The sequence below is a fragment of the Chryseobacterium sp. PCH239 genome, assembly GCF_018924625.1.
GTDB classification, from domain to species: domain Bacteria; phylum Bacteroidota; class Bacteroidia; order Flavobacteriales; family Weeksellaceae; genus Chryseobacterium; species Chryseobacterium cucumeris.
Map to the genome: position 1 here is coordinate 3,923,187 of NZ_CP073027.1, position 230,686 is coordinate 4,153,872.

At 35.7% G+C, this 230,686-nt stretch carries 198 protein-coding genes, 2 tRNA genes, 8 pseudogenes and 1 riboswitch (2 of these 209 only partly in view); of the genes and pseudogenes, 79 read left to right on the plus strand and 129 right to left on the minus strand.

The window, feature by feature from the left end; all coding sequences use genetic code 11:
* Nucleotides 1-346 carry the 3' end of a GNAT family N-acetyltransferase gene (locus KBP46_RS18115; RefSeq protein ID WP_216443830.1) on the plus strand. The gene continues 500 nt to the left of window position 1, outside the view, so only the last 346 of its 846 coding nucleotides appear in the window; its start codon lies off the left edge, out of view; it ends in the stop codon at nt 344-346.
* 110 nt (nt 347-456) lie between these two features.
* Nucleotides 457-1,740, plus strand: a complete 1,284-nt coding sequence (locus KBP46_RS18120; protein WP_216443831.1) for an ectonucleotide pyrophosphatase/phosphodiesterase — start codon at nt 457-459, stop codon at nt 1,738-1,740.
* Nucleotides 1,741-1,984: 244 nt separating this feature from the next.
* Here KBP46_RS18120 and KBP46_RS18125 read toward each other — a convergent pair whose 3' ends face one another.
* Nucleotides 1,985-2,863 carry an NAD(P)H-binding protein gene (locus KBP46_RS18125; protein ID WP_062675837.1) on the minus strand — a complete coding sequence of 293 codons (879 nt, stop codon included), beginning with the start codon at nt 2,861-2,863 and terminating at the stop codon, nt 1,985-1,987.
* Nucleotides 2,864-2,944: 81 nt separating this feature from the next.
* Between KBP46_RS18125 and KBP46_RS18130 the strand changes: the two genes are divergently transcribed.
* Entirely contained in the window at nt 2,945-3,373 is a 429-nt protein-coding gene (locus KBP46_RS18130; protein ID WP_082798840.1) for a helix-turn-helix domain-containing protein, read from the plus strand.
* Between the two features lie 52 nt (nt 3,374-3,425).
* Here KBP46_RS18130 and KBP46_RS18135 read toward each other — a convergent pair whose 3' ends face one another.
* The gene (locus KBP46_RS18135; RefSeq protein ID WP_082798841.1) at nt 3,426-4,481 is read right to left on the minus strand and encodes an NAD(P)-dependent alcohol dehydrogenase; all 1,056 of its coding nucleotides are present in this window, start codon (nt 4,479-4,481) and stop codon (nt 3,426-3,428) included.
* Nucleotides 4,482-4,735: 254 nt separating this feature from the next.
* On the opposite strand from KBP46_RS18135, the gene KBP46_RS18140 reads away from it, so the two are divergent.
* The 4 genes and pseudogenes from KBP46_RS18140 (at nt 4,736) to KBP46_RS18150 (ending at nt 7,609) form a co-directional block, all read left to right on the plus strand.
* Nucleotides 4,736-5,638: an AraC family transcriptional regulator gene (locus KBP46_RS18140; RefSeq protein WP_216443832.1), complete on the plus strand. Its 903-nt coding sequence runs from the start codon at nt 4,736-4,738 to the stop codon at nt 5,636-5,638.
* 223 nt (nt 5,639-5,861) lie between these two features.
* Nucleotides 5,862-6,754 (plus strand): annotated as a pseudogene (locus KBP46_RS23860) (carboxylesterase family protein); the annotation flags it as partial.
* A gap of 108 nt (nt 6,755-6,862) precedes the next feature.
* The gene (locus tag KBP46_RS24050; RefSeq protein WP_301285858.1) at nt 6,863-7,201 is read left to right on the plus strand and encodes a carboxylesterase family protein; all 339 of its coding nucleotides are present in this window, start codon (nt 6,863-6,865) and stop codon (nt 7,199-7,201) included.
* Between the two features lie 240 nt (nt 7,202-7,441).
* Nucleotides 7,442-7,609, plus strand: coding sequence for a hypothetical protein (locus KBP46_RS18150; protein WP_157885789.1), 168 nt, complete (start codon nt 7,442-7,444; stop codon nt 7,607-7,609).
* A gap of 58 nt (nt 7,610-7,667) precedes the next feature.
* Here KBP46_RS18150 and amyA read toward each other — a convergent pair whose 3' ends face one another.
* The 7 genes and pseudogenes from amyA to lpxK form a co-directional block, all read right to left on the minus strand.
* Nucleotides 7,668-8,735 (minus strand): alpha-amylase, encoded by a 1,068-nt coding sequence (gene amyA / locus KBP46_RS18155; protein ID WP_367397901.1) that lies wholly within the window; start codon nt 8,733-8,735, stop codon nt 7,668-7,670.
* Nucleotides 8,654-9,139, minus strand: coding sequence for an alpha-amylase family glycosyl hydrolase (locus KBP46_RS23870; protein WP_253297079.1), 486 nt, complete (start codon nt 9,137-9,139; stop codon nt 8,654-8,656). Before KBP46_RS23870 ends, amyA begins: the two co-directional genes overlap by 82 nt.
* A 44-nt stretch (nt 9,140-9,183) precedes the next feature.
* A complete protein-coding gene (dinB, locus tag KBP46_RS18160; protein WP_062675841.1) occupies nt 9,184-10,281 on the minus strand; it encodes a DNA polymerase IV in 1,098 nt (365 codons plus the stop codon).
* Between the two features lie 202 nt (nt 10,282-10,483).
* Nucleotides 10,484-10,939 carry a GNAT family N-acetyltransferase gene (locus KBP46_RS18165; protein WP_062675842.1) on the minus strand — a complete coding sequence of 152 codons (456 nt, stop codon included), beginning with the start codon at nt 10,937-10,939 and terminating at the stop codon, nt 10,484-10,486.
* An 88-nt stretch (nt 10,940-11,027) separates the two neighbouring features.
* Nucleotides 11,028-11,543, minus strand: coding sequence for a thioredoxin family protein (locus KBP46_RS18170; RefSeq protein WP_062675843.1), 516 nt, complete (start codon nt 11,541-11,543; stop codon nt 11,028-11,030).
* 216 nt (nt 11,544-11,759) lie between these two features.
* Nucleotides 11,760-12,574 (minus strand): annotated as a pseudogene (locus tag KBP46_RS18175) (purine-nucleoside phosphorylase).
* The gene (gene lpxK / locus KBP46_RS18180) at nt 12,558-13,583 is read right to left on the minus strand and encodes a tetraacyldisaccharide 4'-kinase (RefSeq protein ID WP_062675845.1); all 1,026 of its coding nucleotides are present in this window, start codon (nt 13,581-13,583) and stop codon (nt 12,558-12,560) included. The pseudogene KBP46_RS18175 and the gene lpxK overlap by 17 nt, the downstream one beginning before the upstream one ends.
* An 87-nt stretch (nt 13,584-13,670) precedes the next feature.
* Here lpxK and truA point away from each other — a divergent pair, with 87 nt between their 5' ends.
* The 5 genes from truA (at nt 13,671) to KBP46_RS18205 (ending at nt 18,197) form a co-directional block, all read left to right on the plus strand.
* A complete protein-coding gene (gene truA, locus KBP46_RS18185; RefSeq protein ID WP_253297080.1) occupies nt 13,671-14,423 on the plus strand; it encodes a tRNA pseudouridine(38-40) synthase TruA in 753 nt (250 codons plus the stop codon).
* Between the two features lie 29 nt (nt 14,424-14,452).
* A complete protein-coding gene (locus KBP46_RS18190; RefSeq protein ID WP_216443833.1) occupies nt 14,453-14,794 on the plus strand; it encodes a hypothetical protein in 342 nt (113 codons plus the stop codon).
* Between the two features lie 69 nt (nt 14,795-14,863).
* Complete coding sequence (locus KBP46_RS18195; protein WP_110008193.1) at nt 14,864-15,451, plus strand: Crp/Fnr family transcriptional regulator; 588 nt, start codon at nt 14,864-14,866, stop codon at nt 15,449-15,451.
* Nucleotides 15,452-15,537: 86 nt separating this feature from the next.
* On the plus strand, nt 15,538-16,308 hold the full coding sequence (locus tag KBP46_RS18200) for a carboxylesterase (RefSeq protein ID WP_202841419.1): 771 nt from the start codon (nt 15,538-15,540) through the stop codon (nt 16,306-16,308).
* A 131-nt stretch (nt 16,309-16,439) separates the two neighbouring features.
* Nucleotides 16,440-18,197 carry an ABC transporter ATP-binding protein gene (locus tag KBP46_RS18205; RefSeq protein ID WP_062675848.1) on the plus strand — a complete coding sequence of 586 codons (1,758 nt, stop codon included), beginning with the start codon at nt 16,440-16,442 and terminating at the stop codon, nt 18,195-18,197.
* Between the two features lie 93 nt (nt 18,198-18,290).
* On the opposite strand, the gene KBP46_RS18210 is transcribed toward KBP46_RS18205, so the two are convergent.
* From KBP46_RS18210 to KBP46_RS18230, 5 genes are all read right to left on the minus strand, one after another.
* Nucleotides 18,291-18,905, minus strand: coding sequence for a class I SAM-dependent methyltransferase (locus KBP46_RS18210; RefSeq protein ID WP_062675849.1), 615 nt, complete (start codon nt 18,903-18,905; stop codon nt 18,291-18,293).
* Entirely contained in the window at nt 18,902-19,495 is a 594-nt protein-coding gene (locus KBP46_RS18215) for a hypothetical protein (protein ID WP_062675850.1), read from the minus strand. The genes KBP46_RS18210 and KBP46_RS18215 overlap by 4 nt, the downstream gene beginning before the upstream one ends.
* A complete protein-coding gene (locus KBP46_RS18220) occupies nt 19,485-19,955 on the minus strand; it encodes an RNA polymerase sigma factor (protein ID WP_123279098.1) in 471 nt (156 codons plus the stop codon). Before KBP46_RS18220 ends, KBP46_RS18215 begins: the two co-directional genes overlap by 11 nt.
* Nucleotides 19,955-20,797, minus strand: a complete 843-nt coding sequence (locus KBP46_RS18225; RefSeq protein WP_367397902.1) for an alpha/beta fold hydrolase — start codon at nt 20,795-20,797, stop codon at nt 19,955-19,957. The genes KBP46_RS18220 and KBP46_RS18225 overlap by 1 nt, the downstream gene beginning before the upstream one ends.
* Nucleotides 20,798-21,021: 224 nt before the next feature.
* Nucleotides 21,022-21,696 carry a DUF4919 domain-containing protein gene (locus KBP46_RS18230; protein ID WP_216443834.1) on the minus strand — a complete coding sequence of 225 codons (675 nt, stop codon included), beginning with the start codon at nt 21,694-21,696 and terminating at the stop codon, nt 21,022-21,024.
* Between the two features lie 218 nt (nt 21,697-21,914).
* On the opposite strand from KBP46_RS18230, the gene KBP46_RS18235 reads away from it, so the two are divergent.
* On the plus strand, nt 21,915-22,130 hold the full coding sequence (locus KBP46_RS18235) for a hypothetical protein (RefSeq protein ID WP_034696179.1): 216 nt from the start codon (nt 21,915-21,917) through the stop codon (nt 22,128-22,130).
* Between the two features lie 59 nt (nt 22,131-22,189).
* On the opposite strand, the gene KBP46_RS18240 is transcribed toward KBP46_RS18235, so the two are convergent.
* Together KBP46_RS18240 and KBP46_RS18245 are read right to left on the minus strand one after the other, a co-directional pair.
* On the minus strand, nt 22,190-23,482 hold the full coding sequence (locus tag KBP46_RS18240) for an MFS transporter (protein WP_216443835.1): 1,293 nt from the start codon (nt 23,480-23,482) through the stop codon (nt 22,190-22,192).
* Nucleotides 23,483-23,594: 112 nt separating this feature from the next.
* Nucleotides 23,595-24,347, minus strand: coding sequence for a DUF3575 domain-containing protein (locus KBP46_RS18245; protein WP_216443836.1), 753 nt, complete (start codon nt 24,345-24,347; stop codon nt 23,595-23,597).
* A gap of 170 nt (nt 24,348-24,517) precedes the next feature.
* Here KBP46_RS18245 and KBP46_RS18250 point away from each other — a divergent pair, with 170 nt between their 5' ends.
* On the plus strand, nt 24,518-26,602 hold the full coding sequence (locus tag KBP46_RS18250; RefSeq protein ID WP_216443837.1) for a TonB-dependent receptor: 2,085 nt from the start codon (nt 24,518-24,520) through the stop codon (nt 26,600-26,602).
* Nucleotides 26,603-26,718: 116 nt separating this feature from the next.
* Here KBP46_RS18250 and KBP46_RS18255 read toward each other — a convergent pair whose 3' ends face one another.
* The 25 genes and pseudogenes from KBP46_RS18255 to KBP46_RS18375 form a co-directional block, all read right to left on the minus strand.
* Nucleotides 26,719-27,717 carry a T9SS type A sorting domain-containing protein gene (locus tag KBP46_RS18255; protein ID WP_062675855.1) on the minus strand — a complete coding sequence of 333 codons (999 nt, stop codon included), beginning with the start codon at nt 27,715-27,717 and terminating at the stop codon, nt 26,719-26,721.
* Nucleotides 27,718-27,851: 134 nt separating this feature from the next.
* The gene (gene ribB / locus KBP46_RS18260; RefSeq protein WP_216443838.1) at nt 27,852-28,499 is read right to left on the minus strand and encodes a 3,4-dihydroxy-2-butanone-4-phosphate synthase; all 648 of its coding nucleotides are present in this window, start codon (nt 28,497-28,499) and stop codon (nt 27,852-27,854) included.
* A 92-nt stretch (nt 28,500-28,591) separates the two neighbouring features.
* Nucleotides 28,592-28,717, minus strand: a riboswitch (FMN riboswitch).
* Between the two features lie 147 nt (nt 28,718-28,864).
* Nucleotides 28,865-29,217 (minus strand): annotated as a pseudogene (locus KBP46_RS18265) (DUF2200 domain-containing protein).
* Nucleotides 29,218-29,226: 9 nt separating this feature from the next.
* On the minus strand, nt 29,227-30,003 hold the full coding sequence (locus tag KBP46_RS18270) for an alpha/beta fold hydrolase (RefSeq protein WP_216443839.1): 777 nt from the start codon (nt 30,001-30,003) through the stop codon (nt 29,227-29,229).
* A gap of 130 nt (nt 30,004-30,133) precedes the next feature.
* The gene (locus KBP46_RS18275; protein WP_148045386.1) at nt 30,134-30,964 is read right to left on the minus strand and encodes a hypothetical protein; all 831 of its coding nucleotides are present in this window, start codon (nt 30,962-30,964) and stop codon (nt 30,134-30,136) included.
* Nucleotides 30,965-31,587: 623 nt separating this feature from the next.
* Nucleotides 31,588-32,361, minus strand: a complete 774-nt coding sequence (locus tag KBP46_RS18280) for a hypothetical protein (RefSeq protein ID WP_123279106.1) — start codon at nt 32,359-32,361, stop codon at nt 31,588-31,590.
* 57 nt (nt 32,362-32,418) lie between these two features.
* On the minus strand, nt 32,419-32,922 hold the full coding sequence (locus tag KBP46_RS18285; RefSeq protein WP_062675861.1) for a DinB family protein: 504 nt from the start codon (nt 32,920-32,922) through the stop codon (nt 32,419-32,421).
* 36 nt (nt 32,923-32,958) lie between these two features.
* Nucleotides 32,959-33,342 (minus strand): 5-carboxymethyl-2-hydroxymuconate Delta-isomerase, encoded by a 384-nt coding sequence (locus KBP46_RS18290; RefSeq protein ID WP_216443840.1) that lies wholly within the window; start codon nt 33,340-33,342, stop codon nt 32,959-32,961.
* 130 nt (nt 33,343-33,472) lie between these two features.
* A complete protein-coding gene (locus KBP46_RS18295; protein WP_216443841.1) occupies nt 33,473-35,083 on the minus strand; it encodes a serine hydrolase in 1,611 nt (536 codons plus the stop codon).
* A gap of 124 nt (nt 35,084-35,207) precedes the next feature.
* A complete protein-coding gene (locus tag KBP46_RS18300) occupies nt 35,208-35,999 on the minus strand; it encodes a hypothetical protein (RefSeq protein WP_216443842.1) in 792 nt (263 codons plus the stop codon).
* A gap of 21 nt (nt 36,000-36,020) precedes the next feature.
* Nucleotides 36,021-36,560: a dihydrofolate reductase family protein gene (locus KBP46_RS18305; RefSeq protein WP_062675865.1), complete on the minus strand. Its 540-nt coding sequence runs from the start codon at nt 36,558-36,560 to the stop codon at nt 36,021-36,023.
* A 91-nt stretch (nt 36,561-36,651) separates the two neighbouring features.
* On the minus strand, nt 36,652-37,275 hold the full coding sequence (locus tag KBP46_RS18310) for a phosphodiester glycosidase family protein (RefSeq protein WP_253297081.1): 624 nt from the start codon (nt 37,273-37,275) through the stop codon (nt 36,652-36,654).
* A gap of 188 nt (nt 37,276-37,463) precedes the next feature.
* Entirely contained in the window at nt 37,464-38,180 is a 717-nt protein-coding gene (locus KBP46_RS18315; RefSeq protein ID WP_216443844.1) for a hypothetical protein, read from the minus strand.
* Entirely contained in the window at nt 38,152-38,793 is a 642-nt protein-coding gene (locus KBP46_RS18320; RefSeq protein WP_123279112.1) for a hypothetical protein, read from the minus strand. Before KBP46_RS18320 ends, KBP46_RS18315 begins: the two co-directional genes overlap by 29 nt.
* 104 nt (nt 38,794-38,897) lie before the next feature.
* The gene (locus tag KBP46_RS18325) at nt 38,898-39,446 is read right to left on the minus strand and encodes a hypothetical protein (protein ID WP_216443845.1); all 549 of its coding nucleotides are present in this window, start codon (nt 39,444-39,446) and stop codon (nt 38,898-38,900) included.
* Nucleotides 39,447-39,478: 32 nt separating this feature from the next.
* Entirely contained in the window at nt 39,479-39,991 is a 513-nt protein-coding gene (locus KBP46_RS18330; protein ID WP_216443846.1) for a hypothetical protein, read from the minus strand.
* Between the two features lie 97 nt (nt 39,992-40,088).
* Nucleotides 40,089-40,748 carry a DUF2461 domain-containing protein gene (locus KBP46_RS18335; RefSeq protein WP_123279114.1) on the minus strand — a complete coding sequence of 220 codons (660 nt, stop codon included), beginning with the start codon at nt 40,746-40,748 and terminating at the stop codon, nt 40,089-40,091.
* A 97-nt stretch (nt 40,749-40,845) separates the two neighbouring features.
* Nucleotides 40,846-41,442 carry an SMI1/KNR4 family protein gene (locus KBP46_RS18340; RefSeq protein WP_216443847.1) on the minus strand — a complete coding sequence of 199 codons (597 nt, stop codon included), beginning with the start codon at nt 41,440-41,442 and terminating at the stop codon, nt 40,846-40,848.
* A 35-nt stretch (nt 41,443-41,477) separates the two neighbouring features.
* Nucleotides 41,478-42,173, minus strand: coding sequence for a hypothetical protein (locus KBP46_RS18345; RefSeq protein ID WP_216443848.1), 696 nt, complete (start codon nt 42,171-42,173; stop codon nt 41,478-41,480).
* 135 nt (nt 42,174-42,308) lie between these two features.
* Nucleotides 42,309-42,959 (minus strand): DUF4919 domain-containing protein, encoded by a 651-nt coding sequence (locus KBP46_RS18350; protein ID WP_216443849.1) that lies wholly within the window; start codon nt 42,957-42,959, stop codon nt 42,309-42,311.
* Nucleotides 42,960-43,048: 89 nt separating this feature from the next.
* The gene (locus KBP46_RS18355) at nt 43,049-43,360 is read right to left on the minus strand and encodes a hypothetical protein (RefSeq protein ID WP_216443850.1); all 312 of its coding nucleotides are present in this window, start codon (nt 43,358-43,360) and stop codon (nt 43,049-43,051) included.
* 89 nt (nt 43,361-43,449) lie between these two features.
* The gene (locus KBP46_RS18360; RefSeq protein WP_216443851.1) at nt 43,450-43,596 is read right to left on the minus strand and encodes a hypothetical protein; all 147 of its coding nucleotides are present in this window, start codon (nt 43,594-43,596) and stop codon (nt 43,450-43,452) included.
* Between the two features lie 31 nt (nt 43,597-43,627).
* On the minus strand, nt 43,628-44,560 hold the full coding sequence (locus KBP46_RS18365; RefSeq protein ID WP_216443852.1) for a kelch repeat-containing protein: 933 nt from the start codon (nt 44,558-44,560) through the stop codon (nt 43,628-43,630).
* A 149-nt stretch (nt 44,561-44,709) separates the two neighbouring features.
* Entirely contained in the window at nt 44,710-45,642 is a 933-nt protein-coding gene (locus tag KBP46_RS18370; protein ID WP_131797555.1) for a kelch repeat-containing protein, read from the minus strand.
* Nucleotides 45,643-45,712: 70 nt separating this feature from the next.
* A complete protein-coding gene (locus tag KBP46_RS18375; protein ID WP_216443853.1) occupies nt 45,713-46,258 on the minus strand; it encodes a hypothetical protein in 546 nt (181 codons plus the stop codon).
* Between the two features lie 453 nt (nt 46,259-46,711).
* On the opposite strand from KBP46_RS18375, the gene KBP46_RS18380 reads away from it, so the two are divergent.
* Nucleotides 46,712-47,140 (plus strand): CBS domain-containing protein, encoded by a 429-nt coding sequence (locus KBP46_RS18380; RefSeq protein ID WP_216443854.1) that lies wholly within the window; start codon nt 46,712-46,714, stop codon nt 47,138-47,140.
* 192 nt (nt 47,141-47,332) lie between these two features.
* Here the strand turns inward: KBP46_RS18380 and KBP46_RS18385 are convergent, their stop codons facing one another.
* The 11 genes and pseudogenes from KBP46_RS18385 to KBP46_RS18435 all read right to left on the minus strand — a co-directional run bounded on the left by KBP46_RS18385 (nt 47,333) and on the right by KBP46_RS18435 (nt 57,535).
* Complete coding sequence (locus KBP46_RS18385; RefSeq protein ID WP_216443855.1) at nt 47,333-47,740, minus strand: helix-turn-helix transcriptional regulator; 408 nt, start codon at nt 47,738-47,740, stop codon at nt 47,333-47,335.
* Between the two features lie 156 nt (nt 47,741-47,896).
* Nucleotides 47,897-49,159, minus strand: coding sequence for a PIN-like domain-containing protein (locus tag KBP46_RS18390; protein ID WP_216443856.1), 1,263 nt, complete (start codon nt 49,157-49,159; stop codon nt 47,897-47,899).
* Between the two features lie 68 nt (nt 49,160-49,227).
* Nucleotides 49,228-49,704, minus strand: coding sequence for an S-4TM family putative pore-forming effector (locus KBP46_RS18395; RefSeq protein WP_216445502.1), 477 nt, complete (start codon nt 49,702-49,704; stop codon nt 49,228-49,230).
* A gap of 20 nt (nt 49,705-49,724) precedes the next feature.
* The gene (locus KBP46_RS18400) at nt 49,725-50,138 is read right to left on the minus strand and encodes an S-4TM family putative pore-forming effector (RefSeq protein ID WP_216443857.1); all 414 of its coding nucleotides are present in this window, start codon (nt 50,136-50,138) and stop codon (nt 49,725-49,727) included.
* Nucleotides 50,131-51,114 carry a hypothetical protein gene (locus KBP46_RS18405; protein ID WP_216443858.1) on the minus strand — a complete coding sequence of 328 codons (984 nt, stop codon included), beginning with the start codon at nt 51,112-51,114 and terminating at the stop codon, nt 50,131-50,133. The genes KBP46_RS18400 and KBP46_RS18405 overlap by 8 nt, the downstream gene beginning before the upstream one ends.
* Before the next feature lie 258 nt (nt 51,115-51,372).
* The gene (gene groL, locus KBP46_RS18410) at nt 51,373-52,998 is read right to left on the minus strand and encodes a chaperonin GroEL (protein ID WP_065399281.1); all 1,626 of its coding nucleotides are present in this window, start codon (nt 52,996-52,998) and stop codon (nt 51,373-51,375) included.
* A gap of 103 nt (nt 52,999-53,101) precedes the next feature.
* The gene (gene groES / locus KBP46_RS18415; RefSeq protein WP_002976538.1) at nt 53,102-53,380 is read right to left on the minus strand and encodes a co-chaperone GroES; all 279 of its coding nucleotides are present in this window, start codon (nt 53,378-53,380) and stop codon (nt 53,102-53,104) included.
* Nucleotides 53,381-53,496: 116 nt separating this feature from the next.
* A complete protein-coding gene (locus KBP46_RS18420) occupies nt 53,497-54,288 on the minus strand; it encodes a TerC family protein (RefSeq protein ID WP_216443859.1) in 792 nt (263 codons plus the stop codon).
* Nucleotides 54,275-55,485, minus strand: a pseudogene (locus KBP46_RS18425) (cation:dicarboxylase symporter family transporter). The gene KBP46_RS18420 and the pseudogene KBP46_RS18425 overlap by 14 nt, the downstream one beginning before the upstream one ends.
* Before the next feature lie 46 nt (nt 55,486-55,531).
* Nucleotides 55,532-56,818 carry a CitMHS family transporter gene (locus KBP46_RS18430; RefSeq protein WP_216443860.1) on the minus strand — a complete coding sequence of 429 codons (1,287 nt, stop codon included), beginning with the start codon at nt 56,816-56,818 and terminating at the stop codon, nt 55,532-55,534.
* Nucleotides 56,819-56,842: 24 nt separating this feature from the next.
* Nucleotides 56,843-57,535, minus strand: coding sequence for a DUF2490 domain-containing protein (locus KBP46_RS18435; protein ID WP_062675893.1), 693 nt, complete (start codon nt 57,533-57,535; stop codon nt 56,843-56,845).
* Between the two features lie 296 nt (nt 57,536-57,831).
* On the opposite strand from KBP46_RS18435, the gene KBP46_RS18440 reads away from it, so the two are divergent.
* Nucleotides 57,832-58,800: a sensor histidine kinase gene (locus tag KBP46_RS18440; RefSeq protein WP_228432421.1), complete on the plus strand. Its 969-nt coding sequence runs from the start codon at nt 57,832-57,834 to the stop codon at nt 58,798-58,800.
* Complete coding sequence (locus KBP46_RS18445; RefSeq protein WP_216443861.1) at nt 58,793-59,491, plus strand: LytTR family DNA-binding domain-containing protein; 699 nt, start codon at nt 58,793-58,795, stop codon at nt 59,489-59,491. The genes KBP46_RS18440 and KBP46_RS18445 overlap by 8 nt, the downstream gene beginning before the upstream one ends.
* A gap of 56 nt (nt 59,492-59,547) precedes the next feature.
* Here the strand turns inward: KBP46_RS18445 and KBP46_RS24055 are convergent, their stop codons facing one another.
* The 4 genes from KBP46_RS24055 to KBP46_RS18460 form a co-directional block, all read right to left on the minus strand.
* Nucleotides 59,548-59,682 carry a hypothetical protein gene (locus tag KBP46_RS24055; RefSeq protein WP_262486832.1) on the minus strand — a complete coding sequence of 45 codons (135 nt, stop codon included), beginning with the start codon at nt 59,680-59,682 and terminating at the stop codon, nt 59,548-59,550.
* A 234-nt stretch (nt 59,683-59,916) separates the two neighbouring features.
* On the minus strand, nt 59,917-60,054 hold the full coding sequence (locus KBP46_RS18450) for a hypothetical protein (protein WP_167348788.1): 138 nt from the start codon (nt 60,052-60,054) through the stop codon (nt 59,917-59,919).
* A 284-nt stretch (nt 60,055-60,338) separates the two neighbouring features.
* Complete coding sequence (locus KBP46_RS18455) at nt 60,339-62,726, minus strand: M1 family metallopeptidase (RefSeq protein WP_216443862.1); 2,388 nt, start codon at nt 62,724-62,726, stop codon at nt 60,339-60,341.
* A 67-nt stretch (nt 62,727-62,793) separates the two neighbouring features.
* On the minus strand, nt 62,794-63,372 hold the full coding sequence (locus KBP46_RS18460; protein WP_120232843.1) for a HupE/UreJ family protein: 579 nt from the start codon (nt 63,370-63,372) through the stop codon (nt 62,794-62,796).
* Nucleotides 63,373-63,523: 151 nt separating this feature from the next.
* On the opposite strand from KBP46_RS18460, the gene KBP46_RS18465 reads away from it, so the two are divergent.
* Together KBP46_RS18465 and KBP46_RS18470 are read left to right on the plus strand one after the other, a co-directional pair.
* Nucleotides 63,524-66,739: a S8 family serine peptidase gene (locus tag KBP46_RS18465; RefSeq protein ID WP_216443863.1), complete on the plus strand. Its 3,216-nt coding sequence runs from the start codon at nt 63,524-63,526 to the stop codon at nt 66,737-66,739.
* Between the two features lie 122 nt (nt 66,740-66,861).
* Nucleotides 66,862-67,335 (plus strand): DUF6702 family protein, encoded by a 474-nt coding sequence (locus KBP46_RS18470; RefSeq protein WP_228436832.1) that lies wholly within the window; start codon nt 66,862-66,864, stop codon nt 67,333-67,335.
* 5 nt (nt 67,336-67,340) lie between these two features.
* On the opposite strand, the gene KBP46_RS18475 is transcribed toward KBP46_RS18470, so the two are convergent.
* Both KBP46_RS18475 and radA read right to left on the minus strand, forming a co-directional pair.
* Nucleotides 67,341-67,934, minus strand: coding sequence for an ACP phosphodiesterase (locus KBP46_RS18475; protein WP_062675899.1), 594 nt, complete (start codon nt 67,932-67,934; stop codon nt 67,341-67,343).
* 121 nt (nt 67,935-68,055) lie between these two features.
* The gene (radA, locus tag KBP46_RS18480; protein WP_062675900.1) at nt 68,056-69,405 is read right to left on the minus strand and encodes a DNA repair protein RadA; all 1,350 of its coding nucleotides are present in this window, start codon (nt 69,403-69,405) and stop codon (nt 68,056-68,058) included.
* Between the two features lie 138 nt (nt 69,406-69,543).
* Between radA and KBP46_RS18485 the strand changes: the two genes are divergently transcribed.
* From KBP46_RS18485 to yidC, 3 genes are all read left to right on the plus strand, one after another.
* Nucleotides 69,544-70,113 (plus strand): YceI family protein, encoded by a 570-nt coding sequence (locus KBP46_RS18485; RefSeq protein WP_123279136.1) that lies wholly within the window; start codon nt 69,544-69,546, stop codon nt 70,111-70,113.
* Between the two features lie 225 nt (nt 70,114-70,338).
* The gene (locus tag KBP46_RS18490) at nt 70,339-71,946 is read left to right on the plus strand and encodes a CTP synthase (RefSeq protein ID WP_110008139.1); all 1,608 of its coding nucleotides are present in this window, start codon (nt 70,339-70,341) and stop codon (nt 71,944-71,946) included.
* A gap of 178 nt (nt 71,947-72,124) precedes the next feature.
* On the plus strand, nt 72,125-73,924 hold the full coding sequence (gene yidC / locus KBP46_RS18495; protein ID WP_062675903.1) for a membrane protein insertase YidC: 1,800 nt from the start codon (nt 72,125-72,127) through the stop codon (nt 73,922-73,924).
* A gap of 134 nt (nt 73,925-74,058) precedes the next feature.
* Here yidC and KBP46_RS18500 read toward each other — a convergent pair whose 3' ends face one another.
* Nucleotides 74,059-74,643 (minus strand): ribonuclease HII, encoded by a 585-nt coding sequence (locus KBP46_RS18500; protein ID WP_062675904.1) that lies wholly within the window; start codon nt 74,641-74,643, stop codon nt 74,059-74,061.
* Nucleotides 74,644-75,341: 698 nt separating this feature from the next.
* Here KBP46_RS18500 and KBP46_RS18505 point away from each other — a divergent pair.
* From KBP46_RS18505 to argS, 6 genes and pseudogenes are all read left to right on the plus strand, one after another.
* Nucleotides 75,342-78,298, plus strand: a pseudogene (locus KBP46_RS18505) (SusC/RagA family TonB-linked outer membrane protein).
* A 3-nt stretch (nt 78,299-78,301) separates the two neighbouring features.
* Nucleotides 78,302-79,630: a SusD/RagB family nutrient-binding outer membrane lipoprotein gene (locus tag KBP46_RS18510; RefSeq protein WP_253297086.1), complete on the plus strand. Its 1,329-nt coding sequence runs from the start codon at nt 78,302-78,304 to the stop codon at nt 79,628-79,630.
* 188 nt (nt 79,631-79,818) lie between these two features.
* On the plus strand, nt 79,819-80,268 hold the full coding sequence (locus tag KBP46_RS18515) for a lipocalin family protein (RefSeq protein WP_216443864.1): 450 nt from the start codon (nt 79,819-79,821) through the stop codon (nt 80,266-80,268).
* 332 nt (nt 80,269-80,600) lie between these two features.
* Nucleotides 80,601-83,519 (plus strand): SusC/RagA family TonB-linked outer membrane protein, encoded by a 2,919-nt coding sequence (locus tag KBP46_RS18520; protein ID WP_082798743.1) that lies wholly within the window; start codon nt 80,601-80,603, stop codon nt 83,517-83,519.
* Nucleotides 83,520-83,521: 2 nt separating this feature from the next.
* On the plus strand, nt 83,522-84,886 hold the full coding sequence (locus tag KBP46_RS18525) for a SusD/RagB family nutrient-binding outer membrane lipoprotein (RefSeq protein ID WP_216443865.1): 1,365 nt from the start codon (nt 83,522-83,524) through the stop codon (nt 84,884-84,886).
* A gap of 128 nt (nt 84,887-85,014) precedes the next feature.
* Complete coding sequence (argS, locus tag KBP46_RS18530) at nt 85,015-86,772, plus strand: arginine--tRNA ligase (protein ID WP_216443866.1); 1,758 nt, start codon at nt 85,015-85,017, stop codon at nt 86,770-86,772.
* 115 nt (nt 86,773-86,887) lie between these two features.
* Here the strand turns inward: argS and KBP46_RS18535 are convergent, their stop codons facing one another.
* The 5 genes from KBP46_RS18535 to ccoN form a co-directional block, all read right to left on the minus strand.
* A complete protein-coding gene (locus tag KBP46_RS18535) occupies nt 86,888-87,829 on the minus strand; it encodes a YihY/virulence factor BrkB family protein (RefSeq protein ID WP_216443867.1) in 942 nt (313 codons plus the stop codon).
* 1 nt (nt 87,830) lies between these two features.
* Nucleotides 87,831-90,158 carry a BamA/TamA family outer membrane protein gene (locus tag KBP46_RS18540; RefSeq protein WP_123279141.1) on the minus strand — a complete coding sequence of 776 codons (2,328 nt, stop codon included), beginning with the start codon at nt 90,156-90,158 and terminating at the stop codon, nt 87,831-87,833.
* Nucleotides 90,158-95,191: a translocation/assembly module TamB gene (locus KBP46_RS18545; protein WP_216443868.1), complete on the minus strand. Its 5,034-nt coding sequence runs from the start codon at nt 95,189-95,191 to the stop codon at nt 90,158-90,160. Before KBP46_RS18545 ends, KBP46_RS18540 begins: the two co-directional genes overlap by 1 nt.
* Before the next feature lie 291 nt (nt 95,192-95,482).
* The gene (locus KBP46_RS18550; protein ID WP_062672552.1) at nt 95,483-96,370 is read right to left on the minus strand and encodes a cbb3-type cytochrome c oxidase N-terminal domain-containing protein; all 888 of its coding nucleotides are present in this window, start codon (nt 96,368-96,370) and stop codon (nt 95,483-95,485) included.
* 19 nt (nt 96,371-96,389) lie between these two features.
* Complete coding sequence (gene ccoN, locus KBP46_RS18555) at nt 96,390-98,669, minus strand: cytochrome-c oxidase, cbb3-type subunit I (RefSeq protein ID WP_216443869.1); 2,280 nt, start codon at nt 98,667-98,669, stop codon at nt 96,390-96,392.
* A 184-nt stretch (nt 98,670-98,853) separates the two neighbouring features.
* Here ccoN and KBP46_RS18560 point away from each other — a divergent pair, with 184 nt between their 5' ends.
* The 7 genes from KBP46_RS18560 to KBP46_RS18590 all read left to right on the plus strand — a co-directional run bounded on the left by KBP46_RS18560 (nt 98,854) and on the right by KBP46_RS18590 (nt 107,381).
* Nucleotides 98,854-99,147, plus strand: coding sequence for a helix-turn-helix domain-containing protein (locus KBP46_RS18560; RefSeq protein ID WP_123279143.1), 294 nt, complete (start codon nt 98,854-98,856; stop codon nt 99,145-99,147).
* Between the two features lie 287 nt (nt 99,148-99,434).
* Nucleotides 99,435-102,401: a HAMP domain-containing sensor histidine kinase gene (locus KBP46_RS18565; protein WP_216443870.1), complete on the plus strand. Its 2,967-nt coding sequence runs from the start codon at nt 99,435-99,437 to the stop codon at nt 102,399-102,401.
* Nucleotides 102,398-103,012 carry a response regulator transcription factor gene (locus KBP46_RS18570; RefSeq protein WP_120232855.1) on the plus strand — a complete coding sequence of 205 codons (615 nt, stop codon included), beginning with the start codon at nt 102,398-102,400 and terminating at the stop codon, nt 103,010-103,012. Before KBP46_RS18565 ends, KBP46_RS18570 begins: the two co-directional genes overlap by 4 nt.
* 385 nt (nt 103,013-103,397) lie before the next feature.
* Complete coding sequence (locus KBP46_RS18575) at nt 103,398-104,816, plus strand: amino acid permease (protein ID WP_034696101.1); 1,419 nt, start codon at nt 103,398-103,400, stop codon at nt 104,814-104,816.
* A gap of 224 nt (nt 104,817-105,040) precedes the next feature.
* The gene (locus KBP46_RS18580) at nt 105,041-105,673 is read left to right on the plus strand and encodes an HdeD family acid-resistance protein (RefSeq protein ID WP_062672539.1); all 633 of its coding nucleotides are present in this window, start codon (nt 105,041-105,043) and stop codon (nt 105,671-105,673) included.
* Between the two features lie 160 nt (nt 105,674-105,833).
* Entirely contained in the window at nt 105,834-107,042 is a 1,209-nt protein-coding gene (locus KBP46_RS18585; RefSeq protein ID WP_216443871.1) for an RHS repeat-associated core domain-containing protein, read from the plus strand.
* 3 nt (nt 107,043-107,045) lie between these two features.
* On the plus strand, nt 107,046-107,381 hold the full coding sequence (locus KBP46_RS18590; RefSeq protein WP_216443872.1) for a hypothetical protein: 336 nt from the start codon (nt 107,046-107,048) through the stop codon (nt 107,379-107,381).
* Between the two features lie 293 nt (nt 107,382-107,674).
* Here the strand turns inward: KBP46_RS18590 and KBP46_RS18595 are convergent.
* A tRNA-Gln gene (locus KBP46_RS18595) sits at nt 107,675-107,745 on the minus strand.
* 100 nt (nt 107,746-107,845) lie between these two features.
* Here KBP46_RS18595 and KBP46_RS18600 point away from each other — a divergent pair.
* The 5 genes from KBP46_RS18600 to KBP46_RS18620 all read left to right on the plus strand — a co-directional run bounded on the left by KBP46_RS18600 (nt 107,846) and on the right by KBP46_RS18620 (nt 111,946).
* Nucleotides 107,846-108,874 (plus strand): AMP-binding protein, encoded by a 1,029-nt coding sequence (locus KBP46_RS18600; RefSeq protein ID WP_216443873.1) that lies wholly within the window; start codon nt 107,846-107,848, stop codon nt 108,872-108,874.
* 30 nt (nt 108,875-108,904) lie between these two features.
* Complete coding sequence (arfB, locus tag KBP46_RS18605) at nt 108,905-109,297, plus strand: alternative ribosome rescue aminoacyl-tRNA hydrolase ArfB (protein ID WP_120232933.1); 393 nt, start codon at nt 108,905-108,907, stop codon at nt 109,295-109,297.
* A 48-nt stretch (nt 109,298-109,345) separates the two neighbouring features.
* A complete protein-coding gene (locus KBP46_RS18610; RefSeq protein WP_216443874.1) occupies nt 109,346-109,987 on the plus strand; it encodes an outer membrane beta-barrel protein in 642 nt (213 codons plus the stop codon).
* Between the two features lie 296 nt (nt 109,988-110,283).
* Nucleotides 110,284-110,664, plus strand: a complete 381-nt coding sequence (locus KBP46_RS18615) for a GreA/GreB family elongation factor (protein WP_123279149.1) — start codon at nt 110,284-110,286, stop codon at nt 110,662-110,664.
* 307 nt (nt 110,665-110,971) lie between these two features.
* Entirely contained in the window at nt 110,972-111,946 is a 975-nt protein-coding gene (locus KBP46_RS18620; RefSeq protein WP_216443875.1) for a deoxyhypusine synthase family protein, read from the plus strand.
* Between the two features lie 148 nt (nt 111,947-112,094).
* On the opposite strand, the gene KBP46_RS18625 is transcribed toward KBP46_RS18620, so the two are convergent.
* Nucleotides 112,095-112,241 carry a hypothetical protein gene (locus KBP46_RS18625; RefSeq protein ID WP_183037440.1) on the minus strand — a complete coding sequence of 49 codons (147 nt, stop codon included), beginning with the start codon at nt 112,239-112,241 and terminating at the stop codon, nt 112,095-112,097.
* A gap of 73 nt (nt 112,242-112,314) precedes the next feature.
* On the opposite strand from KBP46_RS18625, the gene KBP46_RS18630 reads away from it, so the two are divergent.
* On the plus strand, nt 112,315-112,611 hold the full coding sequence (locus KBP46_RS18630; protein ID WP_062676292.1) for an MGMT family protein: 297 nt from the start codon (nt 112,315-112,317) through the stop codon (nt 112,609-112,611).
* Between the two features lie 89 nt (nt 112,612-112,700).
* Here the strand turns inward: KBP46_RS18630 and KBP46_RS18635 are convergent, their stop codons facing one another.
* Nucleotides 112,701-113,093 (minus strand): helix-turn-helix transcriptional regulator, encoded by a 393-nt coding sequence (locus KBP46_RS18635; RefSeq protein WP_216443876.1) that lies wholly within the window; start codon nt 113,091-113,093, stop codon nt 112,701-112,703.
* 390 nt (nt 113,094-113,483) lie between these two features.
* Nucleotides 113,484-115,376: a molecular chaperone HtpG gene (gene htpG / locus KBP46_RS18640; RefSeq protein WP_216445503.1), complete on the minus strand. Its 1,893-nt coding sequence runs from the start codon at nt 115,374-115,376 to the stop codon at nt 113,484-113,486.
* Nucleotides 115,377-115,534: 158 nt separating this feature from the next.
* Here htpG and KBP46_RS18645 point away from each other — a divergent pair, with 158 nt between their 5' ends.
* Nucleotides 115,535-118,429: a prolyl oligopeptidase family serine peptidase gene (locus KBP46_RS18645; RefSeq protein WP_216443877.1), complete on the plus strand. Its 2,895-nt coding sequence runs from the start codon at nt 115,535-115,537 to the stop codon at nt 118,427-118,429.
* Nucleotides 118,430-118,570: 141 nt separating this feature from the next.
* Nucleotides 118,571-120,004: a hypothetical protein gene (locus KBP46_RS18650; protein WP_216443878.1), complete on the plus strand. Its 1,434-nt coding sequence runs from the start codon at nt 118,571-118,573 to the stop codon at nt 120,002-120,004.
* A gap of 308 nt (nt 120,005-120,312) precedes the next feature.
* Here KBP46_RS18650 and recA read toward each other — a convergent pair whose 3' ends face one another.
* The 4 genes from recA to KBP46_RS23900 form a co-directional block, all read right to left on the minus strand.
* Nucleotides 120,313-121,314, minus strand: a complete 1,002-nt coding sequence (gene recA, locus KBP46_RS18655; protein WP_062676286.1) for a recombinase RecA — start codon at nt 121,312-121,314, stop codon at nt 120,313-120,315.
* Nucleotides 121,315-121,808: 494 nt separating this feature from the next.
* Complete coding sequence (locus KBP46_RS23890; protein WP_253297309.1) at nt 121,809-122,153, minus strand: hypothetical protein; 345 nt, start codon at nt 122,151-122,153, stop codon at nt 121,809-121,811.
* The gene (locus tag KBP46_RS23895; protein WP_253297088.1) at nt 122,066-122,647 is read right to left on the minus strand and encodes an oxygenase MpaB family protein; all 582 of its coding nucleotides are present in this window, start codon (nt 122,645-122,647) and stop codon (nt 122,066-122,068) included. The genes KBP46_RS23890 and KBP46_RS23895 overlap by 88 nt, the downstream gene beginning before the upstream one ends.
* The gene (locus tag KBP46_RS23900; protein WP_253297089.1) at nt 122,644-122,991 is read right to left on the minus strand and encodes a hypothetical protein; all 348 of its coding nucleotides are present in this window, start codon (nt 122,989-122,991) and stop codon (nt 122,644-122,646) included. The genes KBP46_RS23895 and KBP46_RS23900 overlap by 4 nt, the downstream gene beginning before the upstream one ends.
* A 248-nt stretch (nt 122,992-123,239) precedes the next feature.
* On the opposite strand from KBP46_RS23900, the gene KBP46_RS18665 reads away from it, so the two are divergent.
* Both KBP46_RS18665 and KBP46_RS18670 read left to right on the plus strand, forming a co-directional pair.
* Complete coding sequence (locus KBP46_RS18665) at nt 123,240-124,013, plus strand: hypothetical protein (protein ID WP_216443879.1); 774 nt, start codon at nt 123,240-123,242, stop codon at nt 124,011-124,013.
* A gap of 14 nt (nt 124,014-124,027) precedes the next feature.
* Nucleotides 124,028-124,648, plus strand: a complete 621-nt coding sequence (locus KBP46_RS18670) for a hypothetical protein (protein ID WP_216443880.1) — start codon at nt 124,028-124,030, stop codon at nt 124,646-124,648.
* A gap of 119 nt (nt 124,649-124,767) precedes the next feature.
* Here the strand turns inward: KBP46_RS18670 and gap are convergent, their stop codons facing one another.
* From gap to KBP46_RS18690, 4 genes are all read right to left on the minus strand, one after another.
* Nucleotides 124,768-125,772 carry a type I glyceraldehyde-3-phosphate dehydrogenase gene (gap, locus tag KBP46_RS18675; RefSeq protein ID WP_047096698.1) on the minus strand — a complete coding sequence of 335 codons (1,005 nt, stop codon included), beginning with the start codon at nt 125,770-125,772 and terminating at the stop codon, nt 124,768-124,770.
* A 32-nt stretch (nt 125,773-125,804) separates the two neighbouring features.
* Entirely contained in the window at nt 125,805-126,791 is a 987-nt protein-coding gene (gene pfkA, locus KBP46_RS18680) for a 6-phosphofructokinase (RefSeq protein WP_062676282.1), read from the minus strand.
* Between the two features lie 83 nt (nt 126,792-126,874).
* Nucleotides 126,875-127,753 (minus strand): DUF4846 domain-containing protein, encoded by an 879-nt coding sequence (locus KBP46_RS18685; RefSeq protein ID WP_216443881.1) that lies wholly within the window; start codon nt 127,751-127,753, stop codon nt 126,875-126,877.
* A gap of 62 nt (nt 127,754-127,815) precedes the next feature.
* Complete coding sequence (locus KBP46_RS18690) at nt 127,816-128,166, minus strand: helix-turn-helix domain-containing protein (protein ID WP_216443882.1); 351 nt, start codon at nt 128,164-128,166, stop codon at nt 127,816-127,818.
* Nucleotides 128,167-128,260: 94 nt separating this feature from the next.
* On the opposite strand from KBP46_RS18690, the gene KBP46_RS18695 reads away from it, so the two are divergent.
* Entirely contained in the window at nt 128,261-129,061 is an 801-nt protein-coding gene (locus KBP46_RS18695; RefSeq protein ID WP_216443883.1) for a DNA alkylation repair protein, read from the plus strand.
* 323 nt (nt 129,062-129,384) lie between these two features.
* Here KBP46_RS18695 and KBP46_RS18700 read toward each other — a convergent pair whose 3' ends face one another.
* A complete protein-coding gene (locus tag KBP46_RS18700; RefSeq protein WP_216443884.1) occupies nt 129,385-130,143 on the minus strand; it encodes a TIGR03915 family putative DNA repair protein in 759 nt (252 codons plus the stop codon).
* A 168-nt stretch (nt 130,144-130,311) separates the two neighbouring features.
* Nucleotides 130,312-131,571: a putative DNA modification/repair radical SAM protein gene (locus KBP46_RS18705; RefSeq protein WP_216443885.1), complete on the minus strand. Its 1,260-nt coding sequence runs from the start codon at nt 131,569-131,571 to the stop codon at nt 130,312-130,314.
* Between the two features lie 156 nt (nt 131,572-131,727).
* Between KBP46_RS18705 and KBP46_RS18710 the strand changes: the two genes are divergently transcribed.
* From KBP46_RS18710 to KBP46_RS18720, 3 genes are all read left to right on the plus strand, one after another.
* Complete coding sequence (locus tag KBP46_RS18710) at nt 131,728-133,056, plus strand: hydroxymethylglutaryl-CoA reductase, degradative (RefSeq protein WP_062676276.1); 1,329 nt, start codon at nt 131,728-131,730, stop codon at nt 133,054-133,056.
* 176 nt (nt 133,057-133,232) lie between these two features.
* Nucleotides 133,233-134,297 carry a hypothetical protein gene (locus KBP46_RS18715; RefSeq protein WP_216443886.1) on the plus strand — a complete coding sequence of 355 codons (1,065 nt, stop codon included), beginning with the start codon at nt 133,233-133,235 and terminating at the stop codon, nt 134,295-134,297.
* Between the two features lies 1 nt (nt 134,298).
* Nucleotides 134,299-134,685 (plus strand): DUF423 domain-containing protein, encoded by a 387-nt coding sequence (locus tag KBP46_RS18720; protein WP_216443887.1) that lies wholly within the window; start codon nt 134,299-134,301, stop codon nt 134,683-134,685.
* 221 nt (nt 134,686-134,906) lie between these two features.
* Here the strand turns inward: KBP46_RS18720 and KBP46_RS18725 are convergent, their stop codons facing one another.
* The 3 genes from KBP46_RS18725 to KBP46_RS18735 are packed head-to-tail and all read right to left on the minus strand — an operon-like array spanning nt 134,907 to nt 139,282.
* Nucleotides 134,907-136,310: a TolC family protein gene (locus KBP46_RS18725; protein ID WP_216443888.1), complete on the minus strand. Its 1,404-nt coding sequence runs from the start codon at nt 136,308-136,310 to the stop codon at nt 134,907-134,909.
* The gene (locus KBP46_RS18730) at nt 136,294-137,607 is read right to left on the minus strand and encodes an HlyD family secretion protein (RefSeq protein WP_216443889.1); all 1,314 of its coding nucleotides are present in this window, start codon (nt 137,605-137,607) and stop codon (nt 136,294-136,296) included. Before KBP46_RS18730 ends, KBP46_RS18725 begins: the two co-directional genes overlap by 17 nt.
* Before the next feature lie 4 nt (nt 137,608-137,611).
* On the minus strand, nt 137,612-139,282 hold the full coding sequence (locus KBP46_RS18735) for a peptidase domain-containing ABC transporter (protein WP_216443890.1): 1,671 nt from the start codon (nt 139,280-139,282) through the stop codon (nt 137,612-137,614).
* Nucleotides 139,283-139,738: 456 nt separating this feature from the next.
* On the opposite strand from KBP46_RS18735, the gene sucC reads away from it, so the two are divergent.
* On the plus strand, nt 139,739-140,929 hold the full coding sequence (sucC, locus tag KBP46_RS18740) for an ADP-forming succinate--CoA ligase subunit beta (protein WP_062676270.1): 1,191 nt from the start codon (nt 139,739-139,741) through the stop codon (nt 140,927-140,929).
* A gap of 382 nt (nt 140,930-141,311) precedes the next feature.
* Complete coding sequence (locus KBP46_RS18745) at nt 141,312-143,513, plus strand: reprolysin-like metallopeptidase (protein WP_216443891.1); 2,202 nt, start codon at nt 141,312-141,314, stop codon at nt 143,511-143,513.
* Between the two features lie 55 nt (nt 143,514-143,568).
* Here KBP46_RS18745 and KBP46_RS18750 read toward each other — a convergent pair whose 3' ends face one another.
* Entirely contained in the window at nt 143,569-144,453 is an 885-nt protein-coding gene (locus KBP46_RS18750; protein WP_062676268.1) for a mechanosensitive ion channel family protein, read from the minus strand.
* 94 nt (nt 144,454-144,547) lie between these two features.
* On the opposite strand from KBP46_RS18750, the gene KBP46_RS18755 reads away from it, so the two are divergent.
* Entirely contained in the window at nt 144,548-145,183 is a 636-nt protein-coding gene (locus KBP46_RS18755; RefSeq protein ID WP_123279164.1) for a peroxiredoxin, read from the plus strand.
* Between the two features lie 99 nt (nt 145,184-145,282).
* On the opposite strand, the gene KBP46_RS18760 is transcribed toward KBP46_RS18755, so the two are convergent.
* From KBP46_RS18760 to KBP46_RS18770, 3 genes are all read right to left on the minus strand, one after another.
* Nucleotides 145,283-145,873, minus strand: a complete 591-nt coding sequence (locus KBP46_RS18760) for an outer membrane beta-barrel protein (protein ID WP_047435061.1) — start codon at nt 145,871-145,873, stop codon at nt 145,283-145,285.
* Nucleotides 145,874-146,142: 269 nt separating this feature from the next.
* Nucleotides 146,143-146,658, minus strand: coding sequence for a hypothetical protein (locus KBP46_RS18765; protein ID WP_062676266.1), 516 nt, complete (start codon nt 146,656-146,658; stop codon nt 146,143-146,145).
* 102 nt (nt 146,659-146,760) lie between these two features.
* Nucleotides 146,761-148,953 (minus strand): TonB-dependent siderophore receptor, encoded by a 2,193-nt coding sequence (locus tag KBP46_RS18770; RefSeq protein ID WP_216443892.1) that lies wholly within the window; start codon nt 148,951-148,953, stop codon nt 146,761-146,763.
* Nucleotides 148,954-149,133: 180 nt separating this feature from the next.
* On the opposite strand from KBP46_RS18770, the gene KBP46_RS18775 reads away from it, so the two are divergent.
* Complete coding sequence (locus tag KBP46_RS18775; RefSeq protein WP_216445504.1) at nt 149,134-150,189, plus strand: Gfo/Idh/MocA family oxidoreductase; 1,056 nt, start codon at nt 149,134-149,136, stop codon at nt 150,187-150,189.
* A 124-nt stretch (nt 150,190-150,313) separates the two neighbouring features.
* Here the strand turns inward: KBP46_RS18775 and KBP46_RS18780 are convergent, their stop codons facing one another.
* A complete protein-coding gene (locus tag KBP46_RS18780; protein WP_216443893.1) occupies nt 150,314-152,206 on the minus strand; it encodes an ABC-F family ATP-binding cassette domain-containing protein in 1,893 nt (630 codons plus the stop codon).
* A gap of 216 nt (nt 152,207-152,422) precedes the next feature.
* On the opposite strand from KBP46_RS18780, the gene KBP46_RS18785 reads away from it, so the two are divergent.
* Both KBP46_RS18785 and KBP46_RS18790 read left to right on the plus strand, forming a co-directional pair.
* The gene (locus KBP46_RS18785; RefSeq protein ID WP_062676310.1) at nt 152,423-152,935 is read left to right on the plus strand and encodes a 5'(3')-deoxyribonucleotidase; all 513 of its coding nucleotides are present in this window, start codon (nt 152,423-152,425) and stop codon (nt 152,933-152,935) included.
* Between the two features lie 121 nt (nt 152,936-153,056).
* Nucleotides 153,057-154,712 carry an alpha/beta fold hydrolase gene (locus KBP46_RS18790; RefSeq protein ID WP_216443894.1) on the plus strand — a complete coding sequence of 552 codons (1,656 nt, stop codon included), beginning with the start codon at nt 153,057-153,059 and terminating at the stop codon, nt 154,710-154,712.
* Between the two features lie 139 nt (nt 154,713-154,851).
* Here the strand turns inward: KBP46_RS18790 and KBP46_RS18795 are convergent, their stop codons facing one another.
* On the minus strand, nt 154,852-155,616 hold the full coding sequence (locus KBP46_RS18795) for a glycoside hydrolase family 25 protein (RefSeq protein ID WP_367397883.1): 765 nt from the start codon (nt 155,614-155,616) through the stop codon (nt 154,852-154,854).
* Nucleotides 155,617-155,781: 165 nt separating this feature from the next.
* Between KBP46_RS18795 and KBP46_RS18800 the strand changes: the two genes are divergently transcribed.
* The 5 genes from KBP46_RS18800 (at nt 155,782) to deoC (ending at nt 160,276) form a co-directional block, all read left to right on the plus strand.
* Entirely contained in the window at nt 155,782-157,044 is a 1,263-nt protein-coding gene (locus tag KBP46_RS18800; RefSeq protein ID WP_062676260.1) for an NAD(P)/FAD-dependent oxidoreductase, read from the plus strand.
* Nucleotides 157,041-157,712, plus strand: a complete 672-nt coding sequence (gene trmD, locus KBP46_RS18805; protein ID WP_062676259.1) for a tRNA (guanosine(37)-N1)-methyltransferase TrmD — start codon at nt 157,041-157,043, stop codon at nt 157,710-157,712. The genes KBP46_RS18800 and trmD overlap by 4 nt, the downstream gene beginning before the upstream one ends.
* A gap of 382 nt (nt 157,713-158,094) precedes the next feature.
* Nucleotides 158,095-159,030: an endonuclease/exonuclease/phosphatase family protein gene (locus KBP46_RS18810; protein ID WP_123279169.1), complete on the plus strand. Its 936-nt coding sequence runs from the start codon at nt 158,095-158,097 to the stop codon at nt 159,028-159,030.
* A gap of 27 nt (nt 159,031-159,057) precedes the next feature.
* Nucleotides 159,058-159,528, plus strand: a complete 471-nt coding sequence (locus tag KBP46_RS18815) for an Lrp/AsnC ligand binding domain-containing protein (protein ID WP_002976659.1) — start codon at nt 159,058-159,060, stop codon at nt 159,526-159,528.
* 4 nt (nt 159,529-159,532) lie between these two features.
* A complete protein-coding gene (deoC, locus tag KBP46_RS18820; protein ID WP_216443895.1) occupies nt 159,533-160,276 on the plus strand; it encodes a deoxyribose-phosphate aldolase in 744 nt (247 codons plus the stop codon).
* Between the two features lie 50 nt (nt 160,277-160,326).
* Here deoC and dusB read toward each other — a convergent pair whose 3' ends face one another.
* Both dusB and KBP46_RS18830 read right to left on the minus strand, forming a co-directional pair.
* Entirely contained in the window at nt 160,327-161,322 is a 996-nt protein-coding gene (gene dusB, locus KBP46_RS18825; RefSeq protein WP_062676256.1) for a tRNA dihydrouridine synthase DusB, read from the minus strand.
* A 149-nt stretch (nt 161,323-161,471) separates the two neighbouring features.
* Entirely contained in the window at nt 161,472-164,699 is a 3,228-nt protein-coding gene (locus tag KBP46_RS18830; protein ID WP_216443896.1) for a hypothetical protein, read from the minus strand.
* A gap of 154 nt (nt 164,700-164,853) precedes the next feature.
* Between KBP46_RS18830 and KBP46_RS18835 the strand changes: the two genes are divergently transcribed.
* Together KBP46_RS18835 and KBP46_RS18840 are read left to right on the plus strand one after the other, a co-directional pair.
* On the plus strand, nt 164,854-165,627 hold the full coding sequence (locus KBP46_RS18835) for a T9SS type A sorting domain-containing protein (protein ID WP_216443897.1): 774 nt from the start codon (nt 164,854-164,856) through the stop codon (nt 165,625-165,627).
* A 156-nt stretch (nt 165,628-165,783) separates the two neighbouring features.
* Nucleotides 165,784-166,593: a T9SS type A sorting domain-containing protein gene (locus tag KBP46_RS18840; RefSeq protein ID WP_216443898.1), complete on the plus strand. Its 810-nt coding sequence runs from the start codon at nt 165,784-165,786 to the stop codon at nt 166,591-166,593.
* 63 nt (nt 166,594-166,656) lie between these two features.
* Here the strand turns inward: KBP46_RS18840 and KBP46_RS18845 are convergent, their stop codons facing one another.
* From KBP46_RS18845 to KBP46_RS18880, 8 genes are all read right to left on the minus strand, one after another.
* Entirely contained in the window at nt 166,657-169,479 is a 2,823-nt protein-coding gene (locus KBP46_RS18845) for an aminopeptidase (protein ID WP_253297090.1), read from the minus strand.
* Between the two features lie 53 nt (nt 169,480-169,532).
* On the minus strand, nt 169,533-170,912 hold the full coding sequence (gene pyrF, locus KBP46_RS18850) for an orotidine-5'-phosphate decarboxylase (protein WP_120232887.1): 1,380 nt from the start codon (nt 170,910-170,912) through the stop codon (nt 169,533-169,535).
* A gap of 121 nt (nt 170,913-171,033) precedes the next feature.
* Nucleotides 171,034-171,375, minus strand: coding sequence for a YkvA family protein (locus KBP46_RS18855; RefSeq protein WP_062676251.1), 342 nt, complete (start codon nt 171,373-171,375; stop codon nt 171,034-171,036).
* Between the two features lie 82 nt (nt 171,376-171,457).
* Entirely contained in the window at nt 171,458-171,997 is a 540-nt protein-coding gene (locus KBP46_RS18860) for a TlpA disulfide reductase family protein (protein ID WP_062676250.1), read from the minus strand.
* Between the two features lie 9 nt (nt 171,998-172,006).
* The gene (locus KBP46_RS18865; RefSeq protein ID WP_216443899.1) at nt 172,007-172,570 is read right to left on the minus strand and encodes a thioredoxin family protein; all 564 of its coding nucleotides are present in this window, start codon (nt 172,568-172,570) and stop codon (nt 172,007-172,009) included.
* A gap of 17 nt (nt 172,571-172,587) precedes the next feature.
* Nucleotides 172,588-173,658: a chorismate synthase gene (aroC, locus tag KBP46_RS18870; RefSeq protein WP_062676248.1), complete on the minus strand. Its 1,071-nt coding sequence runs from the start codon at nt 173,656-173,658 to the stop codon at nt 172,588-172,590.
* Nucleotides 173,659-173,708: 50 nt separating this feature from the next.
* Nucleotides 173,709-175,370, minus strand: a complete 1,662-nt coding sequence (locus tag KBP46_RS18875; protein WP_253297091.1) for a hypothetical protein — start codon at nt 175,368-175,370, stop codon at nt 173,709-173,711.
* A gap of 28 nt (nt 175,371-175,398) precedes the next feature.
* Nucleotides 175,399-175,950 (minus strand): glycine zipper domain-containing protein, encoded by a 552-nt coding sequence (locus KBP46_RS18880; RefSeq protein ID WP_216443900.1) that lies wholly within the window; start codon nt 175,948-175,950, stop codon nt 175,399-175,401.
* Nucleotides 175,951-176,300: 350 nt separating this feature from the next.
* Between KBP46_RS18880 and KBP46_RS18885 the strand changes: the two genes are divergently transcribed.
* Nucleotides 176,301-176,741, plus strand: coding sequence for a hypothetical protein (locus tag KBP46_RS18885; protein ID WP_062676245.1), 441 nt, complete (start codon nt 176,301-176,303; stop codon nt 176,739-176,741).
* A gap of 453 nt (nt 176,742-177,194) precedes the next feature.
* On the opposite strand, the gene KBP46_RS18890 is transcribed toward KBP46_RS18885, so the two are convergent.
* Entirely contained in the window at nt 177,195-178,028 is an 834-nt protein-coding gene (locus KBP46_RS18890; protein ID WP_123279177.1) for a glycosyltransferase family 2 protein, read from the minus strand.
* A gap of 474 nt (nt 178,029-178,502) precedes the next feature.
* On the opposite strand from KBP46_RS18890, the gene KBP46_RS18895 reads away from it, so the two are divergent.
* Complete coding sequence (locus KBP46_RS18895) at nt 178,503-178,757, plus strand: hypothetical protein (RefSeq protein WP_216443901.1); 255 nt, start codon at nt 178,503-178,505, stop codon at nt 178,755-178,757.
* A gap of 229 nt (nt 178,758-178,986) precedes the next feature.
* Here KBP46_RS18895 and KBP46_RS24155 read toward each other — a convergent pair whose 3' ends face one another.
* The 8 genes from KBP46_RS24155 to thrA all read right to left on the minus strand — a co-directional run bounded on the left by KBP46_RS24155 (nt 178,987) and on the right by thrA (nt 186,692).
* Nucleotides 178,987-179,430: a CPBP family intramembrane glutamic endopeptidase gene (locus KBP46_RS24155; protein WP_216443902.1), complete on the minus strand. Its 444-nt coding sequence runs from the start codon at nt 179,428-179,430 to the stop codon at nt 178,987-178,989.
* Between the two features lie 90 nt (nt 179,431-179,520).
* A tRNA-Cys gene (locus KBP46_RS18905) sits at nt 179,521-179,591 on the minus strand.
* Between the two features lie 58 nt (nt 179,592-179,649).
* Complete coding sequence (locus tag KBP46_RS18910; protein ID WP_216443903.1) at nt 179,650-180,159, minus strand: RDD family protein; 510 nt, start codon at nt 180,157-180,159, stop codon at nt 179,650-179,652.
* Between the two features lie 54 nt (nt 180,160-180,213).
* Complete coding sequence (locus tag KBP46_RS18915; protein ID WP_216443904.1) at nt 180,214-181,578, minus strand: DUF4403 family protein; 1,365 nt, start codon at nt 181,576-181,578, stop codon at nt 180,214-180,216.
* Nucleotides 181,579-181,614: 36 nt separating this feature from the next.
* Complete coding sequence (gene folB, locus KBP46_RS18920) at nt 181,615-181,983, minus strand: dihydroneopterin aldolase (RefSeq protein WP_123279180.1); 369 nt, start codon at nt 181,981-181,983, stop codon at nt 181,615-181,617.
* A 4-nt stretch (nt 181,984-181,987) separates the two neighbouring features.
* Nucleotides 181,988-183,292 (minus strand): threonine synthase, encoded by a 1,305-nt coding sequence (gene thrC, locus KBP46_RS18925; RefSeq protein ID WP_216443905.1) that lies wholly within the window; start codon nt 183,290-183,292, stop codon nt 181,988-181,990.
* 15 nt (nt 183,293-183,307) lie between these two features.
* Complete coding sequence (locus KBP46_RS18930; RefSeq protein WP_216443906.1) at nt 183,308-184,234, minus strand: homoserine kinase; 927 nt, start codon at nt 184,232-184,234, stop codon at nt 183,308-183,310.
* Between the two features lie 10 nt (nt 184,235-184,244).
* Nucleotides 184,245-186,692 carry a bifunctional aspartate kinase/homoserine dehydrogenase I gene (gene thrA / locus KBP46_RS18935; RefSeq protein ID WP_216443907.1) on the minus strand — a complete coding sequence of 816 codons (2,448 nt, stop codon included), beginning with the start codon at nt 186,690-186,692 and terminating at the stop codon, nt 184,245-184,247.
* 572 nt (nt 186,693-187,264) lie between these two features.
* On the opposite strand from thrA, the gene KBP46_RS18940 reads away from it, so the two are divergent.
* Both KBP46_RS18940 and KBP46_RS18945 read left to right on the plus strand, forming a co-directional pair.
* Nucleotides 187,265-187,435 carry a hypothetical protein gene (locus tag KBP46_RS18940; RefSeq protein ID WP_157885797.1) on the plus strand — a complete coding sequence of 57 codons (171 nt, stop codon included), beginning with the start codon at nt 187,265-187,267 and terminating at the stop codon, nt 187,433-187,435.
* Nucleotides 187,436-187,474: 39 nt separating this feature from the next.
* Nucleotides 187,475-187,672 (plus strand): hypothetical protein, encoded by a 198-nt coding sequence (locus KBP46_RS18945; protein WP_062676232.1) that lies wholly within the window; start codon nt 187,475-187,477, stop codon nt 187,670-187,672.
* Nucleotides 187,673-188,211: 539 nt separating this feature from the next.
* Here KBP46_RS18945 and KBP46_RS18950 read toward each other — a convergent pair.
* The 4 genes and pseudogenes from KBP46_RS18950 to KBP46_RS18965 all read right to left on the minus strand — a co-directional run bounded on the left by KBP46_RS18950 (nt 188,212) and on the right by KBP46_RS18965 (nt 191,037).
* Entirely contained in the window at nt 188,212-188,373 is a 162-nt protein-coding gene (locus KBP46_RS18950) for a hypothetical protein (protein ID WP_157885796.1), read from the minus strand.
* Nucleotides 188,374-188,424: 51 nt separating this feature from the next.
* Nucleotides 188,425-189,443, minus strand: a pseudogene (nadA, locus tag KBP46_RS18955) (quinolinate synthase NadA).
* A 104-nt stretch (nt 189,444-189,547) separates the two neighbouring features.
* A pseudogene (gmk, locus tag KBP46_RS18960) lies at nt 189,548-190,109 on the minus strand (guanylate kinase).
* Between the two features lie 82 nt (nt 190,110-190,191).
* Complete coding sequence (locus KBP46_RS18965; protein ID WP_062676228.1) at nt 190,192-191,037, minus strand: YicC family protein; 846 nt, start codon at nt 191,035-191,037, stop codon at nt 190,192-190,194.
* 195 nt (nt 191,038-191,232) lie between these two features.
* Here KBP46_RS18965 and miaA point away from each other — a divergent pair.
* Nucleotides 191,233-192,152: pseudogene (gene miaA, locus KBP46_RS18970) on the plus strand (tRNA (adenosine(37)-N6)-dimethylallyltransferase MiaA).
* A 231-nt stretch (nt 192,153-192,383) separates the two neighbouring features.
* On the opposite strand, the gene KBP46_RS18975 reads toward miaA, so the two are convergent.
* From KBP46_RS18975 to KBP46_RS18990, 4 genes are all read right to left on the minus strand, one after another.
* A complete protein-coding gene (locus KBP46_RS18975) occupies nt 192,384-193,796 on the minus strand; it encodes an efflux transporter outer membrane subunit (RefSeq protein WP_216443908.1) in 1,413 nt (470 codons plus the stop codon).
* A 169-nt stretch (nt 193,797-193,965) separates the two neighbouring features.
* Nucleotides 193,966-197,148 (minus strand): efflux RND transporter permease subunit, encoded by a 3,183-nt coding sequence (locus tag KBP46_RS18980; protein ID WP_123279189.1) that lies wholly within the window; start codon nt 197,146-197,148, stop codon nt 193,966-193,968.
* 40 nt (nt 197,149-197,188) lie between these two features.
* On the minus strand, nt 197,189-198,349 hold the full coding sequence (locus KBP46_RS18985) for an efflux RND transporter periplasmic adaptor subunit (protein WP_216443909.1): 1,161 nt from the start codon (nt 198,347-198,349) through the stop codon (nt 197,189-197,191).
* A 363-nt stretch (nt 198,350-198,712) separates the two neighbouring features.
* Nucleotides 198,713-199,309 carry a TetR/AcrR family transcriptional regulator gene (locus tag KBP46_RS18990; RefSeq protein WP_034694942.1) on the minus strand — a complete coding sequence of 199 codons (597 nt, stop codon included), beginning with the start codon at nt 199,307-199,309 and terminating at the stop codon, nt 198,713-198,715.
* A 310-nt stretch (nt 199,310-199,619) separates the two neighbouring features.
* Between KBP46_RS18990 and KBP46_RS18995 the strand changes: the two genes are divergently transcribed.
* Nucleotides 199,620-200,174 carry a thioredoxin family protein gene (locus KBP46_RS18995; RefSeq protein ID WP_002976725.1) on the plus strand — a complete coding sequence of 185 codons (555 nt, stop codon included), beginning with the start codon at nt 199,620-199,622 and terminating at the stop codon, nt 200,172-200,174.
* Nucleotides 200,175-200,323: 149 nt separating this feature from the next.
* On the opposite strand, the gene KBP46_RS19000 is transcribed toward KBP46_RS18995, so the two are convergent.
* Nucleotides 200,324-201,229 (minus strand): AraC family transcriptional regulator, encoded by a 906-nt coding sequence (locus tag KBP46_RS19000; protein ID WP_216443910.1) that lies wholly within the window; start codon nt 201,227-201,229, stop codon nt 200,324-200,326.
* A 123-nt stretch (nt 201,230-201,352) separates the two neighbouring features.
* Between KBP46_RS19000 and KBP46_RS19005 the strand changes: the two genes are divergently transcribed.
* The 3 genes from KBP46_RS19005 to KBP46_RS19015 are packed head-to-tail and all read left to right on the plus strand — an operon-like array spanning nt 201,353 to nt 206,531.
* On the plus strand, nt 201,353-202,582 hold the full coding sequence (locus KBP46_RS19005; protein WP_062676222.1) for a sugar MFS transporter: 1,230 nt from the start codon (nt 201,353-201,355) through the stop codon (nt 202,580-202,582).
* Nucleotides 202,583-202,584: 2 nt separating this feature from the next.
* Nucleotides 202,585-204,066, plus strand: a complete 1,482-nt coding sequence (locus KBP46_RS19010; RefSeq protein ID WP_216443911.1) for a trehalase family glycosidase — start codon at nt 202,585-202,587, stop codon at nt 204,064-204,066.
* A 23-nt stretch (nt 204,067-204,089) separates the two neighbouring features.
* Nucleotides 204,090-206,531, plus strand: a complete 2,442-nt coding sequence (locus tag KBP46_RS19015; protein ID WP_216443912.1) for a TonB-dependent receptor — start codon at nt 204,090-204,092, stop codon at nt 206,529-206,531.
* Between the two features lie 365 nt (nt 206,532-206,896).
* Here the strand turns inward: KBP46_RS19015 and KBP46_RS19020 are convergent, their stop codons facing one another.
* Nucleotides 206,897-207,535 carry an MBL fold metallo-hydrolase gene (locus tag KBP46_RS19020; RefSeq protein ID WP_216443913.1) on the minus strand — a complete coding sequence of 213 codons (639 nt, stop codon included), beginning with the start codon at nt 207,533-207,535 and terminating at the stop codon, nt 206,897-206,899.
* A 70-nt stretch (nt 207,536-207,605) separates the two neighbouring features.
* Here KBP46_RS19020 and KBP46_RS19025 point away from each other — a divergent pair, with 70 nt between their 5' ends.
* On the plus strand, nt 207,606-208,823 hold the full coding sequence (locus tag KBP46_RS19025; RefSeq protein WP_216443914.1) for a DUF5103 domain-containing protein: 1,218 nt from the start codon (nt 207,606-207,608) through the stop codon (nt 208,821-208,823).
* A gap of 353 nt (nt 208,824-209,176) precedes the next feature.
* Nucleotides 209,177-211,129 (plus strand): M4 family metallopeptidase, encoded by a 1,953-nt coding sequence (locus KBP46_RS19030; RefSeq protein ID WP_123279192.1) that lies wholly within the window; start codon nt 209,177-209,179, stop codon nt 211,127-211,129.
* A 79-nt stretch (nt 211,130-211,208) separates the two neighbouring features.
* Here KBP46_RS19030 and hemH read toward each other — a convergent pair whose 3' ends face one another.
* Genes hemH through KBP46_RS19045 form a run of 3 tightly spaced genes read right to left on the minus strand, consistent with a single transcriptional unit; the run spans nt 211,209 to nt 213,669 of the window.
* Complete coding sequence (gene hemH, locus KBP46_RS19035) at nt 211,209-212,237, minus strand: ferrochelatase (RefSeq protein ID WP_062676217.1); 1,029 nt, start codon at nt 212,235-212,237, stop codon at nt 211,209-211,211.
* A gap of 15 nt (nt 212,238-212,252) precedes the next feature.
* Nucleotides 212,253-212,780 (minus strand): NADPH-dependent FMN reductase, encoded by a 528-nt coding sequence (locus KBP46_RS19040; RefSeq protein WP_216443915.1) that lies wholly within the window; start codon nt 212,778-212,780, stop codon nt 212,253-212,255.
* A 10-nt stretch (nt 212,781-212,790) separates the two neighbouring features.
* A complete protein-coding gene (locus tag KBP46_RS19045) occupies nt 212,791-213,669 on the minus strand; it encodes a NifU family protein (RefSeq protein ID WP_062676215.1) in 879 nt (292 codons plus the stop codon).
* Nucleotides 213,670-213,825: 156 nt separating this feature from the next.
* Here KBP46_RS19045 and KBP46_RS19050 point away from each other — a divergent pair, with 156 nt between their 5' ends.
* Nucleotides 213,826-214,362, plus strand: a complete 537-nt coding sequence (locus tag KBP46_RS19050; protein WP_034694954.1) for a gamma carbonic anhydrase family protein — start codon at nt 213,826-213,828, stop codon at nt 214,360-214,362.
* A 267-nt stretch (nt 214,363-214,629) separates the two neighbouring features.
* On the opposite strand, the gene KBP46_RS19055 is transcribed toward KBP46_RS19050, so the two are convergent.
* Nucleotides 214,630-215,082: a hypothetical protein gene (locus tag KBP46_RS19055; RefSeq protein WP_123279194.1), complete on the minus strand. Its 453-nt coding sequence runs from the start codon at nt 215,080-215,082 to the stop codon at nt 214,630-214,632.
* Between the two features lie 82 nt (nt 215,083-215,164).
* Here KBP46_RS19055 and KBP46_RS19060 point away from each other — a divergent pair, with 82 nt between their 5' ends.
* Nucleotides 215,165-217,291 carry a helix-turn-helix domain-containing protein gene (locus KBP46_RS19060; protein WP_216443916.1) on the plus strand — a complete coding sequence of 709 codons (2,127 nt, stop codon included), beginning with the start codon at nt 215,165-215,167 and terminating at the stop codon, nt 217,289-217,291.
* Between the two features lie 36 nt (nt 217,292-217,327).
* Here the strand turns inward: KBP46_RS19060 and KBP46_RS19065 are convergent, their stop codons facing one another.
* The 3 genes from KBP46_RS19065 to KBP46_RS19075 all read right to left on the minus strand — a co-directional run bounded on the left by KBP46_RS19065 (nt 217,328) and on the right by KBP46_RS19075 (nt 219,235).
* Nucleotides 217,328-218,176, minus strand: coding sequence for a M12 family metallopeptidase (locus KBP46_RS19065; protein WP_216443917.1), 849 nt, complete (start codon nt 218,174-218,176; stop codon nt 217,328-217,330).
* Nucleotides 218,177-218,341: 165 nt separating this feature from the next.
* The gene (locus KBP46_RS19070; RefSeq protein WP_216443918.1) at nt 218,342-218,779 is read right to left on the minus strand and encodes a hypothetical protein; all 438 of its coding nucleotides are present in this window, start codon (nt 218,777-218,779) and stop codon (nt 218,342-218,344) included.
* Nucleotides 218,780-219,235, minus strand: a complete 456-nt coding sequence (locus tag KBP46_RS19075) for a hypothetical protein (protein WP_216443919.1) — start codon at nt 219,233-219,235, stop codon at nt 218,780-218,782.
* Between the two features lie 184 nt (nt 219,236-219,419).
* Here KBP46_RS19075 and KBP46_RS19080 point away from each other — a divergent pair, with 184 nt between their 5' ends.
* The 3 genes from KBP46_RS19080 (at nt 219,420) to KBP46_RS19090 (ending at nt 222,299) form a co-directional block, all read left to right on the plus strand.
* The gene (locus KBP46_RS19080; RefSeq protein WP_062676211.1) at nt 219,420-220,424 is read left to right on the plus strand and encodes an LLM class flavin-dependent oxidoreductase; all 1,005 of its coding nucleotides are present in this window, start codon (nt 219,420-219,422) and stop codon (nt 220,422-220,424) included.
* 68 nt (nt 220,425-220,492) lie between these two features.
* Nucleotides 220,493-221,614: a 3,4-dihydroxy-2-butanone-4-phosphate synthase gene (gene ribB, locus KBP46_RS19085; protein WP_120232913.1), complete on the plus strand. Its 1,122-nt coding sequence runs from the start codon at nt 220,493-220,495 to the stop codon at nt 221,612-221,614.
* Nucleotides 221,615-221,717: 103 nt separating this feature from the next.
* On the plus strand, nt 221,718-222,299 hold the full coding sequence (locus tag KBP46_RS19090) for a Crp/Fnr family transcriptional regulator (protein WP_123279198.1): 582 nt from the start codon (nt 221,718-221,720) through the stop codon (nt 222,297-222,299).
* A gap of 77 nt (nt 222,300-222,376) precedes the next feature.
* Here the strand turns inward: KBP46_RS19090 and fmt are convergent, their stop codons facing one another.
* From fmt to folK, 6 genes are all read right to left on the minus strand, one after another.
* The gene (gene fmt / locus KBP46_RS19095) at nt 222,377-223,324 is read right to left on the minus strand and encodes a methionyl-tRNA formyltransferase (protein ID WP_123279199.1); all 948 of its coding nucleotides are present in this window, start codon (nt 223,322-223,324) and stop codon (nt 222,377-222,379) included.
* 134 nt (nt 223,325-223,458) lie between these two features.
* The gene (locus KBP46_RS19100; protein WP_216443920.1) at nt 223,459-225,366 is read right to left on the minus strand and encodes an ATP-dependent DNA helicase RecQ; all 1,908 of its coding nucleotides are present in this window, start codon (nt 225,364-225,366) and stop codon (nt 223,459-223,461) included.
* Nucleotides 225,367-225,443: 77 nt separating this feature from the next.
* On the minus strand, nt 225,444-226,883 hold the full coding sequence (locus tag KBP46_RS19105; RefSeq protein WP_123279201.1) for an OmpA family protein: 1,440 nt from the start codon (nt 226,881-226,883) through the stop codon (nt 225,444-225,446).
* A gap of 210 nt (nt 226,884-227,093) precedes the next feature.
* Complete coding sequence (locus KBP46_RS19110) at nt 227,094-228,620, minus strand: OmpA family protein (RefSeq protein WP_062676205.1); 1,527 nt, start codon at nt 228,618-228,620, stop codon at nt 227,094-227,096.
* 54 nt (nt 228,621-228,674) lie between these two features.
* Nucleotides 228,675-229,790 carry an OmpA family protein gene (locus KBP46_RS19115; protein ID WP_123279202.1) on the minus strand — a complete coding sequence of 372 codons (1,116 nt, stop codon included), beginning with the start codon at nt 229,788-229,790 and terminating at the stop codon, nt 228,675-228,677.
* Between the two features lie 17 nt (nt 229,791-229,807).
* Nucleotides 229,808-230,224, minus strand: coding sequence for a 2-amino-4-hydroxy-6-hydroxymethyldihydropteridine diphosphokinase (gene folK / locus KBP46_RS19120; RefSeq protein ID WP_062676203.1), 417 nt, complete (start codon nt 230,222-230,224; stop codon nt 229,808-229,810).
* A gap of 20 nt (nt 230,225-230,244) precedes the next feature.
* On the opposite strand from folK, the gene sppA reads away from it, so the two are divergent.
* A protein-coding gene (gene sppA, locus KBP46_RS19125) for a signal peptide peptidase SppA (protein ID WP_062676202.1) crosses the window boundary here: on the plus strand, nt 230,245-230,686 show its beginning. It continues 1,316 nt past the right edge of the window; only the first 442 of its 1,758 coding nucleotides appear in the window; it begins with the start codon at nt 230,245-230,247; its stop codon lies off the right edge, out of view.

The window sequence follows — 230,686 nt, forward strand, 5'->3', positions numbered from 1 at the left end:
ATGTTCTTTCTGGGATATTGAACCTTCATGGCAGGGATCTGTTTACGTATTGGAACCGATGCCTGAAAATTATGTGACTTTAGGGGCTTATGAAGGGGAAAAGCTCGTCGGATATATTGTTTATGGTCCTGCATCGAAAAAAGTATACCAGTTTGCTGTAGATAAGAATTACAGAAATAAGGGAATTGGTACAAAGCTCTTTAATGCTATCAGAGAAAAAAATCACGGGCAGGCGATAGCGTTAAACAATGTGGATGATTCTTCAGAAAGTACAGATAAGTTTCTTAGCGAAAGAGTAGGACTGAACAACTGGTTGTCACAGTTTGAAATGAAAAGGTCTATTTAACAGCGATTAATTTTGATTCAAACAAAATAAGAGGTTTTAATATACTTTTAATCTCTTAAACTTTTCAGGGAGAAGGATAGGATGTAACTTTGCCGAAAATTTTTAAAATAATGAAGCGAGGAATCCATTTTTTACTGCTGCTCATTTCCTTTACGGCTTTTGCCCAGCAGGCCAATATTGATACTGCCCAGGTTGTAATACCAGGAAGACAAAACAGTACTGAAGCACAGTCGAAACCTTATGTGATTATGATATCAACGGATGGTTTCCGTTATGATTATGCTCAGAAATACAATGCTGAAAACCTTTTGAAACTAGCTAATAGTGGTGTAAAGGCTGAAGCCATGATTCCAAGCTATCCAAGTATTACCTTTCCAAACCACTGGAGTTTAATTACCGGGCTTTATCCTTCTCATCATGGTTTGATTGATAACTTTTTCTACGATTACAAGAGAAAAGAAGGCTATGCGATGAGCAGTAAGAAAAATGCTGAGGACGGAAGCTGGTATGGAGGAACTCCGCTTTGGGGGCTTGCTGAAAAACAAGGAATGGTATCTGCCTCTTTAATGTGGGTAGGATCTGCGAGTGACGCCGGAGGAATGCGACCTACTTATTATTATCCTTATCACGAAAAATTTACCCCTTCAGAAAAAGTAGAAAAAGTAGTCAACTGGCTGAAATTACCGGAAGATAAAAGACCACACTTCATTTCATTATATTTCCCGGAAGTAGATGGAAGCGGACATCATTATGGTCCGGATACCAAAGAAACGGAAACTGCTGTTCATCTTATAGATCAGGCTATTGGTGATCTTGTTCAGAAAGTAAATGGTTTAGGATTAAAAAATGTCAACTTTGTTTTTGTTTCCGATCACGGAATGATTAAAGTAGATGGAGGTACACCGTTGGAAATTCCGGCTCTTCTTGTTGATAAAAACAGATTTGATTTTTACAATTCTCAGACTTTGTTAAGAGTTTATGTTAAAAACCCTGATGAAGTAAAAGCGGTTTATAAACAACTGAAAGCCAATAAAACAGACGACTACGAAGTATATCTTGATAAAAAACTTCCCAGATACCTGCATTTCGCTACAAGAGATGACCAGTACAACAGAATAGGGCAGATTCTTCTGATTCCGAAAGCACCAAAGATTTTCCTGGAAAAAGGTAAGAAAACATCAGTGGGGAAACATGGTTATAATCCTAAAGTGGTACCGGAAATGAAAGCTACTTTTTTTGCCTGGGGACCGGAATTTAAAAACAATCTGGTGATTGATGAATTTGCGAACATCAATGTTTATCCTTTGGTGGCTGAGGTTTTAGGATTAAAAATTGATCAGCCTATTGACGGGAAACTGAAAGTTTTAAAAAGAACTTTAAAAAACAAAAAATAGTATTGAATTAAAGATATTATAAACAAGATTCGGCGCACCAAAGGTGCGCCGAATCTTGTTTATAAATTGACTTAGGAATTAAAAGCGTTAAGAAAATTCTACTGTTTGAAGCGCGGGAATTAAATTCGATACTAAATTAATAGTGAAACCGCGCGAGTTTAGAATTTTTAGAGAACAAAAATTATTTTTAGCATTTTAATTCCAGTCTTGAACTTTTGTTTCTTTTGTTTCAAGACAAAAGAAATTAAAATTGAGAAGCAAACTCCTTTGCAAAATCTTCTAATTTAACACTTCCTGTAACCGGGGAACCATGATCAATAAAATCTTTCTGTACAACACCGGTTCTTATTCCTCTTCCCATTTCAACATACAAATTAGCCATATCTTCAGGTAATCCCGCCTGAAGCATTCCGTTTAAAGAATCTTCATCAGAGAATTCTACCCATGGAAGTTCAGGTTTATTAACAGATGTTCCCAGAACCTTTGCAAAGTCAGAAGCTTTTCTTACATCACTTACAATATATCTGATGTTGTTAGCTTTTTCATCTTTTACCAATTCTTCAGCGGCAGCGTTGGCGATATCATTGGGATGTACTACAGGTACTTCAATATCTGCAGGATAATTTCCTCCAATGATTCCTGCATTTTGAATCAAAGGAATATCATTGAAAAAATTATTGTAAAAATATCCGGCTCTTAAAAAAGTAAAAGAAGTGTTTTCTACTTCATTGTATATTTTTTCAATATTGTGAAGACCCGCAATAGGACCGTTTTCTACCGGAGATTCTGCACCTACACTGCTTAACATGACGGCTCTTTTTACATTCGTATTTTTCAAAGCCTCAGCATAATTTTTTCCTGCATTGGTCGTGTTTTCCACAATTTTATCCGGGCTGATCGCTGGAGGGGTCATCACAAAAACTGCATCCGCTCCATCAAATGTTTGTGTTAAAAAATCAACGTCTGTGATAGACCCAATGGCCGGAGTTGCACCCAGAGATTCAATATCCTGTTTTCTGGCATCGCTGCTGCTTACTATGGTAATATTGTGCCCGTCGGCAATTAACTTTTGTGCTAATGGTTTAGCTACATTTCCTAGTGATCCTGTGATTATAATTTTCATATGTAAATATTTTTTATTTCTGAGAACAAAGTTATATTTGTACTTACTTTTATACAAGTACTTACCCTAAAGTATGTAGATATGACAGCGATTAAAGAAAGTTCAACCATTCAGGAGAATAAAAAAACAGTGCAGGATTGTCCTGTAATGTACGTTATGGAAAGAATTGGAGGATTCTGGAAACCGATTATCCTGTTCAATCTTTCCACAGGAGAAAAAAGATACAGCGAATTGAAAAAAGCAATTCCTGCTGTAACAGAAAAAATGCTTATCCAGCATTTGAAACAGCTTGAAACAGACGGACTCATTATCAGAACAGCAAAACCTGTAGTGCCACCTCATGTGACCTATAAACTGAGTGAAGCAGGGAATGAACTGGCTCCCGTGATTGATGCCATGGCAGCATGGGCTTTTCAGGATATGGAAAGAAATGATAATAAATGTGCTGAAGGAAACAGATATATAACGAATCAGGATCAAAATGCTTTTAGCCAAAACCTGAAAAAATAAAACAGGCTCTTCAATCTGAAGAACCTGTTTCTGTTACTATTTTATAGAAGAATTATAAAGACTGCATATCAATAACGAAACGGTATTTTACATCGCTTTTAAGCATTCTTTCATATGCATTGTTGATATCCTGCATTTTAATCAGCTCGATATCAGATACGATATTATGTTTTCCACAGAAATCTAACAGTTCCTGGGTTTCTGCAATACCTCCGATCAAAGATCCTGCTACAGAACGGCGTTGGAAGATCATAGGTCTTGTACTTACCTGCGTTTCCTGGAATTCACCAACGAATCCTACAAGAACCAGAGTTCCGTTCAGAGAAAGAGTCTGCATATAAGGATTGATATCATGTTCGTAAGGTACCGTATCAATGATAAGGTCAAATTTACCTTTTACAGCATCCATTTGGGAATCATCCGTAGAGATTACAACGTGATCTGCTCCAAGTTGTTTCGCATCATCCGTTTTTCCCGGAGTTCTTGAGAATAAAGTAACTTCTGCTCCCAGTCCTTTTGCTAGTTTAATAGCCATATGACCTAAACCGCCTAATCCTACAACGGCTACTTTTGAACCCGGACCAGTGTTCCAGTGTCTTAACGGTGACCATGTGGTAATTCCTGCGCACAGAAGGGGTGCTACTGCTGCCAGATCTAAATTTTCAGGAACACTTAAAACAAAATGTTCATCAACAACTACTTTTTGAGAATATCCTCCAAAAGTATGACCTCCAAGGTGCTTATCTTTTCCGTTATAAGTCCCTGTAAATCCATTCTGGCAATATTGCTCCAGATCGTGCTGACAACTGTCACAATGTCCGCATGAATCCACCATGCATCCTACTGCTGCCAGATCTCCCGCTTTAAATTTGGAAACCTCACTTCCTACTTTGGTAATTCTTCCTACAATTTCATGTCCCGGAACTACAGGATACAAAGATCCACCCCAGTCGTTTCTTGCGGTATGAAGGTCAGAGTGGCACACTCCGCAGTATAGAATTTCAATCTCTACATCTTTTGCGGTTACCTCTCTTCTTTCAATATTCATTTCTTTCAGATCTGCTGTGGTAGACGCTGCACCATAAGCTTTTACTGTGATTGTACTCATTTTATATTTAGTTTATTTAGGGTTATAAATTATGATATTCAATATGAACCTATGCTGTTCCTTAAGAGAACTCATCTGAAAAAGCTTTTCCCTTTGAGGAATGTCCGTATTAAAAGTTTCTATAACGATACAAAAGTCGAAACTTTCCTGTAAACAAAACTTATACAGATTACCGAATTACTTACCAATTTTACAGGCACCATTTCAGTTACAAATGAAAGTGGTAATTTTGAATAGCAATAAAAATATACTTCATGGAAAATCAGGAGGTTGAAATTTATAACACGGTCTCAGAGTACAATAAAATGGCGAATCATGAAACCCTGCATCCGCTGGTAAGTATCATTGATTTTTCCAAGTCTGATCCTATTTGTCAGTATAGAAGAAAATTTGGATTTTATACCGTTTTTCTGAAAGACGTCATGTGTGGTGATATGCAATACGGAAAACACAGCTACGATTATCAGGAAGGAACATTAGTTTTTATTGCTCCCGGCCAGACCTATGGAATTTATAATAAAGACAGATTTGTTCAGCCTGCAGGTTTTGCCCTGATTTTTCATCCGGATTTAATAAAAGGAACCAATCTAGGAAAGAATATGAAAGATTATTCTTTTTTCTCCTATGATGTACATGAAGCCCTTCACCTGTCAGAAAAAGAAAGAGAAGTAGTATTGGATTGCTTTAAAAATATTAAACTGGAACTGGAACAGTCTATTGATAAACACAGTAAATCTTTAATTGTTAATAATATTGAACTCTTTCTGAACTACTGTATGCGTTTTTACGACCGGCAATTCATTACAAGAGATCATATCAATCAGGGTGTCATAGGTAAATTTGAAAATCTGGTGGATGATTATTTAAAATCTGAAAATCCGAAGAATATAGGTTTTCCTATGGTGAACTATTTTGCGGAAAAGCTAAATCTTTCTGCCAATTATTTCGGAGATCTGATAAAAAAAGAACTGGGAATTTCCGCACAAGAATTTATCCACAATAAACTTATTGATATTGCTAAAGAACAGATTCTGGATCAGGCAAAAACAATCAGTGAAATTTCTTATGATCTGGGCTTTAAATATCCACAGCATTTTACAAGGCTGTTTAAAACCAAAGTAGGAATTTCTCCCAGCGAATATAAAACCCTCAACTAGTTTTTTAACACGAATAACACTAATTTTTACACGAATCACACAATAATGGTTTGTGAATATTGTGCCTGCATTTGCGGAATTAGAGGTTAAATTATTTTTAACACGAATAACACTAATCTTTTCACCAATGATACCATAATTAATAGTGAATATTTATGTACTCATTTGTGAAATTTGTGTTTAAATAATTAAATTTAAAGAGAAAAGTTTTCACAGTTTTAAGATGACACCAAATCACCAAGACACTACTGTTTTTAATACCAGATTCGGGAGATTTACAGCACTAAATGAACAAGGAATTATAAGGATTAAAAGTATCCGGTACGCCCATTCTGAAAGATTTAAAAAACCAGTCGCCGTAGAAGCTTCTTTATCTTCAATCATTATTTCTCCGGGAAAAACTCCGGTGTGCCCGCAGGCTTTAAGTCCGCTTGTGGAAAAAATGATCGGAGCGACACCTGTTGAAAGTTTTGAAGCAGATGAATCTAACCAGTATCTTTCCATAACCCGGCCGCAAATTATATCTGGAAATGAAAAACTCCCTGTTGTTGTCTGGATCCATGGAGGCTCTCATGAAATAGGCTGTGGAGATCTGGCCACTGCTGATCCTGCAGAATGGGTGAAAGAGCAACATATTATTGTAGTTACCGTTTCCTATCGCTTAGGATTATTTGGTTTTTTAGGTGGTGATGAAAAAAGGCCTGCCAATCTTGGATTGCTGGATATCATTGAAGCCTTAAAGTGGATTAAAAACAATATTGCAGATCTGGGAGGTGATGAAAAAATATCACCCTTCTCGGGCAGTCTTCAGGAGGTGATGCTATTGCCCATTTAATGATATCAGAAGGAGTGGAGGATTTGTTCCAGCGCTTGATCATCCAGAGTGCTCCATTAGGATTACGTCATAAAAGACAAAAAATGTCTGCAGAATTTCTGAAAAAAACAGAAGTACTGAAAGAGGAAACCGATGTTTTAAAAATGATGGATGAGTACAAAGCATTTGTGCCTTCCATAATAAAATACGGTTTGAAAGCTGCGATGCCTTTCGGAACTCAATACGGACATTTTCCTTTGTGTAAAGAAGAAGATTCTGTGGAAATGTGGAAAAAAAATGCTCAGAAATTTGATGTCCTGATTGGTTTAAATAATGATGAAACGGCATTCTATCTTAAAACCTCAGAGGCTTTAAATAAATATTTCGGAAAAGGATTAGGTTTAAAAATTATGGATAAAACGGTTGAAAAAACGACTGCGCTTATCTATGGAAATCCAGCAAGACAGTTTGCCCGGAATCTGGCGGATGCCGGTGGAAATGTCTATCTATTCAGAATTCATTCAAAACTGAAAGACAACCATATCGGAGCGCCGCATTGTATTGATCTTCCTTTAATTTTCGGGAATGAATCAGCCTGGAAATCTTCCGAATTGCTGAAAGATATTCCATGGAGCCGTATTCATGAGAATGGTAAAAAACTGAGAGCGCTCTGGGCTGAATTTGCCCGCACCGGAAAAATATCAGATACCTCCGAAAGACCGGAAATCCTTGAACTCCGAAAAATGTAAGTAGAGATCAAGCTCATCTAATCTTAACAAATATCCCAACTAAAGACGTAAGAATTCGGCTCCCTTGGAATGGTGGCAAAAATTCTTTGATCTTTTGCCGGGGTGTTTCATCATATTCTCAAAATTTATCTTTAATAATTAATATTATATATACTTAATCAAGTAGTTGGTATTGAATGTTTATTCATAATTGTGATTTTTAATGTATATTTAATAACTAAACCATAAAAAATAACAATTATGAAAACGTACAAAGAAATCAAAGTAAAAAAATTGAACCGTCAGGAATTAAAGAGTTTAAAAGCCGGAGATTTAAATTGGGGAAAAGTATGCTGTACTTCCAACGAAGATGGACAATGCTGTGAATGGGCTATAGATGTTTGGAATTGCAGATATATTTACTGCTAAATCTTAAAGACCCCTGTCAACGTTCCAAGCCTTGACAGGGGTTTCTGATAAATTAATCTTATTCAGGAATCCAGACACTCACATTTCCTGCCGGAGCAGGAAAATCTCCCCAGCCGTTTTCATCAATCATTACTTTCTCTTTGAATCGTTTCAAAATATCTTTAAATTTTTTCCCAGCGTAAAGCGTTCCCACTTCCATAGGCTTATTGTAAGCATCCTTATTACTTAAAACTACGACACATCCGGTATGTTCATCATCTCCTGTACGTACCCAGCCAAGACAGTTGGCATCTTCAAAATAATCATGCTGCTCACCGTAAGCATGATCCTTCCTCGCTTTTAATAGCTCTTCAATACCATCTACTTTTGGCATAAATATTTCCTGATCATTACCTTCTCTGTCTTTGTCCACATAATGAGCACCATAAAGATCGGGGTAAAATACACAGGGATAACCGTCTTTTCTCAATAAAATAAGGGCATAGGCAATTGGCTTGAACCAAGGTTCTACGGGAGCTTCAAGATCCTGTAATGGCTGAGTGTCATGATTGGCTACTAAACTTACAGAATGCATAGGATCTGCCTGAGTAAGAGTTTCATCGAAAATTCTTCGGAGATCATAAGAATCACCTTCTCTGGAAGCTGTATGAAAGTTATTTTGCAAAGAACTGTCGAAAAGACTCATGCAGCCTTCCGTGACCTCAATATACTTTTGAAGAAGATGAAGATATCCCGGAGCCCAGTATTCTCCTACAGCAAAAATATCTTTTCCGGAATTGGAACGGAGCAGTGTGAGCCATTCTTTATAAAAATCAAAAGAAATATGTTTTAAAGCATCAAGCCTTACCCCATCAAAATCGGTCTGATCAAAATACCATTTTGCCCAGGTATTAAGCTCTTCCCGTACAAAAGGATTCCGGTGCTCAATGTCATTATACATCAGGTAGTCGTAATTCCCTTTTTCATCATCAATCATTTCCTCCCAGTCGTTTCCGTATTCTGACTGTATTTTGAAGATATGGGAATCCATCCCTTCAGCATAATCTACACCACTGAAACAGGTGAAATTCCACTCAAAATCTGAATATTTTTTCCTCTTCCCGGAAAGGTAAATTTCGTGTAAGATTCTATTTCGATCACTTCGGAAATCACCTTTTCCCTGTTTTCCTCATCTACTTTGACAACCTTGAATTTCTCCAGCTCATCACCTCCGGCTTTATGTCCCAGAACAATATCTACAATGATCTGTATATTTTGCTTCTTTAAGGCTTTAATGGCTTTTGTGTAATCTTTTTTAGTACCATATTTGGTAGGAAGAGTTCCCTTTTGATCAAATTCTCCGAGATCATACAGGTCGTAGGCATCATAACCGATGGAATAGCCGCCATTTGTCCCTTTGTAGGCAGGAGGAAACCATACAGAAGTAATTCCAAGTTTTGCTAAATATCCGGCCTGTTTTTCGGCTTCTTTCCACAATTTTCCGTCTCCTTCAGAATACCAGTGGAAAAACTGGATCATGGTTGGGTTCATAAATTTGCTGATTTGTTTGATACAAGGTAGCAAAAAAATATGATTTAATCATTTTCAAATTCCTCAAACGGAATTTTTAGTTGAACCGAAACCTGCTTTTTTTCTTCTGTATTCAGGTGAGAGAGAGATAATCCGAGCAAACGAACAGCTTTATCAAAAGGACGAAGTTCCCAAAGTTTTTTTCCGGTGTTATAATACTGTTCCGGTGATGAAAAATAATCTTCCTTTGTGATACTTCTTGTGAAAAGAGAGAAATCTTTGTATTTTATTTTTAACGTTAAAGTTCTACCCAGAATATTATTTTTCTGTAGCCTTTGATGAATTTCTTCTGCAAGACTTTCCAGTTTTTCATTGATCTGTTGTTCATCCAGTAGATCTTCAAAAAAAGTTCTTTCTACAGCCACACTTTTCTGAATCCGATGAGGTTTTACTTCAGAAGTATGAATTCCGCGAACCACATTATAATAGTGCTGGCCGGATTTTCCAAAAAGTCTTATCAGATCTTCAAGTGATCTCTTTTTTAAATCTTTTCCTTTGTAAATTCCTAAACTAAACATTTTGTTAGCCGTAACCTTTCCAACGCCGTAAAATTTTTCTACAGGCAGCTCTTCCAGAAAATGCTCCATTTTATCAGGATGAATGGTTTTCTGGCCGTTCGGTTTATTAATGTCGGAAGCTACTTTAGCTAAAAACTTATTGACGGAAATTCCTGCAGAAGCTGTTAATCCGGTCTGTTCAAAAATTTTCTGACGGATTTCTTTGGCGATCAGATTCGCAGATTCCATACCTTTTTTATTTTCGGTGACATCCAGATAAGCTTCATCCAGAGACAGAGGTTCTACCAGATCAGTATATTCATAGAAAATTTCCCGGATTTTTTTGGAGATCTCTTTGTATCGGGCAAATCGGGGAGGAACAAAAATAAGCTGCGGACATTTTTCTTTGGCTGTTTTGCTGGGCATTGCAGAACGAACACCAAATTTTCTGGCTTCATAGCTTGCGGCTGCCACTACACCACGGTGTTGTCCTCCTACGGCGATGGGCTTGCCTTTCAGTGTGGGATTATCATGTTGCTCCACAGAAGCATAGAATGCATCCATATCCACATGAATAATTTTACGAAGAGGCAAAGAAAAATCCATATACAAAGATATGGATTCCTTTATTGACGGTAAATTTTTTGTAGAAGGTAAGTTTTTTATAAAAGTTTGTAGCAGGAGGCCGGAGGTTAATAAGTATGATATGGAAATTGATGACCTGTTTATTGAAAATTAATTTAAAAAAATAACAGATTATTCAACGTACTAAGATTACTTCCATTTCCCATCTTCTTTCTTCCGCCTTTTAAGCCTTCAGTCTCATGGTAAGAAGATGAGGTTCAAAACCTGCCTTTTCATACGCTTTTATGGCAGATTCATTTTGTGCATACACATCAAGTCTTACCTCATTGATTCCCTGTGATTTTGACCAGGAAATGAGTTCATCAGTAATGACTTTATTGATTCCTTTTCCCCTGTGTTGGGGCTTTACATACATAAAACCGAGATAGGCATATTCTTTAAACTGATAATAATCTTTTGCCGCTTTCTTAATCAGAGCATATCCTGATGCAATGATTTCATTATTTTCTTCGGCAACAATTACGGTTGCTTCGGGAGATTGTATCAGATGTTTTAAATCGTAATAATGAATCTCTCCTTCAATCAATGTACTGTTGAACGGTCTTTCGGCAGTAACAACTCCCTGTTCAAATTCTAAAAGGATTGCTAAATCCTGTTCTGTGGCTTCTCTTGTAATCATGGTGCTATGGGTATAAAATTTGAAACCCACTGAAAGTTTTTGGTTTTCAATGAGTTTTTTATGTTTTTTCGGATTAGATAAATAATAATTATTTTAAAAGCTTGTCTATGGTTTGTTGAAGTTCAGGGTCTTCAGGAGATATTGCATAATATTTTGCAATGGAAGATTTCTGATCAATCACCATATATCTCGGGATCCAGTTTAGATCTACATAATTATTGAAATCGTTCTTCCAGCCTGTAGAAAACCAATAGTTTTCTTTGTCTTTCATATCAAATCTTTCCAGACTTTTTTCAAACCCTTCTTTTGAACGGTCCAATGACAGAAATACAAAATCAATATTCTTATTATTTTCTTCTAATTCTTTGGCTTTTGGAAGTGCATTTAAGCAATCTCTACACCATCCTGCCCAAAAATCAATCACTAAAACTTTTCCTTTATGCTGAGCCAAAATCTGTTTGATGGTAATGGTTTTTCCATTTTCATCTTCCAGTTTCTGCTGTAAAGCTTCTTTTGAAAATCCCGTTTTAAGGACGGCAGGCACTTTTTGTGAATAGCTTATTCCAAAAATACCTATCATAAAAATTAGTATCAACTTTCTCATCTCGTACAATTTCATTTGTACAAATCTAAACAATGAATTGCAATCTGAGATTGATTTCTCCTGGAATTAGGAAAAATTTATAATATTGATGGATTCTATGGGATGGGAGAGTGGGAGTATGAAAACCACCCCGTCAAAAATTCTTTAAATTTTTGCCAACCCTGCGTGGGAGGGGAATGTTACGCCTTCAGTTGTAATATTTCTGATTGAAGTTTTTTACTGATAGTTTTTAATCAAGCCTTTCACAACGGCAATTACGTTGGGCATTGCTTTGTTGGCTGCATTCAGAACCTCTTCGTGAGAAACGGCAAAAGCTACATCCGGCCCGCCAAGATCCGTGATCACAGAGATACAGAAAACATCCATTTCCATATGTCTAGCAACAATAACTTCGGGAACGGTACTCATTCCTACCATATCACCGCCGATGGCTTTAATCATTCCATATTCGGCAGGAGTTTCAAAAGTTGGTCCTTGTAGCGCTACATAAACTCCCTGATGAATTTTAATCTGGTGGTCAGCAGCAGCCTTTTCCGCTGTGGCAATCATTTTTTGTTGTAAGGTTCGCTCATATCTACAAAACGAGGTCCGAGCTCATCTATATTTTTCCCACGTAAAGGATGCTCAGGCATCATGTTGATATGATCTTTCAGAATAACGATGTCTGCAACATTGTAAGCTGGGTTTACACCACCACAGGCATTGGAAAGAATAAGGTTTTGAATTCCCAGCAAATGAAAAACTCTTATGGGGAATGTCACCGTTTCCATAGAATGTCCCTCATAATAATGGAAACGTCCGCTCATCATCAGTACTTTTTTCCCTTCCAGAATTCCGTAAATCAGTTTTCCGGTATGTCCGGCCACTGTAGTCTGTGGAAAATGAGGAATGTCTTTGTACTCTAAAACATGGATCGGTTCTATTTCATTTTGTAATTTACCAAGTCCGGATCCTAAAACAACTGCAAAATCAGGGGTTTGCTGAATAATATTTTTAATAAAATCTGCAGTTTCTTTAATTTTTTCTAACATAATCTAAGATGATTTGATTGAATTCTTCTTTCTTATCAATCAATACATTGATAGGCCAGTAGTAAACAATTTCTCTAAGATAGTCAAAAGTTTTCAGACGTACATAGTCTTTCTCTGTGGTTAATATCAGTTTATATTCCCCTAATTTTTTATACTCGGCAAGGATTTTTTTAATATCATCATCCGTGAAATTGTGATGATCTCTGAATTTTAAATGCTTTACTCTTTTTGAGAATTTTGCCAGATGTTCCAGAAGCGGTTTTGGATTCGCAATTCCGGTGATCAGTAAAATATCATAATAATTCAGGTTATTATCCGGAAGCATTTTATCTTTTCCGTAGACATTTTCGTCATAACCGATGGATGAAAAGAATACTTTCTGTCCGTAAGAAGGTCGTATTCTTGATATATAATACCTTTTTGTTTCCTCCGTCAGTTCATCAGGGCATTTGCTGACCATAATGATGTCGGCCCTTTTATATCCGGCTCTTGATTCTCTAAGATCTCCGGCAGGAAGAAGATAATCCTTGAAAAAAGGATCACTGAAATCGGTCATCAGAATATTGAATCCGGCTTTGATGGCTCTGTGCTGCATGGCATCATCCAATACAAGAACTTCAAGATCCATATCGTCAATTACTTTTTTGGCTCCGGGAACACGTTCTTCGGAAACGGCAATGACAAAACGGTTTTTAAAACGTTCAAAAAGCTGCATTGCTTCATCACCCACCATTTTGTAGTTGCTTTCGTAATTTGTTACTTCATAACCTTTGGTAAGCCTTCCGTAACCACGTGAAAGTACTCCTGTTCTGTAATGTTTGGATAAGAATTGAGCAAGATACATCACCATGGGTGACTTCCCGCTTCCGCCCACAGAAAGGTTTCCGACATTGATTATCGGTGTCTTGAATTTTGTCGACTTAAAAACTCCCAGATCATACATTGTGTTCCGGATACCCGTTACCAAATGATAACCGAGGGAAAAAGGATAAAGGTACCATCTTTTCATACGATTGCAAAAATAGGAATTTTCATAAGCATTGATGTAATATTCTCGAAGACTTTTCGACAAATATTTCGTTAAATTAAAGTATTTTTGTGGAGTTATTACAATACATTGAGATACTTTATTGAATTTTCTTACAACGGAAAGAATTATTTCGGCTACCAGATACAGCCGGATGCCATTTCTGTGCAAGAAGAACTGGAAAAAGCGCTGTCTACCATTTTGCGCGAAGAGATAAAAACTACAGGAGCAGGAAGAACCGATACAGGCGTTCATGCTAAAAAAATATTTGCCCATTTTGATACGGAAAAAGAATTGGATGATCAGCTTGTAAGAAGACTGAACAGTTTTCTTCCTCCTGATATTTCCATTAAAAAAATTTTTCCGGTAAAAGATGATTTTCATGCCCGTTTTGATGCCACGTACAGAACCTACGAATATTTTATCTCATTGGAAAAAAATCCCTTCACTCAGGAATCTGCATGGCAGCACTGGAAAAGAGGTCTGGATGTGGATGCGATGAATGAGGCCTGTAAGATTCTTTTTGAATATGAAGATTTCACCAGTTTTGCCAAGTTAAAAACAGACAACAAGACCAATATCTGTAAAATTTATAAAGCAGAGTGGGAACAGAACGGAACGGAATTGAAATTTACCGTTTCTGCCAATCGTTTTCTGAGGAATATGGTTCGCGCAATTGTCGGAACGATGGTAGAAATAGGAACAGGAAAACTGAAACCGGAAGATCTTCGTAAAGTAATTGAAGACAAAAACCGCAATGCTGCAGGTACCTCAGCGCCGGGACACGGGCTGTATCTGGTAGATGTAGGGTATGAATTTTAAATAAAAAAACTAAAAACAAAATAATAATCATGTTATCAATTTTTATTCTTATCGGTGCCTATCGATATTATGGCCAGCTGGCAGAAAGATTTGGAAAAACAAAATGGCAATACGGTGTTTTAGCTATTGGAATTTATCTGGGAACCCAGATTGTATTAGGTATGGGTTACGGTGTGTATTTGGGAATAACAGATCCTGAGTCCGTAGATAATGTAAATTATACAGGCTTTTCCGGAGTGAATATTGTAGGTTGGCTCATCTCTATTGTTGCCGTTTGGGGAGTTTATAAATTCCTTGAAAATAAATTTATAAAAGAAAGACCGGCAAAGACCATCGAAATTGAAGAGATAGGGAAGACTATTGATCAGTAAGATTTCTTTTTTTAGTATCGGAAATTAAGATTATTTTTAAATACTGTAAGAAATACTAAAAAAATAGCCATGACTGAAATTGATAAATTAGCCTTCGCATTATATCATTTTGCTGGACTTTCAGAAGAAGATTTCAGACTGTCTGAAAATTTTTGGTTTCCAAAAGAATATAAAAAAGGAGAATTTTATAATCTTCAGGGAAACGTCTGTTCTTATTTAGGATTTATTGTCGATGGAGTTTTTCGTTCTTATGTCATCAATGGAGATACGGGTGAAGAAAAGAATGTTTTTCTTTATTCGGCCAATGGTTTTGTAGTTTCTTTTAAAAGTTTTCTCAATCAGATCCCATGTGATTATTTTACACAGGCCCTTACGAATGCTTCTATTATTTTTATCCGGCATGCAGATCTTATTTCTCTTTACCAGCAGTCGCATCAATGGGAAAAATTTGGGAGACTTCTGGCACAGGCAGCATTTAACGTTACCATGACAAGGGTAGAAGGATTTTTATTAAAGTCTCCGGAAGAACGTTATCTGGATCTGATGAAAGAGCATCCGGATATTTTCAGTAATGTTCCGCTGTATCATATTTCTTCTTATCTAGGGATTCAGGGACCTTCTCTGAGCAGGATAAGAAAAAGAATTTCAGGCAAATAGTGCGATTTTAACCTGGGTTAAAGTTTTCGTCATTTTATCTGCAGAAATTTGTTTCATCAATTTAACAAAACAAAAAAGTGAAAATTATGAAAACAAAAACGATCGTATTCATTCATGGGTTATTTGTGAATAATACAAGCTGGAAAGAATGGAAAACTTATTTTGAAGCGCAGGGATATACTGTACATACACCCTCAAATCCGGGACATGGAGGGGATCCCGTATACTTAAAAAATAATATTCCCGGAGAATTAAGACATGTCGGTTTTGACGATACCGTGGACAATCTTGTGAAACTGATTGACAGTCTTCCCGAAAAGCCTATTGTTATCGGACATTCTTTTGGAGGACTTATGGTTCAGAAGCTGATTGACATGGGAAAAGCAGCAGCTGGTATAAGTATTGACGGTGCTCCTCCGAAAAATATCATGGCTCCTTTTTCTACCATTAAAATTGTTTGGCCTGTAGTGAATTTCTTCAAAGGAAACAGTCCATATATGGGAACAAAAGAATGGTATCACAAAGCTTTTTTCAATAATTATTCAAAGGAAGAAAGTGACAGGCTTTACGAGACAGTAGCAGTTCCTGAAAGTAGAAAATTGGCAAAAGATCCTTTGTTTAAAGCTTCTGCAAAATTAGATTTAAAGAAACCCCATCAACCGCTGCTGTTCATTGCAGGCTCTAATGATCATATTTTCCCGGCAGCATTTTCAAAGAAAATAGCAGGGGCTTACAAAGATCCGGGAAGCATTGTAGATTTTAAAGAGTTTGCAGGGAGAAGTCATTTCATCTGTGGAGAGAAAAATTGGGAAGAAGTAGCAGAATATGTTTTAGGCTGGATACAAAAGAATACTTAATCTATTCATATTGTAAATGGTAAGTATCTGATATTTTCTATGACGATTTGCAAAAGTTGTAAAGGCAGTCCGATTATAATGTCTTATTTTTGCATAGAATTTTATTTTAATTCTTTCTTTCGATTCGTACAATGAAAAAACAAGATACCTGGGGAATTATAAAAAGGCTGTTCTTTATCGGAATGAAATTTCGTTCTTGGTTCATCCTTACCCTTATCATTTCCATATTCCTTTCCATCGTTTCTACTTACAGACCTTATCTTACCATGCAGGTGGTGGATAATGATATTACAAAGCTGCACGATAAAGCTTTGATGATGAAACACATCTACTTCCTTGTGGGATTGGTGTTTGCTGAAACTGTATTAAACTTTTTCCTGGTTTATTTTTCAAATTTTATCTCGCAAAATGTGATCAGGGATATCAGAGAGCGTTTATATGCTAAACTGATTTATTTCAAAACTTCATTTTTTGACAAAACACCTATCGGGCAGTTGGTGACGCGTGCCGTAGGTGATGTGGAAACCATTGCAACAGTATATACAGACGGTTTCCTGATGGTATTCGGAGATATTCTGAGAATTCTGTTTGTATTGGTGATGATGTTCAGCACCAATGTTCACCTGAGTTATATTACGTTAGCTATTTTACCTTTAATGGTGGTAATTACAAGATTCTTTCAGAAAAGACTGAAAAAAGCTTTCGGCGATGAAAGAAACTGGACGGCCAATCAAAACTCATTTGTTCAGGAAAGACTGGCAGGGATGTCGATCATTCAGGTCTTCAACAGACAGGAATCTGAGTTCAAAAAGTTCGATGATATTAATATTACGCTGAAGGGAGCATTGCTGAGAACTGTGTTTATTTTCTCACTGTTCTTTCCTGTAGTAGAACTTATTTCTTCACTATTCATCGGTTTTATCCTTTTCTACGGAGGCTATATTACGATCAGTGCCGGTGTGGTGATTGCCTTTATCCAGTATATTTCAATGCTGATCCGTCCTTTGAGACAGATTGCAGACCGTTTTAATAATATCCAGCGAGGAATTGTAGGAGCAGAAAGAGTATTGGGATTAATGGATGAGGAAAACTCAATGCCTAATAACGGAACGGTGAAGAAAGATCATTTTGCCGGAAAAATTGAATTCCAGAAAGTACACTTTGCATATGATGAAAAGCAGGAAGTGCTGAAAGGAATTGATTTCAAAGTAAACCCGGGAGAAACTGTAGCGATTGTAGGAGCAACAGGTGCCGGAAAATCTACTATTATCAGTTTGATTACAAGATTATATGATATCAACTCCGGAAATATTCTGATTGATGATGTGGATTTAAAAGATTATGAGCTTTATAATCTCAGAAGTCATATCGGAGTAGTATTGCAGGATGTATTCCTCTTCCACGGAAGTATTTTTGAAAACCTTGCTTTTGGGGACGACAGTATTACCTTGGAGAAAATAAAAGCAGGAGCCAGAGAAATTGAAGTTGATGATTTCATTCAGCAGCTTCCTGGCGGATATGATTATGTAGTGAGCGAGAGAGGTTCGTCTATTTCTTTAGGACAGAGACAACTCTTGTCTTTTCTGAGAGCCTATTTATCAGATCCGAAAATTTTAATTCTGGATGAAGCTACGTCTTCCATTGATCATGAAAGTGAAAAGCTTATTCAGAGAGCAACGGAAAAAATTACCAAAAACAGAACTTCCATTATTATTGCCCACAGACTTTCTACCATTGAAAAAGCTGATAAGATTATTGTAATGGAACATGGTAAAATCGTAGAAGAAGGGAAGCATCTTGAACTTCTGGATAAGAACGGATATTATGCGACGCTTTACAAAGCTCAGCTTCGCCATGAAGTGGAAATGCAAGAAGAAAAAGAGTCATAATCAGAGAGAAACCATTCCTTTGAAATGAGATAAACAAAAAAGAGAGCCAGAAATGACTCTCTTTTTTTTATTTAATTAACTATATACAATTCATTACTGCTTTTTAAAACTGCAGAATACAAAATTTTGAACAGTGTCAAAAGGAGTGGTGTGATCTTCAGTAATACAGTTTACTTTTTTAAAACTTTTTTCAAATTTTTCGGATAATGATTCTTCATCATACTGCTGAATATCCAATCCACTGCATTTCGTAGGACCGTTTTTCGAAAAAGTTCCGAGGATCATAAAGTTATTCACATTCTTTTCTGCAATATCGATGTATTTTGAGACCTGCTCCGAAGTTGTCAGGAAGTGAAAAGCAGCTCTGTCATGCCAGATGTCATAGGTTTCTGTAGGTTCGAAGGCCGTAATATCTGTGACAATCCATTTTACTTTACCGGCTGCATCTCCCAGTCTTTTCTTTGCTTTTTCCAGAGATTTGGCAGAGATATCAAGCACTGTAATATTTTCGTATCCTTCTTCAAGAAGAAAATCAACAAGGTTACTGTCTCCACCACCAATATCAATAATGCTGGCATCTTTTCCCAATCCTGAAGAAAGAATAAAGTCAAGCGAGGTCTGCGGTTTTTTCTGGGTCCAGCTTACCTGATCAGGATTTTTGGTTTCATATACATTTTCCCAGTGGTTTTTGTTGTCAGAAGAAATCATGATTCTTTTAATTGATTATTGATCTCTTCAAATTTATTAATTAATTCGTTAAGTTTTCTCTGCTGTTTCTTTATGGTTCGTGGCCTCAGGTAAAACCAGTTGAAAGCGATCCATGCACATGTTATAACATAGGTTAGAATACCAAAACCAAAGGACATCCTCGATGTGTATTCATACATATACAAACAAATTCCTAGAAAGAGCATCATAAAATACAGATTGAGTATCGTAGTCTCTATCCATTTCTGTTTGCTTTTTACCACATATAAACTTTGAAGATATTCACTGTTCGTTTGGGTCTGATCAATCTTATAAAATATCATAAACATTTTGTTATAGGCCAGAAGAAAGATGACCATAGCCAGAATAACAAGTACAATTCCAATTTTTGTAGTGATCATTTGAGGCTGGTAAATGTACCAGATAAAAGCAATTAATATGGAGGTAGTGACTAAAGCTACATTGGCGAGAATCAATTTGCGAAGGTTCTGGTTTCTGAATTTTTTCAGTTTTCCGAGAAGTTCTTCCAGATTGGGTTTGTTTGAAGTTTGCTGCTTCCATATATTTTTGAAATCGATATTAGTATCCATTGTCTTTAAACTTTTGCGTTAGTTTTTCTTTTATCCTGTGAATCTTTACTCTGATATTAGACTCTGAAAGTCCTACTATATGGGCTATTTCAGCCTGCCTTATCTCTTCCAGTTCCAATGAAATAATAATTCTGTCTGTTTCAGGCAACTCTGAAATAAACTGATAGAGCATTTGAATCTGAGGTTCCATAGATTCCTGTTTTTTTTCTTCCAGGTTGATGGGTAAATCTGTTTTGGCAAATTTCTTTTCCTTTTCAATCTGCCGGAGACAGTTGTTAGAAGCTATTCTGAAAATCCATGTCCCTATGCTGGATTCATTCCTGAATTTCGGGAGCTGCTGCCAGACTATAATAAATGTCTCCTGGGCAAGATCCTGAGCGAGTTCAGTATCATTCACATATCCCATACATAACCGGAATATCCTTTGCCAGTAGAGTTCGTATATCTCTTCGAAAACCATTATTTCGCAGATAAAAAGTTGTTAAGCTGGCTAAAATACCAATCCTTATCATCGTACATAATGAAATGTAATCCTTTTGAAGCATACTGCATATTGGCATTCTTTAAATTTTTGTATTGCCCTTCAATAGTGGGTTTAAGGTTAACAAAAAAGGATTCCAGAAGAATAAGAGAAGGACATTGGATGGTTTTTATTTTTTCTCTGAGATCGGTATTGTAAAAATCGCAGTACATTTTAGCAAATGTTTTTCGGTCAGATTTCATGCTCCAATTGATCACGGTTTCCTGCATCGAAGTATCTGCTAAGAGACGTGGCATAGCCTGAGTCTGCATTTTTCGGAACTGTTCATCATTCATAGCTGTTAACTGAGTTATAGTAGCCGAGCAGTCATTTTTTTCTTTAGAAGTAAAATTAGGATCAGATAAGGCCGCCAGGCAGGGTAATGTGTCTACAATAATAATTTTACCTACAAGTTCGGGATAGTCGGCTGCTATAGCTAAGGCAAGACCGCCTCCCATACTGTGTCCGATGAGAATAGGTTTGTCTATTTTATTATTTTTGATGTAAGCAGCTATTTCTTTTTCCCAGTCTTTAAAGCTGGCATCTGCCTGTGGTTTTGTTCCGGCAAATCCAGCCATCGTTAAAGTATAACAGGTGAAATCTTTTTCAAACTTTGCAGTGGTTTCATTCCAAACATCTCCCGAAGATGCAAATCCCGGAATGAATAGTAAAGATTGATTTCCTTTTCCGGTTTTCTTTACTTCAAAAGGATAAGTTGTTTGTTGACCGAATATATTGCATACTGCTAAAAAAATAACATGATAATCAAAAGGAATGTGAATTTTTTCATGATTTCTAAAGTTTTAAAGTTTATTTGTCTTTTAGAGACGAACCTTAAAAAAATGTTACACAAGATTTAAATTTTTTTTGAAAAAAATATTTCTCCTCCTTCCAACCCCTTTTGTTTAGGGTAAAATCATATGAAATTTATTTTTATAAAAATTGATATCGGTTATTTTTGAATAGTAAAACGTGATGAAATAATGAATACAATATCAGGAAATTATTAATCTAATATCCTTCCATAGAATCTGCTGATGTCAAAATAAAATCCAGGAACTTTGTATTTGCCCTTTTCAAATTCCTGATAGTCACATTTTCCTTTCAGACTTTGTGATTTTGTTTCCATTTGAAATCTGTTTAAAAGGGCATACTCATCTGTTACGGTAATTACATGAAAGCCTGTTTCACAGGTTAATCCATCACCCGAGGTAAGAATGGCATTTAATAATCCGTGGAAATTTCCTGCAATTTTTTCAGCAGTGGCGTCATCATTGTTTAAATGATACAAATAGGCGAGATAATTCATGGCCCTAAGATCCAGCGGATTTTCATCTAGCGCGCCCAAAAATAACTGGATTCCCTTCGAAAGATCTTTTTGTGAAATACCTTCTCCACGATAATATTTGGCAACTTCTTCAGACTTCTTTCCCGTTTTATAAGGCTGATACTCTTTTTGGAAGGTATATCCGAAGTAAAGATGACGATATTGATTGCTGGTAAGAAGGGTATCGTTCTGTTTTAACCTCTTTAAAAGTTTTGGATAATAAAATTCTGAATTTTTATCCTCAATATTTTTTTGAATTTCCACATAATCCGGTGCTTTAAATTCCATTTTCTGACCATGCAGGAAAGTAAGCAGTAGTAAAAAGAATAAAGAGAAAAATGCTTTATTATTCATGGTTTGTATAGGGTTGTTACAATTTTTTTTGAAGTTAAAAATACGAAATATGCATCAATCGAATAATATCGACTTACTATTTGTAAAAAAAATAATAAAATATTATCAAAGTGTTACTTTGTGTCAATAAATTTACTAACTTTATTCGGAATTTGAGAGGTTACCCCTAACATTTGAAGGGGTGAATGGAATTTTTAACTAAAAAACTATAAATATTAATGAGCAGTAGTATCCAAGATGAATTTAAAGTCTTCAAAGACGAATTAAGAAAGTTGAATATCGAAGTACAGAAAGTTGTAAAAGTAGGAAACGGTAGTATGGATTTCCACGAGGTTTTCTACAAATCACCGAGGTATGAAGAGGTAAAAAGTATCTACGTCCAGCGTCACAATCTGGATAGTATGATTGAAAAATTTAAACAGGCCTATCATTAAAAAATAGAACGAGCGCCACAGATTTTCTGTGGCGCTCGATTTTTATAGTATTTCTGATATTAGTCTTTATCCAGTGTAGAAGTTTTCTTGGTGTCTTTCATTCCAACATAAACAATCAGAGAAAAAAGAATACAACCGGTAATATACCAGTAAAAATATTCTTCAGATCCAATCTTTTTAAACCAAAGTGCAATATATTCTGCAGTTCCTCCAAATACAGCTACGGTAATGGCATAAGGTAAACCTACACCCAGTGCTCTGATTTCGGAAGGAAACAGTTCAGCTTTTACGACGGCATTAATGGATGTATAGCCGCTGACAATAATTAATGCTGCCATAATCAGGAAAAATGCAGTCCAAATGGACGTCGTTGCACTCAATGCTGTAAGAAGCGGAACGGTGCATAAGGTTCCCAGAACACCAAAACCTAAAAGAAGCGGCCTTCTTCCGATCTTGTCTGATAATCCACCAAATACAGGCTGAAGGCAGGCGAAAATAAATAACGAAATGAAAGAAACTAAAGTAGACTCTTCCTTGGTAAGATGTACCGTATTCACCAGAAATTTCTGCATATAAGTTGTATAGGTGTAAAATGCCAGCGTTCCTCCTAAAGTCAGCCCCACAACGGTAAGCAGAGCTTTTGGATGTTTCATAAGTTCTTTTACGGTTCCTTTTTTCTTTTCGCTGACTGTCTTTTTATTTTCAAAAGCTTCTGTTTCGTGAAGATTCGCCCGAAGATATAATGCAATAATAGAAAGGAGTGCCCCAATTACAAAAGGAATTCTCCAGCCCCATTCTTCCAGCTGAGCTTCTGTGAGTAATAGTTTTTGTAAAATAAGCTGAATTCCTAATGCTATAAGCTGTCCGCCAATCAAAGTGACATATTGAAAACTTGAATAAAATCCTCTTCTGTCCTGAGTCGCCATTTCGCTGAGGTAAGTTGCGGAAACTCCGTATTCACCACCCACACTTAATCCCTGAAGTAATCTTGCCAGTAAAAGCAATATAGGAGCAAGAATACCTATAGATTGATAAGTAGGAGTAAGGGCAATCAGTAAAGATCCGAAAGACATCAACAAAACAGAAAGTGTCATAGCTTTTTTTCTTCCGATTTTATCTGCAATACTTCCGAACAGCCATCCGCCGATAGGACGCATCAGAAAACCTACGGCAAATATTCCTGCGGTATTCATCAGTTGTGCATTCAAATCAGAATCAGGGAAAAAAGAATGGGAGAAATAAATGGCAAAGGCTGCATATGCATACCAGTCATACCATTCAACAAGATTTCCGATAGATCCACCTATAATGGCTTTGATTCTTTGACCTGTGGTAATAGCTGTTGAGTCCATACAATGTTGTTTTCCTGAAAAGTTTTTTAATAATGGGATCCAAGATACAAATTTCAGGAAAAAGCAAACCGCTCTGGAAAAGAGCGGTTTCATAGTGTATAAAAGTGAGTCTTTAAAATCTATATCCAATCGAAAGCCCGCTTCTGAAGCCTACCCAAGGTCCGTCTACTTTTATTCTGGCGCCATTGGCATTGGTTTCTACCGTATATTTTACAAAAGGAATATCCAGATTTTCAATTTCTTTTTTAAGCTGTGCCTGCATATCCGGGGTTAATACATAATCTGAGGTCATGGTAAAATCTCCTTTTCCGCTTCCGTAGTGGGCGCCTGCGATCCAGAAATCCAATACAAGATTCTTGCTTCTGGTCAGAAAGAACTGTACACCAACCATTAAACCTCCACTATTTCCTTTGGTATCTCCATGTCCTTTAAGTGGGATTGGATAAGTCACTCCATTTGGACTATTATAATCATAATAAAAATCAAAAGTATTGGACGTCACACTTGAATACCGGTAATAAGGAGCAAAATAAAAACCTTTTCCATAACCTTGTCCAATATAAAACCTTGGCTCTATGGTAAAATTAGTCGCTTTTACTCTTAGATTCTGGAATCTTTTTTCATCTTCATCTTTCAGAAAAGCATTGATAAAAGGTACTTTACCTTCTGTCATCGTTCCAAAGCCAATGTTCACAGAAAACCATTGGTTGATAGCTCTTTCATAAGACAGATTGATATTTCTGAATGCATAAGCCGTGACATTGGTCTTGATGATATTCATCTTTTCTGCCTGGCTGTTCTGAATTTCCTGAGCTCTCAGAAAAGAAAACAGGAAGCATGGAATTAATAGGACTGCTTTTTTCATGACTCTATATTTTGTGATGTAAGAAATACCAGCAAAAAACGGGCTGAATTTAACATAATAATTAAAGTTTTTTAAAGAAAACAGATTGATGATTTTTTAATCGGTTTGCCATTACAAATGTAACAAACATTGAGAATTGATTGTTTTAATTGTATAATTCATCTTCAGATATGAAAAAAACTATATATACCATCTTCTTTCTTTGCGGCGTCTTTGTGTTTTCACAGGAGAAGAAAAATGATACAGTTGATGCAGTGGTCATTAAAGAGATTCAGGAAGTTATTCTGAAATCACAACGTAAAAAACAGTTTGCAGATAAAGCTGTTTATACCTTTGATAAAGAAGCACTGGAAAAAGCACGATACGCAAAAGACTTGCTCCGTAGCCTTCCGGAATTACAACTGGATCCGGTAGCTAATACCATTACCAGTACGAAAGGGGGAACTACACTATTTCTTATCAACGGGATTGAAGCTACTGATATGCAGATCCGAAGTATTGCACCCAGTGAGGTTGTAAAGGTAGAGTATTATGATATTCCACCTGCAAGATGGGCAACAAGAGCAGATACGGTAGTGAATATTCTGACAAGATCTACAGAAACAGGGTATGTGTTCGGAGCTGATGTTTCCACAGCCTTGAATACAGGATTTGTGAATGGTTCTGCCTATGCAGATTATACAAAAGGAAAGAATAATTTCGGACTGGAATATTCCCTGAATTTTAGAGATTATAATGAGAGAAGGGTCAATAGTATCTATGATTATCAGCTGAACGGGAAGCATTACCGGTCTGATGAAAATAGAAAAGATCATTTCGGATATACTTTTCAGAATATTGCGTTACGCTATACCAGGCTTGTTCCTGATGATTACGCTTTTCAGGCTAAACTGAATATGGATATTTTCAGCAGATTTTCAAAAGGAGTTGGGCAGAGTGTTTTTACTGAGGATAATCTGAATGAAGAGCACAATATGTTCAAAAATAATGGTTCAGATTATGTAATCCCTAAGCTGGATCTTTATTATTCAAAAAAGATTGGGGAAAAAGATGAGTTGAGTATTAATGTTGTAGGCTCTCATTATACTACCAATACTACAGAAACGGCCAAAGAATGGATTGTAGGTTCAGGATTATCGGTATATGATAATGATATGGTATTGAAAGCCAAGCAGACGAGTCTGGTAGGAGAACTGGCACATGCTCATGATTTTACAGCGGGAAAGCTTTCATCGGGATACCGAATTTCGAGATCTTCTATTTCCAATGATCTGAATAACCTTGCCGGATATTCCCAATACAGTGTCAGTTATCTGGAACAGTATTTTTACACCGAATTTGCTGGGAAAGCAGACAGATTAAGTTATCGTATTGGAGCTGGCCTTACCAATATTCACAACAAAAGTGCAGAAAATACTTTTGATGAATGGACTTTTACTCCAAAGGTTATTTTAGCTTATCAGATTAAAAATAATCAGAACGTTCGTTTTACAGCAAGTTATAATCCTGTAAGTCCCTGGAGTAACGCTTTAAGTAGTAATGTGGTGCAATTGGCTCCTAATATTGTTCAACGGGGAAATCCCTTTTTAAAATCCCAACAAATCTTTTCTAATAATCTGACCTATTCTTTTAATAATAAGTATTTTGATTTTAATGCAGGTTTATTTTACCGATATACCAACAGGGTAATCAACCAGTATTACGTTCAGGATGAGGCATTGAATGGATATGCACTGACTTATGAAAATGGAAAAAACGGACAGCGATATGGAGTACAGCTTACCGGTTCTTATAAACCTTTTGGGAGCAGTTTATTGGTCATAAAAGCAGTGATCACACCTACTTCTGAAACTGTAAGAACAAGTAAAGGTGCTTTGATAAAAAATAATTATTTAGGAAATTATTTCTCGCTTTCTTCAGAATACAAATCTTTTTCCGTTCAGTATCAGTTCAATATCCCGGTATATAGTCTCAATGGCGCATTCCTTAATACGAATGAAAATCAGAATAATATTTTTGTAAGCTATAAACATAAAAACTGGACATTTTCCACAGGAATGTACTGGATAGGAATGCCTTCAGAATACAAAACGAAAAGTTTGCCGGAAAGTCTGGTAGACTATAAAATTCATACACAGATTATGAACAATAAATCGATGTTTGTATTAGGGCTGAGTTATGATTTCTCAAAAGGAAAAAAGACAGAAATTCAACGAAAGCTTAATAACGAAACTGCTCCCGCAGCTACTTTTTAAGAGTTGGTTTTAGGTGGAAAGAGGGAAGCAGGAGGATGGGAGTATATATCCAACCTCCATCCTCCTGCTTCCTTACAAAACAAATCCCCGCTCATTGGAGCGGGGATTTGTTTGTATTATTTCTTGATGAATTTTGTATTCTTTGTTTCTGCGGCATTTTTTCCACTGATCTCAATGAAATAAGATGCTGGAGGAAGATCTGAGATCTGTATGTTTCCAGATTTTACATCTGAAGTTTTAACCAATTTGCCGTCCAGACTGTAAATGTTTGCTTTAGAATAATTATCCGTATTTCCTTTGAAACCGATAAAATCCTGAGCAGGGTTTGGATACACCACTAAGTTTTCTTTTTTCACTGCATTGTTCACGGCCAGGAATGTTTCACTTAATGCAAATGTAGTTTTTACATTCTGGTTGATGCTTAATAGTGGAATGCTGATGTTTCCACTTGTAGAATTAAGCAGTGCATATCTGTGAGAAGCATCGTAATAAGAATAGGCTGTATTGACTATTGCTCCGATAGGGTTAGAATAAGTAACATCCAGTGATGAATATAGATTAAGATTCTGTGTGAATTTTACTCTAAGAACATTGCTGTATGTTTGATTACCTATAATTAAAGTTCCGTATGCATCAGCAATGGCAGTCATTGTACCGCTAAACAGTCCACTCGCAGAAGATGAGGAGAAAGTACCTTTGGCAGTATCGTTTTGAGCCGGTCCGTAAGTTGTTGGGTAATTAATATGAGTACCGTTGTCCACACTAAAGTTTAAAGTTGCCTGTGGATTTACCATTCCTGTGATTTCCAGTTTAGCTGAAGAGGCTTTATAGTAAACTGTTGTTGCGCCATCTACCATTTTAAGAGTAGAACCCGGGAAAGTTGCTATTTCAGTGGCAGTAGGAGTTGAATAGGTTGTTTGTGATGCTGCTCCCATCGTAAGACCTCCATTTGAAAATGTTGTGTTTGGTCCTGTTGCAGAGTTGTCTACGGTGCCAGCTGTGTTATTATAATTGACAACGTTTCCTGAAATAGGGTCATTGGCTGTTTTTGTAAGTGTGATCTGCGCAGAAAACATCGCAGATGCTCCTAATAAAAGGAATAAAGATTTTTTCATAGTCAAAATTTTTTGTTAAAAGTAAATAAAAAATAGTATTCAATTATCAAATTAATGAGTTTTTAGTTAAATTTTTAACAAAAACGCCTGTTGATCGGATCAACAGGCGGTCTGTGCGTTAAAAAAGTTTATGTTTAATTGCTTATTGCCATTTTACGGTAAGCGTAAATATCTTCGATAGTCACTACACTCATCCCTTTTTTGATGGCAAAATCAACAATCTCCGGAAGTCTTGCCATAGAACCGTCTTCATTCGTCAGTTCACAAAGTACAGCATCGTCACCCAGGTTGGCCATTTTTACAAGGTCTACGCTGCCTTCAGTATGGCCGCGTCTTTCAAATACTCCACCTTCTCTTGCAATCAGTGGGAAAACATGTCCGGGGCTTGCAATATGCTCTGCCTGTGCACCTGATGCTACAGCTGTTCTGATTGTTGTTACACGATCTTTTGCAGAAACACCTGATTCCACACCTTCTCTGGCTTCAATAGAAATGGTGAATGCAGTTTGATTTTTTGAATTGTTGTTTTCCACCATCGGACGAAGGTTGAGGTGTCGGCTTTTTTCCTCAGAAATACACAAGCATACAATACCGCTGCATTCGCGGATCAGCAGTGCCATGTCCTGTTCTGTAATAGTGGAAGCGGGAAAGATGATATCGCCTTCGTTTTCGCGATTTTCGTCATCTACTAAAAGAATACCTTTTCCCTTTTGTAATGTCTGAAGTGCTTTTTCTACACGTTCTCTGGAGGTAGCTCCGAATTTTTCTAATAATTTTTCCATGTTATTTTACTTTTAAAAGTTAAAATACTCTTCGGTACATGGAAATGAAATACAACACAACAAGAGTCCATAAGGAATCTTATTGGTCATCTCATTTTCTTCTCCCATCCAGACTTTAACTGTCGGTTCCGGAATTTCACCAGATCAGTCCTTTCATAAGAAAGGAGTCGCGGACTGTAACCGCCGGTAGGGAATTTCACCCTGCCCCGAAGAAAACTTATACTAAGTTTTGCTGTATGTTCTAATTTAAATTTTTATTTCATTGAATAGTATTTAACGCACAGACCACTAATTTCGGGAAGTTTTTTGAAATGGGGAAGTGTTTCAGTTATATTTATAAAATGATTCTTTTTGAATTGATATCTTTAGGTTGTTCTTAGTATTTTTTCCATCTTCTTCCCTTTCGCTAATTCATCGATCAGCTTATCCAGATAACGGATATTTCGCATTAGTTCGTTCTCTATTTCTTCCACACGATATCCACAAATGACACCTTTTATCAAAGCTACATTGGGGTTGATCTGTGGAGCCTGCTCAAAGAAAGTTTTAAAATCAGTTTTATGATCTAATATTTCTTGCAGCTTATTTTCATTATATCCGGTCAGCCAGAATATGATTTCATGTACCTCTTCTTTGGTACGTCCTTTTTTTCGGCTTTTTGAATGTAATGGGGATAAACACTGGAGAATGCTGTTGCAAAGATTCTGGTATTCTGCATCTTTAAATATTATATTAGTTTTTGGATAACTCCATCAAGAATAGTATTGAATTCATCAGGTTTTTCCAGCATAGGATAATGTCCAACACCTTCAATGGTAACATAATCATAGTCTTTTAAATATTTGCGGTTAGCTTCAATATCAGTAGGAGAAGCATCAGAATTGATGGCTATAACGGGCACTTGAACCTGTTTTGCGAAAGCCTTGAAGTCTGTTTTATATAAAGGCCGGAGCGCATTGATTGCCAATTCAGGTTCGTTATGAAGAAATTCATGCTGTACCCTTTCTTTTACAGTACGAGGTGTTCCTTCAGCAAATAAAAATTGAGGCAAAATGTTTTCTACAGTGTATTTGAAATCCTTTCTGTATTGGGAAAGTACCTCTTCAGTTTGTTCCTGGGTAAAGGATTCGTCCAGGTTTTTCAATGTATCGATCAGAATTATAGCTTTTACTTTTGATATTTTTAATGAAGCTTCCAGAACATAAGCTCCGGACATCGAATGTCCTACAAGAATTATTTCCTGTGTGTTAACAGCATCAGCGACCGCTTTAATATCATCAGCATATCTTTCACTTGTCCATTCCTGCCTTGAAGCATCTGATTTTCCATGCCCCGCAAGATCCAATTGTACAATATGATATTGACTGCTGAAATATTTTTGCTGGCCTGCCCACCATTCTGTATTCCCGAGCCATCCGTGGATGAAAATTAACGTAGTACTTCCACTTCCGGATTCTTTATAGTGAATTTTCTGAGCGTCTGATGATATTGTGTATTTTTCCATATGAAATTGAGTGTATTGGTCTATTGTATTGTAAAGTCTAATGTACGAAAAGGCTTATAAAGACAATGTTTTTATCAGTCATAAACGACGAATAAGTAAACACTACCATGATGCAGTTTTACCTGATAGTTTATTTTTTCGATTTGATAGTAAAAATAACCACTCCATACGGATTTCCGGAAGTGTCGCTGACCTCACATTTGAAATAAAAAAGATTTTTTAAATATCGTTGGTGAAAGACTTCGGTCAGGAAAATGATTCCTGTTGGTAGTGCATTAGAGGCGTACCCTTCAAAACTTTCTATTTCGTATGACATTTCCTTACCAAGAAAATTAAATGTTTCATTTAAAATACATTGAGTTATAAACACGAATGGTACAATAGGGTGATTTTCAAAATGCCCTTTGCATTGATTAGGAGTAAAAGGTTCTGTTGAAATCGTAAAATGATGAGGCTTTTCTGTATTGATTATTTTACTCTCGGGAAGATTTTTGTCATGATATTCTACCGGAACTGTACTGAGCAGATCTTTATAAAAAAGTTCGAATGCTTCACGGGTGATAATATAGTAATCCAGCTCTGCAGAATAAAGCAGCTCTTTGGAATAGTTGTCTCTTATATGAATGTGAGATTTGCCTTTTCTATCAGATTCAAGAATGCTTTCGCTGGCGATAATTACTGATTTTGGTTCATCATATGATAATTTTCTGATCCTGATTTTTTCGCCAAGGAAATAAATTTTTTCTTTACTCTCATCATTAAGAGCTTTATACAGGCTGAGACTTCCTAATGAAAATAATAATTTGATCAGTTGGGCATAATTTTCATTCTCAAAATTCCATTCACTTATTTCTGTCTCGATCTTATGATTTCTGAAAATACAGTTTTCAGGAATTGAAATGTACGGTGCTGCTTCCCCAAGGTAAGGGATGATGTTTTCCATGATGTCTGTTGTTGTCATTTGAATGAGGGTATTGGGTTATTGTATTTTTCATTGTGGATAACTTTTTCATCATGATGTATAATACTATTTTCAGGTTTATACTTTTTTGTGTTTGTTGATTTTTAAGTGAGCATTCAGAAATGGTAGATTATATTTTCATTATATTAATGTTGTTTTTTGTAAATATGTTTTTAATTTACTGAATTTAATTTACTTATGTAAATTATTTCTTTCATTGGTGATTTGTTTATAATGCAATTTATAAAAAATATTCATAATAATTGATGAATAAATATTGGTTATTTAGAATTATTGAGATGGAATTAATGAAAAGTAAGACCTAAAAATTGTGGATAACTTATCCACAGAACTTATCCACATGGTTTTCTATTGTGGAAATCTCTAAAAAATAAATAAGTATTGTAAATTATAGAGATATAGATAGTTATAAGATTTTTTTACTAGCTGAAAAAACTTATCCATACTTTATCCACAAGGGTAAATTGGATTGTTAAAAGTTATCCACAACTATTTAAAGATGTGGATAACTGAATGATATTATTTTAAATTATTTAAAATCAATAATTTAATAGTTGTTCTGTGGATTCTCTGAAATACAGTATAAGACTTATCCACAAAATTTAAAATTCCAATGGATTAATGATTATAAATGATTTTTTATAGACTTGGTAAAAACATCCATTTTCAGTAGGCTGAGCATTTTTAAATTCAGAACTTATTTGACTGAGCTCCCCCGAATGTAGATTCCAGACAAGAAAACTAGTTTTGTCTTTATAGGTTGAATGAAATACAATATTGTCCGCTTTTGCAGATACAGATTGAGCACCTCTGCAAGCAGATGGAATTTCATAACTGACAAGATTGAAAGTGCCTACATCCAATTCCTGCAAAGAAAAATTTCCATAACCATTAAAAACTATTTTCCCATTTCCCAAATTGGCAACACAATAGCAATCGATAAGCTGGTCTTGTAAATTACTTGAATTAAAACCAAAAACCTGTTTCCCATTAAGATTGAATACAGCCAATGCATCACAGTCAGGTTTATCACCTTGTAAAACACCTTCATCAAAATACGAGACTATTATTTTTTTACCATTTATCTTAATATCGTTAATTGAAGTTCCAATATTAAATTTTACAAAAGGCTTCCCTGTATAATCAATGATTAAAGCATTTTCTATAGAGGTTGGACGATCAAGTACAATTAAAATTTTTTCTTCATCAATGATTCTAGCCATTAAGATATCAACTCCTGGCTCTAATGGTGTTTCTGCGCCAGAGATTATAACTCTGTTCCTGGAGGTGATAGCAATAAAATTTCCGATCTCATTAGTTGAAAGGTGTTTGATGTTCTCCTGAAATAAATCGAGTTCTATGGTTGTAGTGGTCATAATGACGGGGTCAAACTATACATTTTTATCTTTTTAAGTGACAGAAAAGATATAGCTTTATTGTTTGTCTTTATAAATATTCCAGAAATTAAAATCCGTCATAGGAGCATCAGTGATTCCTATATTTCTTCCCATTGTTACGATCTGTCCTCTGTGATACGTTCCGTGAAGAATAGCATGCTGGATATACTCGTATTTCGAAAAATCACACTGAAACCATTGGGATTCTATCTTTACATTTTTTGAAAGATCTTCTTCAGATAAACTTTCCACATAATCTACAAGTTTCTGCGAATTGTTTTTTATGGCATTGAAAACATCCTCTTTGCTGGTAGTTTCTGCTGTTTTTACAAAATCAAAATCATCTTTTTCTGAAATGTGGCTCCACCAATATTCCTGAGTTTGCCAGATGTGGTGTAGTGTTTTTAAAATAGTCGGAAAACTGGAAATAGTTTCCTGGTTAAGTTGTTCATCAGACTTTGTGGATAACCAGTCGATATATTTATTGACTACCCAATTGTTGTACTGTGCACTTTTGCTGACTAATGTTTTTAAGCTCATATTATTAATGTTTAGTTGTGTGTGTAAAGGTGAATGTTATAAACCAAAATGCCTGTCCTGGTCTGAATTTTCAGGATTAATGAGTGCTTTGTTGCTGTATGTCGCTGCTTCGAAATGATTGATATTGACAGAAAGAAAAGAAATGTCAGGCAGCAATTCTGAAAGCTGGTTACAGATCTGCTTCGAAAGATCTGCTTTTTGTTCTGTATTGCGCCCCTGCATGATATACCCAAACACATGTAGAAAATTTTTCTTACCTGTGCCTAATTTGTAATACTGATAGGGTTGAAGTCTTACTTTGATGTCATTTGGAGCAAACAGTCCTGTTCCGTCTGCCGCTTCATAAACTGCATCCATCAATTCATCGGGGGTTCTCTGCTGAAGAATATCCTGTGAACAATCTATTATAAAATGGGGCATAGATTCTATTTTGTGTTTGATTTTGTGTGAGATAAAAATAATAAAAAATAGTAATGGAAATTAAAAATAAAAACCGTTTTGAAAACAAAACGGCTTTGAAATATGTATTTTTACTTTGTGAATACTGGTTTTATGGATTTGATTTTTTAATGCTGTATTGTGGTTGTACAGCGTTGGTCATGTCAAGAACAATATCATAAATTCCATCTTCATGGATTGGGAAATCATAAGCATCGAAGGCAATACTTTTATTGTCATTATTCAGACCGAGGTTGTATCCCCAGTCATTATTAAACCTGAATTTTAAATTACCTTTTTTTAATGTATAGTTTTTCAGAAAATAAATATTCGGATTTTTAGGATCTGTTTGTAGCAGTATATCTTTTCCGTCCCAACCATTCGGAGTAGCATTTCCAATAATTCCCCACGCAAGAGTATTGGTCTTTCTTTTTGCTGTTTTTACAGTTCCATCCCAGAAATGAATGACAAGAATATTTATTTTTCCGTCTTGATCCCGTTGAAATGTACAGGTGAATTTTTCATCCAGCTGGAAAGATGTTTTGCTTTTTGGTAACAACGCATTTCTTGGATAGCTGCCTTCTTTGAAAACAAGTTGTCCATCGTTACTGGTGATATAAAAATTTGAATTTTCTGTAGAGTAAACACCTTCCAGCTTTTTTAAATCCTCTGCACTCACTTTTGCAATGGACGGAATGCTATAAGGTTTATTGTACAGTATTTTTTCTACTTGAGGAATAATAAAATCGGAGTGAGAAAGCTCTGAATTGGAAATTAGAATCACACAAATATCATCATCCAGAACTCTGTAATATCGGCTTCTGTAGCCAGGTCCGCCACCATCATGGCCAATCCTTTTTTTATCAAAATCCATAGAGATCTGGAAACCTAAGCCATAATGATCTTTAAGATAAGGTGTAAAAGCTTTGTCTGTGGTCTCTTTTTTAAGAAGGGTATAGTTTTTTAACGCTTCATTAAATTTAAAAATATCTTCCACCGTAGAGTACATCGCTCCCGCAGCAAAAGGATGATCGGTTTTGAAACGCAACGCTTCGTTCGACCTTTTAGCTGATAAAAATTCATATCCAAATGCCTTGTTTTCATCCGTTACATTATTGAAGTTGAATCCGCTGTGATTCATTTTCAGAGGTTTCAGGATATTATTTTCTATGACCTGATCATAATTCAGGCCTGTAACTTTCTTAATGATATAACCGAGAATATAATACCCTGAATTGGAGTAATCCCAATCTTTACCAGGGGAGAAATTCAAAGGTTTTGCAGCAATATATTTTAAAAATGTTTCTTCATTTAGAGTGTATTCAGAGTTGGTATCATTGGGAATTCCTGAAGTATGGGAAAGCAGCTGGGCAATGGTAATGCTGTCACCTTTCGGAAAGTCAGGATAGTATTTGGAAAGTTTGTCATTCAGAGATAATTTTCCCTGTTCTTCCAACTGAAAAATAACAGTTGCCGTGAACATTTTTGTAGTGGAGAAAACTCTGTAAAGACTATTATTGGTATTTTTCTCTTTTTTAGGAGCATTTCTATAGCCGTAGCTATTTTCAAAAATAATTTTTCCTTTTTCGGCAATCAAAACAGAACCACTGAACAATCCTGCTTTTTCATACGTTGAAAATAACTGTTCCAGTTTTTGGGATTTTTGTGAAAGAAGAGGATGCATCGCAAACATTAAAACGATACAGGTGAGAATAGATTTCATGTAATTTTTTTTAAATAAGACACTTTTGAGTGTGATAATATTACATGGTGTTTAAAAAATGTTTTTATTGAAGAAGGGTAGAGGATTATTTAATTTGAATTAATGTCTTAACACCATAAATCTATTATATTTTTTCAAAGTACTTCCCTTTGAACTGATAACGGATTTTCTTTTCTGTAATCTTAGAATCATCAAGAATTAACGGAATACTGATGATTTTCTTTTTAGGATCATATTGAATATCCAGGTTTTCAAATGCTTTGGTTTTGACAGAGTTATTGGTGTTAGAAGATGCGGTAAAATCCAATTCATAGCTTAACTCATTCTGGATTCCGGAAGCGGTTTTTATAAGTTTAGCATTGCTGTTTAACTTGCCATTGTCAATAGAAAAAACTTTTACTCTATAGTAATAAAGGGCAGTGCTGTATACAGAAATGTTTTGGGCCAGATAGTATTTTTTATTCTGTGATACAATATCATTAATCTGATAATAATTAGATTCTGCATTCTGCTCCATATCGCTTTTCAACGTTTCACTCTGTACTTTTTTACCGGATTCATACTGGAAAACACTTCTGTAAAAACGCATTGTTCCTCCGGTTAGCGTATTCCACGAATAGATTCTAAATTTACCATCTTCCGAGGAACTGATAGATAATCCACTTTTTGTAAGTGATTTAAAATCATGTTTTAAGGTTTGAGGATTGGATGATGTATAGTGATGTAATAATTTTTCGAACTTTCTATTGGCTGCGTAAAGAGAGTCCTCAGTGAGGATATTCTTGCGGCTTGTATCATACCAGTATTGAATCCTTTGAAAAGAACGGTTGAGTTTTTTTTCAATGACAGAAATATTTTGTCCGGACATCGTCCAGGAAGTCACCAGACAAAAAAAGATTCCTATTATTTTTTTCATGATTTGTTTGATTATTTTTATTTAAACCTCATAAATAAGCTGTACTACACCGGATTTGAAAACATTGGTTTTGACCAATTTTAGATTCAGTCTTTCTTTTAAATCTTCAAAAAGAGGCTTTCCTTTTCCCAGAGCAATTGGGTGAACAGATATTCTGTAGGTATCAATAAGATTCTCCTGAATAAATGTTTTAATAAGACTTGCTCCTCCATACAGCCAGATGTCTTTTCCTCCCTGTTTTTTTATTTCTGAAACTTTTTCCACAATATCAGAACTGATAAAAACGGCATTCTCATCTTCTCGGTTCTGACTGGAAAAGACAAATTTATTCTTTGAGTGAACTGCTTCCCAAAGTTTTTGCTCTTCTAAACCTGCATTTTCTTCCGGTTGATAATTTCCCCAAGCGTCATAACTTACTCTTCCGTAGAAAATAGTGTCTATGCCGGAAAGAAACCCATCAAAATCCATATCATCATCCATGATACACCAGTCGGTTTCTCCGTTGGGTCCTTCAATAAATCCGTCTAATGTAGTGGCAAGGTCTAGTATTATTTTTTTCATGTTGAATAAGATTGATTTAGGCGTTGAGTTTCTTAAAATGAGAGGAAAGATAGGTATATTTTACCTCTTCATTATGAAATGAGGATAACTTTTATTTTTTAGATTCCGTGACTCCTATCATTATACCGAAGTTTCCATCTTTCTGGATCCATTTTTTTTCCGGAAGATAAGTTCTTGAAACATATCCATCAAGATATAGAGCGTCTTTACAACCCGAATTTTTGAAAAACTCTGCCAGATTATAAAAATTGATTTCTTTTTTAGACATCACAAAAAGGAGATCCCCATTTTTCAGAATTCCTACGCCGTTTCTGATATTCAGATTTTTAGAATTTTCCTGAAAGATCGGGTTGATTTTTCCATTTGTTATAAGCATGGGGCCAGATTGTGTGGCATATCTGACCTCTTTATTTTGTACGTATTTTTTAGTTTCTACGATTCCTGCCCGGTTATTTCGGGTTAAATAAAATATTCCATTAGGCTTAAGATAAAAGTTCCCGCTGCCCTGCAATGTATCTATGGATTTTAGTATTTTAAAATCTTCAATATAAAGACCTTTTGGAGAGTTGTCGGGTTCAAACATTCCTCCGTTCATAGCGAATACTAATTTTTTATTTTTATACTGAACATCAGTAATCAGATGATCCAGACTTTTCAGGAGCTCACCTTTGTCACTTTTCCAATACAGCTGTGTGTTTTTTTTCTGAGGATTCACCTGATAGGTTATAAAACGACTGTTATCCTTTACTTTTTCTTTACAGCAAAAACTGCAGAAGAGCAAAATGAAAAGAAGAAAATACCAGATTGTTTTTAAACTACTGCGTGGGCTTTTTATTTTGGGAAAGAAAATATTAATCATGATGTAGTTTTCAGAACAAATATATTGCTTTCTTCTTATTGATTTCAATGCTGTGTTTTTCTGCGCAGGAAGATTAGAGTTATAAGAAACATAACGATCACAAAAATAGAAATATAAATAATGATTTTATATCTATTATTTTGTTGGTTGAGTGATGATATTTCTATTTTTTGCTCATTGACCTTTCTATCGGAATGGTTGAAATCATCCACAATCAAATCTGTAAGTTCAGGATTACTGGATGTATCAGAGTTTTCAGATAATTTTTTATACTGAGAACTTAAAGATTCCAGTTCTTTTAATTCTTCCGGAGAAAGCTCATCCAGTTTTTTTTGAATAAAACATTGGTCAGAGTAGAGAAATCCGGTACCTTTTTCATCATATGCAAAAATCAGATATTCCCCTTTCTGGGTAAAAAGAACATCACAGGAATGCAGCGGAGATCCGAAAAGGGTAGCATTGTGTGTATAAAATCCATCATAGGAATCCGATTTGTAGGTCTTATTGATTTTTACTTTACTTAGAATATTCTGGACCGTTTTAAACCCAGATGGAACTTCTGTAATATCATATACTTCCCCAATAAAAACAAAATCAGCATTTTCAAAAGAAGATTTTAAAGTAGGAGTACCATTGCATTTACAGGCAGCAATTTTCACAGAAAATAATACTAGAAAAAGTAAAAAAAGCCTGGATTTTACAAGAATTATAAATTGAAGCTTGTTCATCAGCTTAGCGATAAGGCAGATTAATTTCTTCAATTTTTGTTCTCAAATCTCCAATGGTGAAGGTTTCTGAATTACATTGAAATTCAGGAAGGTCATGTTTGGATAGAAAGTCATTTAAATCATCACAGTTTTGCAGAATATTGAATTCTTTATTGTCTAAATCTAAAACAATTCCTTTGGTTTTTCCATTGATAGAGTAGGCTAGAGGAGTTAATGCTCCTAAGAGTGCCTTCGACCATAAGCCTTTCATGTTTTCTTCAAAATAAATGAATCTTCCATAGTTCAAAACTTTGCAAAATCTCGAATACTGGTCAGGATCATATCCATTGTCTTTCTTATTGGTATATTTTCGATAGGTCTGAAAATACATTTCTCCTTTATGCGAAACAGCTAATGGAACTTTTACCCTCTTATTTTTTTGTTTGAAATAAAAGAATGCTTTTTCCGGCATGGCAAGAGAATCACATTTTTCACAGGCTTTGAAATAGACCTCTTCGGTTGAAGATGGTTTTTTATTTAAAACATCCTCCAGAGTCATATAAATGCCTTCCGGAAAATCTCCTTTTTTGATGGATGGATATTCTTTTTCTTGTGCAGCTACTATGCCGGAAATAAAAAGAAGAACAAATAAAATATACAGTTTCATGGGTGTTGTTAATTTTTTGGCAGAGCAAAAATATAAAAAACTTAATGGGAAATCCTTATTAGAGAGATTTTATTCAATACCATAGAAAATAATTCTCAGTTATATTATTTTCTAAATTGTAATGTCTGAATTGCCTTTAAAAGTTCTACCTGACTTTCTTTCTTCAGATTAATGCCATATAAATTGAACTTGATATTTCCTATTGATTCAGTTTTAAGGCTGTCGATATAAACTCCTGTCATTCCTTTGCCTACTTGTTTGGGCTCTACTATTTTTGCTTTATATCCATCAATTTTTTTATAGGATATTTTACTTTTGACAAAATCTTCTCTACTAGCATTTTTATCAATGACAATAAATTCTGTTGTATCAGCCTTTGGATTCACGGTTAGAAGTTCGTTGAGATCTTTTCTGTTAATAATCGTTACATTTTCTTCTAATGAATAGGAATAAGGTCCGTAATCGTAGAAAATCGAATCATTATTTTTCGTGATGATAATTCCGGCATTACTATCACAAGCTTCCGGTTTCAATTTTTTCCAACTTCCTGGAGCCTTTAATCTAAAATCACCAAAATCTAGTGACCGTATTGAATTCTCGGAACAGCTCAATAGTATAAATGAAGCGAAAATGAATAAAGATGCTTTTTTCATAGCTTTATTGGAACATGTTTTATAAAGGGTTGTTATTCCTTTTTTAGCGGTATTTTATTTTTTGTAAATCCTATTAATACATTGTGTTCAATACTATACCGGGTAGAATCTGTTTTTAAAATTATTTTTCCGTTTTCATAGTTGCAAACTCCTTCCAGAAATGAAGTCGAACTTCCTGGATTTACAGATTCTGTCATCATAAATGTATGATCGGGTTTGTGAATACTAATATTGTAATTTTTTGCATTGTGATGAAAGCTATAGCTGATCCAAATTTGATTTTGGTGTCTTCTGATAGCATTTGGCCAAAGAAAACTGGCGATCGCAACAGAAACAACAGAATTGATGATAAACAACCTAGATAAATTTTTTTTCTTTGTTATCCACAAAATACCTCCGGCCAGCAGATTAATAAAAAATAATAAAGGATAAATTATTACAACAGCAATAGAAATACTGGGATCAGGATCAATATCGTAGAACCAGATCCAGATGACTAGAAAATCAATGATGAATAAAATTAAAATTTGCAGGATTCGTTTCATTTTGAAAGATAATATTACTTTTTATTGGACTGTTAGGTTCAGAATGACATACTGAATTTTCCTGTTCTTATAAAGAGTACATAAAAAACTTCCGGTTTTAAAATAAAGGCTCCCCATTCATATCCGTGGTCAGAATTTCACTCATATAATCAAAAAAAGGCCGCATGGCGAGTAAAGTCAGGAGGACTTCTTTTTGAAAATTGTCTGATAAAACCTCCGTATCTGTAAATTTCCGCATCACAAGGAATTGTTTTTTCCTGATCAGATCAATAGCCGGATGATTTTTATCAAAACCCCGCGGTGCTGTTTTTACAGAGTCTCCTTTAAGTTCTCCGAAATATTGTATAAAAGTTTTATCAGCAATAATTTTTTCAATTTCTGTGCTGCTGATTTCAAATTCTTTACGGATGCGAAGTAAATCTTTGGCTTCAGGCCCCCAGAATCCACCACCTACAAAACTGTTGCCCGGTTCCAGCTGAATATAATATCCGCCTCTCAACATGGGCTTCGAGCGGGAATATCCAACGCCAAAATTGGTTTTATAAGGCGTTTTGTTTTTGGAAAAACGTACGTCATTGTAAATTCTAAAAATGTGAATTCCTTTAAGCTGATCATACTCCTGAAGTTCCTGATAGATCTGATTAAAAAAAACTTTATTTTCTTTTACAATGATATCATATTCAGATTTATGCTGAGTAAACCATTCCCGGTTGTTATTTTCTTTTAAATGGGTGAGAAATTCAAATGCTTTTTTCATGTTGTATAGATGTTTTTTACTTCTGAATATTTACAGAAATTTTCCAGCTTCTTGTAATGTAATGATTGGAGTAGCTAAGTAGAACGATTGAGTTAAATTATCCTATTTTTTTGTTCCAGAATGAGCTTGTATCAATTTTCTTTTTTTCAGCATGACGAATTGGAAAAATATCTTGTGCAATTCCTTTTGATAAATTGCCACCCCAGAATATAATATCATCACCAAACATTGAAAGAACAGTTTCTTCATGATCCAGTATTAAAAACCGATGTCCTAAATAGGGGATAATTGGAGGTACATTTTGGTTCTTCATAATATCTTCAGTCACGCGGTTGGCTTCCAAGGTCAGTTTAATTCTTGCTTTTATGATGGGAATGTCATCAGGATAGGAATAAAATATAGGACCAAAATCAATTTCTCCTTCACCACCATTATTATCTATTCCCGGTTTATCAAGACCATTCATCGTTCTGTAATAGTTTTTTAATGACTCCGGAAAGGTGATGTTCAGTTGTTTCTGGAAATCTTCTAATTCAGACTCTGACAATCCTTTTTTCCATTTGCTTCCTTCCTGAATCTGGAATCCCCAGCATTCCATCATATCTACTTTCTGCCAATATCTTTCACTTTTCTTTTTTATCCATTGAAAGCTTGAAATTGAATTGTCAAGTTTTTTAAATTGTCTTTTTTTCATAACATTTCTTCAACTATTGATACAAGGTCAGGGGTTTAGAGCCGTGGGTTATTATTCTTATTATCGATCAATCTTTGTTTTAAACTTTCAGATAATAAATTGTTTTCTAGTAAGTAGTGGGTCATCATTTTCAGAAAATACCGGCATTTCTTTAAATAATCTTTATCCGGTAAAACATTATCGGTGTCATTTAAATAAGTGTTCGCTCTGTTGATAAATACTCCGGCCCCTTCAAATTCTTTGCTGATGAAGAGTGTTCCAATCAGAGAGATGTAAGAAACAAATTTATATTCACTGTGGTTTCTACGTAAATATTGAGGAGGCATATTTTTGTTCATATTCTGAAAATAGGATATAATTCCAATATCTTTCAGGTACTTTTCCTTCTCAATTACAAACCAGTCGTCCACTATTTCGCCATCAAAATCCATTTCAAGATCATAATACCCGATGGGTTCTAAATTTTCAACATACGTTTCCTTTTCCACACAAAGACTTATTCTTGCCCGGATAATGGGTTCCTGGTATCGCTGTTCAATCAGATATTGGTATCCCTCAAATACAAAGGTAATTTCGTGGCGGGCAAAGCCTCCTATCAATTCTTCAGGATCTTCTGAAAGTATTTTTTGGAGCGTGTGAAACGCTTCATTTTTGAGATGAAATTTTTCTGCTCTTTCGGTGAGTAATGTTTGAAGTTCCTGAGCGTTCATAGTATGGTTATTGGTTTTCAAATCTACGAATTAGCATAATATCTTATCCATGCCATGCAGCTTACCTTAATATGGTACATTAGTATGTGAATTGATAGGAAGGGATGTTGCAGAAAAGTATGTAATTGCTGCCTATTTTTACATCATTGGAAGTTATTAAAAATATCCGCCAACCAATTTTACAAATACTTCTCTGTCTCCAATTTTATAAATGGTTAGAATGCTTCCGTCTGAAAGTTGTCTCATTTTTTGACTAAAGTCTGCTCTCGGTCCTTCGGTAACGAGATTTTCAAGTTGTTGTAAAACTTCTCCAGGAGTTAACACACAAATTGCTGTTTCTTCACTTTTCCCATCACCACTTTTTTCTATCGTTTGAATGATGAGATCTTTTTGCTTGGCACATAATTCTCTTTTTTTATGGTCATCAAGTGCACTATAAATATTCATCATATCATCCAGTAAATCTTTGTTGAGAGGATTGATGGCGTATTTTGATTCTGCTTCAGCCACCATTTTTTCTGCTTTACTTTTTGACAGTCTTTTTTGGGCAGGTTTCCAGAATGTTCCGGATTCACTGTTATAATTTCCAATGGTGTAATCATTTTTTATGAATTTACTTCCGTAATACAATTGATTCAACTGCTCCTGCGTCAGTTCAGAAGGATTTACTTTGAATACGTCTAAAAGTTTATAAAAATTTTCCTGCGGGTTTTCAGAGACATTCTTTTTAATAAGGTCAGTGTTTATCTGTGCAGATAATGCCTGGAATATTAGAATTAGAATCCCTGAAATAATATGTTTTCTCATTGTTTTTTATTTAAATTTGATTGTCAACCTGTGTTAGTTATTGTTTTTGTTTATCATAAGGAATTCCATCTTTTCTGATTTTTAATTTTTTATTCGTCTTTTGTTTTCCAAAGTAGTATTTCCGTATCATTCAATACTTTATATTGGTAATCTATTTCATTCCAGAAGTTGATGATGATATCTTGTTGTTCTTTGTTTTTCAAAACAGCTATAATATGAATTTCTACATCATAGTCTTTAGGATAATACATGTCAAAATCAACACTGGCCCAACCATTAGTTATAATTTGGCATAATCTGTCAACATCATCAGTATTTACATACTTTCTCCTTACAATTCCGGCTTTAATGCTTTCAAAAGTATTGATGATTCTGTATTCATCAAAGAGATTGTCTGGCAAATGTTTGTAATAATGCGCATTGTTTGATCCGGAACCCAAAATGGTATAATTCTTTTGTGATTTATCAAAAACAATAGGTCCGACTCCAATTAACTTTCCTCTTTCATCATCTTTATCATATTTTTATGCTTCCAGAAAATAAAAATATAAGGATCTGTTTCATAATATTTGAAGATGGTATAATCAGGATGAATTTCATCTTCAATCATTTTTTGTACTAAAATTTCGTCAATCATCAAGTGTTTTTATTTTGAGAATGTTGTGTACTTAATTTTCTTTTGTATCCTGTGTACTTTCAGTAATATCAGCTGCTTGTAAGCTTTTAATAGCTGATTTGGTGGATGACGTTGTACTTCCGCCGATGATGTATAATTTATTGTTATATACCTCTGCTGCTGCATGTCTTCTTGGGATCATATTGGAGGATAACTGATGGAATTTGTTGGTTGTCGTATCAAAATAGGCCAGAAAAGCCTGATTATTATAACCTCCTGCCATAAAAATCTTATCACCGGATACCGCTAATGAATGTCCGGATATTCCGGCAGGCATTATAAACTGATCGGTCCAGCGATTAGTATTGAGATCGAAAACATTGATCAGACGGGATGAAGTACCGTTAAAACCACCAATGACATACAATTTATCATTCACAATTTTACCTTTTGCTTCTCTGGCGTTGGGCATATCCGGTAGTGGATGCCAGGTATTGGAAGCAATATCATAATATTGAAATCTGTTAGAAAATACAGTGGTTGCAGCATTGTTGAGTCCGCTGCCACCGAACACATATATTTTTCCGTTATGGATAGCAGAACCAGCATTTCCAGTATAGGAACGGTTAACAGCTCCCTTCGTTACTTTCTGGGTTTTAAGGTCTACAATTTCAAGATGACTGTTTCCCCAGCCGTTAAAAATATAAATCTTATGATCGTACGTCTCCGAATTCGCAAATTTTTTGGGACTTAGAGTTGCATTGAGAACACTCCATTTATTATCGGTAATATTATATTTTTCAATAAAATTGGCATTGCCTCCGTTTTGCTGATATCCATTGCTCACATAGATATTATCATCCACGATGACACTTGTTATGGCACCTCTGCCTGCAGACATATTAGCGAGAGTTTTAAACTGAAGCGTTTGTGCATAGGTGAGCAGTGAACCCAAAAATGAAAGGAATAATAATTTTGTTTTCAATGGTAGTAAGATTTCGTGTTTGTTTTACCTATTTATAGAAACAAATATATGTAAAAGCTGAATCTGAAGTGGGAGATTCGAATTTTATTTTTTTTTAATGGCGTAAAGTTTCCTGACTTTGAGTAACTGGATATCGATGATTTTCTCGTCTATGGAGATAACGGGATATTCAGATTGAACATTATTTCATTAATCTCTGCAAATTGTGTGCTTTTAATAGAGGAAGAGGGAAGAGTACTTGTATTTCCTCCAATGATGTATAATCTGTTGTTATATACTTCTGCAGCTGCGTGTCTTCGGGGACTCATATTGGATGATAGCTGGTAGAATTTATGGGTGGTAGTATCAAAATAGGCCAGAAAATCCTGATTATTATAATCACCTACAATGAAAATCTTATTATCGGCTACTGCCAATGAGTGGCCGGATATCCCAACAGGCATTTTATACTGATCGGTCCAACGATTCGTAGTAAGGTCGTAAACATCGATCAGATTAGAAGAAGCTTCGTTAAAACCACCAATGACATACAGTTTATTATTAACAATTTTACCTTTTGTTTCTTTGGCTATAGGCATATCCGGTAATGGATGCCATGTATCTGAAGCAATGTCGTAATACTGAAATTTATCAGAATATATAGGCGCGCCGTTCAATCCGCTGCCTCCAAACACATATATTTTCCCATTATATATGGCAGAACCGGAACCGCCGGCATAATAAGGATTAATGGCTCCTTCGGTTACGGTATTGGTTGCAAGATCTAAAATTTCAAGATGACAGTTCCCCAAACCGTTAAAAATATAGATCTTATTATGGTAAGCCTCCGAATTAGCAAATCTTTTGGGGCTTAGAGTGGTATTGAGAATGCTCCAGCTGTCATCGGTAATATTATATTTCTCAATATAATTGACTTCTTTATCTGCTGTATAGCCATTGGAAACATAAATATTATCATTCACTATTACACTTGCTATGGCCCCTCTGCCTGCAGACATACCGGCGAGTTTTTGAAAATGAAGCGTTTGTGCATGGACCAGCAAGGTACCTAAAAATGACAGGAATAATAATTTTGTTTTCAAGGGTAGTAAGTTTTTAGTGTTTTTGTTTTATAGGCTTAAAATCAGGAGGTATAAACTTGTGTAAAACTCATCAGGATTTTCCTTCGTTGATATATTCCAGATAATCCTGTTCTAAATTATTAATTTCTTCAATTAAAAAATCGTAAATATTTCCTTCATATACTTCATAATCTTCCTCATCGTATTTGTCATACTCAATTTTTATGATTCCGTTGTCGGTATAGGCTCTGTAGAGATTTCCACTGCGTTTAAAAAATAGTTGTCCCAATGGCTTTTCCTTATATTCAAGGGCTTCCTGATGTTTTTCTTCAAATCCCATCCATGAAGGCATTTCTTCATCCTGCGAAAGTCCGTAGACAAAAAAGCCATACCCGAATTTCCAGCTTGGAAGAACGTCAAACTCCTGAGGACGTTTCCAGATCTCTTCCTTGACTTCAAAAAGTAAGGAACCAAATGAGGTCAGAAAATCCTTAACATCTTCACTGAAGGTAAACCCTGTGTTTTCTTCATATTTTTTAATTTGTTCTTCGGTCGCAGGTTTGGCCACAGAGCCCATTACTAAGAAATCATCATTTAATTTCTTTTTCCTGTCCCAGAATTCTTCTTTTGTTGCCATATTTTGTTTTGGTGTTACAATCGTCAGCATTGTTCAGATCGTTATTGAAACAAAGATAAGAGAAAGTTTGGGGATAAAAATTAGAGTGTGGGTGGATTTTGTTTTATTTCCCCAAAGTCGGGGGAGTTTGGGGAACGGGGAGAATTTCTAAAAATGCTTTTAGTTAAGCAAAGATATTTTTCTACAAAATTATTATCTGCTTGTCTGTCTGCAAAAGATAAGTTGTTTTTTTGGTAAGTTATTGAAAATTAAATACTAAAGTTAGAAGTTTCTTTGAAAAAATACAAAAATGAAACCATGATATTTAACATATCATACAGCGGAGAAAATTGATAAATATCAGCTGTAATAGTATGATGAGGCGGGTGTTTCTTCGCTAACTTTGAGTATGAAAAAGGAATTTATGGTTCGTTTTTCATTGTTAATTTTCACAATAATCTAAACAAAAATGCTATGAAACAAAGAGTTCCAATTTCCCAAATTATGACTAAAGACCTGATTACACTCAATCTTACACAATCATTGTATGAGGCTGAAAATTTATTTAAAAAAAATAAAATCAGGCATATTCCGGTTGTCGAAAATCAAAAGTTATTAGGCGTATTAAGTTATAGTGATTTATTGAAAATCAGCTATGCGGATGTAGAACAATCGGATGATGCGGAGGATGTTACTGTGTCAGCAGTGGTATACGACGTATTTACTATTTCGCAGGTGATGACAAAAGCTCCTCTCACTGTAAATCCTGAGACTACCATAAAAGAGGTAGCAGAGATTTTATCCGAACATAGTTTTCATTCTGTTCCGGTGGTAGAAAATGGTGACCTAAAAGGTATTGTGACTACCACAGATATTTTAAAGTATTTATTGCAGCAGTATTAAACGGCCCAGTATTCACTTTAAATGCCCATTTATACTGAATACCTTACATTTTCCAAATTCAGAGTAATTGGAGATTATATACGTATAAGAAACCCGAAGTCCAGACTTCGGGTTTCTTTATTTTTTTAGAGGCTGCTGAATATCCCCGTTGCTGTAAGATCTTTTCGTCGTTTTGATAATTATGACCAATTTTTATTTCTGAATCAACTGCTCCAGTCTGGCCATCATTTCATCTTTTTCTTTCAGCATTCTTTCGTACAACGCAATTTTTTCTTCGTGTACTTTGATTAATTGATCTACAGGGTTAATTGTAGAATTATAGAAAATAGAAGCTGGTTGCTGACAGTTATCAAAAGTATTAGAAATAATATTGATAGCCTGTTCCTCATCAAAGTTCTGGAAAGCTTCCACAGGAATTTTCAATACCTCTGAAATCTTTTGCAATAAAGGATCTTCAATAGTTTCTTTCTGCTCCAAAAGCGAAACCTTCTTCTGGTTCCAGTCTTCACCAAGATCAAAAGCCAAAGCCTCCTGCTTGATGCCCAGCATCTCCCGAAAACGCTTGATATTTCTCCCCTGATGTATTTTTTTGTTTTGCATATTTGTGTACGTTATAGAAACAAATATAAGTAAAAGTTGGGGGATAGGAAATGGGAGAGTGGGGGTATTTTAGATAGTGGGATATAAAAAATCCGAAGTGGGAGACTTCGGATTTTTTTTGAGTAAAGTCAATAAATTTTGTACAGCAGATAATTTCTATTCTAGAATAACGTGTTCTATATGTCCTTCTAATTCATTTTCATTCATCCAAGCTAGTGCTATGGTTTTTTTTTCAATATTACTTGGTTCCTTAGACCAAGATACGGTTAAAATGCCTTTATGATCATGAAGACTATATATATTTATTTCAGAAATATTTTTAGAATAAAATAATGCAACCCTTTCAAGTCTATCTATTCTCGAGGGTTCCTCATCTTGTCTGTTGGCAGTAATTAGGATATTTTGATGAGTTACAGAGTTTATAGAATTCATTTCGGAGATTGCAACGATATCTTTTATAGTTTCAGGTGTTATTGAAGTAGGAATGTATTTGTTTGCCTTATAAAGAAAGTCTTTCATTTCGTACATCCAAAACTTATTATTTGTAAAATCTTTAAACTCTTTCAGTAACTCATATCTTGGTGATACTTTAGCTTTTTTATTGTCATAATACCACCAATCTTCTTTGACATCATTAACAACCAAAATAATATCTTTGTTTAGTTGTTTTGCATGCCGAAGGATTTCCTTCCATATAATAAGATCCCCATATTTTTGAAAGCCTACCTTTTCATTTTTATCTAGATAACCAGGAGGTATGTCATTATTATAGCGAAATTCTCCTTCTAGAATATAGCTATTAATTTCATCAAGAGTTGGCTCTTGCATTATGTTGAAATATTCTTCAAGTAGGGGCGTAATTCTATCTACATCAGAATTTGCAATTATTTCTTTCTGTAATTCGATTTTTTCAATAATGTCTTTTTTAAATAAATCAAAATTTGTTTTGAAATTATCAATTTGTTCTTCAAAAGATTTTACCTGTATTTCAAAATCTGAAAAATTTACATCTTTAAGTGAAGGATGCTTATTATTAATTGATACTTTTTCTTGTAAAGTTTTGAATTGACCTTTTAATTCATTATTAAAATTGGTTTCAATTAATTTGATGATATCTTGAATTTTTTCAACATGACCACTATCATTGTTTCCATTTATTTTTTTTATTAAATTATTGTAAGAATCTATTGGCTTCAACTTTACTTTCTCTCTGTTTTTTAAAAATTCAAATTCAGTTTGATAAGTTAATAAAAGGCGACCTTTTAGTAAGTCAAATAATTTGTCTTTCAATTCCAGTAGGTTTTCCTCTGTGAAGTAATACATATCAAGGATTGAAGATGTATCAAAAAAAATAATTGAATTCTCAAATAATTCTTTTTCTTGCTCTTCTTCAATTTGATAAAAAGGTTTTTTATTCATAGTTGTTAGTAATAATAGCTAAATTTAAGAAATGTTAAATTAAAATATTACAATGAGGTTTTTTGTCATTATTTTGAGATAATTTCTTCTATTTTAGTTTTAACAGAGTAGTTCATTTGATCTTCTAGTCCGCTCCATAAGAAACTATATATAAAATCAGGAATTAAAGGGCTTAGTATTCTATTCTGATAAATTCTATCTTGTATTCTACGAAGTTCTTCAATATCGATAGAATCGTCAATTGAAATTGTGTTTAAATTTTCTTCTATAATTTCTCTTAACTTTTGAAGATTATCAACAGATTCTAAGCTGGTATTAAACTCTTTATATGTAAAAGTGAAAATTGGAATTGATGGTAAAACGACTTCTATCATGAATTTCATTAAAGAAAAATTATTTGATAATGAAAAACCTAATAAGATAAAAAACGTTAAAATTGATAATGTAATAAGAAGTATATTGTATTTCTTTTTAATATTTTGATCGTAACAAATATTCATTCTTTGACAAAATAATATAGCAATATTTGTATCAATATTTTTAATTTCTTTTGAATACCAATTTGTTACCCTCTCAACTTTTTTAGTATTTTTTTATCTTTTTTTGAGTACTTTCTAATTATATCGTTATCAACATACGTAGTATTTAATAATTCATTTTCAGTAAGTTGAAAAATTGTTGTATCAAAATCTTCTTGAATTGAAGCTGCTGTTTTTTTGCATCTATCGATATAGATTTCAAAAATTTTCTCTAAAATAATTGCAAAGACTATATATAAAATATAAACCCAATGTTTGTCATTAATTTCAATTATTGTAAGATTAGTTATTAATGAAATAATTATAGGTATAATTACCGTGAGAGAAATAAGAAAATAGTTTGCTTTTTTAGCATTAGAGTACAGCCTTCTTTGAGCAAGAAGTTTATCAATGTTTATATCTAAATTCTGTTTATTGAATATGTCTTTTCCTTTATTCATAAATTGGGAATTTAGTTCCAAATATTTCACGCCACTTATTTATTGCTTTTTCTTGATCCTTATCATTTGTTTCTGCAGTTATGGCTTCTACAGCTTTATCATAAGCCCAATTAGCTTTGTTTGATATTGAATATTTTTGTTCAAAGGTAAGATTATTTAGATTCCCTTGAATACCTTTTGGATCGCTAACATCATTATAAATGTGATTTTTTAGATAATAAAAAAAATCTTTAATGTCCAAATCTATCCAGTTAGATAATTCAGCTTTTGTTTTTACAAAATTAATTACAAACTGCTCAAAAAGATATGAACCAATAGTATATGAAGAATTATGTCTATTCCAATATTTTAAAGTTCTAATTAGTTGTAACAATTTGCCATCATAGTTCTGATTTGTAGATGTAACCAAATTTTGATCAATTAGAGGATTAGTAGCTTTCCAATTGCCATTTCCATCTGGGATAAGATAAAGATTAGTGTCTGTATAAAAACAAGGAACAATATCAAAAACCCACTCATAACTTTGAAGACTTAGTGTTGCAGCCTCACCTCTTGAGTGAATTTCTGCTGATTTGTAATGTTCAACTTCTGAAAGAGAATTCTTTACTTTATTTACAACTTTTTTTGAATTTAATATGTCATTATCCGATAGTTTTTTTAGTCGATCACCAGCATTTGGAGTCTGAATATAGTATGTGCTACCGGATTGTAAGTAAGTTGCACCATTTGCAGTAAAACAAAACATTATATCAATATCATCAAGTTCTCGAATCTTTGTTTTTCTTGCAAAGGATCCAAATTTTATATGTCTATCCTGATATTTGAAAGGAAAATCTAAATATTCTTTAGAATCTAATGAATTTAATTGACCCCATAACCAGTCACGACTCGAATTGGCTTTTGATGTTCTATCAGGGTTTAGATTAACTGTTTCCTTATTAAATTCTTTGAATGCTATATCTACTGTTTTTGCCATAGTTTGTTAAAAATATTGCTGATAACCCCACAGGTGTATAGAAATTCTGTAATAAAAAGTTCTGATTGAGGAGTGTTTATTTGTAATTAACTGTTTATGTGTTTATTCTAATTTTGTATTGAAGTAATATATTTTTGATTAATTTAAAACATTAGAGTAATATTCCCTTACGGGAAACCGTATTCCATGTGTAAAAACAGAAAACCGCCCTACAAAAGCAGAGCGGTTAATATATTAAATTGTCTCAGCGACACGCTGTTACATCATTCCTGGCATTCCACCACCCATTGGCATAGCTGGTTCAGCGCTCTTTACTTCAGTGATTACACATTCAGTAGTTAAAAGCATTCCAGATACTGAAGCTGCGTTTTCAAGAGCAACTCTTGTTACTTTAGTTGGGTCAATGATTCCTGCTTCAAGCATTTGAACATACTCGTCAGTTTTCGCATTGTACCCGAAGTCTCCTGATCCTTCTGCTACTTTAGCAACGATTACAGAACCTTCACCACCTGCGTTGGCAACGATTTGTCTTAATGGCTCTTCGATAGCTCTTTTCACGATTTTGATCCCTGTAGTTTCGTCAGCGTTAGATCCTGAAAGATTGTCAAGTGCAGAGATGGCTCTTACTAAAGCAACACCACCACCAGCAACGATACCTTCTTCTACAGCTGCTCTTGTAGCGTGTAGGGCATCATCTACTCTGTCTTTTTTCTCTTTCATTTCTACTTCAGAAGCAGCACCTACGTAAAGAACAGCAACACCACCAGCTAACTTAGCTAATCTCTCCTGAAGTTTTTCTCTGTCGTAGTCAGAAGTTGTAGTTTCCATCTGAGCTTTGATCTGAGCTACTCTTCCTTTGATTTTCGCTTCGTCACCACCACCGTTTACAACTGTTGTGTTGTCTTTGTCGATGGTTACTTTCTCAGCAGTTCCAAGCATATCCAAAGAGATGTTTTCCATTGTGAAACCTTGCTCTTCAGAGATCACCTGTCCACCTGTAAGGATCGCGATATCTTCCAACATTGCTTTTCTTCTGTCTCCGAATCCAGGAGCTTTTACAGCAGCAATTTTAAGAGAACCTCTTAGTTTGTTTACCACCAGAGTAGCTAAAGCTTCTCCTTCAACTTCTTCAGAGATGATCAATAAAGACTTACCACCTTGTGCAATTGGCTCAAGAACCGGTAATAATTCTTTCATCGAAGAAATTTTCTTCTCTACTAAAAGGATATATGGGTTTTCAAGTTCAGCTAACATTTTCTCAGGGTTCGTCACGAAGTAAGGTGACTGGTATCCTCTGTCGAACTGCATACCTTCTACAACGTCTACGGTTGTATCAGTACCTTTAGCTTCCTCTACAGTGATTACTCCTTCTTTACCTACTTTTCCGAACGCTTCAGCGATTAAAGAACCGATGGTATCATCGTTGTTGGCAGAAATAGAAGCAACCTGCTTGATTTTTTCTGAAGAATCTCCAACCTCCTGAGATTGAGATTTAAGGTTTTCAACAACAGCAGTTACTGCTTTGTCGATCCCTCTTTTAAGATCCATAGGGTTAGCACCAGCCGCTACGTTCTTAAGACCTTCTCTTACGATAGCCTGTGCCAATACAGTAGCGGTAGTAGTACCGTCTCCTGCGATATCGTTGGTTTTGGAAGCTACTTCTTTTACCATCTGAGCTCCCATGTTTTCTACCTTATCTTCAAGTTCGATTTCTTTTGCTACAGAAACACCATCCTTAGTTACGTGTGGAGCACCGAAAGATTTTTCGATTACTACGTTTCTCCCTTTAGGACCTAAAGTTACTTTTACTGCATTTGCTAATGCATCAACTCCTCTTTTTAGAGCGTCTCTTGATTCAATATCGAATTTTATTTCTTTTGCCATTTTTGATTAGATATTAGATGTTAGATGTCAGATATTAGACAACTAACAAAAGTTTTTTTAATTTGATTTTTAATCTGAAATCTGATGTCTGTGATCTGAAATCTTAGCCAATAATTCCCAATAAATCAGCTTCTCTTACGATCAAATAATCTTTACCTTCCAACTTCAATTCAGAACCTGAATATTTACCATAAAGTACTTTGTCACCTACCTGAACCGTTGTAGGCTCGTCTTTTTTACCAGGACCTACTGCTACTACAGTACCTTCTTGCGGCTTTTCCTTTGCAGTGTCCGGGATAATGATTCCTGAAGCTGTTTTAGTTTCTGCTGCGATTGGCTCTACCAGAACTCTGTCTGCCAATGGTTTAAAGTTTACTGACATAATATATTTAATTTTTTAATTATTTCTGTGTTGTAATTCTCTAAATGTATGCCATGAGACGCTGATGGCTGAAATGGCAGATTTTTATTTCCGAATGTGAAAATTTGGCAGAAAAATTATTTTTTGCGGGCCGGAAATCCCAAAAGATAACTGGTTGCTACCGGTACTACAAACAACAGAACGGTAATGGCGGAAACTAAAATTTCCATGGTATGGCTGGCTAAAAACTGAGCGAATACCGTAGCAGGGTAGAAGTGCTCAAATAGTGACAAACTTAGTTTAATTCCTAAAATAGCAATGACAATAAAAGCTGCAGTTTCCAGGAAAGGAAATACCTGCATCAAACGGACAAACCACTGTGCAATAAATCTCATCGCTAAAATTCCAATAAAAACCCCCAATGTAATCAGAAGTAAATTATCTGAAAAAGCCACTGCTGCAAAAACATTATCTATGGAGAAAGCAAGATCCATTACTTCCACAATAGCAACCGTTGCCCAGAATTGACCTAGCAATCCGATGGAATTTTTATACAGCCAGCTGGATTCTTTGTTCGGGCTTTCCTCAGGATTTTCTTCATCATTTGTGTTTTTAATTTTTTTGATGAACCAGTCAAAGGAAATATAAATCAGATAGAATCCTCCCAGTGGTTTCAGCCACCAGACGGAAATGAGTACGGAGGCGAAAATAAGAGCAAGCCCGCGAAATATATAAGCTCCAAGAATTCCGTATTTCAGGGCTTTTTTTCTTTGATGTTCGGGCAGGTCCATGACGATGGTTGCCAATACGGCAGCATTGTCTACGGAGAGAAGGCTTTCAATAAGGATCAGATTGCCGATAATGGCTATCGATTTTGCAGGGTTTTCTAATATGTCATTGAGAAGGTGTGTAAAATCAGGAAACATCATTTTTTAAGGAAATAGAATTTTGATTAAGTTTTGAAATAATGGCAGCGGAAACTGAAATGCCGATGAAATTGGTGACAGATCTGGCTTCGTTCATAAAGCGGTCTACACTGTACAACAGCGCAAGATCTGTGGTGGGAACTTTTCCAAACCTGCTTAGGGTAAACATCAGCGCAAGAAAGCCTGATCCCGGTACTCCCGAAGCTGTTTTGGAAGCAATTGAAATGGTGATAAAAAGCCAGAAATAATCCATTGGCGTAAGGGAAATATTGTAAAGCTGAACGAGGAAAATACACGATATTGAAAGATAAATGCAGGCTCCCGCCAGATTAAAATTGTACCCGAGAGGAATAATAAGACGAAGAATCTTCCGGTCATAACCCTGAGATTCCATTTTGTCAAAAATCATGGGGAATGCCATCTTGGAAGAAGAAGTGGCTACTACCAGAATAATTTCTTCTTTAATACTGATTAAAAAATCCCAAAGATTAATTTTAAAGTAAGCCGTTACAATCCCTAATATTCCGAAAATAAAAAATACACTGGTAAGATATACGGTGGCCACAATTTTACTTAAAGGCAGCAAAGTATTGATTCCATATACCGAAATGCCATAAGCGATATTACAGAAAATGACTATTGGTAGAAACAGGTACACATATTTGATGAGCCTGAAAAACAGATTTCTTCCTGCGTCTAAAGCTTTAAAGATGTTATTTCTCTTCTTCGAAATACCAATCACAATTCCCGCAGATATGGATATGAAAAGAAAAAGTACATAGTTGCTGATATGCAGAGGGTTGTTGGCCGTTGTTAAAAATCTTTCCGGAAGTGCCTTGTGCGAAGAAATAATAATTCCCGTGTTGGCTCCCGGCTTTAAAAGAAGACCGGAACCGATTCCCAATACAATGCTTATGGAAGTGATGATTAAAAATACAGAACCATCTGGATTACAATTTTAAAAGCATTTTTAGTGCTGAAAATATAGCTTACGCCATAAGTCACCGCAATGAAAATAACAGGAATGATCAACACCTCAAGAAGCATAAAAAAGTAACTGCTTACCTTTTCCAGCTGTTTACCGACTTCCGGAAAATAATAACCCGTTAATGCGCCACAGATAATAGCTGTGAAAACATACAGGGTAAGGTTTCTTAAATACGAGTCTGTAAATGTTTTTTGCTTAACAGTTTTCATCATTCACTTTTTTATAGATAATAAGATTACGAAATTCAAAGATATAACCTTATATAATACCAAGAACCAATGCACTCAGCAACATGATGACTGATGATCCCAAGGCCCACTTTAATGTATATTTCAAATGATCTGAAAACTCCACACCCGCCAGCGATACCAACAGATAAGTAGACGGAACCAATGGACTCAGAAGGTGAGAACCCTGCCCGATAAGACTTGCTCTTCCCAATATTTCCGGTGAAATTCCCAATTGGTGACCGGTAGCAACGATAATAGGCAATATTCCAAAGTAGTAGGCATCATTAGACAGGAAAAAAGTAAACGGGATACTGAATAAGGCTGTCACAATATTCATATAACCGCCCCAGCTCTTAGGAACTATTTCTATCATACTGTTTCCCATTGCCTGCATAATACCCGATCCGTTCAGGATTCCCGTAAAAATTCCGGCCCCAAAGATCATTCCGGCCACTGATAGGGCATTTCCTGCATGTTTGGAAATTATTTTCTGCTGGTCTTTTAATTTTGGATAATTGATGATGGAAGCGATACAGAAAGCAATCATAAAGGCAATCCCTAAAGGAACAATATCAAGAATCATGACTACCAAAAGGGTAATGGTAAGAGCAAGATTGATCAGAATCAGTTTCGGGCGGCGGAGTGAAGGATCTGCTTCACCAATAATATCATTGCTGTTGTAGTTTGTAAACTTACCATGTTTTGCAATTCGTATTTTTTCTCTTCTGCCCAAAATATAAGCAACAAATATAACCCACAGAATCCCTATTGCCATAATAGGAATCATAGGCACGAATATTTCAGTGTGGCCAAGCTTCAGGGAACTCATTACCCTTGCTGTTGGTCCTCCCCAGGGAAGAATATTCATAATCTGCCCGGCAAGCATAATAATACAGGTAAGAATCAGCGGATTCATCCCTTGTTTTTTATACAACGGAAGCATAGCAGCCACGACAATTAAATAGGTGGATGAACCATCACCATCCAATGAAACCAATGCTGTAAGAACAGCAGTTCCTATTGTTGTTTTGATGGGATTGTCTCCAACTGCTTTTAAAATTATATTCACTAGCGGTTCAAAAAGTCCCGTATCTATCATTAAACTGAAATAAAGGATCGCAAAGATCAGCATAACACCGGTCAGAGCTATTTCTTTGACACCGTTTTTCATCATGTCTCCCAACTGAGGACCAAAGCCTGCAAAAAGGGCTATGGTTATCGGCACAATGACCAAAGCGGTGAGAGGAGTCATCTTTTTGTTCATGATGAGAATCATGAAGATGAAAATCATTAAAAAACCAAGAAATGTTAGCATAGTTATCTATAAATATTAATGAGGTTATTGTTGTTTCTTTTTTCTCCAGTCAAAACTGTTTCTGAAGCCTATAAATCCGTAGTTACTTGTTTTTCCGGTTTCCATCTGATTGATAAAGGCCAGTTCCAGAGCAGAATTTTTTCCCACTTTTATTCCAAGGCCTGCGGTAATACGATTACTGTCGAAAGGCTCTGTTTTATCCACATTCATTCTTATTTCATTTTTAAGAATACCATAGAGTTTTTCTTTTTCTCCTTTTTTGTTGAAGGGAATACGGACAGAGATCAGATACCGGAGTCTTACCTCAAATTCATCGGGATTGCTGAGGAAACGTTCTTCCACTCTAAGGCGGTTAGAGATGGAGGTTCTCCCGATGAAATACTCCGCAGTTACCTGCTGGAAAGGTCTTTTTTCATATCTTATCTTTTTAGAATCGTCGGCATTATAAGATTCGAGGATCAGAAACATAGCTCCTGCTGCAGGTCTAATATTTTCAGCTACTTCATAATCTACATAGGCATTTACCAGAAAAAGTCTTGTATCATAAGCCAGATCGAAGGAACGGTACTGGGTAAGTGCAGTTAAAGTACTTTTATCGGTAAGCTTTGCCGACATCAGGTACTGAAACCACATATTGTAATTATCTTTACTCTGACTATACAGTCCGTTGAATAAACATAATGATAAAATAAGGGTTAATTTTATATTGATTTTCATATAATATTGGGTTAATATTGTACTTTTTCAAATATATTTATTAGAAAGAGCGGCTCTGGAATTTTTCAATCAATGACAGTTTTTCTCAACGAACTGCATTTTGAGGCAAAAAGATATTTATATTTGAGGCGTTTCAAAATAAGGTATGGACTATGTTTTTAATCATTAATTTTATTATTATATTATTGATTATCAGAATTTTATTTAGTGGTAAGATTCTGGAAAGTCTTATGAAATACCGTTGGAAATTTTTGTTGAGGTTTCAGCACATTTTTTTCCTTTTTATCTTCATTTTGATGACTTATTTCACCGAAAACTACTTCCTGGACTCAACTCAGTTGGTAATAAGCATTATTTTGAACACCATTTTCAATGTGGGAATTTACTATCTGGTGTACTATTATCTGGTTCCCCGGTTCTATTTATCCAATAAATACCCGGAATTTATTCTCTATGCTTTAATTCTTTTTTTAGGGTCAAGTCTTTTCAGGATATTGTGGGAGCCTGCAGTTTTCCAGATGGATTTCAGCAGAGAAGGTTACCATGTCGGGTTTCTGTATAATGTTTACATTTCACAGGGAATTATCATTCTGGTGGGTTCTTTTTTGGGAATTACCAAAGACAAATTTTTAATAGAACAGGATGTGATCAGCCTTGGAGAAGAGAAAGATCAGCTTTATCTTGATTTACTGAAATCTAAACTGAATCCTCATTTTTTGTTGAATACGCTTAATAATATATATGCCAATAGTTTTACCCATTCAGAGAAAACTTCGGATTCTATTTTGCAGTTGAGCAAACTTTTGAAATATATTATTTATGACAGCGGAAAAGAAAAAGTAACCGTTTCTCAGGAATTTTCTTCATTAAAAGCACTTGCTGCGCTGTATCAGCTTAAATATAATAATCAGCTTGATATTGTCATGGATATTGAAGATCAGGAAGAATTTGACATTGCGGAAATCCCGTCTGCTATACTTTTGACTTTATTTGAAAACGCTTTAAAACATTCAGCAATTGGAGAAGATGCTCACGCTTTTATAAAATTATTCTGTTATATTGAGCGCTCTGAACTGTATTTTGAAATTATAAATTCTGTCGGGAAAGAGAGAACTCTTGTCGCTGAATCTGATTATCACGGGTTGGGTAACGAAGCAATTATTCATATATTGGAAAAATTTTATCCGGATCAGTATGAGTTTTATTCCGGACCGAAAGAAAATGATCAATATAAAATAGCTTTAACAATTACTATCAATGGCTAATCTGACTATCGTAAATGTAGATGATGAATATCCTGCATTGCAGCTTGTAAAACAATATTGCGATCAGCTTGAAGAGGTTGAACTGCTGGCTTCATTTCAGAAACCGGAAGAAGCACTGGCATTTCTGAAAACCAATAAAGTAGATCTTGTTGTTTTCGATATCAATATGCCTGGTATTAATGGAGTAGAGCTTTTGCAGCAGCTTCCTGATCCGCCACTATGTATTTTTCTTACCCTGGAAACAAAATATGCAGTGAAAGCCTTTGAGCTGGATGTTGTTCATTACCTTATCAAACCTGTGGATTTTGATACCTTTAAAAAAGCAGTCCATAAAGCAAGGGATTTTGTTCAGTTTAAAAGCTCAGCCAGCAGTCATCAGCAGGAAGACTTTATTATGTTCAAATCCAATTATGTGATGAATAAAGTTTTTCTAAAAGATATTCTCTGGATACAGGGATTCGGAGAATATATTGTCCTGATGACGCCGTTGAAAAAGTATATGATTCTGGAGAGAATGTCCAATTTTGAAGAGAAGTTTCAACATTTCGGTTTTATCAGAATTCACAAGTCTTATATTGTGTTATCAGAACATATCAATTCGTATAATTCCAGCCATGTTTTTTTGAAAAACGGCGATGAGCTTCCGTTAGGGAGAACTTATAAAAAGAATGTAAAAGAACATTTAAGTTAAAAAATAAAGCCGGAATATTTCCAGCTTTATCTTAAATTGTTATCTAAGGATTGGAACTATGGGCAATATTGTCCCGGTCCGATCCACAGGATACATTGTCCTTTGTAATTGTACTCACAGCAAATACGTCCTGCTGCTCCGCCATTGACTGATTTCTGAGCATCTCTGCTTAATAATTTAGCGTTTTTCATAGTTAATAATATTTTGTTTTGTATATCCCTGAACATTTAAAGTCAATCAGGATTTTGACATTTGGTGTAAAAGAAGTGAATCAAAGATAGTATTTTTCTTTATTGTGTGATATATTATAGTTGTTTTTTTATAATAAAATTTTGATTATCAGGTTGTAAGTAAAATATATAATAAGAAAAAAAGATAAAGCCGGAAATTTCCGACTTTATAAAAATTGTTATCAGATGACAGAACTAAGGACAGTTTTGTCCCGGTCCGATCCATAAAGTACATTTTCCGTTGTCGTCGCGTTCGCAGCATACGAGTCTGGCAGCAAGCCCGCCATTGATCGTTTTCTGAGCATCTCTGCTTAGTAATTTGGCATTTTTCATAAGTAATATTTTGTTTTTTTAATCCTGAACATTTATTGTCAATCAGGTTTTTGACATTGATGTTGATGTTTATTCAAATATAAAACTTTTTAAGTCAGGTTGTTATATTTTTTATAGACGAAAGAAAGGTGTTGGTATTGTAAGGTAGTTCAATGGATGAATGAACTTGGGATGAAAAGGTTTAAACAAAAAAATACTTCATATTAAAAAGGTTATAAGAAGTATTCTTTGCCCTTTTAATATGAAGTAGTGCTGTATTACTTAAAAGTTACAACCTTTTGATTTTAACTTTTTCCTGCGGCCTGCATTGGATTAACCTTTCCGGTTGAACCTCCTCTTACAGAACCTCTTCCCTGTTTTTGTTTGAAAAGTTGGAATTTTGAAGTTTCAGTACCCGTTCCGGTGCTGCTCCAGAAATTATTGGTTGTATCAATATCAGCAGTTTCTCTCATTGGATCCAGCTGAATAGATTTTAATTTCTTATCAAAATAATACGTCTTGGAAACTTTTTGTTCATTCAGTCTCCAGATCTGTGCTGCAGATTTGTCATATACTTTTGATCCGTCTTCAAACGTGAATTCAAGAATGATTGGCATTACCAGACCACCTTTGTTCACAAAATCGATCTGATATCCTGTAATATTTTTGAATTTCTCTTTATCCTTTGCATCTAAAGGAAGACCTGCCTCTGTTTTGATGGTGTATTGCTTATTATTATCAATCTTTTCCTGACCTCTGTCATATTTGTAATAGAAATCCTGAACATCTTTATCACCATCTACATAGAATTTGATATTCTTATCTTCTCTGTTTCTGATTTTTGAAAGATCCTCAAAACTGTTTACCAATGGTTTTTCAACCTGATATTGTACTTCAGCAGCAGCTTTTGGATCACTCTCAAGATTAGGAACAGCAACCGTTACTTTATCAATAGCAATATCTACAGGATCTGTACCGTAGAACCAGCCTCTCCAGAACCAGTCAAGGTCTTCACCACTGGCATCTTCCATGGTACGGAATAAATCTGCGGGTTCAGGATGCTTGAATGCCCATCTTTTCGCATAGGTTTTAAATGCTTTGTCGAAAAGTTCCCTTCCCATGATTGTTTCACGAAGAATATTCAGTCCTGTAGCAGGTTTTGAATAGGCGTTCGGACCATACTGAACAATATTTTCAGAGTTGCTCATGATAGGTTCCAGCTGATCTTTCGGAAGTTTCATATAATCTACGATCGTCCATGCCGGTCCTCTTTTGGATGGGAATTTATTATCCCACTTTTCTTCTGTAAGATATTCTGTGAAGGTATTCAGGCCTTCGTCCATCCATGCCCATTGTCTTTCGTCAGAATTGATGATCATTGGGAAGAAGTTGTGTCCAACTTCATGAATAATTACTCCAATCATTCCGTTTTTGGTTCCTTCAGAATAGGTTCCGTCTTTTTCGGTTCTGCCAAAATTGAAACAGATCATCGGGTATTCCATTCCGTTGGCTGCTTCTACGGATTGTGCTACAGGATATGGATAAGGAATCGTAAATTCTGAATACGTTTTAATGGTATGAGCTACCGCTTTTGTAGAAAACTTTCTGTAAAGGGCATAAGATTCTTTTGGATAGAAACTCATAGCCATTACTTTATTGTTGTTTTCAGGAATCGTTACACGCATTCCGTCCCAGACAAACTTTCTGGAAGAAGTCCATGCAAAATCACGAACATCTTTCGCTTCGAAAACCCATGTTTTTCTTTGTTTTGAATGATTTTTCTCCGCTTTTTTAGCTTCGTCTAACGTTACAATTTCTATAGGTTCAGAAGCATTTTCTGCTTTTCTGTATCTTGAAAGCTGATCAGAAGTTAATACCTGATCATAATTTTTACATTCTCCTGTTCCGCCAACAATATGATCGGCAGGTACATTCATGGAAACCTTAAAGTCTCCAAAGGCCAAGGCAAATTCACCTCTTCCTGTAAACTGGTGGTTTTGCCAGCCCTGGAAGTCACTATACACGCACATTCTTGGGTACCATTGTGCCATAGTATACAGGTCATTGCCATCTTCAGGGAAGTTTTCAAAACCTCCTCGGCCTCCCATTTTAATTCTGTCAGAGATATTGTAGTTCCAGTCTACTTTGAAAACGAATTTCTCTCCCTTTTTCAAAACTTTTGGAAGATCAATACGCATCATCGTTTTGTTCACCGTATACTTCAATGGATTCCCTGAAGCATCTGTTACTTTTTCAAGACTTACACCATAACCGTTATCTTTTACAGGAAGTTCAGAAACTTTAAGCTGCTGGTCCGTAGTGGAAGAACGAAGTACAGATGAAGTGTCATATCCTGCATTTCTGATGCTTGAGTGTTCGTTTTCATCAAGCTGCAGCCAGATATAATCCAACTCATCGGGAGAATTATTGTAGTAAGTCACCGTTTCTGAACCTTTCAGATTTCTTTTATCTTCATCCAGATAAGCAGTGATGTTGTAATCGGCTCTGTTCTGCCAGTATCCGTGACCGGGAGCTCCTGAAGCTGTTCTGTAGATGTTGGGTGTTGGCAGAATAGTTCCCAGCTGCTCAAACTTATTGCCGTGATTGCTGCCCGGGTTATTCTGAATATTTTGTGCGGTGAAACCTGTATATGCAAATACAGAAAGTGAAAGTATAACAACTTTTAGTTTCATAACCGAAATGATTTTTTAATGATCAAAGATAGTAATTACCTGTTGAATTTATGAGAATATTTAACTTTTAAAAAGGAATTCTTTCCAAAGTCATTTTTAAGGATAAAGCAAATACTCCGGAAGAAACAAAGAGTATCCAGTCTTTTTTATTCACTTTAAAAAGATTGAGTGAAATGAACAGGATGATTAAAATCGCAGCAACAATTACAATCTGGCCAAGCTCCAAACCAATATTAAACCCAAGGAGAGGTAACGCAATACTTTGGCTTTTAGCAATCATTACTCTTGCTGTGTTGGCGAATCCCATTCCATGAACCAGGCCGAAGATCAGTGCAAGATAATAATTAGCCCGCATCAAAGTCTGTTTCTGATTTTTCATGATAATATTATCCATGGAAGTAAGAACAATCGTTAAAGGAATTAAAAACTCCACCCAGTCAGAAGGAACTCTGAAAACATCCAGAATGCTTAAAGCTAAGGTAATAGAATGCCCGATTGTAAATGCGGTAACAAGAATCAGGATTTTTTTCCAGTCACTGTAAGAGTACACAGCTATCAAAGCTAAAACAAAAAGCTGGTGATCCAGTGCATCCAGAGAAATAATATGTTCCCATCCAAGGTTTAAATAAAAAATGAAATCCTGCATTTTGATTAAAAAATTTTATATTTTGAATATATTGTTAAAATATTGTTAATTTTATTATTTGATTTAATTTTCACACTTAATCTTTATTGATATTTTGCATTATTTATGTTTTAAATAAAAATTGTATAATTGTATTGCTTAAAAATGAAATATGGATATCAAAAAATTATTTTTTACAAATGTAAACATTTCACGTGGAGGAGCGAAGCTTCTTAGAAATGCTACAGCAGCCTTTTTGGGATTGTATTCCTACGCTTTTTACGGGCAGGTACAGAAACTGGATTCCCGGTTTGATCTTTTATTGAAAAATAAAGAAAGTATTGCTAACGGAAGAGCTGTAAAAGAACTAGAACGTCCTGATATGAAACTTGATCAGCACCTGGTGGTGACTTCAAAAGGAGCACAGACTATGTATTCATGTATAGTTTATACTAAAGAGCCTGAAAAATTAAAAGCAGACGGATTTCTTATACAAAGCCAATTTCCTGCTTTTTCCACAGCTTTGGTTACCATTGAAGATATTGAAAGACTGACTCAGCTTCCGTATGTAACCTCTGTAATGGGACCGGAGTTTGATGCACTTCATAATGATGTGAGCCGAGCTCAGTCCGGAGCAAGTCTTTTGCAGGATGGTGTTTTCAATAACACAGCTTATAATGGAACAGGAGTGTTGGTAGGAATTTATGACAGTGGAATAGACTGGAAACATCCGGATTTCAGAAAATCTGATGATCAGACCAAGAGCAGAATTGTTTCCATTTGGGATCAGACTTTAACTGCCCAGGCGGGAGAAACTGCCCCGGCAGGGTTTGCTACTGGCGTAGAATATACGAAAGCACAGATCGAAGATGAACTGGATGGGACACCCACGGGGTTTGTTCGTGAAAATGATACCAACGGCCATGGAACCCATGTTTCAGGTACAGCAGCTGGAAATGGTTCTGCTTTTACCGATAAAAGACATAAAGGATTTTCATCGGATGCAGATATTGTTTTTGTGAAAGGAGGAAACGGATCTTTTCCTACAACAAATACCATTAATGCTTTAACCTATTTTAAAAATGTGGCAACGGCACTTAATAAACCTATTGTTGTCAATATGAGTATTGGTGGCCAGAGTAGTGCTCATGATGGAACTTCAAGCCATGAAGTAGCGGTTAATAGCTTTACCACTTCAGGAGCGGGAAGAGTTGTTGTGATTTCAGCAGGTAATGATTACGGAGCTAATCTTCACAGAAAAGTTGATATTGCAGCCGGTGCGGCACAGACATATAACTTTACTGTAGCAAGCAACACTTCCGCAGCTTCAGTATTCTCATTCATTATGTATGCCAATGACAATACTCCCGTTACTGCAAAATTAACCACTCCGGACGGACAGCAGTATACGCAGAATATCAGTACAAACACCGCTCATACTATATTAGGAGGAGGTCTTACCGCAACTATGTATAATTATTGGAGTAACGACAACAATAAAAGATATGTACAGTTGGTAGTTACCAGAAATTCAGGGACCACCAATGTCCAAGGGAATTATTCATTGGAAATTACCAACAACGGAACCCAGCAGATCACAGCCCACGGCTGGCTGTATAGTCAGGGAGTGCAAACCACCTTACAAAACGGAGATAATGAATATATTGTAGGAAGCCCGGGGAATGCTTCCAACGCCATCACGGTAGCTTCTTATATGGGAAGACCAAGTTGGTATAGTACGGGAGCTTATTCTACCACAACCCCACAGGAATCTATCTCTTCATTCAGTTCACAGGGACCAAGAGTGGATGGGGTTCAAAAGCCGGATATCGCAGGTTCAGGCCAGAATGTTATTTCATCAAGATCCAGCAATTCTGCTCCCGCAGCAACAGACATTATTTCAGGCACCAATTATTACGTGAAAAACCAGGGGACAAGTATGTCTTCACCGGGAGTAGCTGGAGCAGTAGGGTTATTACTGCAGGCTAATCCTTCATTGACGGCAGCACAGGTGAAAGCCCGTCTTACAGCTAATGCAAGAATGGATGGTGCCACCGGTGTCGTTCCGAATATGAGATGGGGATATGGTAAATTGGATATCTATAAAGCTGTTACTGATGAAATAGGATGTGTGAAATCCAATTTTGAAACAGTAAGTTACGATGAGCCATACATTGTAGCCAATACAGAATTTAATTATTATTTTGATAATATGGCTCTTGCAGTAAGATATACGCCTACATTAACAGGGAAACTTGGAGGGTTCTCATTTGTATCAGGATCTTCAATTCCTTCAGATATCCCGGTGGATATTCAGATCAGAAAGGTAGATGCTAACGGAAATCCCGGAGATATTATTGCTACTAAAACCATTACTTCATGGCTTAATAATATTCAGAGATATACCTGGAATTACATCAATCTTTCAGATTTGAATGTACAGATGGTAACCGGAAAAGAATTTTATATTGTTGTTAATGGATTAGGAGGAAGAATTGCCATGAAAGCAGAGAATGCTGTACTGAATAGCAGATCTAAAACTTCTACTGACGGTACTACATGGACTTCCAGAACATTTGATCTTAAAATGAGAGCGGTAATCTATGAAAATGTTGCTGAAGTAAAGAATTTAGCAACTTCTAACCAGACGAAAACCAGTACGGTGGCGAATGGCTATAACTACTTTACAAATTCCTGCCAGCTTATCTCAAGGCTAGAAAAAGAAACAGCCAGTACAGTAACAGGAAATGTAACCTCAAAAGTATGGATAGATAATGCACAGCCAAATTATGTTGCAAGAAGATATGAAATCAATTCAGATGCAAATACTACGACGGCTACCGGAAAAGTAACTTTATATTTCAAGCAGAGTGATTTTGATGCTTATAATCTGACTAATGGAGTGAAATTACCTACTTCACCCACTGATGTTGCTAACAAAGCCAATCTTCTTATTGAAAAATATAGCGGAACAAGTACTACAGGAACCGTAGCTTCTTTTGGAGGAACCGCCACAGTTATTACTCCTGATATAGCAGATATTATCTGGAATGATACCTACCAATACTGGGAAGTGAGTTTTCAGACGACTGGTTTTGGCGGATATTTTGTTAAAACAGGAACAACATTAGGGACAGCGGATGTTAAAATAAATTCAGAAGTGAACATCACTCCGAATCCTGCAAAAGATTTTGTAAACGTGTCGTTAGGCAGATATTCTAAAGGTGCAGTAAGTGTTTATGATGTTTCTGGGAAACTGATTAAAACCGTTAATGTAGATAAGAACTCCGGTAGAATTGATGTTTCTGAATTTGTAAGAGGAACATACCTGTTTACCATTACATTGGAGGATAACACAAAAATCACAAAAAAAGTAATGAAGCAATAAATCTTCATCTATGATATTCAATGAAAAGCAGCAGTTTTTATAATTGCTGCTTTTTTTATATTTGCTGTAAAATAAGATTCATGTCAGGTAAGTTTTTTTGGAGTTTTCTTTTATTATTAACAATGACTTTTCAAAGTTTTACGGAGCGTGGGACTTTTCACCCCTATCACGTAGGATCTGTTGAAATTAATTATAATTCAAAATCCAGAACCTTTGAAGTAACCGGAAGATTCTTTCTTGATGACATGGAAAATGGCCTGGGGAAAAAATATGGAGGTGCTTTTCATTTTAATGACGAAAAATATAAGGCGAAACTGAATGATGCCCTGCAGAAATACTGTTCAGAATATTTCAGGCTAAAGGCTGATAATAAATTTTTAAAAGTAAATTATATCGGTTATGAAGAAGATCAGGAATCTGTAGATATCTTTCTTGAGTCAGAACCTGTAGCTACTCCTAAAAAAGTAGAAACTGCCGTAAGTTTTCTGTATAATCTTTTTGATGATCAGATCAATATTGTTCATATTATTGTAAACGGACAAAGAAACAGTGAAAAACTTACCTATCCTAACCGCTATCTGTATAAACAGTTCTGAGAATATTAATTTTCCAGCTGAAGCAACGTATTAATTCCTTTTGCGTGGGCCAGCAGATCAGGAAAAAAATCATCGTAACACTGCTGAAGATGATCTTTGTTCTTTAAAAAAGCTTCAAAAACGGGAATATCCTTATCGAGGTACTTTGCTTTATTCAAAACATTCTGAATGCTGAATTTAATTCCCCAGTCTTCACGGTAATTATAAAGCCAGTCATCATGCTCCATTTTTACAAGCATCTTTTTGAAATTTTCAGGAAGCCATTGTTCATAGGCATTTAAAACACGATAAACTTTAAGGGAATGCGCTTTCCATTCCGGAAGAGAATTCAGAGAAAGATCCTTGGCTACAAAATGATCCATCGAGACATCTACAAACGCACCTGCATACAGCCTTACCAATGGAGCGAATACCTTTTTGGCTTCATGAATGGCAGGATGAGAATCAGTATAAGTATCAATAGCTCTGTGCAGGGTAATTCCGTCCTGAATTTCCTTCGGGAAAGAAAAACGATCTCTGTTGCGGATGAAATCTTCGAGAAATTGCCCCACGATCTGCCCGTCAGTAAAAGAAAGAAAAGAATGAGCCAGATAATTCATAATTTAAAGGTATGAATTAAATGTGGATAGTGAAAGGTGAAAAGTGAATTCGCTTCACTTGTGAATTTTTATCCGCATTCTGATTGACCATTGACTTGCGAAGCAAAATTGACCATTCACTCTAGAACAGTCTCTCATGAAAATCTTCAATTTTACTCACTTCTTCAATCTTGATTCCAAATTTTCTTTTCGGGATTTTATTAAGATTGGATACAAATATTTTCTCATACCCCAATTTTTCAGCCTCAGTAATTCTCTGCTCAATCTGTGCTACCGGACGGATTTCGCCACTTAATCCGATTTCTCCGGCAAAACAGTAATGTTCAGAAATAGCAATATCTTCATTGGAAGAAAGAACAGAAGCAATGACCGCCAGATCCAGTGCCGGATCATCTGTTTTTATTCCTCCGGTAATATTCAGGAAAACGTCTTTTGCTCCCAATTGAAAACCAGCTCTTTTTTCCAGTACGGCCAAAAGCATATTCAGCCTTTTGGAATCAAAACCGGTGCTGCTTCTTTGAGGAGTACCATAAACGGCAGTACTTACCAATGCCTGTATTTCAAGAAGCATCGGTCTGTTTCCTTCCAGAGTTACTGCAACAGAGTTCCCTGAAAGTTCCTCAAACTTCTTGGTGATCAGTATTTCCGAAGGGTTTTTAATCTCTTTTAATCCCTGAGAAATCATTTCATAAATTCCAATTTCGGAGGTAGAACCAAAACGGTTTTTATTAGCTCTCAATAATCTGAACAGATGATTTCGGTCTCCATCAAAATTCAGAACAACATCTACCATGTGCTCCAGTACTTTTGGTCCGGCAATTTGGCCGTCTTTGGTAATATGTCCTACAAGAAAGACAGGCGTATTGTTTTCTTTGGCATATTTGATGATCTCATTGGAGCATTCCCGGATTTGGGATACGGTTCCCGGGGAACTTTCTATCAATTGAGACTGCAGCGTTTGAATGGAATCAATAATCATGAAATCCGGCTCCAGTTTTTTGGCCTCATGAAGAATTTTTTCCAATGATGTTTCTGTGAAAAGGAAACAGTTCGGATTTTGAATATCCGTAAGTCTGTCTGCTCTCATTTTGATCTGAGAAGCACTTTCTTCACCAGAAACATAGAAAACTTTTTTCTTCATTTTCAAAGCAAGCTGAAGCAGAAGGGTAGATTTTCCGATGCCCGGTTCGCCACCAATCAAAGTTACAGACCCCAAAACGATGCCGCCTCCTAAAACACGGTTCAGTTCTTCAGAAGGGGTTTTTATCCTAGGTTCTTCGCTGGTTTCTACTTCAACAATATTGATAACATGTTGTTTCGTTTTTGAAAAAGGAGGAGTTTTATGAGAAGGTTTCTCTACAACCTCTTCTACTAAAGTGTTCCATTCTCCACAGTTTTTACATTGTCCCAGCCATTGAGGATACTGGGTTCCGCAGTTTTGACAGAAATATGCTGTTTTCAGTTTTGCCATACTGCGAAGTTATAAAAAAGCATTTTTTTTTCAGAATGTAAATGGGTTTAATATAAAAAAACTAATACGTCTGCGATAGAAATATCTTTCATATCTTAGCCTGATTCAATTAAAATATTAATGTAAAATATCATTACAATGAAAAAAGTATTTTTATCTTTCGTGTTTGTGCTGTTAAGTATTGTAGCTTTTGCACAGGGAACCTGGCAGGTAGACCAGATGCATTCATCGGTTAACTTTAATATCAAGCATATGGGGATTAGTTTTGTACAGGGAAGGTTTGATAAATTTGACGGAAAAGCAGCCACTGGTGGTGCTAATCTGGATAATGCTGATTTAAACTTTTCTATCAGTGTTCCTAGTATTAATACCGGAGTGGATATGAGAGACAGACATCTTATCAGCGAAGAGTTTTTCGATGTTGCCAAATACCCTACGATTGAATTTAAGAGCTCTTCCGTTACAAAAGATAAAAACAACAACTATATCGTTAAAGGGAAACTAACCATGAAGGGAGTAGAGAAAGAAATCACTGCTCCGGTTACATTGGGTGGGATTACAAAAAATAAAGATGGAAAAGAGGTCATGGGAATTCAGACGAAATTTACAGTAAACCGTCTGGATTATGGAATCAAATATGACCCATCAGGAGCAGGTATCGCGAAAGATGTTGAGGTAACTGCTTATTTTGAGCTTGTAAAGCAATAATATTTCAACGTATAAAATATAAAAGGTTTTCCATGTGAGTGGAAAACCTTTTTTGCTGATAGATGAAAATCCTTTTGGTTATAGCTTTGTTTCATTTGTTTATATCAATCTTAATAAAAAATTTTATCTGGTTTTATAGTTGTTTGAGGGATGTTTTATCATTTTCAAAATGTAAAAGATTGCTTTGTATTTCTTTTTCCCCTAACTTTGCACAAACCTAATCTAATGAGTAAAAAGAATACAAAGTACATCTTTGTGACAGGAGGTGTAACTTCATCTTTGGGAAAGGGAATCGTTTCTGCTTCTCTGGGACTTCTACTAAAATCACGCGGCTTTAATGTAACGATCCAAAAATTAGATCCTTATATCAATATCGACCCAGGAACTTTGAATCCTTATGAGCACGGAGAGTGTTATGTGACTGAAGATGGTGCAGAGACGGATCTGGATTTAGGCCACTATGAGCGTTACCTTGATGCTCCTACATCCCAAAACAACAACGTTACTACAGGAAAAATTTACCAGACTGTAATTGAAAAAGAAAGAAAAGGAGACTTCCTTGGAAAAACAGTTCAGGTAATTCCTCATATTACTAACGAAATCAAACGTAGAATTAAAATCCTTTCAAAACAGAACTACGATATCATTATTACTGAGATCGGAGGAACTGTAGGGGATATCGAATCTTTGCCATACATTGAAACTGTTCGTCAGTTGAAGTGGGAATTGGGAGAGAGCAATTCTATGGTGATTCACCTTACTTTACTGCCTTATCTGGCTTCAAGTGGAGAATTGAAAACAAAACCATCCCAGCACTCCGTTCGTCAGTTGATGGAAAGCGGAATTATGGCTGATGTTTTGGTTTGTAGAACAGAACATAAAATTCCTAAAGATCAGAGAGCAAAATTAGCTCAGTTCTGTAACGTTCCTTTAGATAACGTTATCGAATGTAAAGATCTTGAAACGATTTATGAAGTTCCAATGTATCTTCAGAAGCAGAATTTCGATGATGTAGTTTTGAAAGAACTGGATCTAAAAAGCGATAAAGATGCTGATCTTAAAGACTGGAAGAGTTTCCTTAAAAAATTCCAGAACCCTAAGAAAACTGTTGAAATTGCATTGGTTGGAAAATATGTTTCCCTTCAGGATTCTTATATCTCTATTGCTGAAGCATTCAAACATGCAGGTGCTGACCTTGAAACTGAAGTAAAAGTAAGATGGGTATACAGTGGAGATATTACGGAAGAAAATATCAAAGATACACTGAAAGGTGTGAATGGTATCCTTGTAGCTCCAGGTTTTGGAGACAGAGGAATTGAAGGAAAAGTTCTTACTGCAAAATATGCAAGAGAAAATAAAATTCCAATGTTGGGAATCTGTTTAGGAATGCAGATTATGACGATTGAATTTGCAAGAAATGTTTTAGGACATACCAAAGCAAACTCTATGGAATTTGATACCGCTACTCCTGATCCTGTAATTTCTTTGATGGAAGAACAGAAAAATGTAGTAGATAAAGGAGGAACAATGCGTCTTGGAGCATGGAAGTGCTCATTGAAAAACGGTTCTAAATTATACGATATCTACGGAAACAAAAATATCTCTGAAAGACACCGTCACCGTTATGAATTCAATAGTGATTATCTTCAGGAATTTGAAAAGAATGGTTTCCTTGCTACAGGTACCAACCCTGAAACAGGTTTGGTAGAAGCGCTGGAACTACCTGATCATCCATTCTATGTGGGAGTTCAGTATCACCCGGAATATAAGAGTACGGTAGCAACACCGCATCCGCTATTCAGAGCTTTTATCAAAGCTTGCGAAAAGAAATAAGGTAAAATTTTATCATAAACGTCTACCCATAAACTCAGGCTGATTATTCTCAGCTTGAGTTTATTATATAGTAACAACGTAAAGCATAGAGTTTTGATAAAAAAACAGTATTTTTGTCAGCTCAAATTATGTACACCCGTACGTACATTTTAAATTTAAAATTTTAATATAAAATAAAATGCAACAAAACAACGGAATCGATAAGAAGCAAATGATTAGTTTCGCGGTTTTATGCCTTGTTCTCTTCGGTTTTATGTTCTATTTCCAGAACAAACAAACGAAAGAAGCGGAGTTGAAAGCTCAGGAGCAGAAAACGGAACAGGCAAAAAATGCCGTAAAGCAAACTCAGGCAAGCAATATCAATCCAAATGTAACTCCTAATGCAATCCAGACAGCAAGTCTTGGAAATAACGAATTAAAACTTGAATTTTCAAGCTTAGGAGGACAGGTTTCCAAAGTAGAACTTTTAAATTATAAAGCCTACAACCACAAAACAGACAATGCAGATCAGCCGCTTTATCTGATCACTAAGAATAACTCAAACTACGGTTTTCAGTTTAAAGATAAAACAGGAAAAATCGTTAATACTAAAGATTTAGTTTTCTCACCAGCTGTTAATGGAAATGCGGTAACCTTAACTGCAGATTACAATGGTGCTGTCATTCAATTCATTTACACGCTATTACCCAAATATACTCTGGATTTTAAAGTAAGAACTCAGGGGCTTTCTAAAATTACTTCTGATAATAAAGCAGATTTTATCTGGGATTATAATGTAAGAAATCTGGAAAAAGGTAGAGCTCAGGAGCAGTCTCACTCAGAATTTTCTTATGCTTTCAATAATTATAAAGATTATGATTATGATGGGAGAACCACAATGGAAGAAGAAAAAGAAACCCTTAACTGGATTGGTGTAAAGCAGCAGTTTTTCTCTTCAGTAATCGAAGCTAAAAACGGATTTACCCAAAGTAAAGGAAACCAGGAAAATGTTGAAGAAGGAGAGTATTTGAAGAAATTCAACTATGAAGGTTTCGTTCAAATGACTGGAAGTGAACTGAACCAGGATTTCACATGGTATTTTATGCCATTGGATTTGCCATTGCTTAAATCTTACGATAAGAATTTTGATGAAATTCTTCCTTTAGGCTGGTCGTTTATCGGAGCAATGAACCGTTATTTCTTCATGTGGTTATATAGCATTATTGCTGCATGGGGATTATCAGCAGGTTGGGTAATTTTTGTAATGACGATCATTGTGAAACTGATCCTTTCACCAATTATGTATAAGCAGCACAAGCTTAGTGCAATGATGAAGGTGATCCGTCCGGAAATTGACGAAGTGAATGCCAAATTTAAGGATGCAGATCCAATGAAGAAACAGCAGGCCACAATGGAAGTGTACAGAAAAGCCGGAGTGAATCAGATGGCTGGATGTTTACCGGCATTAGTTCAGATTCCTATCTTCTATGCTTTGTTCCGTTTCTTCCCGAACTTTATTGATCTTAGAGGCCAAGGGTTCTGGTTTGCCAAAGATTTGACAGCGTATGATGATTTGATCAAGCTTCCGTTTAAAGTTCCTTTCCTTGGAGACCACTTAAGTATTTTCGCTTTAGCCTGTACAGTTGTTATTTTAATCTATACTGTTATGACTTCAGGAAATATGCAGCAGCCTCAGCAGGAAGGAATGCCAAACATGAAGGTATTAATGTATATCTTCCCGATTACATTCCTGTTCTTCCTTAATACTTCGGCTTCAGGACTTTCATGGTATTATTTTGTATCGAATGCGATTAACATTCTAATCATCCTTGTTATTAAATATTTGATCCTGGATGAAAAGAAAATCCATGCCCAGATTCAGTCTAATAAGGAAAAACCGAAAGCAGAAGGCAAATTCCAGAAGAGAATGAGAGAAATGATGGAGAAGGCTCAGGAGCAGCAAAAAGCTCAGGAACAACAAAGAAATAAGAAGAAATAATTCTTAAGCTATAAGCTAAAAAAGAGAAGCAATTTTAATAATTGCTTCTCTTTTTTTTATTTGAAATTATTTTTAGAAAGATTTTCAATTTCTATCCGACATCTGCTCATTTAATAATTGAAAATAGATGTTTTTCAATCATATTTAAGTCTGAAAGACTGTCTGTGATATCGGGTCGGTCCATGTTTAATAAGCGCTTCCTGATGTTTTTTTGTGGCATAGCCAAAATTGGTATCCCAACCATATTCAGGATGTTCTTCATGAAGTTGAATCATCAACTTGTCTCTATAATTTTTGGCAAGAATAGAGGCTGCAGCAATAGATAAAACCTTGGAGTCTCCTTTGATAATGCATTGATGCGGGATGTAGTTATAAGGATGAAATTTATTTCCATCCACCAAAATAAGCTCAGGAGTTATTGTCAGTTGATCCAAAGCACGGTGCATTGCATGAATACTTGCATTAAGAATATTATGTTCGTCAATAAAGGAAGGTGGTAATTCTGCGATAGCATAGTTTTTCACATTATCTTTGATGTAACTATCCAGTTCCATACGCGTTTTGAACGTTAATTTTTTGGAATCATTCACCAGGTTTTGTTTGAAATCATCATCTAAAATTACCGCTGCAGCTACCACCGGACCACTTAAACATCCTCTTCCTACTTCATCACATCCGGCCTCAATATAAAGATTTGACCAGTTTTTTATTAGCTCCATGAATTGTATCTATACTGCAAAAATATAAAATTTTGAAGGAAGAGGTTTTGGATGTTTTTTATTTTATTCTTACTTCAACAAAAGATAATATTGTGATTATGTAGAATGTACGGAGAAGACTGTAGTCTGCTTTAAATAACCGATATACGATATATAGGATGATTTTAGAAGTTTAGGTTTAACTATAGGATGAGGTGAAAAGTGGATTCGAATTGATATTGGCTAAATTGGGCTTTGGTTTATTTTTTCAATTTGGAACTCAATCTTATTTTGAAACAGAAAAATTTATCTTGCTCTGGTAAAGAAACTTTAATACATTTTATCGCTTTTATGCATTTTTTTTGTTTAAAAAATGAAATATTTCTTCACTTGTAGAAATATGCTTTGCATAGTATCGTTTATTGATCTTCTTTCATTTCTATATCTTAAATCTTTAATTTATTGATATTCAATTTATTTTCATTCATAATTAAATTTGTAATATAGATTATATCAATTTAATCGATTGTTATTATTTCTTAAAAAAAAATAAGTTTTAAATGTTGCGTTTTTGTTAAATGTTTTGTTTTTAACTTATTTTAATAATTTATTGTCTTGTTTTTTTTGAAAATATTGAATAAGTTGTAATTTTTTCACATTTTGCTTTGTGATATTAAGAAAGTTTTACAAATTTGTAAGGTCACAAAAATTAATTTGATATGAAGAAACTAACAGCAAGTCTTCTTGTTCTAGTAATGTCTTCTTCGATAGCTGTCGCTAACGCCCAGCAAAAGAATGACACTATTAAAACAAAAGAAATTGAGGGGGTGGTTGTAACCGCACTCGGGATTAAAAGAGAGAAAAAATCTCTTGGTTATGCTTCTGAAGAAGTTAAAGCTGCGGAATTAACTGGTGGAACTACTAATACCGGAAACGTAGCATCTCTTCTTTCAGGTAAGGTAGCCGGACTACAGGTAAATACTAATAACAACTTTGGCGGATCTGCAAACCTTTTGATCAGAGGATATAAATCTTTGTCAGGAGGTTCTCCACTTATTGTAATTGATGGTTCACCAGTTAACAATAATACGGTAACCGGATCTACATTCGATTATGGTAACTTCCTTTCGGATATCAATCAGGAAGATATTGAATCTGTCAACGTATTGAAAGGTGCTGCTGCATCAGCTTTATATGGTGAAAGAGGAAGTGATGGTGTAATCCTTATTGTAACAAAAAGTGGAAGAGGAAATAATGACGGAAGCTGGGGGTTACTTTAAACTCAGGAATTACAGCTGGATTCATTGATAAATCTACTTTCCCTACCTATCAGAAAAAGTATGGAGCAGGATACGGTGGCCAGTCATGGAACGAAGATCCGGGACCTGGAGGTTACAATTATGCTAACTTTGTAGATGACGCATCTTACGGACCTGCATTTAATCCCAACCAATTGGTTTACCAATGGGATTCATTTGATCCTTCTTCTCCAAATTATGGAAAAGCTACACCTTGGGTTGCTGCGAAAAACGGCCCTATTAAATTCTTTGAAACACCAGTCACATATATTAATACGATTACCATTGAAAAAGGAAACAAGACTTCGAATCTTTCCTTATCATATTCCAATATGCTTTCTAATGGTTTGATGCCTAACTCTGAACTTAAAAAGAATACAATTTCAGCGAAATTTAATCACGATTTTACGGATAAATTACATGCTTCTGTTTTTACAACTTTAACTCTGCAAGACACAAAAGGACGTAATGAAACAGGATATTCTGATAACGTAGTTACTGGCTTCAGACAGTGGTGGCAGACCAACGTAGATGTATTGGCATTAAGAGATGCTTATGCTAACAATGGAAATAGCAACTTTTCTTGGAACAGATCTACAGCGGCTGATGGAACTCCTCAATATTGGAACAATCCATATTTCCAGAGATATCAGAATTATCAGTCTGATGACAGGACCAGGATATTCAGTTATGCACAGTTAAAATATGATGTTTCCAAAAATTTTGGAATTACCGGTAAATTATCTTATGATGATTTGCAAATGGTTGTAGAAGAGAGATTAATGAATGGATCACTTCCTCAGGCATTTGGTGCATCCGGACTTAATGTAAGTTCGGGATATGCAAGAACCAATGTGAAAAATACTGAGATCAACTTTGATTTATTTGCTAACTACAAGGTTGATATTACTTCAGACCTAAGTGTTAGCGGTATTGCAGGTGGGAATGTTAGAAGAAATCTTGTGGATAACATTTTTATGAGTACAGAAGGTGGTTTATCTAAACCTGGGCTTTTTGCTATATCCAACTCTATAAGAACGATACTTCCGCCAGATGAGAATTATGCAAAATGGGTTACTTCCAGTTTATATGCAACAGCATCATTTGGATATAAAAACTTCTTGTTTGTTGATGGAACTTACCGTGTAGACCAATCGTCTAACTTACCAAAAGGTAATAATAGCTATGGATATCCTTCAGTTACAGGAGCTGTTATTCTATCAGAGTTTGTAAAACAACCATGGTTAAGTTTCTGGAAATTGAGAGCAAACTACGCTGAAGTAGGTTCTTCTACTAACAATTACAGATTGGTAAATACTTTCAAAGCTAGAGGTGAAGGTCTGTTTGATCAACCTTATTTCCTTGCTAATCCAAACTTGAAACCTCAGAGATCTAAGGAAACTGAATTCGGTATGGAAGCACAATTCTTCAAAAACAGATTAGGTTTTGATGTTGCAATTTATAAAACCAGAACATTTGATCAGATTATCAATTTACCAGTCTCTTCTGCAACAGGATATAGAACATTCCTTGTAAATGCAGGACAGATTGATAATAAAGGTATCGAAGTACAGTTAAACGGTACTCCATTTAAAACAAACAATTTTACATGGGATGTAAACGTGAATTGGTCTAAAAATGAGAATAAAGTTATTGCATTAAATGGTGATTCCCAGAATTACTTAATGGCGAGTTATCAAGGTGGGGTTTCTCTTAACGCACGTGTGGGAGAATCTTTTGGAGCTTTGGTAGGATCAGATTATGTATATAATGCAAACGGAGATAAAGTAATTGATCCAGCTACAGGCCGTTATTTAAGAAATAATAATCAGGTTATTGGAAATATTACACCAGATTGGGTAGGTGGTATCAGAAACAGCTTCCGTTATAAAGATTTCTCAGTAAGTTTCCTTATTGATGTGAAAAAAGGAGGAGATGTATTCTCTACTGATATGTATTACGGATTAGCAACTGGTCTTTATGCAGAAACTGCTGACTATAGAGAAGGTGGATTCGTACATCCGGGTGTTAATCCAAATGGTAATGTAAATACAACGCCTACTATTAATCCGGGATCATTTGGTAACGTAGATGGATATAGAAGAATGCCAAATAAAAGATTCGTTTATGATGCATCTTATGTGAAACTTAGAGAAGCAAGTATAGGTTATAACCTTCCTAAATCTGTTTTGGCTAATACAGCTATTCGTGATGCAAAAATTTCAATTGTTGGGAGAAATCTTTGGATTATCCACAAAAACTTACCTTATGCAGATCCGGAAGCGGGTACAGGAAATGGTTTAGCATCTAAAGGTAATTCTATTGGAGTACTGCCTACTACTCGTGACATTGGAATTGATATAACTTTAAAATTCTAGAAAATGAAAAAAATATTTTTAATTATAGGTTTAGCTTCATTATCGTTAACTTTTACATCATGTGAAAGAGACATTACGTCACTGAACGAAGACCCTAAACACCCAACTGAAGTCCCTTCAGGAGTACTTTTTGCCAGTGCTGAACATGCACTTCTTGACCAGCTATTGTCTGCCAATGTAAACCGTAACATTACCAGGTTTTTTACCCAACAGTGGTCAGAAACTACTTATACTGATGAGACGAACTATGATATGGTGACGAGACCAATTCCAAGGAATCATTATAACCGTATGATGGCATCTGCATCAGCTACAATTAATTCTCCGGGAGTATTATCTGCATTAAGAGATGCCAGGAGGTTTCTTGAGAGCGAAGGATTAGATCCCGTTACTAAAAATAACAATATTGCTATGATTGAATTAGTAAATGTTTACGCATGGGCTAATTTGGTTGACACATATGGTGATATCCCTTATTTTGGAGCATTGAAAGCTACCGCTGAAAATCCGGGAAGTGCGGAAATTCCTTATGATGATGCAAAAACAGTGTATCTGGATCTTATCAAAAGAATTGATGCCGCTGTTGCTATGATTAATACTTCTGGTAGTGGATATGACAAGGATTTGATCTACAAAGGAGATATGACTAAATGGAAAAAAATGGGTAATTCTTTGAAGTTTAGAATGGCGGTAACATTGGCAGATAGTGATCCTGCATTGGCTAAAACTTATGCTGAAGCAGCATATAATGCGGGGCTATTTACTGACAAGTTAGATAATTTCGGCCTTCAGACATTTCCTTCAGGATTATTGTCTAATCCAGTGTATCAGGATGTAATTCAGTCAGGTAGGAATGACTTTATTCCTTCGGATGTTCTTGTGGACTTTATGAATAATACATCTGATCCAAGAAGAGCTGCATGGTTTACAACTGTTAATGGTAATTATGTTGGTGGGGTATATGGTGATCAGAACATCTTTAGTAGTTATTCTCACTTTACAAATCTTATTTCAGGTGAAAATGCACAAGGCTTTTTATTAGATTTTTCTGAAATTCAGTTTTTAAGAACTGAAGCCGCTGCAAGAGGATTTAGTGTTGGTGATACTGCCGCTAATCTATATCAATCTGCAATTAAAGCATCAATGGCTGAGTATGGTATTACTGAAGCTACTGCAAATACTTTTATAGCTGCCAATCCATATAATGCTGCCAACTGGAAAAAATCTGTTGGTGAGCAAGCTTGGATAGCAATGTTCAATAAAGGATTCCAAGCATGGAATTTTGCAAGAAGACTGGACTTCCCTGTATTTGTAAATCCTGGGGATCTGTAGTAGAATCTGTACCAGTAAGAATGAAATATTCTGATCAGGAATATCTTCTTAACGCTAAGAATGTGAATGCTGCAGCTTCAAAGATTGGAGGTGACAAAGTATCCACAAAAATATTTTGGGATAAATTTTAAATTAAATAATATTTCCTCAAACCTAGGAGTAGGTTTGAGGAATATAAAAACATTTATATGAGATTTTTTATAGGAATTGTTCTTTTAATAAGTGTTGCATCATGTTCCAATGATGACGACCGTGCAGTTGAAAATGAAAGTGTAAGTATTAATGGGACTTGGAAACCATATAAGTATGAGTTTAGGGGTAAAGATGTCATGTTGAGTGACTGTGAAAAGAAAGGAGTTATATTTATAAATCCTGATTTCTCGGGATCTTATGAAAGATATGATTTGTCTTCTTCTTCCGGAAACTGTAATCTTTTTGATTCTTTTGGAGGAAAATGGGTCTTTGATAAAATGTATCAAACATTAACCCTTACCTATACAGAAGCTGGAGTTTCCAAAACAATGAAAAAAGAAATTGATTCCTATTCCAATACTGAGCTCAGAATTAATGACAATAGTAAAAACCTGGATAATACGCCTGGAAATGACGAAGCTATCCTTGTTTTCAGAAAAGAATAAATATTTCTTATTTATCTAAAAAAACCGCCATTTGGCGGTTTTTTTTATTTGTAATCATTTTTATATAGGATTTTGTGAATTAAAACTGGCTTTATTGTTTATATTAATCTTATAATCAGTGTTTTATCTGTCGTGTTGAAAAGTGATTTTAAATGATATCAATTAGAAAATTGATGTTATTTTTTTTATTAAATATTTAATTTTTAATGTATTTTATTAATTATTTTATTTGTTTTTACTTCTATTTATTGCTCTTTTGTTGTTTTTTTTAAGTTTAGCTTGTTGAATTGTTAATAAAATTACAATTTTGTTGAGTAAAAATTAATTTTGATATGAAGAAACTAACAATGAGTCTGCTAGTTGTGGTATTAACTTCTTCTGTGGCTATTGTAAACGCTCAACAGAAGAAAAAAGATACCATTACACAGACAAAAGAGATTGAAGGTGTAGTAGTAACTGCACTTGGGATTAAAAAAGAGAAAAAGACAATAGGATATGCTACTTCACAAGTCAATGGAGATGATCTAAAAAAATCAGGGGAAGCAAATATTATTCAAGGTTTAGCAGGAAAAGCTGCGGGAATTCAAGTTACAGGCTCTTCTGGTACGCCAGGAGCTTCAAGTAAAATTCTGATTAGAGGGCAAAAGTCGATTAATTTATCAAGCCAACCTATTATAGTTTTAGATGGGCAGATTATTGATAACTCTGTTAATAATAATGCGGGGCAGGGCAGTAATTTGGCTGGAGTAGATGACTCGAACAGAGCTATTGACATAAATCCTGATGATATTGAAAGTGTATCAATTTTGAAAGGTGGTGCAGCAGCAGCGTTATATGGAGAAAATGCTAGAAATGGTGTAATTATTTATACAAGTAAGAAAGGGCGAAAAAGAAAAGGAATTGGAATTGATTTTTCTACAGCTGTATCTTTTGATATGATTACTCGTTTACCAAAACTTCAAAAAACCTATGCCGCTGGAACTAACGGAGCGACCTATATTGCACCTGCTCAATATGGCTCTGATGGTTTTGCTACCACATCGGGAACCAATCAAAGTTGGGGACCATTAATTTCAAGCGTAACTGGTTTGAAGGCTTATGATAATACTAAAAACTTCTTTGAAACAGGTGTTACACAAAATTATAATCTGGCTTTTTCAGGAGGTGGGGATTATGGTAATTTCAGAGCTTCATTTGGACATATTGATCAAACGGGGATTATTCCAAATACATCGCTTAAAAAGACAAGTTTTGGAGTGAATTCTGAATTTAAGTTAACCGATAAGCTAAAAGCTGGAGCTGATGTGAAGTTTTCAAATACAAATGGGTTAAGAGCTCAGAAAGGGAGTAATATTGCAGGAGTCATGTTGTCTTTATTGAGAACACCAGCAACCTATGACCTTAGAGATTATCAGACTGTACAAGGATATAATAAAAATTATTTTGCAGCCTATGACAATCCATATTATACAGTATACAATAATCCATATAAAGACGAGACAAACAGATCCATTATTAGTGGTTATTTAACTTATAATTATAATAAAGCCTTGAATATACTGTTGAGAGCGGGGGTTGATACCTATACAACTCATGCTCAGCAGAATTATTCATTCTCAAGTAATGGTAATTCAACAGCTGACCGAACAGGACAGGTCGTTGTAGACACTTATACTCAAAGTCAATATAATTTAGATTTAATCTTTAGTGGGTTAGTTAACTTTACTGATAATATTAATTTGAATTATAGTTTTGGGGGGCAGATAATTTCTAAATTTGGAAATGATCAATATACTCAAGGATCTACAATGTTGGAACCTAATCAATTCAACCTTTCTAACTTTACGACTTTTGTTTCCAATAATACAGATTTCAAACAAATTAAAAGAGGGATATTAGCTTCGGCAGAATTCGGATTTTATGATCAGTTTTATTTGACATTAACAGGTAGAAATGATTGGAGCAGTACATTGCCTAAACAGAATAGTTCCTATTTCTATCCTTCAGTTTCAGGATCTTGGCTGTTTAATAAGACATTAAATTTACCAAACTGGGTTAACTTAGGAAAAGTAAGAGTAGCTTATGCAAAAACTTTTGCATCTGCTAATCCATACAATATTGTTAACACTTATGGAACTCCAAACTATTTTGATACATTTGGTCCACAATTAACTTCTCCATATTTGGGAGTTGGAGCCTATGGGCTAACTACCATTGCGAAAAATCCAAATTTAAAGCCTGAGCGAAATGACGAATTTGAAGTCGGTTTAGAATTAGAATTATTTAAAAGGTTACACTTAAATGCGAGTGCTTACAAATCAACCAACTATGATCTGCTTATCCAAGCTCCAGTTGCACCATCTTCGGGATTTCAGAATTATTTTACCAACGGTCCTACAGTTGAAAATAAAGGTATAGAAGTAGAATTAGGGTATGATATTCTTAAAAATCAAAACTTTAATTGGAGTATAAATCTTAATTGGGCTAAAAACGTAAATAAAGTTGTTGAAATACAAGACAATTTAAATTTCTCCAGTGAGGGAGGTGATTTCTTTTCAGGAAATGTAGTTCCTGCCATCATTAAAGGTGAACCTTTAGGAGTGTTTTATGGTACAGCTTGGAAAAGAGATTCGGCTGGGAACTTAATTATAGGATCTGATGGTTTACCATTAGTTTCTGCAGAATCTCAAATTATTGGAAATCCTAATCCGGACTGGTTAGGAGGAATCAGAAATAATTTCAGTTATAAAAACTTGTCATTAAGCTTTTTGTTAGATGTACGTAAAGGTGGAGACATTTGGAACGGAACATTAGCAAGATTAAATAGATTAGGGATGACACAAGCTTCTGCTGACGACAGATCAGCTATGTATACAATACCTGGCGTTACTGAAACTGGTGTTTCTAATACGAAAGCAATTGATAACAAACTGTATTATTCAAGCTTTTTAGGAGATGGATCTGGTAGTGCAAATGAACAACAGATGGAAAGAGATATAAATTGGCTTAGGCTAAGAGATGTAAGTTTATCATACAATTTTGGTAAAATGCTATCTAATACTCAAACTCTATCTTTTATAAGAGATGCTCAGATTACTTTTTCTGCTAGAAACTTATTTTTAATTACTAACTACAAAGGTGTAGACCCGGAAACATCTATTGCCGGTGCAAATTCAAATACTAATGGATTTGACTATTTCAATAATCCAGGGACAAGAAGTTATACACTATCATTTAAATTTACTTTTTAATTATGAAAAAAATAATATACATACCTATAATTATTGCCGGATTATTTCTCAATTCTTGTCAGCATGAGCTAGATACATTTAATGAAAATCCCAATAGTCCTACACAAGTTACATCTCCTAAAACTTTATTTACCGGTGCAGCAGTAGGAACAATTAATAATTCAACAGGTAACTTGACAAGACAAATAAGTTTGTTGACTCAGCAAACCAATGGTAATCTGTTTCAGTCATTAGATTATACCAATTATTTTTTAACAGAATTGGATAATGAAACAGATTGGTCTAATATTTATAAGACTGGAGTAAATCTTCATCAGATTATCACTCAGTTTGGGGATAAATATCCTTATTATTCAGGTATGGCTAAGATTTTATTAGCCTTAAATATGGGGTATGCTACTGATACATGGGGTGATGTACCTTTTTCAGAAGCGTTTCAAGGAGTCAATAATTTCTCTCCAAAGTATGATTCTCAGCAAAATGTCATTTCTCAGATTCAAAGTTATTTGGATAGTGCAATAATAGATTTATCAAAACCTGAAAATGCTAATTTAGGGTTACCGGCAGGTGATGATATCTTCTATGCAGGAAATATAGATAAATGGAAAAAATTAGCCTATGCCATTAAGGCAAGATATGCATTAAGACTAACTCAAAGAGAAGGAAGTACTGTAGCAGCTCAGAAGGCTTTAAACTACTTGCAAAACTCGTTTACTTCCAGTTCAGATAACTTGGTGGCTCGGTTTGATGGAGGAAATAATCAAAATCTTTGGTTTGCATTTAATAATCAAAGATCAGGTTATATGTCTATGGGAAAATATTTTATAGATCTGTTAAAGAATAGTAGTGATCCAAGGCTACCTCATTATGCAGGATTAGATGCATCCGGGGGATATTCTGGGTCAGCTCCGGAAGATAGCAACACAGATGCTTCTCCTTTTGGGAGTTACTTTGCAGGAAGTGCAAGTACATCGAATATAATATTTAGCTATAGTGAAATTAAATTCATAGAAGCAGAAGCACAATTCAGACTGGGAAATACTGTAGGTGCTCAAGCTGCCCTGAAAACTGCTGTAAGTGCATCTTTGATAGATGTTACTGGTACTGATAATCCTGTCTTTGCTACTACAGCTTCAGCTGCAGTAACATTACAGAATATTATTACTCAAAAATATTCTTCCCTGTTTACTACAATGGAGCCTTATAATGATTGGAGACGTACAGGCTTCCCTGTATTAACGCCTAATCAGAATAGCCAATCTAAAAAGATACCTTTGAGGTTAATAACTCCTAAAGCTGAAAGAACATTAAATAATAACGCAGCAGTCGTGAGTGATGTAAGTATACCCGTTTGGTGGGATAACTAGGACCATTTAAATTTTTAAACCGCCTTCGGGCGGTTTTTTTATTTCCGTATATTTGTAACTCAGATTTTGAGCTGAAACACACTGTAAAAATGTTTCAGCGATAAGCATTAAAAAGAGAATTTAGAAACATGAATATTAAAGATATTATAGAACAAAAACTTTCGGAGGTCATTTTAAATGTATATCAGTTAAAAGACATCAAGCTGGAAGTTCAGGAAAATAAAACGGAATTTGAGGGTGATTTTACCATTGTTACCTTTCCGTTGGTAAAACAATTGAAGAAAAACCCTGAAAGCATTGGGGTTGAATTAGGTGAAGCTTTGACAGAAACGGATCTTTTTGAAAGCTTTAACGTAGTAAAAGGCTTCCTTAATGTGAAGGTGAAAAATCAATTGTTTGTGGATAACTTCAGATCTGTAAGCAAGAATTTCTCCACTATAGAAAAGAAAAATGCTACGGTAATGGTAGAATATTCTTCACCGAATACCAACAAACCATTGCACTTGGGACATATAAGAAATAATTTATTAGGATTCTCAGTTGCTCAAATTTTAAAAGAAGCTGGATATGATGTAATCAAAACTCAGATCATCAATGATAGAGGTATTCATATCTGTAAGTCTATGCTGGCTTGGGAGAAATTCGGAAAAGGAGAAACTCCTGAAACTACCAATACAAAAGGAGACAAATTTGTTGGAAACTACTATGTAGAATTTGACAAAAACTATAAAAGAGAAATTGCAGAGCTTGTAGAACAAGGGGTAGGAGAAGAGCAGGCTAAAAAGGACGCTCCGGTAATGAAGGAAGCTCAGAAGATGCTGTTGGATTGGGAAAATGGAGATAAAACAGTAAGAGCACTTTGGGCAGAAATGAACTCATGGGTTTACAAAGGATTCAATGAAACGTATAAGAGATTAGGTGTTGACTTTGACCAGGTTCAGTATGAAAGCAATACGTATATTTTAGGAAAAGATCTTATTCAGGCTGGGTTGGATAAAGGCGTTCTGTATCAGAAAGAAGACGGTTCTGTTTGGTGTGACCTTACCGATGAAGGTCTTGATCAGAAGCTGTTACTTCGTTCAGACGGTACTTCAGTCTATATGACTCAGGATCTTGGAACGGCAGTTGAGCGTTTTAAGCAAAATGATATTCAGAAACTGATCTATACTGTAGGAAACGAGCAGGATTATCATTTTCAGGTTTTATTTAAAATCCTGAAAAAATTAGGATATGAATGGGCAGATCAGTTGTTCCACCTTTCTTACGGAATGGTTGAATTGCCTGAAGGTAAAATGAAATCCCGTGAAGGAACTGTAGTAGATGCAGACGACCTGATGCAGGAAATGTATGAAACAGCAAAATCTAAAGCTCATGAATTAGGAAAACTAGAAAACCTTTCGGAAGAAGATAAAGAAGTATCTTATGAAACGGTAGGACTAGGAGCATTGAAATATTTCATGCTTAAAGTAGATCCTAAGAAAAAAATGCTTTTCAACCCTGCAGAAAGTATTGATTTCAATGGAAATACAGGTCCGTTTATTCAGTATACCTATGCACGTATTCAGTCATTATTGTCAAAAGCAGGTGCTTTACAGTCCGAAACTGCTGATATTGAATTGAATCAATCTGAAAAAGAATTGATTATGCAGTTGACCAACTTTAAAACTGTAGTGGCTAAATCAGCGGAAACATTAAGTCCTGCTTTAGTTGCCAACTATGTTTATGACCTTGTGAAAGCATACAACTCTTTCTATCAGAATAATCCAATCCTGAATCAGGAAGATGAAAATGTAAAACAATTCCGTTTGAATATTTCAGATATCACAGCAAAGACGATCAAAAAATCGTTAGAATTGCTGGGAATCGGAACCGTAAACAGAATGTAAAAATAGAAAGCCTCCTGAATTTTTCAGGAGGCTTTTTTCTTTTTTATATATCAATAATCTCGTATCAGAAATCCCGGATCTCAAAATCTCGCAACCCGAACCCTGTAACCCAAATCTACGTTTTATCATTACTTTCACCCTGCATCTGTTTCAGACTATCCGCGTACAACTTAGCAGGAGTCCATCGTGCATGTTTGGAAAGAACTACTTTATATCCTTTTTTATAAGTATACACTTTAGTAAATTCCGCGCCGAAGAATATCAGCATACAGGAATAATTGATCCACATCATGATGAGAATAACCGTTCCGGCAGCACCAAAGGCTGAGGTAGGTTTTACCTGATTAAAATAAAGGCTTAATAAAAATTTTCCAAGGGTAAATAAAACAGTAGTTAGAAAAGCTCCTTTCCATACCGGTTTCCAGCTGACCAAAACATCAGGCAGAACTTTAAACATTAAAGCAAATAAGAGCATGACAAGTCCAAAGCCTACAGCGAAATTCACGGTTTCTACCAACATATAGGTTTCAAAACCAAAATATTGGGTGATAATCGTATTAAAAAGGCTGATCAGAGAAGATAAAACCATAGTAATCATCAGAAGGAATCCCAGAATGAGAATCATTCCTAAAGAATTGGCTCTGTCCAGTAAAAATTTGAGTAATGCTTTTTTGGGTGCAGCTTCTACTTCCCAAAGTGTATTTAATGAATGCTGAAGCTGAAAGAAGAGCGTAGTAGAACCGAAAACCAATGATCCGACTCCAACCGCCTTCATAAAAATATTCTTTTTATCAATAAGAGCACCAGCGAGCATACCTTCAATGCTTTTCGCTACATCCGGTCCCATAATACCACTGATCTGGCTACTGATTTGCCCACGAATGGCTTCTTCCCCAAAGAAATTTCCAAGAACCCAGATAATAATGATCAATAATCCCGGGATAGAAAAGATGGCATAATACGCAAGACTTGCTGAATCTTTTGATGCAGTAGAATTGTTCCATTCAGTGAATGTGTCTTTCAGAACTTCCCAGAAAAATTTAACAGTATTGATCATATTAAAATGGATATCCGATGGCAATATTTAAAACAAGATTATCTTTTCTCCAGCTTGAGTCTCCGAAATTGATTTTATCGAAGGCCCATCTGTCTCCTTTCTGATAGTAAGGAACTCTCAGTGGCATTGCAAGATCCAGTCTTAGAATCAGGATTGAAAAATCCAGTCTCAGACCTACTCCGGCTCCCACCGCAATTTCATTTAAAAAGTCTTTTGAAAATTTAGCGCCCGGTCTGTCTTTGTCATCGTGAAGCAGCCAGATATTTCCGGCGTCTACAAAAACGGCAGCATTTAAAAATTTATAAAGATTGGCTCTGTACTCAGCATTTAATTCCAATTTGATATCTCCAGACTGGTCAAAATAAGTACCAGGCTCCAGAGTTCTCGGATCAAAACTTCCCGGGCCTAATGTTCTTGCACGGAATGCTCTGATACTATTGCTTCCTCCTGAGAAAAATTGTTTAGAGAAAGGAACAAATTCTGAATTTCCGTATGGATAGGCGATTCCTCCGATAAATCTTGTAGCCAATGAAGATTTTTCAGTGAACTTATGATAGAATCTGAAATCATTTTCCATCTTTACATACTGGCTGAAAGGAATACCAAATATTTTCTTTTCCTTATCTTTTTTTACATCTGCTCCTGTTACCAACCCTGTAATATTTCCTGCAAGATCAAGCGTCCCTTTATAATAAATGGTATTGGTCTTTGGCAGCATGGTATTGGTATAGGTATAAGAATACGTTGGTCCAAAAATTAGCTGTTTATCAACAATTCGCTGCATAGCTGGATTTTTGGAAGATTTAACTTTATATTCATCTGTAACATTTGCCGGAGATACCAATGTAATATCAATCACTTTCAGATCATGTTCTTTTCTCGCATTTTCTTTCCATAGATATCCGAATGATCCGGTGAAGTTATTTAAGGTATAATATTTTGTTCTGTTCTGGAATTCATAGCCCAAAGTAATATTCGTTCTCGGAACAAACTCACTTGAAGAATGAAAACGGAAAGGTGCCACAATTCTTGGAATGGAAAGTTGTGCATTCGCTCCAGCACGGAAAATATTATTGGCATCCTGAGCACCTCCCATCTGGAAATCAAAAGCTCCGAAGATCGCTGCTTTGAATTGTTCTGCGCCTCTGAAGAAGTTTCGGTGGGTCCAGTTCAGATTCAGCTCACTACCTGCATAGTTGGCAGAATTGGTTCTTCCCAATGCTTCCAGACGAAGCGACTGGATTTGTCTTGGCGTTAATAAATAATACGCATCAAACTTATGACTTAACGAATCCGATACAATGAATTCATTTTTTACAAACTTAAAAACACCGAGGCTGATCAGTCGGTTTAGTGTAAGATTGTGATTGGAACGGTTGTACAGATCACCTTTTTTGAAATATAATGCTCTGTCAAAAATTTTCGGTTTGAATTTATGCTGAGGATCAATAACGTAAATATCATCAAAAGCATATTTGGAAAGAGAATCTTTATCCATTGGGATACTGTATTTTCCCTCTTTTACATCCTGGATATTATAATTAGGAAATACAATAACGTTATTAATGCTGAATTGCTGCGTTGCTAAATCCGGAGTATTGTCTTTCAGTTTTACGTTAAGCTCTACCTTATGATCTTTGCTTACTGTACTGTCTGCCTGCACGATAATATTATCAGGATGGAAGTAATAAAAACCTCTTTCCTTTAAACCATTATCAATTCTTTCTCTTTCTGCTTTGATGACATCAAGATCAAATGGTCTTCCGTTTTTAAGTAACGTTCTTTTTGTTAGACCCTGAATTTCCTGGTTCACCAATGTAGAATCCTTCTGAAACTTTACACCGTCAATCAGATATCTGGAACCAGGTCTTAAGGTATAAATAACCTGAGCTTTTTTATTTTTTGAAACCGTATCATAAGAAGCCTTAGCATTGAAATAGCCTTTGTTTTCAGAATAATTTTCAATGATATTTTTGTTGAACTCACGGTCTACATCACCTAACAATACGGGTTTTTCACCTATCTTATATTTAAGCCAGTAGTTAAAACCTTTATCCTTTTTAGGCTCTTTAGCAATATTATAAAAATAAAGTTTAGGACGCATCCCCAAAAATGTAGAATTGGGTTTTGGCGTAAGGCTCTCTTCCAGTGCCGTCTGAAGATCTTTTTTTTCTTTTTTGGAAATTGTGTCGTTTTCAATCTTTACTTTGGCGCCTGTGTAGAGCATCTGGCCTTCTTTCAAAAACCTGGTATTGCTACACGAGACTACTGTGGATGCCATTCCGGAAACCAACAGATACTTACAATATATATGGAACTTATTACTCATTATTTAAATTCTACCACTTGGTTATTTTGATTTTTTTTCGGTTTCTTCTCTTTAGATTTCTGAAAAATCTCCCGGAACTTGTCATAATCCAATGTAATAATAAATCCGACGCCGGTCTCTATGATCTGTCCTTGAAGAGCTACCTGATATTCATCTTTACGGTAAGCACGAAGCATATACCTTCCGTCTTTGGAAAGGCTGTAATCTACAGAAACATTCCCTGCAATATTCGTCATGTTTTCATTCTGACGAGCCTGGCCTTCCAGTCCGAAATTACTTCCTACCGTCACTTTCAGGCGATCGTTCAATAATTTTTTGCTGATATCTACATTCAGATCGGTTCTGGTATTTTTCTCTCCAGTGGAATAATCTTCCGTAGAATCAAGACCGAAGTTAAGATCTACTCCTTTAATCAGTCCGGAAGCAAGGTTATTCAGCTGCTGAGAAAGAATTTTACTCACACTCTGTCTTGCCATGGTTTCTGCAGACATTCCTGCACCGCTTTCAAATGGATTTTCCCCGATAAAACGGTTCAGAAGCAATAAGGCAAATACCTGTTTGTTCATTTCAGACTCCTGGGTTCTGAGCTGGGCAAGTTTCTGATCGACAACATCTTTTACATTCGTGGATACGGAATTATTCTTTTCTTCCGTAGTAATGTCAAACGTAAGCTGAGGTTTCAGAAGCTCTCCTTTCATTTTCAATAAAGCATTGAATGGTATTCTCTGTTTAAATTGATTCATGAGAGAAGTTCCGCCATTTTCTGTGCCCACCTGTTGTTCTACAAGATCAATAGGTGCTGCTTCCGTTTTATAAACTGCTGTAATATCCATTTGGGCCATCGTTGGCTCACCAGTCCAGGTGATCGTACTGCCTTTCTGAATATCGAATTTACGTTTAAGCAAACTTACAGAAAGATCGTAGCTTCCTTTTTCAACTTCATAAACGCCTACTAATGTCATTTTTCCTGAAGGATCAATTCCACCGGTCAATTCTGCTTCTCCCTGAAGTTTGACAAAATCACCGTTTACTTTATCAATAATAATAGAAAGTTTGGCTTCTCTGCTGACTTCAATGTTGACATTCACATCCATTCCTTTAATGCGGCTTTTGGAGTCAAGAGAATCTGCTTTAATTGTTTTATTTAAAACTACCTGATCCTGATCCACAAATTCTACAATTCCATCTCTTTCCTGTAAAGATGGGGAAGATTGAGGAAGTACGAACGTGAAGTCTGTGTTGTCTGCCACATTCAGTTTTCCGTCTACTTTAGGGAGATCCAGATTTCCACGGATATGAAGGCCGGCATCAATAGCCAGAATACCATACATCATCGCGTCATTGGTCTTTTCTGAATTGACAACTTTAAAGTCTTTGGCATTTACATCCAGATTAAAAGCGAAATCTCTGTACGTTTGGGTAAGAACCTGCCCGTCCACAACAAGAGCATTTCCGTCTTTATCTTTGACCTTGAATTGATCAAACTCAATTCCACGGCTGGTAAAATCTATTTCATCACTCAGATGTCTGAAATCACTTCCTGTTTTGGCAATTTCCAACCCTGCATCATTGAATTTTACTTTTCCTAAAATATTTGGTTTATCTGTAGTTCCGGTGATCTTTAAGTTTCCTGAAAGATAACCTTCCGTATTGGTAATGGCATTCATAGAAAACCCTTGAATACTCTTCATCTGAAGCTGGTTGATCGCCATATTCAGGTCGAAAGTACTGGACGAAGTATTGTAATCTCCAAGGATTTTTACGTCATTGTTATTTCCGGAAAGAGCAATATCTGCATTTAAAATCTTCGGTGAGGCATTATTCACTTTTACCGCAAGATTTCCGACAGGACTTCCATACACAATTAAGTCCGAAATATTCAGGTCGGAATTGAATGTCATATTTCTAGTAACATCACGAAGCTGCGCTGTTCCGTTAATGGTTCCTCTTGCCAGAACCGTATCTTTTTTAATCAGTTCCGTAATGGTTTCGATTTTAAAATCTTTCAACGAAATATTCAAAGGACTGCTTGGATTACTGCTTTCAGACTGAACCGCAATTTGGCTGTTTCCATTGGAGAGAATGAAGTTATCTGCCAGAATACCTTTGTTGCTGACCTGGATTTTATTATTCTCTGCAACATTCCAATCTGTATAATTCAGTTTCAATCCGTTCGGGTTCAGAGATATTTCAGTAATATCATTCAACGATTTTGCACTTCCTGCAATCAGGAACTGGGTAGCATCTTTTTCGTCTTTTGTGGTGACGTTGTATCGGATGGTATTGTCTGCAACATCCCCGTCAATATTGATTTTGTTTAAAGAAAAACTTGAGCTTTTCAAGGCAGCAACATTCAGGCTGTATTGTAATGTCTGATTTTCATTCGTTACTTTTAAAGCCCCTTTTTCAATGGTATTTTCACCATATAATAATCGTGGAATTTGTCCGTCAATTTCAATTTTCTGAGAATCTGCATCATAATTCCCGACAAGATTGATGGTTTCAAAATCTTTCAGATCCGGCACAAACTTTCTGATCAGATCATCATTTTTAATTTTTGCTGTAAAAGTAAAATGTTGCCCAGGATCAATTTTCTGTTTTTTATCCGGTTTCTGGAACTGGTAATAATGATTTACGGTTTTCGTTAAAGCACCAAAAATCTGAGTCAATTTATATTTGCCTTTCAACTCCACATCTGCAATCTGAGAATTGAAAATAATCTGAGTAGAATCTGTAGTAGAGGAAGCTTTCAGATTGACTTCCTGTACGGGATAAACCTCTTTGGTATCTGAGAAAGCAAAATCTTGAAGGTTTAAATATCCATTCAGATTATTGGGATCTAAGCTGGTGAAATCTCCATCAATTTTTCCGGCAATAATCATCGGTTTTTCATAGAAGCCAAGTTTGTTGACATCCAGTTTGATAACTTCTCCATTTACTTTTACCGTAGGATTTTTTTCATCATAAACACCCGAAGCGGTCAATTGTAAATTGGCATTCGGGTCTTTTGAATCCAAAATCACATGATAAGCTCCTTTTTTGATCTTTCCGGTAAGGTTCATATTTTGATAACGATATCCTTTGTATACTGCGGAAGCAACATGGCCTTTTAAATCTGCATTGGCATTTTTAAAATCAAAACTTTCCCCTTTGGCTGCAATTTGTGCAGTGACAGGACCAATATCTTTATTCCGAATAATTTTTCCTACCTGTATACCCTGAAGATTGGCTTTTACATCATACAATTCATGATTTTTTCTTCGCATGTCTACCTGTGCGATGATTGCAGCATTTCCCAAAGTAGAGTAGAGGTTGAGATCTGTATTCACTACTTTCGTTGTTCCTTTCGCATTTCCTTTAATGCTGAAATGGGAAGGAAGGGAAATATTGGAAGGAATTGTATTTTTAGGGACAAGATTGAATATTGTTTTGGCATTGGATGAAAATTCTCCAATTCTCAGATCATAATACAACTGATCTGGGTTCATTGCATTTTTGATCTTTCCAGAAGCCATTACCCTTAGCTGATCAAGCCCGGAAACCTTAAGATCTTGAATTAGAAGATCATTAACACTTCCTTTTACATTTGCATTGACATTGAGAATAGCGTTCGGATATTTGTTGAACGGAACCGTATTTTTTAAAGTCGGAGCCAGATTCAGAATGTCAGAAAACCCTATTTTTGAATCTTTAATATTGGCTGAAATCTTGACTGCACCTAAGTTTTTGCTAAGTTGATCAATGGAGTTATAGTTTAAAATAACCTCATCACGCAATAGCGTTTTAGGAGTTTGAAGATAAAGATCTTTGAGATAGGCTTCTTTTTCTGCGTACACAAAATCCGTATTGAATTTCTGGATATCCAGTCCTTTGCCTTCTTTGATTTCTGCCGAATTCACGGTTCCTGCAAAGGTATTGTTCTCCATTTTGAAGCTTCTTACCTCAACATTCATTTTTGAAAAATTGAGGTGATTGAAGTCCATTCCCTGTTTAGTTGGAGCAATGGCAGTATTGTTATAATTGACTTTTACATCGTTCAAAACAAGTTTTCCTAAGAGAAGTTTCATGGCTTTATCCTTATCGGAGGTTTTGGAAACTTCAGGTTCTTTTGTTGTTTTAGGATTGGCATTCTGAGCCGGAAGATAAAGGTTGGCATTAATATCTGCGCCGGAAAGGAATACATTGGCTACATTGTAAGCATTGTTTTCAATATCCAGTTTATTGACCTTTGTACTCAGTTCTTTGAAGATAACTTTTGCAAATGTTTTGGTATTTTCATCACCGTAATCAATGTCGAAATGAGTAAGTTTTATTCCTCTTAAGCCAATATTCATAGGCTTCTTTTCATTGAGAGAATCTACTTTTTTCTCTACCTTTTCTGCAACTTCTTCTACCAGTCCCTGCTTTAACTTTAATTTTAATCCGTCAAGGTTGATATCATTAACGGCATATTTGTTTTTGCTGAGATCAAAAGTTTTGACTCTGGTATCAAACGATTTAAAATAAAGTTGAATATCATTCTTGGATTGCTGGTCGTTAAATGTTACCCCAACATCTTTTAAATTGATTTTATCAAGAGAAATGATAAATGGCTTAGAAGGACTTTCTTCCTTATCACTGGACGCAAAAGCATCAATAATATAATCAAAATTGAATTTACCATCTGGTTTCCGTACTACATTAGCACGTGCACCTTCCATATTGACTGAAGTAATATCTGCTGTAGAATTAAGAAGCTTCATCATGTGCAGACCTACATCCAGCTTTTTGACGGCCAGAAGAGTGTCTACATCCTGTCCTTTGAGGTAGAGGTTTTCCATGACAAGGCTGTTGGGAAATCCTATGTAAACCCTTTCAAGGCTTACTGGAGTTTTGATTTTTTTCTCCAGATAAACAATGAGCTTGTCTTTGATGAAATTTTGGACGGCAGGAAGCCTTAAGCTTAGGATCAACAGGGTAAGAAGAACCAATATTGAAATAAAGGTTATTGCAATACGCCTTAAAAGTTTGGTGGTGTTGATTTTCAGTTTCAAATGCGATGAGGTTTCTAACAAAGATAATAATACTATTTTATTTGGTCTTTGTTGTGGTACCCTTTTGCGAATGCAAAAATCCTGCCTTGGCTGTCTTTTTATGGAATTTCTAGTTTGTAGTTGTCAAGTGAATAGTTGAGTAAGACAGCCAAAGCCAGGATTGTTATTTGTAAAAAACGCCCCCTTTTATCATTTTTTTAATGTTGAAAAGGTTAGTTAGCAAAAATGAAATTCAAATGTTAGTAGTGTTGAAGGGGGCGTGGCATGGTTTATATGATAGATAATAATAATTTAGTTGTTTCCGTTTTCCCATTTCACTTCTTCTCCCTGAGGAGCGGCACCGCCTTGTGCTGTAGTGATAGGAGCAGTTTCCTGGTTGATGTGATAAATATAAGCGGCAATCTTTTCAGCATCTCTTCCGGTAATGGTTCCTTCTTTGATGAAAGGTCTCATGGTAGGGTTATTTGGTGAGCCGTTTTCAAGCATCCAGAATACATTTTTAAATAAGCTTTTTTCTTTAATATTAATCCAGTGGGTATCGGTAAGGTTAGGACCTATACCACCTTTTCCTCCGTCACCGTGGCAGGTAACGCAATTTGTTTTAAACAATTCTTGTCCTTCTGCAATATTATCAGCACTGTATTTCGCAGATTCCAGATTGATCTGAGGTGCAGTTTTCTCATACTCAGCAATGGAAGCTAACATCGTTTTTGTCTCTTTGGTGTATTCTGCTTCCGGATGAGCATAATCTGTGAAAGAAAAAGCAAACAGGTACACGGCACAGAAAATACATCCGAACCAGAACAGACCGATCCACCATTTCGGAAGGGAGTTGTCAAGTTCTGTAATGCCATCAAAACCATGGTCGATAAGAATATCTTTTTCTTCCGTAGCGGTTTGTTTTTTGAAGGCTGAATTCCATAATTTCTGGTAATAAGGAACTTTCTTTTCTTCCAGATATTGTTTCTTTTCTTCCTCGGATAATCTGTTGAAACTTTCATTTTCTACCAGGTCTCCAATAGAGTTCATAATAAGCAATAGGATAGTGGCAATTAATATCAGCGCCCAGAAAAAAGGAGAAGAAAAATATCCTGAATCTCCGGCGAACATTTCAAAGGCCATGATCGTTAAACCTATCGTGGTTGCGATATATATTGAAATGGGGGTTCTCGTTTTCATTGCAGTTTAATTTTAAATGTTACTCTACGCTTGCGGTTTGTACCTGTGTTGTTTTAATGTCTGTACCTAATCTTTGCAGGTAAGCAATCATTGCCACAATTTCTCTTTGTTCAAGTGGTACATAGGTGGATCCTTTTGCTGTTTTTTCTTTTACCATCTGATCTTTTACATCTGTTGCTTCTGCGTAAATTCTCTGTACAATTGCTTTTGACTGGTTATCCGCCCATTGGTTAGCAGAGTCAATCTGAGCTTTTGTATAAGGGACACCGAAGGCATTTTTCATCAGTTTCATTTTGTCCACCATTTGGGTTTTGTCCAGCTTATTGGTGATTAACCATGGGAAACGAGGCATAATAGAACCTGCAGAAGTAATTCTTGGGTTATACATATGTTTGAAGTGCCATGAATCCGGGTTTCTTCCTCCTTCTCTGTGAAGATCCGGTCCTGTTCTTTTAGATCCCCATAAGAATGGTCTGTCGTATACGAATTCTCCCGCTTTGGAATACTGTCCGTTTTTTCCTTCAAATCTTACAACCTCATCACGGAACGGTCTGATCATTTGTGAGTGGCATGAGTTACATCCCTCGCGAATATATAAATCTCTTCCTTCCAGTTCTAATGGTGTATAAGGTTTTACTGCGGTAATTGTCGGAACACTCTGCTTCAGTGACAGGGTAGGAACAATTTCCACCAATCCACCAATTGCTATAGTGATGAAAGCTAATACAGAAAGGAGAGTAGGCGTTCTTTCCAACCAAAGGTGTACGCCTTCGCCTTCTTTTCTTGTGCTTCCAATGTTGGCTAATGCCGGTGCTTCTGCAGGAACGTTTTTCTGGAATGAACCAGCTTTAATTGTTTTGATAACATTAACTACCATTAAAATTGCCCCAGATAAATAAAGAACACCTCCAAGGAATCTCATTTTAAAGTATGGAATAATTGCAGTTACTGTATCCAGCCAGTTTTTCCATAATAAAGTTCCGTCCGGATTGAATTGCTTCCACATTAATCCCTGTGTAAATCCTGAAATATACATAGGTACTGCATAGAAGATGATCCCTAAAGTTCCTAACCAGAAGTGCCAGTTGGCTAATTTTTTAGACCAAAGGGATGTTCTCCACATGATCGGAACCAGATAATATACCACTCCGAATGCCATGAAACCATTCCATCCAAGAGCTCCTAAGTGTACGTGGCCGATAACCCAGTCGGTATAGTGACCTATTTTATTTAATGATTTTGTTGCTAATAAAGGTCCTTCGAAAGTAGCCATACCATAACATGTAACTGCTACTACAAAGAATTTAAGAATCGGATTTTCTCTTACTTTATCCCAGGCTCCTCTTAATGTTAGAAGACCATTCAGCATTCCTCCCCATGATGGAGCTATCAGCATGATAGAGAATCCTGTTCCTACCGCCTGAGCCCATGCCGGTAAAGCTGTATATTGCAGGTGGTGAGGCCCGGCCCAAAGATATACGAAGATCAGCGACCAGAAGTGAATAATGGATAATTTGTATGAGAAGACCGGTCGTTGAGCTGCTTTTGGCATAAAGTAATACATCAGACCTAATACAGGGGTGGTTAATACGAATGCTACCGCATTGTGCCCATACCACCATTGTACTAATGCATCTTTTACACCTGCATATACAGAATAAGATTTCCAGCTTGTGAAAGATAACGGAACTTCAAGATTATTGAAGATGTGAAGCATTGCCACAGCAATCCAGGTTGCCAGATAGAACCAGATCGCCACATATAAATGTCTTACTCTTCTCTTAGCAATAGTTCCGAACATATTGATTCCGAAAATGATCCATGAGAATGCAATTAAGATATCGATTGGCCATTCATGTTCGGCATATTCTTTAGAAGTATTGATTCCCATAAGGAAAGTAATAACAACGCTCACAATCATCAACTGCCATGACCAGAAGTGAATCCATGAAAGGGTATCACTGTACATTCTGGTTTTAAGAAGTCTCTGCATACTGTAGTAAGCACCGCAGAAAAAAGAGTTACATACGAAAGCAAAAATTACCGCGCTGGTATGAAGCATTCTGATTCTTCCGAAGCCCATGGCTCCCTGAGTATTGATCAGCCCCTGAATATTACCCGAAGCTAAGCTTTTAATAGTTGTATCATCCGTACCGAATAAAAATTCAGGTAATTCAGGATAAAAAAGCATCAATGCAGCTGTAAGCCCCAGCAGAAATCCTACAAGTCCGAATGCGATAGTCGCATAGAGGAATGCTCTGACAATATTATTGTCATAATTAAATTTTTGCGTCTCCATAAATTCCAATAGTGTTTACCGAAGTGATATTTTCTCTGAAAAAAAGCGTATTTTTAAGTCTTTTTTATGCCGAAAATAAATATCATGTAACGTGTGTAATGTTTTGCCAAAGGTATTTATTAACTTTGTTAGAGGCTAATAGCTAATCTTCTAAAATATACCGAAAACTACTAAAACAAAAACGATGAAAGTATGTGGACAAAATATCAGGAAAATACGTAGGAGCAGAGATCTTACGCAGGAGTACATGGCCTTTGAAATGGGCATTTCCCAAAAGGCATATTCCGATATTGAGAATTCCAAGGTGAAGATCAACCTGGAGATACTGACTAAAATATCCGATATTTTAGACATCAAACCATCAGACATCTGTAGTATTTCGCATAAGTGTGGAAATGATGAATATGAAGATAAATACCAAAACCTTTTGGAATACATGAAAAAGAATAATATTTCTGTTCCGAAAGAATTTTTATAGCCTATAAGAATTTCACTTTTACTTACATATTAACTATCATAGAATAATGATCTCCCCGGACAGAAGGAGATCATTTTTTTGTGAACAAAAAAGACTGTGTTTTCAGTATGCCTGATGACCATGACATTGATGAGGGAACAAATGTTTGGTTTTTCAAATTTATTATAATGAATACATTATTCATATCTAATTATGTAGAAAAAAATTCACATAATTGTGGATAAATGTTTACAATAAATTTAATTTTCTATAATATATTTGCCTTAAATATAACGCTGCCCTACTGAATGAAGCTTCTCTACTTTATTTCATTTCTGTTTTTTCTAAGTGTCAACGGGCAAAACTATACTACCCAATGGTATAACACGGATAATGGCCTTCCTCAAAACAGTATCAAGGATATTGTAAAAGATAAATATGGATTCATCTGGCTTTCTATGGAAGGTAGAATTGTACGGTATGATGGAAGCAACTTTGTTCAGTATAATAATTTCAAACTTAAAAATTTAAGCTTCGGTGATTTTTTCGGAAATATAAAAAAGGATAGTATTGCCGTTTTTAATGCTTCCGAAAAAGATCTTATTCTGGTTTCTCAAAGAAAACCGATGGCAGTATCATCCGTTCAGATTACTGAGCCTGGGGGAACAGCCAATCAGAAAGTCTATAAACAACTTGTTAAAAATAATTTTACTGTAAGATTTATTTCTTACGTCGATTCTTATTTTATCAGGATGAAAAGTGGCTCTTACTATTTTGAAGATAACGGAATTACTTACGTTGATAAGAAAAGTAAGAAAAGTAAGAAAATTAATCTGAATTTTCCCCGTAGTAAACTAAGAAGGTTATTCATTCATGGAGATTACGTTTTTGTTGCTGATGCTGAGAATAAAAAAATACTTCAGTTGTATCAAGGAAAATATTCCTATATCAGTACTCCGTCAATGTATACTGATGCTGATACTAAAATCTATTGGCAGCAGATCACCGGACAGGTATTCATAATCAGTCATGGTAAAATATACAGAAGTGAGTTTTTAGATAAAAAGTTAAAGCTTACTTACCTGTTGGATTATAAGGATATTGATGAAGAAATTTCCGGAGCGATGTTTTATGATGAAGCAATGAACAAATTATACCTCGGGAGTTCTATTAATGGTCTTAAAATCTTAAGTCTGTCCGATTTCTCTGTTTCCAGAAAAAAATTACCGTATCAGGATGAGGTCTGTTATGCAGGGATTTCTTATGGTGGTAATTCCGTTCTGACTCAGGAAGGGATCAGATACTATTCCAATACTTCAGAAAGAATATTTCCAGCTTCTCAATCTTATGATAAGCGCTACATTTTGCAGGATAACACCGGAAATCTGATTTATCGGGAGAATAATACCATTCATATAAGGTTTAAGAATACAGGATTTACAAAGTACGATTCCATTTCTTTTCAAAATAAGGAAATTGATGGCCTGTATAAAAGTGGAGGGCTGTATATGGCATCACTGGTCAGTGGAAAAGAATCTTATCTCTATCTGTTTAAGCATGATCGTTTTAAAGAAATTGAACGAATTATTCCTTGTAAAGATAATATTGATTCTGTTTTAAGATATAACAAAGATCTGCTTTACCTGGGAAGCAGCGGCGGAATCTATGTTTATTCTCTTATCGGAAATAAAACAGAGAAACTGATTGGGAAAGGCCTTCCTGTAAAACAAATCATCCGGACCAAAGATGGGAATATCTGGTTTACGACATACAACAGAGGACTTTACTTGATAAAAGATCAAAAAGCGGTCAGAGTTCCATCCGATAAAAATGATTTTCTGGCGAATGCTCACTCTTTGATGGAGGATAGGAATTCCAATTTATGGATTTCTTCCAATAATGGGTTATTTAAAGTCAATAAAAATATTCTTTTGCAACACATGAAAACTCCGAAAGGAGACATTACTTATTACCGTTATACCAAAAAGCAGGGACTGTCGAATAATGAGTTCAACGGAAGTGCGAATCCCTCTGCTCATGAGCTGAAAGATGGGCAGCTTGTATTTCCTTCCATGGAAGGTTTTGTGTTTTTTAATCCTGAAAATATCAAAACCTATTATCCCGGAAGTGAGGATTTTTATCTGGAAAGGGCAAGAGTAAAAGGGAAGATGATTCAGCTGAAAAATAGTCTGTTTCTTGAATGCGGTTATAAAAACGCAGAAGTTTATATAGACATTCCTTACTATTCAGATCTGGAAAATGTCTATTTACAGGCTAAACTTGATACTGAAGACAGTTCATGGGTAAATATCAAAAATGATAAAACATTCCGGATAGCTACTATTGAACCTGGTACTTATAATCTTCTCGTTAGATTTTTATCTTCCGAAACCGGGAAATTCGTTTATAAAACATTCCCTGTAGAAGTGGAAGCCTATTTCTATCAAACTTTATTCTTTAAAATCCTGATTACAGGGAGTATCATTTTTATTATTCTGGTGATTGTTCAGATGAGGACAAATTTTTTAAGACTAAAAAATAAAGTCCTGAAAAATACCCTTGATCATAAAGATAAAGAACTGCTTGAAACTAATAATAAACTGAAAAATGAATCTGATTATCAAAAAAAACTGGTTGAAAGCATCAGCCATGACATTACCACCCCTGTAAAATTTATTGCCCTTCTTTCACAGGAACTCAATCAGTCTGAAGATCCCAAAACTCAGAAAAAATATTTTGACAGCATTTATAAAACTTCAGAACAGCTGTATAAATTTACATTGAGTCTTAAAGAATATACAGAATTATACAAACAACAAAATAGTGCGGAAGAAGAGTATTCCATTTATGATCTTATTGAAACCAAAAGATTATTATTCGAAGAAATTGCAGCTCAGAAAAATACATTTATCTACAATTTTTGTGACCATCAACTTAAGATTAAACTTAATAAGAATGTTCTCCTCGCAGTTTTCCACAACATCATAGATAATGCAGTAAAGAATACTTCAAATGGAGAAATTACCATCACATCAGCTTTTACAGGATCACATGTAGAAATCCATATTGCTGATACCGGTACCGGAATGTCCGATGAACAGATGATGTATTATTCCGGGTTATTTAAGAAAAAAGAGAATGAGCATATGATTTTTAAAAATTATGGTTTAGGTCTTCATATGGTTATTCAGCTGCTCATAAAGATGAATTCCGAAATGACTTTTCATCAAAATACTCCGCATGGAACCCTCATTAAAATCCTTATTAAAATATGACAAAAAAAATACTCATTGCAGATGACCATCATGTGGTAAGAATCGGAACAGCTATGATTCTGGAGAAGAACTTTACTCACCTTGAAGTTGATTTTGCAGAAACTTATAGCGAAGCAAAACAGAAAATTGAATCCGAAAAATATGATCTGGTCATTCTTGATATTGAACTTCCGGGAAGTCTTTTCAAATCAATGGTCAAAGAGATCAAAGGAATCTCTGAGGATACTCTTATCCTCATATTCACTTCTTACAAAGAAAATATTGCACTGCAATACATTGAAGAAGGAGCCAATGGATTTCTGAATAAGCAGAGTGATCCCAAAAATTTTGTCAAAGTGGTGGAAGCTCTTTTCAAAGACGGTCATTATTACACACCGGAGATCATGAATGAATTGCTCAAAGGAAATAAAAAGCGAAAAGCAATTGAAAATCTATCCGAGAGAGAGCTGCAGGTTTTTAATCTTCTGGCAAAAGGAAATGGAAACCTTGAGATTGCAAATGCTCTTGACATTGAGGAGTCTACCGTAGGAACTTATAAAAGAAGGGTTTATCATAAATTAAAAATTACCAATTTGGTTGAACTGCTGGAGATCTACAGTGAAATTCATTAATACCATCTCTTTAAAGTCATAACATCATTACAATGCTGTGGAAAAATACCTACAGCATATGTTCGTTAAGTAGTTGTTTTTAGCGGTAAGTTAGCATCTCATTAACTTCTGTTAAACAGAAGAAGCTAATAGAAAAGTACTTTTCAAACTAAGATAATAATTCAGAAAATATCATTTATGCATTACCAACAAACTAAACAATTGATACTGATTTAAAAGCTGTTTCAGAGGAAGATCAATGATTTTATTATTTATGTGCAGAAAAAGCCTTAGCAAATTGTTAAGGTTTTTCTTGTCTGCTTAATAGCAGATTCTCAATTTACCCCATGGAATGTGAATTTCTCTGAAAAGTTTTTATATATTTAGCGACCGAATAATTCATTCAATGAGCAACGAAAATAAAACAGGACAAAACGAGACTTTAGTTAGAGGATTAACAAATCGACATATACAATTAATTGCCCTTGGTGGTGCCATAGGAACAGGGTTGTTTCTGGGAATTGGACCCGCTGCGGTACTGGCAGGACCCTCTGTAATCTTAGGCTATGCTTTGGCAGGAATTATTGCCTTTTTTATTATGCGTCAGCTGGGTGAAATGGTAGTTCAGGAACCTGTTTCGGGAAGTTTTAGCTACTTCGCCTACAAATATTGGGGGAATTTTCCAGGATTTGCTTCCGGCTGGAATTACTGGATTCTCTATATTCTGGTAAGTATGGCGGAACTTACCGCTATCGGACATTATATTCATTTTTGGTGGCCGGAAATACCACTCTGGGTTTCCAGTTTATTCTTCTTTATAGTCATTAATGCACTTAACCTGGCTTCTGTAAAGGTTTACGGAGAAACAGAATTCTGGTTTTCCATCATCAAGGTAGTTGCTATTATTGCCATGATTATTTTCGGAGTCTATCTTTTGATAAGTGGTACAGGAGGAGAAAAAGCGACAATTACCAATCTTTGGAATGACGGAGGTTTTTTTCCAAAAGGATTATTTAACAAAACAGAAAACGGATATTCAGGACTATTTGCAGCCATGGCAATGATCATGTTCTCATTCGGAGGCCTTGAGCTTATCGGAATAACAGCTGCAGAAGCAAAAAATCCAGAGAAAACGATTCCACAGGCAACCAACCAGGTAATCTACAGAATCCTTATTTTCTATGTAGGAGCTTTGGTTATTCTATTTTCATTAAGTCCCTGGAGAGATATTACGGAAGGATCAAGCCCTTTTGTAATGGTATTTCAAAATCTGAATGGTCTTGAATTCAGCCTTTTTGGTAAAGTCATTCAGTTCAATACATTGATCGCAAATGTGCTTAACCTGATTGTTTTAACAGCTGCTTTATCAGTGTACAACAGTAGTGTTTACAGTAACAGTAGAATGCTTTTCGGATTGGCTCAGCAGGGAAATGCTCCAAAATTTCTCAAAAAACTGAATAAAAACTCAGTGCCTACCAATGCAATCATTATATCTTCATGCTTTGCAGGGATCTGTATTATCATCAATAAATTAGTTCCGGAAAAAGCTTTTGAATATCTGATGGCTTTAGTAGTATCCACACTGATCATCAACTGGCTGATGATATGCTACACCCATTTAAAGTTTAAAAAATCAATTAATGCAGAAGGAATTCAATCAAAATTCCCGTCTATATTTTACCCGATATCCAACTATATCTGTATTGCATTTTTAATCCTGATCTTAGGATTGATGAGCATTACAGGAATGGAGATTCAGGTGATTCTGATTCCTATATGGATTGGATTTTTGTTCGTGATGTACAAATTGTACAAACCGAAGTAACAATATTAAAACATATTTCAACATGTTTTGGAAAGGTGAAAATCAAATGGTTTTCACCTTTTTTTGTTTCTTCATAGGATAGATGCTTCAGATTTTCGCTTATTTTTCGTATATTAGTAAGAGGTTATATTTCAAATTAAGGTGAGAATTACAATCTGTTTGCAATACCTGCGGAGAAGCCGAAAACCGTTATAAAAAAGTAGGCATTATCAAAAAAGACACCTATGGCCAATTTATTTCAAACCCTTACCAATACCGTAAAACATTGGTATATTCCATTAATCTTTGGAATTCTTTTCCTTATCTGTGGTTTTTACGTATTCAGCGTACCACTGGCAACGTATGTTACACTTTCCATTTTTTTCAGTGTTTCCTTTTTATTTTCAGGAATTACAGAGATATTCTTTTCTTTACAAAACAGTAAATCCCTGCAGGGCTGGGGCTGGTTTCTTGTGAGTGGATTATTAACCACTGCAATAGGAATTTATCTTATCGCAAATCCTCAGATTTCCATGGCGGTACTTCCGTTTGTAATCGGATTTACCTTGCTGTTCCGTTCTTTTCAGCTATTAGGTTTTGCCTTTGACCTGAAAAGTATGAGAATAATGAGCTGGGGAAATGTTGCCCTTGCCAGTGTCGGAGGAATTATCTTTTCTCTACTGCTGATATTTAATCCGGTATTTACAGGATTCTCACTGGTTACCCTTACCGGTGTTGCTTTTATCTTCATGGGAATTGCTTCTATTATGCTGGCCTTAGATTTAAGAAAAGTCAAAAAGATTCCGGGGAAAATAAGTCAGGAATTGAGAGACAGGATCAAATCTATACAGGAAGAAATTGATGAGCTAAAAAAATAAAGAATAGCAGTATTTTAAATATAGAAGACCTTGAAAAAGGTCTTTTTTGTTTACTATTTTAAAAGAGTGATTAAATAATTATAATTATATCCGCCTGAATTTTATTACGACAAGTCCTGTCGTTTTGTACAAATATCTTTGTATACAAGTGATAAAATTCATGACCAGCCATGAACATTTTGGAGAAGTAGGCATTATTCACATGAATGGAAGGCTGTATGATCCATTGCTCAGAAGATTCTTAAATGCAGATGAGAATATACAGGCTCCTACCAATACTCAAAACTATAATAAGTACGGATATGTAATGAATAATCCACTGATGTATAATGACCCGAGTGGTGAGTTTATAGCCTGGCTTATTGGAACATTAGTAGGAAGTTATTTAAGTGGAGTCCAGGCAAATCATGGAAACTGGAATCCTGTTAAATGGGACTGGAAAAGTGCACAAACCTGGACTTCTGTAATTGGAGGTGGGCTAGCTGGAGGTAGTTATGCTTCAGGGATGAAAAGTATCGGTTCAATTGCTGGAACTAAATTTATTGAAAACTCTGTAGTAGGGTTTATTGGAGGGGCATTGAATGGAATTGCAACTGGACAAAACGTTTTTAAAAGTGCAATAACAGGAGGACTTTTCAAAGGAGGATTCTCAGAAATAAATTATATTGCAAGTAATTTTATAAATACATATTCTAATAAAAAGAATGTGGTGCCTAATACATATGGACAATATCTAAGCAGTATTGGGGAATCAACCTATGGTCAGTTTGATATTGATGAAATTGTAGTAACCGGTAAAAAAGGTAAAAAAGGAGGTTTTGGACAAGGATCCCACAACAGTTATATGATGGAGCGTGCTATTGATAATTTAATAGAAGAATGGAACTTAGATCAATCAAGGTCAAGGTTGTATGCTTCTGAAACTGAGATGTTTGGAAGGTGTGCAATAGGGTTTACGGTAGGTTATAGCTATGGTCTTGTAAGTGGAAGTTTAACTTTAGCATATAATATAGGAGATGGTAAAGTAGCCTTATTTGCTACCCGTGGTTTGAGAAGTATAGCACCAAGCTATGGGGTAGGACTTCAGTTTAATCAGATGAATGCCTTTGGTGAAGATAGAAAAGGGCATAAATATACTGATGTTTTTGGAGGTATGGAAGGAGAAGGGCGATCGGTTTCAGCAGCTTACTATTTGGGGGGTGAATATAGTGAAAGCTCTCAAAATGGACGTACTGTAAACTATGGGACAGCAACTAGAAGTATAAATTTAAGGATAGGTAATGATATAGGAGTTGCTACTACCGAGACAACAAGAATAAATGAAAGTTGGTTTAAAAAACATATTTACCTTAAACCTCAATTCGATTAAAGTATGAAAATATTTGTTTTTTTTAGCTTTTTAATCTTGGTGTCTTCATGTGGGGAACCTGATTGCAATGATGTGAAAAAAGCGTTCTATCCTGATGAATATAAATTGATTGTCGGAGAAGCAAGTATAGATAATTCCTGGATCAAAATTATAGGTTATCATCCTATAACTTATAAAAAATCAAATATTATGGTGCACAATAACTGGATTGATGATTATAATGAAGTGGAAGCAGGAGATACAATAATTAAGAGAGCGGGAAATCTAGAACTTGTCATTCATAAAAAAGATACCATTATCAGACATGATTGGTATTGTAAAGGGAAGCCTTATAAATAAGTTAAATACTTACTTTAATAATCTCATCAAATGAGATAAGAGTGGAAGAAATTCCACTCTTATTTTTTTTATTTTATAGTTTTTTTGCCTACTGAAAATGAAACTTTAACTTTATAATCTTAATTTAAAAGATAGATTATTAAACTAGAAAACGCTTTCCGATGCGATCTAGTTCAGAAGAGGTGAAAGACGGAACATTTTTCTTTTCAGATCAGTTAAACTTTTTGTTTAACCTCCAACTTTTGTGATTGATTTAAAAAAAAACAAAAACCATCCTTAAAAAGGATGGTTTGTAGACTCACAGGGATTCGAACCCCAGATGACTGAACCAAAATCAGTAGTGTTACCGCTACACCATGAGTCTCTGTTTGTTTTAGTGGTGCAAATTTACAGCTTTTTTCTTTATATACAAGAACTTTTTGAAATTTTTTTTAAATTTACTGTAGAATTTATTTACGGAAAACATGCTGATAGACTTCAATAATCTCAATATTAATCAATTATCATTCGATACTGAATTTGAAAAGAAAGTAAAAATTTTTCTGGAAGAATGGTTTTCAGAAAAAACAGGAGTAAATGTCCAGACATCTGGTTCTACAGGAGTGCCGAAAATTTTTGAAATTGAAAAAAAGAAAATGGTCAATTCAGCAGTGATGACCTGTAATTTTTTAGGATTAAAAGAAGGAGATACGGCATTGCTTTGCCTGCCTGTAGAATACATTTCCGGTAAAATGATGGTTGTCCGTTCTATAGAAAGAAAATTACAATTAAAAGTTACTGATCCTTCTTTAAAGCCTCTTGAAAATCTGAATGAAGAAGTAGATTTTTGTGCCATGACACCCCTTCAGGTAGAAAACTCACTGGAAAAACTCCATCTGATTAAAAACCTGATCATTGGTGGCGCTGCCGTTTCAGAAAGTCTGAAAAGTAAAATTCTGCAAATGAAGCTTAGCCCATTAAACCGTATTTTTGAAACCTATGGAATGTCTGAAACCCTTTCTCATATTGGTTTGAAACAATTGATGCCTGAGCAGGAAGATTATTTCACCGTTTTTGAAAATGTAGCGATATCTTTAGATGATAGAGGCTGCCTGAAAATTTTTGCACCTAGTGTAAATGCTGAAGAACTGCAAACTAATGACTTAGTTTATATTAAGAATGAAAAACAGTTTAAATTTCTCGGAAGAATTGACAATGTGATTAATTCCGGTGGTGCAAAGATTTTTCCTGAAGCCCTTGAAGCTTTGGTAAAAAAAGAACTCCCGAACGAAGCCATATTTGTAGGGCTGCCGGATGAAAGTTTGGGTCAGAAATTGATATTGATTATAGAAGGAGATGAATCTGATGAGGTGAAAAGGAAAGTTTCAGAAGTACCATTTGAGAAAAATTTCCACAGGCCGAAAGACATAATTTTCATCAGGAAAATTCCGAGAACTCCCAACGGGAAGGTAAACAGATTGGATTTGTATAAAAATTTAAATAGAGATCTCTAGTTGATTCTGGTATCTCAAAATCTTAAAAAAATGAAAGACTTTTCAAAAGAGCTCAGTTTCAAAACTTCACGCAGCAGCGGTGCAGGAGGACAAAACGTCAATAAAGTCGAGACTGCCGTTACCGTACTTTGGAAAGTAGATGCATCAGAATTTTTTAATGAAGACGAAAAAGTATTGATTCAGCTTAAACTGAAAAACAGGATCAATGCAGACGGTTTTTTATTCCTCTCAGTATCTGAAAGCAGAACACAACTGATGAACAAAAATAAAGCCATTGAAAAAATACTTGAAATGGTAAACAAAGCACTCATTGTTCCGAAAAAAAGAACAGCAACCAAGCCTTCAAAAGGGCAGAAACAAAAAAGACTGGATAATAAGAAAAAACTTTCTGACAAAAAAGAAAACAGACGTTTCAGGTTTTAATTGGTTTCTTCTGTAGAAAATTTTATTTTTGCTGAAAACTTTAAAACCATGATAAAAAAATTAATCGTCGCTGGAGTGTTCTCAATCTCCGCCATGTCTTTCGCTCAGAAATTTTCTATCAGACCTTCCGTAGGATACGCATGGAGAACAGCAAAAACAATTTCCGGACTTAGCAAGGAAGAAAAAGACTATATAAAAGGCCTTAAAAACGGACTGAACTTTGATATAGCTGCCCATTATGAGGTAAATAACGGTTTTGGACTTGGGCTAAAATACTCTCATTATAGTGCATCCAGTGACGGGTTTTTGCTTGGCTATGTAAATGGAATGCCTGTATCTGTTCCTGTGACTACAAAGGATAATATTACATTTTTTGGAGTTTCCGGACTTATTTCAAATGATAATTCGACTACCAGACATAAAGTATTTGCAGATATTGCATTGGGAGTACTTTCTTATACTACCAAAACTGGAGATGTAAAAGGCACAGGAAGTACTTTCGGGGCAGAAATTGATTTTGGTTACCGATATCAGATCAGTAAAAATTTCCTTATTGGACCAAAAGTTGGTTTAAGTGGTGGTACTCTGAACAAAATGAAGTTTAACGGAGTAACCTATAAATTTGATGATGACCAAAAAGAAGGTTTACATAGGGTTTCTTTAAGTGCAGCCGCTACATTCCGTTTTTAAGCTGTATCTTTGTTTGAATTAATAATAATTGATAATGACAGCAACAATCTTTTTATCTGCAGAACACCGCCGGCCAGGATTGCTGCTGTCTTTACTTTACCTTCATACAGATTCTTTTCTGAAAAGTTCTAAGGACTTCATTATCTAAGCCCTGTCAGGATCCAAGACAGGGAATCAATCCGGATTTTATATATCACTTTTTTGCAGTTTTCTAGAGAAGAAGGCTGTCATACGTCTGTATTCTACATTGGGTCGTCAGAGAATAACTGCATTTTAATTTAAAAAAATAATGAAAAATGTCCAATCATATTATTGTAACTACCGGAATTTATGATGCTATAAAAGATACACTCAGAAGAAAAAAAGTGAGTATCGGAGAAGAGAAAAGATTAGCTGAAGAGCTCAGAAAGGCAAAACAAGTGCTGAGAAGAGATCTTCCTGCCGATATTGTAACGGTTGAAAGAAAAGTAACATTAAAAGATCATACATTAGATTTTGAGCACGAATATATTTTTGTGGCATCTACCAAAGAAAAGCTAAAAAAAAATAAACATTCCATCCTGTCGGATATTGCGCTTGCAGTAGTAGGGTATAAAGTAGGAGATATTATCAACTGGCCTTTCAAAGACGGAGAAAGAAAAATTGAGATCCTGAAAGTGGAACGCTGGGAAGGATAAATCTCTGTGAATATTATTAAGTTCAATGATAATGAAAGCGTGGCTCAATTTGGGCTGCGCATTTTTTTGAATACTATATGTTATAAGGAGCAAATATTTGATCTGCGGGAATATTTCAATAAAAATTAAACTTCATCCTTGCTGAACATTTAATATTGATCGAAGTTGAATGCTCTTGCGCATTTATGTATCCAACAAAACAGCTTTAGGATTTAACAAATGATAAAAAATACTCCTCTATCACACTTTCTTCAAGTGCTTTGATTACATTCCGTTTTTAAGTTTTATCTTTGCAAAAATTTAAAAAATGAGCAAACCGATAACTGAATTCATAGAAAAGTATTACCTGCACTTCAACGCAGCTGCATTGGTGGATGCTTCTAAAGGATATGTTGCACATCTTAAAGATGGCGGAAAAATGATGATTACTTTGGCAGGAGCAATGTCTACTGCTGAATTAGGGAAGATTCTTGCTGAAATGATCCGTCAGGGAAAAGTAGATTTTATCTCTTGTACAGGTGCTAACCTTGAAGAAGATTTAATGAATCTTGTAGCACACTCTCACTATGAAAGAGTTCCTCATTATAGAGATTTAACAGCTCAGGATGAGTGGGATCTTTTGGAAAGAGGTCTTAACAGAGTTACAGATACTTGTATCCCTGAAGAAGAAGCTTTCAGAAGATTACAAAAACATATCGTAGAAATCTGGAAAGATGCAGAAGCTAAAGGAGAAAGATATTTTCCTCACGAATTCATGTACAAAATGATCCTTTCAGGAGTATTGGAGCAGTACTATGAAATTCCTAGAGAAAACTCCTGGATGATTGCAGCTGCAGAAGCTAACTTACCAATCGTAGTTCCGGGATGGGAAGATTCTACAATGGGTAATATCTTCGCTTCTTACTGTATCAAAGGAGAGCTTAAAGCTACTACAATGAAATCAGGAATCGAATATATGACTTACCTTGCTGACTGGTATACTAAAAACTCAGGAGGAAAAGGAGTTGGATTCTTCCAGATTGGTGGAGGTATTGCAGGTGATTTCCCAATTTGTGTAGTTCCGATGTTGTATCAGGATATGGAAATGCATGACATTCCTTTCTGGTCTTATTTCTGCCAGATTTCTGACTCTACTACATCTTACGGTTCATATTCAGGAGCTGTTCCAAATGAAAAAATCACTTGGGGTAAACTGGATATCGCTACACCGAAATTTATCGTTGAAAGTGATGCTACCATCTGTGCACCATTGATGTTCTCTTATATCTTAGAAAACGCTTAAGAATAAACATCTCCTAAGAGATTACAATATCAGCGCTTCAATTTATTGGAGCGCTTTTTTATTTTAGAAGTGAAACATATATATGTTTTAAAAACTAAAAACAATTAAGATTATTTGTGGAAATCTGTGGAATCTGCATAAAAATAAGTCAATCTAATGAATTCACCAGTACAAAATAACGATACGCCAGAATTCCCTTTTCCATCTTAGTCAGATGATTAGGATCTTTATGACTCAGTTTTGGAAGAACTTTTTTATTAACTGCATTCAACAGCCTGAAAAATGATTTTTTCATATCTTTATCTTTTAATGAAACATCATCGAGTTTGATAGAATTCAAAAATGATGCAAAAATATAGAAAACAAATATGGACGAGATTTTTAAACAACAGGTCTACGAAGTGGCAAGACTTATTCCCAAAGGAAGAATATCCACTTATGGCGCTATAGCAAAGGCTGTTGGCTACCCTAATCATTCCAGACATGTAGGAAAAGCTATGGGAGGATGTCCGAAGGATGTTCCAGCTCACCGGGTAATTTCCAGTTCAGGAGTTCTGTCTGTTCCGGAATTTCAGTCTAAGCTGGAAGCTGAAGGGATCACTGTGGAAAATCTCAGAATAAAAAATTTCAAAAAACTGTTCTGGGATCCATTGGAGGAATTGTAATTTGATGAAATTTAATCTCATTATAAAAAAATGTCACTCCATACATTAATATGAAGTGACATCAATATTTTCTACAGTTTGAAACTGTATTATTTTCTTCCTCTTGGGAGACCTTTCAGTTCTTCTTTCAGTCTTTCATTTTCCTCTTTTAACAGAGCAATATAGTTTTGTAGATTTTCAATGATAGCTCCCGGAATATTATCATAATTATTCTGGTTAGTAATTACTCCCGCAGAAGATGATCTGTCATTAAATACAGGATGATCATTATTGATAATTACTGCAGGTTCGTCCTCTTCATAAATGTCCTCAAATGGTACATCCAGAAAACGGGCAAGTTTGTCCCATTCATCTTTTACAATTCTTACATCACCGCTTTCTTTTCTGCTATAATTGGAAACATCTGTTGCGATAAAGTCAGCTACCTGTTGCTGAGTATAGCCTTTTTGCTTTCTGATGACGCGTAATTTTTCTTTTTGCATGACCGACATTTTATACAAAAATGGCAAAAAAGCAGAAGCTATACAATAGAAAGTAGAAAAAAATATGTGATAAAGAATAAGATTAACGATAAAAGGAAACCAGACTTAAAAAGACCAATATTATCTGATGTAATTGTTGAAAATTTTCTTAGTGCTAGCCGTTTATTTCACAATAACTTCCGATTGATTAAAGATTATGGAAGAGTTGGTATTTAAACCTTATAGGTTTCTAAATCCAATAAGTTTTGGATTAGCAGCACACAATTTTGTCAAAAACAAAATCCTTACGTCCTAAAATATTTAGTATTCAAAAAAACAGCACCCTTGCGTTTTTCCAATCTTTCTTCAGATAAAAAAAGACTGCTTCAAAATGAAACAGTCTCTTGTAAATTATTTTTCAAGTTGCTTATAGCTTCTCTGTATAAAATCTGTCAGGTCTTTTCCTTTCAGTAAGTTTTGTGAAAGCTTGGCAAGATCCAGAGCATATTTGATTAAACTTTCCTTCTCTTCAGCATTCTCAGTCTTTAAGATCTGACTGGAAAGCTCACTGTTTGAGTTCACCACAAGATTGTACATCTCCGGGAACCCTCCCATTCCGAACATACCGCCTCCGCCTGTAGCCTGCATTTCCTTCATTCTTCTCATGAATTCAGGCTGGGTAATAGTGAACGGAGCATCATTGCTGTCAAGATCTTCAAGCTGTACCGTAAATTTTGAATCCTGAATAGCTTCTTCTACATTCTTTTTCAATGATTCTTTTTCCGTTTCATTCAATTTTGAAATTACCGGCTCGTCTTTTTTGATAAGGTTATTAACATGATCAGCATCTACTCTTGCAAACGAAATATTTTCTTTTGAAGTTTCCAGTTTCTGAATCACATGCGAAATAATAGGAGAATCTAATAACAGAACTTCATATCCTTTATCTCTCGCAGACTGGATGTAGCTATGCTGTTCGTCTGCATTGGTAGCGTACAGTACAACCAGTTTGTTATCCTTATCGGTTTGGCTAGGTTTGATTTTCTCTACCAATTCATCCCAAAGGAAATATTTGCCATCTGTGGTAGGATACAATGTGAATTTGTCTGCCTTTTCAGCAAATTTTTCTTCAGTAACGATTCCATATTCAATAACTACCTTGATGTCGTTCCATTTTTGTTCATAATCTTCACGGTTTTCGTTAATCAGAGAAGCCATTTTATCGGCTACTTTTTTCGTGATGTAAGATGAAATTTTCTTTACAGCACCGTCTGCCTGAAGATAAGAACGGGAAACGTTCAATGGGATATCCGGAGAATCAATTACACCTCTCAGCAACATCAGGAAGTCTGGAACAATCCCTTTTACTTCATCCGTTACAAATACCTGGTTTTGATATAATTGAATTTTATCCTTATCAATATTCAAATTGTTGCTCAGTTTCGGGAAGAATAAAATTCCGGTAAGGTTGAAAGGGTAATCAACATTCAGGTGGATGTTGAATAAGGGTTCTTCAAACTGCATTGGGTACAGTTCATGATAGAACTTCATATAATCCTCGTTGGTCAGTTCACTTGGAGCGATGGTCCATGCCGGAATCGGATTGTTAATGATATTGTCTACCTCTTCTGTTTCAGCCACAGCATCTTCAGGAGCATCTTCAGGTAATGGAAGTGTATGGGTTTTAGTCCCGAATTTAATCGGAACAGGCATAAACTTGTTATATTTTAATAACAATTCACGGATTTTTGCTTCTTCTAAAAATTCTACAGAATCTTCTGCAATATGAAGAATGATTTCCGTTCCTCTGTCTGTTTTATCTGTTGTTTCTTCAAGAGTAAATTCCGGGCTTCCATCGCAGATCCAACGTACTGCCGGTTCATCTTTGTAAGACTTTGTAAGAATTTCTACCTTTTCTGCCACCATAAATGCAGAGTAAAATCCAAGACCAAAATGTCCGATAATCCCCGAATCTTTAGCAGAATCTTTATATTTTTCAAGGAACTCTTCAGCACCTGAGAAAGCAACCTGGTTGATATATTTTTCAACTTCTTCAGCCGTCATACCAATTCCCTGGTCGATGATACGTAGAGTTTTCTGGTCTTTATCAATTTTAACTTCAAGTTTTGGATTTCCATATTCCACTTTTGCTTCCCCAATGCTTGTTAAATGCTTCAGTTTTAGAGTAGCATCCGTTGCGTTAGAGATTAATTCTCTTAAGAATATTTCGTGGTCACTGTAAAGAAATTTTTTAATAAGCGGGAAAATGTTTTCCACAGATACATTAATATTTCCTTTAGTCATCATATTTTATAATTTTTAATTTTCAAATATTTCTCAAAAAAAATACCATCCGGAGGAATGTGACAGATTGACATTTTTTCCAATTTATAGCCCAATAGGGATATCCTATGGATTTTTCAAAGAAATACCTTATTTTTAATTCTTAAAATATTTTAAAAATGAAGTTGAAATGTACAGTTTTTATTCTGCTCATCATGACTTGTTTCGTGTATGCGCAGAAAAAGCCTTTAGACCATTCTGTTTATGACAGTTGGCAAAATATCGGCTCGAGAAAAATCTCAAATGATGGTAAATGGGTTGCCTATTCTGTGGATGCTCAGGAAGGAAATTCTATCCTTTCTTTATTTTCTGTAAAAAATAAAACAACAAAGAAGTTTGAAAGAGCTACAAAAGTAGATTTTACCAATGATTCCAGGTTTGCTGTGTTTCAAATCAGACCTCAGTATAAAGATATAAAAGCGGTAAAAGATAAAAAACTGAAGAAAAATAAATTAACGAAAGACAGTCTGGCTATTGTTGATTTCGTCAATGATAAAACAGAGAAAATTCCTAATGTAAAGGGATTTAAAATTCCCGAAAAAGCGGGTTCTTATGTTGCTTACCTTTTGGAAAATATAAAAGACAAATCTTCGGATGATGCTTCTGATAAAGAAGATGGAGACGAAAATAAAGACGAAGACAAAAATGTAAAACCTTTACAGCTTGTAGTACGAAATCTATTGGATGGAAAAAGTACAACCTATGATAATGTTGTACGCTACGAGTTCAGTAAAAATGGAAAGCAGCTTGTTTTTGTGACAAAAAAACCAGACGAAAAAAAGGATAAAAAAGAAGGAAGAGAATCAACAGATGAAAAATCTGCAGATAAAAAAGATACTGATAAATCAAAGCCGAAGAAATATGCATTGCAAACCGTACAGGTAGTAGATCTGCAAAAAGGAACTGTAAATAAAATTTCTGAAATGGAAGGTGACTTTTCCCAGTTATCTTTTGACGAAGATGGAAATCAGTTGGCCTATGTAGGTACTTCTTCTGCACAGAATGATTTGGTGAAATTGTATCAGTTGTATTACTTTAATTTTAAAGGAAACAAAAAAGAAATTGTCACCAATGAGAATGCTCAGATGAAAAAGAATTGGGTGATTTCTGAAAATCGATTACCCCTATTCAGTAAAAATGGAAAACAGCTGTATTTTGGTGTTGCTCCAAAACCTGTTGCAAAAGATACGGCATTGATTGCGAATGACCATGCTGTAGTAGATGTCTGGAACTATAGAGATGACTATTTGCAAACAGTACAGCTAAAAGAATTAAAAAATGATCTGAAGAAATCATATGCAGCAGTAATGCAAACAGAAAAACCGGATTTCTTCAGAAATATTGATGGTGAAGACTTAGATACTTTACGATTGGTGAATGAAGGAAATGCAGAATTTGCATTGGGAATTACCAGTATCAACAACCGGATTTCTTCACAATGGGAAGGGGCAACAAAGAAAACGTATTTTCTGATCGATAATAAAACGGGAGACAGAACCGAAATTATTCAAAACCTGAATGGAACAGCAGCTGTATCTCCGCTTGGTAAATTTGTTGTGATCTTTGACAGAGAAAAAGGGAAATGGTTGAGCTATAATGTGAAGACAAAACAAACCCTGCCATTGAATACAGGCCTACCTGTTTCCTTCGTTGATGAAGAATTTGATATGCCGGATTTTCCAAATTCTTACGGGATTGCATCCTGGACAGATAATGATGAATCTGTAATTATCAGAGACCGTTATGATCTTTGGGAATTTTTCCTGGATGGTTCAAAAAAGCCAAGAAATATTACCAATGGAGTTGGACGTAAGAATAAAATAACATTCGATACTTACGATTTGGATAAAGATATTAAAAGCTTAAACCGAAAATCGACTATTTATTTATCAGCGTTTGATAATACAACTAAGGCGAACGGTATTTTTAAAACATCCATTCAGAAGAATTCTGATCCTGTAAAAATTCAGATGGAAAATGTCTGGGGATACAGAACCCTTCAAAAAGCAAAAAATGCTGAGGAATATATTTTGGTAAAAGAATCGTACACAGATTCTCCCAATATTTTTGCAACATCAGATTTCTCAGAACAACAAAAACTAAGCAATACTAATCCTCAGCAAAATCAATATAACTGGGGAACAGATGAATTGGTAAACTGGACAACACCAAAAGGAAATACTTCCACAGGAGTTTTATACAAGCCGGAAGATTTCAATCCAAATAAAAAATATCCGATGATTGTTTATTTCTACGAAAAACTTTCGGACAATCTGAACCGTTATGTTGCACCAGCTCCCACACCTTCAAGATTAAATATTTCTTATTTTGTGAGCAACGGATATCTGGTTTTCACACCTGATATTTCATATACAGATGGTTTTCCTGGAGAATCTGCGATGGAATACATTAATTCAGGAGTTGAAAAGCTAAAGCAAAATTCCTGGGTAGATGGTACTAAAATCGGAATACAGGGACAAAGCTGGGGAGGTTATCAGGTAGCCTATCTTATTGCTCACACCAATATGTATGCGGCTGCATGGAGTGGGGCTCCTGTTGTTAACATGACTTCTGCCTATGGAGGAATCCGATGGACTTCAGGAATGAACAGACAGTTCCAGTATGAGAAATCACAAAGCAGATTGGGCAAAAACTTATGGGAAGCACCGGATCTTTATATTAAAAATTCACCGCTTTTTACCATTGATAAAGTTCAGACTCCGGTAGTTATTATGAGTAATGATAAAGATGGAGCTGTGCCATGGTATCAGGGGATTGAAATGTTTACCGCACTACGCCGTCTCGGAAAACCGGTATGGCTTCTGAATTATAATGGTGATGATCATAACCTTATGAAACGCCAGAACAGAAAAGATATTCAAATCCGGGAACAGCAGTTTTTTGATTACTATCTTAAAGGTGCTAAAGCTCCGGTCTGGATGACAAAAGGAATCCCGGCAACCCAAAAAGGAAAAGATTGGGGATTTGAGCTTACAGATGATAAACCTAATTAATAAAATTCCGGCGGAGCCAAAGGCTCCGCCGGAATTTTTTATTCTCAAAACAATAAAGAGCACACTGACACAATGGCATTTTTTTTATGTTGGGTCTGTTGAGCACTTTTATTATATTTACCGCCAATTATAAATAACAGTATGGGAATCTTTGATTTTTTTAAGAAGAAAAATAACAGTCAGGAAAATGTAAGTACTCCGGTTCAGGAAATGGAAATGCCGGAAGAAAAAGTAGTAGAGGAAGTGGTGGAAGAAGTTGTGCAAACAATACCGGAAGTCTCTTCGCAGCCGGTAGAAGAACCGAAAGTAAATGAAGAATATGAAAAAATCAGGATTTATAATGATTATATCGTGTATTCTATTGCCCTTCAGCTAAGAGGAGAGTATACGCCTATTTCTGCTTTTGAAAAAGAAAACGGGGAGGTAGAAGGTTTTGCCTATATGGTTACTGAAGATGCTTATGCACTTTCTCCACAACAGGCGATTGCACAAATGGAAGAAAAGTTCGAAAGTGAACTTCAGGAAGGAAAGATTAAATCTTATGTAATCCTGTATCATTCTCAGTTTGATCATAACGGTAATCACACTCCGGCCATTCAGGAAGGGGAGTTCAAGGGAATTTCACTTGCGTATCACTTTGCGGGTGATGAAAAGAAGAAAACAGGGTTGCCTTATATTTTCGAAAACCAGAATATTACTTACAAAGGTTTTGCAGAGTTTTCTCATGAAGAAAATAATGCAATCATGAATCATCAGTTGATTGAGGGACAAAATTATTTCCAGAATACAGAAGGAATTGCAGCTCCTGAAATGACGAATGAAGCAGGAATCATCATCAGAAAATCGAACGTTCATAACATGATGAATACATGGAGTGGAATTTTTGGTCATCAGAATTTCCAGACTAAAGATTACGGTCAGTATCTGAATGCTATTCTTACACAGTCTGAATCTTCTGATCCACCAGTGGATATTAAGAGCAAAACAGAATTTGATGGGGTAACATTTAAAACTACTTTAACGGAGGAATTAAGCATTATCATTCCGGAAGTTACAACGGATTATACATTGGATTTTGAAACAAGATCAATCAGGGAATGGGAAAATGCCTTGAATTTACAGGCGATTGTAGCAGGACCTGCCAGAGAAACCTTTGGTGTTTGGTTCTTTGCGACAGATTATGCTGAAAACAAAAATACCTACATGACACAGCCTCATCTGAAGGTAAATATCAGTGGAATTGTTTTCATCCTTGATATTCATACCAATACAGATTTACCTGACGGGACGAAAATGAGTGAAGATTTCACAACCTATGCACCAAGTCAGGATCTTCCTAATTATGCATGTTTTGATTTTATTGGTCAGGTGGTAGACTTTAAGGAAACTGAATTGCTTGAAGATAGAAGTGTTAAAGGATATATTTTGAAGTTGAAGCTGATCACCAATGAAGAGAATGAAGATTTCTTCACCATTGATGCTTTTGTGAACAAAGAGAACATGAGAATGGAAACGCTTACAAAAGGAATGAAGGTTACCGGAGCCCTTCAGCTTCAGGGTAAAATTGCTGGATAATTTTAAAAAAGATGAAATTCAAGAGGTTGTTCTACGGAATAACCTCTTTTTTATTTTCTGATCCTTCATTTAATTTAATCACAAAGAGTATATGATTCGAAAGCTGATTATAGGAGGATCAAAAGATTGCGACTTTGTTGCTAAAGGAGTGAGGCGTTTGCTTAGTACGAATCAATGAAATTGATTCCACTCTTTGCTCCCCTAAAAGTATTACAACAGCATACAGACGAAACCTTTGCGTTAAAAATCTTTATTTTGAAAACAAAAAAGGCAATCCGAAGACTGCCTTTTCTATATTTTATGAAAAATTATTTGTTTTTCATTTCTTCCTTGATCTTAGCTTCCAATTCTTCAGCAAGATCCGGATTGTCTCTTAAAACATCTTTTACAGCATCACGTCCCTGACCCAATTTAGTCTCTTCGTAGCTGAACCATGATCCGCTTTTCTTCACAATTCCCATATCTACTGCAGTATCAAGAATTTCTCCTACTTTAGAAACTCCTTCTCCATACATGATATCGAATTCTGCCTGCTTGAAAGGAGGTGCTACTTTGTTTTTCACAATTTTCACTTTCACACGGCTACCGATAGCTTCATCACCTTGTTTAATAGGTGCGCTTGCTTTTCTGATATCAATTCTTACAGAAGCGTAGAACTTAAGGGCGTTACCTCCGGTAGTCGTTTCAGGGTTTCCGAACATAACACCGATTTTTTCTCTCAACTGGTTGATGAAGATTACAGTACATTTTGTTCTTGAAATTGTAGCGGTAAGCTTTCTTAATGCCTGAGACATCAATCTTGCATGAAGACCCATTTTGGAATCCCCCATTTCACCTTCAATCTCTGCTTTTGGTGTAAGAGCAGCAACAGAGTCAATTACAACGATATCAATAGCTCCTGAACGGATTAAGTTATCTGCAATTTCCAAAGCCTGCTCACCGTTGTCCGGCTGAGAAATGATCAGGTTTTCAAGATCAATTCCTAATTTCGCAGCATATGTTCTGTCGAAAGCGTGTTCAGCATCAATGAATGCTGCAATACCACCTGCTTTTTGAGCCTCAGCAATAGCATGAAGGGTCAACGTTGTTTTACCTGAAGATTCCGGACCATATATCTCAATGATTCTTCCTTTTGGGTATCCGCCTATTCCTAAAGCAATATCTAAACCTAAAGAACCGGAAGGAATTACTTCGATAGTATTGTCTATAGATTCATCACCTAAAGTCATTACTGTTCCCTTTCCATATGTTTTATCTAGCTTGTCAAGCACTAAAGCGAGTGCTTTTTTCTTATCATCAATGTTACTCATCTCTATTAAAATAATTTCTCAAAAATACATAATTTATATATCAAAAGCTAATATTATTTATTCCTGAAAGCTGTTTTTAGAGTTAAAAAATGATAAATTTTTACGGCTGATCTCATTCATAACGAAGCACATGCGGAATGTAATATCTAAAGTGTTTTTAAATGTTTTTTACTTAAATAAGATAAGTTGTTTTTATTTGAAATCGCAAAGGCGCCATTCTTTTAACATAGATTATGCTTTAAGGCGCAAGGATTTTATCCCCGATAAAATTGAGTAGTGTATATGTTTTTTACCTCACGCTGATTTTGCTGATTACGCAGATACTCATAAAAATCTGCACTATCTGTTTGATCTGCGAGAATATTCTAAAAAAATGAACTTTTTCCTTCCTGAAAATATAATATTGAGTGAGTCGAAATGTTCTTGTGCCTTAAAAATTTCTATAGTACATGAAAACTCTTTGCACTATTTGCGCTTTCAAACCAAATAACATTTTAATGAAAATTTGAACCTTTGGTAATTGCAAGATAATCTTCCAGTACTTTCATCTGGTCCTTGTTTCCTCTTTTTATTCTCGATTCTCTACTGACCAGTTGATCATAAATTGTATTGAAAAGTATTTTTGATTTTGGAAATAGATTTCTGAAAGGAACTTCCGGAATTTGTAATCTTTTGCAAACTTCATCATCTAAAAGAAACCAGGTACAGCAGATGTGCAGATATCTTAAGTTTTTTCTTTGGAATTCAAATTTTAAGATAGGATTTTCGAGAGATTCATCCAGCAGAGAATGAGCCAGAAGAACAGAATCTTTATCTGAAGGGGCTGAACAGAAGTCCATAAATAAAAATATTCCGTTGCCTGTTTTTTATCGTCAGGAAGAAGCTGCTCCGGAATTCCCAAAAGATAACCTACGTATTTCCAGAGATGAAAAATTCCTTGTTCTTCTTCAACAGAAAAACGATTTCCCAATTTCTGAAGACTATGAAGAAATACCAGACTGAACCCGATATACGTTGCCATCATATCCCATGAATTGATAGGCTCTCCCCAGTTTTCTGTATCCCAGTCTTTATAATGTTTTTTAATGGAAAGTCTTGCGTAGGAATGGATCAGACGGGTTTTTATCGCAAATTCATATCCTTTTGCATGAACTTCCAGCGCATTGTATCGGGTTGCATTTACCCAGAAATCCAATGTTTCCGAAAGACGCTTCACTGCACCTTTTTTCAGTGCTTCTGTGACAATAAGGGGTTTGTTGAGGTAGGCATAATCATAGCCGCCAATCAGACAATAGTCTCTCAGGGAGATCAGAGAATCCAAATTGCTTCTCATACAAAGTTCAGCACCGCTTTTAAGAAGTTTATAATCGAGCCAATCAGGAACTTTCTGAGTCTGATGGAACAGTTTTTTACACTTTCAGAAACATCATCAGTTTCCGAAACTCCATTTCTGATATAGTGTTCAATCTCTCTTGAAGCCTCATGAAATTTTTTAGTGAAATAAACATCTTTTACCACCTCATCTCCCGTTTCATCCGTATGATAAAAATAGGGTGCAAATTTTTCAAATTTTTCAAAGCTCACTTTAGCTCCGGAAAATTCAATAAGCTGCCTTCCGTTACCATGTTCCCAAAAGTTCCTGAAATGGGGAGCATCTTTAAAACGAGGTTGTATCATGTTTCATCCTTTACCTATAAAAGTACAAGTTTTATGCTGAAATATTTTGGTGAGATTTGTCAGCTATCTAGGAAAAACTTTTATGAAAAATACCACAAACGGGTAATTTACTTGTGTTTATATAATTTGAAACTTTGTGTAAAACAAAACTAATAACCATGAAAACTCAATTATAAAAACATTTCGTTTTTCTACAATGATAAACTAATTCTAAAATTCAAAAAAACTTAACCAGAAAAATAAAAATCATGAAAACAAAAATTGTATTACTGTTTCTGCTCGGTTGGGTGGGGATGGCTTTTGGACAAAATTGTTCGGTTTCTTCTACCGAAAAAAATGGAAATTCTCTAGAAATATTTATTAAACCGTTTAATAAGGATAATTATCCTGCTGGATTTAAATTAAAAAAAGGAAGTACTATAAAATTTGTTATTAGTAATGTTAATCCTTTAAAAGTAATAGGTAGTAATATAGAAGCTAAAGGTGAAAATTTTCAATTTGAAATTCCAAAGTCGATAAGTGATAGTTTTATAGGAAATGAAGAAAAAAGTGAAGAAAATAAGAATAAAGGAAGAAATCCTGCTTCAAGTTCTTTTAATTCTAAGGAAGATTTTATTGCTGAATATCAGGTTTTAATAGAAAAAGCATCCAATATAGAGAGAAAAGCAAATCTAAATAATATTTTGGTTGAATTACTTGGAGATAATAACTTTATAAAGAATGTTGATTCAGTTAAAGCTCTTGCAAAAAAAATATATGAAAACACATATGAAATAGATACTCCTATAGAAAAAGACATATTGGAATTACAGAAATCATATGTGGAATTGAAAAAACTTTATAAAGATGTTAATTCAAGAACCGATAATATTTCTTTGTTAGGTACAATTAGTGTTAATGGTTCTAAAGCAAAAATTAATGATGTAAAGGTAAGTTCTACTAATGTTATGTTTGAAGAAGAAATGAACTCTGCAAAAAAAATTATCGATATAGTTAATGAAGAAAAGAAAAAAATGAAATAATAAATAAAGCGTTTGTGGGGAGAAAAACATATGAAACTATAAAAAATGATGATTTCGTTACATTTACTAAGGCAACTCAATTAACAGATGATGAAATAGTGATAACTCCTGTTCTTTTAGGAAAAGATAATAAAGAGTTAGAGAAATTTGAGCCTATAAAAATTACAACATTTGGTGGAGTAAAAGTTAATTTCAGTACTGGTTATATGTTAAGTTTTATAGGAGATGATAATTATCTTTTAAAATATAGTAGTGATGGTAAAAGTAGTGGTGTTTACGAAAATGAAAAAAATAGTATTACACATGCAGTTGGAGTTTTAGCTCATGTATTTTGGGATTTTGGAAAAACGGCAATGTTTGGTATTTCATCGGGAATTAGTATTAATACGGATGCAAAACTCAATTTTTATGCTGGACCTTCTGTTGCATTTTTAGAAAAGAACAGACTTGTTTTTACAGGAGGCCTTTCTTTTGTAAATGTAAAAAAACTTAATAGAAATAATTTAGATGCTAATGATAATTTTATTAATCCTAATTATTTAGATGTTTCCTATTCTGAAATGTATAAACCAGCTATTTTCTTTGCTGTAACTTATAATTTATTTTCTAATGGCAATGACAATACAAAAAAATAAATCTCAACAAACTTTTAAACAATTGGAAAGGAAAAGTACTAAATGACAAATATAGTATTTATAAAAAACCTTCCCATTGGGAAGGTTTTATATTACTTATGCTTATCGCTCATTATTGATTATAAAGAAGCAGCGTGTACAAGCATATCTACTAACTTGTTAGAGTAACCCATTTCGTTGTCATACCAGGAAACAAGTTTCACGAAGTTAGGAGAAAGCATGATACCTGCATCTTTGTCGAAGATAGAAGTTCTCTTATCTCCTACAAAGTCCTGAGATACTACTGCCTCTTCAGTATATCCTAGGATCCCTTTCAATTCACCTTCAGAAGCAGCTTTGATTACTGAACAGATTTCTTCATAAGAAGCAGCCTTTTCAATTCTCACTGTTAAATCTACTACAGAAACGTCAACAGTTGGTACTCTGAAAGACATACCCGTTAATTTTCCGTTTAATGAAGGGATTACTTTTCCTACCGCTTTAGCAGCACCTGTAGAAGAAGGGATGATATTGTTCAGAGCAGCTCTACCACCTCTCCAGTCTTTCATTGAAGGACCGTCAACAGTTTTCTGAGTAGCTGTTGTTGCGTGTACAGTAGTCATCAAACCTTCTACGATTCCGAAGTTATCGTGGATTACTTTAGCTAAAGGAGCTAAACAGTTTGTTGTACAAGAAGCATTTGATAAGATTTTGATATCATCAGTAAGTTCCTTGTGGTTTACACCCATTACGAACATTGGAGTATCATCTTTAGACGGAGCAGAAAGGATTACTTTCTTAGCACCTGCAGTAATGTGTTTTGCAGCGCTTTCTTTATCTAAGAATAAACCAGTAGATTCTACTACGTAATCTGCACCGATTTCATTCCACTTTAGGTTGCTTGGATCTTTTTCAGCAGTTACTCTGATTTTTTTCCCGTTTACAACAAGGTCATTTCCTTCTACAGAAACTTCACCTGGGAAAATACCGTGTACAGAGTCATATTTTAACATGTAAGCCATGTATTCTGCATTGATTAGGTCATTGATTCCTACAACTTCAATGTTGTCTCTTTCAGTCATTGCTCTGAAAACAAGACGTCCAATTCTACCAAAACCGTTGATACCTACTTTGATTGTTGACATAATAGTTTGTTTTTATTAGATTATAAAAATAATTAGATTGCTAAAATTTCTGAAATCAGTAAAAGATCTTTATTGATTTCATTATGTTTTTTAATGGCTTCTTCAATTGGCGTATACGTCAGATCGTTGGAACGCATTCCTGCCATTACATTGGTTTGTCCTTCCATTAATCCGGTTACAGCACCATAACCCAGTCTGCTGGCCAAAACTCTGTCTGCACAGCTTGGAGAACCTCCTCTCTGCATATGTCCCAAAATCGCTACACGAATGTCATAATCAGGGAAGGTTTGTTTGGTTTTTTCTGCAAGCTCATAAACGTTGGCTAGTTTTTCACCTTCTGCAACCACCACAATACTTGATGCCTTTCCGGTTTTTTCAGCATCCCTGAATTTTGTGAAAAGCTCATCAATACTGTCTTTTTTCTCAGGAATTAAGATATCCAGAGCTCCTGTTGCCAATCCACTGTTTAAAGCAATAAAACCAGCATCACGACCCATTACTTCCACAAAGAAAACCCTGTTGTGGGAAGTTGCTGTGTCACGGATTTTGTCAATGGCATCCATTGCAGTATTCAAAGCAGTGTCGTAACCTATGGTATTGTCTGTACCGAAAATATCGTTATCAATAGTTCCCGGGATACCGATTACTCTGATTCCGAATTCTTCATTAAAGATTTTTGCACCGGTGAAAGTTCCGTCTCCTCCAATACATACCAATCCGTCAATTCCTAGTTTTACACAATTATCGTAAGCTTTCTGACGGCCTTCTTTTGTTCTGAACTCAGTGGATCTGGCAGACTTTAGAATGGTTCCACCCTGGTTGATTATATTTTTTACGGAACGAGCTCCCATTTTCAGGAAATCATTGTTGATAAGACCATTGTAGCCTTCTCTTACTCCGTAGCATTCGATATTATAATAATTGGCGGTTCTTACTACCGCTCTTAATGCCGCATTCATACCCGGAGAGTCACCTCCTGAAGTAAGAACTGCAATTTTTTTTACAGCACTCTCTTTCATCAAGTAAAAAATTTCGAACACAAATTTACAAAAACAAGTTCAGATTATCGTAGTAAGTTTCCAATAGTTTTGAATATAAATTATTAAAAGCTTCTGAAGTTTGTAGGTTTAAAAAAATATCGTGCAGTTTTCGTCTCCTCAGCATGGATATCAAGGTCGTACCAGGGTGTAAAATAGGGATTAAACGGATTTGAAAGTACATGAACGGATTGCGCCGGGGTGAATCCTTCACTTAATAAGAATAATCTTTTTCCTTCCTTATTCCGGCAGACACCGGAAATAAAAACAATGTGTCCGGGACTTCCCGGTGTGATTAAAATATCTCCTGTTTTCAGATCTGAATTTTTTGTGACCGGTTTGGTTTCCTTATTTAATGAAATTGTTCCTGCATAATTGAAAATCAGGTCCAGATAATTTCTGAAACTTTGGTAAGAATCATCAAAAGGCATGGTTTTTCTAAAGCTGACTGAATTTCCGCTTACAAAAGCTCTCGTTCCGTTTTTATAATCATTCCAGCTGAAAAGATCACCGCTTGTAAAATGAAATTTAATTTCGTTAAATTTTTTTGCCTTATAAAGATATTCAGCTCTCATTCGGATGGCGGCATCAGCACATTGCTGCAAATCTTTATTTCCGGTATCAATATCAAAAACTGCTTCATGGAGATGCTGGGTGGAGATAGGCGTTCCATCGTATTTTAAAATCCGACTTCCGTAAGGTTTTAGTGTGAAATTTTCAATAAAATGACCGAAAGAACCAGGTTTTTCTTCCATCCACTCATACCCTTCCGGGGGAGAAAATCTTTCCCGAATTGTATTTTTATTTTTATTGATTTTTAAAGCATTTTCAGCAATTAAATGCTCATTTTTATCTGGTTCAGGTAATAAACGGTCTGATACTTTTTCTTTTGTACAGCCTATGTAAATGAGAATAACAATGATTCCTGTGATAACTTTTTTCATGCGTTTTAGTGAGCACAAATATCATTTTTTTTCACCTATCCGCCAATATCTTATTTGAAAATTTATCGGTTCAACGACTCCTCTTTTCCAGGAATCAACAATTTCCCCCAATCATTCAGCTGCCAGAGGATTTTCACCAGTTTTTCCCCAAGTTCTGTCAAAGTATATTCTACTCTTGGAGGAAGTTCATTGAAAGACTGTTTCGTTAAAATACCATCTTCCACCATTTCACTCAGCTGCTGATTGAGAACCCTGCGGTCAACTTTAGCAATACCTCTCAAAAATTCACTGGGACGTTTTTTCCCTTCATTGATCTGCCAGACAATGGGAATTTTCCATTTTCCACTGATGGTATTGACAGCAACTTCCAACGGACATATTTTATTTTCTTCAGCTCTTTCCTTTGTTTCCATAAAATTGACTTTTTTATCCCAATGGGGGAAAAATGTGCGGTATTGTTTTTCTCCGCCCACTTTCAGACTTTTGTAAAGGTAATCATTAAATAGTATGACAGAAAAACGAAAAGGAGCCCGCTCCATCAAAGATATTCCAACGGATATTCTGGAACAGCTGAACAGAGGAGAAATTGAAACCGCCAATCTTACGGAATGGCTGGCAGTAGATCAAAGGCTGCTGTTGGAAAATCTGCTTTTACAGAATGATCGTACGGAATATATGACACCCGTTTTAGAAAATGTAAACCAGCTGAAAAAGCAAACTGTCAATACCATTAATGAAACAATAGGAATTGGCTTACTTAATCTGGCTGTGAAAAATAAGGATAACGAATTTCTTTTGAAATTGTCAGTTCATCCCGCAGATCTGGTACGTTGCTGGGCAGCTTATACGATTGGAAGAAATAACGATTTACAACTTAAGGAAAAATTAAACAAAATTCAGCCATTTGCTTCTGACTCTCATTTTGGAGTGAGGGAAATCTGCTGGATGACTGTGCGTCCGGATATTTCCAAAAACCTGGACGAAAGTTTATCTATATTAACAAAGTGGACCGCGCATGATAATGAGAATGTAAGACGTTTTGCCAGCGAATCCACAAGGCCAAGAGGTGTGTGGTGTGAACATATTGATGCTTTAAAACAGAATCCAGGGCTTGGACTGGAAATACTGGAATCTTTACGATCTGATTCCTCCAGATATGTACAGGATAGTGTTGGCAACTGGCTGAATGATGCCAGCAAATCTCAACCCGAATTTGTAGTGGAAATCTGCGATGAATGGCTTCTGGAAAGTCCGACAAAAGAAACACAGTATATCGTAAAGAAAGCTCTGCGAACCCTTAAAAAGTAAGAGTTATCCACAAAATAAAAATGCTGATTTAGTTTTTAATCATATAGGTCACAGATTTATATGGCTTTACATCATATTTATATATTCCTTTTTTCCCGGGAAGTGCCTTTATTTGCTTAATTTCTGCATGAAAAAGAACACTGATATATTTCCAATGTTAACTATATGTTAACTGGAAAAAGTTATCCACAATATGAGTTTTCAATTAATGTGGATTCTATCTGGCAGTAAACTAATGATTTACATAAAAATTAAAAAATGGAAGCTTGAATTACAGTATTTTCTTCGCTGAAAAAAAAGTTATCCACAATGTGAGGTTTTGCTTACCATTTTTCAGTCAAATATTTCCAGTACCTTTTCGGAACATGCTGAATATGCAGTTTCATATTTTTTCTTTCCACAATATTGGTTTTCGTGAAATAACGCTGCCAAAGCAGCTGATAGCTCTTTTCCTCATCATGGAACTTCTGTTGATAATGGTTAAGATCAAGTTTTTCATCAGGATAGAAAAATTCACAATCGTTCAGATTATATAAAAGGCCATAGTTTCTTCGAAGATCGTAGATCATCCATTTCTGATCCTGATATCGGTCTTTAAAATGTTTTCTGATTAAAGGAAGAACATTGAAATCGGGATCTATTTTGGAGAAAAAAACACCATCCTGCATTTTTTCAAAGCGGACAAATGCAGTCATCCTATGCCTTTCCCTGTTTATCGATTTGCAGATTTTCGAAATTTTTAAAACATCAGAATCGGCAAAGTTTTCAAGAACATTAATTTCAGGATTTTTCACCGACTGCCTTACTGCGGATAAGATGAGGTTTTCCAGATCCGGATCTTCAGATAAAAAAACTTTTAAAAGTTTGTAAACGCCCTGTTTACCAATATGCTGCTCCAGTTTATTCAAAACCCTTTCAGACTTGTCTGGTTGAGTAATTACTTCGTGAATTTCTGCAAAAATGTTTTCCTGATGAAATCTTTCACTGCTTTTGATTTCCACCTCTTGATAACGGTATTCGAAAACTTCAAATACTGCAGTGAAAAGACCGTCAAAACTTCCATCGTAGAGTAGGGTTGTCATGTATTGAATTAAAATTTAAAGTTTAGTTGGGGTGTCATTCTGAACGAAATAAAATGAAGTGAAGAATCTGGTTAATTGAAGAGATTCTTCCTTCGTCAGAATGACAGTCGTGCTGTATTATAAATTAGTGTCCATTTGTGAAAATATTGGTGTCATTTGTGTTTAAAATCAAAACAAAGTCAGCTGTTGCGAAAACTGGTTATGAAATTTGGATGAGCTTCCGCCTATGAGCAGTTTCCTAAAATTTTTATCCGTTAAGTATTTAAGGTAAGCATTTCCTGCATTAAAATCGATGAAGTATTTTGCCCGGTTGACGGTCGCTCCCAGTTTTTTCAAATGATCCATCGTTAAAATCTGAAAACGTCTTGCACTCACAATTTTCTGAGCTGTTTTCACTCCGATTCCGGGAATTCTTAAAATCATCCGGTATTCGGCAGTCTGGAGATTCACCGGGAACTGATCCAGATTCCGTAATGCCCAGCTTAATTTAGGATCCATTTCCAGATCAAGAAAAGGAACATTCGGATCTAAAATTTCTTCCGCTTTAAAACCATAAAATCTCATCAGCCAGTCCGACTGATACAGTCGGTTTTCCCGAAGCATTGGAACTTCCGTCGTTAAAGAAGGCAGTCTCTGATCTTCCAACACCGGAACATATCCGGAATAATACACCCTTTTCAGATTAAAATTTTTATAAAAATGATCAGCAACTTTAATGATCTGAAGGTCGTTTTCATTAGTTGCCCCTACAATCATCTGTGTAGATTGTCCGGCAGGCGCAAACTTGGGAACTTTTTTCAGAATTTTCTTTTCATCCTTATACTGAATAATTCCTTTTTGGATATATCGCATCGGGCTGATCATATCCTGTCTGTTTTTTTCAGGGGCCAGCAATTTTAATCCACTTTCTGTAGGAATTTCAATATTTACGGATAACCGATCTGCATACAACGCGGCTTCCTGCATCAGATCATCACTTGCCCCGGGAATAGATTTTAAATGAATATACCCGTTAAAGTTCTCTTCCAAACGTAGCTTTTTGGCAACTCTTACAAGTCTTTCCATGGTTGTATCTGCATTTTTGAAAATTCCTGAGCTTAGAAATAACCCTTCAATATAATTTCGACGGTAAAAATTGATGGTAAGATCTACCACTTCTTCTACCGTAAAAGCAGCTCTTTTGATATCATTGGAACTTCTGGAAACACAGTAAGCACAATCATAAATACAGTGATTGGTCAATAAGATTTTAAGCAAAGAAACACATCTGCCGTCTTCTGTATAGGTATGACAGATCCCGCTTGCAGAACTATCTCCTAATGCTCCTTTTTTATTTTTTCTTGTACCTCCGCTTGATGAACAGGAAACATCATATTTCGCTGCATCAGCAAGGATTTCAAGCTTTTCTTTAAGACGGTCAAAATTCATATTTAAAATACTTTGATATATTTTGTATCTTGATTGTAATTTAATTTTGTTCAAATTTAGTTCCAAAATTGATAAAAGTCAATCTTTTTTCATATAAGTTATCAACAAAAAAGAGTCTCAAAATCATTATATTTACGGCTCATTAAAGTTTATATCATGAATCATAAACCAATCGAAGGTTTTTCCAAGCTTCCAAAGCAGGGGAAAATCGAATGGCTCGTAAACGAATATCTTGAAGGAAACCAGGAATATCAAAATATATTAAAACAATACTGGAATGATGATGCAGATCTTCAGAAGCTTCACGAAGAATTTTCTGAAAATACCATCTCCAATTTTTATATGCCGTATGGAATTGCTCCGAACTTTTTAATCGATGGAAAACTGTTGGCGCTTCCAATGGCAGTTGAAGAAAGTTCAGTAGTAGCGGCTGCTTCCAAAGCTGCCAAATTCTGGATCGATAAAGGAGGTTTTAAAACAACGATTATCAATACTGAAAAACTGGGGCATACCCACTTTATTTTTAATGTAGAACCTCACAAATTATTACATTTCTTTAATTTCAGTTTAAAGAAAAAATTATTTGAAGCTACAGAAGATATCACCGCGAATATGAGAAAACGCGGTGGAGGTATTTTAAATATCAGCCTGGTGGATAAAACAGCAGAAATGCCGAATTATTACCAGCTGAAAGCAAGCTTCGATACCGTAGATTCAATGGGAGCGAACTTTATCAATTCATGTCTTGAGCAGTTCGGAAAGACTTTGAGACAGGAAGTTGCTACCAGTGAAGATTTTACTCAGGAAGAAAAGAATTCACTACAGATTGTGATGAATATTCTTTCCAACTTTACGCCTGACTGTATCGTAAGAGCTGAGGTTTCGTGTAAAATGGAAGATTTAAAAGATGACAGTGGAATTTCTCCAGAAGAATTTGCTTCTAAATTCAAACAGGCCGTTACCATTGCAGAAATAGAACCTTACCGTGCGACTACTCATAATAAAGGAGTAATGAATGGAGTAGATGCTGTTGTAATCGCTACCGGAAATGATTTCAGAGCTACGGAAGCCTGTGCACATGCCTATGCTGCGAGAGATGGCCAATACAGATCTTTAACACACTGTACAACAGATAACGGTATTTTCAGATTCTGGATTGATCTTCCTATTTCTGTAGGAGTAGTAGGAGGGCTTACCAATCTTCACCCTTTGGTAAAATTCTCTCTGGCACTTCTTGGGAAACCTTCCGCACAAGAGCTGATGAGCATCCTGGCAGTTTCAGGGCTTGCACAAAACTTTGGGGCTTTACGCTCTCTGGTGACCACAGGAATCCAGAAAGGACATATGAAGATGCACTTATTGAATATTCTGAACCAATTGGGCGCTACTGAAGAGGAAAAACAGCACTTTGTAACGTATTTTAAAGATAAGACGGTGAGCCACCATGAGGTGATCAATGAGTTTAACAGAATGAGAGGAAACTAATGTTACAGATCATTTTGCCTATCGTATTCCTTCTTTTTGGATTTTTTCTGAAGAAAACAAACAATGAAGGTTTCAGAAGTTCCAAAAAATTCGCCAATATGTTTATCATACTGGGGATTTCTACATTGGTTGCCAAGTTCATTTTAATGTACTTAAAATCAAAATAGTGAAAAGGAATGAATATTGTATTTTTTTTATTGATTTCGGGGTTAAGTTTTTCACAACAGCAAAAAGTGAAAATAAGTAATCTGCAGCCTAAAACTGAAGATGCCGTTTTTCCGGTTGTTTCTTATTCTGAAAATCCTCGGGTAGAAAATAAAATCAATACATTTCTCCAGGTAGATCAGCTGGAATATGTTCCGGGATCTGGCGGAAATCCTTTTAAACTGGCTTCTACAGCCACCAATTCCTATTCAAACTATCTTTATTTTTATAGTTGGGATAAGATTGAAACGCCTAAGAATATTCTGAGTATTGCCATAGATGGTGAAGCTTCGGGCGCTTATCCGGAGGGTTTTCTGATCTGGAAGAATTTTGATCTGAGAACAGGAAACTTTATCAATGCCAAAGATTTATTTCAACCGGGTTCAGTGAAAACTGTTGAGGGAATTATTCAGAAAAGAGTAAAGAAAAGAATTTCTGATTTTCTTGTTACGCTGAAAGCTGAGAAAAATCCGGCAGAGGAAACTCAAGATCAGATCGCTATGTATGAAGACTGTTTTACGGAACATACTTTGGACGGTATCCGATATTTCTTTGGGAAAGACAAGCTGACTTTTGTTGCCGGAAGATGTTCCAACCATGCCATGAGAGCTTTGGATGACCTGGGCAGTCATGAAATAGAATTTTCCTACAAAGAGCTGGAAAAATACTGGAGTCCTTATGCGAGAAATTTAATTTCCGGTTCTGAAAAAACAGAGATGACCAGTCTTACTAATAAATTGTATAAGGGAAAGATCGATGGAAAGTATTCTATTACTGTTTTGATCAATGAGGTATATGATGATGGTTCATTTTCTGCAAAATACTGGTATGATAAAAATAAAAAACTGATTGAGTGGAACGGAAAGATAAAAGGTAATCATATCTCCATCATAGAAAACGATTATTATAGTGAAGAAACCAACCAATGGATTTTCAAAGCCTTGGTGGAAGCAGATTTGCAAGGCAGGAAAATTATAGGAACCTGGCAGGATCATAAAACAAAAAAATATTTAACCCTAGAATTAGAAGAGTTATAAAATGAAAACAATTACTTTAGTTTTTGGAGCAGTTTACGGAATGGTTTCTGTAATCCTTGGTGCATTCGGAGCACACGCTTTAAAGAAAATATTAGCTGTGGAAAGACTGGAAAGTTTTGAAACAGGCGTAAGATATCAGATGTATGCAGCTTTTTTCCTGCTGATCATCGGGTATATCTTAAAATTTGAAACCTCTGCTGAAAAATGGACTTCCATTTTAATGATTGCAGGTACTCTTTTATTCTCAGTAAGCATCTACTTCCTGAGCATGCAGGATTATTGGGGAATGAATCTTAAATTCTTAGGCCCCATCACTCCGCTTGGAGGTCTGATGATGATCTTAAGCTGGGGAATGCTGATCTTATATTTTGTTAAAAACAGAATATAAGAATGAAGATTAACAGAAGAAAAAGGTTAATACGAACATTCAATCTCTTAGATTAACCTATCAGATTCAATCCGTTTGTATTCAGCCGTATTTTTTTATGTGGGCTGTGACTGGTCTGGTGGGCGGTAATAGTAATATTGACTTATAAAACAATTTCTGGTGTATTTTTAGACCAGAATATCAATAAAAAAGTTCAGGGAGTTTCCTGAACTTTTTTGGTTTTATAAAGAGAAATTTTCATTCATCCATTTAAGTTTATTAAAGCTTTTAAGAAATTTCGCTTTGATGGAAATGAATTTTTCCTGTGCTTCAATCATTTTATTTTCCCTTGAATTGATCAGGAAAAGAGAACTCTCACCGTTCGCATACTTTGTTTCTTCTGCAGTAAGAAGTTGCTGGTAATTCACAAGATTATTTTGTGAAAGGGCTATCTGGGTATGGTAATTTAAAAGTTCGTTTTTATAGGTTTCAATTTTCGAGGTAAGCTCTCTTTTCTTGAATTCAGTATCAAGTTTATTCTGTTCTATTTTAATTTTGGCCATTTGATAACTGGCTTTGGCTTCCCTTTGAAATACCGGTATTTCAAGTTTTAATCCATATTGAAAATTATTGTCAAAAAGAGGAAGGTAATCTGTCCTATAATTTTCTTTGTTGAAGAAATTATAAGTAAAATCAAACTTGGGAAGAAAGCTCTGCCATTTCAGCTTCCGTTCACTTTCTAAAATATGATGTTTCTGAGTATAATACTGTACAGACCAATGGTTGGTGGTTTCTTTTGTTTTAATTTCCTGCAGAAGAAATTCAAAATCTGAGTAGGCGGTATGATCTGAAAGATGATCTGCAGGATAAAAAAGTTGTGAGATTTCATAAATTTCACGATTCTCTTTCCATAAAAATAACTGCAGCTGCTGGGTGTTTTTAACAAAATTTAAATAGGCTTCTTTCTGCTGAAGTTCAAAGCTCTGTAGCTGAGAAGCTGCTTCAACAGTATCGATAGCTGCTCTTTCTCCATATTCAAAAGTTTTCCGGGTGAGCTGCAGACGTTTTTTGCTGACCTCAACCGCTTTGTTTTGCAGCTTGTAAATTTCGAAACTTTGTACCCATTCCCAATAGGTGTTTTCTGCTTCAAGAAGAAGTTCATTGGTAAGTACAGTCTGTTCAGCTTCCGTCATTTTCGAAGCAAATTTCGCCTGATCCAATGCTGCTCTTCGTTTATCATACAAAAGATTTTTAGCTAAAGGAACAGTAATTCCCATGCTGTAAATGCCACCTTTGGTTTCACTGGAGTTGAGTTTTTCACCATCCAGATATTGATATCCTGCCGTAAGATCAATTCCGTACCAGGTAGGAATACCCAGTTCAATATTTTTTTGTCTGTAATATTGTACACCGTCAATGTTCTTTTCGCCCAGTTTTCCTCCTAAAATAGGATCAAAATTTCCTCTTGCTTTAGTAATCTCAGATTGCGCAATTTTGTTTTGCAGTTGATATTTCAATGCCATTGGATGATAATTTTTTACCACCGCCAGAAATTCATTTGCTGAAATCATGAGAGAATCCTGTGCTTTATGATACTGGAAAAAAAGAAAGATCAATATAAAAAGAAGTTTACTTTGTTTTCTCATACTTAGCAGTTTGATCATTTTTTACTTCATAATAATCTGGTGGAAAACCGTTGATATTTCTCCATAGTTCATACCAGATAGGAACATCATTAAGAATGGCAATTCCCTGTACACCTCCTCCCATTTTAATTTTTGGAGGCCATCTTTTTTCCTTTTTATCTTCAATAATCAATGCTTTAAAAAGTCCGTTTGCACTGATATTGCTTTCCACGGCAACCACCTTGCCTGCAAATGTTCCGTAGCTGGAATTGGGCCATCCCGAGAATACAATGGCAGGAAATCCATCAAAAATGCACATCACACGCTGACCTTCTTTCACAAGCGGGAGATCCACAGGTTTTATATAAATCTCAACTGCATAATCTACTGCTGTGGGAACAATTGTCCCAATATTTTCACCATCTTTTAAAACTTCACCAATTCCTGTTTTATTAAGCTGTACAATCTGACCGTCCTGTGATGCAATAATGAAATATAAGCCCTGTCTTGCTTTGTAATTGGCCACTTGATTTTCGAGCTTGGCAATTTCACCTTCACTGCCCTCAATCTGCCCCATGTTTTGAAAACGGTCTCCTTCTATTTTACTGAGTTTCTCTGTGTAATCCTGAATCACAGAATTCTGTTCAATTCCTATATTGATAATTTCCTGACGGGTTTGAGCCACTTTATTTTCTGATGCTGTTTTTTTGGCAACAGCATTTTGATAAGAAATACTTCTCTGCTGAAACTGGGTAAGAGAAACCAAACCTTCCTCATACATTTTTTTCTGCCGCGCAAACTGGTCTTCTGAAAGCTTAAGTTCATTACTAGCAGCGGTGAGTTCTGCTTCTTCACCGGTAAGTTTATTATTAAGCTGGCTTATTTTTATTTTGAGCTGATTCAGTTTTAAGTTTCTGGCTGAATGTAAGGCTTCAAGCTGGGTTTTCACTGTTCCTGCTTTTGCTTCATAGAAATTTCTTACTCCCTTTTTAGCATTTACCTGTTCCTGTGTTCTTTGTACCAAAAGCGGATCTAAATAATCATCTTTTATTTCGGAAAGCTGCAGTAAAGTATCTCCTTTTTTTACATAATCTCCGTTTTTAACATACCATTTGATGATTTTTCCCGGGATAGGAGAGTGAAGTTGCTGTGGACGCTGTTCCTGATAAAGAGAGGTTACATTTCCTTTCACTTTAATATTCTGTGTCCAAGGGAGAAATAAGGTAATTATACCGCCTATGAAGATAAACAGAAACCATCTTTTTACCCGTGACTTTTTATGAATATGATAGATATTGTCAAACGACTGTAGTTTCATTTTACTAATTGTTTTGAAGTGTTTTTAATGTTCCTCCTTCCAGATGAAAATGCTGATCGGCATATTGTAGCAGTTCTGTATCCTGAGAAACAATAATAATAGTTGTGTTTTCCTTGATTTTCTGGAGATATTTTATCATTTTGTCCTGATATTCTTCACGGATTCCTGCAAAAGGATTTTCCAGAATGATAAGTTTTTTGTTACCGAGGAGAGCACGAAGCAGCAGTATTTTTTTCTTTGAACTGAATGTGATTTCAGGATCAGTTTCACTTACTTCTGTAAAGAATCCGCTGCTGAACATACTTGAAATATTTTCTATACCCATATTTTCAGAAAGCTCAAGAATATCTTCTGTGTGGCTCTGGCTGCTTCCTAATAGGATATTTTCTTTAACGGTTCCCTGAATGATCTTCATATTTTCCAGATAAAGTCCAACATTATTTCTCCAGTGTCTTTTCTCTATATTTTTTAATGGAATTTTATCAATCAGAATTGCTCCTGAGCTGGGCTCGAAGAATCCTGTGATCATATTAAGCAGAAGGGTTTTTCCCGCTCCCAGTTTTCCTGTTAGAATGTTCAGACTGTTTTCTTTGATTTTGAAATTAAGGTCCGAAAGGATGGGAGTATTATCATTAAATGAAAAGCTTACATTTTTAAATTCAATTTCTGTCCCTTTTTCTTTCTGAGATAATGTGATTTCTCCGTTGGGTTCCTCTTTAAGTTCAGTGATTTTAGAGAGTTTGGCAAAAGACGCAATCAGATCATAATAACTTTCAAGGCTTACAATAAGCTTTTCTACAGCAGACATGATGCTTAGAACAACAATTTCTGTGGCAATGAATGCTCCGATATTTAGCTTTTGATTAATCAGAAGATAGGTTCCAATGGCCAGCATTGCTAAAGTAATGATGACTTTAAAAGCAATAATTGTTTTATACTGAAAAACGAGTACTTTAAAATGAGCTGTTCTGTGCTTAAGATATTCTATCACTCTTTCATCAGTTCCTTTTAAATGAGAATCATCTTCAGAATGCATTTTAAATGTTTTTACAGAACCGGCGATATCCTCTATCCATGCTGCTGTATCGTATTTTTTGTTGCTCTCTTCAATGCTGGATTTGATTCCGCTTTCCATTGTATATCTGAAAATAATTACAACAGAGAGAATAACCAGACCTCCGAATGCTAAAAACCAAGGATGATAAAAAGAGAGCAAGAGAATCCCAAAAACAATCTGTATTAAAGCAGTAGGAATTTCCAGTAATATTTTTGAAATTCCTTTCTGAAGATTCTGAATATCAAAGAATCGGTTGACAAGTTCCGGAAGGTAGTATTTTCTGGTGTAGGAAAGATCTGCTTTGGGGATTTTGTCTGCTATGGCGATGGAAAATTCTACAAATATTTTCTGCTGTATCTTTTCAATTATCTGGATCACTTTTAATCTGAAATATCCGGCAAGCCAGGTTCCGATTACGACAAAAAATATGAGGATATAAATGGAAGTTGTCATCGTAGCTCCCATCACAAAGCTTACAATAGACTGTATTCCTAAAGGTACGCTCAGCAAGACTAAACCATTCAGAATAGCATAGAAATAAATATTGGTAACATCTTTTTTTTCTTTTGTAATGTAGCGGATGAGCCTTTTTCCCTGTTCATTAGCTGGTATTTCCATTTTTCTTCTTTAGTAAAAGATTAACTGTTTTTTTAAGTTGTGAATTTTCCTTTGAATATCATCTGTTGTCACTGGAAACAGCTTTTGTTTTCCAGGAAATTGATAGGATTTGGTGATCACTTTTTCTGAAATAAGGACTTTTACCTGAATTGAATTTCATCTGAAAATTCATGAAATAGGTATGTTTTATTTCCGGGCTTCAAAGATAATAGATGGGATTTGTTAATATTCTTATCTACATTAGAATGACATTAAAATGTCATTAGAATATGATCGTGAGATTTAGTTTTTTTATGATCATTATCATATTATTCATAGATTCACCGCCTTGAATCTGATAAGATCGCATATAAACTTACAGAATGCGTTAAAAGTTCTATAATTTTCTTTTTAACCTTATTCATTTTTAGTAAATTTGTCAACCTTTAAATATTAAAATAAAATAATAAAAATAATATGAATCTTCACGAGTATCAATCAAAAGAGATTTTATCAAAGTATGGAGTAGCTATCCAACGTGGTTTCGTTGCAAACAACGTAGATGAAGCTGTAGCTGCTGCTGAAAAACTAACTGCTGAAACTGGCGCTCAAGGGTGGGTAGTAAAAGCTCAGATCCACGCAGGTGGTCGTGGTAAAGGTGGTGGTGTAAAGTTCTCTCCAAACATGGATAAGCTTAAAGAAAACGCTCAGAACATCATCGGAATGCAGTTGATTACTCCACAAACTTCTGCTGAAGGTAAAAAAGTAAATTCTGTTTTGGTTGCAGAGGATGTATATTATCCAGGTGAGTCAGAAACTAAAGAATTTTATGTTTCTATTCTATTAGACAGAGCTGAAGGTAAAAATACAATCGTATATTCTACTGAAGGTGGTATGGATATTGAGCACGTTGCTGAAGTAACTCCTCATTTGATCCACAAAGAAATCATTGATCCTGCTTTAGGTCTTCAGGGATTCCAGGCTAGAAAAATTGCTTTCAACCTAGGTCTTGAAGGAAATGCTTTCAAAGAATTTGTAAAATTCATCGGTTCTCTTTATAATGCTTACACAGGTATTGATGCATCTCTTTTCGAAATCAACCCTGTATTAAAAACTTCCGATAACAAAATTATCGCTGTAGATGCTAAAGTAACTTTAGATGACAACTCATTGTTCCGTCACAAAGACTTAGCAGAATTGAGAGATACAAGAGAAGAAGATCCAATGGATGTAGAAGCTGGTGAAGCAGGTCTTAACTTCGTAAAACTTGATGGTAACGTTGCTTGTATGGTAAACGGAGCTGGTCTTGCAATGGCGACTATGGATATCATCAAATTATCTGGTGGTAACCCTGCAAACTTCCTTGACGTAGGTGGTACTGCAGATGCTCAGAGAGTACAGACAGCTTTCGGAATCATCTTAAGAGATCCAAACGTAAAAGCTATTTTGATTAACATCTTCGGAGGTATTGTAAGATGTGACAGAGTTGCTCAGGGGGTTGTAGATGCTTACAAAGCTATGGGTAGCCTTCCTGTTCCATTGATCGTAAGATTACAGGGAACTAACGCTGTAGAAGCTAAAAAATTAATTGACGAGTCTGGTCTTCCGGTACACTCTGCAATTACTTTAGAAGAAGCGGCAAACAAAGTAAAAGAAGTTTTAGCGTAACCTAAAATTTTAAATAAAATAAGAAAACCGTTCCATTTTTTGGAGCGGTTTTTTTTGTGTTTATCTATTATAATTCCAGCAATCAATGTAAAAATGAGGAGCTGATAACTGTTTTTGGGGATAACAACTGGAAATTGGGTAGTTTTTAAGCTATTTTTAAATTTATCATAATTAGATGTTATTGTAAAAATAAAAATAGAAAAAGAAAAATGTATTGTGTAATTAAATCAATTTTTTGAAAAAAAAGTTTTTTATTCTTAATTGCTTTTATTTTTAATAAATGTTGTATTTATAGGAAGTTATGATACGCAAAAAGGAGGTTCATTTTGTATTGAATTCTATTGCGGAGCATATCAATGTTTAACACAAATAATGAAAATCTATGAAAAACAAAACATTTATTTTTTTCGGTTTGTTGGGTGCAGTATTAACTTTTGGACAACAAAACTATTGGAAAAAGACGGAAGAGGAGAAAGAAAAAGAGCTTGCTCCCAGAAATGTAATGCCGAAAACATTTTCCCTGTATAATCTTGACCTTGATAAGATTAAGAAAGAACTGAAAAAAGCTCCCGAACGCTTTTCTGATGACCATAGCCTTGTTCTGAAATTTCCGGATGCTGATGGAGAGTTTCATGATTATATTGTACAGGAAGCTTCAATAATGGAACCTGAGCTTCAGGAAAGATTCTCCGATATCCGTTCTTACACCGGGTGGGAAGAAAATCATCCGGAAAATACAATACGTTTCAGTACCAGTCCGGAAACAGGAATCAGTATAATGTATTTCAATGGATGGAACATCAGCTATCTGGATGCCTATACCAAGGATAATACTTCTTTTATCTATTATAAAAGAGAAGATTTACCGGAAAATCCTACGCCTTTCAGATGCAGCATACAGGAAGATGCCGATCAGCTATTGGGTAATGATCAGCTGTCAGATAATTTTGTTTCCGGCAGGCCTATGGTTTCTGACGGAGTATTCAGAACGTATAAGCTGGCATTGGCAGCTACGGGAGAGTATACCAAATATCACGGCGGAACAATTCATGGTGCAATGGCCGCAATGGCTACCACAATGACAAGAGTAAACGGAGTATATGAAAAAACGATAGCCGTTACCATGGTGATGGTGGCTAATAACCATCTTCTTATTTACAGAAATCCGGCAACTGACCCCTATACCAATGGGGATGAGGATAAGATGCTTAATGAGAATGTAAAAAACATCAATAATGTGATAGGATTTGCACATTACAATATAGGTCATGTTTTTGGAGTCAACAGTGGCGGAGTTGCAGGGTTGAGGGTTATATGTTCTAAATTGAAAGCACAGGGGGTTACAGGTTCCGGTACTCCCATTAATGATCCTTTTGATATAGATTATGTTGCCCATGAAATGGGACATCAGTTTGGAGCCAATCATACCTTCAGGGCTAATACCGTAGCTTGTAAAGGAAATGTAAATAACAGAACAGCGTATGAGCCGGGAAGTGCCAGTACTATTATGGGATATGCAGGAATATGCGGAGGGAATAGTATTCAGCCGCATAGTGATGCTTATTTCCATGCTGCCAGCGTAAAAGAAATGTATTATACTATATCAAGGGATATCGATTGCTCTGCTAAAAGACGAATGGTTAACAGGGTTCCTACTGCTAACGCAGGCCTGGATTATTCTATTCCTAAAGGAACTGCATTTGTACTGACAGGTCAGGGAACAGATCCGGATAATGATCCGCTTACCTATTTATGGGAACAATATGACAACAAGAATAACATACAGCCGCCACTTCCTTCTAATGTCCAAGGCCCTGTATACCGATCGAGATTACCAAAAACTGAGAATATGAGATATTTCCCGCATTTGTCAGCTGTTTTATCTAATAACTTAACTCCTATGTGGGAAGTTACTCCTAACGTTGCAAGAACTTTGAATTTTTCACTGCTTGTTAATGATAATAGAGCAACGGGAAATCAAACGGCTCATGATGCTATGGTAGTAACCGTAACGAATGCCGGACCATTTAAAGTAACCTCGCATACAGGAAACTCATATAGTCCGGGTACCCATACCATAAAGTGGAATGTGGCAGGAACGGATACAGGAGCTGTAAGCACAAAGTATGTTACCATTCTTCTTTCCAAAGATGGAGGCTATCATTTTGATACTGTTCTTGCAGCCAATGTTCCTAACAATGGCTCTGCTGTAGTTAATTTTCCTAATGAAAATATTGGAACAGCAAGAATTATGGTAAAAGCCGTGGGAAATATTTATTTTGCTGTGAATACAACTAATTTTTCCATAGCGAAAACAGCTTCGCAGGTTAAAAAGGAAATAAAGGCAAATCGTTTTGCTGTTTATCCTAATCCTTCTCAAGATGAAGTGAATATCAGACTAGATGATGAAAATAGTGAAGCTCTGTACAGCCTGATGGATAGTTCAGGAAGGATTGTGAAAAAAGGAAATCTGAAAGGTTACGCAAAAATTCAGGTTCATGATTTTGCTGCAGGAACTTATTTTGTAACTGTCAATACAACAAACGGTAAGAAATATACAGAGAAACTTATTATCAATAAATAAAATGAAAACTTCTTTCTGGAAGTGTCATGGTCGGAGGAAAAATTCTTCCGACCTTTTATTTGTCGAGATTTTCCGGCAAGTTAGTCTCGCCATTGGTAATACTGATACTCGTTGGCGTTACCAGCTGAATTTTATCCGTATCAAAGCGTTCTTTAATCCCTAAATAGGCCTGGCTTCTTACCTGCGCAAGATTAGCCCCTACTTTTATCCAGAATTTTACCTGGAGGTTAAATGCACCTTGCTTCAAATCTGTAAAAATCACTTCTACAGTGTCAAGCTTATCCACATTATCAAGGTTTTTAACCACATCAAGAATTCCTTTCTGAGCTTTAGTGATATCTTCATCAGCCGGAATTTCAAAGTTTAAAATTATCCTTCGCTGTGGAGAGGCCGTAATATTATAAAACGGAGCATTGAAAACAACCTGATTAGGGATATAGGCTTTCTTTCCGTCATCAGTAAGAATTTTTGTAGTGAGAAACCCGATTTCCTGTACTGTTCCTGAATGGGTTCCGATCGTAATATAATCTCCTACCTTGTAAGCTTTGTCAATTCCAATAAGCATTCCTGAGAAAATACTGGATACCAGGTCTTTCAGAGCAACCCCGGCAATAACCCCCGCAACTCCTAAGCTTCCGATAAACTTCCAAAGAAAGCCACTGAAACCCATTATTTCAAGAGCAATAAAGGTTCCCATCAGCATGATCAAAAATCTGAATACACTGATTAAGGTGACTAATGAACTCTCTTTGCGACTTTTAGGAAAAAATTTATGGAATAATTTTACCGCTGCCTGGCTTAAATATTTGCTGGTAACCAGGAAAAAGGTAAATACTAAAATTCCAACAATCAGCTTGGGTGTAAGTTCAGCGAAGGTGATATACCAATTTTCCAATACCTTGTAAACAAGATCTACATACCTCAGTCCGGTTTTCTCCATGAATAAAATTTTAATTAAAGATATAAATTTTCATCAAAAAATTTGCCAGTTCCAAAAAGTCTACTAAATTTGTAGACTATAAAGAAAGAACATTATGTCAATCAAACTAGGAGATACAGCGCCCAACTTTCAGGCAGAATCATCAGTAGGCGATATCAATTTTTATAATTATCTGGGAGATTCCTGGGGGATTTTGTTTTCGCATCCTGCAGATTACACACCGGTATGCACAACAGAGTTGGGATATACCGCAAAACTTCAGTCTGAGTTTGATGCCAGAGGTACGAAAGTAATTGCCCTGAGTGTAGATGGGGTAGAAGATCATCAAAATTGGGTTAAAGATATTAATGAAACTCAGAACACCCAAGTTCAGTTTCCTATTATTGCCGATAAAGACAGAAAGGTTTCAGAAATGTATGATTTTATTCATCCCAATGCTTCGGCTACCGCTACAGTACGTTCTCTTCTGATTATTGATCCTTCCAAAAAAGTAAGACTGATTATTACCTATCCGGCCTCTACAGGAAGGAATTTTAACGAGATCCTTAGAGTGCTGGATTCTTTACAGTTAGTAGATAATTATCGTGTAGCCACTCCTGTAAATTGGAAAACCGGAGAAGATGTTATTATACCTCCAACCATTTCTACAGAAGACGCACGAAAAATATTCCCAAAAGGTGTAACGGAAATAAAACCGTATTTGAGATACACTCCACAACCTAATACATGATTTATTTGATTTTTTATAGTTTAGTTTTAATTTGTACGAAAAGCGCCCCGGAAATAAATTTCCGGGGCGCTTTCATTTTTTTTATAAGTATTTCAGTGATTACTTAACGTCGTTGATGATTTGTTTTGCTTTAGACGTTGGAAGATAAATCTGGAAACCTAAACCAAAAGTAATTTTGTTAGTGTATCCACCGCTTCCGAATCCAGCGTTTGCATCATATTTCACTAAACCTTCCAATCCGATGTTTGGAGTGATGAAGTAAGAATATCCAGGTCCGAATCCAAAGTTAAGACCGTTAGAAGAAGAACCTCCTTTAGAGATTGACATCCCTCCAACACCTACGTTACCTTCGAAGAACCATCTTCCGTGGTGTAGTAAGTTGTTTACTCCTTGCTCTCCCGGATTAAGATAATAACGTCCTAATGCTCCTACGTTATAAGTGAAAGTAGTGGGTGCATCTTTAGCTCCTTTGAAACCTAAATCTACATATCCCCCAACTGCGATATTATCTTCAATGAAATAGGCTCCTTTAGGCTGAATTGCAAAGTTGTATCCTGCTCCTTCATTTAAACCAAAATTTGCCCCTACAAGGTTACCCCCTACCATCCAATTACCTTTCTGAATTTGAGCGTTGGCAGTTGCTGTTAAGCCTGCTACGGCTAATATTCCTGTTAAAATAAGTTTTTTCATAATTTATTATTTTAATAATTAAATGTTTATTATTCACGAATTATAGAAAAAACAATAAATGTGCCAGACTCTTAATTTTACGTAATTTTTCTAAATAAACGTTAAGATTACCAGTGAGATATAATTTACTTTTTTAACAGATTAACTGAGGATATCATAATGATAAAGAAAATAAAACAGGCGTTTTGGAATGAAAATGATAAAAACAGATGTTATTTTGTTAATGTTCCAAATTGCTGTTTTTTCTTTTGATTTGCCTTCCTATTATATTAAATAAACAAAAGAATGATGGAAATGATCAAGCCGGCAATCGTAAACTTGATTCCACGTTTGAATGCTTTTGTTTTAGGATTAAACATCCAGAAACTTGAGATGACAAAAAAGAAAAGGGAAACTCCGAAGAATACACTTAGAGGAGATATAGCATCTTTAGATTGTGATTTGTGAAGAGAAACCATTTTATCCAATACAAAAGGAAGTTCCTTCTTAGTGTATTTGGCTTTTCCGGTGGCACTGTCATAAGTTCCCTGTTTAAAATAAAGAACGCTTCCTTCTGTTTTTTCCACTTCCAGGCCTTTCATCTTCAGTTCTTTTTTCAGTTCTTTCTCTGAAAGATTGGCAGCAATGTTTTTTTCATATTTTTTTTCGCTTTTCAGAAAATCAGTGTCTCTGTACACCAGAAGGATTCCACTTAACGAATATACCGCCATAATTCCGGCAAGGAAATATCCCAGATAACGGTGTGTAATTCTCATGAAACTTCTTGTGTCTTTAATCTTATCCATATCTATTGTTTTGTTTTTGTTTAAAATTTCAAAAGTGGAAACTGCAAAAATGCAATCTCCACTTTTAATGAAAGAATTATTATTTAAAGAATTCTAGAAATTCTAGAGTCTGTATGTCAATGTGAAATAGTAATTTCTAGGCGTAATAGGATTCACTGAATAATTCTCGTGAACATTGTAGTTTACAACATCAAACAGGTTGCCCACTTTCCCCTGGATAGAGAATTTTTTCCAACCATAACCTATACTTATATCAACAGTTGTAAACCCATTGATATCAATCATTCTAGTCTGCTGAGTTTGTCCTTTTACGTCATTCCAACCGGCTTGTCTTTTTCCGGTATAGAATGCTGTAGCTCCTACTTTCAGACCTTTTACAAAGTCTGTAAAGGTATAGAATACGGAAGCATTTGCTGTAAGAGCAGGAGTTCTTACCAATTTTTGATCTTCAACAAATCCGTCATTTGGAGTTTTTGTATATACAGTATTATTATAAGAAATACCTCCAATTAGGGATAGATATTTCGTAGGGTTTCCTGTGATATCCAATTCAACACCTCTACTTCTTATGTTACCAGCATATACCTTATATAAAGCAAGTTTATTGTCTGCAAGGTATGGAGATGTATAAGCGTCTCTATTATTTATTTGATAAGCAGTTAAGTTCACAGCTATAGCATTGTTCCAAAGATTTTTTTTAACTCCTACCTCATACTGATCAATTGTGGATGCTTTTAAGGATTGATTGTTTTGATCAAACCCTGAATTCGGTGAGAATGAATTGGTATACGTTGCAAAAACTGATAAATTATCATTAGGATTATAAATTAATCCTACTTTTGGAGATACTGCGTGTGCTTGTAAACCACTGTTTACTGTAGGTGTTTCTGTTCCTTTTAAGAAATCTTTTACTTCAGTATCTTCATTTTTTAAATAAGACCATCTTACACCTGCTAACACTTTGAATTCTTTAGTAACACTGATTAAATCCTGTGCATAAAGGCCAAATCTTTTTGTAGCTATTCTGTTTCTAGATGCTCTGTAGGTGTCTGGCATAGCACCGTCATTTGACCAAGTAGAAGGATTATTTAAATATAAAGTCCCATAGTTGACATTAGCAGGATTTGTGAAATTATAAGCATAAGTATCTGCTAAGCCATAATCTCCATCAGCTCCGAATAGCACTTTATGAATGATATTACCGGTTTTGAATTCACCGTTTAGGTTAACTTGTAATGAAGTATAGTTCTGTTCTGTATAATTTCTTCCTAAAGTTCTGTTCCAAGATGGGTTAAAATTTCCTTTTGCAGATTCATACTGCCATTGAATTCTTTCCGTTGAAAAATAATCTTTCGTATAGTTCTGATAAGAAGCAACTGCATTTAAGCTCCACTTACTGTTCAATTGATGATTCAAAACAACATCAGTAGTAGCTTGTTGATTGGTTTGATACTGCCAGTTGGCTCCCAAAAAGCTTCTACGATCAACTTCAGTAGCCAATCTTGATACTCCAGTGGTTTTATCAGTAACACTTCCAATTCCAAAATCAGGAGTGAAATTATGATATAAGTAGTCAGCTTCTACAATTAACTGTGTGTTTTCACTCAAGTTGAAAACAAAAGATGGGTTGAAATAGTGCTTTTTAGACTCTACCATATCTCTGAAACTTTCAGCATATTCATAAGTACCATTAACTCTGAATGCTACTTTTTTGCTTAATGGTCCATAAATGTCAAACATAGGTTTGTAAGAATTCCAGCTACCTCCACTTAATCCAACTGATCCGCCAAATTCAAATCTTGGTTTCTTTGTAATAAGATTTACAATTCCACCAGGTCCGACGTTACCATACAACATGGCATTTGCTCCTTTTAAAACTTCCACTCTTTCCAGACCACTTACTTCAGGAAAAACGCCACTGTTTACTTTTGCTCCGTTTTTAAAAATATTGTCATTTCCAAAAATAAACCCTCTTCCACCAAAACTATCTTGAGATCCTCCTCTTGCAGATGTTAGGTAAATACCATTTACATTTTTAATAACATCACTCAGCTGTTTTGCCTGCTGCTGCTCAATGATTTCGTGAGTAACAATAGCAATAGGCTGAGGGTTTTCCATTACCGTCAGATTAGATTTTGTTGATAATGGTCTTGCCTGGTTAGGATTTCCCGTTTTATGAAGGTTGATATCCTCAATAGTTTGAGTTCTGATAGTATCAGCTTCAGTATTTTTCAGCTGTGAACTTGCCGAAGCGGCGATAAACAGAAGACCTAAAGAAAGTAATTGTCTTTTCATTTTATTTTTATGTAGAACAGTTTTAAATAAGGCGCAAATGTAAGTATTTGTTTAGAATAGATAAAAATAATTTTATGATTTAAATCATATTCTTAGTGTTGATGAGATGGATTATTTCTATAGCCGCTTAGACTAAGGGATAGAAAATTTTTTATGAATATATTTGTTAAAAATTATAATATGCAATTGGTAAAAGCAGGGCTTTGCGCCTTTGGAATGAGTGGGAAAGTATTCCATGCTCCCTTCTTAAAAGAACATCCGGGATTTTTTATGTCTGCTGTGGTGGAAAGAAGTAAGGAAGAATCGAAGGAAAAGTATCCGGAAGCAACCATCTATCGTTCCGTGGAAGAAATGCTTCAGCATGCTGATGTAGAATTGGTGATTATCAATACCCCGGTTCAGACTCATTATGAGTACGCCAAAAAAGCACTGGAAGCAGGAAAAAATATTGTTGTGGAAAAACCCTTTACAGTAAATGTTTCTGAAGCAGAAGAGCTGGTGCAATTAGCAGAAGAAAAAGGATTGTTTTTAAGCGTATATCAAAACAGAAGATTCGACCGCGACTTTCTACAGGTTCAAAAGATTCTTGATGATAAGAAAATAGGTAATATTAAAGAAGCTGAAATTCGTTTTGACAGATTCCGTACAACCGCCAGTGGAAAACAGCATAAAGAAAGTCCTGATCAGGTGGGGGCAGGATCACTTCACGATCTGGGGGCACATCTTGTAGATCAGGCGGTGCAGTATTTTGGATATCCTGAAAAATTGTTTGCAGACGTGTTTTCTATGAAAGGAACTGAGTTCGCTAACGATTATTTTGAAATTCTCTTATTCTATAAAGATAATATGAGGGTAAGACTGAAATCATCTGTTTTCAGTAAAGAAGGACATTATGCTTACACTATTCATGGAGACAAAGGAACTTTCCTGCAGGAAAGAACCGATAATCAAGAAAATGAACTGGTAGCAGGTGCTGTTCCTGAATATGGTAAAGAATGGACACAGCCTCTGAAAGAGCCGGACGGAATTTTAAACTTCCTGAATGATGATTCTGAAACAGAGAGAATTCTTACCTCCAGTGAAGCCGGAAACTACATGAATTATTACCAGCAAATTTATGAACACATCGTTTTTGGATATGCTTTACCATCTCCCGGAAAAGAAGTTATTCAGAATATGAAAATCATAGATACTTCTCTTAAAAGTGCAAAAGAAGAAAGAATAATAGAATTATAAATGATGAGTTATGAATTATGAATGAATTCAAGATTCAAAGTTGATAACAGTTGTGATGAGAAGTCTTCAATTCGTTTACTCTAAAACTCTAAAACTCTTTGAATTCATTCATAATTCATCATTATTAAAGGAGTTCCTGAAGCTCCAGCCATCTCATTTCATGGTTCTCCAGTTTTTCTGAAACGCTTTCCAGTTCTGAAGAAAGTGTGGCTATCTTTTCGTAATCAGCTTCGTTGTTGAGCTTATCCAGAATTTTAGTACGTTGTGCTTCCAGTTCAGGCATCTCTTTTTCAATGGTTTCCAGTTCCCTTTGTTCTTTAAAAGTGAGTTTCCTTTTAGAATTGGCAGACTGAGTACTTTCTGTTGGAGAAACAATTTCTTTTACAGGCTCAGGTTTTACCATTGTATTTTTTTCTAAGGCTTCTTCACGGCTTCTTGTTTCTCTGTATTCTGAGAAGTTTCCTACAAAATCTCTGATTTTTCCGTCTCCTTCAAAAGCCAGAACGTGGTCTACAATTCTGTCCATAAAATACCTGTCGTGGGAAACGATAATTAAAGATCCCTGAAATTGCTGAAGGAAATTTTCCAGCACTGTTAATGTAGGAAGGTCCAGGTCATTTGTAGGTTCATCAAAAATCAGGAAGTTAGGATTCTGATACAAGATATACATCAGGTGAAGTCTTCTCTTTTCACCACCCGAAAGTTTAGAAATAGGAGAATATTGTGTCTGATCATCAAATAAAAATAATCTTAAGAACTGTGATGCCGATAAACTTTTGCCATTAGCTAAAGGATAAAATTCTGCAATTTCTTTGATGAAATCTATTACACGCTCATCTTCTTTATATGTAAGCCCTTTTTGTGAGAAATAACCGAAAGAAATTGTTTCTCCGGTTTCAATTTCTCCTTTATCGGCTTTTTCAAAACCTTGAATAATATTAAGTAAGGTAGATTTTCCCGCCCCATTTTTTCCAATGATTCCCACTTTTTCTCCACGCTGAAACTGGTAGCTGAAATCTTTCAATAAAACTTTAGGTCCAAAACTTTTATCAATATGTTTAAGTTCAAGAATTTTATTTCCCAAACGTTTCATCTCAAAATCCAGTTCAAGTCCGTCTTTTCTGGTATCGGTTTTGGCAACCTTTTCAGTCTCATAGAAAGCATCAATTCTGCTTTTTGATTTTGTGGTTCTGGCTTTCGGCTGTCTTCGCATCCATTCCAGTTCCTTTCTGTAAAGGTTATTGGCCTTGTCAATTGTAGCATTAAGATTTTCCTCACGAATCATCTTGTTCTCCAGGTAAGTAGCATAAGAACCGTTGTGAACATACAGATTCTGATCTTCCATTTCCCAGATACTGTCACAAACACTGTCAAGGAAATATCGGTCGTGGGTTACAAGCAATAAAGTGATTTTTGCTTTGTTCAGATAATTTTCAAGCCATTCTACCATATCCACATCCAGGTGGTTGGTAGGTTCATCCATGATAAGAAGTGTATGCCTGTGCTCGGCTCTTGTTTCTGTTAAAAGTTTAGCCAATGCTACACGCTTGATCTGCCCTCCGGAAAGAGTACCCATTTTAGCATCCAGATCAGTGATTTTAAGCTGGGAAAGAATCTGTTTCATTTCATTCTCCAGATCCCAGGCTTTATGAACTTCCATATCAGCCAATGCTTTCTCAATAAAATCATTATCTGTAGAATGGAGTGATTTGTGATAGTTTTTAAGAGCGAGGATAGGTTCGGAATCAAGGGTCATCATGAATTCCTCAATGCTGAGCTTAGGATCATAATCAATTTCCTGGTCAAATAACACCACCTGGATATCTTTATTGATGATCACAGTTCCGCTGTCTGCAATTTCTTTACCCATTAATATTTTCAGAAGGGTAGATTTTCCACTTCCATTTTTGGCAACAATCGCTATTTTATCTCCTTCATTGATGTGAAAAGAAATATTTTTAAACAAAACTTTGATGCCGTAAGATTTGGTAAGATTTTCTGCAGAAACGTAATTCATTGGGAATTAATAGTTTGATTTTATTTTTTAACTAAGTCGCAAAAATACGAAAATGTAGCCATAAAATTTTCCGGAACGCATCTTATAAGAATGAATATTTATGATTTTTTAATAGATAGTGTCCCTTGCCTGAAAAAACTAATCAGTAAATTTGATCAGCCACAATGAAATACACATTTTAATAGTAATAAATAATACAAAAATCTGATGGAAACAATGAAAAAAGTTATTGTCGACATGGACGGGGTAATGGCGGATGTATATCATCAGCTGGTACAATTTGAAAAAAGAGATACAGGAAGAGAAATTGAAATCAGTGATTTGGCTGGTAAGCCTGAAATAGAATCTTTTCCCAATGGAAAAAAGCACGTGAATGAAGTAGGTTTTTTCAGAACCTTACCTGTAATGAAGGGAAGCCGTGAGGCAATGGAATATCTGAATAATAAATATGAACTCTATATTGTATCTGCCGGAATGGAGTTTCCAAACAGCTTAAGGGAAAAATATGATTGGCTGGCAGAGCATTTCCCATTCATTACCTGGGAACAGATTGTTCTTTGTGGAAGTAAAAAAGTAGTGTCCGGAGATATCATGATTGATGACTATCCTAAAAATTTAGATCATTTTTCAGGGCAGAGACTGATATTTACCCAACCTCATAATGAACTGATAGAAAATGATACTTACGAAAGAGTGCATTCCTGGGAAGAAATTATGAGTATCCTTTAAGTAGGAAATATTTATAATTAGGAAATATTTAAAACAACTTTAACTAAAGGGAGAATAATTTTAATAAAGTATTGGGATATTGGGCTGTTGAAAATAAATAAGTTTGCTTTAAACTTTTAACATGAAAATAGATCATACTTTATTCTTCCTTTTCACAGCCTCTGCTTTCCATGCCCAGGTTATTTCCGGAACTGTCATTTCTAAAAATGAAAACCATCCAATTCCTTATGTAAAGATTGGAATTGAAAAAAAATCAATCGGAACAATCTCTGATGAAAAAGGAAATTTTTCAATTGATCTTTCCGATACAGATCCCCGGCAGAAAATAAAAATAGAAGTACCGGGATTTGAGCCTTACCAGGAAACAATACAGGATTTTAAAAAAAATGATCAGCAAAAAATATTTTTAACAGAGAAAACTAAAAATATTAAAGAGATTACCATTAAGCCTAAGAAACTTGTTGATAAAAACTGGGGAGTCAATACGAAGACAAAAAGTGTTATGTACTCGGTAAATCCACACCTCAGAAAAGAAGATTTTCTTGGTGAAACCGCATTGGCTTTTAATGCTAAAAAGAAATCAAAGATTAAGAATATTAACCTGAATATTGCCAGCTATACTGCTGATAAGCCTGTCATCATGCGGTATACTATTTATAGTGAAAAAGATGGTTTTCCGGATAAAAATATTCTTGATGAAGAAATTACCGTTGAACTAACCAGTGATATGATTAAAGACGGAACTTATACATTGGATGTGAATGACCGTAATATCTGGGTACACGGAAGGTTTTTTATAGGAATTCAGTTTTTAAAAGAATTTGAAGGGAGAGTCAATATAAGTGCAGCATTGTTCAAAACAGGATTTATAAGGAAATTTTACGGAGAGTGGACAAAAATGACTCTCGCCGCACCTGCCATTAATATCGATGTGAAAATGGATAAAAACGGAGACAAAAATACGGATGATGAAAACGGTTTTGCAGATGACAGCGCAGAAGCACTGATGCCTGATGTGTCAAAATATATCCAGGAATCGGAGCAAACTGTGTATGGGCAAAATAAAGCCGTAGGAAACTATCTGAAACTTCAGGATACCAACCTTTATTATGAGGTGTATGGTGAAGGAGAACCATTGATTCTGCTTCATGGCAATTCAGGAAGTATTAAAGATTTTTATCAGCAGATTCCTGTTTTATCAAAGCAGTATAAAGTAATTGCTATAGATACAAGAGGACAAGGGAAAAGTGTAGATTCCTCTAAAAAGGAATTTACCTACAAAATGTTTGCTGATGATGTAAAAGCAGTAGCAGACCAATTAAAGCTCAATAAGGTAAATATCGCAGGCTGGAGTGATGGTGGAAATACCGGACTGGAATTTGCCCTGAAATATCCTGAAAAGCTGAATAAGCTGATTGCAATTGGAGCCAATGCATTTCCTGGTGGAGTGGATGACAGACTTACTGATCATTTTGAAAATAAAATGCTGGTGATGAAAGAGCTGAAGGATCCTGAAAAGTTTAATGAACAAAGGCTTTTGAAAATTATGCTGACACAGCCGCGCATTGAGAAGAAAGATTTAAATAAAATCGGAAGTAAAGTATTGGTTATTGCCGGTGAGAATGATGTTATTAAACGTGGTCATACTGAACTTATTGCAAAAGAAATACCCAATGCTGAACTTAAAATCTACAACAAGGCCACCCATATGATTCCTTTTGAAAACGCAGATCAGCTCAATACGGATATTCTGAATTTTTTAGGAAAAAGTAATTAGATAAAGGCTGGAAGCAGGGAGATGGAGAATGGAAGTGATATCCATTAGCTAATTTTGTAAGTTGACTCATTGAAACATATCATACGGGATCAATGAAACTTCATCAGCTCCCATCTTTGTGCTTCCTTCCTCCCTTCTTTTAATCCAGTGTCAGCCTTTTTAATGACCACGAATTACCATTGTAAATATCAAGATCCACTTTAGCGTTGATACCATGAACAATCCCGTTTTCTGTAAACTGCCAGAAATCCCACTCATCATCAGGAGAAGGAGACGGAACATCATTGTAATTGGCAAGCCATAAAGGATAATCTTCAAACTCGCCTTTCAGAAAGTCTTTATAATAATGATAGTAGGTGTAGATGATCGGCTTTTCACCATAGGCATCTTCTACAATTTTACACCATATTTTCAGATCTTCAATCAGCTTTTTGCTGGTTTTACGCTTGGGAATTTTTTCAATATCAAGGATCGGGGGAAGATCCCCGCTCTCAAGTTTTACATTCTCTAAAAAATTATTAGCCTGGATCACAGGGTCTTCATCAGCTCTGTAAAAATGATAGGCACCACGGATAAGATCATGCTTTTTAGCACTTTCCCAGAATTCGTCAAAATGCTTATCGGCACTTCGGTTTCCCATCGTTGCACGCATGACAACAAATTCTAATGGAATCGTTTTATTTCCGATGCTGAGACTGTCCCATTTGATATCTTCACGATTCTGATAATGAGAAACATCAAAACCATAGGTTTTATCAAGGTTACTGGCTAGTATTCTTTGGATTCTTGCTGCTTCCTTTTCACTGTTATGAAGCTTTTTATGCTTAAATTTATTAAAGTACAGCGCATAGTAATAACTGATAGACTGTCTTAAATAAAGTCCTGTTCCTACTAATGCTATCATTAAAATAACCAATATCACCCATCTTCGGAAAAAATACTTCTTCCGTCGCGATTTATGGACTTGTTTGGCAGTTTTTTTGGTGTACTTTTTTGGTGTCATAAAGTTTTGCAAAACTAACTTTTTTCACTGCTAAATGCTAAAATAAAATCAGTAAATTTGTGTATTATGGAAACACGCGAAAAAATCATCATTATTGGAGGAGGATTTGCGGGGCTGCAGCTTGCAAAAACATTGAATAACAAGAACAAAAAGGTGATTGTTCTGGATCGGATGAACCACCATATGTTTCAGCCGCTTTTTTATCAGGTAGCCTCAGGAAGGATAGAACCTTCCAACATTTCCTTTCCCTTCAGAAAGATTTTTCAGCAGTCCAGAAATACACAGTTCCGTATGACTGAAGTCAAAGAAATAGATCCTGCCAACAATAAGGTCATTACTGATGAAGCAGAATTTACCTATGATAAACTCATCATTGCAACGGGCTGTAAAACTAATTTTTTCGGAAATAAAGAATTGGAAGGCAAAGCTTTCGGAATGAAAAATACTCAGGAAGCCATCAGTATCAGAAATCATGTTTTGATGACCTTTGAAAAACTGATTATTGAAAAAAGCCGAAGCGATGACGGAAACTGGAATATTGTTATCGTGGGAAGCGGTCCTACAGGAGTAGAACTAGCAGGGGCTTTTGCTGAAATGAAAAAAGATATTCTTCCAAGAGATTATCCTTATATGAACTTTGATCATCTGAAAATTATTCTGGTGAGTTCTACCGAAAAACCACTTGCAGTAATGAGTAGTGAGGCTCAGGAGAAGTCAGAAAAATATCTTAAAGATCTTGGGGTAACTTTTATGAGTGGAGAAGTAGTGACGGATTATGACGGAGATAAGGTTCATTTGAAAAGCGGAAAAGAAATTCCATCCAATAATGTGATCTGGGCAGCCGGAGTTACAGGAAATGTTGTAGGAGGTTTTCCGGAAGAAAAATTAGTGAGAAACAGATATATTGTTGATCGATATAATAAAATACAAGGTTACGATAATATTTATGCGATCGGGGATATTGCCTATATGGAAACCCCTAAATATCCACATGGGCATCCTCAGGTAGCCAACGTAGCCATTAATCAGGCAAAAAATTTAGGTAAAAATCTATTAAAGAAAAGCCACGAAGAATGGAAAGAATACGAGTATGATGACAAAGGCTCATTGGCGACTATTGGGAAGCACAGAGCAGTTGTAGATCTGCCGTTTATAAAATTTCAGGGATTTCTGGCATGGTATTTCTGGATGTTTCTCCATTTAATGCTAATTTTGAGCGTTCGAAATAAACTGGCCATATTCTTCAACTGGATGTGGAGTTATATCAACAAAGATTCTTCTTTAAGATTAATTATTATACCTACTAAGAAAAACGGAACATTACAATGAGAATTGACATAATAAGCGTACTTCCGGAATTGATGGAAAGTCCGTTCCAAACCTCTATTTTGAAAAGAGCAATGGACAAAGGACTGGTAGAAGTACATTTTCATCATCTGAGAGACTGGGCAATCAATAAGCACAGACAAATTGACGATGAGCCTTACGGAGGCGGTGCAGGAATGGTAATGATGGTTGAGCCATTGGATAAATGTATATCAGAGCTTAAATCTCAAAGAAATTATGATGAAGTAATCTATCTGACTCCGGATGGGGTAACTTTAAACCAAAAAATAGCCAATTCATTGTCTATCAAAGAGAATTTAATTTTTCTTTGCGGACATTATAAAGGAATAGACCAAAGGGTAAGAGATCTTCATATTACCAAAGAAATTTCAATTGGGGATTACGTTCTTACAGGAGGAGAACTGGCTGCCTGTGTTCTGGCAGATTCCGTTATCAGATTGCTTCCCGGAGTTTTGAATGATGAACAAAGCGCTTTAACAGACAGTTTTCAGGATGATCTTCTTTCACCACCCATCTATACTAGACCCGAAAGTTATAAAGGCCTGGATGTTCCTAAAATCCTTTTGAGTGGGAATTTCGGAAAAATTGAAGAATGGCGTCATGATGAAGCCGTAAGAATTACAAAGGAAAAACGTCCCGATTTATTGTAAACGAAAATCGTCAGAAATGATCTAATTTTCTGCTTCCATATTTAATTCCATTTGTTATAGATAAATGGAATAATATTTGTTGTAATTTCAATAAGTGTGAAAAATATTAATGTTTCTGGTTTTAAGTTAAAAATTTATTTCTATTATTCCATATTTTATATATTGTCTCAATTTTGATTAATATATCGAAACTGTGGGATAGTTGAAAAATTAATTCATAATGACTTATTTCATTGGTATTTTTTACTATATTTGAATTGTTTTTTATTGGAAATTGATTTACTGTTTTAGAGGTAAATCACTAAAATTTGAAAAAAAATAATAAATTTACATCTTAAAGTAAAAAGGACATAATAAATTAAAAGTATAGAAATTAGTGTAGATGGAGCTGTTCTCTTTTTATAATGTTGAAAATTTATTTTTACCCGATCCGAAACCTGTCCATAAATTAGATCCTACCCGGTCAGGATTAAGGAATTGGGATGAAAAGAGATATAAAAATAAGCTTTTTAAAATCTCTCATGTATTTCAGTTGATGAAGGAGGATAATGAAGTATTACCATTTGTAATAGGATTATCTGAGGTTTCCGGAAGGAAAGTTTTGGAAGATCTAGTAGAAATGGAGCCCTTTAATTCGGAATACGGAATTGTTCATTACAATTCTATGGACGAACGAAAAGTGGATGTAGCCATGTTATATGATAAAAATAAAGTAGAGGTACTCGATTCAGAAACCATTACTTTCTTTTTTGAAATAGTAAATAAAAACACAGAAAATTACGACACAACCCGAGACGTACTTTTTTCAAAAATTAAATATAAAGGGGAAATTATTAATGTCTTTGTCGCCCATCTTCCCTCTAAGCGCGAAAAAGATATCAATAAACCTAAAAGAACCTTTATATTGAATGAAATACGGGAACGGATTATGAAAATTGTAAATGCTGATAAAGAGCATGTTATATTGTGTGGCGATTTTAACGAAAACCCGGATGATGAAAATTTAGTACAGATTCTCTATGACAATGACCATGAGAAGGTTTTAATGAACCCTTTTCAACAATTGTTTTCTATAAGAAATTATTCTACTTTTCATTATAAATCTGGATTGCTGTATGATCAGATCATTATATCAAGATCTTTGCTTGATAATAAGACGCTGGCTTTTCAGGATGCCCATATATTTAATTCTGAAAAAATCCGCAGCAGAACCAGAAATTTTGAAGGACGGCCATTCCGAACTTATGCCGGTACCCGGTATTTAGGTGGATATAGCGATCACTTTCCGGTTTTTGTAAAATTTAAAAATTTACATTAAAAAACATAAATAATAAAAAAGTAGAAAATGAAAAATTCGAGCAACACAAGCTACCATTTAGATTCTATTGACAAGGAAATCATCTACATGTTGATGGATAATGCTAAAACTTCTTTAGCCCACATTTCAAAAAATGTCGGAATTTCCACTACTGCAGTGCATCAAAGAATCAAAAAACTCGAACATGCAGGAGTTATTGAAAATTCAATTTCATTTCTTAATCCTAAGAAAATTGGATACAAAGTGATTTCCTACATCGGTGTATTTCTGGATCAGCCAAGCCATTATCCGGAAGTGGTAAAGTCTTTGCATGATATCAACGAAGTAGTGGAAGCCCACTATACTACAGGAAATTATACCATTTTCCTGAAAGTGCTTTGTAAAGACAATGATCATTTAATGCAAATCCTTAGTAAGCTTCAAAAGCTGAAGGGAGTAACCAGAACAGAAACTTTTATATCTTTGGAACAAGGTATTTACAGACAATTGAAAGTATAACGACATGAACATAGCCCAATATTTGGATTCAACTTACCTGAAAACCCCAGAACAATCAGGTATTTCCCACGAAGAAACACTTCAAAAAGATAAAGAACTTGCTCAGGAAGCAATAGATAATGGTATTTTTGCCGTGATGATTCGTCCGGATTATGTATCGGAGGTGAAGAAATATATTCAGGAAAGAAATTCAAATGTTGTAGTAGGAACTGTAATAGGTTTCCACGAAGGAACGTATTCTATTGATGAAAAGCTTGCAGAAGCTTCAAAAGCAATAGAAGACGGAGCAGATGAATTAGATTTTGTTATTAATTACACGGCTTATCTGCAGGGAGATATAGAACTGGTAAGAGAAGAATTTGTAAAATGTACAAAATTATCTCTTGAACATCAAAAAGTTGCAAAATGGATTATTGAAATTGCAGCGTTAACAGATGAACAAATTGCTGATCTTACTAAAAAGATTTCTACCTGGGCAGAAGAGAATTTTTCTGAAAATGAGTTGTCGAAAATTTTTGTCAAATCATCTACAGGATTTTATCAGACTGCCGAAGGAAAGCCTAACGGAGCAACCTTTGAAGGAATAACAATTATGCTCAGCAATGCCGGGAAACTTCCTGTAAAAGCAGCAGGTGGAGTAAGAACTCCTGAAGATGCTGAAAAAATGATTAAAATGGGAGTTAAAAGAATTGGAACCTCTTCAGCTCTGGGATTAATTAAAAACGAATCTTCATCAGAAGGATATTAATATTAAATTCTCAATATAAAAAAACCATCAGCAAAGCTGATGGTTTTATTTTATAGTTGTGCCTGATATTCTTCGTAGAACTGTTGGGTCTCTTTAATCAAGCTATTCATTTCTTCCAGGGTAAACACTTCAAGGAATTTTTTTCTGAACTCCTTGAAATGAGGAATTCCTCGGAAATAGTTGCTGTAATGTTGTCTCATTTCAACCAATCCTAATCTTTCTCCTTTCCATTCTGCACTCCATTCTGCATGCTGACGAACAGCCAGTAACCGGTCTGAAATAGTAGGTTCAGGTAAATGCTCTCCTGTTTTAAAGAAATGCTTGATTTCATTGAATATCCATGGATATCCAATAGCAGCACGACCGATCATAATACCGTCACAGGCATACTTTTGCTTATATTCTAATGCTTTTTCAGCAGAATCTATATCACCATTTCCAAAAATTGGAATTTCAATATTAGGATTTTGTTTAATTCTTGAAATATGTTCCCAGTCTGCTTCACCCTTGTACATTTGAGCACGCGTTCTTGCATGTATGGTAAGCGCTTTGATTCCTGTTTCCTGCAGACGTTCTGCTACTTCATCAATATTAATGCTGGTACTGTCCCATCCTAAACGGGTTTTTACAGTGACAGGAAGATGAGTAGAGCTTACAACAGCCTTTGTAAGACGCACCATAAGATCAATATCTTTCAAAACACCAGCTCCTGCTCCTTTGCATACAACTTTTTTTACAGGACATCCAAAATTAATGTCTACTAAATCCGGATTTACCGTTTCAACAATTCGTGCAGACATAGCCATAGCTTCTTCGTCACCACCAAAAATCTGTATCCCAACGGGTCTTTCATAATCGAAAATATCCAGCTTTTTACGACTCTTGATAGCGTCACGAATCAACCCTTCGGAAGAAATAAATTCCGAATACATTAAATCTGCACCATGCATTTTACACAAACGTCTGAACGGAGGATCACTTACGTCTTCCATCGGAGCCAGCAAAAGCGGAAATTCCGGCAGTTCTATGTTGCCTATTTTTATCATGGTGCAAATTTACAAAATTCTGAACATTCATAATTATGATATTATCTATCGGCCTAAATGATTGTTTTGTTTGGAAATTGGAGGATAGAAAAAGACTTTAAATAGTGAATATGAGATTTGATTGACTCCCCACTTCCAGTTGTCCACAATTAGAAGCTTGCTTTTACCTGCATACTTCCGATATGAATGGTTCGGTCACCGGAGTTTCTTCCTTCGTAATTAAGGTTCAGTTGGATAAACGAGTTGATAGCCTGTTGGATAAACACACTCCACACCTGGTTTTTTCCAGGTTTAAGCCCATCCAGCATCTGGTTTCCTACGATACTGAAATTGTTTCCTGTAAAATCGTTATTGATAAATGAGAAGTTTCCACGGATAGACGTTTTTCTTCGCTCCCACTGGATGGTTCCTGTAACATCAAAAGCCTTAAGGAGTTCTTCGCCATCCAATCTTTGTTTCTGACGGAAAGCAGAAGATAATTCAGCCTGAATGGCATCGGTGAATTTATACGTTGCTTTAGGCTTGGTTTCAAAATTATTCAGACGATAATCTCTTGTTTTAAATAACTGTGAAGAGTTTTGGATATCATGAACCGAGTTTTCCCAATCCACTCTGAATTCTTTATTGAACCAATATCCTATGTTCAGGAAATGAGAAGTCTGTTCACGTTCTTCATTACTGAAATTGGCATTGATGAGATTATCATTGGTGATAAATCTGTAATTTCCGTTCCAGCCTGATTTATCAGTTGGATTAAACTGTACGGAAGCAAGAATATTCTGATTTTTAAGGATTTGGTCACTGTTCTTTTCAAAAGGATTCAGAACAAGTACTTTTTCCTTTTTGTAGAATGAGTTTTGAGAATTTAATGAAATATTAAAATTCCAACGTTTTAAAAATCCATTCTCAGAGTTGAAAACAATGGCCGGATTGACAAACAAGGCCAATTGCAGTTTATTTTTATTGGAAGGAATATATCGTACAGAATTAGTATATACACGGATGTATTGCGCAAGATCGGAATATTCGGCAATTTCAAATTCGTCTAGCTGCTGAACGCCGTCTCCGTTATAATCGGTCCATTTATAAACACCTTGTCCGTCCGTTACTTTAATGTACTGAAATTCTCTCTGGGCTTCCTGTCCGTTCCCCAATTCATAGAAAGCCTGAAGACGCATACCGTTTCTGAAAAGCTGTTGATTGTATAAGATATTTCCAACAACAAAATCATTATTACGGGTTACTTCACCTTCTGCACCTGAGTAGAAGAATTTTCGGTAGTGAATTAGAGCATTTAAACTGGTTCTTTCAGTTTTGATAATCTGACTTTCAGCCATGATCCCCAAAATATTGTTCATATTCTGAAGTCTGTTATCGCGTACTGAGTCGTTATCTCTCATATATACTTTCGCCAATAATTTGGTTCTTGTACTATCACCTATTTTCTTCTGCAAAAATATTTCTTTCCAGCTGAAACTTGTGACATCCAAAAGCTGGGTATCATTGTACTTTTTCTCGTTATGCTCCATGCTTCCACCAATGGCCCAGCTTCCTTTTTTACCGGTAAATTCTGTTGAAACTCCACCACGGATGAACTTTGTATCCTGAAGAGTAGCATTGGTACTCAGATAAGACAGATTCCCCTTCGTAAAGAATTTTCCCGTCAGCCAGCCGAAATCAAGGTCATTTTTAATCCCTTTGTAAGAATCCTGTTCATTCAGGTAATTGATGCGGTAATTCAGTGTAGATTTATTATTCCATTTGTTGAGGAAGCTGAAGGTAAATCTATTTTGGGTCTTTTTATTGAATTCCTGGGTAAGGTTGAAATCTCTGGAGAATTCCACATCATTAATACGATCAAGGATATGAAACTGTCTGTCTATATATTGATATTCAAAACTTGGAGTTCCTTTCCATGTGTTCTTTGTGAAGCTTTTATTTCCATAAATACGCCATGCATACCCCATGTTCTGATCAGAATCTTTTGATGAAAATAAGTTGACATCATAGTTACTCAGAGAGATATCAGCACCTATTTTTCCTTCATTTAACAGATATTCTGAGTTCAGAGAGTATACCTGCGATTTCTGAGGGGAAGGAAGTTTTCTTACGGCTCTGTAATCTCCGCCATTAGGGCCTACATATTCAAAAACACGCCCGTTGTTGGTGGTCTGTGCAATTTTATAATCTCCCTTATTAGCTCCGAAATAGGTAAAAGATACCTGATAAAGTGTTAAACTGGAATCCGTAGAATATTCATAAAAATTTCCTGCAGGACTTAATTTGTATAAAATTTTATTGACATCATATTCCGTTATCACTCCTGAAGGAGCATACATCAGGTCAGGATTATTTCCAGCTTCTGCAAGAATTTGCTCATCTTCTTTAGATAGATTTAAAGAAAGCGGAGCATTCTTATTATCATTTTCCAAAAACCAGTTGAATCCCACTTTGAATTTCTCTCTCTGGTGCTCAAGCTTTCCTGTAAACAAATACCTTGAATAATTTCTATTGGCGTAGTTGTATGAAATGGTGATGAAATTCTGCTGGAAAATAGGACGAAAACTGGTAAAGGTAACTTCACCGGTATTGTAATTGATAATATAATCCTGGTTTTCACCGCGCTTCATTAAGATTCCATCAATAAAAACCTGTTCAGAGCCAGAGATCAGCGTAATAAATTGTTCACCGTTCTTACCCGTCAGACGGTAAGGTCCCTGGTTACCTTCAACCCCCTGAAAACGTATTCTGTGGAATTCACTTCGTGCCACCCCTGCAGAGATATCTACGAATGTCTTATTCTCTTTACCGAATTCTGTCTGGAACTGAAGTCCCATACTTCTTCTCTGGTATTTGGCAAAATAATTCTTAGCTTCTACAAGATCAAGATGTCCTGCTCTGAGGATAGACTTATCTTTAATATTAAGCTGCATATAGATTTTGTCAAACTCCTCTAAAGTCTGGGTATAACCATCAGCCTGTATAGGCAGGTTATGATCTGAAATACTCGCTAAAATCGTCACATCTTTTGACAGTCGCCCTGAAATCTGGAGATCCATAGAACTTTGTACTGATTGCCCCTGATTATTACCAAAAGTAATCCCTCGGATAATAGAACCTTTTGAATTAAGTTCTCCTAAAAATCTCTTTTTATCATTCTTGGCCAGTACGGCTTCATCAATAATGATCTTATTATGCGTTCTTATGAAATCAAGAGTGTCCTTTGCAAAGATGTCCTGTTCCAGTTTTGCTGCAAGAATACTGTCTCTTTTGATGCTGTCCTCCGGAACGTTGGGATTTTTCCACGAAAAGACCTGAGCATTTCCTGAAAATATGCCTAAGAAGAATAAAACGAATAGAATGACAAAATTCCGCAACTTTTAAAAATAATTCGTAAAAATAATTAAAAAATGTTAACATTAAGAGATCAACTATAATTAACAAAAACTTAACCTCTTTATTGTCCTCCAAAAAAAAATAGAATGTAGTTTTGTTACGGAAAAAAATTATTAATAACAAAAAATTTAAATCATGAAAAAACTTTATTCGTTATTTGCTACAGTAATGTTAGCAAGTGGAATTTTTGCACAAACAGTCTTCAGTGCTACATTTGATGATGTAACAGGAACAGGAGGAAATGATGGTGCTTGGAGTGGAGGTATTGCATCAAGTGGATTTGCTGATGGATCCAGCTCTTATACAACTGGCGGAAACTGGACTTTTACTAAAATTTATAAAGGAAACGGATGTCTTAAGGCAGGTACAAGTAGTCTAAAAGGGTCAATTACTACTCCAACTTTTAATTTAACAGGATCAGCTACGTTAACATTCAGAGCAGGTGCATGGGACGGGGCTAGTGAAAAAAGTACTTTAAATATATCTGCAACAGGTGCTGCTCTGGATCAGGCAAGCGTAACTATTGTAAAAGGAGCTTTTTCTAACTATACCGTAAATGTTACAGGCGCTACCGGAGCTGTAACTCTTACATTTGAAGGATCTGCAGCTGCCAATAACAGATTCTTTATTGATGATATCATTGTTAGCACAGGAACTCTTGCTGTTCTTGATACTAAAAATGTAAAATCAGCCAACTTTGTAAAGAACTCTTTCGTTAAAAATAACGAAATCGTTTTCGGATCTGATGTAAAAGACGTAAAAGTGTTCAATATGTTCGGACAACTTGTAAAAGAAACTTCAGTAAAACAAAACGAATCTGTAAGTGTTGCTGAATTGGCAAAAGGAAACTATATCGTTACAGGTACAGTAAACAATCGACCGGTTTCTCAGAAAGTACTTAAAGACTAATCTTTTATTAATAAAAATATAAACAGCCGCTTCAACGAAGTGGCTGTTTTTTGTGATTGTTTGCTGATTTTTAAGTTTTTGTATCCTATATATTTTTTAATTTGGTGGTATTGTTTTTGATGTTTTATTTTTAATCCATTTCTTAAAATTATTACAATGAAAAAAATCTTTACTCTTGTTGGACTTACTTTATTAACTTCCTTTTCCAATGCCCAGATTGTGATTAATGAGATCTATGGTGGAAATGTCAATTCAGGGGCTGTATTGAAGAATAATTATATCGTCCTTAAAAATATCGGAACTAATTTAGTCTCTTTGACAGGAGCAAGTATTCAATATGCTCCGGCAATTGGTGCTTTCACGGAATATCATACGTTGCCGGATCTTACTTTAGGGCCGGAAGAAACCTACTTAATTCAGGAGTCAGCAATTGAAGGAGGTATTGAAAATCTGCCAACACCGGATTTTATTGCCACCAAAATAACTAATTTTGACGGAACGCCTAATCCATCTTCAGGGCTGAAAATTTCCAGTGTGTCAGGAAAAGTAGCTTTAGCCGGAAATATAGTGCAGGTGACAGGGCCTTCTGCATCCAATGTACTGGATTTTGTAGGGTACGGATCCAATGCTGATCAGTTTAAAGGAGACGGGCCAGCTCCTTCTCCCACAACAACTACAGCTATCAAAAGAACTTTGGTAGGCAGTAACGATAATATGGCAGACTTTTCTCTTGAAGGAAGTGTGAAATCAGGTTTTGTACAGAATCCATTCATAAAAGACAGTAAAGTAGTGTTCGGAACTGAGGTGAAAGATGTGAAAGTGTATGATACATTCAGGCAGGTCGTTAAAAAATCACCGACGAAACTGGCCTCCACTCTTGATATTGCTGAGCTTCCGAAAGGAACTTACATTGTCACAGGAACCATTAACAATATTCCGATCTCACAGAAAATAATAAAAGATTAGTTTTAAATAAGAAAGGACAACCGATAACAGGCTGTCCTTATTTTTTATTTTTCAGAATCTTACTTAATACCAGCCTCTTCTCGCTGCATTAATTATTGATCCGAGATTAAGAATTAAAGTGTATCTGATACGCTTTCCATAATCTTTGAATGAAGGTTCAAAACCTAAAGAAGACTGTATCGGGAAATATACTTCCAGAAAATCCGGGATGATTCTTACCTTAACTCCGGTGTCCCAAATGAATTTGGCAGGAAGATCTTTGTTTTTATAAACTCCGGCATCTGCATATACGTGGAATATTTTCCATACGCTTGAATCTACATTGGCAGACGTAATCCATTGATTCACTGTTCCCGGAAGAAAAGATTTAAAACCACCATCAGCCAATATAAACTGCTGGGAAAGAAGACCGCTGCTGGCACTTTCTCCTAAAAGCGTATAAGAGAATGAATAGTTGGAAACCCTCGAAATTCCATAATCGAAAAGGTTATTTCGGGTGTTGTTTCTTAAGAAGTAACCGGCAAATAAACGTAAGCTCAGCTTTTGTTTAGGAGCAAATTCCCATCTGTAGAAGCCTTCAGCTGTTATTTTATTGAAATCTTCCATTCCCTGGGTACTTAGGCTGAAGCTTTTTTCATGAATCATCTGGCTGTCGCTATAACCATATCCAATACTCCAGAGGTTATATTTGCTGTAATCGTTATTGGCAATCATTGTAGGGCTCAGATCCCTTTCAAAATAATTATAGGAAACTCCCAGACTTCTGCTTACTGTACTTCTTGGATTCTTTCTGAAGTTGATAGAAGATGATATTGAGGTTTTTCTGTAGGCCAGATCATAATCATAATGGAAATAAGATCCTGAGAGTCCAAATGTCAGACTTCGGATAATGCTTTCTGCAGGCAGAATAGAGTAGGAGACAGCTCCTGAACCGGTTAGTTTACCTGTTCCTGTGCTATAAGTTGGAGTCACCGAATACAAAAATTTCTGATCAAAGAAAGACTGATTTTTAAAATTGGCTCCCAAAAGAAATTTATCATACGTATTGTTGAAACGTACCCTTGGGCTGATGTAAATTTCATTGTATTCCGGGTTGGGAATATCTTTTATTAATTTAAGTTTAATTTTTTTTGCATTGGAAAATAATCCTTTCGCATACAGGAAGTTGTCCCTGTAATTGGATTCAGGAAAGATATAGCCACTATTTAAGGTGGTTTTGTAAATATTCTCTGATGCAGGAAGTGACAGGCTGGTGGTACGTTCATTTTCCTCCGTATCTATCCAGTACGTTTTCTTTTCTCCTTCTCTGGTTTCCGTTTCCACTTTTACGGGAATAGAAATGTCTGTATTTCTTACAATTTTTATTTGCAGAGAGTCATTGTCTTTTCTAATGTTTTTCAATTTAAAATCAACCCTGTTTTTCTGTTTAAAAAAGTTGGAGAGATAGGCTGTTGATGTATTGTTTTCAGCAAGGGAAGAAAGGAATTCATCAGGATTAATTTTTTTTCCGGAATTCTGAGAAATATAGTTTTTTAGAATCCCATTGAATGGTTCATATCCCATTTTGTCGGCCGAATAATTGAAAAGACTTCCTGTTTCAAAGCTGCTGATAGCCATGTCATTAAAGTTACTCAAAACAGGGAAATGTTCATCGATCTTCTGATCAAGGTTTTGCAGCATGATGTACTGATAGGAAAGTCCATAGCGATCCAGAAGTTTTACTTTGGAGGCATGGAATAGCTTTAAAGGTTTAAGCCCAAAGATTCTTGTCTCGGGAAGTGTCCCTAAAAGTTTCGTATCAGCGTAGAATTTTTTGAGGTACTGAATTTCAAGATATGATTTTAAACCATTTTTAAACCAATGGTCTTTTTCTTTATCTGCAATAACGCCTTCGTCAAGAATTTTCTTAGCAATGATCCCGAAATAATCCATATCGGTTTTTTCGGTCTCGGTAAACAGGCGGAATCTGAATTTCCAGAAAGTAATATCATTATTCCCGAAAAAGTCTTCTTTAGCTCGGAATTTATCTGAGATAAAAATACTTTTCGGAAGATACCCGATGCGTTCCTTGATAAATTTTAATTGTAAAGGAAGATAAAACTCCAGGTTTTGTTTTTCTTCCGGTTTAAGATTATAACCAAACTTGATTTGGATTTCATCTCCATCAACATTGGTTTTGATGGATTGAAATGCTGTCGGAGAAATCAAAAATTCAGGATCTGAGTCAAGGTATCCCTTAAATGAATTCATTTGAACCTGTGGAAGATTTCCTTCAACAAAATTATTAACAGGAAGATCAAAATTGACGGTCCAGAAAGTATTAAAACTTACCTGTTCCTCAATATCGTGATAGTTTCTTTTGGAAATATTGTCCGGATCAAAATGATCCGGAACAATAAAGAAATATTTTAATAGAGTATTCTGTGCAGATGTTCCGTATCCCGTAAAGTTTTTATCGGGAAGCTGCATCCTGTATTGCAACTGTAAAGTAACGCTTTCGCCAGGTTTTAATACATTTTTCAGAGGAATAAAAAGATTTTCATCTGAGAGTGTATTGACAGGAAGGGCTTCATTGTCAGAATTTTTAATATTCAGTTCCAGAAGTTTTCCCAATTGGTCATTTTTTGCAAAATGCAAATCATTATTCCGGTCTTCCAGTTTTCTGTAGACTAAAGAAGTTCCCCGTTTATTGTACGCGGCTACCCAATTCAGGAGTTTTACGGTTTGAAGGTCTTTTCCGGAGTGATTGTAATAAACAATTTCCTGGCGGACATCAAGGTTCTTTTTGTCAGGAGACAGTTTTGTTTCAATGTATATACTGTCTGTCTGTGCAGAAACCTGTACAACTCCACATAACAAAATAAGGCAAAGGCTGATCTTTTTCAAATATTCGTGATAAAGCTCAAATATAACTTATTTTGTATATACTTTATAGTATTTTAACCTTGAATTGCTTTTTTTTCCAAAGAATTAATATAAGCATTCCATCCCTCTGTTTTATAAGTGATGGCAGATGCTTCAGGATCATTGGATTTGTAGATTCCTCTTCCTACGATGATAAAATCTGTGTGCAGTGTTTTGAAAACATGTTCCGGTGTGTTGTACTGCTGTCCTTTGCCATCTCCTGAATCTGCAAGGTTTACCCCAGGAGTGAACAATAGCAGATCCTCAGGAATTTTATTCTGAGATACACCACCAATTACATTAGGATGAGATAAAGCTACTTTTAAAGCTTCTTCACGATAGCTGGCTGTTGTTAAAGCACCTTTTGAAGACATTCCAACGATGGCTACCACTCCTACATTTTTGAAACAGTCTAATGATTCAAAACCTCCGATTACCTGAGAAGTCACAAAATCTGCCCAATCTGTAATTTTGAAAACTCCGCTTGTGAACTGAAGCTCCTGTGTATTTCCGATATCAGCAAATTTTCTGTCTTCCATGAGTAAGAACTGGTGTTTTGCTGCAATAGCTTTTAAAGGAGTGATGGTTTTTTCATAATCAAAATCAGAAATGATATCGATATGTGTTTTTAAAGCAATAACGTGTGGCCCTACTTTTTCAGCAAGTTCCAATAGCTCCTGAGTGGTTGTAACATCAGCAGAAGCAATAAGGTTTGATTTTTTTGCCAAAGCGGTTTCCAGTAATTTTTTGGAAACGGAATGCTGTGTCACCTGAAGTTTCTGTTCATAAGATGATCTGGTTTCTTCTTCAAACTGAATGTGGTTCCCTTGAAGGAAGTCCTGAATTCTTTTTACTTCTTCATCTGACAATTCACCTGTTTCCTGAAGAATATTGCATACTTCCGAAATATTGAAAAGAGTATGTACTCGATATCCTTTACCTTCCAATAATTGTTTCCCTCCCTGTTCTCTGTCAAGTACCACCACAATATCAGAAACTTTAAGATCTTCCTGTTCTATTTCAGGAATGGTTTCCAGCAAAGATTTTCCTGAAGTGATTACATCCTCTACCAAAAGACAGTTTTGTCCTTTCTGGTAAATTCCTTCAATCAGCTTCTTTGTACCATAGCTTTTCGCTTCTTTTCTTTTAATAATTAATGGAATATAACTTTCCAGAGACATTGCAGTAGCCATAGGAAGAGCAGCATAAGGAACTCCACAAATTAAATCGAAATTATCTAACGGAAGCATTTCCAGTAAATAATTAGCAAGATTTTTTAAAATTTTAGGATCTGAAGCCAAAGGTCTCAGGTCTACATAAAAAGGACTTTCAATGCCGCTTTTCAGGGTAAACCTTCCGAATTTGATGATTCCTAGTTTGTAGCACTCTAAGAAGAATTCTTTTTTACTTTCCATTATTTTTTATTAGATACTGCAAATTTAAGGAATTGAAATAAGGCTTAAAAATTTATCGTCCATTTGTCAACAAAAAACCATCCCGGATTGGCCGGGATGGCGTGAAAAATATAATAAACTATTATTTTACGATTTCAGCATCAATGACTTGGGCACTGCTGTATTTTTGCTGGGCTTCCCACAATAAAAATTTGTCAACCTCTTTGATAAGCTTAGGAATGGTAAGTGACAATACTGCCAGGTCATCCATAACTCCAAGAACCGGTATTACAAATTCAGGAAGCAGATCAATAGGAGAGAGTACATATAAAATTCCAAGTAAAGGAAGAATAATGTCTATGGATTTCATTGGGTAAATTCCTTTTCTCCACATTTTGACCATTCTGAAAATATCAGGGATCTTTTTGATAAAGCCCTTATGATTGATGGCTTCTTTTGCAAGATTTAATTTTGAATATTTCATTTTGTGTTTGGATTAATAAATTTTTCAACGCTATAAAATTCGCAAATCCTGTACCAACAAATTATAAAATTTAGTTAAAATATTATTTGATAATATTGTCAATAAACTGATGCACAGTCTCTGTGTTCCAGTCTTTTGTAGCATCCTCTTTAATAAGAATTCTTCCATGTTTATCCAGCAGGAAAGTGGTAGGAAATACCTTTGGAAGAATTTTTTCGGAAATAGGACTTTGAGCAATATATACAGGAACGGTATAGTTATTTTCTTTCAAAAACTTTCTTACATCCTCTTCCTTATCATTCATGGCAATTAAAACAAAATCAACATGATCTTTTCTTGTATCATACAGTTTCTGAATAGAAGGCCATTCTTTTCTGCAAGGCGGGCACCATGTTCCCCAGAAGTTCAGAAAAACCCCTTTATCTTTAAAATTCTTAAGATTGGTGCTTGGTGCATTAATGCCTTTAAGTTCTATATCATAATCCTCTTCACTGATGTGAACAGCATTTTCAATAGTGGCTACCGGAAAAAAAGTATCCTTAAGGAAATTTCTTATTCCCGGTACAAATGCAACAACGCCAATGATTGCTATGATTACAATATAAATGATACTTTTTTTCATATCTATTGTTTATAGAAGGTCCAAAATTTCCTGAACAGCATCTTTTCCTCTATTTTTGGCATAATAAATCTGCAGATCATTATAGAAAGTATCTTTTGGATAGGCTTCAGGATCGGCTTTATATTTCATCAGAAGTTCATAACCATATTTAGGACGTGGACCCCATGAATTTTTTACATTCAGGTCTTTGTCAAGGATAAGTACTTTCGGAATGGATTCTGTACCGTTCGTTAAAAATTGGTTGATTAAACTTTTATCACTGTCTCTCAGGAAGACTCTTACTTCATTGTGTCCTTCAAAAAATCTGAAAAGAGCAGGTACTGTTGCACTAGCATCTCCGCACCATGCTTCAGAAATGATTAAAATCTTTCCGTCAAAGTTTTTGGCAGCCAGTTCTTTCAGCTGATCTTCATCCGGAACGTATTTTTTTACCGTTCTGTCCATTCTCTGAAGTCCCAGCTCATAATATTGTTTATATTCAACTTCCTGTTGGTTGGCAGGATGCTCTAATCTTTCTTTTGCAATCTGAAGATATTCTTCAAACGAAATTCCTTTATCCCAGTAATTTTTCATTACCAAAAATATTTATGTTAAAAATTATTGATATTTCTTGTTTTGTTGATCAAAAACAGGTCTGCCAGTACAAATGCCGCAAGACTTTCCACTACAGGAACTGCTCTTGGAACTACACAAGGATCGTGACGTCCTTTTCCTTCTACAATGACTGGATTTCCGTCTTTATCAATACTGTCCTGAGGTCTCAGAATAGTAGCTACAGGTTTGAAAGCCACACGGAAATAGATATCCATTCCGTTGGAAATTCCACCCTGAATACCTCCGGAAAGGTTAGACTTTGTAGTGAAATCCGTATTGAAGGCATCATTATGTTCTTTTCCTGTCATTTTAGCTCCGCAGAAACCGCTTCCATATTCAAACCCTTTGCAGGCATTGATATTCAGCATAGCTTTTGCCAGCTCAGCCTGAAGTTTTGAAAAGATAGGTTCACCAATTCCCACAGGAACATTTTTAATCACACAAGTGATGGTTCCTCCGATTGTGTTTCCTTCTTTTTTGATCTCCTTGATTCTTGCAATCATCTTTTCTGCCGTCTCAGTATCCGGACAACGAACATCATTGCTCTCTGTTTGGGAGAAGTCTAAAGCCTGATAAGGCTTTTCACAGAAAATATCACCTACGGAAGAAACGTAAGCATTGATCTCAATGTTGGGTAAAAGTTGTTTGGCAAGGGCTCCTGCCACTACCCAATTCATTGTTTCTCTTGCAGAAGATTTTCCGCCACCACGATGATCCCTGAAACCAAATTTCTGGTCATAAGTAAAATCAGCATGGCTTGGACGATATGCGCCAGCAATGTGATCATAATCTTTCGATTTCTGATTTTCGTTTTCAATGATAAAACCGATGGGCGTACCTGTTGTTTTGCCATCAAAGATTCCTGAAAGAAACTTTACCGTGTCGCTTTCCTTTCTTTGTGTAACGATTGCCGACTGGCCAGGTTTTCTTCGGTTCAGTTCATACTGAACTTTATCGAGATCTACCGTTAAACCTGCCGGAAAATTATTAATGATACCGCCATAAGCCACTCCGTGACTTTCTCCAAATGTTGTAAGACTAAGAAGATTACCTAATGTGTTGAACATGATACAAAATTACCTTTTTTTCTTCAGATAATAAAGTTTCTGGATTTGTTCTATTTATCATTGTTTTTGATAGTATTGATAACCTTCTGGGCTTCCTCTTTTTCTTCAGAAGTCATTTTTTTCGGGATAAACCCTTTTTTAATATCATTTTTATCTGAAAGCTGTGGAAAAATACCTGCATTTACATCATCAAAAAGATAAGCCGGAGTAATTGCAGGAAGTGGAGTATCAAAACTATAGGGGTAATGTTGAGAAACATTAAACTTTAAATTCCCTACTTTAAATCTGTCAAACCGCTGATATTCATAGGTTGAAGGTTTGTATATCTGCTCTTTTTCAAATCCGGCCATAAAACTTCCCACCCGGAAACTTGGAATATATTTTTGAATAATTCCCGGAAAAGTTAATATTGAAATAAAGAATAAGCTAAGTGTTGAAAAGACAATAATGGATTTCTTCTGATCAAAATAGTCGTAAAATAAAATAAAGGATATTGCAAAAAAGACATCTGTAAAAAATCTGTACTGGGCTGAAAATGCAAGAACTATTATACTTTTTATCAACAATGAAATGCAGATCAGGGTGATAAGTTTTTTCTTTTTTATCCAGGCGAATACTATGAAAATAATTAAGCTCAGAATAAAGATAATATTGATTTTGGATTTTATTCCTTCCAGAGAAAACCAGTTTTTGATATAATCCCATGTTGAAAAATTTTGGATTTCCTCATAGGTATACTGCATATCATAGGTTTTCATGATCGCGAACTGAGAAGAAATTTTTAAAACTTCGGAATTGGGCTTCCAGGATAGCCCCAGATCTCCTATTGCTATAGGAAAGACAGGATATCCGAATGTCCAGATGTTTTTAACGAAGAATAAAAACAGAATTGAACTCCCTAAAAGAAATTGTTTAAAGTTGCTTTTAAAAATAAAAACAAAGTTTAAGAAAACCAAAATAGGAAGCCATATCATCGTAGGTTTTATGGTAAAGACAAAAACTGAAAATGCAAAGAGGAGCGTGATATTTCTGTTTCCAGCTATAATTTCATTTAAAATAATAACCGAAAAGATAATCACAGAAAGGTCCGGGCTAGGAGACTGTGAAAACAGTAATAAGATGGGCAGAAAACAAAGATGTATCCAGTTTTTTTTTTCAAAACTATACATACTGTAGATGATAAGCAGTATAGAATTGATTCTTAAAAATGGATCAGAAAAATTCGAAAACCCTGCCTGAAAAATATGCCAGACAGACATTTGTCCTAAGGTGAGGTCTATATTCGAGATGCCTTTTATAAGTCCATATTCTGTAAGCCATTTCAATGTAGGAATATAATACCCAAAATGATCCAATATATAAGGATAGAAAGACCCTGCGAACATAACAGTCAGAGAACTTACACTTAATATTATAAAATCCTTTTTTGAAAATTGACGAAAGTCCTGATAAAGTTTATTTATAAAGAAAGAAAATAGTCCCAATAGTATTGAAGGTACTTCCACCTCGATATTTAAGGGAATAAAAAAGAAATCACTGTCCATATAATACTGATTCCCATAATTCCGGCTAAAATTTTTCCAGAGATCCCCTGAAATAAAATTCCCCATATATTTTCCATGATCTTTCCCCAGCCCATCAGGGCAGGAATGATGAAAATGGAAGAAAACAGAATCATTATCATAAAAAAAAGATTGCTTAAAAGTAAGCAATCTTTATATTTTATCATTAAAATATTTATTAGCGGGGTTGTACCCTTCCGTCTTTTCTATCTTGTGATCTACCAATGGTATATCCGGTTGCACCACCTACAACACCTCCGATTACAGCTCCCAATCCTCTGTTCTTCTTAGCAACTATGGCTCCGACAGCAGCTCCACCTACAGTACCAATTACGGTCCCTTTGGCAGCTTTACTCCATCCTTTTTTCTGAGTAGTTCCCTGTGATGTACCACTTCCGTTATTGGCATAACTTCCGTTGCTGCTTCCTGAGCCAGAATTAGAGTTTCTGTCTCTATATATTGTTCGTGTTTCTCTGATCACCTGTGGTTTTGAATTATTTTCAGCAGCAGCTCTCGCTTTTTTGCTTTCTGATATACTATCTGCTTTTTTCTGCGCTTCATATACCATTTTTTCCTTTTCAATAGCCAGTTTTTGTTTTTCTATTTCAAGTTGTCTGGCCTGAAATTCAAGTTTCTGTGCTTCCAGTGACTTTTCTGCAACACTGTCATCTTTCTTGCAGGCCGTCATTAAAAAGACGGATAAAAAACCTGCTAATACTATCTTTCTCATAATTCAAATTTTAATACGATAAAGCCAAAATGACTTTGATTTTAATTCTATTTTCAATTATGAAGCCAAATTTTAGTTAATAAGTGTTAAAAGTGATAATTGAAAAGAGAGTTAATTTTATATAATGATCAGTTTTGTACTATTGATGGTAGATTTCAAAGGTTGAAAAATAAAGGTTGATTATTTTAGGTTGTATGATTTTTTAGGATAAAAAAATAAAGTAAACATTATACATATGCTTTCAATTTTCTTTTTTTGTTTTTAAAAGTATTTGTAAATTTTATTTCATTGATAGTTTTTATTAAATTCATATAAGTTGAGTATTTTTGAATACCAAATTACTTTTTAATATGAAAAAATCAATTTTTACAGTATCAGCATTTATTGGATTGCTGGCTGTTACAACATCGTTTTCCTTCAAGGAAATAACAGAACCCCATAAAGGCAGTTCAGAAATAGCTGATAAATCACCAATAACTCAGACTTATAAGATCCGGTATGGCCTTCTTTCTAAAAACGGAACAAAAATTCTGTCAGGAAATTATGATGTAGGAAGTTTCCTTGCAGAAAATATGACGACCGGAGAAGTGTATGATACATATTATAGTGGCGGATTTCAATCTGTTCCACAATATTATAATGGTCTTCCTGCGGGAACTTATACCTTTTCGGCAATGCAGGGACAAGGAGGATGGGTTGGCTATGGAACAGTAGTTGCAACAGTTTCTGATGCACAGGTAGATTCTGATGGATATATTACCATATATATTCCGATCATTTGGGAAGAATAAGCCTTGTGAGCAAACAAATATTTAGCTAAATTTACCCATCCCAGAGATGGAGATATTTTCAATCATTCAATAATTTTATATGGTTTTTAGATTGAGTATGACCTATAAGCATTTTCGTAATGCGGATTATTTTTGATTATTCTTCGGAGGGCTGCTTGATTCTAATATAAAGTATTCATTCTTCTGTTGTGATATTGTATTATATTTTCTGCTTAGAAAATGTAAAATATATTGGTGATGCTGAATGATTCTACAATATTCTGTTTGGATTTTTCTAAATAGATTTTTTTCATCATTTGTGTTTTTTAGGCCTCCTGACGGAGGCCTTTTCATTTTTATTGCTTTTTATGATTTTACGCATATAATAATTGTTCAAAAACGGATACTTTTATTACAAACAATTTCATTCCATATTTTATAATCAAAGGCTGCTCAAATAGAGCAGCCTTTGATTTATATATTATCTAAAGTAACTTTTATTTTACTCATGATGCGGTGCATTCTGTTGGTTTGGTAATTCAGAAGATTAAAAATTTCATTTGAACTGGTAAAAAACTCAGGAACTATTTTGTTGTTAATGGTTTTTATTCCCCGTCTTTTCATCGTTTCATGGATTACTCTTGCAAAAGAATCTTTTGCACTTTGTTTTGCTTTATCCTGAGAAATTCCATTGGAATGGAGTCGGTAGAGATACAAAGGTTCTTTGAGGTATTTTACTTCCCCTTGCTCCAGTATTTTCAGATAAAGATCCTGGTCTACCGCATTTTTCAGATTCGGATTAATTCCTTTAGTTCTTAAATAAATCTCCCTTTTAAACGTGAAAAAGTGGGCAAACTGAATAGGATAGTTGAAGAAATAGCGATTGTTATAAATTTGTTTAGTACCTGTATAGATTTTTTCCGGAACAAGGTCCTCGTTGCAAAGTATCATTTGAGAATATACGGCAGCAAGATCATCTCTGTTTGTAAATTCCAGTGTTACTTTTTCCAGTGCCTCAGGATGAAGAGCATCATCAGGGTCAAGATACGCACATAAATCTCCCTGAGCATATTTCATGCATTGGGCTTTCGTAGATCCACAGCCTTCATTAAGAGCATTATGATAAAGCTTAAAGCGGGAGTCATCTTTGATCAGAGACTCTATAATTTCAACCGAATTGTCTGTAGAAGCATCGTCAATAATTATTACCTCCCAGTTTTCATAGGTTTGATTGATTAATGAATGATAGCACTCCTTGAAATACTTTCCATTATTATAGTTTGCTATAAGTATAGAAAAATTTGCCACGGTCTTTTTGAATTTATAGTATAAAATTATAAAATAATATATACGGAAAACATAACTTCAGTCATTATATATTTGATTTTTTTTTCTTATATTTTGCACACCAGGGAGTGTGTTATGTTTTTTTAAGAATAAGATATTTCACCAAGCTAATCATTATCATGTAGATTTTGATTATTGTCTTTTTTTGAGAAATAAAGTGTGTGACCTGAAAATTCCGTATTTAAAAGAAATAATAATTTTATGATTATACTCATAAAATAAAAAAAAAGACTGGTATATCTTTGGCTAAGAATTAATAGATAAAATAATTTTTATCTCTGATATAAAATTTTTTTTCATCATTTGTGTTTTTTGAGGCCTCCATTTCTGGGGGCTTTTTATATGAAGGATTGATATGATCTTTTATATCATGATGATTAATATTTTTTTTGATGGATGTGGCGAGTGTGCCAATTTGTTATTAGAAATACTTTTATGGCAGATCAGCTCTTTTTAAATTTTTTTTATGTCTTGAATGTAAATTTTATTTTATTAAAATGTAAATTATTTTTTTTTAATACTTTTGCCGGAGCATTAGATTTATCTGAAATTATTAAAGGTAATTATGAAGAGGTTTTTAAACGATCAGTAAAATCTGTTTTAAATGTTGAATTGGTGAAAATTGTGTCACAACAAGAAAATAATTTTTTTTCTCAAAATCATTATTCTTGGCACGATTTTTCAATATAGAAATGTAACTCATGTTTAATTTGAGTTTTCATGGTTATTAGTTTTTATCCTCGGAATTTCCGAGGATTTTTTTTTGCCCTAATATGACGCTACTCATAAAAGTATGTTGGATTAATCCTCTATTTTTGAAGGAGATAATTTTCTATCCATCATTACTTTTTACATTATTTATCAAGCTCTTCTGTGATCTGAAGGGCTTTTTTTATATCATTAAAAGAGGCAGGTTATATTACATTATAAATAAAAAGCCGTACAGATTGAATAACCCGTGAAAGAATACTGTTAGCATAAAACTGTAGGCATGGGCGTGCCTGAAGTAATAAATATAAAGATTGTTTAAAATGATGCCTCCAAAAAATGTCATAACAATATATAGCCCGTTATAATAATGCATGGAGGCAAAAATGATACTCATGATGATAATACAAAGTACTCTATTCCTGATTCTCATCCATTTGCTTAAAACTAGGTAGGGGAGATATTGAAATAAAAAAGTTTCCAGAAAAGGGGCGAAAAATATTGCAATGAAGTTTAGTTCTTCTTTCGAAATATTCTTGTTTCTATTTTGATTGACATCAAAATGAAAATAGGTATCATTAAGGAAATTAAAAAAATATCCATTCAACAGAGCAAGAGCAAATGAAATGAAGAAGAAGACTAGTAATTTTTTCATAGGTTCTATTGATGATAAAAAGAATGGAATACTAAAAAAGCTAAAAGTATAAAAACAAAAAAACCTCTAAATTATTTAGAGGTTTTTTTGAGGTACCTAGCGGATTCGAACCGCTGTAGATGGTGTTGCAGACCACTGCCTAGCCGCTCGGCCAAAGTACCATTTTTACCATTTTTGAGGTGTGCAAATATAGTAAAATTTCTTTATGAACAAAAGTTTTTAAGCAATTTCTTTCTTTCCAAGATCCTCAATTTCGCTTTTTGCTTGAATTTCAGCCTGATAATTTTTCATGTTAATTACCCTTGTTTCACTCCATTTGTCATGCCAGCCATTTTCTCCGAAAAAGGAAAGCGTATCAAAAGGAACAATTCTTGAAATATTCCTGATGAGATAATCATTAAAAGTAGGCTCAGTCCCATCTATACAAATAACTTTTGTTCCAGTAATATATTTGCCTATGGATCGTCCTTTAGTAAAATATTCTATCAAAAAAGTATACATAAAGTAGATAAGAGAGGTTATCAGTATATCAAGAAATCTATTCATTTCAGACATTTTATAAACAATGTTGATAAGAAAGTCAATATTGGCAAGGCTGTACAGTAACGAAGCAATAAAACCTAAAGCAAGAAACAAAACTGAGATTACAACTCTGTCAATAATAAAATTAGCAAATCTGGTCAGCTTTTCAGCTCTGTTTCGATCTACAATTACTAAATATTTTCTCATGGTCGGTTATTAGTTTTTGGTTTAGTTTTTTAGTTTAGTTTTAAGTTTAAAATTTTAGAACCCATTGACAAGAAGCTTTAATGAGGCACTCGTATCAATAACTGCAGTAATTCCTGTATTACTGAGCAGAATTTTACTAGGTTTAAGATTGAAAACTTTTCCGTTCATCTTTAATCCTTTATAATACTCTTTGTTGAAGGCTTCTTCAATGCTTTTTCTTGAAGTTTCTTCCAGTTCCTGAGTTGGAATACCATATTCTTCTTCAATCATTTTTACGATTTTCCCCTGAAACAGGAGGGAAGCGGTTTTCTGCAGAATATTGGTAGTTTTCAGTTTGAATTTGGTTTCTGACAATACAATTTTTCTTTTGGTTTCGTCATACACCGGAATTCCTGAAATAATAGAAGTACCTTTTATATAGCCATCAGTCTGAGCCTCAATAACTACTCTATTATCAACACCGTACACTCTGATGTCTGTTACTTTTACTTTGGAGTCGCGAATATCAAATTCCTTATTCAGGAAAGTTTTTCTCGCCATATTGCTTGCTTCTGTAAAAGGAATATTGGCTGTAGTCTGCAGAATAAACTTGTCAGCAACTGTAGGGGTTGTATTAAAATTGGCAACACTGGTTACCGGGGAAGAGGCGGCAGGTTTATTCCCTGTAAAAGTTTCAGAAAAGATATCCACACCAAGAGTAGCATTGATCTGGTTTCCATAAAACTTTAAAGGAGTGATATTGACACCTACAGGACTTACTTTCAGCCATGTATTATATTCCTCAGAAATATTGAAGGGCTGAAGGAAAGTATTCCATGCCATCAAGGCATATTGCTGGAAATTCAGCTGTGTAGCCATTTGCTGATCAATAGTTTTACAGAATTTTTCCTGTTGCTCTTTTAAGCTTTTTTCAACAATGGAGGTAATAGGAATCTGTATTCTTCCATAGTCCAGAACAGGTTTTGTTACCCATCTGAAGCCATTGGGCCTGGTATTCGTAGTAATGGTCCAGTTATTTTTAAAAGTAACAGTGGTATTGAAAGACATTACCGTTTCGAAAGTGGTATTTTGATAGGTATATACTCCTAGTGTACCAATTCCTTTTTCTGCCCATATTTTTAAAGGAACTTCAATCAGCAGATTCTGGCTGGTTCCTCCTACAAGGCGGATAGGTCTGGTCTTCCAAACTTTTACCTTAAACTGATCATTATTATTGTCTGTATAAGAATCATCCTGGTACACCAGATCTTTCACGGAAGCATTGATCATGTTGCTGAGTTCCGAAAGGGGGATGGTCACAGGCATTGTAATACTGGATCTGATCTTCGGAAAGTTATAAGCCGCCAACTGATTGTCAACACCAGCTTGACCAAAAACGCTGATTCCCGCTACTAAAAATAATATTTTAACGAATTTCAATTTGTATGTTTTTTTAATGAAACGAAAATAAGCAATTTAATTTTCTGGTTTAAAGCTTTTTTCCAACTCAATACTTGCACCTTTCATTTCTCCCTGCATAGGTGGAGCTGTTTTGGTGATTTTTAATTTAATATAATCGACCTGTGGAAAGCTGTCATGAATTTTTGTGATGATTCTTCCTGCTACATGTTCCAGTAATTTGGATTTTATTTTCATTTCACCGTGAAGAATATTGTTGATATCTGCATAACTTATCGTGTCATGCAAATCGTCGGAAGTGGCTGCTTTCCACAGATCGGTATGAAGTTCTGCATTCAGAATATAATAGGTACCGATGATATTTTCTTCAGGAAGTACACCATGGTACGCGTATATTCTTACATCTTCAAGATATATTTTGCTCATTGCTTCAGATTTTATGAAGCAAAAATCGTCTTAATTCTTCAAAATCTGAATTTATTTCTACAGTTTTTTTCTCCTTTTTCATGAGCTCATTCAACGATTCAGGAATTTCAATCTGAGTATGAATTGCTTTTTCCACTGCATCAGGGAATTTTACCGGATGAGCAGTACCCAGGATAAATCCTTTTTGATTGGGATTTTCTTTTAGATATTTTTCCATTGACGCAAAGGCTACGGCACTGTGAGGCTCCAGAACATATCCGTATTTGGCATAAACTTCTGTGATAGTGCCCATGGTTTGGTCATCATCAATGGAATAAGCCGAAATTTTATTTTTTACAGTTTCAAACTGATGCCCGAAAAGCTCCAGAACTCGTACAAAATTACTCGGATCTCCTACGTCCATAGCATTGGATAGAGTAGCAATCGCTTTTTGGGGCTGGTAGTTTTGAGTTTTAAAATAGTCAGGAACTACCTGGTTAGCATTACAGGCCGCAATAAAATGGCTGACAGGTAAACCTCTGAAATAAGCCAAAAGCCCGGCACAGATATTTCCGAAATTACCACTTGGTACACAGATTACGGGATGCTCTTTATGCTGTTGAATCCATTGTTTCAAAGCTATTAAGTAATAAATCTGCTGGGGAAGCCATCTTGCAACGTTGATAGAGTTGGCAGACGTCAGAAATAACTGACTGTTGATTTCTTCATCTGAAAAAGCCTGCTTGACAAGATTCTGACAATCATCAAAACTGCCATTGACTTCTATAGCCGAAATATTTTCTCCTAATGCTGTCAACTGTTTCTCCTGTACCGGACTTACCCTGTTTTTAGGATATAAAATAACGACATTAATCTGCGGAATTTTATAAAATCCATGGGCAACAGCACCTCCGGTATCGCCGGAAGTGGCAACAAGAACAGTTACTTGTTTCTGCTGATTTTTCAGAAAATAAGACAGGCAGCGGCTCATAAATCTCGCACCAATATCTTTAAAAGCCAGAGTAGGACCATGAAACAGCTCCAATATAGATATCTGTTCATTAATTTTTACTAAAGGAATCTCAAAACTCACGGTTTCTGCTACAATTTCTTTGAGTATTTTCGAAGGAATGTCATCTCCTGCAAAGTCTTTCATACATCTGTATGCAATTTCTTCATTGGAATACTGATGAAGATTTTGAATAAATTCTTCATTAAACTGAGGAATGTTTTCAGGAAAGAACAACCCTTTTTCTTTTCCCTGGCCTTTTATTGTTGCTTCTCTGAAATCAATTTTTTCCAGATGGTCTTTTAAATTATAATATTTCATTTCTGTTTTTTAAGGTTAATTTTCTTCAACAATCTGAATTCCTGCCGGATTTATTTTTGATACATATACAAAACTTTCTATATCAATTTCATCATAGACTGATTTCATCATCTGAGCAATTTTTTCTGCCGTTTCTTTTTGTTCAGACAGCATGAAAATGGAAGGTCCTGATCCGGAAATTCCTCCTCCCAAAGATCCTATCTGTAAGCTTTTTTCTTTGATTTCGTCAAACTTCGGAATCAGAATACTACGGATAGGTTCTATAATCACATCGTTGAGGCTTCTGCCAATCAACGGGAAATCATTTTTCTGAATCCCGGCTACAAGTCCGGCTATATTTCCCCATTGTTCAACAGCGCTTTTTAAGGTGATATTTTTCTTTAAAATTTGTCTGGCATCTGAGGTTTTAACTTCCACCTGCGGATGAACGGCGGTTACGAATAAATCAGGACTGTTCAGAGGGATGATATCAATTGGTTCGGTAGATTTTACCAAGGTGATTCCGCCATAGATGATTGGTGCGATATTGTCTGCATGGCGCACTCCTGAAGCAAGTTCTTCCCCAAACATGGCAAAATAGACCATTTCCTCTTTGGAAAGTTTGTTTCCTAATAATATATTGGCTCCGAAAGCGGCTCCGGCGGCACTTGCCGCACTGGAGCCGAGCCCGCTTCCGGGCTTTATATGTTTATGAATAATAACTTCAAAGCCGTTTTTCAGATTAAGGTGTTCCTGAATTTGTAAGAGAACAATCCCGGCAACATTGCTGGAAGGCTCTTCAGGAAGTCCGAAAGAGTCTGTATGTTTTATAATAATGTCAGGAGTTTCCAATAATCTGAACTCCATCTCATCATAAGGATCATGGACTGCCATTCCTAAAATATCGAATCCACAAACCAGATTGGCCACGGTGGCCGGGACTTTTAATTTTACTTTTTTCATAACTCTGTTTTTAAATAGAACGGATTATATCTGCAAAAACTCCGCTTGCCGTTACCTCAGCTCCTGCACCAGCTCCTTTTACAACCAAAGGCTGCTCAGAGTATCTCAGCGTTTTAAAAATGACAATATTGTCCTTTCCATATAAGTGAAACAGATCACTTTCCGGAGCAATATGCTGCAAGCCTACCTTGGCTTTTCCGTTTTCAAATTCTGCGACATATTTTAATATTTTGCCCTCGCTTTTAGCTTTATTCAATAAGTTTTTGAAGTGATCTTCATATACTGTAAGCTTTTCGTAAAAACTTTCAACGCTTCCCTGCATGCATTCTTCAGGCAGAAAACCAATGTTTTCAATATCTTCAAACTGAAGCGGATATCCTGCCTCTCTTGCCAGAATTAAAATTTTTCTGGCTACATCCGTTCCGGACAGATCAAGTCTTGGATCCGGCTCTGTATATCCTTCTTTCTGAGCTTGTGCCACAACTTCAGAGAATGTTCTGCTGCCGTCATACTCATTAAATACGAAATTCAATGTTCCACTCAGTACAGCTTTAATGGATTGAATCTGATCTCCGCTTTTGATGAGATCATTAATGGTTCCTATGACCGGAAGCCCAGCTCCTACATTGGTTTCAAAATAGAAATTACAGCTGTGGTTTCGCGCGGTATTTTTTAAAGTTTTATATTTTTTGAAATCTGAAGAAGCTGCAATTTTATTACAGGCTACGAGGTTCACACTTCTTTTTAATAAGCTTTCATACACTTCAGGAATGTCAGCACTTGCTGTTACATCAATGAAAACCGAATTTCTAAGGTTTCGACGGATAATTTCATCAGCAAATTCTCTGGCAGAGGCTTTTTCACCATGTTGTTCCCAATTAGCATAGCTGTTTTTTGATATTCCCTGATCTGAAAACATCATATGACGGCTATTGGAAATGCCTGCAATTCTCAGGTTGATCAAAAAGTTTTCTTTTAAATAATCATTTTGGTTATAAATCTGCTGAATCAGTTTTAAACCTACATTTCCTGTTCCACAGATGTACAGATGGATTTGCTTTATTTCAGATTCAAAAAACTCCTCATGAAGCACATTAACTGCTTTTTTACTATCCTTTTCTGAAATGACAATGCTGATATTTCTTTCTGAAGACCCTTGTGCAATCGCTCTAATATTGATTCCATTATTTCCGAGACATCCAAACATTTTTGCACTCACACCACTTCTACTTTTCATATTTTCTCCTACTAAAGCTACAATGGAAAGTTCTGTCTCAATCTTTATATCATAGACTCTCTTAAGGTTAATATCATCTGCAAAAGAAGAGTTGATAGCATCTTCAGCACGCAAAACTTCTTTTTCTTCAATAGCAATGGTGATAGAATGTTCTGAAGATCCTTGTGTGATAAGAATTACATTTATTTTTTCATGGCTTAAGCATTGAAATAATTTTGCTGAAATTCCGGGTATTCCTACCATTCCACTGCCTTCAAGGGTAAGCAGGGCAATATTGTTCATATTTGAAATTCCTACTGCAATCTGCTTTGTATCTTCTGAGCATTTCAGTTGATCAGAAATTAAAGTTCCTGACGCATCCGGATCAAAAGTATTCTTGATGATCAGGTTTGTGTTTTTTACCATCACAGGCTGAATAGAAGGTGGATAAAGCACTTTTGCCCCAAAGTGTGATAGTTCCATTGCTTCATGATAAGAAATTTCAGAAATAGGTTTAGCATTGGAAACCAGCCGTGGGTCAGCAGTCATCATCCCACTTACATCTGTCCAGATCTGAAGTTCTTCTGCATCAACGGCCGCCGCCATAATAGAAGCAGTATAATCGGAACCTCCTCTTCCTAATGTGGTTGTATTATTTTTTTCATCATGAGCAATAAACCCAGGGCCTAAAATAATGCGGTTGGGGGTTTTATTCAGGAAATTGACAATGTTACTATCAGTCCATTTAAAATTTACTTTTGCATTGGTGAAATTACTGTCTGTTCTGATCAGCTCTGCAGAATTCATCCATATACAATCTAATTTTTCTTGTTGGAGTCTTGCTGCAATAATATTTGAAGACAGAAATTCTCCGTAAGAAGCAATTTTATCTTTAATTCTGTCTGTCAATTCACCAAGAACAGCAATTCCGTTGCAGAGCTCTTCGATATCATTAAAATGTTTTTTTACAAAACTTAACCATGAACTTTGTTCTGCGATTGGAAAAAGTTCTTTTACCAGATTTATGTGTTTTTCTTCAAGATTTTGAACCGTTTGAATATAATTTTCATCTTTTACAGAAGCATATTCCGCAGCTTTAATCAGTTGGTCAGTAACACCATGAAGTGCTGATACAATAACAACAACTTTGCTCTTTAAAGATTCTCTTTGTATGATTTTTTCCACCAGTAATATATTCTGAGAATGGGCGACTGATGTTCCGCCGAATTTTAAAACTTTCATCAATTATTTTTTGAAGTTGGGTAAATAGAAATGGTTACTCTTTGAAAAAAGAGTACGGGTACCGGGAATAATATGTGAAAATCTACCCCGTTATGGGGTAATTGTTGTAGTGCCAAATGTAGAAACAGAAGATATGCCTGAAATAAGTGATTTCAGAGCAGAAATATCAGATATGTTTCTTAAAAATTCATTGTAACAGAACAAATGTACAAATAATTTTGAAACAGACAAGTTTTTAACAAAATAAAATTATATTTCCTTTTTATGAGATATATTTTGGTGTAATTGATTAAAATGTTACATTTATAATATTAACTAATAAGAAATTAATCATGAAAAATTTTAAGAAATTAAACCGAAAAAATCTGAAATCAATCACTGGAGGAGATGTGAATGACTGTTTTGAGAATTGTCCTGCCGGCCCATACGGACCAGGCGAGCCAAGGTCATGTGCTGATTATTATGCATTACCTGAGTGCTGTAAAGGAAGAGTGTTAGTAAGCTTTGAATGCTTTGGTCCTTACTGATTTACATCATGAATTCATTATTACAGAATACCAAATTATTACCATATGAAAACAATTAAAAAATTATCAAGGGAAGACAAGAAGAACATCAAAGGTGGTTTCACTGATATTCAGATTGAAGCCTGTGGAGGCGAGCAGTTTGTTTGTTTCCGTGGAGGCGGGAATTGGGGATGCTGGCTGAAGCCGGGAGGAACCTGCTATGCACCAATGCTGTAGTATTGAATAGACTAAACTCAATTTAAATATTAAAATACTATGAAAAATTCAAAAAAATTAAACAGAGAAAGCTTAAGAGCTATTATCGGAGGGACAGGAGACAGCTGTGCGGTAGATCTTGATTGTGGACCGAAAGGTTGTGCAATATGCACAGATCTCAAAGGACGTAAAGTTTGTCTTTATCTTTTTCCTTATGATCCATCCATTCCAGGCAGCTGTATGGTTCTCGAAGGCTAGAAAAATAGTATGTAAAAACCATCAATTTGTTATAAGAACATAAAATCAAAATTTAATTTAAAACTACTATGAAAAATCTAAAAAATTAAACAGAAAAGAACTTGAACAATTAAATGGAGCAGCAGGTCCTTCAAGATGTGCAGGGTGTCCTCAAAATGCTACGTTTGGAGATGGACCTGAATATCAATATCCATGCTCTGCTTATCAGGGACTTCCTGACCACTGCAAGATGTGTGTTCTGGTAAGTATGGAATGTGTGGACGGAGGAGTTTCTTAAAAGATAATTTGACTTTATGAAAAAATTAAAGAAACTGAACAGAAGAGATTTGGAACAAATGAAAGGTGCTGGTATATCAAGGTGTGATGGTTGTCCTACCCATCTGGTTTTTGGACCAGGCTCTTCCAGTGATCCTTCGTGCGATGCATATTGGACATTGTCCGAAAATTGCAGAATGTGCGTTGTTGTGAGTGCTGATTGCTTTGTTGCAATCACTGCATAATAAAATAAAAAAGCACTGTAAAAACAGTGCTTTATTTTTTTAACAGTTATCCGGAATATACATTCCTCTGGGTACGCAGATTAATTCTCCATTACATCCCGCTCCGCAGGTTTCATGTATTTCGCAGTTTAAGTTACATATGTTACTTCCTCCGTTTACATTTTTAAGACTTCTTCTGTCTAATTTTTTTAGATTTTTCATATTTATTATTAGTTTAAGTTTTAAATATAATAAATATTTGTGATAAAAAAATTATTTTATGCTTTTGGAAAGATCAAGCATCGCTTCAATAGGTTTTAATGCTTTTAATCTTAATTCTTCGTCGATAAGAATTTCTGGAAGCTCATATTTCATACATAAATACAGCTTTTCCATGGTATTACGTTTCATATAGAAACATTCTGAACAATTACAGCTTTCATCAAAAACCAATGCAGGAATCAGTTCCTTTTGAGGCGCACGTTTTCTCATTTCGTGAAGAATTCCTTCTTCTGTAGCGATGATGAATTTCTGGCAGTCATCTTTTTCTACATAGTTCAAAAGGGCAGAAGTGGAACCGATAAAATGGGCCAGTTTTAAAACTGCTTCTTCGCTTTCAGGGTGTGCAATCAGTTTTGCATCCGGATTGTCAGCCAATTGCTGGGCAATTCTTTCCATTGAAAATGCTTCGTGTACCACACAGCTTCCATCCCAAAGGATCATATCGCGGCCTGTTTTCTTAGAAAGGTATCTTCCCAAGTTTTTGTCAGGTGCAAAATAATGGGTCTGTCTTTAGGAAGGGCTTCAATTACTGTTTCAGCATTGGAGCTTGTAACGATAATATCACTTTCAGCTTTAGTTTCTGCATTACAGTTGATGTAAGTAGCAATTAAAGCATTCGGGTGCTGCTCTCGCATTTTTCTCAGTCCTTCTCCTGAACATCCATCTGCCAGAGAGCATCCGGCCATGGTATCAGGAAGAACTACTTTTTTAGTTGGATTCAGAATTTTAGCGGCTTCTGCCATGAAATGTACTCCACAGAATACAATCATGTCAGCATTGGTATCTTTAGCCTGTCTTGCCAACTGTAAAGAATCTCCAAGGAAATCTGCGATGTCCTGAATTTCTCCGGGCTGGTAATAATGGGCAAGAATAACCGCATTTTTTTCTTCTTTCAGTTTGAGAATGGCCTTCACCAATTCTTCACCCTGAGGAATAGCAATATCTTTTATATCCAGAAATCCTCTGACAGGAATTGCAGATTTAGCTTTTTCTAATGTTTCGGTACTCATATCAACCTCAATTTTTTATGATCAGAAGCTAGAGGTTAGAAATTAGAAGTTAGATTTTGAGTGTAGTATTTTACTCCCATCCTCCTTCTTCCATCTTCCAGCCATTAATTACTGATAAAACTTTTTATTAAACTTTCTATTTCTTTTTTAGCTGCATCAAGATCTTCATTAATCACGATCTTGTCAAACCCGCTGGCGTAGGTCATTTCTTCTTCTGCCTTTGCGACACGGGTTTTTATGGTTTCTGCATCATCTGTGTTTCTGGAGATCAATCTTCGTTCCAATTCTTCAATGGAAGGCGGTTCTATAAAATAGACAACGCTTTTTCACCGAAGTATTTTTTAATGAAATGCCTCCTTTTACATCTACATCAAAAATAACAACTTTTCCCTGATTCCAGATTTTCTCCACTTCAGATTTTAAAGTACCGTAATATTTGTCAGTATAAACTTCTTCATATTCTACAAAAGCATCTTCGGAAATTTTCTGTCTGAACTCCTCCGGTGTCAGAAAATGATAATCTACGGCATGTACTTCACTTCCTCTTGGCTGTCTTGTCGTACATGAAATTGAAAATTCCAGTTCAGGAAATGTCTCCAGTGAATGCTTTACCAATGTAGTTTTTCCGCTCCCTGATGGTGCTGAAAATATAATTACTTTATCCATTTTTTTGGGTTTCGGGTTACGGGTTTCGAGTTTGGTGATCTATTCTTAGAACAAACACGCATCTCGTACCCCGTATCTATCGTTACAATACGTTTAACGTTTGTTCTTTTATTTTTTCAAGGTCGTCTTTCATCATCACCACCAGTTTCTGGATTTCTGCGTGATTGGCTTTAGAACCCAGTGTATTGATTTCTCTTCCGATTTCCTGAGAAATAAATCCCAGTTTTTTTCCGTTGAAAGACTCATTGTCCATTACTTCTTTATAATATTTCAGGTGTTGGGCAAGTCTTACCTTTTCTTCAGAAATATCAAGTTTTTCAGTGAAATAGGCCATTTCCTGATAGAAACGTGTTTCATCAACATTTTCAAATTCTTTCAAGGATTTCTGATAACGTTCTTTCACGCTTACAATTCTTTCTTCTTCAAAAGGAATCACTTCGCTAAGATATTTGTCGATATTCTGAATATTTCTGTTGAGTTCTTCGTGTAAGATACCACCCTCAGTTCTTCTGAATTCTTCGAATCTGTCTACGGCATTATTGACAATCTTAGCCAGAGCTTCCCATTCACCTTCCGTTAATTCGTCAGGTCTTGAAGTGATGGCATCAGGAAGTCTTACTGCCATTTTAAGGTATTCGAAATTGGGACCGTCAGAAGCTATGTTTTTAAGTTCGTTAATATAAGAGTCAATTAAGTTTTTATTGATTTTTACATCGTTGGACTCTTCAAGATTCTCGATATTAACGTAGCAGTCTACTTTTCCACGGATAATTCTATCGTTAAGAATTTTTCTGATTTCAAATTCTTTTTCTTTATAACGTAAAGGAATTTTAATATTTAAATCAAAGCTCTTGCTGTTCAGAGATTTAATATCAATAGTAATTTTTTTTCCTTCAAAAACATCTTCGGCTCTACCGAATCCGGTCATTGATAAATCATAGTTTTTTATTGTTCTACAAAGATAAACATTTAAGTCTATAGTTTAACTAATGTTGAATGGCTGGAAGATGGAGGCGAGAAGCTGGAAGGTTGTTGTAAATATATAATGAGATTTAATTAACCTCCAACCTCAGGCTTCCATCTTCCAGCAAATTAAATAAACCCATTTTCGTAAATTAGCGCTGTGAAAAAGAAAAATTTAATTTCTGTAGTAGGACCCACCGGAATAGGAAAGACAAGATTGGCAATTGATTTGGCGAAACATTTCAATACGGAGATTATTTCCTGTGATTCCCGCCAGTTTTTTAAAGAAATGAAAATAGGGACTGCCGCCCCTTCGGAAGAAGAACTGGGGCAGGCACCTCATCATTTTATCGGAAATCTTTCAGTGGAAGAGTATTATTCTATCGGGCAGTATGAAGAAGATGCTCTTCAGAAACTCAATGAACTTTTTACTGCTCATGACACGGTAATTCTTGTTGGAGGAAGCATGATGTATGAAAAAGCGGTGATAGAAGGTCTGCATGATCTTCCGGAAGCCAATGCTGAAAACCAGGAAAAGCTTCAAAATATGATGGAGCAGGAGGGAATTGAAAAACTTCAGGAGATTTTAAAAGAACTGGATCCTGAATATTTCAGTGTGGTGGATATTCACAATCACCGCAGGCTGTTGAGAGCTATTGATATTATATGGCAGACGGATAAAAAATATTCTGAACATATTTCGGTTTCTCAAAATGGAAGAGATTTTAATGTCATCAGAATCGGGATAGAAGCTCCAAGGGAAGAATTATATGAAAGAATTAACCGCAGAGTGGATATCATGATGGAGAACGGCTTGCTGGATGAGGTTAAAAGTCTTGAGAAATTCAAAGGGTTGACAGCTTTGAATACTGTAGGTTACGCTGAACTGTTCAAATATTTCGATGGAGAATGGGATCTTGATTTTGCGGTTTCGGAAATTAAAAGAACAGCCGCAGATATGCAAAACGCCAATTGACATGGTACAGAAAGGCGGACGATATTCATTATTTGCAATTAGGATATTCTCAGGAAGACTTTGAGGCTCTGTTAAAATGGATTGCTGAGCAATTTCAGGAATAAATTAAGCACTTAGTTTGTCATTCTGACGAAGGAAGAATCTCATCGATTGTTTTAAAGATTCTTCATTCCACTTTGTTCCATTCAGAATGACAAACCGGACGCTTCATTTATCCATACATTGTGTCATTCCTTAGGAATCCAAGTTTAAATTCATATTGTAGATAAACAGAAACAATACAAAAATGCGGCTCTGAAAAGAACCGCATCTTAAAACAAATATAATTTAATTTACTACTTCCAACCGCCGCCTAAAGCTCTGTATAAATCTACAATGCTGCTTAATCTCTGTCTTTTTATGGAAGCCAGATTCAACTCTGCCTGTAGGGAATTCCCCTGTGCTGTAATCACTTCCAGGTAATTGGCTGAACCTCCTTTGTAAAGAAGTTGTGCACTTTTAATCCCATCTTTCAGTGTAGTTGCCTGTTCTGTCGCTTTTTGTTCCTGAACTTTTAAGTTTTCATTGGAAACCAAAGCATCAGAAATTTCTCCCACAGCATTTAATACCGATTGACGGAATGCAAGTACATTTTTTTCTCTTTGAATTTTGGCTACTTCCAGATCTGTTTTCAATTGTCTTTTCTGAAAAATAGGCTGGGTAATTCCTCCTAAAACCGATCCGAATAACGAAGCCGGAATCTGGAACCAGTTATCAAATTTGAATGAATTTACTCCACCATTCGCGGTAATTTTCAATGCAGGATACATATTTGCCTGAGCAATTCCTACCATTGCATTGGATTCTAATAAAACCAGTTCCTGCTGACGAACGTCTGGTCTTCTGCTTACCATAGCTGCCGGAAGTCCTGCAGTAATGTTTTGAGGCAGTGAAGTATCAGACATTTCAATGGTTCTGTCGACTTTATTGGGAAGTTCTCCAACCAGAATACTCAGTGCATTTTCCTGGATGGCAATATTTTGCTCCAGCTGGGCTATCAGAAGTTCTGTAGCCTGTTTCTGTGCTGCGGCCTGCTGAACTCCCAAAGAAGTATTATCGCCGCTTTCCCACATTTTTTTGGTCATTAAAAGGGTATTGCTGGTCAGTTCCAGATTGGATTTTGCGATCGCCAGTTGTCTGTCAAGCATCAACAGGTTATAATACCCTTGTGCAATAGCTGCTACTACCTGAGTCTGAACTGCTTTTGAACCTTCATAGGTCTGAAGGTACTGCATTCTTGAAACTTCCTGCTGGTTTTTGATTTTTCCCCAGATATCTGCTTCCCATGAAAGATTGAAGGCTGCGTTATAATCCTCAACATGGCTCGAGCCTAAAAATAAATTTAAGCTTTGCCCGTTCATGCTGTTTTTGGATGGTCTTGAAATCTGTCCGCTTACTCCGAACCCAACATCCGGATACTGCATATATTTTGCCTGTTTCAGTTTTTCCTGTGAAGCAGCCACCTGCTTTAAGGCAATCTGAAGATCATAATTATTTTTAATTCCTTTTTCAATCAGTCCCTGTAAAATAGGATCACTGAAAAACTGTTTCCACTCCAGGTTAGCTATACTGGCTGTGTCTGCAGTGGCAGTGTACTGGAATTTTTCCGGAAGTGGAAGCTCAGGCTCCGTGTAGGCCAGTTTAGACACACACGAAACAGAGCCGATGGCCAGCACAAATGTTAGAATAATATTTTTTACTCGTTTCATAGTTTTTAAACTTTTAATTGAAGACAAAACTTAGAGAGGTTTCTGTTGATGCAAAAATTTCTTTAGTAGGAGAAAATAGTTAGTTTTTAAAACCATTAAGAACAGGCAGGTAAATAGGTAAACCTATGATCTTAAAATTTTCTCTAAGTTTTTGTCATTCATTTTTTTATTAGTGACTAGCAGCTAAAAGTTCTTCCTCCATTTGTTTTTTCAGAAGTCTTTTCTTTTTTCTGCTTGGCATTTTTTCATGCAGGTACTGGAACACTACATACATTACCGGAATGATAAAGATCCCGAAGATTACCCCTGTAAGCATTCCTCCTACGGTACTGTAACCGATAGAGTGGTTTCCTTTTGAAGAAGCACCTTGCGTCCATACCAGTGGAAGCATTCCCACGATGAAGGCAAAAGAGGTCATTAAGATCGGTCTTAAACGTAATCTTGATGCCTGAAGTGCAGATTCTATCAATGTTTTACCGGCTTTTCTTCTCTGTACGGCAAATTCTACAATCAGGATGGCATTCTTCGCTAATAGTCCTACAAGCATGATCAATCCTACCTGAACGTAAATATTGTTATCAATTCCTGCTAATCCTGTGAAGGCAAATACTCCGAAAATCCCTGTTGGAATGGTAAGAATAATAGCAAACGGAAGGATATAACTTTCATATTGGGCTGCCAGTAAGAAGTAAACGAATAGAATACTTAAGAAGAAAATAAAAGCAGTCTGTCCGCTTGTTTTAATTTCTTCACGGGTAATCCCTGTCCACTCATATCCATATCCTCTTGGGAGTGACTGTTGAGCAACCTCTTCAACCGCTTTGATGGCATCTCCGGTACTGTAACCAGGTTTCGGAGTTCCGTTAATCGTAACAGCATTGAAAAGGTTATTTCTTGTTACTGTTTCAGGACCGAAAGATCTTTTTAGAGTAACCAGAGTTTTGGCAGGAACCATTTCTCCCGATTTATTTTTTACATAGATTCCTTCGAGTGAATTAACATCCGTACGGTAAGGAATATCTGCCTGAGCCATTACTCTGTAATACTTCCCGAATCTGTTGAAATCTGATACAAAGCTGCTTCCGAAATAAATCTGCATGGTCTGCATCAGTTCTGTTACAGAAACGCCCAGCTGGTTAGCTTTATCAGTATCCACATCAATAGTATACTGAGGGTTTCCTGCGGCATACGTTGTGAAGGCAAAAGCAATTTCAGGTCTTTTCATCAGTTCTCCGATAAACTGCTGAGTGGTTGTTCCCAATTGTTCAAAAGAACCATTCGTTTTGTCCTGAAGCATGAATTCAAATCCGGAAACGTTACCGAAACCTTGTACAGTGGGGAAGTTAAAGAAGAATGCGTTGGCATCTTTTACCTGGCTTACCTTACCTGTCAATGTTGCAGCAATCTGATCAGGATCTTTCATTTCACCACGCTTGTCATAATCTTTAAGCTTAATGAAACCTGCAGAATAGGGAGAAGCGTTGGCATTACTGATGAAGTTCATCCCGTCCGCTACCCAAAGGTGGTTGGTTGCTTTTTCACCATTAATTATTTGATCAATTTGAGCCGTAGCTCTGTGGGTTCTTTCCAGTGAACTTCCCGGAGGAGTATTCACCGCATACAATACGAATCCCTGGTCTTCCGTAGGAATGAATCCTGACGGCGCTTTCTTGATTAAAAATACACTTGCTGCTGTGATGATAACAAGACCTCCTATCGCAACCCATTTGTTTTTAATTAAAAACTTAAGGCTGTAAATATATTTTCTGGTCATGCTGTTGAAGCTCGCATTGAAAGCATTGAAGAACCTTGCTCCAAAACCTTTTTTATGACCGTGCTCCCCATGTTCTCCCTGAGGATCATTTAAGAACATCGCACATAATGCCGGACTTAATGTTAATGCATTCACTGCTGAAATTAAAATCGCAATCGCCAATGTGAAAGCAAACTGTCTGTAGAAAACTCCTGCAGGCCCCTGCATGAAACCAACCGGAATAAACACGGCACACATTACCAGTGTAATGGAAATAATGGCTCCTGAAATTTCACTCATCGAGTGCATGGTAGCATGCTCTACAGGCATTCCTGTCTGTTCCATTTTAGAATGGACGGCTTCCACCACCACAATGGCATCATCCACTACAATACCAATGGCGAGTACCAATGCAAATAACGTAAGCATATTGATACTGAAACCAAATAACTGCAGGAAGAAGAAGGTTCCTATAATCGCAACGGGTACGGCAATAGCCGGAATTAAGGTAGATCTGAAATCCTGAAGGAAAATAAATACTACAATAAATACCAAGATGAAGGCGATAACAAGTGTTTCCACAACCTGATGGATAGAAGCATCCAGGAAGTCTTTAGAGTTGTACATGATGATTGGCTTCACTCCTTTTGGAAGAGTGGTTTCCATTACTTTCACCTGCTTTTCAATTTCCGTAAGGATTTCGTTGGCATTGGATCCGGCTGTCTGCAGAATAGCAAATCCGGCAACCGGTTTTCCGTCTACCCTGTTGGTCGCAGTATAGGTATAAGAACCGAATTCTACTCTTGCAACATCTTTTAATCTTAAGAAAGATCCATCACTGTTTGCTTTGATGGCGATGTTTTCATAGTCTTCACCCTTATTCAGCTTTCCTTTATATTTAAGGATATATTCGTAAGTTTCCTTACTTCCCTGTCCAAGACGGCCCGGAGCAGCTTCAAGATTGTGGTCTTTAATGGCTCCCAAAACTTCCTGTGGAGAAAGATTATTAGCCGCCAGACGATCCGGTTTCAGCCAGATTCTCATGGAATAATCCCTTGTCCCGAATACCTGAGCCTGTGCTACCCCCGGAATACGCTGTATCTGTGGAATAACATTGATCTTCAGATAGTTTTGAAGGAATAATTCATCATATTGTTTTGCATCTTCACTGGTCAGTCCCATGAACATAATCATACTGTTCTGAACCTTCTGGGTTGAGATCCCGGCCTGTACCACTTCCTGAGGCAGCTGACTCATCGCTTTCGATACACGGTTCTGTACGTTTACTGCCGCATTGTCTGCATCGGCACCCTGTTTGAAGAAAACACTCAGGGTCATGGTACCGTCGTTACTGGAGTTTGAGGTCATATAAGTCATGTTCTCAACCCCGTTTACAGCTTCCTCAATAGGAGTGGCTACCGAACGGGCTACGACCTCGGCATTGGCTCCAGGGTAGAATGCCGTTACCTGAACGCTTGGTGGAGCGATGTCCGGGAAAAGGGCAATCGGTAAATTAAAGAGAGACAAAGCTCCCAATAATAAGAGTATTATGGAGATGACCGTTGAAAGGACCGGTCTTTCTATAAATTGTTTTAACATAAGAAGTTTATTTTTTTAAGTCTTCTGTATTCTAAAAGGACTATAATGGTTTTGCTTTTAACAAGCTGTCCGAAGAAATATTTTTCGGCTTGATGGAAGCACCGTCTTTCAGGTTTCCAATTCCTGTGAATACAATTTTTTCTCCAGGCTTAAGCCCTTCAGAAATAAAGTAATAGCTATCAGTTTTTCCTGAAATTTTAATAGGTCTTCCCATTACTTTCTTATCTTTATCCATTACATAGACATACGTTTTATCCTGAATTTCGAATGTAGATTCCTGTGGAATAACTACCGCATTAGAAATCAGCTGTGGCATACGCACTCTTCCTGTATTTCCGGTTCTTAAAGTTCCGTTGGCATTAGGAAAAACGGCACGTACACTGATGGCTCCGGTAGTTTTGTCAAACTGGCCGTCTACAATGCTTAATCTTCCTTTTTCAGGGTAAGTACTGTTGTCGGCAATCACTAGATCTACCATGGGCATATTTTTCAGTTTTTCTTCTAAGCTTGCTCCCGGATATTTATTCTGGAAAGCAATGAAGTCAAGCTCACTTAAAGAGAAATAGGCATAGATTTCACTGATATCAGATAGTAATGTCAATGGATTCACATCTGTTCTTGAAATCAGACTTCCTTTTTTGTAAGGAATTCTTCCTATATAGCCGCTTACAGGAGCTGTAATGGTTGTAAATCCTACGTTGATTCTGGCGCTTCCTACAGAGGCTCTCGCTTGTGCAGCTGCTGCTACAGCCGCTTCATAATTGGCTTTTGCGGTTTTAAGCTGTACATCAGAAACTACTTTGGCAGCCACCAGCGGCTGAAGTCTGTCTACTTCTACTCTTGCTTTTTGAATATTGGCATTGGCCGCCTGAAGATTAGCCTGAGCCATATTCATCTGTTCGCCATAACTTCTTGAATCTATTTTGAATAACGGTTGTCCTGCTCTTACATATGCTCCTTCTTCTACGTAGATTCTGTCCAGGTATCCATCTACCTGAGATCTGATTTCTACGTTGTTTTTCCCTTCCAAAGCAGTTGGGAATTCCTGATATGTAGTAGCGGGTGAGGTGATAACGGTATAAACCGGAAGTTCTGGAGCTGGAGGTGCGGCATTGGTTCCTTCTGCGGCTTTTGTGCAGCTCTGTAAAAGAATTATACTTGCAATAAGTACAATAAACCTTGTTTTTCCAGGTAATTTCATTGTTGGTTTAATTTTTTTAATGAAGTGTTAGAGGTAAGTAAAAAATGTTTTGATAAATGCTGTATTTTTTCCTAACAGTGTTAATGATTTGCTCAAAAAAAATTACAGAATTTTTAATGTCCGATGAGGTCGATTGCTTCCATAATTGAAATTTTTTTAATGTATTGAAGTGTATAATGATGGTGTAAGGTGTGTTAATTTTACTAACAGTGTTAATTAGTAGACAAAAAATCACTAATTTTAACAACTTAAAATAATGAATGGCTTCATAAATGTTTGAGTTTTTAGTCAGGATTAACAGGAAATATATATTAATTCAGTGTTAATTTTCCTAACGGTGTTAATTTTTAATTCAAAAAAAATCTATAAAGACTTAATAAAAGCCGAAACAGTTTCGTCCAAAGTCGTTTTATTCATTGTTGAAGGGATATCAGCTGTACGCATCATCATAATAGAGATCATTCCATGTACGGCAGAAAACAGAGCATGAGACATATGACAGGCATTGTCCGGATTGGATCCGTTTTTCTTTATAATCTCATAAGTACATTCATAAATAAGTTCCTGGAATGACGAGAATTCTTTTTTCATCTGTCCTTTTCCACAACATTGCATTCCAAGACCAAACATAAGCTGGTAATATTCCTTATTTTTAAAAGCAAAGTTCCAGTACGCATCCACAATGGCAACAAGCTGCTCTTCCGGAGTATCGTGCTTCTGCTGAGCTTTTAACAGTTCAATGTGTAACTTATGAAAGCCATCTAAAGAAATTTCAAATAGAATAGCTTCTTTATTTTCAAAATAATCATATACAACGGGAGCACTATACTCAATAGCATCTGCTATCTTGCGCATAGAAAGCGAACCCCAGCCTTCAGTTTTAGCCAACGTAAAAGCAGCCTGCAAAATATTTGCACGGATGGATTCTTTTTCTCGTTGACGGCGTTCATGTAGACCCATGATTTTTATTTACTAACAGCGTTAGCAAAACTACAAACTTTTTAATATAACTTCCAAGGGATATTGTAAGTTTTATAGGTTCGTCTGCTTTTTAAAGAAGATTAATTAAAGGCTCGAAGCTGGAAGAATGGGTGCTGGAAGTTATTTTGAAGGTTAAATAATATAATAATAGAATTTGACTATAACTATTTTTGAGGGCTAACAATCTTCATCCTCCAGCTTCCAGCTTCCTTACCTTATTAAAAATGAAAATGTCTTTTTCCTAATTAACAAAAGAAATAATTATCTTTGCCGGTAAAGAAATAAGGATATGAATACTCCCTCAAATATGTTGGCATTAGGAACAAAAGCTCCGTTTTTTGAACTTCCTAACCCGTCAAAAACGAATGAACTTCAGTCTTTGGAAGAGCTGAAAGGAGAAAAAGGTACTTTGGTGATCTTTATGTGCAACCACTGTCCGTTTGTTCTTCATGTAATTGACAAGATCAATGAACTATACGAAGATTATAACGAGCGCGGAATTGAATTCATCGCCATCAATGCTAATGATATCGAAAAATATCCGGCAGATTCTCCGGAAAAAATGATCGAATTTCAAATTGAAAGAAGATTTGATTTCCCTTATCTGTTTGATGAAAGCCAGGCAGTAGCAAAAGCTTACGATGCAGCTTGCACACCGGATTTTTATTTCTTTGATGATAAGCTTGATCTTGTATACAGAGGTCAGATGGATGATTCAAGACCTGGAAATAATAAAGATGTAACCGGAGAAGATCTGATTATTGCTTTTGAAAATCTTTTGGCTGGAGAACCTCAGGAAGAAATTCAGAGACCTAGCATGGGATGCAATATTAAATGGAAATAATTGCTAGTTGCTGGTTTATTTAGTTACTGGTTTTTACTCAATAATACAAAGCTGCTCTTTTGGAGTGGCTTTTTTGTTTCTTGCAACATAATTCACCTATTATCCACACAGTCTGTCACTCCGGTAGGAGTCTCAGCGTAGTTTTTCTATTAAAAACTTACTTTAGCTTTAGTCTCCTTTTCAGTCTTTATATCTACATTAAGATTGCTATGAGAATAATTCCTGATAAATTCTGAAGGAGTCTTCCCCGTATATTTTTTAAACATCCTGTTAAAATAGGTCACATTATTAAAGCCACACTGGTAGCTGCATTCTGAAATAGATCTGTCCTGCGCCATCAGCAGACAGGCTTTATTAATTCTATAACGGTTCACAAACTCTGTAAACGTAATCTGAGTCGCTTTTTTAAAGAAATTACAGAAAGCTGGTAAAGTCAGGTTAGCTAGTTTTGCTACTTCTTCAATATCAATTTCCTTGTCGTAATGATGTTCTACATAGGTAAATATATTCTCAAGACGGGTTTTATTTTTAGAAATAATGGTGTGGGGCATGATTTCCTTGTTTAAAAGATCATAATCCTCACATTTTGAAAGTTCAAAAAGAATTTCAAGCAATAATAAATATCTTTTGTAGCCTTCAGATTCCAGCATCAGTTTCAGCCTGGGAAGCATTACCTTTTTTACTTTATGATGAAAATGAATCCCGTACTTTGAAAGTTCCAACAGGTTTTTAATAGATCTCGATTCTACTTCCTGCTCGGGAAACTGAAGGATTTCTTCTTTGAACTGAAGTACAATTTCTTCATGCGGATCAATAGAATTCAGACCGAATCCGGAGTGGGGAATATTGGACCCGATTAATACCAGATCTCCGTTCGTATAATTACTTTTATGATAACCCACGTGACGGGTTCCATTCCCGGAAATAACACATACCAGCTCAATTTCGGGATGATAATGATACTCCCATTTGAATTCTGAAATGGGAGAATTATTATGAATGGTGCGGAATGAGCTCTTTTCATTAGGGATTACCCTTTCAAAAGTAACTTTCATCTAATTAATCATATTTATTCACTAAAAATACTAAATATATTAATATAGTTCAAATATTGATTTACTGTGTTAAATTATCGTTAACAGAAATGCTTCTATCTTAGCCAACAAGAAATCACCTGAATGAAAAATCTTAACATCAAGGCCGTTTTATTTTTAAACTATTTTGTCTTTGCCATTCTTCTGAATTCTGTAGGAACAGTCATTCTACAGGTACAGCAGAATTTTGGGATTTCAAAATCTTCGGCAAGCGTTCTGGAAGGCTTCAAAGATCTTCCAATCGCCATATGTTCTTTCATTCTGGCTTCATTTCTTCCGAAGATAGGAATCAAAAAATCAATGCTGATTGCTTTATTGCTGGTAAGCTGCATGTGTTTTGTAATGCCTTTTACCAATGACTTCTGGGTATTCAAGTTACTATTTGCTACGGTAGGAGTTTCATTTGCATTAATCAAAATATCGGTTTTTACTTCTATTGGGTTGGTAACGGAAACAGATAAAGAGCATTCCAGTTTTATGGGATTTCTGGAAGGGTTTTTTATGATCGGAGTACTGGCTGGAAATGTTTTATTCAGTTTATATATAGATGATCATAATCCGAAATCTACTGAATGGCTGAATGTGTATTGGGTGCTGGGAGGACTTTCAAGTTTGTCTTTTTTATTTTTATTCTTTTCAAAACTGAACGAACAGGAAGCTAAAAGTGATAAAACAGATCTCTTGGGAGATTTAAAAAATAGTGTAAGCTTATTCAGCTATAAAAAAGTATTATGTTTTTTATTATGCGCTTTCCTTTTTGTATTGGTAGAGCAGAGCTTTCAAACGTGGACGCCCACATTTTATAAAGAGATTTTAAAAGTGCCTACCTCTATGAGTATTCAGGCGGGAGCGGTTTTAGCGGGAGCTTTTGCTTTGGGAAGATTTTTATCGGGATTCTTCTCTAAAAAATTCAGCTGGATCTATGTAGTTTCTTTCTGTGTGGTAGGTTTTGCTATCAGTTTATTGCTGGTTTTGCCCTTGACCCATAATATTCATATTGATACAAATACAAACTGGTTGAATGCTCCTTTGGTTGTGTATTTATTTCCTTTGATGGGAGGTTTGCTGGCACCAATTTATCCAAGTATTAATTCTGTGATTCTGGCATCAATCCCTAAATATCTGCACAGTGCGATGTCAGGATTGATCGTTGTTTTCTCAGCAATCGGGGGAACGATAGGTTCTATCATTACCGGTTTTGTATTTCAGGAATTCAGCGGACAGCGGGCATTTTACCTTTCCCTGATTCCGCTTTCATTACTGATCACTTCGGCAGTGTTCATGAATAAATTAAAAATTAATCCTAAAAAATAACAATGAGTAATCAGCTTTATATAAACGAAATTCAAAGTCTGTTTGATAATGTACAGAGATCTGAAATTTTTGAGGATCAGAAAATGATGACGGATGCAGTTCCTCTTTTTCCCATTGCAAAGATCAATGAGGATTATGAACAATCCAAAAATACGGAAGGTTTTGATCTGAAAGATTTTGTGATGACTCATTTTGACTTTTTAGGAGCAAGAGTTTCTGTTCAGAGACAAGATCAGCTCCCTATTGGTGAACATATCGAAAAGTTGTGGGATGAACTCACCCGTACAGCGTATGAAGAAAAAGGGACCCTTTTAAAATTGCCAAAGCCTTATATAGTTCCGGGTGGCCGTTTCAATGAGTTTTTCTATTGGGACAGCTACTTTATTATGCTTGGATTGCAGGTTTCCGGAAGAGTAGAAATGATGAAAAATATTATTGAAAACTGTTCTTATCTGATCCAAAATATAGGATTTGTTCCGAATGCAAGCAGAACTCACTTCCTGAGCAGATCGCAGCCTCCTTACTTTTCATTAATGCTGGATCTTCTTTTCGAAACGACAGGAGACAAGGAGATTTATGTGAAATACCACGAAACACTGGAGAAAGAATATGCTTTCTGGATGAATGGGGAAGAAGGACTTGAAAACGGGTCCAGTGTAAAAAGAGTGGTAAAAACAACAGAGGGAGATATCCTGAACCGTTATTACGATGCAGAAAATACACCACGGCCCGAAAGTTATCTGATCGATATTGAAGATCATGAGAAAGCTTCAGGTGATGAATTTTACAGAAATATAAGAAGCGCCTGTGAATCGGGTTGGGATTTTTCCAGCCGATGGTTTGCAGACGGAGAAAATATACAGACAATAGAAACGCTGAATCTAGCCCAGGTTGATTTGAACTGTCTTTTGTGGCATTTGGAAATGACTTTGGCGAAATCTTCAGCACTTCAGAATCTGAGTGAAAAAGAAAATTATTTTTCAGAAAGAGCAGCAAGCCGAAGACAGATGATCAATAACTATTTCTGGGATGGAAATACTAACAATTATAAAGATTATCACACTAAAAAAAACACAAAAACACCGTCTGAACATATTGCTGCTCTTTACCCTTTATTCCTTGAAATTGCAGATCAGGAGCAGGCTGAGGCAGTTGCTAAAGCTGTTGCTGAAAAGTTTCTTTACCAGGGTGGTCTTGTTACTACAACTAAAAACTCGGGTCAGCAGTGGGATCTTCCCAATGCGTGGGCTCCTTATCAATGGTTAGGATTTAAAGCAATGAAAAATTACGGCTTTGATGAGCTGGCAGAAAAAATTAAAAACAACTGGTGTTCCAATGTAGAAAGGGTCTACAAAAACACCGGAAAGCTGATGGAAAAATACAATGCATTAGACACAGAAACAATAGCAGGCGGAGGGGAATACCCTAATCAGGACGGATTCGGTTGGACCAATGGAGTGTATTTACAATTACAACAAAACTGAAACTAACAATAAAAAATAAGGCTATGAAAAAAAAATCGATCTTTTTAATCGCCGCAACAGCTACGTTATACTTTAATAATGCTTATGCCCAGGAAACACCGCAGGATTCTGCAAAAGTTTCTTCCATCGATCAGATTGTCATTACAGGAAACTCAAATCCAAAGAAAAAAATAGAATCCAGTACAGCAATTTCCACATTTAGCTCCAAAGAAATTCAGAAACAGAACCCGATCAGTGCTGCTGCTTTATTGCAAAGAGTTCCGGGATTTGCTGTGGAAACTTCAGGTGGTGAAGTAGGAAACAACCTTTTCGCAAGAGGAATTCCTTCTGCAGGAGCTTATGAATTTGTACAGGTACAGGAAGACGGTCTTCCGGTTTTCGAAGACGGAGCACTTCAGTTTGCCAATGCTGACAACTTTTTCCGTGTAGACAATTCTGTCAACCGTATGGAAGCGTTGAGAGGAGGGTCAGGTTCTATTTTTGCAACCAATTCTCCCGGAGGTCTGATCAACTTTATTACCAGAGAAGGAACCAATGATTTCAGAGGTACGGCGAAACTTGAAACCAGTACCTACGGATTGATGCGTACCGATGTGAATGTAGGAGGCGCTTTGGTTCAGGATAAATTGTTTTTTAATGTCGGTGGTTTTTACAGAACAGATGACGGAATCAGAAAAACAGGTTTCAAAGCCAATAATGGGGGGCAAATCAGAATGAATCTGAAATATGTCTTTGATAAAGGCTATGTAAAAGTATATTACAAAAAACTGGATGACAGAAATACATTCTTCCTTCCGATTCCTTTAATCCAGAACGGAAATAAGCTGAAAGGATTCCAGGGCTTTGATCCTAATTACGGAACATATAGTTACAGAGCCATCAGCCAGCTGAATATTCCACAGGCCGGAGGTGGATTTTTCAACAGAAATCTTGAAGATGGAATCCATCCGAAAGTAGATGCATTGGGTGCAGAGTTTAAATATGATCTTGGAAATAATTTCAGTGTTTTAAACAAAACGAGATACACCAATATCAATATGAATTATACGGGGATTTTTCCGGCAGGAGGTCCAAAGCTAGCTTCTAAATATGCTACTGATGCCGTGAAAGATGGTGGGCTTGGTATGAGCAATTATCAGTATTCTCTCGTAAGCAACGGAGCTGTTGTTAATCCTGAGTATGTACAAAAATTAGGATTCTGGGCAATCGACAAACAGATGAATAATTTTGTGAATGATTTACAATTCAGTTATAAATTTGACAAAGGAAATGTTACGGCTGGTTTTTATAAATCCAACTGGAAATCTCAGCAATACTGGAACTGGAGTAATGTTCTGGCAACTGCTACAGACAGACCTGAACTTTTAAATCTGGTAAACCCGTCTATGAGCCCGTCTGATGACGGATACTCTAAAACCTACAATGGTGTGATGGATATGACATTTTTGCAAAGAAGAACTCAGACTCAGGGAAGTTTGAATGATCTTTATGTAAACTTAGAGTATAACATTACCGATGCTTTAAGTGTAAATGGAGGCCTTCGTTACAGCCATGATTATTACAAAGGAAATTTTGCCAATACCACCACTTCTAATTTAAATAATTCTGGATTAACAACTGATGGAACTCATGGTTTCAACACGACGACGGCTGATGATAATATGAGTGTATTGGGAAATAAATACACCTATTGGAACTTTAATGTGGATAAAGTTTCCTTTACATTAGCTGCCAATTATAAAATCAACAGAGAAAATGCGGTGTACGCGCGTTTCTCCAACGGTTTCAGATCTCCGAATGAAGAAGCTTATTACAACTATTTCTCCACTCCAAACCCTGATAAACCTTTAAAATCAGTAACCACCAATCAGTTAGAAGTAGGATATAAATATTACTCGCGTACCTTTGACATAGCGGTGATTCCATTCTATTCTACCTTGAATAATCTTTCATTTACAGATATCTTCTCTGATGGAAAATCTGAAAATACTTTTGCGAATACCCAAAACTATGGAGTTGAATTTGAAGGATATGCCCGTTTATTCAATAATATTTTAGAAGTTGCATTCAATGGAACCGTTCAAAGCCCGAAATATAAAAACCTTGAAGCCGGAAGTGTACTTGAAGGAAATGTGGTAAGAAGAATGCCAAAGTTTTATTTTAATATCTCACCGGCGGTGAACATTACCAAGTCATGGAGAGCCTATGTAAGTATGAATTATTATGGAAAACGTTTCCAGGATGAGAAAAATGTACAGACCCTACCTTCTTTTACAGAATTTGGAGCGGGAATGTCTTACCAGTTAGGAAGAATACGTTTTGCAGTCGATGGTACCAATATCTTTAACACTATTGGTATTACAGAAGGAGACCCAAGAGCCGGATCACCGAATGGAGACGGAATCATCATGGCCAGACCTATCATGGGAGCTGCTGCCAGAGCATCAATCACACTGGATTTCTAGACTCTATTTCTTAATAAAAACAAAACCGTCAGAATTTCTGACGGTTTTGTTTTTATTACTATTACTGTCCGATAAAGAGGATAAATATATTGAAAACAATATTTACGTCATAGATTAACAGGTCGCTCCTGCGGAGCTCTATTTTACCGGTGCCTCATTTTTTCTACTAACAGTTGATCCCGATGGGATCAAATACAGCTCCAATAGAAGCTAACTGTTAATGCACGGATTTGTTTTAAAATTATAGCTCCGTAGAGCGACCTGTTAATTATGTTTAAATTTAATCGGACAAAATAATTTTTATATAAGTATCAGACTTAAGTTTTGATTTCAGGGGTTGGTACAATTCAATCCCTCAAACCTTTTTACTTTAAAAACGGATTATACTGTTTCTCAAAACCAATCGATGTAGGATTTCCATGTCCTGAGAAAACCTGGGTATCATTATCCAGAATGAAAAGTTTTGATTTAATTCCTTCAATCAGCTGATCATAATTTCCTTTATATAAATCTGTTCTTCCGATACTGCCTTCAAAAAGAACATCACCGGAGATCATGAATTTTTGTACTTCGTTATGATAGATAACACTTCCCGGAGAATGTCCCGGAACATGATATATTTTGAACTTTTCTCCATCCAGATCAAGCTCATCACCTTCCTTCACATATTCTACATTCACTTTTACCGGATTGATCTGCATTCCGAATCTCATCCCGCTCGCCTGAAGCATATCCAGAACTTCCTGGTCTTCCTGATGCATATTCACAGGAACATTGAATTTGTCAAAAGCCCACTGAAGTCCCAATACATGATCAATATGAGCATGGGTCAATAGAATTTTCTGAATCTTCAGCCCTTTTTCAGCAATGAAGTTTTCAATAGCCTGAGTTTCCTGAGCATTCATATTTCCCGGATCAATTAACCAGGCGTTTTTATTTTCGTTATAAAGGATATAAGTATTTTCGCTCGCAAAGTTGAATACGAAACCTTGAATCTGAAGCATATCTGAATATTTTTTATTCAAAAATACGATATTATTAAGAAAATGGCTATTTTTCGTTATCTTCGTCATAATGAAAACTTTGCGAATACTCTTACTTTCTTTGGGCGGACTGGTTTTTGGACAAAATATCCAAAGTGTTCAGCTGTTCAATCCTCAGACCAATGATGAGACCCCTGTCATTAAAATTGGTGAACAATTGGTTTTAGGCTTTGATGATCTTACGAATGGCAGTCAGATCTATAGATACACATTCAAACATTATGACAGAAACTGGAATGAAGATAATCTGTTTTTTACAGAATTTGCTACCGGAAGTATGAATGCACTTCTGGATCAGTTTCAATATTCTTTCAATACGTTACAGGCGTATACCCACTATAAACTTGTTTTCCCGAATGATAAAATCCAACTGAAAGTCTCAGGGAATTATGAACTGATTGTCTACAAAGATTCGGCAGACCAGCCTCTGTTCAAAAAACGATTTTATCTTGTGGAAGATGTAACATCCGTGGGCTTGAATATTTCAAGATTTGCAGACGCAAAAAATCCAAATCTTAATCAGAGGGTAGAAGTGAATGTTTCGCCGAAAGGCGGAGATATTTCTTCCAATGTTAATTCAATTACCATGAATGTGATGCAGAATAACAACCCGAATATGGTGATATCCAATCTTAAACCGAGCAGTGTTTTAGGAAATCAGGTTTTGTTCCAGCAGATGAATCTTGTTTTCCCCGGAGATAATGAGTTTTATTATTTCGATAATAAAAATATGAATATGGCCGCCGATATGGTGCGTGCTACCGAAATAAAAGATGATGTCAACCAGACGTATCTGCATCCGGTATGGGCATTTCCTTTAAACTATCAGTACCAACCCGATGTCAATGGAGCCTGGTACTACAGAAGGAACGACTTAGGAAGAGAGAGAGATGCAGAAAGAGAAGCGGATTATTCATGGGTACATTTCTACTTGGATTCCGATCCTGTGGATAAAGAAATTTATGTGTTGGGAGGATTTAATAATTTTAAACCCAGTAAGGAAAATCAAATGCAGTATAATGCTTCTACCAAACAATATGTGGCAAAAATATTCCTTAAACAAGGTTTTTATAACTATGTTTTGGTAACAAAAGATGTAAACGGTTTGAATTTTGGAGAAGTAAACGGTAACTTCTGGCAGACAGAAAATCTTTATCAGGCGTTTCTTTATTATGCACCATTTGGAAGAAATTATGATGGGTTAATGGGATATGGAGAATTCAGAACACCCATTGCGAATAAACGTTAAGTAATTATAATTTAAAATATACATAAAAAATAGGGCTGTCTCTTAAGATAGTCCTATTTTTTTGTCCTTATTGAAAGAATTACTCTCTCAAATCTCATATTATGACTAATTTTCTTATAATATAATGCACTGCATAGTGAAAAATATTAATTCACAAAATTTTGATTTTAATTAATTTTTTTAACATGAAATTAACATTGTGGAAAAATTATATTTAAATAATTTTCTTTTTTTTAAAATCATTATTGTGTTTTATTTATTGATTTATAATATCAATTGAATTTTACTCATTGTTTTTGTTGTTTTATTGTGAAAAGTTTATAAATTCGTTACCACAATCAACCAATATTAATATGAAAACTAAATTTATCTTAGTGGCAAGCGTTGCTGCCTGCTCTTTTGTGTTTGGACAAAACACTCCATCGAAATTAGTTCCGGGTAAAAGCGGACTACATGCTGAATTTATGAGATTTGAAAAAAATGCACCTGCGTATCAGGGAACTCCTGTTTTATTTGACGAAGCTTCTCAGAGACTTTCTCCGGGACAAGCTCGCAAACTGGGGCTGGAAAAAGATGCATTGGGTTTTGAAACTCAAAGATTTCAACAGACCGTTAATGATATTCCTGTAGAATACGGAATGATGGCTGTTCAGACAAAAGACGGTAAAATTGTAGGACAGTCCGGAAAATGGGTTGTTAAAGTTCCGAAAGGGCTTGACAAAAGTGCCGGTCTTGCTGAAAATGCAGCATTGCAGAGTGCTTTATCTTTCGTAGGTGCTGACGCCTATAAATGGAAAAATAAAGAAGAGGAAGATTTTCTTAAAAAAGAAACAGGCGATCCCAATGCAAGCTATGCTCCTAAAGGTGAATTAGTATATTATTCAGATCCTGATGATGATAAGCTGAATGATTTAAGGCTGGCTTATAAATTTGATATCTATGCGGAGAAGCCATTAAGCAGACAATATGTTTTTGTAGATGCTAAAAATGGAAAAGTATTAGGAGTAGATGCAATCATTCATGAAGTAAATACCCCGGGAACAGCAGTTACCGGATATAGCGGAACACGTAGCATCACCACAGATTCTTATAACGGAAGCTATCGCTTAAGGGAAACCGGAAGAAATGCAGGAACTTCAGTAGAAACGTACAACCTGAAAAAAGGAACCAGCTATGCTTCTGCAGTAGACTTCACAGATACAGATAATAATTGGAATAATGTGAACACCAATAAAGACCAATATGCTACCGATGCGCATTGGGGAGCAGAAATGACAGTGGATTATTTCTATACAAAATATGGACGTAAGAGTATTGATAATAATAATTTTGCTATTAAATCTTATGTTCACTATTCTACAAACTATTTCAATGCATTTTGGGATGGTTCCAGAATGACTTATGGTGATGGAAGTTCAACAACAAATGGTGGAAAACCTTTGACAGCAATAGATGTATGTGGTCATGAGATTACACACGGATTGACTTCTAAAACAGCTAATCTTGCTTATCAGAGAGAATCCGGAGCATTGAATGAAGGTTTCTCAGATATCTTCGGAAATACCATTGAGCGTTGGGCAAGACCTACACAGGCAAGCTGGACACTGGGGGAGGATTTCAACTACGTGATCAGAAATATGGCGAATCCAAATGCTTATAGCCAGCCGGATACCTATATGGGAACCTACTGGAAAACTACTACCACTTCCGGTTGTGTTACACCAAGCCAGTCTAATGATTATTGTGGAGTTCATACCAATTCAGGTGTCCTTAACTTCTGGTATTATCTGCTGGTTACAGGAGGTTCTGGTACAAATGACAAAGGTTTTGCCTATAATGTTTCAGGAATTGGTCTGGATAAAGCCGGAGCAATTGCTTACAGAACATTAACGACTTATCTTACTTCTTCTTCTACCTATGCAAATGCAAGAACCTATTCTCTCCAGGCAGCAGCAGATCTGTATGGAGCAGGCAGTAATGAAGTAACCCAGGTTACCAATGCATGGAATGCTGTAGGCGTAGGTGGTGGAACTTCTCCGGCAGGAAAAGTGGCAGCCGCAGATACAGCTCTGTACACCATAAGTCCAAATCCTGCAACAGACAGATTTACCATCAATTTTGAAGGGAAAGCTGGAAAAGGAATTGTAGAACTGGTAAGCCTTACAGGTAAGAAAGAAATTTCTGAGAAAGTAGAAATGACTGATGGAGCCAATAAGCTTAACATCCAATTGCCTTCCAATATTCTTCCGGGAGTATATATTGTATTGGTAAACGGAGAGAAAGCAGGAAACCTTATTAAAAAATAGCACCAAACTTTTTAATATATTCAACAAAAAGGCCGCAAGTTAATTCTTGCGGCCTTTTGTATATTTTTAACTAAAAGAATTAAACTAAATAAAAATCATTCAGTTTTTCTTCACAAAGTATTTTTACCACTTCAATCCATCGATCTTCGTCATTCAGACATGGAATATAATGGAAGTTTTCACCGCCGCCATGCATAAACTGTTCTTTTCCTTCTACTGAAATCTCTTCCAGGGTCTCAAGGCAGTCGGAAACAAATGCCGGACATACAACAGCCAGGTTTTTTATTCCCTTTTTACCAATGGTTTCCAGGGTTTCGTCTGTATATGGTTCAATCCACTTGTCTTTTCCTAATCTTGACTGGAATGAAACAATCGTTTTTTCTTTAGGTAAATTCAATTTATCAATGACAAGCTGTGTCGTTTTATAACATTGATGACGATAGCAAAACTGATGACTTGGATTATCTTCTCTGGAACAACAGTCGTTAAGGTTACAGGTCTTGGTGGGATCTGTCTTATAAATATGTCTTTCCGGAACTCCGTGATAAGAAAACTGCAAGGCATCAAAATTTTCAGGAAGCTTTTCTTTAATACTTTCTGCAAGGCAGTTGATATAAATATCCCTGTTGTAGAAAGGCTGAATATAATTGATCTTTATAGTTGGAAAATTCTTTTTTCTCACTTCTTCCGCCTTTTCAATCACGGTTTCCGTGGTACTCATTGCATATTGAGGATATAATGGAAAAAGAACAATTTCAGTGACTCCCTGGTCAACCAGTTTCTGGATACCAGCTTCAATGCTTGGTTGCGCATATCTCATTCCGATTTCCACAGGAACATCTACCACTTTCTGAAGTTTTTTCTGAATTTGTTTAGTAATAACAATCAGCGGAGAACCTTCATCTGTCCAAACCGTTTTATAGGCTTCAGCAGATTTTGCAGGTCTTGTTTTCAGAATGATTCCCTGTACAAGAAGTGCACGAAAGATCCAACGGTAATCAATCACCCTTTCATCCATCAGAAATTCATCAAGATATTCCTTTACGTCGTTTACAGAAGTTGATCTCGGTGATCCGAGGTTGACTAGTAAAATTCCTTTCTTATTCAATATTCTAAATTTTAATTATGAAACAGAACTTATAAAATCTGTTACTAATTTTGATACTTTGGCAAAGGTATTACTTTCCAGTAAGCCATTGCCGTCAAATTTACCTTTTATCCCTTTTATTAATGCCTGATGTTTATCATCTGTTACAGCTCCAAGAGTCTTTAAAATTAATAATAACTCTTCGTGACCTCTTTCTCCACTGGCAGAAGCGGTAATCACAGCAACTGGTTTTTCCGAAAATACCGTTGTGGAAACACACCATTCCAACAGATTTTTTACTCTTCCCGGGATACTGAAAATATATTCCGGTGTGGAAAATATAACACCTGAAGCGTTTTTAATATCTTCTCTGATTTTCAGAACTTCTTCCGGAGTATGATCATCCGTTAATGCCGTATCAAAATGCGGAAGAACAGAAAGATCAGTATACATCTGAAAATCTGTAGTGCTGATATTTCGCAGCACCTGTTCCAGCAGTTTCTGATTGCTGGAATTTGCCGAAGCACTTCCTATAATCACCAAAATTTTCTTTCCGGGAGGCATTTCGGCAGTTTTATCCGTTTACAGCTTCCACTCTTTCTACTAAGTCCGGAACGAATTGTTTTAAAATATTTTCAATTCCGTTTTTCAAAGTAGCTGTAGAACTCGGGCAGCCGGAGCATGCACCCTGTAGTAGCATTTTTGCCGTTTTATTTTCCTGATCGTATTCCATCAGAGAAATTTTTCCCCCATCATTTTCTACAGCAGGAGCTACATATTCATTTAAAATGTCAGAAATTTTCTGCTCATCTTCAGTATAATCTCTGTTGATAATTTTCTCAACAGGGTTTTCATGTTTCTGAGGTTCTATTTTTGAAATTTCACCTCCGTTCTGAAGATATTCAGCGATAAGTGCACGAACAGTCATCATTACCTGGTGCCATTCAACTGAATTATCTCTTGTAACCGCTACAAAATTGTCCGAAATGAAAACTTCTGTTGCAAAATCAAACTCTTTAAAAATAGCCTGTGCTAAAGGAACTTCTTCAGCCGCTTCTTTCGATTTTACTTCCACAAAACCATCCATCAGCAGTTTGCTCGAAACAAACTTCATTACATTTGGATTCGGAGTCATTTCAGCATAGATCTGATACATTTCTTTTTTCTTTTGAAGATAAATTCTAGGGTTAGCCAGTAATTCATCCTCAATTACATTTTTCAGACTTTCAGCGACATGTTCCCATTCTATGGTATCCTGTTTTGCTACTGCTACAAAATTAGCGGTAATGAAAACTCTTTCCACAAAAGGATAATTGAAAAGTTCCTGTGCCAGAGGAATTTCCGAAATATCTGAATTTCTGTCCAGTTCTAAAGACCCCGGGATGAGATTGTAATCTGCTACAAATTTCATCACTTTTGGGTTTTCAGTTGGTTCTATAAGTACGGTACGCATTTTTTCGTTAAATTTGAGATACAAAAATACGCATTAGAAGTTAGAAGCTGAAAATTGAGAGTTAGATTTTTGCTATCACTGTAATTTAGAAGTTAGATATCAGAAAAGATAGTGTAATTTTCAATTGGGCACATTTTTACATTTCAAATAAATATTATGGCACTAATAAAACAGCTTTTAGGAAAAGCACCACAGATCGGAGAGAATACTTTCTTAGCAGAAACAGCAACTATTATTGGCGATGTTACAATGGGAAAAGACTGCAGTGTCTGGTATAATGCAGTGATCAGAGGTGATGTTCACTATATCAAAATGGGGGACAAAGTGAATGTTCAGGACAATGCAATGCTGCACTGTACGTATCAGAAATATCCTTTGAATATCGGGAACAATGTTTCCATAGGACATAACGCGATTGTTCATGGATGTACCATTAAAGATAATGTATTGATCGGAATGGGAGCTATTGTGATGGATGATTGTCTTGTAGAAGAAAACTCTATAGTAGGAGCTGGTTCTGTAGTGACTCAGGGAACGCACATTAAATCCGGAGAAGTCTGGGGAGGAGTTCCTGCAAGAAAAATAAAAGATATCAATGCTCAGTTACTGGAAGGAGAAGTGAACAGAATTGCAGATAACTATGTGAAATATTCATCATGGTATAAGGAGAATGTGAAGGATCATCAATTTTAGAATGTCAAGTGAATAGTGAATAATGAATAGTCAATTCGCTGCGCTTGTCAATTTTTGCGATCAGAATTCACCATTCACTTGCGAAGCAAAATTCACTTATTGACTATAAAATAGTGAAAGGTCAATGGTCAATTCGCTGTGCTTGTCAATTATTTTTGGCATCCATTTGCGAAGCAAAATTCACCATTGATCTATTTAAAAATAAATATAAAAGCTCTGTTCTGAAACAGAGCTTTTTCGATTTGATATAGAACCTTTGCTTTATTGTTAATTATTATCCGGTGTAATAAGTCTGATCTTGCCATTGACACATTTGAGTGATGTAGGTGGCTCGATCATCATACAGTCAGACGTAATATTATACTTTTCATTAAAAGCTTTCACTTTATCCGTATACTCATTCACCCTTGGTAAGAAAGTCGCTTCTATTTTCTTAGGGTAGGCAATGTATTGCTGAGGTCCACCGCAGGCTTTTGATCCCATAGGAGCAAATGCCCATTGGCTGGCATCCGTACATTTTTCTCCTGATACTTCAGATTCAATAGAAGCTTTTAATCTATCCAGCTGTGCCTGTTCATATTTCTGACTGTCTTCGTCAGCAGGTCTGTCTGCAATATCAACAGGAAGATTGGTATTGGCACTCTTTGATGTATTACACGAAACTAAAGTTAATGTAGTACACAATACTATTGCCGGGATATGAAAGAATAATTTTTTCACAATAAACTTTTTTCTTTTTAAGAATTTTCAAAACTTATGCCAAGGTAAGAAATTCAAATTCATTTCCGTATTTTTGACGAAGATGAATAATCATTTTTTTGACTTAATAGAATATACGAACAGAAGCGTTTTTTTAACCGGGAAAGCCGGAACAGGAAAGACGACATTTCTTAATGATTTTGTAAGGCGTACAAAGAAAAAGCATATTGTAGTGGCTCCCACGGGAATTGCTGCCATTAATGCAGGTGGAGTTACAATCCATTCCATGTTTGGGCTGCCGTTGAGAACCTTTCTTCCTACTACAGAAAGGATAGATACCAGTTTGGCTAATAATATTGCCGATCTGATGCCTCATTTCAAATACCGTAAAGATAAGCTGAAGCTTCTGAGAGAGGTTGAAATCATTATTATTGATGAGGTTTCAATGTTGAGGGCTGATGTTCTGGATATGATGGATTTTTCTTTGAGATTTATCAGAAGGAATAATCAGAGATTTGGAGGGGTACAGATGCTTTTTATCGGGGATTTGTTTCAGCTTCCTCCGGTGGTAAGGGATGAGCATATCCTGAAAATGTATTACAATTCACCCTTCTTTTTTGACAGCCATGCCATTAAAGAAATTCCAATCGTCACTATTGAGCTGACAAAGGTATACAGACAATCTGACGAAGAGTTTCTGGAAATTCTGAATGCAATCCGTGACGGCGATGTGGATAATATAGACTTTAATCATCTCAATGAAAGGTATGATCCTGACTTTGATATGGGAAAAGAATCCTATGTATATCTGTGTTCTCACAACAAAATGGCAGATGAGATCAATCAGGAAAAACTGGCAGAAATAAAAGTTGATCCTCAGGTGTATGAAGCTAAGTTGGTAGGGGATTTTAAAGAAAATCAATTTCCGAACGAACAGTTTTTAGAACTGAAAATAGGAGCTCAGATCATGTTTATCCGAAATGATATTTCCGGTGAGAAGAAATATTTTAACGGAAAGCTGGGCGAGATCATCGGATTGGATGAAAATGAAATCCGTGTTGTACTGGATGAAAGTGAAAGAGAAATTGTTGTCAAAAGAGAAACCTGGGAACAGAAAAAATATTTTCTTGATACTGATAAAAATATCCAGGAAGAAGTGTTGGGAAGTTTCGAGCAGTTTCCTATCAAATTAGCATGGGCGGTTACGATTCATAAAAGTCAGGGATTAACGTTTGATAAAGTGATTATTGATGCAGGAAAGAGTTTTACTGCCGGTCAGGTCTATGTAGCTTTATCCCGCTGCAGAACTTTGGAAGGAATTGTTTTAAAATCAAAAATTACCCCTGAAGTTATTTTCAAGGATAACAGAATTTTGCATTTCCACACAGATACGATTGCCAATGACCATGTAGAAGCTATTTTAAATCAGGAAAAATATGATTACAGCATCAGAAAAGTATTGCGTACGTTAGACTGTACATGGTTTTTAAAGGAAGTGGAGGAGTGGAATAACCTTTCCATTGTCACCAAGAATATAGACCACGTCAAAACCAAACAGCTTTATCTTCAGTTAAAACATGAAGCAGTAAATCTTGGAAAAATCTTTGAGAAACTGGAACGTATTATTTTTCAGAAAGTAAATAGTTTTATTGAACAGAAAGAAGAATGGTCCGAGATTGAAAGCAAATCAAAAGGTGCGGTTAATTTCTTTTTTACAGAAACCAGAAATAAGATTTTCGATCCTTTGAAAGAATTTTATGCTGAAATAAAAGGAGCGAAAGGTTTAAAACAATATAATGAAGAATTTAAAAGCTGGCTGGAAGACATTGAAGAATATCTGAACAGTCTGAAAGATATTCACTTACTTGAAACTAAACTTTTAGATGAAAAGAATGATAAGGAAATCAATCTGAAAATTGCTAAAGTTCCGTCACAGGTTTTAACTTTCCAGCTGTTTGAGCAGGGAAAAACGATCGGAGAAATTGCCTTGGAAAGAGGGCTGGTGAAAGAAACCGTTATTGGCCATCTTGCCAAATTTGCCGAGCAGGGATTGCTGGACATCGCCAGAGTCATTACTTCAGATAAAATCAAAGCTTTTGAAGATGAATTCTATAAAAATCCACATGAAACATTAACCGAGTGGAAGAATGCACTGCCAAGTCATTTTGAATTTAACGAAATCAGGATTTTAATTAATCATTATAATTATAAAAAAGAAAAGAACTCGTAAGAGTTCTTTTTTTATGGAGAGAGGATTCTTAAAAATTTAAGGATACATTGCATTGATGGTATTAATATCTCCGGTAGTAAATCCGGTTCTGGTATAAGTAAAATTGCTGTTATCAGCTCTTGTAATCGTTGGTAACCCATTTTTAGAATAGGAGGTTGGCCAATACATCATCACCGAATTAATATTAAATGGTCCTATATCTGTTCCGGAATTATAGATATTGAAATTATAAGACTGTCCGCTTTGAATATTGTTCCACAGGATTTTTACATATTGATCCCTGTCTTTACGCGTATGTTCATGGTAAAGTCCTACTGTATGTCCCATTTCATGAATCACTGAACCTACAGAAATATACTGATCCAAAGAAACGGTTTGTTTTCCACCCTGATATCCGATATGAGCCCAGCCATCAGATCCTGATGAGCTTCCGAAAATAAATTCCACATAATTAGCCTGGTTGGTACGGTAGATCCACTGTGTATTCGTTTTATTATTGTACTCGCTGATGGCAGAGTTGATTTTGTTAACATTGATGGAACCCATATTGCCGGCAATAGTATAATAAATTTTACCATTCGGCCATCTTGAATAGCTTGCACCGCCTTTATTAACTTCATTACCTTCTGATAATTGTTTGTCGGTAAGAACAATATCTCCCTGGAAAAAATTCATTCCGTTTTTTCTTTCATAGGTAATTTCCTGGCCGTTCAATTGTCCTTTTTTTACATTGTCTGCGTTGAAGGCATTGGTTTGAGCTTCAGAAGTAATTTCTTCATTGTTTTTGCTACAAGACGAAAATATTGCAGCAATAAGAAAACTCATAAAGACAGTTTTTCCTGTCAACATCTGCTTATAAAACAGGCTGTTTGTTTTTTTGTTCATATTAATTATTTTTAAGATTTGGTATACGAATATAATTAATATTTCTCTTTTTATTGAATTATTTTTATTAAAATATACTTATTCTTATTGTTTATTTTAAAAATCACTTAAACGAAAGCCTGTAAAATAAAAAAGGTTCTGAAAATGTTCAAAACCCTTTTATTTTTATTCGTTTAGCATATCTTGATTGACTCTGTAGCCAACGATTTTTATGTCTCCTTCTTTATTCTTCTCTAAAGTAAAAGATTCTTCTGTTTTCTTAGTCCCTCTTTTTACATTGTACATAAAGAAGTATTGACTCCGTGCATTACTTCCCTTCACAACCATTGTTTCCCATTTGGCAAGATTATATTCTTCAACGGGACCAATCGCATTGACTGTATTCATAAGTTTTACAAGTTTTTCTTTATCTGTCACTTCGAAAAACTTCTCGCCAAATAACTTATAAATATCATCCGGATTTTTTCCGTATCGAAGTTCCCAATAAAATTTTATGGGAATTTTTTCACCATCTGTTTTGTCAGACTCTCTGTCTTTATAAAATTGATTGTAAGAACAGCTTATTAAAAGGAATGATAAAAGGAGCAAATAAATATTTTTCATTTAAATTTTAGTGTCAAAGATTAATTTTCTTCGGTTGTTATCATAAATAGTAGCATGATAACTTTCGTCTCTGAATTCAGTTTCTGTATTTTCTATTTCATTAAATAAGTTTTTGTCTGTCCGGGAAAATTCAACAATTTCAAAATACTTTTCATCAATATAGTTGAAGTCTACCAGTTTTAGATAGTCATTAATAGAGTTTTTATCAATCATAATTTTTCCACCACCAAACTGATGTCTGTTGTGACCATTTTTTTTAACGCCGGACACCCAATATTCTTCTCCCGTTTCTATATCAAAATGATTAGCATTGATTCCTGGCCTTTTGAGTTTTTTGAGTGCCTTGTTATCGAAATAAACAGTTTGCCCTGATTTTGAGAATTCTACAAAACCAATCCATGCAGGTCCGTGATGACCATAGGATTTGTTTTCGATATACATTATTTTTCTTTTCATGTCCTTTAATGATATTGCAATTTACCCAAATATTATATAAAATAAAGCTAAAAAAAATTTTCATTCCAATAGTTTTTCCCTGAACTGATCAATTGTTTTTATTAATTACAAAAAGTAACTAATGCAGTTTTTATGTTTTAAATTTGCCTTGTTTTTCAGATTAAAGAAAAATTAACATCATAACATGAAAAATTTTGAAATTTCTGTTTTAGATCTTGCACCGGTAAAGCAAGGTAAAAGCATTCATGATACTTTTCAGGACAGCTTATCACTAGCTAATCACGCTGAAAATTTAAATTATAAAAGATTCTGGCTGGCGGAACACCACAATATGGAAAGTATTGCCAGTTCAGCAACCTCTGTTTTAATTGGTTTCATTGCCAATGGAACGAAAACAATCAGAGTAGGTTCAGGAGGAATTATGCTTCCTAACCACAGTTCTCTGATCATTGCAGAACAATTTGGTACTCTGGAATCTCTGTTTCCGGGAAGGATTGACCTTGGATTAGGAAGAGCTCCGGGAACAGATGGCTTGACAGCACAGGCTTTGGGAAGGAATCCAGCCATCATCAATGAACAGTTTCCAAGACAGATCCTCGAACTTCAAAGATATTTTTCAAAAGAAAATTCAGAGGCGATGGTTCGTGCCATTCCGGGAGAAGGATTGGATATTCCACTATATATTCTGGGGTCAAGTACAGACAGTGCATGGCTGGCTGCAGAACTAGGGCTGCCTTATGCATTTGCGGGACATTTTGCACCTGAGCAGATGGAAATGGCTTTTAAAATATACAGAGAACATTTCGAACCGTCAAAATATCTGGATAAACCTTATATCATTGCGTGTGTAAATGGGGTAGCGGCTGAAACTTCTGAGGAAGCTCATAAAATTTCCACCACTTTATTCCAGGCATTCATCAATATTGTAAGAAACGACAGAAAACCTTTTGCTCCACCCGTGGATGATATGGATGAAATCTGGTCGCCAATGGAAAAATCTATGGTTTTACAGAAACTGAGATATACTTTTATCGGAGATAAGGCTGAAGTTCAGGAAAAGCTTAAAGATTTCCAGGAAAGATTCCAGGTGGATGAACTGATGATCAATTCACATATCTACGATCATCAGAAAAGATTGAGATCTTACGAGATTTTCAGAGAGGCTGCAGACTCTTTATCCAAAGCGTAATAAACCATACATATTTAATTGGCAGATGCTTATTTTTATGAGTATCTTTGCACAAATAAAAAGTAAAAATGTCCGATATTAAATTAAATACTATTCCAGAGGCTATCGAAGACCTTAGAAATGGTAAAATAATCATAGTAGTAGATGATGAAGACAGAGAAAATGAAGGTGATTTTCTTTGCGCGGCAGAACTGACAACGCCGGAAATTATCAATTTTATGGCTCTTCACGGAAGAGGGCTGATCTGTATGCCGCTTCCTGAAAAAAGATGTGATGAGCTTGGACTTGAAGTGATGGTAAGCAGAAGCAGCGATCCTAAGGAGACTGCTTTCACCGTATCAGTTGACCTTCTGGGTAACGGAACATCTACCGGAATTTCTGCAAGTGACAGAGCAAAAACAATTTTAGCATTGATGGATGAAAAATCCAAGCCTACAGATTTTATGAGACCTGGCCACATTTTCCCGCTTCGTGCAAGAAAAGGAGGAGTATTGAAAAGAGCCGGACATACTGAAGCGGCCATCGATCTTACGAATTTAGCAGGATTGAAAGAAGGAGGTGTGATCTGCGAGATCATGAATGAAGATGGTACAATGTCACGTCTGCCTGAACTTCATGCTTTTGCTCAAAAACATGATATGAAGATCGTTTCTATTGAAGATCTTATCCACTATCAGCTTAAAAAAGGAAATCTGGTAGAAAGACTTGAAGAGAAAAAAGTAAAAACGCACTACGGTGATTTTGATTTTTATGCTTTCAGAGAAACTTCCAATGACCAGATCCACTTTGCATTGACAAAAGGAGCTTGGACGGTAGATGAGCCTGTTTTGGTAAGAGTACAGTCTTCAGATTCTTATTTTGATGTATTGACCAGATTGAACAACGGTGAAAAACCATTGTTGGAAAAGGTCACAGGTATGGTGAATGAAGCTGGAAAAGGAGCTATTATTTTTATCAACAACGTTTCCAACTCTGAAAATACATTGAGAAAGCTTCAACAGTTCCTGAACTATCAGGATGGTCAGGAGCAGCATCCTACATTAGCGTACAATTACAGAGATTATGGAATCGGAACGCAGATCTTAAAGAATTTAGGAATCAACAAGTTTAAAGTAATCACTCAAAATCCTAATATCAAACCTCAGGTTGGAGGATATGATGTAGAGGTTACGGAGATGGTACAACTATAAAAAATGAATGGTCAATAGTGAATTGTTTTCACATTAATTGACTGTTTGTAATACAAAATTATAAGGTTTAGGATTTTTCTAAACCTTTTTTTATTTTTAAACCATGACTGAGTCTTTAAAAAAACACATCCGGGGATATATTGATATTTCAGACGAAAAGCTGGATAAATACTGCAGTGCCTTTAGTCTTCAGAAAATAAAGAGAAAAGAATTCCTTTTAAAAGAAGGAGAGATTTGTGAATTTGAAGGATTTGTGGTGAGTGGTTGCTTTAAAGTTTTTCATACCCATCATAATGCTGCCGAACAGATATTGTATTTCGGAATTGAAAACTGGTGGATCTCCGATATTGATAGTTTTGTAAACCGTATTCCTTCAAAACTCAATATTCAGGCGCTGGAGGATAGTGAGATTCTTCTTATTCCCCAAAAGGAAAAAGAGAAATTGTATACTGAAATGCCGGAGATTGAAAGATTAATGAGACTTAAGTTTCAAAAGTCGATTATAGCATTACAGCGTAGAATTATTAATAATCTAAGCAAGCCTTCAGATGAACGTTATGTTGAATTTTTAAAAGATTATCCACAGACAGCCAACCGGCTTACCAATATTCAGATTGCTGCCTATCTGGGAGTAACCCCGGAATTTATAAGCAGAATCCGAAAGAAAATTGTCAGTAAAAGCTGATGACTGAAAATTAAAAAGTCCCAAAAGTCTATCTGTAAATACTTTTGGGACTTTTTTATGTATAATGATCTTATTTTTTAGGCTAATGCAATTCCGTCAAAGTTTCGGAAACCATTCAGAAAATCTTTTACCAACATTCTTTTTTTACCTTCCAACTGAAGCTCCAGCGGATAATAGATTCCGTCCTGAGTATAGATTTTAAATTCATTCTTAGAAATATCAAGACTTCCAGCTGGTTTTCCGTGATCAGAAAGTTCAAATTTACCCCCGAATATTTTTAATCCCTTTTCTTCGTTGTCAATCTTTAAAGTGGTGAAAGCTGCAGGATAAGGCGACATTCCCAGAATAAACTGATGAATGGTTTTTGAAGGCTGTTCCCAATTGATCCTCGTATCTTCCTTGAAAATTTTATAAGCATTTTTAGGATGTTCTACATGGGGCTGAGGTTTCTCTTCAATAGCATTTTCGGCAAGACCATCCAATGTCTTAACCACAAGGCCTGAGCCCATTTCCATGAGTCGGTCATGAAGGCTTCCGGCATTTTCATCCGGTAAAATTTCCATTTCCTGCTGAAGAAGAATATTTCCTTCGTCAATTTTTTCATTAATAAAGAAAGTAGTTGCTCCGGTCTTTTCTTCTCCGTTGATTACAGCATAATTGATGGGTGCAGCACCTCTGTAATCAGGAAGTAATGAAGCATGAAGATTGAAAGTTCCCATTTTAGGCATCTCAAAAAGCACTTTAGGCATCATCCTGAAGGCAACGACTACAAAAACATCAGCATCCAGTTTCCTAAGTTCTTCCAGGAATTCAGGGTTTCTCAACTTTTCCGGCTGAAAAACAGGAATATTATTTTCTTCAGCATAGATTTTTACCGGTGACTGGTGAATTTTCTGTCCGCGTCCGCTTGCCTTATCAGCTACAGTTACAACACCTACTACCTGATGGTGAGATTGGTGGATGGCCTCCAAAGAGGTTTTTGCAAACTCAGGAGTTCCTAAAAAAACAACTTTCAATGATTTCATACTGCAAAGATAAGTTTTTGATCTGAGAGTCGGAAAATATCAGGGTTTGAAGGTAGGAGAGTTTTAGAGTGTGAGCGTTTGAGATTTAGGCAGGTTGAGGGTCATAATATTCATCAATCATTATTCATTATTCATTACTCATGATTCAGCGCATACGTTCTGAAATTCAGCATTCTTACCTTTCCTGAATCCAAAAGAAAAATCAGATTCTCCAGTATATTTTCTTTGGAATGATAGCTGAGCTGGATAGACAGTTCTTCAATGGTAGCCGACTTTTTAGCTAATAAATTAATGATCTGCTGAGAAATATTTTTTCCAAAGATGGATTGCTTATTTTTTTCACAGACAGAACACTGGCCACAGTTTCTGGAATTTTTTTCACCAAAGTAAGCAAGAATTAGTTTCATTTTGCAGTAGTCGTTATTTTCTACGTAAAACTTCATCTCTTCCCATTTTTGGATTTTATTCCTCTGAATATGTTCAAATAATTTCCAGTAAGTGCTGTTCACAGCTCTTTCATCACGAGGTTTCAGGAATTTGATACTGGCTAATGCCCCATCGATATATTCAAGATAATTCTTTTGCTGAAGTTCTTTCAACCGTTCTTTGATCAAAGGAACACTGATATTGATTTTGTTGCTTATCTGTTGTTCACTGAACATTACTTTGTGGGTGGTAATTCCTGATATATTACGGAAAAGAAGCTCTATAAAATAGGCATCTTTTTGAGGAAGCTGTTCCAGCTCATCAGCTTTGATAAAAAGCTCAAGTGAAGACAGACTTTTGTAATCGTTGTAGTAGACAATTTCCTGGTTGTGGAGAAAATTGAGTACATTGTTGATCTTTGCTTTCGACAGTTTTGTGAAATTCTGTATACCAAGATTATTCAGCTGAAATGTTTTTTCCGGAAGTTCAAACTCTGCTACCTGAAAAATAGAATAGAGGTAACTAATGATCTTCAAAAACTCAGCTTTGTTGGGTGTCTGATTTTTTAGAACCTGATCAAAATTCAATAATTCCTGTTTGTTCCAAAGCATGAAGGCAAAACTGTCTTTTCCATCTCTTCCGGCTCTTCCGATCTCCTGATAATAGTTTTCCAGAGACGCAGCAGGGGAATAGTGAATCACAAAACGAACATTGTCTTTGTCTATACCCATTCCAAAGGCATTGGTAGAAATAAGAACATGGTTGTCGCTATTATTCCAAAGGTTTTGTCTTGCATTTTTTTCCTTGGTTGTGAGACCTGCATGGAAATAATCTACATTTTTCAGTTGATTTTTCTTCAGGAATTCTGCCAGCAATTCTGCTTCTTTTCTTGTTCTTACATATACAATTCCGGAGTCATTGCTGTATTTTAAAATATCAAAAACACGTTGGAATTTATCAGATACTTCATCGGTGAAAATTTTAATATTCTCTCTCTTGAAACTTTTTTGAAAAACAAAAGGATTTTTCAGTTCCAGTTTACTTTTGATCTCTTCAAGAACTTTTGGAGTCGCTGTTGCAGTCAAAGCAAGACAGGGAATTTCAGGATTATTACTTCTGAATCCTTTTATATTCTGATAACTGGGCCTGAAATCCTGACCCCATTCTGAAATACAGTGAGCTTCATCCACAGCAATGAAGGATAGTTGAATTTCCTCCATGTTTTGAATAAACTGACTATTGGTAAGTCTTTCAGGAGAAACATAGAGTAGTTTGGTAATTCCTTCTTTACAACGGTCATAAACTGCTTCCGCATCATATTCATCAAGTTCTGAGGAAAGATATTCTGCTTCTATACCGCGGGCTTTAAGCTGATTAACCTGGTCTTTCATCAATGCCAGCAAAGGAGAAACAACAAGGCAGGTTCCTTCTTTCAATAGGGCTGGTAATTGATAGCATAAAGACTTTCCTGCTCCTGTAGGTAAGAGAACTAGGGTATCTTTTTCATTAATAACAGCATTGATAATTTCTTCCTGAGAATCTCTGAAGTCGGTATAACCCCAGAAATACTTAAGAGTATCATATTTTAGCTTTTGAAAATCCTGCGGAGAAATCATGTTGTAAAAATAAGGAAAGAATTAGGACAAAAAAGTCACGCAGGGCGTGACTTTCATATAATATATCAATATGTTTATTATTTAGCTTCGAAGTATACTCTTCTGTTGGCTCTGTTTTTCCATTCAGGGCACTTCGTTGCTGGTTCACACTCAGGGTATTTAAGGTCTTTTTCACCTTTTCCTATTGCCTGTAGTTTACCTGTTTGAACACCGTTTTTGATCAGATAGTTCTTAACGTTGTTTGCTCTTCTTTCTGATAGTTTTTGGTTGTAAGCATCAGTACCTCTTGTATCAGTAGCTCCAATTACATTATAAGAACCAGTTGAAGAATTGATGTAGTTTACAGCATTATTTAAGATTGGAGTATTTGATGGCAAAATTCTGTCAGAATTTAAATCAAACTCAATTCCCTCCAACTTAGTTTCTGTTTCTACTACAGGTCCTGTTGTAGCTACAGGACATCCGTTGTTTTCAACAGGTCCGGGAACTGTTACACACTTATCGTAAAGGTCAATTACACCGTCTAAGTCTGTATCAAGCGCAACTCCGGCACCATCCACTCTTGCTCCTGCAGGAGTATCAAGCTGTCTGTCCCAATCGTCACATACCCCGTCGTTATCAGCATCACCTTTTTTACATACTTCAATATCCTGGTTTTTATTAGCCAGTACATCAAGCTTATAATAGATTTCCTGAAGTGGGTCATGCCACATTAAGTGAGACTCATGTTTTCCAAGTTTTACAGAAAGACCTAAGGTAGCATTGAAGAAGTTGTCAGAAACCTGCTCAGAACGCTTGTTGATAGCGCTGTAAGCATCACCGCCTCCGTCAAATTCATCATCACCTGTTACCACATACATTAATCTACCTTCAATGTCGATTCTTCTGTTTACTTTAAACTTCAGACCTGTACCAGCCTGGAAGAACAGAGAACCTAATTGGAAAGGTTTGATTTCAGTCATTAATGTCTGTTTGTTACTTCCGTCTTTCTGGTATGCTCTGTAGGCAATAGTACCAATACCAGCATATCCATGAAGTGCCCATCTGTAAGGGGAGTGGTTGTCCACTCTTCTTAACAGATTCGAGAAGTTAATGTCTCCTAATAGAGAGATTGCGTCATACTGAGTTCTTGCTCCTACTGCTGATGCATCGGGTGCAGCATTTTTAGTATTGAACCATCCTTGTCTGGTTTCACCTCTGTCATATTGTAAATTGATCCCAAAAGCATGAGTAATGGCTTTATCAATACTTACGTAGGCTGAATATCCAAAAAGGTTTTTACCGTTACCATTTTTGATAGAGGTTAAATCCGCAGACTGAAGAAGTGGAACACCCACCCCGGCAGAAATAGACCAATCATTAAATCTTTTAGATTGATTGGTGAATGGGGAAACATTAGCAGATCCCGAAGAAAATGTATTAGGATACTCTCCTTTTGAAACTGCCGTTGAGTCTTGTGCATAAGTGGCAGAAGGAATTGCCAAAGCTAATGCAACAATTGCTAAACTTAATTTCATAGTGTTATTTTTTTAAGTTAAGTTATTTTAAATGATTTTTTTACGCTAAAAAGTGATTTTGTATTAATTTTTTTCAAAACAAACTTACTGATTACTAATGTATTTCACACAGTTGTCCTGAAAATAATGATAAAGGTATGTAAAAAAATCGTAGTAGAAAAAAATAAACCGAAAAGAGCAATTCTTTTCGGTTTAAGAAGTATTTGAAATTTATTTCTTCTTTTTCTTAGCAGGAACTTTTTTTACTGCTTTTTTTACAGGAGCATCTTCATAGTCTTTCTTTTTGATAGAATCCCATTCCGAACTTTCTATAAATCTTACAGTAACTTTTCTGTCCGCCATTCTTTCAGCATCTGAAGCTGATGCCGGGATCGTTGCTTCTGCAGAACCAACTCCTCTAGATTTTAGTACATTTTCATTAATGCCTCTGTTTTCAAGAGCTCCTACTACAGCAGCTGCTCTTTCTTTAGACAGTCTAAGATTGTAGGCTGCATTTCCTTTGATATCTGTATGTCCGGTCAACAAGTAATTACCTCCGTTTTCTTTAATAATTGAAGCTGCCAGATCCAATTTTTCGTTAGATTCAGGTCTGATGGTAGCTTTATTAAAGTTGAAATAAATATCCTTAAGGGTTTTCTCTACTTCTACAGCAGTTTCCTTATGATCTTTAACGATAGGGCATCCGTTGTTTTCAACAGGTCCTGGAACTGTTACACACTTATCGTAAAGGTCAATTACACCGTCTAAGTCTGTATCAAGCGCAACTCCGGCACCATCCACTCTTGCTCCTGCAGGAGTATCAAGCTGTCTGTCCCAATCGTCACATACCCCGTCGTTATCAGCATCACCTTTTTTACATACTTCGATATCCTGGTTTTTATTAGCCAATACATCCAGTTTGTAATAGATTTCCTGAAGTGGATCATGCCACATAACGTGAGATTCATGCTTTCCTAATTTGAAAGAAAGACCTAATGTCGCATTGAAGAAGTTGTCAGAAACCTGCTCAGAACGCTTGTTGATAGCGCTGTAAGCATCACCGCCTCCGTCAAATTCATCATCACCTGTTACCACATACATTAATCTACCTTCAATGTCTATTCTTCTGTTTACTTTGAACTTCACACCTGTACCAGCCTGGAAGAACAGAGAACCTAATTGGAAAGGTTTGATTTCAGTCATTAATGTCTGTTTGTTACTACCATCCTTCTGGTATGCTCTGTAGGCAATAGTACCAATACCAGCATATCCGTGAAGTGCCCATCTGTAAGGGGAGTGGTTGTCCACTCTTCTTAACAGGTTTGAGAAGTTAATGTCTCCTAAGAGAGAGATTGCGTCATACTGAGTTCTTGCTCCTACTGCTGATGCATCAGGTGCTGCATTTTTAGTATTGAACCATCCTTGTCTGGTTTCACCTCTGTCATATTGTAAATTGATCCCAAAAGCATGGGTAATCGCTTTATCAATACTTACATAGGCTGAATACCCAAAAAGGTTTTTACCGTTACCATTTTTAATGGAAGTCAAATCTGCTGACTGAAGAAGGGGAACACCTGCTCCTACAGAAATAGACCAATCATTAAATCTTTTAGACTGGTTGGTAAATGGGGTAACATTGGCAGATCCTGAAGAAAATGTATTAGGATATTTTCCATTTGAATCTGCAGTTGAGTCTTGTGCATAAGTAGCAGAAGGAATTGCCAAAGCTAATGCAACAATTGCTAAACTTAATTTCATCGTGTATTATTATTTGATTTCTTTTATTAAAAAAGAAGTTTAAGTTTGTTTTAATTATTTAACAGGACATCCATTGTTTTCAACAGGTCCTGGTACGGTTACACACTTGTCGTAAAGGTCAATAACGCCATCCAGATCCATGTCCAAAGCAACTCCGGCACCGTCTACTCTCGCACCTGCAGGAGTGTCAAGCTGTCTGTCCCAGTCATCACATACTCCATCATTGTCTGCATCTCCTTTTTCGCAAACAACAAGGTCAGTACTTGCGTTTTCAAGAACGCTGGTTCTGTAGTATGCTTCCTGAAGCGGATCATGCCATGCAAGGTGAGATTCGTGTTTTCCTAGTTTGAAAGATACTCCTAAACTTACTGTCCAGGCGTTATCAGATCTTCTGGAATTTAACATGTTGTATTTTGAACCTGGAGTGGAAGGATCATAATCATTAGGATCTGCCCATCCGCCGCCATCGAATTCATCATCACCACTGATAATGTACATGGTTCTTGCCTCAACGTCAATAAGTTTTGAAACATTGTACTTTATTCCCACACCTCCCTGATAGAAGATAGAGTTGATATCAATGTCCTGTTTAATGAATAAAGGAGTTCTTCTTGGAGTATTGCTCCATCTGAATTCGTCGTTATCATGCAATGATGTTCTGAATCCCTGAAGTCCGATACCCATATATCCGTGGAAAGCCCATCTGTATGGAGAGTGGTTATCTACTCTTCTGAATAAGTTCGAGAAGTTGATGTCACCTAATAAAGAGATGTTGTCAAATTGTGTTGTAGCAGTAGCTATTCCTGATTTTACACCTGCAGCACCGGGAAGCTGGGCTGTCTGTTTCGTTTCTCCTCTCATATACATTAGGCTTAGCCCGAATGCATGTGTGATTTGTTTGTCTACACTTATGTACGCATTGTAACCCCAATTGGTCTTATCCTTGCGGATAGATTTTAAATCGGAGTGTACCATAAATGCAGGACCTCCTCCAACAGAAATAGACCAGTCTCTGAAACGTCTGGATTTGTTGTCAAAGGGTTTTACATTAGCGGAACCTGAGGAGAATGTATTAGGGTACTCTGTGGAAGAGTTTACTGTTGTGCCGCTGTTCTGTGCGAAAGCTGCAATTGGCAATGATGTAGCCAATAATAATAAACCTAATTTCATACAATATGTTTTATGTTTTAAATAAAATCTTTCAATAATATTCTGGAAAAATCCCTTTCAAAAAGATGTTTTTTATGAGGGACTTCTAACCTTTCTGATTTAAAATTTAACTCATTATACTTAATGATATCAATGTCTATAATCCTGTCAGTATAACCTCCGGATACTTTTGAATCATTAATTCTTCCCATCTCAACTTCTATATTCTTAATACAATCAAGCAGTTGGATTGGTGAAAGATGAGTGAATATTATTGCTGCAATATTACAAAAAATATTGGAACTGACAAACTCTACAGGGTCAGACATTAAAAATTCGCTGGTTTGTGAAATGTGATTTCCAGCATCATTTATCATCTTTAATGCAAGCTCTACATTTTTTTTTTGCTCTCCTAAGTTACTTCCCAGTAACAAAACGACCTTATGCTGCGACATATTAGAAAATTGATTGATTTATGAGAAGTTTCTTTAAAAATGTTTTGGCAAATATAGTAGCAATTATCATACTTTGCGCTCTATTTTTCATCTTTTTCATTATGATGCTTGTGTTCAGTGCGATGGGGAATGATAAGTCGGTGGCGGTAAAAAAGAACTCCGTTCTTACGATTAATTTAAAGACAAATATAATCGATAGCCCTACTGAAGAAGAGATGGGATTATTCGGCTTGGGTGCTCAAAATAAAAGTATCCTTATATATGACGCACTGGAAGCTATCAATAAAGCAAAAACTGATGACAATATTAAAGGAATCAGTATAGAAACTGATTATTTATCTGCAGGACTTACTCAGATTGATGATCTGAGAAACGCCATTGAAGATTTCAAGAAAAGCGGAAAATTTGTATATGCATACGGAAATGGAGTATCACAGTCTGCTTATTATTTAGGATCTGTTG

What these genes read in the sequence shown, in the direction of transcription:
- KBP46_RS18120 (WP_216443831.1), top strand. Translation starts at nt 457, where the DNA reads ATGAAGCGAGGAATCCATTTTTTACTGCTGCTCATTTCCTTTACGGCT.
- KBP46_RS18125 (WP_062675837.1), bottom strand. Translation starts at nt 2,863, where the DNA reads ATGAAAATTATAATCACAGGATCACTAGGAAATGTAGCTAAACCATTA.
- KBP46_RS18130 (WP_082798840.1), top strand. Translation starts at nt 2,945, where the DNA reads ATGACAGCGATTAAAGAAAGTTCAACCATTCAGGAGAATAAAAAAACA.
- KBP46_RS18135 (WP_082798841.1), bottom strand. Translation starts at nt 4,481, where the DNA reads ATGAGTACAATCACAGTAAAAGCTTATGGTGCAGCGTCTACCACAGCA.
- KBP46_RS18140 (WP_216443832.1), top strand. Translation starts at nt 4,736, where the DNA reads ATGGAAAATCAGGAGGTTGAAATTTATAACACGGTCTCAGAGTACAAT.
- KBP46_RS24050 (WP_301285858.1), top strand. Translation starts at nt 6,863, where the DNA reads ATGGATAAAACGGTTGAAAAAACGACTGCGCTTATCTATGGAAATCCA.
- KBP46_RS18150 (WP_157885789.1), top strand. Translation starts at nt 7,442, where the DNA reads ATGAAAACGTACAAAGAAATCAAAGTAAAAAAATTGAACCGTCAGGAA.
- KBP46_RS23870 (WP_253297079.1), bottom strand. Translation starts at nt 9,139, where the DNA reads ATGAACCCAACCATGATCCAGTTTTTCCACTGGTATTCTGAAGGAGAC.
- dinB (WP_062675841.1), bottom strand. Translation starts at nt 10,281, where the DNA reads ATGGATTTTTCTTTGCCTCTTCGTAAAATTATTCATGTGGATATGGAT.
- KBP46_RS18165 (WP_062675842.1), bottom strand. Translation starts at nt 10,939, where the DNA reads ATGATTACAAGAGAAGCCACAGAACAGGATTTAGCAATCCTTTTAGAA.
- KBP46_RS18170 (WP_062675843.1), bottom strand. Translation starts at nt 11,543, where the DNA reads ATGAGAAAGTTGATACTAATTTTTATGATAGGTATTTTTGGAATAAGC.
- lpxK (WP_062675845.1), bottom strand. Translation starts at nt 13,583, where the DNA reads ATGAAAAGATGGTACCTTTATCCTTTTTCCCTCGGTTATCATTTGGTA.
- KBP46_RS18190 (WP_216443833.1), top strand. Translation starts at nt 14,453, where the DNA reads ATGTTATCAATTTTTATTCTTATCGGTGCCTATCGATATTATGGCCAG.
- KBP46_RS18195 (WP_110008193.1), top strand. Translation starts at nt 14,864, where the DNA reads ATGACTGAAATTGATAAATTAGCCTTCGCATTATATCATTTTGCTGGA.
- KBP46_RS18200 (WP_202841419.1), top strand. Translation starts at nt 15,538, where the DNA reads ATGAAAACAAAAACGATCGTATTCATTCATGGGTTATTTGTGAATAAT.
- KBP46_RS18205 (WP_062675848.1), top strand. Translation starts at nt 16,440, where the DNA reads ATGAAAAAACAAGATACCTGGGGAATTATAAAAAGGCTGTTCTTTATC.
- KBP46_RS18210 (WP_062675849.1), bottom strand. Translation starts at nt 18,905, where the DNA reads ATGATTTCTTCTGACAACAAAAACCACTGGGAAAATGTATATGAAACC.
- KBP46_RS18215 (WP_062675850.1), bottom strand. Translation starts at nt 19,495, where the DNA reads ATGGATACTAATATCGATTTCAAAAATATATGGAAGCAGCAAACTTCA.
- KBP46_RS18220 (WP_123279098.1), bottom strand. Translation starts at nt 19,955, where the DNA reads ATGGTTTTCGAAGAGATATACGAACTCTACTGGCAAAGGATATTCCGG.
- KBP46_RS18230 (WP_216443834.1), bottom strand. Translation starts at nt 21,696, where the DNA reads ATGAATAATAAAGCATTTTTCTCTTTATTCTTTTTACTACTGCTTACT.
- KBP46_RS18235 (WP_034696179.1), top strand. Translation starts at nt 21,915, where the DNA reads ATGAGCAGTAGTATCCAAGATGAATTTAAAGTCTTCAAAGACGAATTA.
- KBP46_RS18240 (WP_216443835.1), bottom strand. Translation starts at nt 23,482, where the DNA reads ATGGACTCAACAGCTATTACCACAGGTCAAAGAATCAAAGCCATTATA.
- KBP46_RS18245 (WP_216443836.1), bottom strand. Translation starts at nt 24,347, where the DNA reads ATGAAAAAAGCAGTCCTATTAATTCCATGCTTCCTGTTTTCTTTTCTG.
- KBP46_RS18250 (WP_216443837.1), top strand. Translation starts at nt 24,518, where the DNA reads ATGAAAAAAACTATATATACCATCTTCTTTCTTTGCGGCGTCTTTGTG.
- KBP46_RS18255 (WP_062675855.1), bottom strand. Translation starts at nt 27,717, where the DNA reads ATGAAAAAATCTTTATTCCTTTTATTAGGAGCATCTGCGATGTTTTCT.
- ribB (WP_216443838.1), bottom strand. Translation starts at nt 28,499, where the DNA reads ATGGAAAAATTATTAGAAAAATTCGGAGCTACCTCCAGAGAACGTGTA.
- KBP46_RS18270 (WP_216443839.1), bottom strand. Translation starts at nt 30,003, where the DNA reads ATGGAAAAATACACAATATCATCAGACGCTCAGAAAATTCACTATAAA.
- KBP46_RS18275 (WP_148045386.1), bottom strand. Translation starts at nt 30,964, where the DNA reads ATGACAACAACAGACATCATGGAAAACATCATCCCTTACCTTGGGGAA.
- KBP46_RS18280 (WP_123279106.1), bottom strand. Translation starts at nt 32,361, where the DNA reads ATGACCACTACAACCATAGAACTCGATTTATTTCAGGAGAACATCAAA.
- KBP46_RS18285 (WP_062675861.1), bottom strand. Translation starts at nt 32,922, where the DNA reads ATGAGCTTAAAAACATTAGTCAGCAAAAGTGCACAGTACAACAATTGG.
- KBP46_RS18290 (WP_216443840.1), bottom strand. Translation starts at nt 33,342, where the DNA reads ATGCCCCATTTTATAATAGATTGTTCACAGGATATTCTTCAGCAGAGA.
- KBP46_RS18295 (WP_216443841.1), bottom strand. Translation starts at nt 35,083, where the DNA reads ATGAAATCTATTCTCACCTGTATCGTTTTAATGTTTGCGATGCATCCT.
- KBP46_RS18300 (WP_216443842.1), bottom strand. Translation starts at nt 35,999, where the DNA reads ATGAAAAAAATAATAGGAATCTTTTTTTGTCTGGTGACTTCCTGGACG.
- KBP46_RS18305 (WP_062675865.1), bottom strand. Translation starts at nt 36,560, where the DNA reads ATGAAAAAAATAATACTAGACCTTGCCACTACATTAGACGGATTTATT.
- KBP46_RS18320 (WP_123279112.1), bottom strand. Translation starts at nt 38,793, where the DNA reads ATGAAACTGTATATTTTATTTGTTCTTCTTTTTATTTCCGGCATAGTA.
- KBP46_RS18325 (WP_216443845.1), bottom strand. Translation starts at nt 39,446, where the DNA reads ATGAAAAAAGCATCTTTATTCATTTTCGCTTCATTTATACTATTGAGC.
- KBP46_RS18330 (WP_216443846.1), bottom strand. Translation starts at nt 39,991, where the DNA reads ATGAAACGAATCCTGCAAATTTTAATTTTATTCATCATTGATTTTCTA.
- KBP46_RS18335 (WP_123279114.1), bottom strand. Translation starts at nt 40,748, where the DNA reads ATGAAAAAAGCATTTGAATTTCTCACCCATTTAAAAGAAAATAACAAC.
- KBP46_RS18340 (WP_216443847.1), bottom strand. Translation starts at nt 41,442, where the DNA reads ATGAAAAAAAGACAATTTAAAAAACTTGACAATTCAATTTCAAGCTTT.
- KBP46_RS18350 (WP_216443849.1), bottom strand. Translation starts at nt 42,959, where the DNA reads ATGAGAAAACATATTATTTCAGGGATTCTAATTCTAATATTCCAGGCA.
- KBP46_RS18360 (WP_216443851.1), bottom strand. Translation starts at nt 43,596, where the DNA reads ATGATTGACGAAATTTTAGTACAAAAAATGATTGAAGATGAAATTCAT.
- KBP46_RS18375 (WP_216443853.1), bottom strand. Translation starts at nt 46,258, where the DNA reads ATGGCAACAAAAGAAGAATTCTGGGACAGGAAAAAGAAATTAAATGAT.
- KBP46_RS18380 (WP_216443854.1), top strand. Translation starts at nt 46,712, where the DNA reads ATGAAACAAAGAGTTCCAATTTCCCAAATTATGACTAAAGACCTGATT.
- KBP46_RS18385 (WP_216443855.1), bottom strand. Translation starts at nt 47,740, where the DNA reads ATGCAAAACAAAAAAATACATCAGGGGAGAAATATCAAGCGTTTTCGG.
- KBP46_RS18390 (WP_216443856.1), bottom strand. Translation starts at nt 49,159, where the DNA reads ATGAATAAAAAACCTTTTTATCAAATTGAAGAAGAGCAAGAAAAAGAA.
- KBP46_RS18400 (WP_216443857.1), bottom strand. Translation starts at nt 50,138, where the DNA reads ATGAATAAAGGAAAAGACATATTCAATAAACAGAATTTAGATATAAAC.
- KBP46_RS18405 (WP_216443858.1), bottom strand. Translation starts at nt 51,114, where the DNA reads ATGGCAAAAACAGTAGATATAGCATTCAAAGAATTTAATAAGGAAACA.
- groL (WP_065399281.1), bottom strand. Translation starts at nt 52,998, where the DNA reads ATGGCAAAAGAAATAAAATTCGATATTGAATCAAGAGACGCTCTAAAA.
- groES (WP_002976538.1), bottom strand. Translation starts at nt 53,380, where the DNA reads ATGTCAGTAAACTTTAAACCATTGGCAGACAGAGTTCTGGTAGAGCCA.
- KBP46_RS18420 (WP_216443859.1), bottom strand. Translation starts at nt 54,288, where the DNA reads ATGATGTTTCCTGATTTTACACACCTTCTCAATGACATATTAGAAAAC.
- KBP46_RS18430 (WP_216443860.1), bottom strand. Translation starts at nt 56,818, where the DNA reads ATGCTAACATTTCTTGGTTTTTTAATGATTTTCATCTTCATGATTCTC.
- KBP46_RS18435 (WP_062675893.1), bottom strand. Translation starts at nt 57,535, where the DNA reads ATGAAAATCAATATAAAATTAACCCTTATTTTATCATTATGTTTATTC.
- KBP46_RS18440 (WP_228432421.1), top strand. Translation starts at nt 57,832, where the DNA reads ATGACTTATTTCACCGAAAACTACTTCCTGGACTCAACTCAGTTGGTA.
- KBP46_RS18445 (WP_216443861.1), top strand. Translation starts at nt 58,793, where the DNA reads ATGGCTAATCTGACTATCGTAAATGTAGATGATGAATATCCTGCATTG.
- KBP46_RS24055 (WP_262486832.1), bottom strand. Translation starts at nt 59,682, where the DNA reads ATGAAAAACGCTAAATTATTAAGCAGAGATGCTCAGAAATCAGTCAAT.
- KBP46_RS18450 (WP_167348788.1), bottom strand. Translation starts at nt 60,054, where the DNA reads ATGAAAAATGCCAAATTACTAAGCAGAGATGCTCAGAAAACGATCAAT.
- KBP46_RS18455 (WP_216443862.1), bottom strand. Translation starts at nt 62,726, where the DNA reads ATGAAACTAAAAGTTGTTATACTTTCACTTTCTGTATTTGCATATACA.
- KBP46_RS18460 (WP_120232843.1), bottom strand. Translation starts at nt 63,372, where the DNA reads ATGCAGGATTTCATTTTTTATTTAAACCTTGGATGGGAACATATTATT.
- KBP46_RS18465 (WP_216443863.1), top strand. Translation starts at nt 63,524, where the DNA reads ATGGATATCAAAAAATTATTTTTTACAAATGTAAACATTTCACGTGGA.
- KBP46_RS18470 (WP_228436832.1), top strand. Translation starts at nt 66,862, where the DNA reads ATGACTTTTCAAAGTTTTACGGAGCGTGGGACTTTTCACCCCTATCAC.
- KBP46_RS18475 (WP_062675899.1), bottom strand. Translation starts at nt 67,934, where the DNA reads ATGAATTATCTGGCTCATTCTTTTCTTTCTTTTACTGACGGGCAGATC.
- radA (WP_062675900.1), bottom strand. Translation starts at nt 69,405, where the DNA reads ATGGCAAAACTGAAAACAGCATATTTCTGTCAAAACTGCGGAACCCAG.
- KBP46_RS18485 (WP_123279136.1), top strand. Translation starts at nt 69,544, where the DNA reads ATGAAAAAAGTATTTTTATCTTTCGTGTTTGTGCTGTTAAGTATTGTA.
- KBP46_RS18490 (WP_110008139.1), top strand. Translation starts at nt 70,339, where the DNA reads ATGAGTAAAAAGAATACAAAGTACATCTTTGTGACAGGAGGTGTAACT.
- yidC (WP_062675903.1), top strand. Translation starts at nt 72,125, where the DNA reads ATGCAACAAAACAACGGAATCGATAAGAAGCAAATGATTAGTTTCGCG.
- KBP46_RS18500 (WP_062675904.1), bottom strand. Translation starts at nt 74,643, where the DNA reads ATGGAGCTAATAAAAAACTGGTCAAATCTTTATATTGAGGCCGGATGT.
- KBP46_RS18510 (WP_253297086.1), top strand. Translation starts at nt 78,302, where the DNA reads ATGAAAAAAATATTTTTAATTATAGGTTTAGCTTCATTATCGTTAACT.
- KBP46_RS18515 (WP_216443864.1), top strand. Translation starts at nt 79,819, where the DNA reads ATGAGATTTTTTATAGGAATTGTTCTTTTAATAAGTGTTGCATCATGT.
- KBP46_RS18520 (WP_082798743.1), top strand. Translation starts at nt 80,601, where the DNA reads ATGAAGAAACTAACAATGAGTCTGCTAGTTGTGGTATTAACTTCTTCT.
- KBP46_RS18525 (WP_216443865.1), top strand. Translation starts at nt 83,522, where the DNA reads ATGAAAAAAATAATATACATACCTATAATTATTGCCGGATTATTTCTC.
- argS (WP_216443866.1), top strand. Translation starts at nt 85,015, where the DNA reads ATGAATATTAAAGATATTATAGAACAAAAACTTTCGGAGGTCATTTTA.
- KBP46_RS18535 (WP_216443867.1), bottom strand. Translation starts at nt 87,829, where the DNA reads ATGATCAATACTGTTAAATTTTTCTGGGAAGTTCTGAAAGACACATTC.
- KBP46_RS18540 (WP_123279141.1), bottom strand. Translation starts at nt 90,158, where the DNA reads ATGAGTAATAAGTTCCATATATATTGTAAGTATCTGTTGGTTTCCGGA.
- KBP46_RS18550 (WP_062672552.1), bottom strand. Translation starts at nt 96,370, where the DNA reads ATGAAAACGAGAACCCCCATTTCAATATATATCGCAACCACGATAGGT.
- ccoN (WP_216443869.1), bottom strand. Translation starts at nt 98,669, where the DNA reads ATGGAGACGCAAAAATTTAATTATGACAATAATATTGTCAGAGCATTC.
- KBP46_RS18560 (WP_123279143.1), top strand. Translation starts at nt 98,854, where the DNA reads ATGAAAGTATGTGGACAAAATATCAGGAAAATACGTAGGAGCAGAGAT.
- KBP46_RS18565 (WP_216443870.1), top strand. Translation starts at nt 99,435, where the DNA reads ATGAAGCTTCTCTACTTTATTTCATTTCTGTTTTTTCTAAGTGTCAAC.
- KBP46_RS18570 (WP_120232855.1), top strand. Translation starts at nt 102,398, where the DNA reads ATGACAAAAAAAATACTCATTGCAGATGACCATCATGTGGTAAGAATC.
- KBP46_RS18575 (WP_034696101.1), top strand. Translation starts at nt 103,398, where the DNA reads ATGAGCAACGAAAATAAAACAGGACAAAACGAGACTTTAGTTAGAGGA.
- KBP46_RS18580 (WP_062672539.1), top strand. Translation starts at nt 105,041, where the DNA reads ATGGCCAATTTATTTCAAACCCTTACCAATACCGTAAAACATTGGTAT.
- KBP46_RS18585 (WP_216443871.1), top strand. Translation starts at nt 105,834, where the DNA reads ATGACCAGCCATGAACATTTTGGAGAAGTAGGCATTATTCACATGAAT.
- KBP46_RS18590 (WP_216443872.1), top strand. Translation starts at nt 107,046, where the DNA reads ATGAAAATATTTGTTTTTTTTAGCTTTTTAATCTTGGTGTCTTCATGT.
- KBP46_RS18600 (WP_216443873.1), top strand. Translation starts at nt 107,846, where the DNA reads ATGCTGATAGACTTCAATAATCTCAATATTAATCAATTATCATTCGAT.
- arfB (WP_120232933.1), top strand. Translation starts at nt 108,905, where the DNA reads ATGAAAGACTTTTCAAAAGAGCTCAGTTTCAAAACTTCACGCAGCAGC.
- KBP46_RS18610 (WP_216443874.1), top strand. Translation starts at nt 109,346, where the DNA reads ATGATAAAAAAATTAATCGTCGCTGGAGTGTTCTCAATCTCCGCCATG.
- KBP46_RS18615 (WP_123279149.1), top strand. Translation starts at nt 110,284, where the DNA reads ATGTCCAATCATATTATTGTAACTACCGGAATTTATGATGCTATAAAA.
- KBP46_RS18620 (WP_216443875.1), top strand. Translation starts at nt 110,972, where the DNA reads ATGAGCAAACCGATAACTGAATTCATAGAAAAGTATTACCTGCACTTC.
- KBP46_RS18625 (WP_183037440.1), bottom strand. Translation starts at nt 112,241, where the DNA reads ATGAAAAAATCATTTTTCAGGCTGTTGAATGCAGTTAATAAAAAAGTT.
- KBP46_RS18630 (WP_062676292.1), top strand. Translation starts at nt 112,315, where the DNA reads ATGGACGAGATTTTTAAACAACAGGTCTACGAAGTGGCAAGACTTATT.
- KBP46_RS18635 (WP_216443876.1), bottom strand. Translation starts at nt 113,093, where the DNA reads ATGCAAAAAGAAAAATTACGCGTCATCAGAAAGCAAAAAGGCTATACT.
- htpG (WP_216445503.1), bottom strand. Translation starts at nt 115,376, where the DNA reads ATGACTAAAGGAAATATTAATGTATCTGTGGAAAACATTTTCCCGCTT.
- KBP46_RS18645 (WP_216443877.1), top strand. Translation starts at nt 115,535, where the DNA reads ATGAAGTTGAAATGTACAGTTTTTATTCTGCTCATCATGACTTGTTTC.
- KBP46_RS18650 (WP_216443878.1), top strand. Translation starts at nt 118,571, where the DNA reads ATGGGAATCTTTGATTTTTTTAAGAAGAAAAATAACAGTCAGGAAAAT.
- recA (WP_062676286.1), bottom strand. Translation starts at nt 121,314, where the DNA reads ATGAGTAACATTGATGATAAGAAAAAAGCACTCGCTTTAGTGCTTGAC.
- KBP46_RS23890 (WP_253297309.1), bottom strand. Translation starts at nt 122,153, where the DNA reads ATGGACTTCTGTTCAGCCCCTTCAGATAAAGATTCTGTTCTTCTGGCT.
- KBP46_RS23895 (WP_253297088.1), bottom strand. Translation starts at nt 122,647, where the DNA reads ATGAGAAGCAATTTGGATTCTCTGATCTCCCTGAGAGACTATTGTCTG.
- KBP46_RS23900 (WP_253297089.1), bottom strand. Translation starts at nt 122,991, where the DNA reads ATGATACAACCTCGTTTTAAAGATGCTCCCCATTTCAGGAACTTTTGG.
- KBP46_RS18665 (WP_216443879.1), top strand. Translation starts at nt 123,240, where the DNA reads ATGAAAACAAAAATTGTATTACTGTTTCTGCTCGGTTGGGTGGGGATG.
- gap (WP_047096698.1), bottom strand. Translation starts at nt 125,772, where the DNA reads ATGTCAACAATCAAAGTAGGTATCAACGGTTTTGGTAGAATTGGACGT.
- pfkA (WP_062676282.1), bottom strand. Translation starts at nt 126,791, where the DNA reads ATGAAAGAGAGTGCTGTAAAAAAAATTGCAGTTCTTACTTCAGGAGGT.
- KBP46_RS18685 (WP_216443881.1), bottom strand. Translation starts at nt 127,753, where the DNA reads ATGAAAAAAGTTATCACAGGAATCATTGTTATTCTCATTTACATAGGC.
- KBP46_RS18690 (WP_216443882.1), bottom strand. Translation starts at nt 128,166, where the DNA reads ATGGAAACAAAGGAAAGAGCTGAAGAAAATAAAATATGTCCGTTGGAA.
- KBP46_RS18695 (WP_216443883.1), top strand. Translation starts at nt 128,261, where the DNA reads ATGACAGAAAAACGAAAAGGAGCCCGCTCCATCAAAGATATTCCAACG.
- KBP46_RS18700 (WP_216443884.1), bottom strand. Translation starts at nt 130,143, where the DNA reads ATGACAACCCTACTCTACGATGGAAGTTTTGACGGTCTTTTCACTGCA.
- KBP46_RS18705 (WP_216443885.1), bottom strand. Translation starts at nt 131,571, where the DNA reads ATGAATTTTGACCGTCTTAAAGAAAAGCTTGAAATCCTTGCTGATGCA.
- KBP46_RS18710 (WP_062676276.1), top strand. Translation starts at nt 131,728, where the DNA reads ATGAATCATAAACCAATCGAAGGTTTTTCCAAGCTTCCAAAGCAGGGG.
- KBP46_RS18715 (WP_216443886.1), top strand. Translation starts at nt 133,233, where the DNA reads ATGAATATTGTATTTTTTTTATTGATTTCGGGGTTAAGTTTTTCACAA.
- KBP46_RS18720 (WP_216443887.1), top strand. Translation starts at nt 134,299, where the DNA reads ATGAAAACAATTACTTTAGTTTTTGGAGCAGTTTACGGAATGGTTTCT.
- KBP46_RS18725 (WP_216443888.1), bottom strand. Translation starts at nt 136,310, where the DNA reads ATGAGAAAACAAAGTAAACTTCTTTTTATATTGATCTTTCTTTTTTTC.
- KBP46_RS18730 (WP_216443889.1), bottom strand. Translation starts at nt 137,607, where the DNA reads ATGAAACTACAGTCGTTTGACAATATCTATCATATTCATAAAAAGTCA.
- KBP46_RS18735 (WP_216443890.1), bottom strand. Translation starts at nt 139,282, where the DNA reads ATGGAAATACCAGCTAATGAACAGGGAAAAAGGCTCATCCGCTACATT.
- sucC (WP_062676270.1), top strand. Translation starts at nt 139,739, where the DNA reads ATGAATCTTCACGAGTATCAATCAAAAGAGATTTTATCAAAGTATGGA.
- KBP46_RS18745 (WP_216443891.1), top strand. Translation starts at nt 141,312, where the DNA reads ATGAAAAACAAAACATTTATTTTTTTCGGTTTGTTGGGTGCAGTATTA.
- KBP46_RS18750 (WP_062676268.1), bottom strand. Translation starts at nt 144,453, where the DNA reads ATGGAGAAAACCGGACTGAGGTATGTAGATCTTGTTTACAAGGTATTG.
- KBP46_RS18755 (WP_123279164.1), top strand. Translation starts at nt 144,548, where the DNA reads ATGTCAATCAAACTAGGAGATACAGCGCCCAACTTTCAGGCAGAATCA.
- KBP46_RS18760 (WP_047435061.1), bottom strand. Translation starts at nt 145,873, where the DNA reads ATGAAAAAACTTATTTTAACAGGAATATTAGCCGTAGCAGGCTTAACA.
- KBP46_RS18765 (WP_062676266.1), bottom strand. Translation starts at nt 146,658, where the DNA reads ATGGATAAGATTAAAGACACAAGAAGTTTCATGAGAATTACACACCGT.
- KBP46_RS18770 (WP_216443892.1), bottom strand. Translation starts at nt 148,953, where the DNA reads ATGAAAAGACAATTACTTTCTTTAGGTCTTCTGTTTATCGCCGCTTCG.
- KBP46_RS18775 (WP_216445504.1), top strand. Translation starts at nt 149,134, where the DNA reads ATGCAATTGGTAAAAGCAGGGCTTTGCGCCTTTGGAATGAGTGGGAAA.
- KBP46_RS18780 (WP_216443893.1), bottom strand. Translation starts at nt 152,206, where the DNA reads ATGAATTACGTTTCTGCAGAAAATCTTACCAAATCTTACGGCATCAAA.
- KBP46_RS18785 (WP_062676310.1), top strand. Translation starts at nt 152,423, where the DNA reads ATGAAAAAAGTTATTGTCGACATGGACGGGGTAATGGCGGATGTATAT.
- KBP46_RS18790 (WP_216443894.1), top strand. Translation starts at nt 153,057, where the DNA reads ATGAAAATAGATCATACTTTATTCTTCCTTTTCACAGCCTCTGCTTTC.
- KBP46_RS18795 (WP_367397883.1), bottom strand. Translation starts at nt 155,616, where the DNA reads ATGATAGCATTAGTAGGAACAGGACTTTATTTAAGACAGTCTATCAGT.
- KBP46_RS18800 (WP_062676260.1), top strand. Translation starts at nt 155,782, where the DNA reads ATGGAAACACGCGAAAAAATCATCATTATTGGAGGAGGATTTGCGGGG.
- trmD (WP_062676259.1), top strand. Translation starts at nt 157,041, where the DNA reads ATGAGAATTGACATAATAAGCGTACTTCCGGAATTGATGGAAAGTCCG.
- KBP46_RS18810 (WP_123279169.1), top strand. Translation starts at nt 158,095, where the DNA reads ATGGAGCTGTTCTCTTTTTATAATGTTGAAAATTTATTTTTACCCGAT.
- KBP46_RS18815 (WP_002976659.1), top strand. Translation starts at nt 159,058, where the DNA reads ATGAAAAATTCGAGCAACACAAGCTACCATTTAGATTCTATTGACAAG.
- deoC (WP_216443895.1), top strand. Translation starts at nt 159,533, where the DNA reads ATGAACATAGCCCAATATTTGGATTCAACTTACCTGAAAACCCCAGAA.
- dusB (WP_062676256.1), bottom strand. Translation starts at nt 161,322, where the DNA reads ATGATAAAAATAGGCAACATAGAACTGCCGGAATTTCCGCTTTTGCTG.
- KBP46_RS18835 (WP_216443897.1), top strand. Translation starts at nt 164,854, where the DNA reads ATGAAAAAACTTTATTCGTTATTTGCTACAGTAATGTTAGCAAGTGGA.
- KBP46_RS18840 (WP_216443898.1), top strand. Translation starts at nt 165,784, where the DNA reads ATGAAAAAAATCTTTACTCTTGTTGGACTTACTTTATTAACTTCCTTT.
- pyrF (WP_120232887.1), bottom strand. Translation starts at nt 170,912, where the DNA reads ATGGAAAGTAAAAAAGAATTCTTCTTAGAGTGCTACAAACTAGGAATC.
- KBP46_RS18855 (WP_062676251.1), bottom strand. Translation starts at nt 171,375, where the DNA reads ATGAAATATTCAAAATTAAATCTTGCAAAAGAAGCCATCAATCATAAG.
- KBP46_RS18860 (WP_062676250.1), bottom strand. Translation starts at nt 171,997, where the DNA reads ATGAAAAAAAGTATCATTTATATTGTAATCATAGCAATCATTGGCGTT.
- KBP46_RS18865 (WP_216443899.1), bottom strand. Translation starts at nt 172,570, where the DNA reads ATGAAAAATTACTGGGATAAAGGAATTTCGTTTGAAGAATATCTTCAG.
- aroC (WP_062676248.1), bottom strand. Translation starts at nt 173,658, where the DNA reads ATGTTCAACACATTAGGTAATCTTCTTAGTCTTACAACATTTGGAGAA.
- KBP46_RS18880 (WP_216443900.1), bottom strand. Translation starts at nt 175,950, where the DNA reads ATGAGAAAGATAGTATTAGCAGGTTTTTTATCCGTCTTTTTAATGACG.
- KBP46_RS18885 (WP_062676245.1), top strand. Translation starts at nt 176,301, where the DNA reads ATGAAAAAATCAATTTTTACAGTATCAGCATTTATTGGATTGCTGGCT.
- KBP46_RS18895 (WP_216443901.1), top strand. Translation starts at nt 178,503, where the DNA reads ATGGCAGATCAGCTCTTTTTAAATTTTTTTTATGTCTTGAATGTAAAT.
- KBP46_RS24155 (WP_216443902.1), bottom strand. Translation starts at nt 179,430, where the DNA reads ATGAAAAAATTACTAGTCTTCTTCTTCATTTCATTTGCTCTTGCTCTG.
- KBP46_RS18910 (WP_216443903.1), bottom strand. Translation starts at nt 180,159, where the DNA reads ATGAGAAAATATTTAGTAATTGTAGATCGAAACAGAGCTGAAAAGCTG.
- folB (WP_123279180.1), bottom strand. Translation starts at nt 181,983, where the DNA reads ATGAGCAAAATATATCTTGAAGATGTAAGAATATACGCGTACCATGGT.
- thrC (WP_216443905.1), bottom strand. Translation starts at nt 183,292, where the DNA reads ATGAAATATTATAATTTAAAAGACCATCTGGAAAAAATTGATTTCAGA.
- KBP46_RS18930 (WP_216443906.1), bottom strand. Translation starts at nt 184,234, where the DNA reads ATGAAAAAAGTAAAATTAAAAGTCCCGGCCACCGTGGCCAATCTGGTT.
- thrA (WP_216443907.1), bottom strand. Translation starts at nt 186,692, where the DNA reads ATGAAAGTTTTAAAATTCGGCGGAACATCAGTCGCCCATTCTCAGAAT.
- KBP46_RS18940 (WP_157885797.1), top strand. Translation starts at nt 187,265, where the DNA reads ATGAAAACAATTAAAAAATTATCAAGGGAAGACAAGAAGAACATCAAA.
- KBP46_RS18945 (WP_062676232.1), top strand. Translation starts at nt 187,475, where the DNA reads ATGAAAAATTCAAAAAAATTAAACAGAGAAAGCTTAAGAGCTATTATC.
- KBP46_RS18950 (WP_157885796.1), bottom strand. Translation starts at nt 188,373, where the DNA reads ATGAAAAATCTAAAAAAATTAGACAGAAGAAGTCTTAAAAATGTAAAC.
- KBP46_RS18965 (WP_062676228.1), bottom strand. Translation starts at nt 191,037, where the DNA reads ATGACCGGATTCGGTAGAGCCGAAGATGTTTTTGAAGGAAAAAAAATT.
- KBP46_RS18975 (WP_216443908.1), bottom strand. Translation starts at nt 193,796, where the DNA reads ATGAAACGAGTAAAAAATATTATTCTAACATTTGTGCTGGCCATCGGC.
- KBP46_RS18980 (WP_123279189.1), bottom strand. Translation starts at nt 197,148, where the DNA reads ATGTTAAAACAATTTATAGAAAGACCGGTCCTTTCAACGGTCATCTCC.
- KBP46_RS18985 (WP_216443909.1), bottom strand. Translation starts at nt 198,349, where the DNA reads ATGAAATTACCTGGAAAAACAAGGTTTATTGTACTTATTGCAAGTATA.
- KBP46_RS18990 (WP_034694942.1), bottom strand. Translation starts at nt 199,309, where the DNA reads ATGGGTCTACATGAACGCCGTCAACGAGAAAAAGAATCCATCCGTGCA.
- KBP46_RS18995 (WP_002976725.1), top strand. Translation starts at nt 199,620, where the DNA reads ATGAATACTCCCTCAAATATGTTGGCATTAGGAACAAAAGCTCCGTTT.
- KBP46_RS19000 (WP_216443910.1), bottom strand. Translation starts at nt 201,229, where the DNA reads ATGAAAGTTACTTTTGAAAGGGTAATCCCTAATGAAAAGAGCTCATTC.
- KBP46_RS19005 (WP_062676222.1), top strand. Translation starts at nt 201,353, where the DNA reads ATGAAAAATCTTAACATCAAGGCCGTTTTATTTTTAAACTATTTTGTC.
- KBP46_RS19010 (WP_216443911.1), top strand. Translation starts at nt 202,585, where the DNA reads ATGAGTAATCAGCTTTATATAAACGAAATTCAAAGTCTGTTTGATAAT.
- KBP46_RS19015 (WP_216443912.1), top strand. Translation starts at nt 204,090, where the DNA reads ATGAAAAAAAAATCGATCTTTTTAATCGCCGCAACAGCTACGTTATAC.
- KBP46_RS19020 (WP_216443913.1), bottom strand. Translation starts at nt 207,535, where the DNA reads ATGCTTCAGATTCAAGGTTTCGTATTCAACTTTGCGAGCGAAAATACT.
- KBP46_RS19025 (WP_216443914.1), top strand. Translation starts at nt 207,606, where the DNA reads ATGAAAACTTTGCGAATACTCTTACTTTCTTTGGGCGGACTGGTTTTT.
- KBP46_RS19030 (WP_123279192.1), top strand. Translation starts at nt 209,177, where the DNA reads ATGAAAACTAAATTTATCTTAGTGGCAAGCGTTGCTGCCTGCTCTTTT.
- KBP46_RS19040 (WP_216443915.1), bottom strand. Translation starts at nt 212,780, where the DNA reads ATGCCTCCCGGAAAGAAAATTTTGGTGATTATAGGAAGTGCTTCGGCA.
- KBP46_RS19045 (WP_062676215.1), bottom strand. Translation starts at nt 213,669, where the DNA reads ATGCGTACCGTACTTATAGAACCAACTGAAAACCCAAAAGTGATGAAA.
- KBP46_RS19050 (WP_034694954.1), top strand. Translation starts at nt 213,826, where the DNA reads ATGGCACTAATAAAACAGCTTTTAGGAAAAGCACCACAGATCGGAGAG.
- KBP46_RS19060 (WP_216443916.1), top strand. Translation starts at nt 215,165, where the DNA reads ATGAATAATCATTTTTTTGACTTAATAGAATATACGAACAGAAGCGTT.
- KBP46_RS19065 (WP_216443917.1), bottom strand. Translation starts at nt 218,176, where the DNA reads ATGAACAAAAAAACAAACAGCCTGTTTTATAAGCAGATGTTGACAGGA.
- KBP46_RS19070 (WP_216443918.1), bottom strand. Translation starts at nt 218,779, where the DNA reads ATGAAAAATATTTATTTGCTCCTTTTATCATTCCTTTTAATAAGCTGT.
- KBP46_RS19075 (WP_216443919.1), bottom strand. Translation starts at nt 219,235, where the DNA reads ATGAAAAGAAAAATAATGTATATCGAAAACAAATCCTATGGTCATCAC.
- KBP46_RS19080 (WP_062676211.1), top strand. Translation starts at nt 219,420, where the DNA reads ATGAAAAATTTTGAAATTTCTGTTTTAGATCTTGCACCGGTAAAGCAA.
- ribB (WP_120232913.1), top strand. Translation starts at nt 220,493, where the DNA reads ATGTCCGATATTAAATTAAATACTATTCCAGAGGCTATCGAAGACCTT.
- KBP46_RS19090 (WP_123279198.1), top strand. Translation starts at nt 221,718, where the DNA reads ATGACTGAGTCTTTAAAAAAACACATCCGGGGATATATTGATATTTCA.
- fmt (WP_123279199.1), bottom strand. Translation starts at nt 223,324, where the DNA reads ATGAAATCATTGAAAGTTGTTTTTTTAGGAACTCCTGAGTTTGCAAAA.
- KBP46_RS19100 (WP_216443920.1), bottom strand. Translation starts at nt 225,366, where the DNA reads ATGATTTCTCCGCAGGATTTTCAAAAGCTAAAATATGATACTCTTAAG.
- KBP46_RS19105 (WP_123279201.1), bottom strand. Translation starts at nt 226,883, where the DNA reads ATGAAATTAAGTTTAGCAATTGTTGCATTAGCTTTGGCAATTCCTTCT.
- KBP46_RS19110 (WP_062676205.1), bottom strand. Translation starts at nt 228,620, where the DNA reads ATGAAATTAAGTTTAGCAATTGTTGCATTAGCTTTGGCAATTCCTTCT.
- KBP46_RS19115 (WP_123279202.1), bottom strand. Translation starts at nt 229,790, where the DNA reads ATGAAATTAGGTTTATTATTATTGGCTACATCATTGCCAATTGCAGCT.
- folK (WP_062676203.1), bottom strand. Translation starts at nt 230,224, where the DNA reads ATGTCGCAGCATAAGGTCGTTTTGTTACTGGGAAGTAACTTAGGAGAG.